This window comes from Pseudomonas sp. AC083 (assembly GCF_979253165.1).
In genome coordinates this window covers 483234-701355 of the sequence record NZ_CEEDDH010000001.1, presented here as the reverse complement: position 1 = coordinate 701355, position 218122 = coordinate 483234, and the positions used below count along the sequence as shown (strand labels likewise).

Annotated in this window: 174 protein-coding genes, 1 tRNA gene and 1 pseudogene; 75 read left to right on the top strand and 101 right to left on the bottom strand. The window is 59.6% G+C overall.

The features are described from left to right. Positions 1-559: 559 nt before the first annotated feature. The 4 genes from gspE (at position 560) to AC0IXA_RS02920 (ending at position 17378) form a co-directional block, all read left to right on the top strand. On the top strand, positions 560-1966 hold the full coding sequence (gene gspE / locus AC0IXA_RS02935; RefSeq protein ID WP_471811578.1) for a type II secretion system ATPase GspE: 1407 nt from the start codon (positions 560-562) through the stop codon (positions 1964-1966). Continuing rightward, a complete protein-coding gene (gspF, locus tag AC0IXA_RS02930; RefSeq protein WP_471811576.1) occupies positions 1966-3177 on the top strand; it encodes a type II secretion system inner membrane protein GspF in 1212 nt (403 codons plus the stop codon). The genes gspE and gspF overlap by 1 nt, the downstream gene beginning before the upstream one ends. A gap of 437 nt (positions 3178-3614) precedes the next feature. Next, positions 3615-4718, top strand: coding sequence for a substrate-binding domain-containing protein (locus tag AC0IXA_RS02925; protein ID WP_471811574.1), 1104 nt, complete (start codon positions 3615-3617; stop codon positions 4716-4718). 174 nt (positions 4719-4892) lie between these two features. Continuing rightward, the gene (locus AC0IXA_RS02920) at positions 4893-17378 is read left to right on the top strand and encodes a filamentous haemagglutinin family protein (RefSeq protein WP_471811572.1); all 12486 of its coding nucleotides are present in this window, start codon (positions 4893-4895) and stop codon (positions 17376-17378) included. A 56-nt stretch (positions 17379-17434) separates the two neighbouring features. Here AC0IXA_RS02920 and AC0IXA_RS02915 read toward each other — a convergent pair whose 3' ends face one another. From AC0IXA_RS02915 to AC0IXA_RS02875, 9 genes are all read right to left on the bottom strand, one after another. Continuing rightward, on the bottom strand, positions 17435-17656 hold the full coding sequence (locus AC0IXA_RS02915) for a type II toxin-antitoxin system RelE/ParE family toxin (RefSeq protein ID WP_471811634.1): 222 nt from the start codon (positions 17654-17656) through the stop codon (positions 17435-17437). A gap of 37 nt (positions 17657-17693) precedes the next feature. Beyond that, positions 17694-17888 (bottom strand): type II toxin-antitoxin system RelB family antitoxin, encoded by a 195-nt coding sequence (gene relB / locus AC0IXA_RS02910; RefSeq protein ID WP_471811570.1) that lies wholly within the window; start codon positions 17886-17888, stop codon positions 17694-17696. 230 nt (positions 17889-18118) lie between these two features. Then, entirely contained in the window at positions 18119-18337 is a 219-nt protein-coding gene (locus AC0IXA_RS02905) for a hypothetical protein (RefSeq protein ID WP_471811568.1), read from the bottom strand. A gap of 106 nt (positions 18338-18443) precedes the next feature. Continuing rightward, positions 18444-20123, bottom strand: coding sequence for an MFS transporter (locus AC0IXA_RS02900; RefSeq protein ID WP_122506773.1), 1680 nt, complete (start codon positions 20121-20123; stop codon positions 18444-18446). A gap of 178 nt (positions 20124-20301) precedes the next feature. Next, on the bottom strand, positions 20302-21069 hold the full coding sequence (gene phnE / locus AC0IXA_RS02895) for a phosphonate ABC transporter, permease protein PhnE (RefSeq protein ID WP_280037623.1): 768 nt from the start codon (positions 21067-21069) through the stop codon (positions 20302-20304). After that, the gene (locus AC0IXA_RS02890) at positions 21066-21893 is read right to left on the bottom strand and encodes a PhnE/PtxC family ABC transporter permease (protein ID WP_471811566.1); all 828 of its coding nucleotides are present in this window, start codon (positions 21891-21893) and stop codon (positions 21066-21068) included. Before AC0IXA_RS02890 ends, phnE begins: the two co-directional genes overlap by 4 nt. Beyond that, entirely contained in the window at positions 21887-22684 is a 798-nt protein-coding gene (locus AC0IXA_RS02885) for a phosphonate ABC transporter ATP-binding protein (RefSeq protein ID WP_471811564.1), read from the bottom strand. The genes AC0IXA_RS02890 and AC0IXA_RS02885 overlap by 7 nt, the downstream gene beginning before the upstream one ends. Next, positions 22681-23544, bottom strand: coding sequence for a putative selenate ABC transporter substrate-binding protein (locus tag AC0IXA_RS02880; protein WP_123442322.1), 864 nt, complete (start codon positions 23542-23544; stop codon positions 22681-22683). The genes AC0IXA_RS02885 and AC0IXA_RS02880 overlap by 4 nt, the downstream gene beginning before the upstream one ends. A gap of 157 nt (positions 23545-23701) precedes the next feature. Then, entirely contained in the window at positions 23702-24100 is a 399-nt protein-coding gene (locus AC0IXA_RS02875; protein ID WP_186569717.1) for a RidA family protein, read from the bottom strand. A 115-nt stretch (positions 24101-24215) separates the two neighbouring features. Between AC0IXA_RS02875 and AC0IXA_RS02870 the strand changes: the two genes are divergently transcribed. Further along, positions 24216-25109 (top strand): LysR family transcriptional regulator, encoded by an 894-nt coding sequence (locus AC0IXA_RS02870; protein WP_471811562.1) that lies wholly within the window; start codon positions 24216-24218, stop codon positions 25107-25109. A gap of 92 nt (positions 25110-25201) precedes the next feature. On the opposite strand, the gene AC0IXA_RS02865 is transcribed toward AC0IXA_RS02870, so the two are convergent. The 15 genes from AC0IXA_RS02865 to tssB form a co-directional block, all read right to left on the bottom strand. Next, the gene (locus AC0IXA_RS02865; RefSeq protein WP_471811632.1) at positions 25202-25903 is read right to left on the bottom strand and encodes a DUF6708 domain-containing protein; all 702 of its coding nucleotides are present in this window, start codon (positions 25901-25903) and stop codon (positions 25202-25204) included. A 101-nt stretch (positions 25904-26004) separates the two neighbouring features. Next, positions 26005-26469: a DUF6708 domain-containing protein gene (locus tag AC0IXA_RS02860; RefSeq protein ID WP_471811560.1), complete on the bottom strand. Its 465-nt coding sequence runs from the start codon at positions 26467-26469 to the stop codon at positions 26005-26007. A 358-nt stretch (positions 26470-26827) separates the two neighbouring features. Further along, a complete protein-coding gene (locus AC0IXA_RS02855) occupies positions 26828-30094 on the bottom strand; it encodes a T6SS effector BTH_I2691 family protein (protein ID WP_471811558.1) in 3267 nt (1088 codons plus the stop codon). Beyond that, positions 30091-31029, bottom strand: coding sequence for a hypothetical protein (locus tag AC0IXA_RS02850; RefSeq protein WP_471811557.1), 939 nt, complete (start codon positions 31027-31029; stop codon positions 30091-30093). Before AC0IXA_RS02850 ends, AC0IXA_RS02855 begins: the two co-directional genes overlap by 4 nt. Continuing rightward, the gene (locus AC0IXA_RS02845; protein WP_471811555.1) at positions 31026-33056 is read right to left on the bottom strand and encodes a type VI secretion system Vgr family protein; all 2031 of its coding nucleotides are present in this window, start codon (positions 33054-33056) and stop codon (positions 31026-31028) included. The genes AC0IXA_RS02850 and AC0IXA_RS02845 overlap by 4 nt, the downstream gene beginning before the upstream one ends. A 25-nt stretch (positions 33057-33081) precedes the next feature. Continuing rightward, complete coding sequence (locus AC0IXA_RS02840; RefSeq protein ID WP_341637334.1) at positions 33082-33339, bottom strand: PAAR domain-containing protein; 258 nt, start codon at positions 33337-33339, stop codon at positions 33082-33084. Positions 33340-33409: 70 nt separating this feature from the next. After that, on the bottom strand, positions 33410-33922 hold the full coding sequence (locus AC0IXA_RS02835; RefSeq protein WP_471811553.1) for an Hcp family type VI secretion system effector: 513 nt from the start codon (positions 33920-33922) through the stop codon (positions 33410-33412). Between the two features lie 102 nt (positions 33923-34024). Next, positions 34025-34873 carry a type IVB secretion system protein IcmH/DotU gene (icmH, locus tag AC0IXA_RS02830; protein ID WP_471811551.1) on the bottom strand — a complete coding sequence of 283 codons (849 nt, stop codon included), beginning with the start codon at positions 34871-34873 and terminating at the stop codon, positions 34025-34027. Next, positions 34866-36212 (bottom strand): type VI secretion system baseplate subunit TssK, encoded by a 1347-nt coding sequence (gene tssK / locus AC0IXA_RS02825; RefSeq protein ID WP_341637337.1) that lies wholly within the window; start codon positions 36210-36212, stop codon positions 34866-34868. The genes icmH and tssK overlap by 8 nt, the downstream gene beginning before the upstream one ends. Positions 36213-36249: 37 nt before the next feature. After that, complete coding sequence (gene tssJ, locus AC0IXA_RS02820; RefSeq protein ID WP_471811549.1) at positions 36250-37599, bottom strand: type VI secretion system lipoprotein TssJ; 1350 nt, start codon at positions 37597-37599, stop codon at positions 36250-36252. Then, complete coding sequence (gene tssG / locus AC0IXA_RS02815) at positions 37596-38618, bottom strand: type VI secretion system baseplate subunit TssG (RefSeq protein ID WP_471811547.1); 1023 nt, start codon at positions 38616-38618, stop codon at positions 37596-37598. Before tssG ends, tssJ begins: the two co-directional genes overlap by 4 nt. After that, entirely contained in the window at positions 38582-40348 is a 1767-nt protein-coding gene (gene tssF / locus AC0IXA_RS02810) for a type VI secretion system baseplate subunit TssF (protein ID WP_281896372.1), read from the bottom strand. The genes tssG and tssF overlap by 37 nt, the downstream gene beginning before the upstream one ends. A 7-nt stretch (positions 40349-40355) precedes the next feature. Then, positions 40356-40769 carry a type VI secretion system baseplate subunit TssE gene (gene tssE, locus AC0IXA_RS02805; RefSeq protein ID WP_130899894.1) on the bottom strand — a complete coding sequence of 138 codons (414 nt, stop codon included), beginning with the start codon at positions 40767-40769 and terminating at the stop codon, positions 40356-40358. After that, the gene (tssC, locus tag AC0IXA_RS02800; protein ID WP_122611401.1) at positions 40770-42242 is read right to left on the bottom strand and encodes a type VI secretion system contractile sheath large subunit; all 1473 of its coding nucleotides are present in this window, start codon (positions 42240-42242) and stop codon (positions 40770-40772) included. A gap of 38 nt (positions 42243-42280) precedes the next feature. Beyond that, the gene (tssB, locus tag AC0IXA_RS02795; protein WP_341637340.1) at positions 42281-42784 is read right to left on the bottom strand and encodes a type VI secretion system contractile sheath small subunit; all 504 of its coding nucleotides are present in this window, start codon (positions 42782-42784) and stop codon (positions 42281-42283) included. A gap of 337 nt (positions 42785-43121) precedes the next feature. Between tssB and vasI the strand changes: the two genes are divergently transcribed. From vasI to AC0IXA_RS02770, 5 genes are all read left to right on the top strand, one after another. Beyond that, positions 43122-43784, top strand: coding sequence for a type VI secretion system-associated protein VasI (gene vasI, locus AC0IXA_RS02790; protein ID WP_341637341.1), 663 nt, complete (start codon positions 43122-43124; stop codon positions 43782-43784). Then, positions 43772-45208 carry a type VI secretion system protein TssA gene (gene tssA / locus AC0IXA_RS02785; protein ID WP_341637342.1) on the top strand — a complete coding sequence of 479 codons (1437 nt, stop codon included), beginning with the start codon at positions 43772-43774 and terminating at the stop codon, positions 45206-45208. The genes vasI and tssA overlap by 13 nt, the downstream gene beginning before the upstream one ends. A 9-nt stretch (positions 45209-45217) precedes the next feature. Beyond that, positions 45218-48826: a type VI secretion system membrane subunit TssM gene (gene tssM, locus AC0IXA_RS02780; RefSeq protein ID WP_471811544.1), complete on the top strand. Its 3609-nt coding sequence runs from the start codon at positions 45218-45220 to the stop codon at positions 48824-48826. A gap of 198 nt (positions 48827-49024) precedes the next feature. Beyond that, the gene (locus AC0IXA_RS02775; RefSeq protein ID WP_341637344.1) at positions 49025-49333 is read left to right on the top strand and encodes a hypothetical protein; all 309 of its coding nucleotides are present in this window, start codon (positions 49025-49027) and stop codon (positions 49331-49333) included. Positions 49334-49429: 96 nt separating this feature from the next. Beyond that, on the top strand, positions 49430-50455 hold the full coding sequence (locus AC0IXA_RS02770) for a GlxA family transcriptional regulator (protein ID WP_071172615.1): 1026 nt from the start codon (positions 49430-49432) through the stop codon (positions 50453-50455). A gap of 106 nt (positions 50456-50561) precedes the next feature. On the opposite strand, the gene AC0IXA_RS02765 is transcribed toward AC0IXA_RS02770, so the two are convergent. Together AC0IXA_RS02765 and AC0IXA_RS02760 are read right to left on the bottom strand one after the other, a co-directional pair. Then, the gene (locus AC0IXA_RS02765) at positions 50562-51086 is read right to left on the bottom strand and encodes a hypothetical protein (protein WP_341637345.1); all 525 of its coding nucleotides are present in this window, start codon (positions 51084-51086) and stop codon (positions 50562-50564) included. A gap of 99 nt (positions 51087-51185) precedes the next feature. Further along, entirely contained in the window at positions 51186-52220 is a 1035-nt protein-coding gene (locus AC0IXA_RS02760; protein WP_471811542.1) for an alpha/beta fold hydrolase, read from the bottom strand. 307 nt (positions 52221-52527) lie between these two features. Between AC0IXA_RS02760 and AC0IXA_RS02755 the strand changes: the two genes are divergently transcribed. Next, positions 52528-52602: transfer RNA gene (locus AC0IXA_RS02755), tRNA-Gln, on the top strand. 114 nt (positions 52603-52716) lie between these two features. On the opposite strand, the gene AC0IXA_RS02750 is transcribed toward AC0IXA_RS02755, so the two are convergent. After that, positions 52717-54705 carry a peptidase U32 family protein gene (locus tag AC0IXA_RS02750; RefSeq protein WP_341637347.1) on the bottom strand — a complete coding sequence of 663 codons (1989 nt, stop codon included), beginning with the start codon at positions 54703-54705 and terminating at the stop codon, positions 52717-52719. A gap of 223 nt (positions 54706-54928) precedes the next feature. Here AC0IXA_RS02750 and AC0IXA_RS02745 point away from each other — a divergent pair, with 223 nt between their 5' ends. Beyond that, positions 54929-55405, top strand: a complete 477-nt coding sequence (locus tag AC0IXA_RS02745; protein ID WP_341637348.1) for a hypothetical protein — start codon at positions 54929-54931, stop codon at positions 55403-55405. A 165-nt stretch (positions 55406-55570) separates the two neighbouring features. Here the strand turns inward: AC0IXA_RS02745 and AC0IXA_RS02740 are convergent, their stop codons facing one another. Both AC0IXA_RS02740 and gstA read right to left on the bottom strand, forming a co-directional pair. Next, entirely contained in the window at positions 55571-55951 is a 381-nt protein-coding gene (locus tag AC0IXA_RS02740) for a RidA family protein (RefSeq protein ID WP_024013136.1), read from the bottom strand. Positions 55952-56023: 72 nt separating this feature from the next. Next, the gene (gstA, locus tag AC0IXA_RS02735; protein WP_341637349.1) at positions 56024-56635 is read right to left on the bottom strand and encodes a glutathione transferase GstA; all 612 of its coding nucleotides are present in this window, start codon (positions 56633-56635) and stop codon (positions 56024-56026) included. A gap of 108 nt (positions 56636-56743) precedes the next feature. On the opposite strand from gstA, the gene AC0IXA_RS02730 reads away from it, so the two are divergent. After that, positions 56744-57637 (top strand): transcriptional regulator GcvA, encoded by an 894-nt coding sequence (locus AC0IXA_RS02730; protein ID WP_341637350.1) that lies wholly within the window; start codon positions 56744-56746, stop codon positions 57635-57637. Between the two features lie 123 nt (positions 57638-57760). Further along, the gene (locus AC0IXA_RS02725; protein WP_341637351.1) at positions 57761-58174 is read left to right on the top strand and encodes a cupin domain-containing protein; all 414 of its coding nucleotides are present in this window, start codon (positions 57761-57763) and stop codon (positions 58172-58174) included. A gap of 12 nt (positions 58175-58186) precedes the next feature. On the opposite strand, the gene AC0IXA_RS02720 is transcribed toward AC0IXA_RS02725, so the two are convergent. The 5 genes from AC0IXA_RS02720 to AC0IXA_RS02700 all read right to left on the bottom strand — a co-directional run bounded on the left by AC0IXA_RS02720 (position 58187) and on the right by AC0IXA_RS02700 (position 60544). Then, positions 58187-58438 (bottom strand): hypothetical protein, encoded by a 252-nt coding sequence (locus tag AC0IXA_RS02720; protein ID WP_122602898.1) that lies wholly within the window; start codon positions 58436-58438, stop codon positions 58187-58189. Further along, entirely contained in the window at positions 58435-58692 is a 258-nt protein-coding gene (locus AC0IXA_RS02715) for a DUF6555 family protein (protein WP_341637352.1), read from the bottom strand. The genes AC0IXA_RS02720 and AC0IXA_RS02715 overlap by 4 nt, the downstream gene beginning before the upstream one ends. Before the next feature lie 206 nt (positions 58693-58898). Further along, complete coding sequence (locus AC0IXA_RS02710) at positions 58899-59450, bottom strand: ATP-dependent Clp protease proteolytic subunit (RefSeq protein WP_073476696.1); 552 nt, start codon at positions 59448-59450, stop codon at positions 58899-58901. A gap of 97 nt (positions 59451-59547) precedes the next feature. Continuing rightward, the gene (locus AC0IXA_RS02705; RefSeq protein ID WP_471811539.1) at positions 59548-59898 is read right to left on the bottom strand and encodes a con-10 family general stress protein; all 351 of its coding nucleotides are present in this window, start codon (positions 59896-59898) and stop codon (positions 59548-59550) included. 469 nt (positions 59899-60367) lie between these two features. After that, the gene (locus AC0IXA_RS02700; protein ID WP_016774938.1) at positions 60368-60544 is read right to left on the bottom strand and encodes a con-10 family general stress protein; all 177 of its coding nucleotides are present in this window, start codon (positions 60542-60544) and stop codon (positions 60368-60370) included. Between the two features lie 295 nt (positions 60545-60839). Here AC0IXA_RS02700 and AC0IXA_RS02695 point away from each other — a divergent pair, with 295 nt between their 5' ends. Continuing rightward, positions 60840-61040 (top strand): con-10 family general stress protein, encoded by a 201-nt coding sequence (locus AC0IXA_RS02695; protein ID WP_460154458.1) that lies wholly within the window; start codon positions 60840-60842, stop codon positions 61038-61040. Positions 61041-61105: 65 nt separating this feature from the next. Here AC0IXA_RS02695 and AC0IXA_RS02690 read toward each other — a convergent pair whose 3' ends face one another. From AC0IXA_RS02690 to AC0IXA_RS02660, 7 genes are all read right to left on the bottom strand, one after another. Next, positions 61106-61336 carry a hypothetical protein gene (locus tag AC0IXA_RS02690; RefSeq protein WP_016774936.1) on the bottom strand — a complete coding sequence of 77 codons (231 nt, stop codon included), beginning with the start codon at positions 61334-61336 and terminating at the stop codon, positions 61106-61108. Positions 61337-61492: 156 nt separating this feature from the next. Next, positions 61493-62530 (bottom strand): DNA topoisomerase IB, encoded by a 1038-nt coding sequence (locus AC0IXA_RS02685; RefSeq protein WP_341637355.1) that lies wholly within the window; start codon positions 62528-62530, stop codon positions 61493-61495. A gap of 71 nt (positions 62531-62601) precedes the next feature. Then, positions 62602-63681, bottom strand: coding sequence for a molybdenum ABC transporter ATP-binding protein (gene modC / locus AC0IXA_RS02680; protein WP_341637356.1), 1080 nt, complete (start codon positions 63679-63681; stop codon positions 62602-62604). A gap of 3 nt (positions 63682-63684) precedes the next feature. After that, positions 63685-64365 (bottom strand): molybdate ABC transporter permease subunit, encoded by a 681-nt coding sequence (modB, locus tag AC0IXA_RS02675; protein ID WP_151551697.1) that lies wholly within the window; start codon positions 64363-64365, stop codon positions 63685-63687. Continuing rightward, positions 64366-65133 (bottom strand): molybdate ABC transporter substrate-binding protein, encoded by a 768-nt coding sequence (modA, locus tag AC0IXA_RS02670; RefSeq protein WP_445941181.1) that lies wholly within the window; start codon positions 65131-65133, stop codon positions 64366-64368. It lies immediately after the preceding gene. 133 nt (positions 65134-65266) lie between these two features. Then, positions 65267-66331, bottom strand: coding sequence for an NAD(P)H-dependent flavin oxidoreductase (locus tag AC0IXA_RS02665; RefSeq protein ID WP_341637357.1), 1065 nt, complete (start codon positions 66329-66331; stop codon positions 65267-65269). Positions 66332-66436: 105 nt separating this feature from the next. Further along, a complete protein-coding gene (locus AC0IXA_RS02660) occupies positions 66437-68881 on the bottom strand; it encodes an autotransporter (RefSeq protein ID WP_460154459.1) in 2445 nt (814 codons plus the stop codon). Positions 68882-69067: 186 nt separating this feature from the next. Here AC0IXA_RS02660 and acuI point away from each other — a divergent pair, with 186 nt between their 5' ends. Next, positions 69068-70051, top strand: coding sequence for an acrylyl-CoA reductase (NADPH) (acuI, locus tag AC0IXA_RS02655; RefSeq protein ID WP_471811535.1), 984 nt, complete (start codon positions 69068-69070; stop codon positions 70049-70051). Here the strand turns inward: acuI and ada are convergent. The 4 genes from ada to AC0IXA_RS02635 all read right to left on the bottom strand — a co-directional run bounded on the left by ada (position 70041) and on the right by AC0IXA_RS02635 (position 72370). Beyond that, entirely contained in the window at positions 70041-71102 is a 1062-nt protein-coding gene (gene ada / locus AC0IXA_RS02650; protein WP_341637360.1) for a bifunctional DNA-binding transcriptional regulator/O6-methylguanine-DNA methyltransferase Ada, read from the bottom strand. The two genes, acuI and ada, sit on opposite strands and share 11 nt — an antisense overlap. Positions 71103-71182: 80 nt before the next feature. Then, positions 71183-71854 carry a DNA oxidative demethylase AlkB gene (gene alkB / locus AC0IXA_RS02645; RefSeq protein ID WP_341637361.1) on the bottom strand — a complete coding sequence of 224 codons (672 nt, stop codon included), beginning with the start codon at positions 71852-71854 and terminating at the stop codon, positions 71183-71185. Between the two features lie 8 nt (positions 71855-71862). Next, complete coding sequence (locus AC0IXA_RS02640; RefSeq protein ID WP_341637362.1) at positions 71863-72033, bottom strand: hypothetical protein; 171 nt, start codon at positions 72031-72033, stop codon at positions 71863-71865. Positions 72034-72067: 34 nt separating this feature from the next. After that, on the bottom strand, positions 72068-72370 hold the full coding sequence (locus AC0IXA_RS02635) for a DUF1883 domain-containing protein (RefSeq protein ID WP_007912251.1): 303 nt from the start codon (positions 72368-72370) through the stop codon (positions 72068-72070). A gap of 211 nt (positions 72371-72581) precedes the next feature. On the opposite strand from AC0IXA_RS02635, the gene AC0IXA_RS02630 reads away from it, so the two are divergent. Together AC0IXA_RS02630 and AC0IXA_RS02625 are read left to right on the top strand one after the other, a co-directional pair. Then, positions 72582-72938, top strand: a complete 357-nt coding sequence (locus tag AC0IXA_RS02630) for a hypothetical protein (protein ID WP_071172600.1) — start codon at positions 72582-72584, stop codon at positions 72936-72938. 72 nt (positions 72939-73010) lie between these two features. Continuing rightward, positions 73011-73241 (top strand): hypothetical protein, encoded by a 231-nt coding sequence (locus AC0IXA_RS02625; RefSeq protein ID WP_016774924.1) that lies wholly within the window; start codon positions 73011-73013, stop codon positions 73239-73241. A 3-nt stretch (positions 73242-73244) separates the two neighbouring features. Here AC0IXA_RS02625 and AC0IXA_RS02620 read toward each other — a convergent pair whose 3' ends face one another. Further along, complete coding sequence (locus tag AC0IXA_RS02620) at positions 73245-73532, bottom strand: hypothetical protein (protein ID WP_071172599.1); 288 nt, start codon at positions 73530-73532, stop codon at positions 73245-73247. A 140-nt stretch (positions 73533-73672) separates the two neighbouring features. Beyond that, positions 73673-73858 (bottom strand): hypothetical protein, encoded by a 186-nt coding sequence (locus AC0IXA_RS02615; RefSeq protein WP_341637363.1) that lies wholly within the window; start codon positions 73856-73858, stop codon positions 73673-73675. Positions 73859-74116: 258 nt separating this feature from the next. Between AC0IXA_RS02615 and galU the strand changes: the two genes are divergently transcribed. Continuing rightward, the gene (gene galU, locus AC0IXA_RS02610; protein WP_024013124.1) at positions 74117-74956 is read left to right on the top strand and encodes a UTP--glucose-1-phosphate uridylyltransferase GalU; all 840 of its coding nucleotides are present in this window, start codon (positions 74117-74119) and stop codon (positions 74954-74956) included. Between the two features lie 129 nt (positions 74957-75085). Then, positions 75086-76444 (top strand): glutathione-disulfide reductase, encoded by a 1359-nt coding sequence (gene gorA, locus AC0IXA_RS02605; protein WP_341637364.1) that lies wholly within the window; start codon positions 75086-75088, stop codon positions 76442-76444. Here gorA and AC0IXA_RS02600 read toward each other — a convergent pair. Next, the gene (locus AC0IXA_RS02600) at positions 76441-77457 is read right to left on the bottom strand and encodes a DNA-binding protein (RefSeq protein ID WP_471811531.1); all 1017 of its coding nucleotides are present in this window, start codon (positions 77455-77457) and stop codon (positions 76441-76443) included. The genes gorA and AC0IXA_RS02600 overlap by 4 nt on opposite strands. Before the next feature lie 176 nt (positions 77458-77633). Between AC0IXA_RS02600 and AC0IXA_RS02595 the strand changes: the two genes are divergently transcribed. The 3 genes from AC0IXA_RS02595 (at position 77634) to ahpF (ending at position 80960) form a co-directional block, all read left to right on the top strand. Next, positions 77634-78572 carry a site-specific integrase gene (locus AC0IXA_RS02595; protein WP_323167980.1) on the top strand — a complete coding sequence of 313 codons (939 nt, stop codon included), beginning with the start codon at positions 77634-77636 and terminating at the stop codon, positions 78570-78572. Positions 78573-78709: 137 nt separating this feature from the next. After that, positions 78710-79273 carry an alkyl hydroperoxide reductase subunit C gene (ahpC, locus tag AC0IXA_RS02590; RefSeq protein WP_016774916.1) on the top strand — a complete coding sequence of 188 codons (564 nt, stop codon included), beginning with the start codon at positions 78710-78712 and terminating at the stop codon, positions 79271-79273. Between the two features lie 124 nt (positions 79274-79397). After that, the gene (gene ahpF, locus AC0IXA_RS02585) at positions 79398-80960 is read left to right on the top strand and encodes an alkyl hydroperoxide reductase subunit F (RefSeq protein ID WP_122506796.1); all 1563 of its coding nucleotides are present in this window, start codon (positions 79398-79400) and stop codon (positions 80958-80960) included. 175 nt (positions 80961-81135) lie between these two features. Here ahpF and gloA read toward each other — a convergent pair whose 3' ends face one another. Then, positions 81136-81657: a lactoylglutathione lyase gene (gene gloA / locus AC0IXA_RS02580; protein ID WP_071172594.1), complete on the bottom strand. Its 522-nt coding sequence runs from the start codon at positions 81655-81657 to the stop codon at positions 81136-81138. Between the two features lie 136 nt (positions 81658-81793). On the opposite strand from gloA, the gene AC0IXA_RS02575 reads away from it, so the two are divergent. Further along, on the top strand, positions 81794-82312 hold the full coding sequence (locus AC0IXA_RS02575) for a DUF4946 domain-containing protein (protein WP_471811529.1): 519 nt from the start codon (positions 81794-81796) through the stop codon (positions 82310-82312). A gap of 215 nt (positions 82313-82527) precedes the next feature. Here AC0IXA_RS02575 and AC0IXA_RS02570 read toward each other — a convergent pair whose 3' ends face one another. Continuing rightward, positions 82528-82893 carry a histone-like nucleoid-structuring protein, MvaT/MvaU family gene (locus tag AC0IXA_RS02570; protein WP_016774912.1) on the bottom strand — a complete coding sequence of 122 codons (366 nt, stop codon included), beginning with the start codon at positions 82891-82893 and terminating at the stop codon, positions 82528-82530. Positions 82894-83120: 227 nt separating this feature from the next. Then, positions 83121-84656, bottom strand: coding sequence for an EAL domain-containing protein (locus AC0IXA_RS02565; protein WP_471811527.1), 1536 nt, complete (start codon positions 84654-84656; stop codon positions 83121-83123). A gap of 351 nt (positions 84657-85007) precedes the next feature. Here AC0IXA_RS02565 and hppD point away from each other — a divergent pair, with 351 nt between their 5' ends. Beyond that, the gene (gene hppD, locus AC0IXA_RS02560; protein ID WP_122603697.1) at positions 85008-86084 is read left to right on the top strand and encodes a 4-hydroxyphenylpyruvate dioxygenase; all 1077 of its coding nucleotides are present in this window, start codon (positions 85008-85010) and stop codon (positions 86082-86084) included. Positions 86085-86223: 139 nt separating this feature from the next. On the opposite strand, the gene rarD is transcribed toward hppD, so the two are convergent. The 3 genes from rarD to AC0IXA_RS02545 all read right to left on the bottom strand — a co-directional run bounded on the left by rarD (position 86224) and on the right by AC0IXA_RS02545 (position 90913). Next, entirely contained in the window at positions 86224-87105 is an 882-nt protein-coding gene (gene rarD, locus AC0IXA_RS02555; RefSeq protein ID WP_471811525.1) for an EamA family transporter RarD, read from the bottom strand. A 165-nt stretch (positions 87106-87270) separates the two neighbouring features. After that, a complete protein-coding gene (locus AC0IXA_RS02550) occupies positions 87271-89397 on the bottom strand; it encodes an acyltransferase family protein (RefSeq protein WP_122506801.1) in 2127 nt (708 codons plus the stop codon). A 205-nt stretch (positions 89398-89602) separates the two neighbouring features. Continuing rightward, entirely contained in the window at positions 89603-90913 is a 1311-nt protein-coding gene (locus AC0IXA_RS02545; RefSeq protein WP_039762752.1) for an MFS transporter, read from the bottom strand. A 171-nt stretch (positions 90914-91084) separates the two neighbouring features. Here AC0IXA_RS02545 and AC0IXA_RS02540 point away from each other — a divergent pair, with 171 nt between their 5' ends. The 4 genes from AC0IXA_RS02540 (at position 91085) to AC0IXA_RS02525 (ending at position 96718) form a co-directional block, all read left to right on the top strand. Next, positions 91085-92203, top strand: coding sequence for a sugar diacid recognition domain-containing protein (locus tag AC0IXA_RS02540; RefSeq protein WP_217848960.1), 1119 nt, complete (start codon positions 91085-91087; stop codon positions 92201-92203). Positions 92204-92418: 215 nt separating this feature from the next. Continuing rightward, a complete protein-coding gene (locus AC0IXA_RS02535) occupies positions 92419-93558 on the top strand; it encodes a glycerate kinase (RefSeq protein WP_341637369.1) in 1140 nt (379 codons plus the stop codon). A gap of 305 nt (positions 93559-93863) precedes the next feature. Beyond that, positions 93864-95489, top strand: a complete 1626-nt coding sequence (locus tag AC0IXA_RS02530; protein ID WP_471811522.1) for a methyl-accepting chemotaxis protein — start codon at positions 93864-93866, stop codon at positions 95487-95489. 41 nt (positions 95490-95530) lie between these two features. Next, positions 95531-96718 carry a pyridoxal phosphate-dependent aminotransferase gene (locus tag AC0IXA_RS02525; protein ID WP_341637371.1) on the top strand — a complete coding sequence of 396 codons (1188 nt, stop codon included), beginning with the start codon at positions 95531-95533 and terminating at the stop codon, positions 96716-96718. 143 nt (positions 96719-96861) lie between these two features. On the opposite strand, the gene AC0IXA_RS02520 is transcribed toward AC0IXA_RS02525, so the two are convergent. The 5 genes from AC0IXA_RS02520 to AC0IXA_RS02500 all read right to left on the bottom strand — a co-directional run bounded on the left by AC0IXA_RS02520 (position 96862) and on the right by AC0IXA_RS02500 (position 102174). After that, positions 96862-97830 carry a 2-hydroxyacid dehydrogenase gene (locus tag AC0IXA_RS02520; protein WP_341637372.1) on the bottom strand — a complete coding sequence of 323 codons (969 nt, stop codon included), beginning with the start codon at positions 97828-97830 and terminating at the stop codon, positions 96862-96864. A 13-nt stretch (positions 97831-97843) separates the two neighbouring features. Next, positions 97844-99142 (bottom strand): MFS transporter, encoded by a 1299-nt coding sequence (locus tag AC0IXA_RS02515; RefSeq protein WP_122506808.1) that lies wholly within the window; start codon positions 99140-99142, stop codon positions 97844-97846. A 57-nt stretch (positions 99143-99199) separates the two neighbouring features. After that, complete coding sequence (locus AC0IXA_RS02510; protein WP_471811519.1) at positions 99200-100219, bottom strand: sugar kinase; 1020 nt, start codon at positions 100217-100219, stop codon at positions 99200-99202. Further along, the gene (locus tag AC0IXA_RS02505; RefSeq protein ID WP_217848947.1) at positions 100212-100994 is read right to left on the bottom strand and encodes a sugar phosphate isomerase/epimerase family protein; all 783 of its coding nucleotides are present in this window, start codon (positions 100992-100994) and stop codon (positions 100212-100214) included. The genes AC0IXA_RS02510 and AC0IXA_RS02505 overlap by 8 nt, the downstream gene beginning before the upstream one ends. A gap of 151 nt (positions 100995-101145) precedes the next feature. Further along, positions 101146-102174: a LacI family DNA-binding transcriptional regulator gene (locus AC0IXA_RS02500; protein WP_341637375.1), complete on the bottom strand. Its 1029-nt coding sequence runs from the start codon at positions 102172-102174 to the stop codon at positions 101146-101148. A 211-nt stretch (positions 102175-102385) separates the two neighbouring features. Here AC0IXA_RS02500 and AC0IXA_RS02495 point away from each other — a divergent pair, with 211 nt between their 5' ends. From AC0IXA_RS02495 to AC0IXA_RS02480, 4 genes are all read left to right on the top strand, one after another. Next, complete coding sequence (locus tag AC0IXA_RS02495; protein ID WP_471811516.1) at positions 102386-103189, top strand: hypothetical protein; 804 nt, start codon at positions 102386-102388, stop codon at positions 103187-103189. Positions 103190-103265: 76 nt separating this feature from the next. Continuing rightward, entirely contained in the window at positions 103266-103724 is a 459-nt protein-coding gene (locus AC0IXA_RS02490) for a hypothetical protein (protein WP_471811514.1), read from the top strand. A 68-nt stretch (positions 103725-103792) separates the two neighbouring features. Further along, positions 103793-105295, top strand: a complete 1503-nt coding sequence (locus AC0IXA_RS02485; protein ID WP_471811512.1) for a hypothetical protein — start codon at positions 103793-103795, stop codon at positions 105293-105295. Positions 105296-105462: 167 nt separating this feature from the next. Further along, positions 105463-107757: an autotransporter outer membrane beta-barrel domain-containing protein gene (locus AC0IXA_RS02480; protein ID WP_471811510.1), complete on the top strand. Its 2295-nt coding sequence runs from the start codon at positions 105463-105465 to the stop codon at positions 107755-107757. A gap of 44 nt (positions 107758-107801) precedes the next feature. Here AC0IXA_RS02480 and AC0IXA_RS02475 read toward each other — a convergent pair whose 3' ends face one another. The 4 genes from AC0IXA_RS02475 to AC0IXA_RS02460 form a co-directional block, all read right to left on the bottom strand. Beyond that, positions 107802-108290: a hypothetical protein gene (locus tag AC0IXA_RS02475; RefSeq protein ID WP_122611362.1), complete on the bottom strand. Its 489-nt coding sequence runs from the start codon at positions 108288-108290 to the stop codon at positions 107802-107804. A 225-nt stretch (positions 108291-108515) separates the two neighbouring features. Beyond that, on the bottom strand, positions 108516-109157 hold the full coding sequence (locus tag AC0IXA_RS02470) for a DUF1345 domain-containing protein (RefSeq protein WP_341637379.1): 642 nt from the start codon (positions 109155-109157) through the stop codon (positions 108516-108518). Between the two features lie 162 nt (positions 109158-109319). After that, positions 109320-112418 carry a multidrug efflux RND transporter permease subunit gene (locus tag AC0IXA_RS02465; RefSeq protein WP_471811508.1) on the bottom strand — a complete coding sequence of 1033 codons (3099 nt, stop codon included), beginning with the start codon at positions 112416-112418 and terminating at the stop codon, positions 109320-109322. Positions 112419-112433: 15 nt separating this feature from the next. Beyond that, the gene (locus tag AC0IXA_RS02460) at positions 112434-113591 is read right to left on the bottom strand and encodes an efflux RND transporter periplasmic adaptor subunit (protein WP_471811506.1); all 1158 of its coding nucleotides are present in this window, start codon (positions 113589-113591) and stop codon (positions 112434-112436) included. A gap of 254 nt (positions 113592-113845) precedes the next feature. On the opposite strand from AC0IXA_RS02460, the gene AC0IXA_RS02455 reads away from it, so the two are divergent. Next, positions 113846-114547 carry a response regulator gene (locus tag AC0IXA_RS02455; RefSeq protein WP_016774890.1) on the top strand — a complete coding sequence of 234 codons (702 nt, stop codon included), beginning with the start codon at positions 113846-113848 and terminating at the stop codon, positions 114545-114547. Positions 114548-114551: 4 nt separating this feature from the next. Further along, positions 114552-115853, top strand: a complete 1302-nt coding sequence (locus tag AC0IXA_RS02450) for an ATP-binding protein (protein ID WP_471811504.1) — start codon at positions 114552-114554, stop codon at positions 115851-115853. Positions 115854-115981: 128 nt separating this feature from the next. Here AC0IXA_RS02450 and pncA read toward each other — a convergent pair whose 3' ends face one another. Then, positions 115982-116608, bottom strand: coding sequence for a bifunctional nicotinamidase/pyrazinamidase (gene pncA, locus AC0IXA_RS02445; protein WP_471811502.1), 627 nt, complete (start codon positions 116606-116608; stop codon positions 115982-115984). Positions 116609-116658: 50 nt separating this feature from the next. Further along, entirely contained in the window at positions 116659-116826 is a 168-nt protein-coding gene (locus AC0IXA_RS02440; RefSeq protein WP_471811500.1) for a hypothetical protein, read from the bottom strand. A 285-nt stretch (positions 116827-117111) separates the two neighbouring features. Here AC0IXA_RS02440 and ilvA point away from each other — a divergent pair. Further along, positions 117112-118101, top strand: a pseudogene (gene ilvA / locus AC0IXA_RS02435) (threonine ammonia-lyase, biosynthetic); the annotation flags it as partial. Between the two features lie 36 nt (positions 118102-118137). Here the strand turns inward: ilvA and eco are convergent. Then, a complete protein-coding gene (eco, locus tag AC0IXA_RS02430) occupies positions 118138-118623 on the bottom strand; it encodes a serine protease inhibitor ecotin (RefSeq protein ID WP_471811498.1) in 486 nt (161 codons plus the stop codon). Positions 118624-118992: 369 nt separating this feature from the next. Here eco and AC0IXA_RS02425 point away from each other — a divergent pair, with 369 nt between their 5' ends. Beyond that, entirely contained in the window at positions 118993-119262 is a 270-nt protein-coding gene (locus AC0IXA_RS02425) for a DUF1652 domain-containing protein (protein WP_016774885.1), read from the top strand. On the opposite strand, the gene AC0IXA_RS02420 is transcribed toward AC0IXA_RS02425, so the two are convergent. The 19 genes from AC0IXA_RS02420 to AC0IXA_RS02330 form a co-directional block, all read right to left on the bottom strand. Further along, positions 119259-119657 (bottom strand): hypothetical protein, encoded by a 399-nt coding sequence (locus AC0IXA_RS02420; protein WP_471811496.1) that lies wholly within the window; start codon positions 119655-119657, stop codon positions 119259-119261. The two genes, AC0IXA_RS02425 and AC0IXA_RS02420, sit on opposite strands and share 4 nt — an antisense overlap. 90 nt (positions 119658-119747) lie before the next feature. Continuing rightward, positions 119748-120017 carry a DUF2790 domain-containing protein gene (locus tag AC0IXA_RS02415; RefSeq protein WP_341637386.1) on the bottom strand — a complete coding sequence of 90 codons (270 nt, stop codon included), beginning with the start codon at positions 120015-120017 and terminating at the stop codon, positions 119748-119750. 270 nt (positions 120018-120287) lie between these two features. After that, positions 120288-121424 (bottom strand): tetratricopeptide repeat protein, encoded by a 1137-nt coding sequence (locus AC0IXA_RS02410; RefSeq protein WP_460154463.1) that lies wholly within the window; start codon positions 121422-121424, stop codon positions 120288-120290. Positions 121425-121430: 6 nt separating this feature from the next. Continuing rightward, entirely contained in the window at positions 121431-122405 is a 975-nt protein-coding gene (locus tag AC0IXA_RS02405) for a tetratricopeptide repeat protein (protein ID WP_110645398.1), read from the bottom strand. A 3-nt stretch (positions 122406-122408) separates the two neighbouring features. Beyond that, positions 122409-125717, bottom strand: coding sequence for a hypothetical protein (locus AC0IXA_RS02400; RefSeq protein WP_471811493.1), 3309 nt, complete (start codon positions 125715-125717; stop codon positions 122409-122411). 33 nt (positions 125718-125750) lie between these two features. Further along, the gene (locus AC0IXA_RS02395) at positions 125751-126617 is read right to left on the bottom strand and encodes a DUF4123 domain-containing protein (RefSeq protein WP_471811491.1); all 867 of its coding nucleotides are present in this window, start codon (positions 126615-126617) and stop codon (positions 125751-125753) included. Next, entirely contained in the window at positions 126608-128662 is a 2055-nt protein-coding gene (locus tag AC0IXA_RS02390) for a type VI secretion system Vgr family protein (RefSeq protein ID WP_471811489.1), read from the bottom strand. The genes AC0IXA_RS02395 and AC0IXA_RS02390 overlap by 10 nt, the downstream gene beginning before the upstream one ends. A gap of 275 nt (positions 128663-128937) precedes the next feature. Then, a complete protein-coding gene (locus AC0IXA_RS02385) occupies positions 128938-129558 on the bottom strand; it encodes a transglycosylase SLT domain-containing protein (protein ID WP_016774877.1) in 621 nt (206 codons plus the stop codon). Between the two features lie 44 nt (positions 129559-129602). Then, complete coding sequence (locus tag AC0IXA_RS02380) at positions 129603-130541, bottom strand: carbohydrate kinase family protein (protein WP_471811487.1); 939 nt, start codon at positions 130539-130541, stop codon at positions 129603-129605. Positions 130542-130554: 13 nt separating this feature from the next. Further along, on the bottom strand, positions 130555-132051 hold the full coding sequence (gene xylB, locus AC0IXA_RS02375) for a xylulokinase (protein ID WP_471811485.1): 1497 nt from the start codon (positions 132049-132051) through the stop codon (positions 130555-130557). Positions 132052-132174: 123 nt separating this feature from the next. Beyond that, a complete protein-coding gene (locus AC0IXA_RS02370; RefSeq protein ID WP_471811483.1) occupies positions 132175-133650 on the bottom strand; it encodes a mannitol dehydrogenase family protein in 1476 nt (491 codons plus the stop codon). Between the two features lie 15 nt (positions 133651-133665). Then, entirely contained in the window at positions 133666-134769 is a 1104-nt protein-coding gene (locus tag AC0IXA_RS02365; protein ID WP_073476158.1) for an ABC transporter ATP-binding protein, read from the bottom strand. Between the two features lie 164 nt (positions 134770-134933). Further along, on the bottom strand, positions 134934-135764 hold the full coding sequence (locus tag AC0IXA_RS02360; protein ID WP_016774872.1) for a carbohydrate ABC transporter permease: 831 nt from the start codon (positions 135762-135764) through the stop codon (positions 134934-134936). An 8-nt stretch (positions 135765-135772) separates the two neighbouring features. Continuing rightward, positions 135773-136699 (bottom strand): carbohydrate ABC transporter permease, encoded by a 927-nt coding sequence (locus AC0IXA_RS02355; protein ID WP_041480415.1) that lies wholly within the window; start codon positions 136697-136699, stop codon positions 135773-135775. Positions 136700-136855: 156 nt separating this feature from the next. Then, positions 136856-138166 (bottom strand): ABC transporter substrate-binding protein, encoded by a 1311-nt coding sequence (locus AC0IXA_RS02350; protein WP_073476160.1) that lies wholly within the window; start codon positions 138164-138166, stop codon positions 136856-136858. Positions 138167-138507: 341 nt separating this feature from the next. Next, positions 138508-139413 (bottom strand): AraC family transcriptional regulator, encoded by a 906-nt coding sequence (locus tag AC0IXA_RS02345; RefSeq protein WP_217878282.1) that lies wholly within the window; start codon positions 139411-139413, stop codon positions 138508-138510. Between the two features lie 88 nt (positions 139414-139501). Beyond that, positions 139502-140365: a PI-PLC domain-containing protein gene (locus AC0IXA_RS02340; protein WP_471811479.1), complete on the bottom strand. Its 864-nt coding sequence runs from the start codon at positions 140363-140365 to the stop codon at positions 139502-139504. A 107-nt stretch (positions 140366-140472) separates the two neighbouring features. Further along, positions 140473-141777, bottom strand: coding sequence for a glycosyltransferase (locus AC0IXA_RS02335; RefSeq protein ID WP_471811477.1), 1305 nt, complete (start codon positions 141775-141777; stop codon positions 140473-140475). A 118-nt stretch (positions 141778-141895) separates the two neighbouring features. Beyond that, complete coding sequence (locus AC0IXA_RS02330; RefSeq protein WP_471811475.1) at positions 141896-142255, bottom strand: response regulator; 360 nt, start codon at positions 142253-142255, stop codon at positions 141896-141898. Positions 142256-142520: 265 nt separating this feature from the next. Between AC0IXA_RS02330 and AC0IXA_RS02325 the strand changes: the two genes are divergently transcribed. From AC0IXA_RS02325 to AC0IXA_RS02305, 5 genes are read left to right on the top strand one after another with little or no spacing between them, the layout of a single operon-like run. Then, positions 142521-145994 (top strand): response regulator, encoded by a 3474-nt coding sequence (locus tag AC0IXA_RS02325; protein ID WP_471811473.1) that lies wholly within the window; start codon positions 142521-142523, stop codon positions 145992-145994. Next, positions 145994-146827, top strand: coding sequence for a CheR family methyltransferase (locus tag AC0IXA_RS02320; RefSeq protein ID WP_016774863.1), 834 nt, complete (start codon positions 145994-145996; stop codon positions 146825-146827). Before AC0IXA_RS02325 ends, AC0IXA_RS02320 begins: the two co-directional genes overlap by 1 nt. Further along, a complete protein-coding gene (locus tag AC0IXA_RS02315) occupies positions 146824-147417 on the top strand; it encodes a chemotaxis protein CheB (protein WP_076562741.1) in 594 nt (197 codons plus the stop codon). Before AC0IXA_RS02320 ends, AC0IXA_RS02315 begins: the two co-directional genes overlap by 4 nt. Then, entirely contained in the window at positions 147411-148625 is a 1215-nt protein-coding gene (locus AC0IXA_RS02310) for a hybrid sensor histidine kinase/response regulator (protein ID WP_110645385.1), read from the top strand. The genes AC0IXA_RS02315 and AC0IXA_RS02310 overlap by 7 nt, the downstream gene beginning before the upstream one ends. A gap of 44 nt (positions 148626-148669) precedes the next feature. Then, positions 148670-149047, top strand: coding sequence for a response regulator (locus AC0IXA_RS02305; RefSeq protein WP_016774860.1), 378 nt, complete (start codon positions 148670-148672; stop codon positions 149045-149047). 42 nt (positions 149048-149089) lie between these two features. On the opposite strand, the gene AC0IXA_RS02300 is transcribed toward AC0IXA_RS02305, so the two are convergent. The 3 genes from AC0IXA_RS02300 to AC0IXA_RS02290 form a co-directional block, all read right to left on the bottom strand. Further along, the gene (locus AC0IXA_RS02300) at positions 149090-150760 is read right to left on the bottom strand and encodes an ATP-binding protein (protein WP_341637396.1); all 1671 of its coding nucleotides are present in this window, start codon (positions 150758-150760) and stop codon (positions 149090-149092) included. Beyond that, positions 150757-152259 carry an ATPase domain-containing protein gene (locus AC0IXA_RS02295; protein ID WP_024013082.1) on the bottom strand — a complete coding sequence of 501 codons (1503 nt, stop codon included), beginning with the start codon at positions 152257-152259 and terminating at the stop codon, positions 150757-150759. Before AC0IXA_RS02295 ends, AC0IXA_RS02300 begins: the two co-directional genes overlap by 4 nt. Before the next feature lie 133 nt (positions 152260-152392). Further along, positions 152393-153448 (bottom strand): tetratricopeptide repeat protein, encoded by a 1056-nt coding sequence (locus AC0IXA_RS02290; RefSeq protein ID WP_122506846.1) that lies wholly within the window; start codon positions 153446-153448, stop codon positions 152393-152395. Between the two features lie 170 nt (positions 153449-153618). On the opposite strand from AC0IXA_RS02290, the gene AC0IXA_RS02285 reads away from it, so the two are divergent. The 3 genes from AC0IXA_RS02285 to AC0IXA_RS02275 are packed head-to-tail and all read left to right on the top strand — an operon-like array spanning position 153619 to position 156893. Then, complete coding sequence (locus AC0IXA_RS02285) at positions 153619-155754, top strand: FUSC family protein (protein WP_471811468.1); 2136 nt, start codon at positions 153619-153621, stop codon at positions 155752-155754. After that, positions 155744-155944, top strand: coding sequence for a DUF1656 domain-containing protein (locus AC0IXA_RS02280; RefSeq protein ID WP_016774855.1), 201 nt, complete (start codon positions 155744-155746; stop codon positions 155942-155944). Before AC0IXA_RS02285 ends, AC0IXA_RS02280 begins: the two co-directional genes overlap by 11 nt. Positions 155945-155969: 25 nt before the next feature. Next, a complete protein-coding gene (locus AC0IXA_RS02275; RefSeq protein ID WP_471811630.1) occupies positions 155970-156893 on the top strand; it encodes an efflux RND transporter periplasmic adaptor subunit in 924 nt (307 codons plus the stop codon). Between the two features lie 231 nt (positions 156894-157124). Here AC0IXA_RS02275 and AC0IXA_RS02270 read toward each other — a convergent pair whose 3' ends face one another. The 4 genes from AC0IXA_RS02270 to AC0IXA_RS02255 form a co-directional block, all read right to left on the bottom strand. Next, positions 157125-158546, bottom strand: a complete 1422-nt coding sequence (locus AC0IXA_RS02270; RefSeq protein WP_471811466.1) for an efflux transporter outer membrane subunit — start codon at positions 158544-158546, stop codon at positions 157125-157127. Beyond that, positions 158543-161722 carry an efflux RND transporter permease subunit gene (locus AC0IXA_RS02265; protein WP_130909872.1) on the bottom strand — a complete coding sequence of 1060 codons (3180 nt, stop codon included), beginning with the start codon at positions 161720-161722 and terminating at the stop codon, positions 158543-158545. The genes AC0IXA_RS02270 and AC0IXA_RS02265 overlap by 4 nt, the downstream gene beginning before the upstream one ends. 15 nt (positions 161723-161737) lie before the next feature. Next, positions 161738-162991, bottom strand: coding sequence for a multidrug efflux RND transporter periplasmic adaptor subunit MexE (gene mexE, locus AC0IXA_RS02260; RefSeq protein ID WP_024013077.1), 1254 nt, complete (start codon positions 162989-162991; stop codon positions 161738-161740). 276 nt (positions 162992-163267) lie between these two features. Continuing rightward, positions 163268-163720: a DUF805 domain-containing protein gene (locus AC0IXA_RS02255; protein WP_122611336.1), complete on the bottom strand. Its 453-nt coding sequence runs from the start codon at positions 163718-163720 to the stop codon at positions 163268-163270. 310 nt (positions 163721-164030) lie between these two features. Here AC0IXA_RS02255 and gcvA point away from each other — a divergent pair, with 310 nt between their 5' ends. The 3 genes from gcvA to AC0IXA_RS02240 all read left to right on the top strand — a co-directional run bounded on the left by gcvA (position 164031) and on the right by AC0IXA_RS02240 (position 166630). Continuing rightward, positions 164031-164936 carry a transcriptional regulator GcvA gene (gcvA, locus tag AC0IXA_RS02250; protein ID WP_341637401.1) on the top strand — a complete coding sequence of 302 codons (906 nt, stop codon included), beginning with the start codon at positions 164031-164033 and terminating at the stop codon, positions 164934-164936. Between the two features lie 75 nt (positions 164937-165011). Beyond that, positions 165012-165839, top strand: a complete 828-nt coding sequence (locus tag AC0IXA_RS02245; protein WP_471811463.1) for an EamA family transporter — start codon at positions 165012-165014, stop codon at positions 165837-165839. Positions 165840-165868: 29 nt separating this feature from the next. Beyond that, positions 165869-166630 (top strand): SDR family oxidoreductase, encoded by a 762-nt coding sequence (locus tag AC0IXA_RS02240; protein WP_471811461.1) that lies wholly within the window; start codon positions 165869-165871, stop codon positions 166628-166630. Positions 166631-166636: 6 nt separating this feature from the next. Here the strand turns inward: AC0IXA_RS02240 and AC0IXA_RS02235 are convergent, their stop codons facing one another. Further along, a complete protein-coding gene (locus AC0IXA_RS02235; RefSeq protein WP_016774850.1) occupies positions 166637-167551 on the bottom strand; it encodes a LysR family transcriptional regulator in 915 nt (304 codons plus the stop codon). 270 nt (positions 167552-167821) lie between these two features. Between AC0IXA_RS02235 and AC0IXA_RS02230 the strand changes: the two genes are divergently transcribed. The 4 genes from AC0IXA_RS02230 to pgm all read left to right on the top strand — a co-directional run bounded on the left by AC0IXA_RS02230 (position 167822) and on the right by pgm (position 174066). Beyond that, complete coding sequence (locus tag AC0IXA_RS02230) at positions 167822-168844, top strand: zinc-dependent alcohol dehydrogenase family protein (RefSeq protein WP_016774849.1); 1023 nt, start codon at positions 167822-167824, stop codon at positions 168842-168844. Between the two features lie 550 nt (positions 168845-169394). Next, entirely contained in the window at positions 169395-170861 is a 1467-nt protein-coding gene (locus tag AC0IXA_RS02225) for a hypothetical protein (RefSeq protein ID WP_471811459.1), read from the top strand. 49 nt (positions 170862-170910) lie between these two features. Then, a complete protein-coding gene (locus tag AC0IXA_RS02220) occupies positions 170911-172311 on the top strand; it encodes an aminotransferase-like domain-containing protein (RefSeq protein WP_341637405.1) in 1401 nt (466 codons plus the stop codon). Between the two features lie 108 nt (positions 172312-172419). Continuing rightward, the gene (gene pgm / locus AC0IXA_RS02215; protein ID WP_133336210.1) at positions 172420-174066 is read left to right on the top strand and encodes a phosphoglucomutase (alpha-D-glucose-1,6-bisphosphate-dependent); all 1647 of its coding nucleotides are present in this window, start codon (positions 172420-172422) and stop codon (positions 174064-174066) included. Positions 174067-174120: 54 nt separating this feature from the next. Here pgm and AC0IXA_RS02210 read toward each other — a convergent pair whose 3' ends face one another. Beyond that, positions 174121-174816: a pirin family protein gene (locus AC0IXA_RS02210; RefSeq protein ID WP_471811456.1), complete on the bottom strand. Its 696-nt coding sequence runs from the start codon at positions 174814-174816 to the stop codon at positions 174121-174123. Between the two features lie 257 nt (positions 174817-175073). Here AC0IXA_RS02210 and AC0IXA_RS02205 point away from each other — a divergent pair, with 257 nt between their 5' ends. Continuing rightward, on the top strand, positions 175074-177548 hold the full coding sequence (locus AC0IXA_RS02205) for a UvrD-helicase domain-containing protein (RefSeq protein WP_471811454.1): 2475 nt from the start codon (positions 175074-175076) through the stop codon (positions 177546-177548). A gap of 49 nt (positions 177549-177597) precedes the next feature. Here the strand turns inward: AC0IXA_RS02205 and AC0IXA_RS02200 are convergent, their stop codons facing one another. Then, positions 177598-177870 carry a DUF1652 domain-containing protein gene (locus tag AC0IXA_RS02200; RefSeq protein ID WP_038862172.1) on the bottom strand — a complete coding sequence of 91 codons (273 nt, stop codon included), beginning with the start codon at positions 177868-177870 and terminating at the stop codon, positions 177598-177600. Between the two features lie 265 nt (positions 177871-178135). Here AC0IXA_RS02200 and AC0IXA_RS02195 point away from each other — a divergent pair, with 265 nt between their 5' ends. The 14 genes from AC0IXA_RS02195 (at position 178136) to AC0IXA_RS02130 (ending at position 199935) form a co-directional block, all read left to right on the top strand. Further along, positions 178136-178951: a helix-turn-helix domain-containing protein gene (locus AC0IXA_RS02195; RefSeq protein WP_122611328.1), complete on the top strand. Its 816-nt coding sequence runs from the start codon at positions 178136-178138 to the stop codon at positions 178949-178951. Between the two features lie 52 nt (positions 178952-179003). After that, positions 179004-180410 carry an NAD(P)/FAD-dependent oxidoreductase gene (locus AC0IXA_RS02190; protein ID WP_341637407.1) on the top strand — a complete coding sequence of 469 codons (1407 nt, stop codon included), beginning with the start codon at positions 179004-179006 and terminating at the stop codon, positions 180408-180410. 31 nt (positions 180411-180441) lie between these two features. Next, positions 180442-180786, top strand: coding sequence for a cupin domain-containing protein (locus tag AC0IXA_RS02185; protein WP_341637408.1), 345 nt, complete (start codon positions 180442-180444; stop codon positions 180784-180786). Between the two features lie 54 nt (positions 180787-180840). Then, positions 180841-181926 carry a polyamine ABC transporter substrate-binding protein gene (locus tag AC0IXA_RS02180; RefSeq protein ID WP_341637409.1) on the top strand — a complete coding sequence of 362 codons (1086 nt, stop codon included), beginning with the start codon at positions 180841-180843 and terminating at the stop codon, positions 181924-181926. Positions 181927-182097: 171 nt separating this feature from the next. Continuing rightward, a complete protein-coding gene (locus AC0IXA_RS02175) occupies positions 182098-182535 on the top strand; it encodes a hypothetical protein (protein WP_341637410.1) in 438 nt (145 codons plus the stop codon). A gap of 449 nt (positions 182536-182984) precedes the next feature. Beyond that, complete coding sequence (locus tag AC0IXA_RS02170; RefSeq protein ID WP_341637411.1) at positions 182985-184430, top strand: serralysin family metalloprotease; 1446 nt, start codon at positions 182985-182987, stop codon at positions 184428-184430. 90 nt (positions 184431-184520) lie between these two features. Beyond that, positions 184521-184949: an AprI/Inh family metalloprotease inhibitor gene (locus tag AC0IXA_RS02165; protein WP_163012695.1), complete on the top strand. Its 429-nt coding sequence runs from the start codon at positions 184521-184523 to the stop codon at positions 184947-184949. 202 nt (positions 184950-185151) lie between these two features. Further along, positions 185152-186927 carry a type I secretion system permease/ATPase gene (locus AC0IXA_RS02160; protein WP_471811450.1) on the top strand — a complete coding sequence of 592 codons (1776 nt, stop codon included), beginning with the start codon at positions 185152-185154 and terminating at the stop codon, positions 186925-186927. Beyond that, complete coding sequence (locus AC0IXA_RS02155; protein WP_122698212.1) at positions 186924-188273, top strand: HlyD family type I secretion periplasmic adaptor subunit; 1350 nt, start codon at positions 186924-186926, stop codon at positions 188271-188273. The genes AC0IXA_RS02160 and AC0IXA_RS02155 overlap by 4 nt, the downstream gene beginning before the upstream one ends. 2 nt (positions 188274-188275) lie before the next feature. Continuing rightward, positions 188276-189646 carry a TolC family outer membrane protein gene (locus AC0IXA_RS02150; protein WP_341637413.1) on the top strand — a complete coding sequence of 457 codons (1371 nt, stop codon included), beginning with the start codon at positions 188276-188278 and terminating at the stop codon, positions 189644-189646. 180 nt (positions 189647-189826) lie between these two features. After that, complete coding sequence (eprS, locus tag AC0IXA_RS02145; protein WP_471811448.1) at positions 189827-192778, top strand: autotransporter serine peptidase EprS; 2952 nt, start codon at positions 189827-189829, stop codon at positions 192776-192778. A gap of 191 nt (positions 192779-192969) precedes the next feature. Continuing rightward, positions 192970-196047 carry an autotransporter domain-containing protein gene (locus tag AC0IXA_RS02140; protein WP_341637415.1) on the top strand — a complete coding sequence of 1026 codons (3078 nt, stop codon included), beginning with the start codon at positions 192970-192972 and terminating at the stop codon, positions 196045-196047. A 58-nt stretch (positions 196048-196105) separates the two neighbouring features. Then, positions 196106-197791 (top strand): polyurethane esterase, encoded by a 1686-nt coding sequence (locus tag AC0IXA_RS02135; protein ID WP_341637416.1) that lies wholly within the window; start codon positions 196106-196108, stop codon positions 197789-197791. A gap of 290 nt (positions 197792-198081) precedes the next feature. Then, entirely contained in the window at positions 198082-199935 is a 1854-nt protein-coding gene (locus tag AC0IXA_RS02130) for a polyurethane esterase (RefSeq protein ID WP_471811628.1), read from the top strand. A 207-nt stretch (positions 199936-200142) separates the two neighbouring features. On the opposite strand, the gene AC0IXA_RS02125 is transcribed toward AC0IXA_RS02130, so the two are convergent. Further along, complete coding sequence (locus tag AC0IXA_RS02125; RefSeq protein ID WP_016774830.1) at positions 200143-200367, bottom strand: YgdI/YgdR family lipoprotein; 225 nt, start codon at positions 200365-200367, stop codon at positions 200143-200145. A gap of 195 nt (positions 200368-200562) precedes the next feature. On the opposite strand from AC0IXA_RS02125, the gene AC0IXA_RS02120 reads away from it, so the two are divergent. From AC0IXA_RS02120 to AC0IXA_RS02105, 4 genes are all read left to right on the top strand, one after another. Continuing rightward, positions 200563-202215 (top strand): VRR-NUC domain-containing protein, encoded by a 1653-nt coding sequence (locus AC0IXA_RS02120; protein ID WP_341637417.1) that lies wholly within the window; start codon positions 200563-200565, stop codon positions 202213-202215. Further along, positions 202212-204542: an ATP-dependent DNA helicase gene (locus AC0IXA_RS02115; protein WP_471811445.1), complete on the top strand. Its 2331-nt coding sequence runs from the start codon at positions 202212-202214 to the stop codon at positions 204540-204542. The genes AC0IXA_RS02120 and AC0IXA_RS02115 overlap by 4 nt, the downstream gene beginning before the upstream one ends. Then, on the top strand, positions 204535-206454 hold the full coding sequence (locus AC0IXA_RS02110; RefSeq protein ID WP_471811443.1) for a hybrid sensor histidine kinase/response regulator: 1920 nt from the start codon (positions 204535-204537) through the stop codon (positions 206452-206454). Before AC0IXA_RS02115 ends, AC0IXA_RS02110 begins: the two co-directional genes overlap by 8 nt. Before the next feature lie 78 nt (positions 206455-206532). Then, positions 206533-207066, top strand: a complete 534-nt coding sequence (locus tag AC0IXA_RS02105) for a hypothetical protein (RefSeq protein WP_016774826.1) — start codon at positions 206533-206535, stop codon at positions 207064-207066. Between the two features lie 249 nt (positions 207067-207315). Here the strand turns inward: AC0IXA_RS02105 and AC0IXA_RS02100 are convergent, their stop codons facing one another. From AC0IXA_RS02100 to AC0IXA_RS02080, 5 genes are all read right to left on the bottom strand, one after another. Continuing rightward, positions 207316-207609, bottom strand: a complete 294-nt coding sequence (locus tag AC0IXA_RS02100) for a hypothetical protein (protein ID WP_471811441.1) — start codon at positions 207607-207609, stop codon at positions 207316-207318. Between the two features lie 184 nt (positions 207610-207793). Beyond that, a complete protein-coding gene (locus tag AC0IXA_RS02095) occupies positions 207794-209137 on the bottom strand; it encodes a cation:proton antiporter (RefSeq protein ID WP_341637421.1) in 1344 nt (447 codons plus the stop codon). 42 nt (positions 209138-209179) lie between these two features. Further along, complete coding sequence (locus tag AC0IXA_RS02090; RefSeq protein WP_341637422.1) at positions 209180-209791, bottom strand: Yip1 family protein; 612 nt, start codon at positions 209789-209791, stop codon at positions 209180-209182. Between the two features lie 87 nt (positions 209792-209878). Continuing rightward, positions 209879-210736, bottom strand: coding sequence for a glucose 1-dehydrogenase (locus tag AC0IXA_RS02085; protein ID WP_016774822.1), 858 nt, complete (start codon positions 210734-210736; stop codon positions 209879-209881). 229 nt (positions 210737-210965) lie between these two features. Further along, positions 210966-212120 (bottom strand): MalY/PatB family protein, encoded by a 1155-nt coding sequence (locus tag AC0IXA_RS02080; protein WP_341637423.1) that lies wholly within the window; start codon positions 212118-212120, stop codon positions 210966-210968. 317 nt (positions 212121-212437) lie between these two features. Between AC0IXA_RS02080 and fdnG the strand changes: the two genes are divergently transcribed. The 4 genes from fdnG to fdhE are packed head-to-tail and all read left to right on the top strand — an operon-like array spanning position 212438 to position 218031. Continuing rightward, complete coding sequence (gene fdnG / locus AC0IXA_RS02075; protein ID WP_162999797.1) at positions 212438-215503, top strand: formate dehydrogenase-N subunit alpha; 3066 nt, start codon at positions 212438-212440, stop codon at positions 215501-215503. Next, the gene (gene fdxH / locus AC0IXA_RS02070) at positions 215504-216439 is read left to right on the top strand and encodes a formate dehydrogenase subunit beta (protein ID WP_160769317.1); all 936 of its coding nucleotides are present in this window, start codon (positions 215504-215506) and stop codon (positions 216437-216439) included. Continuing rightward, positions 216436-217101, top strand: a complete 666-nt coding sequence (locus tag AC0IXA_RS02065) for a formate dehydrogenase subunit gamma (protein WP_122706304.1) — start codon at positions 216436-216438, stop codon at positions 217099-217101. Before fdxH ends, AC0IXA_RS02065 begins: the two co-directional genes overlap by 4 nt. Positions 217102-217104: 3 nt before the next feature. Then, positions 217105-218031 (top strand): formate dehydrogenase accessory protein FdhE, encoded by a 927-nt coding sequence (gene fdhE, locus AC0IXA_RS02060; protein ID WP_471811437.1) that lies wholly within the window; start codon positions 217105-217107, stop codon positions 218029-218031. Positions 218032-218122 lie beyond the last annotated feature (91 nt).

The following is a 218122-nucleotide window of genomic DNA, read 5'->3' as shown; positions in this document are numbered from 1 at the left end:
GGGGATAAATCCCCTCGCCACAGGGGATCGCATTGCCTCAGAGGATCGCATTGGCACAGAGGATCCCATTGCCACGGTACCGATCGAAGGGAGCACCCGGTTTTGACTGAGATGATGACGGTGGCGAGGGGATTTATCCCCGCTCGGCTGCGTAGCAGCCGTAAAACCGGTACACGCAATTTGCCTGTAGAAACCGGTTCTCAAGGTTTGGGTCTGCTGCGCAGCCCAACGGGGATAAATCCCCTCGCCACAGAGGTTCCCATTGCCACAGGGGATCGCATTGCCAAAGAGGATCCCATTGCCACGGTACCGATTGAAGGGAGCACTCGGTTTTGACTGAGATGATGACTGTGGCGAGGGGATTTATCCCCGCTCGGCTGCGCAGCAGTCGTAAAACCGGTACACGGGATTTGCCTGTAGAAACCGGTTCTCAAGGTTTGGGTCTGCTGCGCAGCCCAACGGGGATAAATCCCCTCGCCACAAGGGATCTCATTGCCCCAGAGGATCGCATTACCACAGGGGATAGCATTGCTATGGCGAATTGTGGGGAGGATGGGCGATGAGTGTATTGCCGTATGCCTGGGCCAAGGCGCAGCGCATTCTTTTGCGCGATGGGGTGCTGACGGTGTGCCCGTCAACGCCCGGCTGGTCGATCAGCGAAGTGCGTCGGCAGTTCGGTGCGACGCAGGTTGAGCGGGTGCGTGATGACGAGCTCGACGGGCTGCTCGCCAGCGCTTACGCCGATACCGGCAGTGCGGCGGCGGTGGTGGGTGCTGCGGAAAACGAGGTTGATCTCGATCGGCTGATGCAGGACATGCCGGAGATCACCGACCTGCTCGACACCCAGGACGGCGCGCCGGTGATTCGCATGATCAACGCCTTGCTCACCCAGGCTGCGCGCGATGAGGCCAGCGACATTCATATCGAGCCGTTCGAAACCCATTCGGTGGTGCGCTACCGCGTCGACGGCACCCTGCGCGATGTGGTCTCGCCGCGCAAGGCGTTGCACGGTGCGCTGGTGTCGCGGATCAAGATCATGGCCCAGCTCGACATCGCTGAAAAACGCCTGCCCCAGGATGGCCGAATCGCTTTGCGCGTAGCGGGGCGGCCGATTGATATTCGTGTGTCGACAGTGCCGACTGGCCACGGCGAACGGGTGGTGATGCGCCTGCTCGACAAACAGGCCGGGCGCTTGCATCTGGAAACCTTGGGCATGGATGCGCAGGTGCTGGGCAAGCTCGATCATCTGATCCGCCAGCCCCACGGCATCGTTCTGGTTACCGGCCCGACCGGCAGCGGCAAGACCACCAGTCTCTACGCGGCGCTGGCGCGGCTGGATGCGAGCACCAGCAACATCCTCACCGTGGAAGATCCGGTGGAATACGATTTGCCGGGGATCAGCCAGATTCAGGTCAACGCCAAGATCGACATGACCTTTGCCCTCGCGCTGCGGGCGATTCTGCGCCAGGACCCGGACATCATCATGATCGGCGAAATCCGCGATCTCGAGACCGCACAAATCGCCGTGCAGGCCTCGCTCACCGGGCACTTGGTGCTGGCGACGCTGCACACCAACGACGCGGTGTCGGCGGTCAATCGCCTGATCGACATGGGCGTCGAACCGTTCTTGCTCGCGTCATCCATGCTCGGCGTCCTCGCGCAACGCCTGGTGCGGCGCCTGTGCAATCAGTGCAAACAGGAAGACCCGGCCACGCCCGGCACCTGGCGGCCGGTCGGTTGCGCGGCATGCAATCAAACCGGTTACAGCGGCCGCACCGGCATTCACGAATTGTTCTGCATCGACGACGACATCCGCACGCTGATTCACCAAGGGGCAGGGGAGCAGGCCTTGCGCGCGGCGGCGTCGAAAGCGGGGATGTTCAGCCTGCGTGAGGACGGTGAGCGCTGGATTCGCAGCGGTGCCACCGCGCCGGAAGAAATCCTTCGCGTGACACGGGACGCCTGATGAATCGCTATCGCTTTGAAGCGGCGGATGCCACCGGGAAAATCGAGTCCGGGCACCTTGAGGCGGACAGCCAGAGCGCGGCGTTCAGTGCCTTGCGCGGACGTGGATTGACAGCGTTGTCGGTGCACGAGGAAAGCAACGTCGCCCGACACGGTGGCGGCGGTTTGTTCAGCGCCAGACTCTCCGACAACGACCTCGCCTGGGCCACGCGGCAACTGGCGAGCCTGCTCGGCGCCAGCCTGCCATTGGAAGCAGCGCTGAGCGCCACAGTCGAGCAGGCCGAGAAAAAGCACATCGCCCAGACCCTCAGCGCAGTGCGCGCCGATGTGTGCAGCGGCATGCGTCTGGCGGAATCGCTGGCGTCGCGGCCACGGGATTTTCCCGAGATTTACCGCGCGCTGATTGCCGCTGGCGAAGAGTCCGGCGATCTCGCCCAGGTGATGGAACGGCTGGCCGATTACATCGAGGAACGCAACAACCTGCGCGGCAAAATCCTCACCGCGTTCATCTATCCGGGCGTGGTCGGGTTGGTGTCGATCGGCATTGTGATTTTCCTGCTCAGCTACGTGGTGCCGCAGGTGGTCAGCGCGTTTTCTCAGGCGCGGCAGGATCTGCCGGGGCTGACGCTGGCGATGCTCACCGCCAGTGATTTCATTCGCGCGTGGGGTTGGTTGTGTGCGGCTGTGATGGCCGGGACGTTCTGGAGTTGGCGTTTGTATTTGCGCAATCCGGCGGCGCGCTTGAGCTGGCATCACCGGGTGCTGAAGTTGCCGCTGTTCGGGCGTTTCATTCTCGGCCTGAACACCGCGCGCTTCGCCTCCACGCTGGCAATTCTCGGCGGTGCCGGCGTGCCGTTGTTGCGTGCACTGGAAGCAGCGCGGCAGACGCTGTCCAACGACCGCTTGAGCCTGAGCGTCAGCGAGGCCACGGCAAAGGTGCGCGAAGGCGTCAACCTCGCCGCCGCGCTGCGCGTGGAGAATGTCTTCCCGCCGGTGCTGATTCACTTGATCGCCAGCGGCGAGAAAACCGGCTCGCTGCCGCCGATGCTCGAGCGTGCGGCACAGACGCTTTCCCGGGACATTGAACGACGGGCGATGGGCATGACCGCCTTGCTCGAGCCGCTGATGATTGTGGTGATGGGCGGGGTGGTGCTGGTGATTGTGATGGCGGTGTTGTTGCCGATTATTGAGATCAACCAGTTGGTGCAGTAGCCGCTTTTGATGTTGGCCGGGCTGGCCTCTTCGCGAGCAGGCTCGCTCCCACAGAGGAACGCATTTCAACTGTGGGAGCGAGCCTGCTCGCGAAAGCGCCAGTCACGACAACACAAAACTCAAATATTTTGCACCGGCCTGACCCTCACCCGAGTCCCGATCCCATCATCCTCGGGTTCTCCATTCTGTCATCTGCAACCACCCGCTAACGGCTCCAGCCCGATTCAGTCAAACCCCCGATCCAGACGCACCGCAACCCACCGCAAACACCCGAGAAATCCCCACAAAAATACCCCCGCAGCTCCCGAGGTTTTTTCCTTTATCTGTCACCGGAAGCTGCGAATTTCTCCCTGCGGCTCCACTGCGGTGGACCCTCCCGGTGTCATGCAAGCCTTCCGAAACCTGTGTTCCAAACCAAGTTGAAAAGGAGATTCTTCATGTTCAAGCGCACTCTGATCGCCGCCTCACTGACCGTCGCCGCTCTGGCTTCCGCCCAGGCCATGGCCGTAACCGGTGGTGGCGCCTCGCTGCCTGCCGCGCTGTACAAAGGTTCTGCCAACAGCATCCTGCCTGCCAACTTCAGCTACGCCGTGACCGGTAGCGGCGTCGGCAAAAGCGCTTTCCTGACCAACAACGCTGCCCAGTTCAGTACCACCGGCACCGTGCACTTCGCCGCTAGCGACTCGATCCTCAGCGCTGCGGAACTCAGCACCTACACCAGCAACTTCGGTGCTTCGTACGGCCCGTTGATCCAGCTGCCATCGGTGGCCACTTCGGTTGCCATTCCGTACAAAAAATCCGGTCAGACCGCGCTTAACCTGACCAGCGTTCAGTTGTGCGACGCGTTGTCGGGCACCAAGACTACCTGGGGCGCGCTGTTGGGTACCGCCGACACCACCGCAATCCGCGTGGTTTATCGCAGCACTTCGAGCGGCACCACCGAAATCCTCAGCCGTCACCTGAACTCGATCTGCCCGACCAAATTCGCCGTCAACTCCACCTTCACCAACGCTCGTCTGCCGGCCGGTTCCGCGGTGCCATCGACTTGGGTCGGCGTAGCCAACACCGCTGATGTGGCCACTGCGGTGAACGCCGTGGACGGTTCGATCGGCTATGTGGGTCCGGACGGCGTGAACGCCACCAGCAACGCTGTGGTTGCCCGCGTCAATGGCGTCCAGCCAACCAACGCTAACGTGACGCTGGCGCTGAGCACTGCACCGGTGCCAAGCTCACCTGCCAACCCGGCTGGCTGGGCCCCGGTCGTGCCTAACCCGGCAAGCGGTTACCCGATTGTGGCTTACACCAACTTCATCTTCGGCCAGTGCTACAAAGATGCAGCCGTGGCCACCGCCGTGCGCAACTTCCTGACCACCCACTACAGCAACCCGGGCAACAACGTCGCCACCGTCGCCCACAGCTTCACGCCGGTTCCCAACAACTGGAAAACCGCTGTGACCGCCAACTTCATCACCAACACCTCGGGCAATAACCTGGACATCAACAACGCCAACGCCTGCAACGGCATTGGCCGTCCTTTGTAAGCCTTGTCTCAACTGCAATGAAACGGCAGCAGCCTTCGGGCTGCTGTTTTTTTTTGCCGATTTACTCCTTGATCATGAAGTTTGTGTGACATCCGTTCGGTCGTGAGGCTCGCCAACTGCCTATGTCGTAACAGCAGGGCTGATCCGACCTGCCACCCAAAAGGACCTGTAGTGATGCTTGCTCGCACCTCCCGTCACAGTAACCGTATCCGGCCGATCAAACGTGGCGCGGGCGATCCCGCACAGTGGCTGCTCAAGCCATTGGCGCAAGCCGTCGCCTTGTGTCTGGTTGCGGGCAGTGCCGAGGCGGCGACAGCGTTCAGTTCCACCTGGTTTGCCGCGAAGGGCGCAGCGCAGCAGGCTTCGGCGTCGCGTCCGGGTGGGAGCGGTCTGCCGGGGATGACCCCACCGCTGGCACAGCAGCAACGGGCCAGCCAGCAGTTGCAGCGCTCTTTGCAGACACTCAATAACACCGTTGCAGCGATTGCCGCTCAGCAGGCCGCACAAGCCGCTGGACGTGCCGCCGCATTGGGCAGTGTGCAAGTGGTTCCGGACGGATTGGGCGAGGGCGGCCTGAAGATCGATAACAGCCTGAGCCAGGGCTGGATGAACGCCAAAGGCCCGCAACAGACCCAGGCCGACGGCAAGACCACGGTGAAGATCGAGCAGACCGCCGACAAGGCGATTCTCAATTGGGAAACGTTCAACGTCGGCCGCAATACCACAGTGGAATTTGCCCAGCAGGCCAACTGGGCGGTGCTCAATCGCGTCAACGATCCGAGCGCACGGGCCAGCCAGATTCAGGGGCAGATCAAAGCGGACGGCACGGTGATGCTGATCAACCGCAACGGCATCGTCTTCAGCGGTGGCAGCCAGGTCAATGTGCGAAATCTGGTAGCGGCAGCCGCGAACATGACAGATGCACAATTTCGCGATCGGGGTCTGTATTTCGATAGCACCGGCAGTCAGCCAACCTTTACCGACGCTGCTGGCAAAGTCCTGGTGGAGCGTGGCGCAGCCATACAAACGCATCAACCTGCGCTCTCCACCGACGCCGGCGGCTATACCTTGCTGCTCGGCCAGGACGTGCAGAACGACGGCTCGATCAGTACGGCCAAAGGTCAGACGGTGCTGGGTGCGGGGGACCGTTTCTATATCCGCAAGGGCTCGGGCACCGACGGCAATGGTTATTCAACCACCTTCGGCAGTGAGGTCATTCCCGGTTTCAAGGCTGACAGCTCGGGCAAGGTCAGCAACACCGGCCTGATCCAGGCATCCACCGGCGACATCACCCTGACCGGCCGCGACGTTGTGCAAAACGGTGTGCTGCTGGCGAGCACTTCGGTGGCGACGCGCGGCACCGTGCATCTGCTCAATCCGGCCAGCGATGCCCAAGGCCGTGTGACCCTGGGCGAAAATGGCGTCAGTGCGATTCTGCTCGACAGCAGTGATCTCACCGCCCTGGACAGCCAGCGCGAGGCGGCGCTGACCGGCGTCAATGCCAACAACCGGATCCGCAGCGATCAGTCACGCATCGACATCGGCAGCGGCGGCACCGTCGAATTCAAAAGCGGCTCGATCACCCTTGCCACCGGTGGGCAGGTGGCAGTTGCCGCCGGACAGCGCAGTCTATTGCGCGAGGGGGCGGTGATCGACGTGTCCGGCGCCCTCGGCGTCAAAGTGGCGATGGCAAACAACAACATCAAGATCAACGTCCAGGGCAACGAGCAGCGTGATGCGCCGGTCAATCGCGAGAACGGCGCGCTCAACAGTAACGACATCTGGGTCGATGTCCGTGAGCTGGTATTCGTGCCGGCGGGTACCAACGGTTACGCCACCGACCGCTGGTACACCGCCGGTGGGTTGTTGGAGGTCGGCGGATACCTCGGCACTCAGGGCCATGGCGTTGGTGAATGGATGGCGCAGGGCGGTGAGGTGCGGTTTTCCGGCAAGGACGTGATCAGCGAAAAAGGTTCGCTGATCAATGTGTCCGGCGGCACGCTTGATGTGCAGGGCGGCGAGATTCGCCAGAGCTGGCTGCGCGGTGCGGACGGGCGGTTATACGAAGTGTCGCGTGCGCCGGGCGATATTCTCTACAACGGTCTTTACAAAGGTTACGAAAGTCACAGCGAGCGCTGGGGCCAGACGGATTATTTCTATAGCCCGCTGATCGCGCCGACGCGTCGTCAGGAAGCGGGTTACACCGTTGGCCGGGATGCCGGCCAGTTGGTGATCGCCACGGGCAACGCCGTGCTGGAAGGCCAGCTGTTGGGCGAGGTGTTTCAGGGCGAACGGCAAATCCAGGCACCGCGGGCAGGTCTGGACGGCTATGCCCAGACCCAGACCGCCCGGGCGCGGCGAGGGCAGTTGGTGGTTGGCAGTTACGATGCTGCTTATGTCGCTGCCAGTGCCGGCCTGCTCTATCAACTCGACCCGTTGCTCGATCAGGTGCAAGTGGGGGGCGCGCATGCCAGCGTAGCGAACGCAGGGCTGACCGATGCGGTCGCGGCAGAACGCGCAGGCAAACTGTTCCTCGATGCCGGGCTGCTCAATGGTTTCGCGCTGGGTGCGCTGAAGATCTCGGCGAAAAACACGATTGAAGTCAATGAAGGCGTGACGGTGGATCACGGTGGCAACATCACCCTGTTCAGCCCTGACGTGCAGGTCAATGCCGATCTGATTGCGCAAGGCGGCAGCCTGCAATTGGGCAACGTTTTGAACCAGCTCGCCACCGATCGGCGTGATGACACCAGTCTCCAGGTTTCAGCAGGCAAGCAAGCGCGAGTGACGGTTGCGCAGGGTGTGCAGCTGCAAACACGCGGTCTGTGGAGCAACCTGTCGAGTAACCCGGACGACGCGGGCGGCCTGGCGTATCTCAATGGCGGGACGGTGTCGATCCGCAGTACCGGCGACATTCTGCTGGCCCGTGGCAGTCTGGTCGATGTTTCGTCGGGCGGTGCGGTATTGGCCAACGGCAAGACGCGTGGCGGCAAGGGTGGCGACGTGACGCTTGAATCCAGCGCCAACAGTGCGCCAGGCCAGTCGCGCATGGTGCTCGATGGCGAGGTGCAGGGCTATGGCGTGAACGGCGGCGGCACCTTGACCGTGCAGGCCAGCAAGGTGCGGATCGGCGCTTCCGGCGAAGTGTCCGAAGACCAGACCTTGCGCCTGACGCCGGAGCTGTTCCGCACCGGGTTCAGCGCCTACAACATCATCGGTCTGAAGGGGCTGGAGGTCGCCGCGCAAAGCGCGATCGATGTGCAGATGCCGGTCTATCGGTTTGGCGAATCCGCCTCGACCATTGTGTCCGGTATGTCGCCGCGCGCTGCGCTGGAGCTATGGACGCCCGCGTTATTTCAGGAAGACCCGCTCAAGGGTGTCTTGACGCAAAGGGCCGGCGCTTCTGTCGCATTGCAGGCCGGCGCGACGCTTGCTGGCTTGATTGATCCTGCCAGCAGTCCGTTGTCGATTGGCGAAGGCTCACGGATCAGTGTCGATCCCGGCCAGCGCATCGGTTTGCGCGGGGCAGGCCAGATCACGCTTGATGGTGAACTCAACGCTTGGGGCGGTATTGTCGATATCCGTCAACAGCAGTTCGGCGCGATTGATGTGGCGACGTCCTTGCAAGAGGCCGATCCGACCCCGCACAACCGTTCGATCTGGATCGGTGAACATGCCTTGATCGATGTCGCCGGTCGGGCAGCCACCGCTGTCGATGCGCTGGGCCGCGTCTACGGCCAGGTCGGCAAGGGTGGCTCGATCATTGTCGGTGGCGAGATCGATGTGAAGAAAATCACGGCGACCGCTGCCGATGCTTACGTCATCATCCGCCAAGGTGCGCGACTGGAAGCGTCCGGTGCGCAAGCCGTGCTCGATAGCGGTGGGCAAGGCCCCGCTCGTGTGGCCACCGATGGCGGACGGATCACCCTGAGTTCCTACAATGGTCTGTTCATCGAGGGCAGTCTGCAGGCCAATGCTGGAGGTGCGGGTGCGGCGGGCGGGCGTCTGGAGATCGCTCTGGATACACCGGCGTACGGTTCCGCGAACTTGAGCAATGCGGTGCGCGTGCCACGTGAAATGATCATTGCCCAAGGGCCTGCGCCGGCACTGCCGCAGCCGCTGCGAGCGGGAGAGGCTTCGCCACTTTTACGCTACGGGCGTACACGCTTGAGTGCCGATCAGCTTATGAGCGGTGGCTTCGACAGCGTGAGTCTGCTGAGCAACGGTCTGATGACGTTCGACGGCGATGTCGACCTGCACATGGGACAGGGCCTGAGCCTGTTCGCCGGTTCTCTTTCATTGGCCGAGTCGGCGAGTGACAGCGCCCGGGTCAACCTCAGCGCACCTTACCTGCGCCTGTCAGGGCTGGGCACCTATTTCAGCTCGGAAGTCAAAGTGCGTCCGCGGGTGATGAGCAATCCGACAGCGCAGTTGTCCGGCGCGCAATTCACCGCCAGCGCGAACCTGCTGGACGTGGGCAACTCGCTTTCATTCGGCACCGAAGGGACTCTTGTGCAATCGGCCGCACCGGCGCTGGCGGTCAGCCGCCGTGGCTTTGGTCTGGTCACGCTCGACAGCCAGGGCGACTTGCGCTTCCTCGCGCCAACCGATGAACAGCAGCGCAGCCGTCTGTGGACTGCGGGTGACATGCACATGCGGGCTGCGCAGATCTACCCGGCCAGCGGCGTCTCGGCTGAGGTGCGAGTGGGCTATCAAAGTATGGCCGGATCGGTGCCGGAGCATACGTTGCGTATCGGCAATCACGGGGCGGCGCCGACCGCTTTGCCTTACTCGGTGTTCGGCAGCCTGACACTCAGTGCGGGACAGATCGAGCAGGGCGGCGTCATTCGTGCGCCTTTGGGGCTGATATCCCTGGGTGATGACGTCATTGTCAAAACCCGTGAACTTCACCTTCTGCCGGGCAGCGTGACTTCAGTCAGCGCCGCCGGACTGGTCATGCCCTATGGAGGAACCACCGACGGTATCGACTATCGGTACAACGGTAAGTCGGTGATGTTGAATGGCATTGCCGGAGCGACCTCCGGGGTCATCCTTGATGCGCAATACACCAATGTGCAGGCCGGGGCGGTGATCGACCTTTCGGGCGGCGGCGATTTGCGCGGTGCCGGTTTTGTCTCCGGACGAGGTGGCTCCGCCGACGCGCGTTTCAATCCGCTGGTACGCAATGCCACCGATGGCACCTTCAGTTTGCCGGGGCTGGCCAGCAACCCCGTGTATGCAATCGTGGCCGGTGACCAGAGCCGCTATGCGCCGATGCTGGCCGAGGCCGGCGCGGTCGATCCGCGTATCGGCCAGCAGATCACCCTCGGGACCGGCGTTGCCGGACTGGCACCCGGCACCTACACCTTGTTGCCATCGACCTTTGCCTTGTTACCGGGCGCCTTCCGGGTCGAAATCAATGGTCAAGCGATTGCGGGGCCGATGGACAGTGCGTTGAAGTTGCGCAATGGCTCGTGGACCACGGCCGGACAGCTGTCGATTGCCAACACCGGTATTCGCGACAGTTTGCCCAGCCAGGTCATCGTGACGTCTGCCGATGTGCTGCGGCGCTATTCACAGTACAACGAAACCGGGTTCAGCCAATTTGTGCTCAACGATGCTGCCCGCCGCGGTCTGCCGCGCGCCCGCACACCGCTGGACGGCAACACGCTGCACCTGCGCATGGTCAGCGGCGGTGAGCACGACTCAGCCCTGGACTTCAACGGGCAGGTGCTGTTCAAACCTGCCAGCGGCGGGGTTATTGGTACGGCGGTCGTGCAGGGCGGTTATACCGGCGCAGAGTTTGAAATTCTCGGTGCCGGGCATACGCGAACGCCAGGGTTCGACGGTGTATCGCTGTACGCCGACACCCTCAACCGCTTGAATGCCGGACGTTTGACCATCGGTGGCACCCCAACCGTGTATTACGGTGCGGAGGGCGGCTCGATCAAGGTGATCGGCAATACCTCGGCGATTCGTCTGCGCGAGGGCGCGATCCTCTCGGCGCCAGAGGTTGTGCTGAGCAGTAACAGCGCCAATGGCGGCATCACCATCGATGCGGGAGCGGGCGTCAATACCTTGGGGCGAGGTGACGTCCCGTATGATGCCGCAGCCGGTTTCGTCTACGAGCCGGGGCGCTCCAGCCTGCTGGTGGTGTCCAATGGCTGGACGCCGGTGCTTGCGCCCACCGATGGCGGGGGCGGGAGCATTCGTATCGGCAACTGTCCGACGGCCGATTGCACCGCTGCGGCGTTGCTGTACTCCAACGGCAGCATCATCGCCGCCACTGACAAAGACTTCGAACTGGGCGAAAGCGTGCGCTTTGGCACTCGCCAACTCGGGCTTTCGGTCGGTGTGGTCAATGCCGGCAGTGCGCAAGCACTGGCGGCAGCCAGCGGCCGCACACCCGCGGGCCTGACGCTTAACCAGAACGTGCTGGATCGCCTGTTGCAGGGCGACACGCAATCTGGCGCCCCCGCCCTGGAAACCCTGAGTCTGGTGGCCCGCGATGCGTTCAACTTTTTCGGCAGCGTGACCCTCGACACCATTGATCCGCAGACCGGCCAGAGCCGTTTGCAGAATCTGGTGTTGGGTAGCCCGGCCATCTACGGCTCGGGCGCTGCCACCGATGTCGCGACGATCCGCACCCGCAATCTGATCTGGAACGGGGCGACTCAGGCCCCGGGTACGGTGGTCAAGGACGGCGCCGGCAACGGGCACGGCACGCTGGATATTCAGGCGCAGCGGATCGAATTGGGTTATGGCCCGAACCCGCAGCCCAATGGCCTGGATCGCAATAACCGACTGGCCCTGGGATTTGCCAACGTCAACTTCAACGCCAGCGAGCGCATCACCGCCAACCACAAGGGCAGTCTGGCGGTGTACGAATCCCAAGGAGCTTATGACGCGGTCAAGGGGTTCAGCTACAGCGGCGGCAATCTCAATCTGCGCACGCCATTGCTGACCGGCGAGGCCGCCTCGGTCAGTGAACTCATGGCGGGCAACAACCTGACTCTGAGTGGTAGCGCCACAACGGCTGCCGCGGATGCCCTCGGTGCGCAACTGAGCCTGACGGCACGCAGTGTTGTGCTCGACAGTCGCATCGTCCTCGCCAGCGGCAAGCTGCTGGTCAATGCCGAGGATGATCTGCTGCTTGGCAGCGGCGCGCAGGTGGACATGGCGGGCCGGGTTCTGCCGTTCAATGATGTGCAGAAATACAGCTGGGGCGGCGACGTGTCGTTGCAGAGCAACAACGGCAATATTCGTCAGTCGGCGGGCTCGCGAATCGATCTGTCCGCCGTCAACAATCAGGCCGGCCAATTGAGCGTTGTGGCCCTGGCCACTGACGCCGGACAGGTTGATCTGCAAGGGCAGATTGTCGGCAGCAGCAGTGGCTATTACGACGCGGGCGGTACGTGGGTGCCGTACAAGGCCGCTGGCGTGGACATTCGCGCCCAGCGCCTGGCGGGTGATTTGAGCGAGGCCTTTGCCAGCCTAAACCTGCGCTTGAATGCTGGCGGGGTAGTGGGCAGTCGAAGCTTCCAGTTCAAGCAGGGCAATCTGCGTATCGGTAACGAACTCAAAGCGGGCGAAGTCAATGTCTCGGTGGACAACGGCAACCTGACCGTGGACGGGGTGATCGATGCCAGTGGTGAACGGGTCGGCAGCATTCGCCTTGCCGGCAAAAACGGTTTGAGCCTGACGGGCAACGCGCTGCTCGATGCCCATGGCCGCGTACTGCGCGTCGACAGCTACGGCAAAATCATCGACGCACCGAACCGCGCCATGGTTGAACTCAATTCAGGTGACGGCGTGCTGACGCTGGCCGCTGGTGCACGGATTGATCTGCGTCACGGCACCGATGCAGTGCCTGGAAACCAGGCGGGACAACGCGATGACGTGTTGCGTGGGACGCTGGAGCTGAATGCACCGCGCCTGGGCGGCGGTGACATTGCGGTGGATGCCAGCGGTACATTGAGTATTCAAGGTGCCCGCTCCATCGGGCTGAATGCCGTGCGAAGTTACAGTGATGCTGCCGATGGCACCGATCCGGCGGCCAGCGGTCGCCCGTATCAAGTGATCGATCAAGCCTACCTGGATCGCATTCACTCAGACAGCAGCGGCTTTATCGATGCGGCGCTGGGTAACAGTGATCTGCTACAACGCAAACTGGCCGGCCTCAACAATGCGACCTATGCCGATGCGTTTCATCTGCGCCCGGGGGTGGAAATCGTCAGCAAAACCGCTGACGGCGATCTGGTGGTGCAGGGCGACCTCGACTTGTCCGGCTACCGTTACGCCAGCCTTAACCCGCACACTCGCCGGACCTCGGTGTATGGCAGCGGGGAAGCGGGCAGCCTGTTGATCCGTGCCGGTGGCAACCTCGATATCTACGGCAGCATCAACGACGGTTTCGCACCGCCGCCGGAAACCGTGGACGACGCTGGCTGGAAACTGTTGCCGGGTATACAGCCTTTCGGCGGTGACCTGATCGTACCGGGCAGTGGTGTCAGCCTTGCCGAAGGGACGCTCTTTCCGGTAGGCGCCACCTTGAATTACGACCTGCCGATTCAAGCCGCCACACTGGCTGCGGGCACGGTGTTGCCGGTTCAGAGCACTTTGGCCGCACCTTACGTGTTACAGGGTGGAACGGTGCTGGCCGGCGATGTGCATGACGCGGCGGGTAACCTGATGTATGCCGCCGGTACGTTGCTCGACAACGCTGTGACCCTGCCGACCGGCAGTCGTTTGGGTGCAGGTATTCGCTTGAACAACGCCACCGCACTGCAGGCCCTGCTCTGGCCCAAAGGCGTGCCGCTGCCGGGTGCGGTTGATGCCGACAATAAAACGGTGGGTGTTGTGTTGAACGGAACGTTGGCGCTGTTGCGGGGTTCGCTGATCCCCTCCATGACCAACGTGAAGCTCGCCGATGGCACGGTATTGCTCGACCTGCGTCCTGCCAATGGAAACCAGCAAGGTCGAAACTGGGCGATCGCCAGCATGCTGCCGGCGGGCAGTGCGTCGTGGTCGATGCGCATGGTGGCAGGGGCCGATCTGACTGCGGCCGACAGCCGTAGCGTGAAACCTCAGACCAGCGTTGGCAACTTGCAAATGGCCGACACTCACTATGGTGTGAGCATGATCGAGGTGGCCGGTAAACTGGTCTGGGCGGTGGATAACGAGTATGGCTTTACACCGTACGAACCGGTTCCCGAGGAATACCTTGTGCTCTGTGATATCGCTCCCGGTTCTTGCGCGCCCATGGCGCGCAGTGTGTGGGCGCCTGGCAACTGGATGGGCATGCCGGATTACACACCGATGAACGATGACGAATTGTTCTGGTGCTCCATCGACCCGGCACTGTGCATTGAAAACAATCCGAGCAAGAGCGCCCAGGCCCACACGCAGATGTTCAGCGTTTTGCGTACTGGCACCGGCGACCTGGATTTGATGGCGGCCGGTAACCTCAGCATGGCCTCACCTTTCGGCGTCTACACCGCCGGCACCCAATCGGCAGACGTCGACGCGCGTTATAACCAGCCCCGCGGAAGGCTGTCGGCTGATGGCTCGGTATTGGGCAGCGCTGGCAGCGATTACGAAAAATGGGTCGATGGCGGCAGTGCCAGCCTCTATCAGGCCTGGTATCCGCAGATGGGCGGTAACCTGACGATCAATGCCGGCGGGTCTGTGTCGGGTGACGTGCTTGGCCGTCGCTCGGTCGCTACGGGCGACGGTACGCGGGAGCAGGTGCCGAGTGTGGCGGTGGGCAATTGGCTCTGGCGCCAGGGCACCGGCAACAACGATGTACCGACTGCCTGGTGGATCAATTTCGGCAGCTACGCTGCGCAGCCATTGCCAGCGCTGGGCGAGGAAACCAGACCTTATCTGGTGGGCTTTACCGGGTTCGGTACGCTGGGCGGCGGCAACATCAGTCTGAGCGCCGGCGGGGATGCTGGCATGCTCAAGGCCATGGGCGACGACAGGTATGCGTCGTACCCTCGCAGTCAGGGGTTGATCGTGGCTGTCGGCAGTACGGGCCGCGTGGACAGTGACGGGAACCTGCAACTGACCGGTGGCGGAGACCTGGATATTCGTCTGGGCGGTGTCCTTAATCCGTCTCTGCAGGCACGTGCCGGCCTGGCGGGTACCGGCACGCCGACGCACGACTTGCAGGGCGCGCTCATCAACCTGCGCGGTGCGGCGCAACTGACGGGCGCCGCGTTGGGCGGTATCAATCTGCAGTACGGCGCCTCGGCGCTGTTTCATGACCCACGGGAAACGCGCGCCTTCGACCCGTTCAACTCGACGGCCAGTAATGCCAGTGGTGGGCTGGTGCTGATTCCCGGTGACTCCGGCATGCGCCTCAACACTCGCGGCGATCTGGTGTTGGGTGGCGCCGCCGATCCGGGCCGCGTGAGGTTGCAGAATTCCACACCGTTTACCACGGCGGATGGCATTTACCATGCCGGTGGCGGTTTGAGTGGTTTCTCGCTGTGGACCGATCACACGGCCATCGATTTGTTCTCGGCCGGCGGCAACCTGACGCCCAGCACCCAGTTGATGGAAACCACCGGGCAGGACCCCGTCGCCGGGCTTAACGGGTCACCGACCGATGACCGCTTCGTCTTTCCTTCGATATTGCGTGCCGTGGCCGGCCAGGGCTCGATTTATGCGGGACCATCAGCGGCCTACGGCATAGGCAACCCGGCGCCGGCTCTGGCCTGGTCATTGCTGTTGGCACCTTCCAGCGCGGGGCAGCTTGAACTGATCGCTGGGGATTCGATCTATGCCGGCGGCTACGCCATCAACCAGTCAGGGGCCAGCCCGGCGGCGCTCGCCACACCGTTTGCACCCGCGTTCAATGGCTACGGCAACAACCAGTCCGCTCGGCCGATCACGACCAACGCCGGCAGCGATGGTGTGCTGGCGCAAACCAATTCGCGCTATCCACTGTTTGCCTTTGGTCCCGATAGCTACTCGGGGTTGAGCAGTGTTCAGGGGCCGGCGCGCTTCTATGCACTGACCGGTGACCTGGTAGGAATTCGCACGGGCGAAACGCTGGCGTTCGCGACCACGAAGCGCACCTGGTATGAATCGGCAGGCCCGGTGTGGATGGTGGCGGGGCGTGACATCGTGGCGTCCGGTACCAATTTGGGGCAACCCACGTTTGCGCCCGTTGGGGGCATGAGTCGCAATAACGAACAGATCGCGTCTACCGGCAATCTGTTCGTGCATAACGATGCGCGCGACATTTCGCGGATTTCGGCCGGGCGAGACATTCTCTACAGCAGCTTCGACATTGCCGGCCCGGGTGTTCTGGACGTCAATGCCGGGCGCAATATCCTGATGGAAGATCGCGCCAGCATCACCAGCCTCGGCCCTGTCGTGGCAGGTGATCAGCGCCCCGGTGCGAGCATCGTGATGCAAGCGGGTGCGGGCGCGCAGGGGCCGGATTACTCACGGTTCATTACGCGTTATCTGAACCCGCAAAACGTAGCGGATTCAGCGGTGGCCCTCAGCGCGCAGCCGGGCAAAGTGGTCAAGACCTACGTCGAAGAACTGCAGAGCTGGCTGAGCCTGGGTTATGGCTTCAAGGGTAGCGCCGAACAGGCGCAAGCCTTCTTCGCCGCACTGCCGAGTACCGAACAGGCGATCTTCGCCCGCCAGGTGTACTTCGCCGAATTGCGCGCCGGCGGCCTGGAATACACCGATGCCGACGGCCCGCGCACTGGCAGTTACCTGCGCGGTCGCAACGCCATTGCGGCGCTGTTCCCGACCACTGATGTCGCCGGCAATCCGATTCGCTACGACGGCGATATCACGTTGTACGGCGGCGCCGGAGTCAAGACGCTGTTTGGCGGCGATATCCAGATGCTCACACCGGGCGGTGGCCAGGTTTTCGGAATCGAAGGCGCGGCGCCACCGTCGACGGCAGGGATCATCACCCAAGGCTCGGGCGACATTCAGCTGTACTCGCAAGGCAGCATTCTGCTCGGCCAGAGCCGGATCATGACCACGTTCGGCGGCTCGATTCTCGGCTGGTCCGCCGAGGGCGATATCAACGCCGGTCGCGGCTCGAAAACCACCGTGGTCTACACGCCGCCAAAACGTGTCTACGACAGCTGGGGCAACGTCACGCTATCGCCGTCGGTGCCGAGCACCGGCGCCGGTATCGCCACGCTCAACCCGATCGCCGAAGTGGCGCCGGGCAACATCGACCTGATCGCGCCACTGGGCACCATCGATGCCGGCGAGGCGGGGATTCGCGTATCAGGCAACGTCAACATCGCCGCGCTGACGGTGGTCAACGCCGCGAACATTTCGGTGCAGGGCAAGGCAACCGGCGTGCCGGTGGTGTCGGCGGTGAACACCGGCGCGATTACCTCGGCGAGTTCGGCGGCATCCTCCGCTACGCAAGCGGCGGAAGACGTCGCCCGGCAGCAACAGGCAGCGGCGCGGCAGAACCAGGCTTCGGTGTTCACTGTGCAGGTGCTCAGTTTCGGCAACGAGCAACTGGCGCCGTCGCGCGATGGTGCCAGTCGCGCGCCGGCGACCGGTTATAACCCGGACAGCCCGGTGCAGGTGCTGGGCGCCGGGGCGTTGGATGAACAGGCGAAACAGCAGCTGACCGAGGAGGAGCGTGGGCAGCTGACGCTGTAAAGAACTCTCGTGCAGTACGTTTGGGCGGCCGGTTGGCCGCCTTTTTTTATGAGTGGTTATGGATATTTTTTACGGGCGTGCAACACGGTCAGAATTTTAATGTGGTCTGTCACCCGATAGACCGGTAAATAATTCGAGTTAATGACCATTTCGCGAGTGCCCGGTATTCGGCCGGAGCGGAAACCATGCGGTATCCAGGAAAGCCTTCGCGCTGCGGCGCTGAGCTTTTGGTGCAGTGCAACTGAAGCGACAGTGTTGCGTTGTTCTACGTATTCGATGATGTCAGCCAGATCTCCAAGAGCCGGTTTACTCCAGCTAACCGGCAGTGCGTCGATTATTGCGTCTCTCTTCCAGCATCTGACCTAGCAGCACCATTGCCTCATCGTGGGGGATAGGCGGACGTGGATCATCAAGTGCGGCTTGTACCTTGGCGCGATACCAAAGATCGTAATCCGCAGCCTCTTCTTCGGTTTCGAAGTCTGAAACGATAAGTGAAAGTTCAGCGCTCATCATGACCTCCATGATCAATGTGAAGCAGTCTAAGGGGATGTGGGCTCGTTGTCGTCACTGGCGGGACGAGGGAGACATCATCCGCAAACAGACGAGGCAAATCTGTCAGACGCTTCGCTTGTGATGCACGTGAAGTCGATCAGCTGTGTAGTTCAATTCTGTAGGAAATCAGCTTTTGGTCATCGGGCTGACAGCCGCCGCTCAAAGCCGCGGCCACAGCCACGCTGCAGTCAGTTACCGTCTGCAACCTTACGCTCGATCTCGTCGACTTTGCGCTGCAGCTCTTCCGCTTCCTGCTCTTTGACCCGAGTGGAAGACGGCGTGATGACTTTGTCTACGCCTTCGGTTTTGCCGTCGCGGTCCTGCAGATCGCGCTCGACCACGTTCACCGGTTTGCCGCTGGCATCGGTGGGTGGGGCGTTGGGGGTTTTGCCGTCGTTGGGGTTCATGGCGCTGGCCTCCTGTGGGTGTACACATTGGAGACAGCGCGGCGGCAGACGTTCGAAATTTTTCGGGCCAAGGCCCTCTCCCGCAGGAGAGGGCGCTGCGGCTTTTTCAGTCTTTCAGAATGTCGCGATCCTTGGTTTCCGGCAGGAAGAACGTGCCGAGTATCGCCGTCGCCACAGCAATGACAATCGGGTACCAGAGCCCGTAGTAGATGTCACCGGTGGCGGCGACCATGGCGAACGCCACGGTCGGCAGGAAGCCGCCGAACCAGCCGTTGCCGATGTGGTAGGGCAGCGACATCGAGGTGTAGCGGATGCGCGTCGGGAACAGTTCGACCAGCCACGCGGCGATCGGGCCATAAACCATGGTCACGTAGATCACCAGCACGGTGAGCAGGAGCAGCATCATCGGGTAATTGATTTTCGCCGGATCGGCTTTTTCCGGATAACCGGCGTCTTTCAACGCCGCGCCGAGGTTGGCGGTGAAGGCGTCGTTGCGGGCCTTGAAGTCGGCGGCGGTGAGGGCGCTGCCTTCGAAACTCTCGATGACGCGATCACCGATGCGCACCTGCGCGACGGTGTTCGGTTCTGCGGCGACGTTCTCGTACGGGATCGCGCGTTTCGCCAGCAGGGTTTTCGCCAGGTCGCAGGAGCTGGTGAATCTGGCCTTGCCCACCGGATCGAACTGGAACGAGCACTGCTCGGGGCTGGCGATCACCTTGACTGGGTTTTTCTCCTGAGCGACGAACACGTCCGGGTTGCCGTACTGGGTCAGCGCAGTAAAGATCGGGAAGTAGGTCAGCGCCGCCAGGATGCAGCCAGCCATGATGATCGGTTTGCGCCCGATGCGATCGGACAGGCTGCCGAAAATCACGAAGAACGGTGTGCCGATCAGCAGCGATCCGGCGATCAGCAGGTTGGCGGTCTGCGCGTCGATCTTCAGTGTTTGCAACAAGAAGAACAGCGCATAGAACTGCCCGGTGTACCAGACCACTGCTTGCCCGGCGGTGCCGCCCAGCAGCGACATGATCACCACTTTGAGGTTGTCCCAGCGTGCAAAGGATTCGGTCAGCGGCGCTTTCGAGGCCTTGCCTTCATCCTTCATTTTCTGAAATACCGGCGACTCGCTCAGTTGCAGGCGAATGTACACCGACACGGCCAGCAGAATGATCGACAGCAGAAACGGAATCCGCCAGCCCCAAGCTTCGAACGCCTCGTTACCCAGCGCCGTGCGGCAGGCGAGAATCACCAGCAGCGACATGAACAGACCGAGGGTAGCGGTGGTTTGAATCCACGAAGTGAAAAAGCCACGGCGGTTGCGTGGCGCGTGCTCCGCTACGTAGGTTGCCGCGCCGCCGTATTCACCGCCCAGCGCCAGACCTTGGAGCAGACGCAGGGTGATCAGAATCACCGGGGCGGCGACGCCAATGGTGGCGTAGCCGGGCAGGAGACCGACGATTGCCGTCGACACGCCCATGATCACGATGGTGATCAGAAACGTGTGCTTGCGCCCGATCATGTCACCCAGGCGTCCGAAGACGATGGCGCCGAACGGCCGCACCGCAAACCCCGCGGCGAAGGCCAGCAGGGCAAAGATGAATGCGGTGGTTTCGTTGACGCCGGCGAAGAAGTGCTTGGCGATGATCGCCGCCAGTGAGCCGTAGAGGTAAAAGTCGTACCACTCGAAAACCGTGCCCAGCGAGGAGGCGAAGATAACCTTGCGCTCCTCCTTGGTGATGCCGCCGCTGCGCGGTGGCGTGCCGGTGGATGCTGTGTCGATTGTGGCCATGGGTGTTCTCCGTCGTGCTTATTGTTGTAGGCCGGAGTCCCCCGTTACTGCCTGTCGCACTCTGGCCCGTTGGCATCTGCCGCCGTTGCTCTAGCGTGAAGCTTGCACAGTCTGACCGCCTCGCAGGGCTGCAAGGTTTCCTGAAGCATAATCAGCTTTTGCCAGATATCCACTCGGCCTACGCTTTGACCCAACGCTGCCGGCTCCAGGCGCTCAACCAATCGACCAGAAACACCAGCAACAGCATCGCCAGAATCACCGTACTGGCCTGGGCTTCCTGGAACAGGCTGAGGCTGACATACAGCATCTGCCCCAGGCCGCCGGCGCCGACGAAACCGAGCACGCTGGCCATACGGATGTTGTTTTCCCAGCGATACAGGCAGTAGGCGAGCAGTTGCGGGGCGAGGTTCGGCAGGGTGCCGTAGCAGAACGCGAGAAGCGGATTGCCGCCCTGCAAGCGAATCGCCTCGGCGGGTTGCGGCGGGGTGTTTTCCAGCGCTTCGGCGAACAGCCGACCGAGTACGCCGGTGGTGTGCAGAGCGAGGGCGAGGGTGCCGGCGTTCGGCCCGAGACCGGCGGCGAGCACCATCAGCGCCGCCCAGACCAGCTCCGGAATCGCCCGCAAGCCGTTGAGCAGCAGACGCGCCGCGCTTTGCAGCGGCCAGCCGAAACGCCCGGCAGCGGGCAGCGCGAGGACGATGCCGAACAGCGCCGCGAGCACGGTGCCGAGGGCTGACATAGCGAGAGTTTCCAGCGAACCGTGGGCGATGGCTTTCAGATACCCGGCGCTCAAGTCGGGACTGAGGAAACGCTGCACATAACTGCCCATCTGCTTGAGGCTATTGGCGCTGCCGAGTTCGGCGAGATCCAGTTCCAGATAAGCGAAGGAAGCGAACACCGCAAATGCGATCACGACGATCAGCAGCAGGTTGATCAGGCGCCTCATGTCAGCCTCCAGCGCAGCAAGCGGCTGAGTTGATCGGCGCACAGCACCAGCAGCAGGAACGTCAGCAACATGCTGGCGACTTCACCGCCGGCGAACATGCGGATCGACAGGTCGATCTGTTGCCCCAGGCCACCGGCTCCGACAAAGCCCATCACCACCGAGGCACGGATCGCGCACTCCCAGCGGTAGACGGTGTAGGAGAGCAATTCGGCGGCGACATTCGGCAGCGTGCCGTAGGCAAACGCCGCCAGTCGACCGCTGCCGGCCTGCAACAATGCGTGCGCAGGGCGTTGGTCGGTGGATTCGAAAATTTCTGCGTAGACCTTGCCGAGCATGCCGCTGTAGGTAATGGCGATGGCTAGCACGCCCGCCGCCGGGCCGAGGCCGACCGCGCGCACAAACAACAGCGCCCAGACGATTTCCGGCACGCTGCGCAGAAAGATCAGCAAGCCGCGCACCGGCCAGCGCAGCAAACGCCCGGGCAGGCTCGGCACGCCGGCCCGTGACGCCGCAGAGAGCGACAGCGCGCGACTGGCGATCAGGCTTGCCGGTACCGCCAGCAGCAGGGCCAGGGCCATGCCCGCTGTGGCAATCGCCAGGGTTTGCAGGGTGGCTTTGAGCAGCAGTTGCAGGAACGCTTGATCATGCGCCGGTGGCCAGAACGCCGAAACGAAACGGCCCATTTCGTTCTGGCTGTCGGCCTGAAACAGCACGCCCAGGTCGAGTTCGCTGAGCTGAATGCCCGGCCACAGCAGGGCCAGCGCCAGCAGCGTCAGCAACAATCGCGGCCACGCCGCCGGGTCCCGTGAATCGGCCTTCAGCATCGCGGAATCTGCACAATCAGAGGCGCGACCGCTGGCGCTGGCGATTGCAGTTGTTCATTGGCGTACAGCGCATCGAGCTTGTCGCGGCTGACTTCATCAGAAGAACAGTCGAAAAGAATCTGCCCGTCGCGCAGGCCGATGATCCGTGGAAAGTGCGCCAGCGCCAGATCCACCGCGTGCAGGCTCGCCACCAGCGTGACGTTGTGCTCGCGAGCATGGCGCGACAGGATCGACAGCGTGTGGCCGGCGAGGACCGGGTCCATTGCTGAAACCGGCTCGTCGGCAAGCAATATTTCCGGCGCCTGATACAGCACCCGCGCAATGCCGACGCGCTGCAATTGCCCGCCGGACAACTGCTGGCAATGGGCGAACAGTTTGTCGCCCAGATCCAGTCGCGCCAACGCCGCGCGAGCGCCCGCCACATCCAGTGGATGCAGCAGGTTCAGCAGACTTTTGCCCAGACTCCACTGACCGAGCTTGCCGGCCAGCACCGCCGTAATCACCCGCTGACGCGGCGGAATCGGCGGCGCCTGATGCACCAGGCCGATGCGCGCACGCAGGCGCTGCCGCTGGTGCGCCGACATGTGCCAGGCGCGTTCGCCGAGCACTTCGATCTCGCCGCTGCTGGGCTTGAGCGCAGTCGCCAGCAGATTGAGCAGGCTCGACTTGCCCGCGCCGGACGGGCCGATGATCGCTACCTGTTCGCCGGCACCAATCTGCACGTCGATGTTACGAAGGGCATCGACGCCATTGGCATGGCGCAGGCTGCCTTGGGTGAGGCGTAGGGTCATTTCAGCAGTTCGGCGGCGCGGGCGGCTTCCTCGATGCCCTTGTAGTTCTCGGGCTTGGTCTCGATGAAACGACTGGCGGCCTGCAGATCGAGGATTTTCTTCTGCTCAGGATTGGCCGGGTCGAGGTCGAGGAAGGCTTGCTTGATCTTCGCGGCCAGCTTCGGATCAAGGGTGCCGCGCACGGTCCAGTTGTAATCGAAGTAGGTCGGCGTGGTGGCAAAGACCTTGACCTTGTTGGTGTCGACCTTGCCGGCGTCGACCAGTTTTTGCCAGACGCTGGCGTTCAACACCCCGGCGTCGACCTTGCCGGCCTGCACCCAGGCAACGGTGGCGTCATGCGCGCCGGAGTAGGCGACGCGGCTGAAGAAGCCCTCAGGTTTGATGCCGTCGTTTTTCAGCATGAAGTAACGCGGCATCAGGCTGCCCGAGGTGGACGACACCGAACCGAAGGCGAAGGTTTTGCCCTTGAGGTCGGCGAGGCTTTTCACGTTCGGGTCGGCGGTGATGAATTTGCTGGTGAACTGCGCGTCCTGCTCGCGCTGCACCAGCGGGATCACTGGGGTGGTGGCGTCGGTCTTCAAACGTGCCTGCACAAAAGTGAAACCGCCGAGCCAGGCCATGTCGAGGCGATCGGTGGCCAGCGCTTCAACCACGGCTGGATAGTCGGCGACAGGCACAAACTGCACCTTCATGCCCAACTGCTGTTCAAGATAGGCGCCCAGCGGTTCGAACTTGCGCAGCAGCTCGGTCGGGGCTTCGTCGGGAATCGCGCTGACGCGCAACACATCAGCGGCTTGCGTCATCAGGGCAGAAAAGGACAGCGCCAGACCGGCGGTGAGGGCGAGGGTACGCTTGAACATAGAATTCTCCGTTTCGTAAGCGTCAACATTCGAAGGGCCACCGGTAGTCAACGGCGCGCCACGTCAGGGTAGACGAAACGGCGAGGTTATACGCATTCGCGAGGAGATTGGCCAGCCTCCGTGCCGGCGCGTTGTGTCTGTTTGTGTGCCGTTCCGGTCAAGCCGCTTCGGGCAGTCTGGCAATCACCTTGATCTCGAAATCGAAACCCGCCAGCCAGGTCACGCCGACAGCGGTGATGGTCGGAAACGGCGCTTCGCCCCAAAACTCCGGCACCACAGTCCAGATCGTTTCGAACGTCGAGTGCGGATCGACCATGAACACGGTGACATCCACCGCATCATCGAAGCTGCAACCGGCCGCAGCGAGGATCGCGTTGAGGTTGTTGAAGGCGGTGCGTACCTGGCCGGGCAAATCCGCCTCCGGGGAACCGTCCTCGCGACTGCCGACTTGTCCGGAGACAAACAGGAAACCGTTGGAGCGAATCGCCGGCGAGTAACGGTGACGTTCATATAGGGCGTGGCGGGCAGGTGGGAACACTACATCGCGCTTGGACATGGGGCTGACTCCATCAGTGGGTTGATGGAAACGACTTTAGGTATTTGCAGTGCGCGGATAAACGCGCAAGCTTGGCGTTCACTGTTTGCAAATCCCAAACAATCGAGGGGCGCGGATGGACCGGTTCGATGCGATGCAGGCCTTTGCCCGGGTGGTCGAGGCGGGCAGTTTCACCAAGGCTGCCGAAACCTTGCACATGAGCAAGACCACGGTGACGCAACTGGTGCAGCAACTGGAGGCGCGGCTGCGGGTCAAGCTGCTCAACCGCACCACACGCAAGGTCAACGTCACCGCTGATGGCGCGGCGTATTACGAGCGGGTGATCAAGCTGTTGGCCGACATGGACGACGCCGAAACCAGCCTGCCCGGTGCCGCCGCACGGCCGCGCGGGCGCTTGCGCATCGACGTGCCGAGCCCGTTCGCGCGGCATATTCTGGTGCCAGCCTTGCCGGATTTTCACGCGCGCTACCCGGACATCCAGATCGACATGGGCGTTAGCGACCGCATCGTCGACATCATCGATGAGAACGTCGATTGCGTGGTGCGCGGCGGCGAGCTGCTCGATCAATCGTTGATGGCGCGCAAGCTAGCAGATCTGCCCTTGGGTGTTTTCGCCGCGCCGGCTTATCTGGATCGCGAAGGGACGCCTGAGCACCCACTGGAACTGCAAGACTCCCATCACCGCGTCGTCGCTTTCCTCTGGGCTCGCACTGGTAAACCTCTTCCGTACACGTTGCACAATGGCACCGAGCGCCTGCAGATCAAGGGCCGGCATGTGCTTGCGGTGGATGACGGCAATGCTTATCTGGCGGCGGGGCTGGCGGGCATGGGGGTGCTGTGGTTGCCGACGTATATGTCTGACGCGCATGTGGCGCGGGGCGAGTTGGTGCAGTTGTTTGAAGGCTGGCAGCTTGAGTCGATGCCGCTTTATCTGGCGTACCCGCCGAACCGGCATGTCAGTTTGAAATTGCGGGTGTTCATTGATTGGGTGGTGGGGCTGATGGCGTAACAGAGTAGTGATGCAGCTATTGCGGGTGCGCGCCACAAGCCAACCGACCTCCGGCTTTTTCGAGTGATTGAGCATAAGAGACGTAAAGACGATTACGGAGCCGTCCTTGATTGCAGGTCAATGTCGGCGGGCCATTGCACTTTCGGGGCGAGGCGGCGGGCGAGGTTGAAGCGCACGTCTTCGTTGTTCCAGTCGCGCGGTGGTCTGGGGAAGGTGGGCAGGGCTTGCGGGCCTTGCTGCATGAACAGTTGGGCCATGGCCCAGTACATTTCACCCTGCATGGTGCCGTGGGCGAAATGGAAGCGTTCGAGCACCTGACAAGTGCCGGGTTTCACCACGGCGATGCTCACCGACTCGATCAGGCCGCCGGTGCCCATGGGGCCATATACGCTACTCACCTCGGCGCGCAGATCATCCCAGTCGTAAACCTCGGCACGCACGCCCCAGGCAGTTCGGCTGAATGGGCGTAGCCCGTCGTGGTGGAAGCGATAGACGTAGACTTTGCGGCGCAGGCGGTTGAAGCGGATGGGTTCGTCGCGGGGGGCTTCTACGTCCATTCGCCAGACATGAATACCGAACCAAAACAGGACAATGGATAAACCGAGGCAGACTAGAATGAAGCCCCAATCAACAGATTCCCATGGTGCAGGAGGGAGGATTAGGGGAGTTGTAAGCAGGAGAAAGGACAAACCTAGAATAGCTATCCCCAACCAGGCGCCTAGCCCTCGTATTCTCAGTGCCGAGCGTGGTAGTTCAAGGTAAATGGCATCCGCATGATTAGGCGGACTTGGCATCACGGGTGGATATGGGAGGTTGCTAGGAGTTTGATCCGGCTTTGGCAGATCGCGTTTCCAGGCAGGCGCTGGTGGGTCAAGTAACGGTTCGGTGTACGACATTACGGAGCCGTCCTTGATTGCAGGTCAATGTCGGCGGGCCATTGCACTTTCGGGGCGAGGCGGCGGGCGAGGTTGAAGCGCGCGTCTTCGTTGTTCCAGTCGCGCGGTGGTCTGGGGAAGGTGGGCAGGGCTTGCGGGCCTTGCTGCATGAACAGTTGGGCCATGGCCCAGTACATTTCGCCCTGCATGGTGCCGTGGGCGAAATGGAAACGCTCGAGCACCTGACAGGTGCCGGCTTTCACCACGGCGATGCTCACCGACTCGATCAGGCCGCCAGTGCCCATGGGGCCATATACGCTGCTCGCCTCGGCACGCAGATCATTCCAGTCGTATACCTCCGTACGCACACCCCAGGCAGTTCGGCTGAATGGGCGTAAGCCATCGTGATGGTACCGATAGACATAGACTTTGCGGCGCAAGCGGTTGAAGCGGATGGGTTCGTCGAGGGGGGCTTGCACAGTCATGCGCCAAGCATAGATACCTAACCAAAAACCGGAGATAGAGCTCAGGAGCATTCCTAGGCTCGGGACTAAGGGCAGAAAACTGGCCGTTGCCAAGATATACGCACCTCCAATGAGTAGTGAAAAAATGGCGAGAAGGATTAAGACCACTGCGACGCATGCGCAAAGGCCGCGCTTCCTGTATGCCGAGCGTGGCAACTCCAGGTAAACGGAATCCAGATAATTGGGTGGATGGGGTAGCACTGGCGGATAAGGATCGGTACTTGGGGGCAGATCCGGCATTGGCAAATCGCGCTTCCAGCCTGGGGCGGGGGGATCGAGTAAAGGTTTGGTGAAAAACATCAAGTGAACTCTGGAAAGATTAAAGGTTGGAGTACGTTGTAAGAGTCAGTGCTGCATAGCCTTCGGTGACGGTGCGATCTGGCCAGTAGGTCAACGACAGGATTGCCCCTTCGACTCGTTGGGAACGTTCCAAAGACTTGAATACGAGGGCGCCCGAAATGTCCAAGACCTGTAGGGCGCTGTTGTTGGGTGACATGGCGCTGCGAGTTTTGACGGTCGGCGTGCCGGCCTCCGCCTGATAATGTATTTTTTGGGCGGGTTCGGTCGTGCCGTTCGCTGTCAATGGCGCGGGAGGAGCAATCAGGTTGCCGCTCGCGGCTACTTCGCCGATACCCTCAGTGTATGGATTGTCGCCCTCGCGCAGGAGGCGCAGGGTCCATTGATAATTCGAATGTTCCGGATGAAAGCAGGGTAATACCAGGCGATATTCCAGCCTCTCTTCCTGAGCGAGGGTGCCTGCGCCGCCGGTCGAACCGCCCCGGTGGTGGCTCTCGCCGGCGATCAAACGCAGACGAAAGCGAACATCGGCTTCGACGCCAAAAGTTGCTGCGTTGAGTTCGGCGACGGCAATCGAGGCGTGTTCGGGCTGATTCCAGTGAATCTTTGGCGTTTCGTCGGCGTAACCGAAGATGCAGCGCCTGGCCCATGTTTCCAGTGGTGTGGATTCCTGCCGTTGAGCCCACTTTTGTAGGGAAAACGCTACGATGCCTAGGACTATCGCAACGCCTAACGGCCCCATAAGAGCGAGTGATGTCGTTGATGCGGCAAAGATGCCTGCGCCAGCTGCGAGCGCATACAAAACTCCCGATAATGCATATCCTCCTGCTGCTGATTTATCTCCTTGCTTCCAAGTTCTACTAGCCGCCATCCCAGCCTGCGTCGCATCAAACAAACCGGTCACAGCTCCAATCACGGCTCCCGCTCTGGCAATTATCTGGCCAGCCCGATATGTAGCCTTGGCGGAAGCTGTCACCCGAGCAGGCAAGCCTGCCGCATGCTGAATTCTCCCCGCGCCTGCTTCAAGTGCGATCCCTATCACTTCCATGCCGGCAGCCAGTACCCCCAGCGTCGCGCCATACAGCGCCAGTCTGGCTTCAGGAGCCTTGTCGCCCAGCGCTCGCTCGGCTTCTTCAAAGTTTTTCTTCATGGAGTCGTTGAGCAGATAAAACCCGCCCAACGCCAGCAACAGCTGACCGCTGCCGGCAACTCCCCGTAGCCCAGTGAACCCCGCACGCACCCAGTTGGCTGCTACCGTTGTTGACACCATGAGCCCGCGTAACGTCGCCCGGGCCTTCGGGTCCAGGCTGCCAACGCCTACCGCTGCTTCCTGCAGTAAATGCTGGGCGCTGGCTCCCGCGCGGCCAACGCCTTGCTCGGTATTGCGCATCAGGTCGCGTCGCAGATTGTCGGCTTCGCCCTCCACCCAAACCGTCAGGGTGATCAGTTGATTAGCCACTTTGGGATCCAGCACGGCCATGCTGAGAAGCCCTGTCCTGATCAGCGGGACGACTTTCCTTTGCACCTTTTGGAACTTGTGGTTCACCTTGTCCACGTTGGCTTGTGCGCTTTTTTCGCCCAAACGGATAGCTTCGGACGCCCGACTTTGCGCCTTGCGCAAGTATTCGGACAGCAACGCGTAGTACTCGCTGAACTTCATTTGAATCTTGAGTTCGGTGAGGTGGACGCCGTTGTACAACAGCTGGCTTGCACTGTTGAGTCGAGAAACTACACGACTGACGCCGGGCCCGAGTCTCGGTTGGAGTCGTGCGCTGGCGGCGTTGAGTGCGCCGAGGAGTTGGGCCATGGCGGTCTGGATACGCGGCTGGACATAGCGGTTGAATTCATCGCTGGTCAGCGCCTTGGACACTGCCGAGTAAAGCTTTTCACTGTCGTTCCAGTCGGCGTCGCCGGTCACGCTGAAACTGGGTAACAAGCCCGCCAGCAGCGATTCGTCCCGCCTCAATATCGCGCGATAGACCGGGCTCTGCGGATTTTTCAGCCACTCGAGCCAAAGCTTCGCTGTCGGGTCTTTATCCGTAAAAGGCGCTTTTTCATTGGCGCTGTTTTGGTTGACGAGCGGTGCTTCGCTGATGCCGCCGCGCAGGCACATCGTCATGGTCAGACTGTAGGCCACTCCTGACGTGAAATCAGCGCCATCATAGTCATGCTCCTCAATGTGCTTGAACGGCGCGCCATGGCAGAGCTCTGCGTATTGCCTGCCGCACCAATCGATGTAGTGTTGGTAGTTTGCCAACTCGCGCTGATAGTCTTCTTCAAACGAGGCGCGATCAGCTTCGCTGTAGCGCTTTTCCAGTGACGCATTGTATTTCCGGACTTTTTCTTCGATGGCGCGTCGACGCTCCACCTCCGGGTCGCCAAAGGTCGGGGCCGCATCGCCCGTCATGGGAGCAAATGAGGCGGTCTGCTGGTCGGCCCAGATCGGGTGCATTTGGCGAATCGCCAGTAGCAGATCTGACGTTTGGCGCTTGTAGGTCCTCATCGGGTCTTCAATGTATCGCTGACGCGCCTCAATCCAGCCGTTACGCAAGTAGTTGTACTGTTGAATCAGGCCCACCGTGTCGTCCAGCACCAGAGCGAGTACACCTTGCTGCAACCCTTGCTGGTCAATCGTTTGGCGCAAGTAATTCTTTAGTGCACCCAACCGTGTTACGCGGCTGTGAAACCCATGGACCTTATCCAGGTCTCCGACAGCCTGATGACGCTGGTATTCATGAACTTGCTGATCCACGCGAGGCTCCGTCGCTGTCATCAGCAACGCGTTCTCTACGCCGTCGGGGGCGTCCAGAGCAGTTCGCAGGTCGAGTTTTCGGAAGCGTCCCGAAGCAGCGCTGTTTTTATAAGCGTCGAGAACGCTGCGAGGCCACGGATCACTGGCAAAGGCCAGCCACGCATGGGTGTACTTACGGATATCGATGTTGAGAAAGGACGCTGGAGCGTCGTGGCCCGCCGAGGTACAGGCATCGCACAATGGAGTCTCATTGGCCTCGGGAGGTGCGTCGGGATTGAACTGACGTAGATAACCATCGGGGGTTACTTGATAGGCTTGCCAGGTCTGCTGATCAAGTAGTACGTACAAATAGCCCGCGCGTAATGTACGCAGGCCCATGCGCGAATTGGACATCGCACCGGTGTCTTCGCTAGCTCGCGGTACCAGAGCCTTTCGCAGCGGGAGGATTGGTAATCCTTGCCGGTTGCAGGCGTTGCATTGGTCCGAAGGAAGGCATGTTTCTACTACGGTAATCTCAAGCTGCGAACTCAGGGTCATTGATGTGCTCCTGCAAAGGTCAAATCCGACACGATCCTTTGCCAGGACTGGTCATTCAATTCGGCAAAAAGTTTTGCGAGTGAGGTGCCATTCTCGATTGCCCGCTCTATGACCAGGCCTATATCTGTGTGTGTATGGAGGCTCGAATGCAGCATCAGACGGTGTAATGCCAAGGCCACAATGTCGTGATGGTTTTTCAGCCCCAAATGGCGAGCGTCACGTATCTGTTTATATGCCTGAGCAGCGGCTTGAGGAGGGAGCAAAGTAGGGCCTTGCCAGCGAGCAGGGGCGTAAGCAAGCGGAAGGCTGACAGCGCGACGCCAAGCGCCGAGCAGTGAGGACACCAGTGGGGCATCCTGTTGTATTGAGCTGGTGAATGCCGAGAATTCAACGCTCGTGTCCGGCTGGCCAATCAAGCGACTGCTGGCGCCACTGCTTGTGGGGACGAGCCACTGATGGATCGGCCACCAGTTTCCTGTCTCCCCAACTTTCAACGTTGCGACCAGCAATTCCAGGCGTAACGGCTCATACACCGGAAAGAATTTTGTGCCCACCGAGATTGGTAGATAACCGAGTTTTATCAGGTGACTGCTGACCGTCGTGGCTTTTGCGGCACTGCTGAGCCATCCACATACATAGCGTCTTGAGCGACGTTCATCTTCTTTGGCACGCAGTGCCGACAACGACAATAAGTACCCTGAGGGTTCGGCACCAGCCGCGGCTAGAGTCACCAGCACCGGGCATGCTTGCGGTGTATGGGCCAAATCTGGGCGGCGCAGTTTAGTTACTGCATCGCTGCCTAATGATTGGCACAGAGCGTCGATATGCAATGGGTCGTCTTCGGCGCAGTCCGCCAATGGATCAAGCAACAGATACAACGACGCATTGGCGGCGTGCTGCTCCTTCGCGAAGGCCTGGATAATAGTTGGAGTCATTTTATTTTCTCCACGCAAGTGTGTCCCGCCTCGGGCTCCAGTTGCAGAGAAAAAGGTTGCCCGCCGCCCGACGCCGTTGCCGACACTGGCCCTTGGATTGTGATGGCTAAGCCGTTGAGGTGAATGCCTTGAGCATCGAGAGTGATACTGCCCCCTGGGCCTTTGAAGACGACTTTCTCACTGGCCTGCAAGCTATAAACGGTCGTAGCGCACTTAAACCCCTGACCTGCCTGAATGCTATGCAACCCCTTGATGGTGTGCTCGCTATCACCGCCAACTTCGATATAGCGGTTGGCGCATGTGGACTCGTATCGGTCATTGCCCACGGCATCCCACCGATCGCGTCCAATGAAAACCTTATAGTCACGGCCGACGTCCAGATTGCGATTCTGGCCTATGGCGTGAATTTGATCATTACCGATCACAACATGCTCATCGTTCCCAATCTCTTCTTTACGATCATTGCCAACAAAGACCCTATTGTCGTTTTTGACATGAACGTTCTTGTCCCTCTCCGCATGAATAAACACCTCCTGCTGCCCCAACTCATCCTCAAACCGCAGCTCATTGAAACCTGCCCCTTTGTGAGTGCGGCTTTTGATGGTCATGCGGGTTTTGTGTTTCGGTAATTCATACGGCGGCAGGTTGGTTTGCCGATATGCACGCCCGGTCGCAATTGGCTGGTCGGGGTCGCCGTCGAGATAGCTGATGATCAGTTCCTGCCCGACTCGTGGTATCGCCATCGCACCCCAGGTCGCCCCGGCCCAACCTTGTGCCACACGAATCCAGCATGAGCTCTGGTCGTTGTTTTTATCCGAACGGTCCCACGGGAACTGCACCTTGCCCCGGCCCCATTCATCGCAATAGATCTCTTCGCCCGGCGGGCCGACCACGCTGGCGATCTGTGGGCCGTCAATGCAGGGTTTGTCACGTAGCGGGGATTTCCAGTCGGAGGTCCAGCGGATTGCGCTGGCGTGCATCTCATAAGACGTGCCTCGGTCGCTGCCGAACGATTCCTCTTCGAGGCTGCTGTGCTGTTTGCCTTGATGCTGAACGGCGATGGTGCGCCAACGGTCGTTGAAATCCTCACGGGGATGATCGTTGAGGTCGAACGCAAGCCCCGGTTGCAGGCGGGCGTCATCACCTTCCAGATGCGCGAGTTTGGCGTCGTTGCGTAGCGCAGTCAGCCGGGTCTTGGTGAAGGGCTTGCCGGCGATATCGCGTTTGTAACGGCCCGGATAGTCGTAGCGTTCGTAATCCTTGTGCTGGTTGTTCAGGTCCTGATCACCGGTCGCGGTGTGCTGTTGGTTGTAGCGCGGGTGGGTGAAGGTGTAGTCGCGCTGCACCTGGCGTGCGGTGCGCACTTGTTCGGTGTAGTGGAAGCGGGTCAGTGCCGGTTCGATGGAATCGCCGCCGGCCATCGGTTGGTAGAGCACCGGGCAGTCTTTATGGGTGCCGATCGTGCCGAGTCCGCCGACGCGGTCGGTCAGGATCAGGGTGTGGCCGTCGGTGCGGTGTTCGAAGGTGTAGAGCAAGCCTTCCTCGGCAGCGAGGCGGGCGATGAAATCGAGGTCGGTTTCGCCGGCCTGTACGCAGTATTCGCGGGGTTGGTGGTTGAAGCAGATCTCGCTGCGGATGTCGGTCATCTTCTGCTCGGCCAACACGCTGGTAATGATGTCGGGCACGGTCTGGGCCTGGAAGATGCGCCAGTTGGAGCGCAGATCGAAACGCTTCAGGGTCGGTTCGATCACGGCGCTGTAGCGGGTGCGACGAAAACCGGTGTCGCCCTGCGTGAACAGGCTGACCAGACCGTGGACGTAGCGCACCGCGGTTTCGCCGCGCCAGATGGTGAACAGCCCCGCGAGGTCGAGTACGCGGTTGAAGTCGATGGCGGCGTTGTGGCTGGCCAGTTCCAGAGTGAGTTTGAATGGCTGGGACAGGCTTTCCTCGAGGGTGAACGAGACCACCTCGAACGGATCGCCCTTCAAGGGCTCAAAGGTGAAACGCAGGTCGCTTTGGCGGGGCATGGGGCCTCCTTGTCGGGTGTGAATGTCAGTCGATCAGCCAACTGCGATCACCGTTTTCCAGTTCACCGTCGTGGTCGGTGCTGTCACCGACCCGGGCGACCGGTTGTCCGTCTACGATCATTGAGGGCGAGCCGCTGGTGATCACGGCGCCACATCCGAGGGTGTCGCCAACACGAGCGACGGCGCGACCGTTGATGGTCGTGTTGCTCGTACCGCTGTCGACGGTGGTGGGGCCACACAACGGGCAATCATGGTCATGTCCGACCAGAACGACGGCGGGCATACAACCTCCTGAAAATTATCGGGGCACTGAACATTCCGCCGCCGGTGCGACGGAATGTGGCGGTTAGCGATTAAGCCGGCTTGCGCCAGTCATCCGAAGCTTCGGTACCGGCCACCACATGACTCCAGCTGACCTTGCGGTAAGACAGGCTGGTCTTGATCAGTTGGGTGTAGTTGGAGTTGTCGCTGTCCTGGGCGTGGGGCAACACGGTGTGGATGTCGACGACGGTGGCCTCTTCCAGTTTGGTGGTGAAGAAGTGCTCCTGTTTGCCATCGGTGGAGGTACGGAACCACTTCACTTCAACAGTTGGCAGCATTTCGCCGGTGGCCAGGGCCTGGTAAAGCAACGGCGAGGCTTTGTTCAGTGCGCTGGTGAAGGTCAGTGGTTTATGCACGCGCTGTCCGGTGGGTTGGCCGCTTTGTGGGTCAGTTGGGGCACCGATCTGATGGTCGATTTCCTGAGCGAGGATTTCGTCCTCGTGGCCCTCCACGAAGACGTTGCCCACCGAGTCAGCGGTGAAGGCGCCCTTGGTGATGTGGCCCTGGTTTTTGCCGTGGATGCTGATGTACGCGGGTGTTGGCATGACTAGCTCCTTGTCGCGATGATTTAACGACCCTGAAGTCGTGGGTTTTGGCCCAAGAGGCCATGGCTTCGCAGCGCTCGGGATGAGCACGCTGAAAATCGGTTACAGGCTGAGAATCCGTTCCAGTGACACCAGCACTTCCTGAGTGATGGCATTCAGTCGGATCGTGTAGATCGTGTAGGCAACCGTCAGCACGACCGCTGCCAGAGCCCAAGGCGTCCACAACGGCCATGTCCGCTTGATCCGGTAGTTGCGTGGCGCGACGTTTTTCAGCGGATCGGTCAGGCGCACGGGCGTCTCGCCACGCAGTGGGCGCAGCAAGCCATGCAGTTGTTCGATGATCTTCTGTATTTCGTCATCGCCCTTGGCATGGGCGCCGTATTTGCCCTTGAGGCCGGAGATCAGGCACTGGTACATGAACTCCAGCACGTGCTGGTACCGGGCTGCTTCGGGGATCATGTTGTTCATGACGGTGAAGAATTTTTCGCCGCCCTGGGTTTCCCCGTGGAACTGACTGAGCAACGAGCGTGCGCTCCAACTCGAGAGCCGACCCCAAGTGGTGCGCATGACCACTTCGTCAATCAACAGGCACAGGCTGTAGGAATAGGCCTTGAGCATGCCGGCGTCGTAGTCGAGCTGGCTGACTTCTTCCATGATTGTGGTGATCTGGTTGCTGACGCTCAGGTACAGCGCGGGCACGTTGTCGTGCTGGCCCAGACGGCGCAGGCGGATCACCAGGCCGATCAGTGGCGTGGCGGCATCGCACAGCGGGTTCCAGGCCACGCCGCGCAAGTCGAATTCGGGGTCTGCGAGCAGTGGTTCGGGTTTTGGTGGGGGCTCCGTGGTCGCGAGCAATTGTGAGTTGTCACGGATGTGCCGTTGAAACTCATTAACTACTGGGGGCAAGGGCTGTAATTCTGGAACGGTGGTGCTGTCAGTCATTTCACACATCTCTCTCACTCCTGATCGCCCAGAACTGCAACTCCAGCGCCGGGAATTCGCCGGCAATGTGAAAACCGAACCCGCTGCCGCTACTCAGGCTTTGCCAGGCCGGGTGATGGCGGTCGAGTTCGAAGTAGCTGAAGCCGGCATGGAACGGCAGATGGCGCGGCGCCACCGGCAGCGGCCGCAGGGGAATGCCCGGCAGTTGCAGGCTGACCAGTTGCTCCAGGCCTTCGGTGGAGCTGATCTTGATCTGCTTGGGCAGTTGCTGACGCAGGGTCTCGGCGGGCAGTTCGGCGCGCACGGCGAGGATGAATTCGGCGTTCTCCAGCAGGCGCTTGTCGTTCAAGGCGGCGCTGCGCACGCCGTATTGCTGATCGATGATTGGCAGCGACACCGCACGTGGTTGCAGCACCGTGCCCAAGGCGCGACGCAAGGTGTGTTCGAGTATCTGGAACGACTGGCGCAGGTTTTCGTGCTGATAGGCCGGATATTCCTGCGGCAGGTGGCCCTCGTCGGTAAAGGTCACCAGTTCGCCGCAGGCTTGAGCCAAGGCGATGTACAACTGTTCCGGATGAACCTGACGTTGGCGGGCCAGGTGCTGGAACAGCGGGAACAACCGATTGAGGGTTTGCAGCAGGTTGAAGTCGCTGACGTCAGCCACCCCCGACTGCCCCGGTGAGCCGATACGCTGGGCCAGATTCTTGGCCCGCTCGCGCATCAACCCGGTCACTTCACCCAGGTAGCGATGCAACGCCGGCACCGCTTGCAGTGACAGACTGGTGGGGTAGAAGTGCTCGTCCATCACCAGGCTGCCGTCCGGGCGCTTGTCTTTGATTCTGCCGATGGCGATGCCGGTGAAAGCACTGCGGTCGCTGCGTTCGAGCATCAGTTGCAGGTTGGGTACGGCCAGGTCCATACCGACCTGATCGCCGTCATGGCTGTGGGTGTCGCGGATTTCCTCGCGCAGGGCGATATAGCGACTGTTGCCGTACTGGTCGGGCCAGCGTATTTCGAGGGCGCCGTTGGAGCGCAGCGGCAGGGCCAGATAGACGATCTGGCCGACCGCGCTGCTGTCAGCGATCTCCAGCGGGGAGGGCGGTGCCAGATCATGAGGAATGTCGAAGACGCTGCCATCGGGCATGATTCCACACGCCTGGTTAATCGCGACCTTGCCGAAGCTCAAGTACTCGGTGTTAAGCGTCAGCTCGCTGAAGCCGTAAAGGGCGTCGTTGAGGCTGTGCAGGCGCTGATGCACGGCGGCTTCGGCGGCGCGGGCCTGTTGCTGGAAGTGCTGGGGTTTGACGAACAAACCCTCATGCCAGATGACGGGGTTGCGTGAACTCATCGGTGGTTACTCGGGGCAAAAGCGGCTGAAAAAGGCGTCATCGGGTTTCTGCCTTGAGGCTGACCTGGGTGGCATCCAACTGCACCAGGACGGCGTACTGGCGGCCTTTTGGCTCGACGCGCAGGCGCTGTTTCCACTGGCCGACATCGGTGCTGTGGTAGTTGGCGATCACTGCGATAAAGCGCGTGTCTCCATCCAGTGCGCGAAGGTCGATGAACTTGAATTGGCCGGGGTTGAGCAGGTAGTCATCGGCGCGGATGTAGGTGCTGCCCAAAGTCTTTTTCAGGTCTTCGGCCATGGCCTGAGGGCTGGCGTTGACCAGCAGCGAGTCGTCGGTCAACTGCAAGACCTTGAAGGCGATCGGCGTGGCGACATGTTGCAGCGCCGGGTTGCCCCACGGCGTGGTCAGGCGAACGCCTTGGTCGTCGTAGTCACCCAGCAGCGCTTCGTCGATAGGCGACATTGACACCACGGGTTCTGGTTCCGAGGTCAGCGGTGACTGGGCCGGCACGCTTTCGTAAAGGTGATTGAGCAAGGTTTGGACTTTATCCGTCAGCGCCTGCGGGCTGGTGGCCTGCACGTTGAGAGTGTAAGGGGAATGGATCGAGTCCTCGTCCGGTGCCGTGCCGGTGCTGATCAGCCGTGGATTGACATTGTCGCTGGCGTACAGGCTCAGGGAGTAACGGCTGGGCTGGTCGTCTGGACCACCAACCGGGATCGACGGCGTCCAGATCACTTGGCCGATTTTGCCGAGCATGGTGCAGCCGCCGAGGGCGAGGCAGGCCAGCAACAAGGTGCCCAAACGCAGGTTGCTGAACAGGCTGGCGCTGCGTTTGTGTGCAGGCGCGCCAATATCCGCCAGCACTTCGGGTAGCGGCGCCTTATCCATCGCTAGCAGCGGATCACCTTGCTCCGCCAAATCCACCGGCCGGCAAAGGCGTTCGAATTCAGGGCAAGTGCCAGTTCGCCTATCCGCCGCTGGCCGACTCGGCAGGTCTCCTTGGTGCCACACGTGCATGCCCTCAGGATGGTCGCCGAGCAGCTCATCGAGCGAATGCTGCCCCGGGGCGTGCTCGCCCAACTGCACCGCGACCTGATACGCACCAATCTGCAACCGATCACCGTCGTTGAGGCTTATCGCAACATGGCGCTCAAGCGGCAGATCGTGACCGTTGACGTAGGTTCTTCCGCTGCGGTCAATCACACAAAAGCGCCCCTCGACGACGCGGATGTCGCAGTGGTTGGGGCGTACGCTGTTGTGGCGATCTTCCAGGCGCCAGTCCACCGCGGCACTGCCGATGCTGCCGCCCTGTGGGCCAAACCGATGAAGGGGCAAATACCCGTGCAGCAACTGCGCAGGATTGTTGATAACCAGCGTCAATTTCATGCGCGCCCCCGAATCCGCACCACGGCGGGATGGCGTTGTTCTTGATGTTCGATAAAGCTGGTCCAGCCCAGGTGGGTGCCGCTGGCGCGTTGCAGGTTGAACGGCGGTACATCTTCCTCACGCAGCCCCAGTTCCAGGTCGTAGGCGGAGGCATCGCGCAGCAGAAATTCCATCAACTGGCGCAAACGCCCGAACTGCTCGCCGCTGGGTAAAAACTGCCGAAAACGGGCTTGGGTCAGGTTGGGAATCACCAGGGTGAACTTGCTGGCGCGGGTTTTGCTGCGGTCACCCACCACAAAATCGCTGCCCAAGGTGCCGTTGGCCTTGCCCAACACCAGGCGCTGGCGCTGCGGCAAATTCACCCAGCGCGCCTCGAACTCACGGATGTAAACGCCGTGCAGATCAAAGCTGTGCTCGACGATGCCGGACACCATCGAAGGTGAACGGCTGCGACTGGCGATCAAGCCGGCGAAGCTCAGCAGGCGGCCCCAAGGCAACGGCGTAGCGCCGCGCAGGTCGTTGTCGTTCAATCCGATCAGGGAAAATACATATCGCGAAAACCGGTCACTGCCTCCGGCCTGAAAACGGATGTAGTAGCGGTACTTGCGCCAACTCATGTGCAGTAGGGTCAGCAAGCGATGATTGAAAAAATCCATGAATGCCGGACGAATCCCGCGCTCCTGGGCCTGCTCATAGGCCAGGCGATCCAGGTAATAGCCGGGCAGTGGCGAGTCGGTACCGTGCAGGCCAAAGAAACTGGTCTGCAAGCGATAGCGCACTTCTTCGCGGTCCTCCTCAAGGCGCGCCGCCTCGACCACGTCGGAAGCCGGAAAGCCCAACCCCGCATGGCTTTGCAGGCGCACCCGGCGGCGCACCGCCGCACTCATCGGCTGCGCTTCCAGGTCGTCGCCATGCAAGGCGTGCAGATGCTCCAGCAGACGATGGAACGAATAGTTCCGCGCGTCGGCCAGCAGCACATCGGCTAGATCACGGGTTGTCTGCCGGTCAACAGTGGCCATTCGTAGCGCTCGTTGTTAGTGGTATTGATCACTTCCAGGCGATGGAAGGAATTGATGCTCGCGTACAGGGCGAAGAAGTGCGAAAGCACGCTGCCGAACAGGTACAGCTCGCCCTCGCAAAGGAAGGCGTCCTGGTTCAGTTGCAGACGGGTCTGCACGCCACGTACCGGCTGGCCCTTCATCAGCCAGTCGATGGGGGTGGTCACGGCATTCTGGATACCGTTGAGGCGCTTGCGCGTGGCGCGGGCCTGTTGCAGGTCGTGCAGGGCGGCGAAGTCATAAGCGCGGATGACTGCCTTGAGCGGCTCGGCCGACAGCAACGACAGATAGTTCAGCGACAGGTTGGAAATCAGCGTCCAGTGAAGGCTGCTATCCAGCACTGGCCGGTAGCTTCGAGTCGGTGCGATCAGGTTGGTGTAAGTGGCAAACGACGGCGTCACCTCGGTGGACACCGATACATCCCCCACGCCCAGCAACTGCGGCAAATCTCGATTGCTGCAGGTCAACTCGATGGATGCCGCTTCATGCTCGCCGATGTACAGGCTTTCATCGCCGCGCACGAAAGCGATGCGATGACGCAAGCCTTCACTCCCGTGGGACTCTTCGATATGCGTGCGGAAGTACAGCACAGTGCGGCCCCGCGCATGTTCGATCTCATGCTGGAAAGACTCGAACGGAGTAAAGCGTCGCAACGGATCGCCCTTGCGCTCCTTGTCGGCGGCATCCCAACCGGCCACCTTGTCGACGCTGAAAATCTCGTAGGCTTCGGGGCGGTTACCGCTGGGGCTGATACGCCGTTCCAGGCTGCGTCCATCCAGCGCAATCGGATCGGCATCGTGACGGAACAGGTTGACCGCCGGCGCGCAGTACAGGTGCAGGTCACTGGTGCGCAGACGAATATCAGGCGGCATGGGCCGGCTGAACTGAAACTCGAATCGCAGGGTGTTGGCGCTCATCTCCGGCCAGACGCGTGCCAGCTGGGTCAGGCTGAAAAAGTGAAAACGCTGCGGGAACACGAAGTACTCCTGCAGGATCCGGTAGCCATCGAACACATTGCGCGGGTAGGGCAGCAGCGCCTCTTCGGGGGTGAAACCGGGACAGCCGATAACCTTGGCTGGCAGGCGATAGCTTTGCTTATCGATGTGCAACGTGACGCTGTCCAGGTAATGGGCGAGCCACAGGTACAACGTCAGCGCCGTGGCGTTATCGCCGCCCAGATGAAAATCCAGCTGATCGCAGGCCATGCTGGTCAGCGGTTGCTCGGTCAACACCTTGAGGTCGATGCGCATCACTGAGGCTTCGCGGCTGTGGGCATCGCTGACTTCCTGCAACGCCAATGGGTACAGGCTGACGTCGGTGCAGGTACGAAACTGGCAGGAGATGCCATCCACCTGTTTGGCAAACAGTGGCGTGCCTTTGGGGATCACCTGGCGCTGGCTGATCGCATCCGGTAACGGTGTAAAACGGATGATGGTCGCGCTCGGCAGGGGCCGCAGGTAGTTGGGCCAGAGCATCTGTAACAGCGGGTGAGTCAGCTCCGGCAAATCGTCGTCGATCTTCATCCCCAGTTTGGCAGTGAGGAAGGCAAAGCCTTCCAGCAGCCGCTCCACGTCCGGATCGCCGGCCTGATCACCGAGAAATTGCGCCAGTTGCGGGTTGTCCTCGGCAAACTCGCGGCCGAGTTCGCGCAGGTAGCGCAGCTCCTCGGCAAAGCGTTGTTTCAAGTCCATTGCATCCTCATCGCACGCGGGTGTAGCCGTCGCGGCCGTGCATGGCCACCTCGATCTGCACCTGTTCTTCCTTGTGGTTGACCTGCACCTGGCAATCCAGGCGAAAGTTCAGCTCCAGCGGCAAGTCCGGGTCGGGCTGAAAGCGCACACCCGTGACCTTGATGCGCGGTTCAAAGGCTTCCACCGAACGCCGGATATCGGCGCTGATCGCTACCACCAGATCACTGCTGGCCTGGGTGACGCCGTTGAAATCGCGCAGGCCCAGTTCAGGGCTGCTTTGCGAGCAGCCCTGGCGTGAGTTGAGCACCTGTTCGAGGTGGCGTTTGATCGCTTCGACACGCTGGCGCGCCTGTTCATCCACGCTGCCAGGGCGGTAGCGCGGTGCGTCGGGTTCCAGGCGTTCAAACAGGCTGGCGCCCATTTACTGGGTGTCCAGCCGACCGACCAGTGAGATCTCGAAGTTGGCGCCCATGTACTTGAAGTGCGGGCGAACGGCCAGCGACACCTGGTACCAGCCTGGATTGCCTTCCACGTCCTGCACCACGACTTTTGCGGCGCGCAAGGGGCGACGGCTGCGCACGTCGGAGGAAGGGTTTTCCTGGTCGGCGATGTACTGCTTGAGCCAGTCGTTCAGCTCGCGCTCCAGATCCTGGCGTTCCTTCCAGCTGCCGATCTGTTCGCGTTGCAGCACCTTGATGTAGTGGGCCAGGCGATTGACGATGAACAGGTACGGCAACTGGGTGCCGAGCTTGTAGTTGGTCTGGGCTTGCTGGCCTTCGCGGGTCTTGGGGAAGTTCTTCGGTTTTTGTACCGAGTTGGCGGAGAAAAACGCCGCGTTGTCGCTGTCCTTGCGCATGGTCAACGGGATAAACCCGGCTTCGGCCAGCTCGAATTCCTTGCGGTCGGAGATCAGCACTTCGGTAGGAATCTTGGCCTGCAATTGGCCGAGGGATTCGTACAGGTGCACCGGTAAATCATCCACCGCGCCGCCGGATTGCGGGCCGATGATGTTCGGGCACCAGCGGTAGCGGGCGAAGCTGTCGGTGATGCGCGAAGCCATCAGGAACGCGGTGTTGCCCCACAGGTAATTGTCGTGGTTGCCGTCGACGGTTTCGTCATAGCCAAAGCTGCGCGTCGAGTTGTCTTCAATGCTGTAGGGCGGGCGCAGCAGGAAACGCGGCAGGGTCAGGGCCAGGTGGCGCGCGTCCTCGGATTCACGCAGACCCCGCCACTTGTTGTGGCGCGGCCCTTCGAAAATATCGCTGACTTCCTTGAGGTCGGGCAGACCCTGGAAGCCTTCCAGGTTGAACAGCTCGGGGCCCGCAGCCGAGACAAACGGTGCATGGGACATGGCGCCGATGGAGGCCACATAGCTGAGCAACTTGATGTCCGGCGAGCTGGGACCAAAGGTGTAGTTGCCGACAATGGCGCCAACCGGCTCACCACCGAACTGGCCATAGCCGGCGGTGTAGACGTGCTTGTACAAGCCGCTGCGGGTGATGTCGCCGGCGTTGTCGAAGTCGTCTAGCAGTTCCTCTTTGGTGACGTGCAGCATTTCCAGCTTGATGTTCTCGCGAAAGTCCGTGCGATCCACCAGCAGCTTCAGTCCACGCCAGGCCGATTCCAGTTGCTGGAACTGCGGCTGATGCAGGATCACGTCCATCTGTTTGCTGACGGCGCGGTCGATCTCGGCAATCATCTGGTCGACCCGGTGCTTGTTGACCGGCTGCTGGTGATCGCCGCTTTGCAGGATTTCGCTGATGAACGCGGCCACGCCTTGGCGAGCTACCGCGTAGCCTTCCTGAGACGGGCGCATAGTGGTGTTGGCCAGCAGCTGATCAAGCAGCGACGGCTGTTCGTCAGCCACCAGGATTTGTGCGGCGGCGCTTTCCATAGGCATGGGGGAGTACTCCGTTGAGAAGGGCGTTCCAGTCAGTTGTTTGGCGCGTCCAGAACCAGGTTCAGTTCACTGGCCAGGCGTAGACGGGCGTTTTCATCGGTCAGCAGGTTCTGCAGGTGTTTGCGAAAGGCCGGGACATTGCCCAAGGGACCTTTGAGTGCAACCAGGGCTTCACGCAATTCCAGCAACTTGTTCAATTCAGGAACTTGCCGTGCGACGGCATCGGGACCGAAGTCATTGATGTTTTTGAATTGGAGTTGCACAGTCAGGTCAGTATCGATTTCGTTGTTCAGAACAGACGGAATCGCCATATCCAGAGCAACTGCAGCGTTGTTCAGTACTTCGTTGAATGTGTCTTTGTCTATTCGAACCGATTGCCGGTCTTCAATGGCGGTTAACTCGCCGTGACCTTTGAAGTCGCCGGTAATCAATAGCTTCAGGGGCAGCTCTACTTCTGCTTGTTGATCGCCCGTAGCCGGGACGTACTTGATGTTGACGCGTTCTTTGGGCGCGACAGATCCATGGGTTTTCGGCATGGGAAAAATCCTTTTTCGTAAAGTCGGTGTATTAGAAACAGCTGTTGCAGGATTTGTCTTGTAGGACGAGAGGGACGCGTTTCGTGGGTTTTGGATGTAGGAAAAAAGAATCGTGATGAATGCTTCTAGATTTCCTACAGCTGTCATGGAAGTGTCTGAGGGATGCCTCTTTTTATGCAGGGTTTGACAGTGTCTTGCTCGTCTTCTACTTGCCTATCTGCTGAGCGCAGGCGACGCTTTGCAAGTTAATTAATTTAACTTTCACTGCGAGCCACGTTAGTTCGAAAGTTGAAAAATATCCGGTTTGGATGCGACGAGGCATATTCAGGAGGCGTTGATGGGCAACGGATGGCGAGGTTGGAAATGGGCGCTCTGCCTGTCGGTTGTGGCAGTAATGGAGGCGCAGGCAGCGAACCGGGATTGCCCTGCCATCGTCTCGCCCCTGAAGCGTCTGGAGTGTTTTGATCTGGCTGCCGGCACGCCCATTCATCAGGCACCTACGACGCCGCGTGCCTTGGGCCGGGTATTGCCGATTGTCGATCTGGTCCAGCGCAATGAAGCCAAGCGTCCGACTGAGGATCAGCGTTTCTTGTTGTCGTCCTTCCCCGAGCCGGACGACGACCAGCAACACCGGCTGGTGATCTCAGCCCCGGCATTGGGCGCGTTGCCGCCTCGACCTCTGCTGGCCATCAGTTGTGAATCGAAAATCTCGCGCCTGCAATTAGTGCTGGATGAGCCGGCCAAACCCAACAAGATTCGCATCCAGCTGTTCAAGGATGAGCGCCCGATTGCCGACGCCTATCAATGGCAGGTGCTGGATGATGCCGGCCTGGTGGTCGATGCCGGACGTGGCCTGCAAGCTATCTCGTTGCTGCGCAACATGGGCGGCGGCCAGCGTCTGCGACTGGAGAGCGACTATCCGCGGCTGCACGGCCTGGTCTTTGACGCTGAAGGGCTGGGTGAGCTGATCGAACAGGAGCGCCAGGCATGTCGCTGGTAATCGACGTGCCGGCGGACACCGTCAAGTTGCTGCTGACCCCCATCGACCCCGAACAGCCCGCCGGGGATTTCGATGTAGAGGACGAAACCTACCAGGCCATCGACCAGGAGATGGTCAAGCTCGGCGGCCTGCGCGAGGGCGATATCGACTGGGCGTATATCGACGAAGCCTCTCGCCAGTACCTGGCGACCCAGTGCAAGCAGTGGCGCATCGTCGCTCATCTGCAAGTGGTGTGGCTGCGGACTCGGCAATGGGCGCGCTGGGCAGATGCCCTGGGTTTGTTGGCCGGCATGGTCGAGTTGTATTGGGACAGTGCCCACCCCAAGCCCGGCCCCACCGGCTACCTCAACAAACGCAAGCAAGTGCAGCGTCTGTTGGGCGAGCTGGGGCAGGTGTTGCCGACCCTGGAACGCAGCAGTTTTGAACCAGCCTGCCAAGCCGCAGCGGAACTGGCCCTGGCCAATCTGCAACGCTGTGTCGAAAGCGCCAGGTTCGACCCGGCCCCGTTGGACGCCTTGCAACGCCAGTTGGACAAATACAGCGAGCCCGTCGTTGCCACTGAGCCCACCCGTGCGGCCACCTCCGGCAGTGTGCTGGAGTCAGCCTTTTTTACCAGCCCCAAACCACAAGCGCCGAGCAATGAGCGCGAACAACGCCGCGCTGTGTTGAACATGGCCGAGCAGATCAACCAGCAAGATGCCTACGACCCCACCGGCTACCAACTGCGACGCTTCGGCCTGTGGTCGCATTTGCGTACTGCGCCCCCCGTCACCCGCGACCGTCGCACCGAATTGACTGCTGTGCCCAAGGATATCGTCGACGGCTATCAGGACGCGCTGAACCACACCGCCATTGAGCCGAACCTGCTGCTGCGCATCGAAAAAAGCGTCTGCGCTTCGCCGTACTGGCTACGTGGCAGTTACTTGGCTGCCCACGTTGCCTCGCGCTTGGCGATGGAAGAGGTGGCGGCCGCCATTCGCCAGACCTGCGAGCGGTTTGTCTGCCGTTTGCCGGCGCTGCTGGAGTTGTGCTTCAGCGACGGCACGCCGTTCGTAGATGCGCAGACCCAGGCCTGGATCAGCGGCGCCGATCAGGCGCAAATCACCGGCACCCCGATACAGGAATACGCCGGCCTGCGCGACGAATTGGCCACTCAGCTCAATACCGAAGGCGTGGAAGTGGTGCTGCTGCGCCTGCAGGAACTGCACGCCACCCAAGATGCCCCGCGCCAGCGCAGCTACGCCACGGTGATCGCAGCCGACCTGCTGGCATCGCGTGGGCTGTCGTGGTTGGCGGACGATTTGTACGCCAGTGTTGCGCGGTTGATGCGCGAGACCACGGCGCAGGGGTGGGAGCCGGAGTTGTACCGGAAAGTGGTGCAACCCATCGACGACAGTCATTTGATCAAAGCGGTTAAGGAGTAGGAGCGATTTATGGGGATGGTCTGGGGTTACCTCAAACGCTGGGGCCTGCCGGTGCTGCGTCAGTTCAACCAGGCGGTGCCGGTATTGGTGCTGCTGGGCGTGGTATTTTTGTTGATCGCCATCTGGTGGCTGGGCCCGCAGTGGACCTGGCGCGAGCGTCAGCCGCTGGGTGAACTGGCGATGCGTGTCTCGGCCAGTGTCGTGGTGCTGGTGGTGCCGCTGCTGATCTGGGCGTGGCGGGTGCGCAATCGTTACCAGCGTCTGCAGGTTGAACGCCAACATGAGGCGGCGGTGCAGGCCGATCCTTGCCTGCCTTATATCGAGGCGCAGGAGCGGGCGCTGGATCGGAGCCTGGGCAACCTGCTGAACAACATGGAGCGCCGCCGTTCGCTGTATCAGCTGCCGTGGTATCTGGTGCTAGGCGAAGAAAATGCCGGCAAGACCAGCCTGATCACGCGTTCCAACCAGAGCTTCGCCTTGTCCCATGTGACCAAGGCTGGGGTCAGGGTTCATCAGGAAGAGCAACTGGCCTATCCGGTGGATTGGTGGATTGGCGACGAAGCAGTTTTGATTGACCCGCCGGGTGAGTTCCTCAGTCACTCGGATTCACCGACTGAAGACATCGAGCAGCAGGGCAAGGTCAAACCGGTACTGCCCGCCGGCACCCACCCGCGCCTATGGCGACACTTGCTCGACTGGCTGACGCGCAACCGCAGCCGGCGGGCATTGAACGGCGTGGTGCTGGTGATCGATGTACAGGCCCTGTTGACGCAGCGACCCGAACAACGCAAGGCCCACGCCAACCTGCTGCGCACCCGGCTGTTTGAACTGACGCGGCAGTTGGGTACGCGCTTACCGGTGTACGTCACGCTGAGCAAGTTCGACCTGCTGGAAGGCTTTGAAGAATTCTTCGCCCGGTTGTCGCGCAGCGGGCGCGAAGATCTGCTGGGTTTCACCTTCAGTCTGGACGCGGTGGATGATTTTGATGCCTGGCTGGCGGAACTGACGCGCCAATATCAAACCTTTGTCGCCTGCCTGACCGAGCAGGTTTTCAACAGTACCAGGGACTCGCGCACATTGGATGAGCGTGATTGCTTGCAGGCGCTGATGCATCAGATGGCGGGCTTGCGCCCGGCACTGTTCGGCTTCCTCAGCGAAATGCTCGGCAGCGATCGTTTCACCACGCCGGCACTGGTGCGCGGGCTGTATTTTTCCTCGGTGCTGCAGCAGGGCACCTTGAGCAACGTTTTCGTCAAAGAAGCGGGACAAGCCTATCAACTGCCACCACCGCCACCCGAGGTCAAACCTGTCGGTGGTACAGCGATCTACTTTGCCCAGCAACTGTTCCAGCGTGTGATCTACCCCGAAGCAGGTCTGGCGGGTGACAACATCAAGGTGGCCCGCAGCAAACGGCGGCTGCTGATCGCCGGGTTCAGTGTCGCGTCACTGGGGTGTCTGGTGATCATCGGGACCTGGCAGTTGTATTTCAACGTCAACCGTGACAAGGCGGTCAGCGTCTTGGCGAAGAGTCAGGAATTCAGCGGTCGGGATATCGACGCCAAGGTGGATATCACCGGCCGTAACCTGCTGGTGCCGTTGGACCAGATTCGGGATGCGGTGCTGGTGTACGGCGACTACCGCGAGGCCTGGCCGTTGCTGTCGGATATGGGGATGTATCAGGGCAGGGCAATCGGCCCGACGGTGGATGAGGCCTATCTCAATCTGCTGTCCAAACGCTTCCTGCCAGCGATTGCCAGCGGTGTACTAAACGTCATCGACACCGCGCCAGCCGGCAGCAATCAGCAACTGGCGGCCTTGCGCGTCTACCGCATGCTCGAAGAGCGGCAAAATCGTCGACCGGCCATTGTCCAAGAGTGGGTTGCCAAACGGTGGCAGCGTGCCTATCCAGGTCAGGGCCAGTTGCAGGCCGACTTGATGGGCCACCTGCGCTACGCGTTGAAATACGCCGACGCCGACCTGCCGCACTATCGTGAACGCATTGCCCAGGTGCAGCAGCAACTGCGCCAGTTGCCCATGGCCGAACGGGTCTATATGAGCCTGAAACAGGATGCCCTGGAGCGTTTGCATCGCCCGCTGGACCTGCGCAACGAGGTCGGCCCGGCGTTCGACATCGTCTACCGCCCGCTCAACTCTGATCAGGAGGGCAGCGGCCTGCAGTTACCGCCGCTGCTTACCGCCAAGGGCTTCAGGAGCTACTTCGAGCCCGGCACAGCGGACATTATCGAACTGGCCATGATCGACCAGTGGGTACTCGGCGAGCGCCAACGCCTGGACTACTCCGACGAAGACCGTAAAGTGCTGACCCAACGCATCCGCGCCCTCTACAGTGCCGACTACATCGACAGTTGGCGACGGGCGCTGAATCAGTTCGCGGTCACCGACTTCGATGACCTCAGTCACGGCGTGGCGGTACTGGAACAAGTCACCGGCCCGGCCGCTCCATTGCGGCGTTTGCTGGAAACCTTGCACGACAACAGCGTGATCTACCCGGCCGTGCCCTTGGCTGAAGGGCAAGCGCCGCTCAAGCTGGACAAGATGCCAGAGGGGCAACAACAGGCAGCAGGAATTCGGCGCGCATTCTCCAGTCTTTCAGAACTCATCACCGCACGAGGCGAGCAGCCGTCTTACTACGAAGAAACCCTGCGCTCGGTCAGTGCAGTCTACGACTATGCCAAAACCGTGCACGACAACCCCGACCCCGGCAAGGCAGCGCTGAAAACCGTACTCAACCGCTTCTCCCTGGACGGTGCTGACCCGATTGCCAATTTGCAACGCGTCGCGGTGGGCCTGCCTGAGCCGCTGAACCAGCACGTCAAAAAACTCGCTGATCAGACTTCACAGGTACTGGTGATTGCCGCCCTGCGCGAATTGGAAAAACGCTGGGACAGCGAGATTTACAGCTTCTACCGCGAGCGCCTGGCGAACCGTTACCCGTTCAAAGCCAGTGGTGAGGACGCTTCGCTGGAAGACTTCGAAGCCTTCTTCGGCCCTCAGGGTCGCCTGCAGCAATTCCACGATCAGTACTTGAACGTGTTCCTCAAAGACAACCTCGACGCCCTGTATTCCGACAGCCTCGGCGGCTATCTGGTGCGCAGCGACGTGCTTGAACAACTGAAAAAAGCCGAGCGCATCCGCGACACCTTCTTCAACCATCGCGGCCACCTGGCCGTACAACTGACCATCGAACCCCTGGCCCTGAGCGCCACCCGCCTGAGCAGCATGCTCAGCGTCGACGGCCAGCTGATCCCCTACCAGCACGGCGCGCCGCAACGCACCGGACTGGTCTGGCCCAACAGCCTTGGCAACAGCAATGGCAGCCAACTGACCCTGGTGCACAGCACCGGCAACACCGCCAGCCTGAGCTACCGCGGGCCGTGGTCGTTGTTTCGGCTGCTCAGTCGCGGGCACCTCAATGGCCGAACCGACACCAGCGTCGACCTGACCTTTTCAGTCGCTGATGGGTTGATGCGTTATCGGATTGGCGCGCAGAAGGCCAACAACCCGATTACTCAGCGCAGTTTTGAAGGGTTTGTGTTGCCCAGGACGTTGTTGGAAGAAAAGCGGGGAGTGCGCAGTGATCATGTTACACAGCGGTAGGTTTCCCAGCTCTGGTTCGTTGCATGGAAGGTTGTCAAAGACGCCGCCAGTCTGGCCAGCCACCAATACTACAATTGCGTGAAAGCAGCAGCGACGATTCCGGGAAAGATCAGACGTTACCTGGAAAGGGTCAAACGGGAGTCTATCGAACTCAGGTCCTGGAGCCGACCGGAGCAGCAACCGGCAGCGACATTGGGCATGTTGTTTGACGAGGTATTCGGCATTGACGAAGACACCAGCGGCGTTGCTGCGACCTTGCGCATTGCCCGTGCCACCGGTCAGGCAAATGCAGATGAAGTTGACGCCCAATTGTGCGCGCCGATACGGGACTTGATGATCGATGCGTTGGCGCTGGATGCCGGCACTTCAGTGATGCTTCGTTTCGCCGAGTTGATCCGTGCCGGTTATGACGTTGGTTGTGCGGTAGAGGAAATCGGCGATTCTCTGCAACGTGAGCATGCGGACGATCATTCCACGCAATCTTCGAGTGCTGGTCAACAGTCGTAAATGCGCGTGCCGTACCCTGCGTAACCAGTCATCAACCTCGAGCGTGATTGACTCTTGCGCAGAACCGGCCAACTATCGCTCGCATAACAACGACCGATGGACCCGACCTTGATTGAACGACGTCAATTCAGCGGTGGCATGAAGGGCAAGAACCTTCGCTATCTGAATGAACAGAACCCCGATAACACCGGAGTGACCCGCACCGGTTTCCTCTTGCTCGAACATTTCTCGCTGCCAGCTTTTACCCAGGCGCTGGACACGGTAGTCACCACCAACCTGTTGCGCCCGGGACTGTTTTCGTCGCGCACCTTCGGTCTGGGCGATGGCGAGGTGATCAGCGATCTGGGCCTGGTCATCCGCCCCGATGCGCGCCTGGATTCTGCTGCGCTTAACGAGCTGGATCTGCTGGTAGTGTGCGGCGGTTATCGCACCGAACTGCGCGCCAGCGACGAATTCATCGGCTTGCTCAAGTCGGCAGCGGAGCGGGGCGTGAGCCTGGCGGGATTATGGAATGGTTCGTGGTTTCTCGGCCGCGCCGGTTTGCTCGACGGCTATCGCTGCTCGATCCACCCGGAACATCGCCCGGCACTGACCGAAATCGCCAAGAGCACCCACGTCAGCAGCGAACCCTATGTGATCGACCGCGACCGCCTTACCGCGTCGAGCCCGTCCGGGGCCTTCCACATGGCGCTGGACTGGATCAAGGGCTTGCACGGCAAGGCGTTGGTCGAGGGCATCGAAGACATCCTCGCCTTCGAAGAGTCGCGCTACCGGCGCATCAAACCCGATGAAAACATCTGCGTCAGCGCGCCGTTGCGGGAAGTGATCAAGCTGATGGACGCCAACCTCGAAGAACCGCTGGAGCTGGAACAACTGGCGGTCTACGCCGGCCGCTCACGGCGCCAGCTCGAGCGCTTGTTCAAGGAACAACTGGGCACCACGCCGCAGCGCTATTACCTGGAACTGCGCATCACCGAAGCACGGCGCCTGCTGCAACACACCGAGCTGTCGCAGGTGGAAGTGCTGGTGGCGTGTGGTTTTGTGTCACCGAGCCATTTCAGCAAGTGCTATAGCTCGTACTTCGGTTATAGGCCCTCGAAGGAGAAGCGGCTGGTTAAATAGGACCAGCCGTTAATCACGCTGACTCCGGTCAATAACGAAGCGTGAAAAAAGGGCGCCTTGTCGGGCGCCCTTTTTATTTATGCTTGCGTGCTTGATCTACAGCCGATCAGCGGGATGTCTTTGTGTTCGACGTTGCGGCGTTGCTCAATCCTTTCGAATTGTGCTCCCCAGGGGTTGAGGTAGAGATGGCAGCAGCTTTGGTCACGCCGCGCGTATCTCGGGACTGGGCGATGCCCGAAGTTATTGAGCCGTGCCCGCTAACGTCATTGCGAACGCTGCCGTAGTGATTGCCGCTTTCACCGCGGTCGCGGACAGCCTTGCCTGCATGATCACTGCTGAGTCCATTGCCTCGGCCGTTGCTGTTGGCGCTGCCGTGATCCGATCCGCTGTGACCACCGCCTGTGCCGCCACCGTGGCCACCGCCGTTCCCGCCGCCCCCGCCATTTCCACCGCCGCCGCCATTACCGCCGCCGCCATTACCGCCACCGCCGCCGCCACCATTACCACCGCCACCGCCATCCTTTGCATGGGCAGAATTCATGATGGACAGATCAGCAGGGAGGAGTGGGGCGGCTGCGAGCATCATGGCGCAGGACATGACAGCAACGAGACTCTTGTTTTTTAAAAGCATGATAGCTTCCGTAGGGGGGTTAATATCGCATCAGTTCAGACGTGATCGGCCCTATGTAGTTCAAGTCCTGCGACAGACGGAACGGCAGCCAGGCTGCGCCTATAAGCCATCCGCATCAATCACCGCTTGCGCAAACGCCTTCGGATCCTCCTGCGGCAAATTATGCCCAACCCCACCCTCGATCAACCGGAACTGATATTTCCCGGTAAAGCGCTTCGCGTAGTCCTCCGGTGCCGGGTGCGGCGCTCCATTGGCATCACCTTCCAGCGTAATCGTTGGCACGCTGATCGACGGGGCAGTCGCAAGCTTCTCTTCCAGCGCGGCATATTTCGCCTCGCCCTGCACCAGGCCCAGCCGCCAGCGGTAGTTGAATACGGTGATCTCGACGTGATCGGGGTTCTGCAATGCCTTGGCGCTGCGGTCGAAGGTGGCGTCGTCGAATTTCCATTGCGGCGACGCCAGTTGCCAGATCAGTTTGGCGAAGTCGTGGGTATTCTTTTCATAGCCGGCGCGGCCGCGTTCGGTGGCGAAGTAGAATTGGTACCACCACTGCAATTCGTCTTTCGGCGGCAGTGGATTCTGCCCGGCGGCCTGATTGCCGATCAGGTAGCCGCTGACCGCCACCAGCGCCTTGACGCGCTCTGGCCACAGCGCTGCGACGATGCCCGCTGAACGCGCGCCCCAGTCGTAGCCGCCAAGCACTGCTTGCTTGATCTTCAGCGCATCCATGAAGTCGATGATGTCGCTGGCCAAGGCCGCCGGTTGGCCGTTGCGCAGAGTGGCTTTGGACAGGAATTGCGTGTCGCCATAACCCCGTGCATACGGCATCAGCACGCGGTAACCCTTGGCCGCGAGCAGTGGCGCGACTTCGTCGTAGCTGTGAATGTCGTAGGGCCAGCCGTGCAGCAGAATCACCACCGGGCCATCGGCAGGTCCGGTTTCGGCGTAGGCCACGTCGAGCAAGCCAGCCTTGATGTGCTTCAGCGGGCCGAAAGGAGAGGGCGCGGAATAGCTGACGGCGGCCGGTGCAGTGGTTTGCGCCTGAGCGCTGCCGACGGCGCCGAGCAATGACAGCGCCAAGACCGACAAACCAAGTGCGGCTTTGATTTTAGAGGTATGCAGAGCCTGTTTCATGCTGACGTCTCCTTTGCGGGCCTGTAGCCAAGGGGCTGGATGAACCCTTGAAACCTTGGGTGCATTGAAGCGTAGCGACGTATCCGTTGTGTGTCCCCGGACGGCAGTTTTGCAAGGGCGTGTATGGCGGCGGGGCGCGTACACAGTGTGATACACAGAGGCGAAACCCATTGTTTTCGCGCGAAAATAATAAGTCGCTGTTTTAAAACAAAAAATATTTCATCTCGGGCTTCCCAAACGAAATGAATGTTGTTAAATTGCGCCCCGTTCTCACAGCGATCCTAACGGAGCCGCTGGCCAGAGCTACAGGGGCGTCGCCAAGCGGTAAGGCAGCAGGTTTTGATCCTGCCATGCGTTGGTTCGAATCCAGCCGCCCCTGCCATCTACGAAAAAACGCCAACTTCGCAAGAAGTTGGCGTTTTTTTATGCCTGCGATCTAACGCGCTTGAGCCAACCGGGGCGTGCGCGATGCCGAAACACCGCGCACGCCGGTCACTCAGTGCGGTGCGCGCGGGATGGTTTTCATCAGGTCTTCAGGGCTGATGTGGCCGACCACGCTGCCCGGCTGCGGCAGGTTGAGGATGTGGCCTTTCATCTTGCCGATAATGTGCATCTCGCACGGCTTGCAATCGAACTTCAGCGTCAGCACCTCATCGCCGTGGATCAACTGCATCGGCGCGACCTTGGTACGCACACCGGTGACGCCTTTGGCCTGTTTCGGGCACAGGTTGAAGGAGAAGCGCAGGCAGTGCTTGGTGATCATCACCGGCACCTCACCTGGCTCTTCGTGAGCCTCATACGCCGCGTCGATCAGCTTGACGCCGTGACGGTGGTAGAAGTCGCGCGCCTTCTGGTTGTAGACGTTGGCGAGGAAGGTCAGGTGCGAATCCGGGTACACCGGCGGCGGCGTGGTTTCGGCCTTGCGGCTGCCACGCGGATGAGCCGCGACACGGGCGGCGGTCAGCGCTTCGATGACTTCGCGGCGCAGCGACTTGAGCTGCGAGTTGGGAATGAAGAACGCTTGCGGCGCATCCAGCTTGATGTCAGTGGCGTGATACTGCGTGGTGCCGAGCTGGCCGAGCAGGTCGCGCAATTGCTCCAGCGCTTGCTCAGGCTTGTTGGCGACACCAAACGGCCCGTTGAGGGTGATGCTGGCGCTGATACCTTCTTCGCTGGTCGCGGTCACTTCCAGCTGTTCTTCGCGCAAACGGGCGAACCAGCTCAGGGCCACACGACGTTCCGAGGAAGTTTTCTGCAACGCCTGTTGCCAGTTGTGATCGAGGTTGCGATTCAGCGGGTGGCTCGGACGCAGCTTGAACAGGCCTTCGGGCATTTCGTTCGGCTCGACGCGGTAGCGGTAGCGCTTCTCGCCGTCTTCTTCGAACTCGCCTTTGGCCTCGGCGATGTTGGCGCGGAAACCGACCACTTCGCGTTTGACCAGTACGTTCAGACCGTCACCGTTGGACAGCGGCTCATGCGTGACGACCTGCATGTCACGCTTGCCGACTTTTTCCACCGTACCGACCGGCAGGCCGGTGAAGGTCGGCGAATCGAAGGCGCCGATGTCGATCTTGCGATCAGTGACGAAATAATCGGTGCTGCCACGGTGGAAAGTCTTTTCCGGATCGGGCAGGAAGAAATGCACGGTGCGGCCGCTGGAAGCGCGGGCCAGGTCCGGGCGATCCTCGAGCACGTCGTCGAGGCGTTGGCGGTAATAGGCGGTGATGTTCTTCACATAGCCCATGTCCTTGTAGCGACCTTCAATCTTGAATGAACGCACGCCAGCCTCGACCAGTGCGCGGATGTTGGCGCTCTGGTTGTTGTCTTTCATCGACAGCAGGTGTTTTTCGTAGGCGATCACGCCACCCTTTTCGTCTTTGAGGGTGTAGGGCAAGCGGCACGCCTGGGAGCAGTCGCCACGGTTGGCGCTGCGGCCGGTTTGCGCATGAGAGATGTTGCACTGGCCGGAGAAGGCCACGCACAGCGCGCCGTGGATGAAGAACTCGATGGCGGCATCGGTTTCATCGGCGATGGCGCGGATTTCTTTCAGGTTCAGCTCGCGGGCCAACACCAACTGTGAGAAACCGGCCTGATCGAGGAACTTCGCTCGCTCGAGGGTGCGGATGTCGGTCTGGGTCGAGGCGTGCAGCTCGATCGGCGGAATGTCCAGCTCCATCACGCCCAGATCCTGGACGATCAGCGCATCGACACCGGCGTCGTACAACTGATGGATCAGCTTGCGCGCCGGCTCCAGCTCGTTGTCGTGCAGGATGGTATTGATGGTGGTGAAAATACGCGCGTGGTAACGGCGGGCAAACTCGACCAGTTCGGCGATTTCGCTGACTTCGTTGCAGGCGTTGTGGCGTGCGCCGAAGCTCGGGCCGCCGATGTACACGGCGTCAGCGCCATGCAGGATGGCCTCGCGGGCAATGGCGACATCGCGGGCAGGGCTGAGCAATTCCAGGTGATGCTTGGGCAAGGACATAGTTTTTTTAGTCAGGCGGTCACGGGCAAGGGGCGCATTGTACCTGTGAAACACCAAGGCGGCACCAGCGTGCCGATATCAGGTACGAAGGACCTAGCACAATACGAGGCAATGCATAACTGTAAAGTCTGTCAGTTGTCCGCCCGCGTCCAAAGCGTGAACATCGGGTGGGAGCGGGAAGTCGCTCTGGCCTATATTACGCAAGACATTGGAGATTAATATCATGAAAGGTAATAACGCCTTCGCGACGCTTGGTATCTCGGATTTCGCGTCGTTTAAATCGCGTCCGCAGGAGAAGGCCGAAGTGTATTACAAAGCGGTCGTTTCACCCAATCATCCGGGCATTGGCAAGCCGATATTCTCCGCTACTCGGCATCTTTATTTCGGCACAAAGGAGACGTTCAGCGTTATTGGCCAATATTTTACGGACGAGGTGGGTGAGATCATTTCATTTGTGATAGATCGCTCCCTCACCGACGGTACGCATGAAGTTGGCGGGTTCGGAAGTCCCGTGGCGGGAGTGATGACTATGTCGCATGAAATTTTATATGCGAAAACAGGAACGATAGAGTTTGCGCGCAAACACGAAGAAGGTACCGATTCGATTACGGCAACATTCAATTTTGAAGTCGAGCACCGCGGGCAAACATACCGGGTATCAGAAGGTAAACTGTTTGTTGTAGCTAGCGGTCCACTTTGAGTTTTGTGAATAGACCGTTGACGCTAATTCGCTCAACGGGCGAGCCAGCGCTTGCCAAACGGCCTGATCCTGGTGGCTGCTGTGTTTGGCGCGCGCCCTTGAGTATTTCACTGCGTATGTCGCACTTCGGAATCGTGGCTGCGGCCTACGCTGTATTTCCGCAAATCAGCCCTTGGCGGCCATCGCCGTCACTTCCACACGCATCCCTTCAACCGCCAGCGAGGCCACGCCTACCGCCGCCCGCACCGGCCAAGGCTTGGCGAAATAGCGTTTGTACACTTCATTGAAAGCCCCGCGATCGCCCATGTCGGTCAGGTAAATCGTCAGGTGCAGCACCCGGTCCATCGAACTGCCAGCACGTTCCAAGGCGACTTTCAGCGCTTGCAGGGTGCACTCGCTCTGCTCGGTGATGCCGCCGAGTTCCAGGCTGCCATCGGCGCGGGTTGGAATCTGCGTGGAAACCATGATGCCGCCGAAGGTGGCAACGTCGGAAGAAATCGAATCGGTGTCGGGATCCGGCGTGAAGATGATGTCTTGATTGGCCATGGGCATCTCTTGTTTGAGTGAATGAAGATTGCGGCAGTTTACAGATTCCCTCCGGCCATGGCCCGCGCGTGTTCAGACTGGCAAAGTCGCTTCTTCTGCGGCAATTGCCGCAAGCACACTGGGTCGCGCGCCGATGCGTTCCATATAGGTGGCGAGAGCTGGCCATTCGGCGATATCGATATCGAATGTCGGCAACCAGGTCAGCACCGTGAACAGATAGGCGTCGGCAATGCTGAAGCTACCCATCAGATAGTCCCGATCCGCCAGAATGCGCTCGAGGTAATCCAGCCGCTTGCACAGTTTCTGCCGAAAAATCGCTTTGACCGCTTCCGGAATCTCCGCGCTGAACAATGGGGCGCTGGCGCCGTGAATCTCCGAGCTGATGAAGTTCAGGTGTTCCTGCAAACGTGCGCGCTGCCACGTACCTTCGGCAGGTGCCAAGTCGCTCCCGGGGACTTGATCGGCGAGAAACTGCAGGATCGCCGGGCCTTCAGTGAGCACTTCGCCGTTATCCAGTTGCAGCGCGGCCACGTAGCCTTTCGGATTGATCTCGCGGAAGTCACGGCCGTCAGCCGTGCGCTTGGTCTGGTTGTTGACGCGGATCATTTCGAACGGCAAGCCGAGTTCGCGCAGGACGATATGCGGGGCGAGCGAACAGGTCTTCGGTGCAAAGTAAAGTTTCATGGCATATCCCTTGAAAGTGGAGGCACCACGATCCACTGCGGGCAAAACTTCCGCAAAGGTCATTTGCAGTGCTAGCGTATGACAAATTCTCATGCGCTCCTTAGCCTTATGACTGCCAGACTTCCCTCCCTCAACGGCCTGCGCGCGTTCGAAGCGGCGGCCCGGCATATGAGCTTTACCACCGCTGCGACCGAGTTGAACGTCACGCAGACAGCAATCAGTCACCAGATCAGGCGCCTCGAAGCCGAGTTGGGCGTGGCATTGTTCCTGCGCCTCAAGGATGGCCTGGCGCTTAGCGAAGACGGGCAGGCCTACCTGCCGGGGGTGCGTTCTGCATTTCAAGCGTTGCGCCATTCGACGCAACAATTACTCGAGTCGCGCGGGTCCAGCGTATTGACCATCAGCACACTGGTCTCGGTTGCGTCGAAATGGCTTTTGCCGCGCCTTCCGGCATTTCAGCAGGCGTTCCCGGACATCGATGTGCGCATCAGCGCCACTACCGATCTGGTGGATTTTCGCCGAGGAGGCATCGACGCGGCGATTCGCTACGGACGGGGCGACTGGAAAGGTTTGTGCGCGGACTTTCTCATGGCCGATGAGGTATTTCCCGTGTGCAGTCCAGCAGTGGCGACGACATTGCACGCTCCGGAAAATCTGGCCAGTCACACCCTTGTACAAGTTAGCGGCCTCACCGCCAGCGACTGGCAGGCCTGGCTCAGCGCCGCCGGCCAGCCTGCGCAGTTGGCCGACGGCGGGAAGCTGACCTTCGATCTGGCGATGATGGCGGTGCAGGCGGCAATTGACGGGCAGGGCGTGTGCATCGGTCGTTCGACTTATGTAAACGACGATCTGCGTGCGGGCCGATTGGTCGCACCGTTCGACCTGCGCCTGCAGGATGATCTCGGTTTCTATTTGGTTACACCCCATGAAACCGCTGAATCGCCAAAGATCAGCGCTTTCAGAGAATGGCTTGTGGCGGTGGCCAGCGACACGTTTGTATAAGCATGTATCAACCCTCAGCCGATACACACGGCAACACCAAACTGCGCCTTCGAGACACATCCGCCCTACATGCCGAGCCCAAAGTAGCCCTCACACCAACACTACGCTCAAGAGGGCATCACCATGTACCGTCCACTGTTTCTGGCTTCTGCCGTTGTCTTCGCCTCCCTGACCGGCTTCGCCCATGCGGCGGATGCGCCGGCAACGAGCTGGCAGAAAGGTCTGAGCCGCACCGATCTGGTTCGTCAGGATCTCGGCGCTGACAATCGCGAGGTGATTCAGGCGCGTATCGATTTCGACGCTGGCGTCACCTCGCCTCGTCATGCTCATCCCGGCGTGGAAGTCGCCTATGTCATCAGCGGCACGTTCGAGTATCAGCTCGAAGGGCGGGCGCCGGTGATACTCAAGGCCGGTGATTCGTTGTTCATTCCGGCGGGCGTCGCGCATGTAGCCAAAAACGTTGGCAACGCGAAAGGCGTCGAACTGGCCACTTACGTTGTCCCGAAAGGCGAGCCCCTGCTGATCCTCAAGCCATGAGGCGCCAGTCCGCTATTTCGAGCGCGGCTTGCTCATCGCGCGCTTGATGCGCATCCAGTCCTGATAGGCCGCCGTTCGTTTGGCGTCGGCCATAGCCTTGGCTTCGCTGAAACGGGCCCAGGCTTCAGGATTGTCCGTATCGTTCTCGATGATCCTGTAAGCCGCTTCTTCGAGCAGATCGGCCTCACGGAACATCGCGGCATTCTCCGCCATCTCGTCATCCCACGAGCGGCCGAAACCGAATTTCAATGTGCGTTCTGTCATTTCACGTGATCCTCCTCCCAGACCAAAGGTACTGATTCTCGCCATTGCACCTCGGTCACGCCAAAGCGTTCCGCCATCGGTTTGGAAAAACGTTTCAACGGAGGTCGGCCGGGGCGGGGAATGGGCGCGATACCCGCGTCACAACTTGCCCATTGCCACGCTTCGGCATTGTTCATGTTTTTTGTGCGAATGACGAATGACCTGGGCTTCCCGTGAAGCAGGTAATCGATCACGTACAAATCCTCTCCGCTCATACATTTCCTCCGGCTGTTAAGAAGAGGGATATCTGGCGAAATGAATAATTCAGAGAAACTGAAACGGGCGTGATGACCGGCTGATTGGGCGCTTTGTAAGCCTGTACGGCAGATCGATTCTGTACAAGTTCGTCTGGAATTTTTGCTGAATTGCCGGTTGTTAAGACAGGAACGCGCCCGCTACGACGCGTTATCAAGTGGGACGATCAGGAGTAGATGCACGAGCAGACAAAGTCCGCGTGAACCTCGGTGTCTTCAATCGCCGTGATAAGGCCTGAATGCATGGCTTCTTCAGGATTGATGATGCGCGGCGCTGCTGTCAGATATTTCTCTGTCTCCAGAGCGTTTTTTCCGTTGCTCGTACGCTCGGCGACAATCTGGGCGTAGAGGTGCAAGTCGTAATCCAGGCTCATGGCGTATTCCGACATGCGCGAGTGATCGACCGAACCTTGCAGGTGCCAATGAAATGGGTGAAACAGAAACTTACTGTGGGTACAGGCGGTGCGGCGCTGGCCGGCCAGAAAGACAATGTTGCCCATCGATTCGACGGTTCCCAAATTGTGGGTGTGTACCGGAATAGGCAGGGCCAACAGGAAGTTGTACATCGTGAAACCGTAACTGCATTCGCCGCCCATGGTGGCGATGTTGACGATCAGTCGCGGTGCATCTTCCTTTACGGCGAGCGAGGCTTTATCGATCAATTGGCCGCACGTCGAGGCATTGATCGGGCCGGTGAAGTTGATGACATGAACAGGCATGGCGATTCCCTCGGCTGGTCAGGACTCCTAAGCAATAGCTGTAATTTCGCTTGAATGAAAGTGGGCAGGGGAGCCGCGCTCCCCTGCACCCGACGCGTCAACTGTTGCGCCCGCCACCATGGCTGTTTTGACCACCTTTCTGTCCAGCTTCAGAGGCTTTTTCGCGATCGTTGGCAAAGTTGCCGCCACTGTTCTGGCCGCCCTTGCTGCCAGCTTCGGACGCTCTGTCCCGATCGTTGGCAAAATTGCCACCGCTGTTCTGGCCACCTTTGCTCCCGGCTTCGGAGGCGCGCTCAGGATCATTCTTGAAGTTGCCGCCAATGTTCTGGCCGCCTTTACTGCCGATTTCCTGATAGAACTCTTTATCGTGCGAAGCCGAAGTGGCATCACCACCTTTCTTGCCTGCTTCGTTAACTGACATGCTGCCTTGTTGTTTATCTTGTGCCATTTCAAACTTCCTCATTTCTCTGTATAGGCACTTGGCGAAACAAGGATGCACAAACTACGTGCCGTCGTTGTTCGCGAAATGCTCATAAAGTTTACTGATGTCGTTTGCTTTAGTTGGTCAGGGTTGTCTTGTGACTACAAGTTAGACCTTTGCGCTAAGAGGAGCGCTCATAAGTCGGCGTTGTATCCGGTATCCGGGAGTTTTCAGAATTTACTGCAAGTTCCCGGCGTTCATAACATTCCTGCTGAACACTTTCCCGGTGCCTTGGACTGATTTGCTGTCGTTCGACACAAGGTGACACCGACGGACTGTCCGACCTGGTCACGTGCGAACTGCGCGCCGCTTCGGGATACACTTCCGCTCCCTTGTTTCGTTGCACTTCGCCTCGTGCAAAAGCCGGTACCGTTCTCATGATTACGCTCCATCAGCTGATTTCAAAGGGCAGCCAGGCTGCCCTTGTACCGCTTACTCAGGACTTGCGACCGCCGCCGTGGCTGTTCTGCCCGCCTTTGCGGCCAGCCTCGGATGCTTTTTCACGATCATTGGCAAAGTTGCCGCCCGACGACTGACCGCCTTTCTTGCCGGCTTCAGATGCCTTTTCACGATCGTTTGCGAAGTTACCTGGATTTTTATTTCCTGTGGTCATGATAGCTCTCCGATATCAATTAACGTTTCGCTAGTTATGTCCGTTGTCGCACCGGACATCTACTCCGATTACGAGCCGGCGAAAAATGTTTTGAAAATTTTTATCCAGCCCGATGAACGGTAAGTTTGTGATGAAACTTATACAGACTGTTAGTTTCTGCGCCGCTTCGTATAACTTTTCATGAATGACGTCGGTTATGAAGAGGGTCGGATTATGTTGCCGTTTCGTTTCGCATTTCATAACCATTGGTCGGCAGGAAGTTGAACTGTAATTTGCCCCAACTAGAGTCTGAGGAGTGTATGTCTACAACTATGTCGAGGGCATGAACATGACCAATCACCACAAGGAACAACCGTTTGCCGAGGATCCGCAAAAAGTCAAGGAAGCCGGCAAGAAGGGCGGCAGTTCGGTCAACGTGAAAGTCGACCGGGCGGAAAAGGCACGCGTCGGCGGGCAGCACAGCCATGGCGGTGCGCGTACGGGCAAGGGTGACTGAGGCGCCGGAATCCAACAATCGCCGTCCTCTCTGCGCCCATGCAGAGAGGACCTCTACACTGACGCCTATCTGAACCGTGGCAACGGCCGGTCGATCGGTTTGAGCGTCGAGAGCGTATCGCGAATCAGCGGCGCATCCTTTTCAATGTCGTGCAGCCGGTCGCGAATGCGCAACGCTGTCGGATGCCCACCCTGATGATCGACCCAGTCGGCAATCTCTTTGCAGGCGGCTGCGAGGCGCGCCTGACGGGCGTCGAGCAGGGTGAGGAGGGTGGTGATGGACTCTTTTTCGGACATGAAACACCTCCGTTCGCTGAAACGGCTGAGTTGCAACAAAAAGTCCGCGTGGCGCGAACCTTCAGATCAACTATAGAAGACCTGTGTGATCGTGCAAAAAATACCCAGTTCAACTCGTCGGCGAAACCTTTGCAGGAGCGAGCGTTACGCTGGAGATCAAGACGCCTCGCTTACCTCACACATCCGCTCGAGAAACATCGCCAAGGCTACTTCCTCGGCGCGCAGGCCTTTGCGCACGCGCGGGCGGGGCAGTTCGGCAAGGGCGCCGAGCATGAAGTGTTCGACCACTGCGGGGTGGATGTAGCACTTGCGGCACACCGCCGGCGTGTTGCCCAGCTGTTTGGCGACATTCTTCACCGCTTCGACCACATGGCGCTTGGCTTCGGTTTCCGACTCATGCTGCAACTCGCGCAGCACCGACAACGCCAGCGCGCTGCCCGCCCAGGTGCGATAGTCCTTGGCGGTGAACGCCGCGCCGGTGAGCTTTTGCAGATAGGCATTGACGTCAGAGGAGGTGACGGTGTGCCGTTCGCCATTTTCATCAAGATACTGAAACAGGTTCTGCCCGGGGATCTCCAGGCAGCGCTTGATGATTCGCGCCAGGCGACGGTCCTTGACGGTGATCTGGTGTTCGATGCCGCTCTTGCCGCGGAACTGGAACAGGATCGCGCTGCCGTTGACCTCGACATGCCGACTGCGCAACGTGGTCAAACCGTAAGAGCGATTGTCCCGTGCGTATTGGGTATTGCCGACGCGGATCAGCGTGGCGTCGAGCAAGGTAATCACCGTGGCCATGACCTTGTCCCGGCTGAAGCCCGGCTCATCGAGCAGCGCCTCGAGCTTGCGCCGCAGTTTGGGCAGGGCCATGCCGAAGTCGCGCAGGCGCGAGTATTTGTCGGCGTCGCGCACTTCCCGCCAGCGCGCGTGATAACGGTACTGTTTACGCCCGCGCGCATCGCGACCGGTGGCTTGCAAATGGCCGCAGGGGTCGGCGCAGATCCACACATCGGTGTAGGCCGGTGGCACCGCGAGGGCATTGATGCGTTTGGTTTCGTCCGGGTCGGTGATGCGCTGCCCCGACGGTTCGAAATAGACGAACTTGCCGCGCAGTTTTTTCCGGGTGATACCAGGCTGAGTGTCATCGACGTAATGCAGATCGGCGGGCAGAGCATCTGTCAGCACGGTATCGGGCATGGCGGTTTCCTTCGGTCATACGGCAGTCTGTAACTGATTGACCGCAGGCGCTGGCCGTCGTGCCGAATGATTTACGCGAGCACCGCCACCGCCTTGATCTGCGCCCACAGCCGCTGGCCCGGATGCACGCTCAGTTGATCACGCGAGAAGCGGGTGATCCGCGCCAGCAGCGGCGTGCCACCGGCATCGAGGCGGATCAGCACATGGGCACTGTTGTCAGCGGCCTGTTCGCTGACGACCGTAACGGGCAGACGATTGAGAATGCTGCTGGCTGCATCGTTGTTCAGCGCCAGGCTGATGTCGCGCGCGTGCACTTTGCAGCGCAGAGCCTGGCCCACGGCCATCGGCGCATGGGTGACGCGAATGTTCATTGCAGTGGCCGGCAGTTGCAGGCTGAGCAATTGATAGGTGGCGTCGTAGGCGCTGACCTGGCCTTCGATGATTACCCCGGCGTCATCGCCCATTGCCAAGGGCAGATCCAGGCGTGCGAGGGTCTCGCCGATCGGGCCGCTGGCGAGGGCTTTGCCATCACGCAGCAATACCAAATGATCGGCCAGACGCGCGACTTCATCCTGCGCATGGCTGACGTACAGCAGCGGAATATCCAGTTCGTCGTGCAGGCGTTGCAGGTACGGCAAGATTTCGCTTTTGCGCCGGCTGTCGAGAGCCGCCAGTGGTTCGTCCATGAGCAACAGTCTCGGGCTGGTCAGCAGGGCGCGGGCGATGCCGACGCGCTGTCGTTCGCCGCCGGACAGATGCTGCGGGTGACGCTCAAGCAAATGGCTGATGCCGAGCAGTTCGGTCGCTTGGTTGATATCGACCCGGCGTTGCGACTTTGCGATGCGTTTGAGACCAAACTCCAGATTGGCAAGCACCGACAGATGCGCGAACAGGCTGGCTTCCTGAAACACATAGCCAAGCGCACGTTTATGCGGCGGGACGAAAATGCCCTTGGCACTGTCCTGCCAGGTCTCGTCGTTGATCTGCACAAAACCCTGCTCGGCGCGCTCCAGCCCGGCGATGCAGCGCAGGCAAGTGGTTTTGCCCGAGCCGGAATCACCAAACAGCGCGGTGACGCCGCGGCCCGGCACTTGCAGATCGACATCCAGTTCAAACCCCGGATAAGTGCGTTTCAGGCGTACATCAATCATCGATCAGCTCCAGCCTGCGCGGGTCTTGCGGCTGGAGTACAGCGCCAGCAACACCAGAAACGAAAACACCAGCATCGCCGCAGACAGCCAGTGCGCCTGGGCATACTCCAGCGCTTCGACATGGTCGTAAATCTGCACCGAAACCACGCGGGTCTTGTCGGGAATGTTGCCGCCGATCATCAGCACCACGCCGAATTCACCCACGGTGTGGGCGAAGCCGAGAATCGCTGCGGTGATGAAGCCGGGGCGCGCCAGCGGCAGGATCACGCTGAAGAACGTGTCCCAGGGATTGGCGCGCAAGGTCGCCGCGACTTCCAGCGGGCGGGTGCCAATCGCCGAGAAAGCGTTTTGCAGCGGTTGCACCACGAACGGCATGGAGTAGATCACCGAACCGATGACCAGCCCGGTGAAACTGAACGTCAACGTGCCCAGCCCCAGCCATTGAGTGAACTGACCGAGAAAACCGTGCGGTCCCAGCGCCAGTAGCAGGTAGAAACCGATCACCGTCGGCGGCAGCACCAGCGGCAGCGCAACGATGGCGCCGATCGGCCCGCGCAACCACGACGAGGTGCGCGATAGCCACAGCGCGATCGGCGTGCCGATCAGCAGCAGGATCACGGTGGTCAGCGACGCCAGCTTCAGAGTCAGCCAGATCGCGGCGAAGTCGGCACTGGTCAGCGACATTTACAGTTCATATCCGAAGGATTTGATCACCGCAGCGGCTTTCGGCCCCTTGAGGTAATCGATCAGCGCCTTGGCAGCAGCGCTGTCCTTGCCTTTGTTCAAGATCACCGCGTCCTGTTTGATCGGATCATGCAGGGTGGCCGGGACAATCCACGCCGAACCGGTGCTGACTTTGCCGTCCTTGTAGATTTGCGACAGGGCGACGAAGCCCAGTTCGGCGTTGCCGGTGGAGACAAACTGGTAGGCCTGCGTGATGTTCTGGCCTTCGACGATTTTGCTTTTCGTGGCTTCGCTCAACTGGAGTTTTTCCAGCACTTGGGTGGCGGCGAGACCGTATGGCGCAGCTTCTGGATTGGCGATCGCAAGGTGTTGGTATTGGTTGGTTTTCAGCACGTCACCCTGTGCATCGACATAACCTTCTTTTGCCGACCACAGCGCCAGGGTGCCGATGGCGTAGGTGAAGCGCGAACCTTTGACGGTTTCGCCTTCCTGCTCAAGCTTTGCCGGGGTCACGTCGTCAGCAGCGAGGAACACTTGGAAGGGCGCACCGTTTTTGATCTGGGTGTAGAACTGGCCGGTGGCGCCGTAAGCGGCGACCAGTTTGTGCCCGGTGTCTTTTTCGAAGTCGGCAGCGATGGCCTGGATTGGCGCGGTGAAATTGGCGGCGACCGCCACTTGCACTTCGTCGGCCTGCGCGGCGCCCATGCTGAACATTGCGAGGAGTGAAGCGAAGCAGGCAGGGGCGAGGCGTGTGGCAGCAAGTGTCATGTAAAGGCTCCGTGATCGGCGGTAAATGCTTTGCTTTGGATAACGCCGATACACGGGCGCAATCGCTGTATACGGAAATATATAGCGATACGCCGCCAAGTGGCGAGGGAATAAATCCGCTCGCCGCATAAATTCAGTGGCGGTTGAGTTTGGCCAATGCTCCCTCGGCCAGTTGCCGGGTCAGCTCAGCGCTGCCGATATTCTTGCCGAGCGTGAGCGCCTGTCCGGCCCAGAGGTTGGCAAAGTCCGCATCATCCTTGGCCCGCAGCGGCATCAGCGCACCGCCGGCCAAGGGGAAGGCCGGCGCCTGCGCTGACATCGGGCCGAGTTCACGCATCGCCCGATTGAGAATGCCCCGTGCCGGGCGTCCGGTAAAAATGTTGGTGATGGCGGTCTGGCTTTCCTTGGCGGTGCGCAGGGCCTTGTGATGTGAGGCGCTGACTTTGGCTTCCGGGGTGAACAGGTACGCCGTGCCGACTTGCACCGCCGAGGCGCCGAGCATCAACGCCGCTGCAACGCCCCGGGCATCGCTGATCGCGCCCGCCGCGATCACCGGCACTTTCACCGCGTCGACCACCTGCGGCACCAGCGCGAAGGTGCCGACCTGGGTGCTCAGATCATCGCTGAGAAACATCCCGCGATGGCCACCGGCCTCATAACCCATGGCGATGATCGCATCGCAGCCGTGTTGCTCCAGCCAGATCGCTTCTTCGACCGTAGTCGCAGACGAAAGGATTTTCGCCCCGGTCGCCTTGACCCGATCAAGCAGGGTTTTATCCGGTAGCCCGAAATGGAAACTCACCACCTCGGGGCGGAACTCTTCGAGCACGGCACACGCTGCTTCGTCGAACGGTGCGCGATTGGACACCGGCGTTGGCGCGTCGAAATCGGCACCCAATTCGCGGTAGTAAGGTTCGAGCAGGTTTTTCCAGTCACGTGCCCGCTGTTCATCAGGCGCCGGTGGCTGGTGGCAGAAGAAATTGACGTTGAACGGCTTGGTGGTGTGCTGGCGAATCGTCTTCAACTCATCGCGCAGTTGCTCGCTGCTCAGCATCGCTGCCGGCATTGAACCGAGGCCGCCGGCATTGCACACGGCAATCACCATCGAAGAGTTGGTCGCACCGGCCATCGGGCCCTGGATGATCGGCAGTTCGATACCGAGAAGATCGAGGATGCGGGTGTCTGGCCACTGGCTCATATAGCAATTCTCCGAACGATGAAACGGGCAGGGACGGCACGCGGTTTTTAACAGCAAAACCGGATGCGGGGCCAGTCTGAAATTCTGAACATCACGTGCAGTTTTTCAGCGTCGGTGCAATCCGCCGCCACCGCCAAACGAACGGTTCATCATTTGTGAAGAATGGTTGAAGTTGTGCGTGCGCTGATTACCGAGACTGCGTGCGGCGGATTCGCGGTTGAGATTCTGCAATTGCGCATTGTTGTTCGCGGGTCTGGTCCGGTTGGCACCGCTGCCGGCCACGGACTGCCAGCCGTTGTCGGTTTTCTTGTAGACGTTGCCGTCGCGCCCGGCATAAACGTTATCGCCGACCCGCGCAGCGCCGCCGTCGCGGACATGAATGCCGCCGTATTGCGTGGTGTTGCCGGTATTGGGGTTGTAAACGGCGCCGCGATTGGCACTGACGTGAGTGCCGCTGCGGACGTTGCCGGCAGTAACCCGTTCGCCGGCGATGGCGCCGCCGTTCGGGCCGACTGCCACGCCGCTGCGCCCGGCAGCGTAGTTGCCGGTGTAGGCGTTGTGCACCGCGCCACGTTGCCCGGCGGCGGCAATGCCGGTACGCGAGTTGTACGAGGCGCCAACCTGGCCGGCCCAGCGATTGCCGGTCCAGGCGTTGTAACCGGCGCCATAACGGCTGACTGTCGCACTATCACCCCACTGATGATAAAGATTGCCGGTGGTTCCGGCCCAGCCACCCGGACCCCAGGCCACCGCGCCGCCGCGATAACCGTAGGCTGCGCCACCCCAGGCCAGCGGCGCCGGGTACAGACGCGGACCCCACGCGTAGCCCCAGCCGTAATTTCCCCACCACGGATAGGCGCCCCAGCCCCAGCCCATGGCGACGGTGTTGCCGCCCCAGCTCCAGCCGAATCCGAAGCCGAAGGTCCAGCCAGTCCACGGCGTGTAACGAATCGCGACGCCGAATCCATAAGTCACCGGCGGCCCGTACCAGACATTGCCGACCCACGGCGTATACGGATAACCGGTGCCGTACACCACAACGCCAGTCGCCGGGTCCAGCGTCGAGCCTTGATAGCCCGGCGTGTAGCCGACCACCACGGTATCGCTGCTGGATTCGTAAACCTTCACGTACGTGAGGTAGTGCATCGGCGAGCTGGGCGGAATCGAATAAATCACCGCTGGTACTGAAGAGGCCACACTCCACGGCCCGTTCAGTGAGGTGGCGCTGAACCAGATGCCGTTCTCCACCGCCCACCAACTGTCGTTGTCGACTCGAATAATCGGAGTGGCGCTGTTGACCACGTATTGCAGCGGCGTATTGCTGATCGCTTTGAGCTGCGGCTCGCCGTCAAATTGCGGTGTCGTCATCTTCACCGCGCTCTTGTTGATCGCCGAGGTCTGCGGGATGGTCGCCGCAATGGCCGCCTCCTGTGCCTGTGGCGTGCCGGCTACCGAGGCCTTGACGTTCTCTTTGGCGCTGTCGTCAGGAATATTGGCAAAGTCGGCCGGCAGCTTGTCTGGCGGGACAAAGGTCCATGGCCCGCTCATGTCGCTGGCGCGGAACCAGCGTCCGGAGATCAGTACGTAACTGTTCTGGTCGCCGATTTCCTTGAAGATGTGCCCGGTGGTGTTGCTCACGTACAACAGGCTGGTGCCCTGAATCGGTTGCCATTGCGCGGCGCCGTCGGTCACCAACAGTTCCGTTGGCGTGGTGGCGATGAAGATTTTCGGCTGCGGCGGCTTGGCCAGGCTGGGAACCTTGTCCTTCGGATCGCTTTGCCCGGTGAGCAGGTCCACCTGGCGGCTCTTGATCGCCGCGTGTTTGGCTTTTTCCAGACTGGCCGGCGGCGCAGCAAGGCGCGTGTAATCGCCGGCCAATTGATCGGCAACCATCCAGCCGTCAAATACATGCAGGTAGTGTTTGCCTTCGGCGTCCTTGAGCAGCAGTGGGCGCGTGTTGATCACCCGTTGCAGCTCCGTTCCTTCCACCGGCCGATAAGCCGCTTCGCCGTCGATGTATACGAGAATTGCCGGGCTGTCGGAGCTGATGATGGTCGGCGGCGTGTTTTCCAAGGGCGCACTGTCGGCTTTCTGTTCAGCGTGGAGCACCCCAACCGCTGCTTCCAGCTGATCCAGTGAAATGGTTTTCTTGCGGCTCTCGGCATCTTTTTTCAGGATGGCGAGCCACGTGTCGGCCTGTTTCGCATCGGCGGGGAAATCGGCCTTGATGATTTTGTACTGATCAAGCGCGACCCAGCGGGTGGCCTTGTCGACGAGGGTGTGAGCGCTGAACTGGACGATGCCGTAGGTGGACTTGCCATCGGCAGCCGTGGCTTCGACCGCCGCGCGGGCATTGAGCGTATAGCCGTCCCAGCTGTCGAGCTGCGGCTGATACACCGTCAGCTTGCTCTTGCCGTTGCTGATCACCTGCGGCCATGTCGGCTCGCTTGGCGCCGCGTTCGGCTTTGCCGCCGGTGCGGCTGCCCAGGCATTGCCAAGTGTCAGCAGACATAGCATCAGCAGCGAGGGTAAAGCGCTCAGGAAAGGCATCGTCAGCTCCATCGACACACCGGTTTGCAAGGCGCAACCGGGAAAACACAACCGTCGAAAAAGCATAGCCGCCTGCCGGGGATTTACCCGGCTGATCGAGCCGTTAGCGCAAAGTCGAGTGTGGCAATGTGTTGCGATGTGCTATTTCAAGGCATGCTTGTTTCAAATCATTTTCGAGAGGCCGTCATGTTCAACGCCATCCTGATCGACAAAGACGACAGCGGTTATCGCGCCAATCTGCAGCAAATCGATGAACAGCAACTGCCCGAAGGCAACGTCAGCGTGAACGTCGCGTACAGCACCCTGAATTTCAAAGACGGCCTGGCGATCACCGGCAGCAGCCCGGTGGTGCGCAAGTTCCCCATGGTTCCGGGGATCGATCTGGCGGGGACTGTCGAGTCCAGTTCGCATGCCGATTTCAAGGCGGGCGATCGGGTGCTGCTCAACGGTTGGGGGGTCGGTGAAAGCCACTGGGGCGGACTGGCGCAAAAGGCCCGGCTCAACGGTGACTGGTTGATCCCACTGCCCGAAGCTTTCACCCCGGCGCAAGCCATGGCCATCGGCACCGCCGGCTACACGGCGATGCTGTGCATTCTGGCGCTGGAGCGCCATGGCGTGACGCCGGATCACGGTGAAGTGTTGGTCACCGGCGCAAACGGCGGGGTCGGCAGCTTTGCCATCGCCTTGCTCAGAAAGTTGGGATACCGCGTGGTGGCATCCACCGGCCGCGTGTCCGAGCATGAATACCTGGAGCAATTGGGCGCTGCCGAAATCATCGATCGCGCCACCTTGTCCGAACCGGGCAAGCCGTTGGCGAAAGAGCGCTGGGCGGCGGTGGTCGATTCGGTCGGAAGCCACACGTTGGCCAACGCTTGCGCCAGCACTCGCTCGGAAGGCGTGGTCGCGGCATGCGGGTTGGCGCAAGGCATGGACTTTCCGGCCTCGGTAGCGCCGTTCATTCTGCGCGGCGTGACGCTGGCTGGAATCAACAGCGTGACCCAGCCCAAAGCACGCCGTATCGAGGCCTGGGACAGACTGGCCAAGGATCTGGATTTCTCCTTATTGCAACTGATCAGTCAAGAAATCAGTTTGAGCGAAGCCCTTGAGACCGCGCCCAAACTGCTCGCCGGGAAACTGCGGGGCAGGGTGGTGGTCGACGTCAATCGTTGAGTTCGCGCTCAAGCAGTTGGCGTTTGCGCTCGACGCCCCAGCGGTAGCCGGAAAGGTTTCCATCGCTGCGCACCACGCGGTGGCAGGGAATCGCCACCGCCAGGCGGTTGGCCCCGCAAGCCTGGGCCACCGCACGCATCGAAGTCGGCGCGCCAATGCGTTGCGCGATCTCGGCGTAACTGGCGGTGCTGCCTGCGGGAATCTCGCGCAGCGCCTGCCAGACGCGCTCCTGAAACGCGGTGCCGCGTATATCCAGCGGCAAGTTCAGGCCTTTCGCCGGTGCTTCGACAAAGCCGACGACGCTGGCGATCAAGTGTTCAAATTCGCGGTCGGCGCCGATCAGGTTGGCCTTGCGAAACTGATCCTGCAGGTTGCAGACCAACTGATGCGGATCGTCGCCGAGCAGAATCGCGCAGATCCCACGTTCGCTTTGCGCCACCAGAATTGCCCCAAGCGAGCATTGGCCAACGGCAAAGCGAATGTCGTTGTTCTGTCCGGCAGCGCGATAGTCGGTGGGCTTCATGCCCAGCAGTTGATCGGCAGATTCGTAGAAACGGCTGTTGGAATTGAATCCGGCCTCGTACAGCGCGTCGGTCACCGAGCCGCCGTCCGCCAGGCGCGCACGCAGCTTGCGCGAACGATGCGCCATGGCGTAAGCCTTGGGCGTCAGGCCGGTCGCGGCTTTGAATACTCGATGAAAATGGAAAGGGCTAAGGCCGGCGCTGGCGGCGAGGCTGTCGAGCGCGGGCAATGTCTCGCACGCTTCGATCTGCCGGCAGGCCGCTGCGATGATCGCCGCGTGCTGCGCGTCATTCTGGTCCTTGCTGGCGCGTTTGCTCGGCCGATATCCGGCAGCTTCGGCCATTTCGGCGGTGTCGAAAAACTCGACATTCTGCGGTTTGGGCAGGCGCGCAAGGCTGCTCGGTCGGCAATAAACGCCGGTGGTTTTTACTGCGTAGACAAACTGCCCGTCCGCACGCGGATCGCGGGCAACCACGGCGGCCCAGCGTGGATCGTCTTCAGTTCTGATCGTCTTCGAAAGCGTGTCCATGAGAGGGAATCCGTTGACCTGTTTGAGTCAGGTTAACCAGCATCGTAACCCGCGACACTCCGCGCCTTGCGGTCAAACTTTTATTGAACGCCCGCGACGCGGAAGGTGATGTTGATGCGCCGTTCGCCCAAGAGCGGGTGATGGCCGGGTTTGATTGGCAGCACGCCGTGATAGCGCAGACGGTCCACGCCGCCCCAGACCACCATGTCGCCATGCAGCAGCGGGATGCGCTGGGTTTTATCGCTGCGTTCGAAGCCGCCAAACAGAAACATCGCCGGCAACCCCAACGACAACGAAACGATGGGCGCGGCATAACCCTTTTCGTCCTTGTCCTGATGCAGCGACATCTTGGCGCCGGGGACGTATTGGTTGATCAGGCAGGAGTCGGCCTGAAAACCCGCGAAGCCGGCGCGTTCCGCCGCCTCGTGGGCCAAATCGGCAAAGACCGCCGGCATCGATGGCCACGGCAAGCCGCTGAGAGGATCGACGCTGGAATAGCGGTAACCGCTGCGATCAGTGATCCAGCCCAACTGCCCGCAACTGCTGGTGCCAACCGACATGCTGAAACCGCCGGGCGTGACCATGTGGCGTAGCGGGGCGGCGGCAAGAATAGCCTCAAGGTCGGTCAGCAGTTGCTCGACCTGTGGCAAGGCGAATCCGCGCAGCACCCACGATTGTTCGCCGATCTGCTCGGCGCGGGCTTGCTGCACGGGTTCGTTGTCGGCGAACAGGTCAAACGTGGTCGGTTGCATGGTGTTGGTTACAGCGCTTTGCTGACGCTGATGTCGCTGATCACATCGTCTGAAGGACCATGCAACGCGTCCAGCGCAGACTTGGCTTCCTCAACGGTGCCGTTCTCCAGCTGCGCGAACTCAAAACGGCGCTCGCCGTTAAGCTTGTACTTGATCACATATTTGGTTGTTTGCGCCACGGTAGTGGTTTCCTTTCAGAATAGGCTGTGCGTCTCAGCTCAGTTTAGTGCTGGAGCGACGGATGATCTTGATCGAGTGGGTCAGCGTCGGCTTGCGAGTCACGCTGATTGCGCGGCGGTTGACGGTGTCGATGGTGATGTTCCAGAAGCCGGTGCTCGGTGCAGTGATGCGCGCCGGGAAAGTGTCGAACGCGCCGCCGTGGTAGGTGTGACGGCCGCCGTTTTTGAAGCTGCGGAAGTTGGCGTCGTTCATCAAACGGATGTTGCACATCTGCGAGCATTGAATGACGACGATGTCGTCTTCGTTGAGGTGCTCGCGCTGGTGAATGAATTTCATGGGCGCCTCCAGAAGGGCTTTTTCTACTAAATCAAAACGATAGCTTGTCGATGGGCGCAGTTTATCAGCCCGCACGGGTTATTATCTGGCCGTCGGGCGTTGCTTTGACAAATTTTGAACAGAACTTCGCCACGGCGGGCGGGTTAAATGCACAAGGCCCCGGAGAAAAGCGGCATTTGTGCTGTCGGACGGTCTTTGACGGAGGATTGATATGAAGTGGGGTGTGGTGTGTGTGCCGTTGATTCTGGCGATGGCCGGTTGTGCAAATGTTTCCGAAATCAATGAAACGCTGCCAACCATGAGCGTGATCTCTGGCAAAAAGCCCCAGGAGTATGCGCAATGTCTGACCGACAAGCTCGCTGACAGTCGCGGCGCGTTGCAGGTGCAGCCGCAGAAGGACGGTGTAAGAGTGATCGTCCCGGGCAAGCTTTCTTCAGGCCCGGCAGCCGTGTTTGATATCGAAGATCGCGCCGGCGGCAGCAGCATCAAACTGCATGAGCGCATGTCCAACGTGCCGGTTCGCCCTCACGATGTGCAGAAAGCCGCGAACGCCTGTATTTCCGGCTGATAGACTAGCGAACATCAGCACCCGATGCCGTCACAGTCCTGCTGTGGCGGCATTGTCATATATGGAGTCGCAATGAAGCGAGAGCACGTGCGGGAGCGCCACGCAGAGGGCCTTATCTCTGCCACCCATGTCATCCAGAACCCGGCGAATCCCGGTGAATGGATCGTGTTTTTCAAGAAGAGTGCGGGGCGCAGCTACTTTTTGGTGGATGACAATGATGAAGTCGAGTCCTTCAATCGGCTCGACGATCTCATCGAGGTCGTCCGTGGCCTCGGGATCAAGTTCGCCGAAATCCACATGTAAGGCTTACTTGCAGACGACCACGACGTTGCGGGTCTTGTAATTGCCAACGTCAACGCCGAGGGTTTTGTCATCTTCCTTGGGCGCCGGCGTGCCATCGGTGCCGACGATGCGATAACCGGTGCCAGCGCAGGAGGCATCGGCCTTTTCGTAGCACATGGCCCAGGAGTTGGCTTCGCCGGAACAGTCGATGCTCAGACCCTGTTCGCCATTGTTCAGATAGGTGGGCTGCGAAGTGGCACAGCCGCTCAATACCAATACCGCGAGAAGCGGCTGCAGTTTGTTCAGGTTCATGGTTACGTGATCTTCAGGTGGGGGACTGGATGCTCTGACAGCGCCGCGATGAAAAGGTTATAGCGATTGGCCACTTGTTTGCCAACAAGGCACAAAAAAGCCCTGCGTTCTGGCAGGGCTTGGCGCAAGTGCTGGCAGGATCAGTCCTGATCTTTGCCACGGCGCTTGGAAGAAGCAGGTGTATCGGTGAACACCGAGGCTACATCCGTCGCCATCTGCTCGCTGTCGAAAGGCCCGGCGATATGTTCGCCATTAGTGGTGGTCAGCGTCCACCTGCCGTCTTTCTTGTCGATCACATACCCGTTGATGATTTTTACCGCAGCCATCTGGTCATTCTCGTTCGGTGGTTCAAAGGCACCATGATAGCGGCAAATGCTCGCATTGGGGGCCGATAAGCGTATGGTGATCCAGTTTCGTCAGATCTTGAGCTACGCTGAATTCGCCGCTGAAAAAACCGCAAGGAACTATCCGCGCGAATATTTCTCTATGTTGGCATCGGTTAGCCAGCGCGGGGCATTGTAAGGCGCACGCCGCCTGATTAGACTGCCTCGAAACTCGTACACACAGCCTTTTCAAGGACTTATATGATCAAGAAATGCTTGTTTCCAGCAGCCGGTTACGGCACTCGCTTCCTCCCAGCGACCAAAGCCATGCCTAAAGAAATGCTGCCGGTGGTAAACAAGCCACTGATCCAGTACGGCGTTGAAGAAGCACTGGACGCGGGCCTGACTGAGATTTCCATCGTCACCGGCCGTGGCAAGCGTGCTCTGGAAGACCACTTCGACATCAGTTACGAGCTGGAAAACCAGATCAAGGGCACCGACAAGGAAAAGTACCTGGTCGGTATCCGCAAGCTGTTGGACGAGTGCTCGTTCTCCTACACCCGTCAGACCGAAATGAAAGGTCTGGGCCACGCGATCCTGACTGGCCGCCCGCTGATCGGTGACGAACCGTTCGCCGTGGTTCTGGCGGACGACCTGTGCGTCAACATCGATGGCGACGGCGTGCTGACCCAGATGGTCAAGCTGTACAAGCAGTTCCGTTGCTCGATCGTCGCCATTCAGGAAGTCGATCCGCAGGAAACCAACAAGTACGGCGTAATCGCTGGCGAAATGATCCGCGACGACATCTACCGCGTACACAGCATGGTCGAGAAGCCTAAGCCGGAAGACGCGCCGTCGAACCTGGCGATCATCGGTCGCTACATCCTGACCCCGGACATCTTCGACCTGATCGAACAGACCGAGCCAGGCAAGGGCGGCGAAATCCAGATCACCGACGCCCTGATGAAGCAGGCCCAGAACGGCTGCGTGATGGCCTACAAGTTCAAGGGCAAGCGTTTCGACTGCGGTGGTGCGGAAGGCTACATCGACGCGACCAACTTCTGCTTCGAAAACTTCTACAAGACTGGCAAGGCTTACTAATAGTCTTCGCCTCGTCTGCAAAAGAAAGCCACCTTCGGGTGGCTTTTTCATTTTCCGCCCTTATATGGATGGCATTGCTTGCCCAATGGATGACTGCGGGTATGCTGATGGCCTGCCGAGGAGATAGAAATGGCCTACGATTTTGACCTTTATGTGATTGGTGCCGGTTCCGGCGGTGTGCGCGCTGCGCGGTTTGCCGCCGGCTTCGGGGCGAAAGTGGCGGTGGCCGAGAGCCGTTACCTGGGCGGCACGTGCGTCAACGTCGGCTGCGTGCCGAAAAAGCTGCTGGTTTACGGCGCGCATTTTGCCGAGGACTTCGAGCAGGCGTCCGGTTTTGGCTGGAACCTGGGCGAGGCCAACTTCGACTGGGCCACGCTTATCGCCAACAAGGATCGCGAGATCAATCGCCTTAACGGCATTTATCGCAATCTGCTGGTCAACAGCGGTGTGACCCTGCACGAGGCGCACGCGAAAATCGTTGGGCCGCACGAGGTCGAGGTCAACGGCGAACGCTACACCGCCAAAAATATCTTGATCGCGACTGGCGGCTGGCCGCAGATTCCTGAAATCCCGGGGCACGAGCATGCGATCGGTTCGAACGAAGCGTTCTTCCTGAAAGAGTTGCCCAAGCGTGTGCTGGTGGTGGGTGGCGGTTATATCGCGGTCGAGTTTGCCGGGATTTTCCATGGCCTCGGTGCCAACACCACGCTGCTGTATCGCGGCGATCTGTTCCTGCGTGGTTTCGATGGGTCGGTGCGCAAGCACCTGCAAGAAGAATTGACCAAGCGCGGCCTCGACCTGCAATTCAATGCCGACATCGCACGCATCGACAAACAGGCCGACGGTAGCTTGAAAGCGACGCTCAAGGATGGTCGTGTACTCGAAGCCGATTGCGTGTTCTACGCCACTGGTCGACGTCCGATGCTGGACAACCTGGGCTTGGAAAATACCGATGTGCAACTGGACGACAAGGGCTTCATCAAAGTCGACGACGCGTACCAGACCACCGAGCCGTCGATTCTGGCGCTGGGCGACGTCATTGGTCGCGTGCAGCTGACACCGGTCGCGCTAGCCGAAGGCATGGCTGTGGCGCGGCGTCTGTTCAAGCCGGAGCAATACCGTCCGGTGGATTACAAAATGATCCCGACCGCCGTGTTCAGCCTGCCAAACATCGGCACAGTCGGTTTGAGCGAGGAAGAAGCGCGCGAATGCGGCCATGAGGTGGTGATTTTCGAGAGTCGCTTCCGCCCGATGAAGCTGACCCTGACTGATTGTCAGGAGAAAACCCTGATGAAGCTGGTGGTCGACGCCAAGACCGACAAGGTACTTGGCTGCCACATGGTCGGCCCGGACGCTGGCGAGATCGTGCAAGGTCTGGCGATCGCCTTGAAGGCTGGCGCAACCAAGCGCGACTTCGACGACACCATCGGGGTGCACCCGACGGCCGCCGAAGAGTTCGTCACCATGCGCACACCGGTCAGCGCTTAAGCGTCTTTCGCTTTGGCTGAGTCTGGCGCTGCCGCAACGGTAGCCGCCAGACGCTGGCTGTCCTCAAGGCTCGCCTGAGCCTTGAGCAACTCCTTTTCCAGCGACTGATTGAGCTGCGTCTGTTCGTCGACGCTCTGCTTGAGCGCCTGGCTTTCCAGCGTCGCGACGCGCAGACGTTCCTGGAGGAGGGTGCGCTCGCTGTCCATGCGCGTGGCCTGCTCGAGCAATTGATCCTGCCGCTGATTGCTCTGCTTGAGCTGATCCTGCAACAAGTTCAGCTCGCGCTGGGTGCCACGGTTTTCGGTGAGCAGGCGTTCGTTGTCGCGGTGCAACTGTGTGATCTCATCCTGACGCACCAGCGCGCTCTGCTGGGCTTGACGCAGTTCCGCCTGAATCTGCTGGATTTGCCCTTCATGGCGGGCCTGTTCCTGCTCGCGCTGTTCCTTGGTGGCGTTACGGTAATGCTCCAGCGCATCGCGGGCGTGCAGGTGTTTTTCTTCCAGTGAGCGGATCTGCTCGTCCTTGTCCTGCAGGCGCAATTCGAAGTCGGCCAGTGCCTGATTCAGACCGGCGTTGCGCGTCTGTTCGGTTTGCAGCATCGAGCGGGTGTTAGTCAGCGCCTCGGATTCGCGTTGCAGCGCGGCGCCCTGAATGTCGTGGTCGTGTTCGAGTTTTTCCAGCGCCTGGCGAACCTGTTTCAGCTCGTTTTCCAATGCTTCGCGTTGCTCCTCGAACTGTTCGCGGGCTTGCTCGATGGGCTCCTGCGCCTGTTCTTTCAGGCGCTGGGCGAGGCGAGAGACGAGGGCGGTCAGCTCATCATCGATCGGTTCTGCTGACGCTTCTGCGGGTTGTGCGCCGTCGTCCAGTTCTTTCAGGTAACGATGGATCGTGGTTTTCGAGCCGGTGTTGCCCATTTCGATGCGTACGGCATCGATGCTTGGGTGTTCGCCGCGCGCCAGGATCGCTGTGCGCGCAATTTGCACCAGTGCTTTGGTAATGCCGCCACGGGCCATGTGAACTCCTACGTTTACGTACTGTGGTACATGCCACTAAAGTACGCAGTGTACCATGCTGAAAATATAGGTAAATCTTTGAACTAAAACAGGCGGGATATACTGGTATTACCCAATGTCAGGCGGCAAAATGCGCACCTGCATCAGTGAACCCGTACGCCAGCGAGAAAACTGCCATGAGCGACATCGATCGATATCTGCAAGCCGCCACCCGCGACAACACTCGCCGCAGCTATCGCATGGCGATCGAGCACTTCGAGGTGACGTGGGGCGGATTTCTCCCGGCTACTGCTGACAGCGTTGCGCGCTATCTGGTGGAGCACGCCGGGGTGCTGTCGATCAATACGCTGAAGTTGCGTCTGTCCGCGCTGGCGCAGTGGCACAACAGTCAGGGCTTTGCCGATCCGACCAAGGCGCCAGTGGTGCGTAAGGTGTTCAAGGGCATTCGTGCTTTGCATCCAGCACAGGAAAAACAGGCTGAGCCGTTGCAGTTGCAGGATCTGCAACGAGTGATCGATTGGCTTGAGCAGGAGGTGCAGACTGCCCGGCAGGAACAGGACCGCCCGACCTTGCTCAAGGCTTATCGGGATCGCGCGCTGATTCTGTTGGGCTTCTGGCGGGGTTTTCGCAGCGATGAGTTATGCCGCTTGCAGATCGAGCATGTGCAGGCGAGTGCTGGCAAGGGCATCACTTTGTATCTGCCGCGCAGCAAGGGCGACCGGGAAAACCTCGGACAGACCTATCAGGCCCCAGCGCTGCTCAAGCTGTGTCCCGTGCAGGCTTACATCGACTGGATTACCGAGGCTGCGCTGGTACGCGGCGCGGTGTTCCGCAGCATTGATCGCTGGGGCAATCTGAGCGAGGAGGGCTTGCACGCCAACAGCATCATTCCCTTGTTGCGCCAAGCGTTGCAGCGCGCCGGAATTGCCGCCGCCAACTACACCAGCCATTCACTGCGGCGTGGCTTTGCCACATGGGCGCATCAAAGCGGCTGGGACCTGAAATCGCTGATGAGCTACGTCGGCTGGAAGGACATGAAATCCGCCATGCGCTATGTTGAGGTCAGCCCATTCCAGGGAATGGCTCGGATTATGGATAAGCCGGATCAAGCGTAGAGATCGTTTTCTTCTATTAATACAGTCAGCTAATAGCGAAAACAAATCAGCAGCATCAGGTTTGCCAATGAGCCTTCCGTCGAGTGAGTGGGTAGGATTCACCCATCAACTTCATAACCCCTGACGGAGAGTCATCGATGCCTATCATCAACAGCCAAGTAAAACCGTTCAAAGCTACCGCGTTCAAAAACGGCGACTTCGTTCAAGTCTCGGATGCTGACTTGAAGGGCAAGTGGTCCGTAGTGTTCTTCTACCCAGCCGACTTCACCTTCGTTTGCCCAACCGAGCTGGAAGACCTGGCTGACAACTACGCTGAGTTCAAGAAGCTGGGCGTGGAAATCTATAGCGTTTCGACCGACACCCACTTTGCTCACGCTGCCTGGCACAACACTTCGCCAGCCATCGGCAAAATCGAATACACCATGATCGGCGACCCGACCCACGTCATCTCGCGCAACTTCGACGTGCTGATCGAAGAAGCTGGTCTGGCTGACCGTGGTACCTTCGTGATCAACCCTGAAGGCCAGATCAAAATCGTTGAACTGAACGATGGCGGCGTTGGCCGTGACGCTTCCGAGCTGCTGCGCAAGATCAAGGCTGCTCAGTACGTCGCTGCACACCCAGGCGAAGTTTGCCCGGCCAAGTGGAAAGAAGGCGAGGCCACTCTGGCTCCGTCGCTGGACCTGGTCGGCAAGATCTAAGTCTGTGACATGCAACGCAGGGCGGCACGCCGCACCTTCTTAAGTTAGCTGCACCGCCCAATAAAAATGCCCGGGCGAGATTCGCTCGGGCTTTTTTTCGCCTCAAATAAAGGAAATCGCCCGTATGTTGGACGCCAATCTTAAAGCCCAGTTGAAATCGTACCTGGAACGGGTCACCCAACCGATCGAGATCGTTGCATCCCTCGACGACGGTGCGAAATCCCGTGAAATGCTGGACCTGCTGAAAGACGTTGCCAGTCTTTCGAGCCAAATTACCCTGATCGACAGCGGTGACGATGCCCGCAAGCCATCGTTCTCGATCAATCGCCCAGGAGCCGACATCAGCCTGCGTTTCGCCGGTATTCCGATGGGCCACGAATTCACCTCGCTGGTGCTGGCCCTGCTGCAAGTCGGCGGCCACCCGTCGAAGGCCAGCGTTGAAGTCATCGAGCAGATTCGCTCGCTCAAAGGCGAGTTCAGCTTCGAGACTTACTTCTCGCTGTCCTGCCAAAACTGCCCGGACGTCGTCCAGGCGCTGAACCTGATGGCCGTGCTCAACCCGAACATCCGCCACGTCGCCATCGACGGCGCGCTGTTCCAGGACGAAGTCAACGATCGCAAGATCATGGCCGTGCCGAGCATCTACCTCAACGGCGAAAACTTCGGCCAGGGCCGCATGGGCCTGGAGGAAATCCTCGCCAAACTCGACACCGGCGCGATTGAGCGTCAGGCCGAGAAAATCAGCGCCAAGGAAGCCTTTGACGTGCTGGTCGTCGGCGGTGGCCCGGCGGGTGCTTCGGCCGCTATCTACGCCGCACGTAAAGGCATCCGCACCGGTGTCGCGGCTGAGCGCTTTGGCGGTCAGGTGCTCGACACCATGGCCATCGAGAACTTCATTTCCGTGCAGGAAACCGAAGGGCCGAAACTGGCCACGGCGCTGGAAGAACACGTCAAGCAGTACGACGTCGACATCATGAACCTGCAACGCGCCGACAAGCTGATCCCGGGCAAGAATGGCGAGTTGCACGAAGTCCACTTCGCCAGTGGCGCAACTCTGAAAGCCAAAAGCGTAATCTTGGCGACCGGCGCACGCTGGCGCGAAATGAACGTTCCGGGCGAGCAGGAATACCGCAACAAAGGCGTGGCGTACTGCCCGCACTGCGACGGCCCGTTGTTCAAAGGCAAGCGCGTGGCGGTGATCGGCGGCGGTAACTCCGGCGTTGAAGCGGCCATCGATCTGGCCGGTATCGTGTCGCACGTAACGTTGCTGGAATTCGACGTGCAACTGCGTGCCGATGCCGTGCTGCAACGCAAGCTGCACAGCCTGCCGAACGTCACCGTGATCACCAGTGCGCAAACCACTGAAGTCACCGGCAATGGCGAGAAGGTCAACGGTCTGCGTTACAAGGATCGCACCACAGATGAGCTGCGCACGGTTGAGCTGGAAGGCATCTTCGTACAGATCGGTCTGCTGCCGAACACCGATTGGCTGAAGGGCACCATCGAGCTGTCGCCGCGTGGCGAGATCATTGTCGATAATCGTGGCGAGACTTCGATCTCGGGGATCTTTGCAGCGGGCGACGTGACGACTGTGCCGTACAAGCAGATCGTGATCGCAGTGGGCGAGGGCGCCAAGGCTTCGCTGAGTGCGTTCGATCACTTGATCCGGACTTCGGCCCCGGCGTAACTGCCAGGTCGAAAACTAAAAAACCCATGAGCGATCATGGGTTTTTTTTGCCTGTCACAAAACCAAATGTGGGAGCGAGCCTGCTCGCGAAAGCGAAGTGTCATTCATCGATGATGTTGACTGGCCGGACGCCTTCGCGAGCAGGCTCGCTCCCACAATGGATTTATATCGTCAGTTACAGCGGTGCAGGCTGAATGATCTCGACCCAGTAGCCATCCGGATCCTTGATAAACGCCAGGCTCTTCATCCGGCCATCGGTCAGACGCTTCTGGAAATCGCAACCCAGCTCTTCAAAGCGTGCACATGCTGCAACGATATCCGGCACTGAGATGCAGATGTGGCCGAAACCGCGCGGGTCGGTGTTGCCATTGTGATAGGCGAAGTCGGCATCGTTTTCGGTGCCGTGGTTGTGGGTCAGTTCGAGAATGCCCGGGATCGATTTCATCCATTCGGTACGCGCGGCGGCGTCGGTCGGGATCTGTGATTTATCGACCAGCGCGAGGAAGTACAGGCTGAACTCGGCTTCCGGGAAATCACGCTTCTCGACCAGCGAGAAACCCAGTACACGGGTGTAGAAATCCAGCGACTTGGTGATGTCCTTCACGCGCAGCATGGTGTGGTTGAACACGAAGTTGCGGGTTGCGCTGTCTGGCGTAGCTGTCACGCCGGGAAAAGTGTTCAGTTCGTTGAGGCTCATGGGCCCTCCAATGACAATGGGCGAGTGAATGGGCGCAATGATACGCATGCTGGCCGGCATCGCCAAATGCAAGGCGGGCTTGCCCTGCGCGTAGGCGGGGCTCAGACTTGCCTTCTATCCATGAGTGCGTCCGGCAATGATCCGACTGTTGAAATCCGTGTTTGTTTTTTTTGCTTTGTCGTCGGCTGTGGTTTTCCCTGCCATGGCCGAACCAGGCATCACCTGGCCGGCAGGCTGGAAGGTTGAACCGTTGCCGGGCACCGCGCCGCCAGTCTCGCGACAACGGGCGGTGAAGCTCGACGCCGACGGTAACCAGGTGATGGTGATGGAATTGACCATGACCCAAGTGGAGGCGGGGCATCAGGTCAATCTGCAAGGCGTGCTGCTGGAGATGCGCAAATCCATTCAGAAGGATTTTTTACGCAGTGGTTATCAGAGCGTCTGCAACCGCATTCATCCGGCTGCGCTCGGCTCATTGTCCGGGCTGGAGACGACCTGCACGGTCACCGAGAACGGTCGACACGTATTATCACAAACGTTGGTGGCAGCTGTGGAAACAGACAAGGCTTACGTACTTTCATATGCCGGACAGGCCGAGGTTTATAAGGCGAGCGTCGACGATATAGAAGCGGCGCGCAAAAGCCTGAAATTATAAACGTTCGTACTAACTCGCAGCAGTCCGCTTACCGGAAAGGATTAAGCACATAGTTTGATCAAGCGCTCGAGGTAACATCGCGCAGCAAAATGTTTAGCCTGATGATTCAGAAGCGTTACACAAATTTCCAACTTGTTCGATGAAAATCATTTCATTTGTTAGATATTGTCAATAAAAAAGCCCTGCATCAGTCAGGGCTTTTTGTTGGCGTCAGATTAACCGCGCAACCATGAATCCACGGTGGCTGCACCGTACTGCTCTTTCCAGGCTTTCAGACCGCGATGGTTGCCGCCCTTGGTTTCGATCAGCTCGCCAGTGTGCGGGTTCTGATAAACCTTGACCACGCGGGCGCGGCGGGTCTTGGGCGCTGCGGACTGCTGCAGACCGGACTTTGCCGGGTTTGGATCAAGGATGGCGATGATGTCTTTCAGGCCTTTGCCATAGGTTTTCATCAGTCCCTGGAGCTTTTCTTCGAATTCGATTTCTTTCTTCAGCCCGGCATCGTTCTTCAGCGATTCCAGCTGTTTTAGCTGTTCCTGAAGGGCCTTTTCAGCTGCGCGAAATTCAGCGAGTCTGGACAATATCTTTACTCCAATAGTGTGTTTGGCTGATACCAACCGCAAACAAAGCTATAAGCCAAGAGCCTGGAAGCGACTCGGTGATAATTGGCTCACCTGCCAGTCTGGCTCAGGTTGAAAAAATTGTAGTAGTTAATGCGACAAGAGTAAATCCTGATGTTGTCGCCATGTAACAACAATGACTTTTTGTATCAATTTGGTGCGGTTGTTCGGCGGGCAGTGTCGGCGATTTAATGATGAGTTAATGCTTCGAGGAAATCAGCGCCAGGCATCGGTCTACCGTACAAATAGCCCTGCAAAAAGTTAACGTTATGCTCGGTCAGGTAATCAGCCTGGGCCTGAGTTTCGACACCTTCGGCAACAATGCCCAAGTCCAGTTTGGCCGACAGTTCAATGATGGAGTCGAGAATATGCCTCGATAAGGCGTCTACACCGATCATGGCCACGAAGCTCTGATCGATCTTTAGAAAGTCGACGTTGAAGGTGCGCAGATAACCAAGGCTCGAGTGTCCGGTACCAAAGTCGTCGATCGCGATTTTTACTCCCAGTGCATGCAATTGCTCAAACAGCTGAAGCGTGATGTCGTTCGGCTCGATCAGTTCGCGCTCCGTCAATTCCAGCACCAGTTCAACGCTGCCTGGCGCAAACGCCGCCAGGAGGTCACGGCAATCCTCGACCAGTTCCAGATCCTGGCAGTGGCTGGCGGTGATATTGATGCCGATATGAAAAGGTTTGACGAAGGTTGCGCAGTGCGGCCCCAGCAGGACCGCAGTCTGTTGCATCAGGGCGCGGGTCATCGGCACGATCAACCCCGAGTGCTCGGCAAATGGAATGAAAAGGTCCGGGCGTACCAGGCCCTCTTTCGGATGATTCCAGCGCATCAGTATTTCGGCACCCGACCATTGCTTGGTGTCACCATGAACCACTGGCTGGAAGTAGGGAATGAACTCCCCGGCTTCCAGCGCGCGCAGCATTTCGTGGCTGGGCGAGGTCGATCGCTTCTGGACGAAGTGGCCAATGGCACCGGAGACTGCACCGAAGAAAATCAACAGACTGAACAGCGGAGGATATTCCGCCGCCATGTAACGCCGGACTTCGCCTTTGGGGAAACCGGCCGCCACTTTGAAACCGTAACGCTTGGATTCCAGCAGGCTGTGCGCGACCGGCGGGGCAGGCAGTGATCCCTGATGAACTTTGTCGTCGGCGGACAGCCAGTTATCGCCCACTTGCAACGTCAGCAATGTCTGGCGGCCGATCAGGCGCAGGATGTTGCTCAAGTGATAGCCATCCAGTGTGGTCAGTGCGCCACCGCGACCGTCGCTGAGACGGTAGATCAACAATGCCGTATCGGGCGTCACCGGATTGCCGTTCATCAACCACAGTTTGCCTTGATGATAGTCCCCGGCATTGACGGCTTCCTGGAACGCCCCGAAGAGTGAGCTGCAGTAGAGATTGTTGTCCCAGACCAGATTGGTCGAGCGCACGAAGGGGCGGCGGGTCACTTGTTCGCGCAGGGCCAGTTTCACCTCTTCGCAATTTTTCCCGGCAAGCGGCAGCAGGACCCGAGCGGCTTCTGCCGTGTTATCGAGCATCAGATCGAACTGTCGCAGCGCTTGTTCGGCCGTTTCCCCGGCACTTTGCTGCAGTGTGCGTTCTGCCTGCATATAAAGAATCCCACTGCCCAGCACGATCGGCAGCAGACCGCTGAGCACAGTCACGGCGATTCGGGTGCTGCGTTTGCGGCGGGTTCGACGGGTCAGCGGCATGGACACATCCTGTGGTCTAGAAATCCGACCCGATAAACAATTGAGCCAGAGGGGAGAATAGATCGCAGATGGCTCTTGCGCCGTACGAAAAAAAGCGGATTTTATACAGAGGGCAGACAGGTCCCGTTACGCTGTGTAGAATCGATTTACGCATACAATAATAATCGTCTTCTGGCAGCAGAAGCCTCGCCCGCAAGAGCCTTGGGTCGACAATGAAGATATTCGGGTTCCAACTGATCTACGGAGACTTCCTCGCGCGCAGCGTGCGTGGCATCTCCTGTGCGCCTCCCTCTACATCACTTTCCTGACAAATAACCCTGGTTAATTGATAAGAAATGATGAGGCGTCACCATGGCAGATTTATACGAAAACCCAATGGGCCTGATGGGCTTTGAGTTCATCGAGTTCGCAGCGCCGACTCCCGGCACGCTGGAGCCGATCTTCGAGATCATGGGCTTCACCAAAGTCGCGACCCACCGTTCCAAGAACGTGCACCTCTATCGTCAGGGCGCGATCAACCTGATCCTCAATAACGAACCCAACAGCGTCGCCTCGTACTTCGCCGCCGAACACGGCCCGTCCGTTTGCGGCATGGCGTTTCGCGTCAAGGATTCGCAGAAAGCCTATTCCCGCGCACTCGAACTCGGCGCTCAGCCGATCCACATCGAAACCGGTCCGATGGAGCTGAACCTGCCGGCGATCAAAGGCATCGGTGGCGCGCCGCTGTATCTGATCGACCGTTTCGGCGAAGGCAGCTCGATCTACGACATCGACTTCGTGTTTATCGACGGTGTTGATCGCAACCCGGTTGGCGCCGGCTTGAAGATTATCGATCACCTGACTCACAACGTTTATCGCGGTCGCATGGCGTACTGGGCGAACTTCTACGAGAAGCTGTTCAACTTCCGTGAAATCCGTTACTTCGACATCAAAGGCGAGTACACCGGTCTGACTTCGAAAGCCATGACCGCACCGGATGGCATGATCCGCATCCCGCTCAACGAAGAGTCGTCCAAGGGCGCCGGGCAGATCGAAGAGTTCCTGATGCAGTTCAACGGCGAAGGCATCCAGCACGTTGCGTTCCTCACCGACGACCTGATCAAGACCTGGGATCAGCTGAAGAAAATCGGCATGCGCTTCATGACCGCGCCGCCGGACACCTACTACGAAATGCTTGAAGGTCGCCTGCCGAACCACGGCGAGCCGGTCGATCAGCTGCAATCACGCGGCATCCTGCTCGACGGTGCCTCGGAGCAGGGCGACAAGCGTCTGCTGCTGCAGATCTTCTCGGAAACCCTGATGGGGCCGGTGTTCTTCGAATTCATCCAGCGCAAGGGTGACGACGGTTTCGGCGAGGGCAACTTCAAGGCTCTGTTCGAATCGATCGAGCGTGACCAGGTGCGTCGTGGTGTGCTGACCACCGAGTAATCTCAAATGAAAAAATCCCGGCCTGCAGAAATGCAGGGCCGGGATTTTTTTAAGATCAAAAGATCGCAGCCTTCGGCAGCTCCTACATTTGGAATGCATTTTTCCTGTAGGAGCTGCCGAAGGCTGCGATCTTTTGCTTTTAAGAGCGGCGTTGGCGCGTCAAGTGTTTGAAGCCCTCGAAAACCAGCACCACAACCGCCAGCCAGATCGGGATGTAAGTCAGCCACTCGCCCGACTTGATGCTTTCTCCCAGCAACAACGCCACCGCAAGCAGCAACACCGGTTCAACATAACTCAACAAACCAAACAGACTGAACGGCAGCAAACGGCTGGCGATGATGTACACCACCAGCGCGGAAGCGCTGATCAGGCCGAGCAGCGGAATCAGCCACATCAGTCCCGGATATTGATCGAACACGGCCAGGCCCTGTTCGCCGCCCTGCACAAACCAGTAAGCGACCGGCAGCATCAGGGTCATGTCGACCCACAGGCCACCCAAATTGTCGGTTTTCAGGTATTTGCGCAGTACGAAGTACAGCGGATAACCGACCACGACCACCAGCGTCGCCCAGGAAAAACCACCCACCTGATACAACTCGTTCAACACGCCGAGGCTGGCGAAAAATACGGCGATTTTCTGCAGGTAAGACAGGCTCTCGCCATAGGCAATCCGCCCGGTGAGCACCATTGCCAGTGGCAACAGGAAATAGCCCAGCGATACATCCAGGCTGTAGTTATTGAGCGGTGCCCACATGAACAGCCACAGCTGAACCCCGAGCAGGGCGGAAGAAACCAGCAGCCCGGCAATCAGCTTCGGCCTGGCTGCGATCAATCGGAACAGCTCCAGCACCCGCCGCCATTCCCCGGAAACCAGCATGAACACGGTCATGCACGGCACGGTCAGGAGCATGCGCCAGCCGAAGATCTCCACACCGCTCAGAGGCGTCAGCAGCGACGTGTAGTAATACATCACGGCAAACAGCACCGAGGCTGAAACCGATAGAGCGATACCTTTAGACAAACTGTCCTCGCGACGTGATGGTTGAACGGGGCGCGCAGGATACGTGGTTTTTGTGTTGAATATTGAGCAGATGCTCAGTATTCGAAACATATCGCGTCCATTCGGTCATGCGAACCTCGTCAAAAGAAGCTGGCAGTTGCAGCATAGATGGCAAATGGAGCGGCGTTAGAGGGCGCCGCCCGGATTGCTCTTGAATGGATTGCCGAAGTGCTTGAGGTACAGCTCACCGAATTTGTACGAGGCGTAATCGGACACATGGCCGATGTCGCGGTACACCGGCACGCCATTGACGCTGGTCAGGCAAGTACCGTCCGTGCATTGCACTTTTTTTGGATCAAGGACGATCAGTTGTGGATATTCAACCTGCAATTGGCCGAAAAGTCTGGTCAAGAAGGGGTCCTCAAGGCCTGACCATGTCACCGCGGCACATGAACGGCTTTGTTCAGCGCTGCCGAGCATCCCGCGTAACTTGACCTGTCTGAGCAGGCATTCATTGATTCTGGCGGGCATGGGCAATGTGCTCATTAGCACAATCGGCGTGGCACCCGAGTCGACGATGATGTCCAGTGCCTGGCGAACCGCGACCTCAAGTCGTTGCTGCGTCAGTTCCAGGCTGCGTGGGTCATCGAGTTTCGTGACAATCGTGGCTGTGAGATAGGCCTCCCAGAACTGGCCAATGATCACGTACTGGAAATGGCTGTCCGCAATCAGGTGGTAATAGTGTTGGGCAGCCGTATGGCACTTTTCATAAAGCGCGTTTTTGGCCTTGTACCAGTCGTAGAGATAGATGCCGGGCAGGGTCAGACAGGCCGGATAACCTTGGGCAAGAACCGACAGGCCGGCATCCTTGGCCAGCGTTTCGATAAATCCCCAATAGTGATTCGAATAGGAATCTCCGATCAGCAAAGCCTGCGGCTTGGCCAGCGGCGCGCCCAGGACGCAGTCAGGATCAACCTTTTCGCTGTTACCCAGGCAGTCCTCACGATGGCTCGGTACGAATGCCTTCAGCGTGCTGAACATCGCGATCGAATCGTCACCAAAACGGTTCGGCCACCCGTCATGATTCCTGCCGGCGGAGTGCAGCAGCGACAGGCCGATGGCGGGCAGCAGTATCAACAGCAGTACGGTCTTGCCGAATCCGGCCCGAACCTTGCGAAACCTGTTTTCGATAAGCCAGAAGGAGAGGTAGCCCATCGCGAACGTGGCGGCGAAATAGCCGACTGTTACCGCTGGGCTCAGATCGACGCCCAGGTAGGCCAGCACCGCCAGAATCGGCCAATGCCACAGATACAGCGAGTAGGAAAGGGTGCCAATGAACACCAGCGGTTTGAATGCAAGGACAGCCGAGGTGATGCTCACATTACCTATGCCGCGAACCAGCAGCAGGGCCGTGGCGACGCATACCGCGACCGCGTGATAGTTGGGGAATCCGCTGAGGATATCGTCCTGGACCGCACAATAGGCAATCGTGACGAGCGCAACCGCGCAAATGAGCGAAGCGCTGACACGACTCAGGCGAAACCTGTCCGCGCTGAACATGACGGCGCACGATCCAATCATCAATTCGAAGATGCGCGCGGTAAAAAAGTAATAGTTCAGGTCGGGAGTGACCTGCGACAGATACAGCGCCAGCGCCGTGGCGGCAAGGGTCAAACCCAGCACCGCGCTGCTCAAAGCCCGTTTCGCCACATAGCGATGCAGCAGCCAGATACCCAACGGTAGCAGCAGGTACCACTGCCATTCGATCGCCAGTGACCAGGTGTGCAACAGCGGAAGACTGGCGGCATCGGGCGTGGCGTAACCGGAAGTCACCTTGGAAAAATACTGGTTGGAGATCAGTAATGAGGTGTACTTCTCGCTTTTCAGGAAGTCGACGTAGTCATCGGGCAGATAAAGCAGCGTGGTAACCAGCAAGGTCACAACCAACAGCGCAACAACGGCCGGTTGCAAGCGCCAGATGCGCCTGACGTAAAAACCCGTGAAGCTGAACGTGCCGTTCTCCAGCGACTTCATGATGATAGAGGTGGTGAGATACCCGGAGATCACGAAGAAGATATCCACGCCGATAAAACCGGACGGGAATAACGTCATCCCTGCGTGAAATATCAGCACCAGCAGGACAGCGACAGCCCGCAGGCCATCGATGTCGGCACGGTATCGGAGACCTGCCCTGTGCGATTCACAGCTGGCGACCTCCAGGGACCGCGAGGTGTCGAATGCTTCCTTGTTATCGAACGCGTTAAACATCGCGCGCAATGGCTTGCGGACAAAATCGATGGGCCGATTGAACATTGACTATCCTTGGCAGACTTATTCGAGCGAGCGACCATTAGGCGCGGCTGCGTAAGCACGGTTCCATGGAATGGCAAAGTATAGAGATTTTGTTACAACGGCTCTGATCGGCTTCGACGCTGGTCTGCTCGCCGAACATCATCGTGCAAAGTGAAACCGAATAAAAAAACGGCCCGTAAGGGCCGTTTTGTTCATGCACGCGAGCTCAAGCCCGCAACGTCCGCGTCATCCGCAACGCCAGCAGACTCCCGCCAACGATCACCGCCGCCAGCACATACAACGCCGCATCCGTCGAGCCAGTGCTGTCCTTGACCCAACCCACCAGGTACGGGCTGAGGAACCCGGCCATCTGCCCCATCGAGTTGATCAGCGCCAGACCGCCAGCCGCCGCGCCCGCGCTCAGCATGGCGGTCGGCACCGGCCAGAACATCGGCAGACCAGTCAGTGCGCCCATGGTCGCTATGGTCAGGCCGAGAATCGCAATCGCCGGATTGGCCGCGAAATTCACCGCGATCACCAGCCCGACAGCGCCCATCAGCATCGGCACCACCAAGTGCCAGCGGCGCTCCTTGCGCAAATCCGCCGAGCGGCCGACGACCAGCATGAACACTGCCGCGAGCAGATACGGAATCGCACTCAGCCAGCCGATCACCAGGTTATCGCTGAAGCCGAGGTTCTTGATGATCGACGGCAGCCAGAAGTTGATCGCATACACGCCGCTCTGGATGCAGAAATAGATCAGGCCGAAGGCCCAGATCGCAGGATTCTTGAACACCGCAAGCAGTGAGTCGGTGGCGGTTTTAGGTTTATTGGCAAGGTCTTCGGCGTGGTCGGCTTCGAGCACCGAACGCTCGTGGGCGGTCAGCCATTTGGCATTGGCGAAGCTGTCGCTCAACAGGAAATACGCCAGTGCGCCGAGGATCACGGTCGGAATGCCTTGCAGGAGGAACATCCACTGCCAGCCGGCCAGGCCACCCTGGCCAGCGGCGAAGTGGTTGAGAATCCAGCCGGAAAACGGGCTGCCGAGCAAACCGGAGACGGGGATTGCCGACATGAACAACGCCATGATCCGGCCACGGCGGAAGGTCGGGAACCACTGCGAGAGATACAGCACGACGCCCGGGAAGAAACCGGCTTCAGCGGCACCGGTGAAAAAGCGCAGGGTGTAGAACTCGGTCGGGGTGGTGACGAACAACAGGCAGGTCGACAGCGTGCCCCAGGTGATCATCATCAAGGCAATCCAGCGCCGAGGACCGAAGCGGGTCAGTGCCAGGTTGCTCGGCACGCCGCACAGCACATAACCGATGAAGAAAATCCCGGCGCCGAGGCCGTACACCGTTTCGCTGAATTTCAGTGCGTCAAGCATCTGCAATTTGGCGAAGCCGACGTTGACCCGGTCGAGGTAGTTGAACAGGTAGCAGATGAAAATGAAGGGAATCAAACGCAGGGTGATGCGTTTGTAGACGGCGTTTTTACCGTCGTCGATGGTCTGGGTAGCTGCGGCGCTCTGCGACATAGCGGCTCTCTCTTTATTATGATTTTTTGCGATGCAAAGGGTAACGTTGATCGCCCTGAGAGTCTCGGCCACCTTTGGCCGGATTGTCTTTGTGCCTGAGCACAGGGTTTGCCGCCAGACCCTGTGCGGCTGAACAACCGTCCGTGCCTGAAATGAAGGATTGCCGCCGCTATGTTCGAACTCGATCACGACCTTGCCCAGGACATCGTCGACCGGGCCATGGCCATTTTGCCGTACAACGTCAACGTCATGGACAGTCAGGGCCTGATCCTCGGCAGCGGTGAACCGGAGCGCATCAACACCCGGCATGAAGGCGCGCAACTGGTGCTGGCCAACGGGCGTGTGGTGGAAATCGATGCGCAAACGGCGGTGCACCTCAAAGGCGTGCAACCGGGCATCAACCTGCCGCTGTTGCTCGATCAGCGCTTGATCGGCGTGCTTGGCATCACTGGCGAGCCGGAGCAATTGCGCACCTACGCCGAGCTGGTGCGCATGACCGCTGAAATGCTCGTCGGCCAGCGCAACCAGCAGGCCGAGCAGCAATGGCGACGGCAGCGTTGCGATGATCTGCTGGCTTTGCTGTTGAGCGAGGCGGGGGATTCGCCGCGCCTGATCGATGAGGCGCAGCAGCTTGGGCTCAAGCCGCAATTGACCCGGGTGCCGTATCTGTTTGAGCTGGGTCTTGAGCACGGGCCGGGGCAAACCGTCGAGGCACTGAGTGCGTGGCTGACCTCGCGGTATCCCGACAGTTGGTGCGTGAGTTCGGCGAAGTCGTCGCTGTTGTGGTGTCGCCCGGCGAGCCAGAACGTCGAGCACGATCGCCTGCTGGAAAAGCTCGATGGCCTCGGCTGGAAGATTCTGCGCATCGCCGTCGGTGGGCAGGCGGATGGTCTGGCCGGGTTGCGTCGCTGTTATCGACGGGTCGGCGATTTGCTCGCTTATGGTCGTGACGTGCTGCCGAATTCGCGGCTGCTGACGCTCAATCGTTATCGCTTGCCGGTCATGCTATGGCGACATCGCAACGACGATGCGCTGGACGAACTGCTCAAGCCGCTGCGCAAGGTCATCGCCAAGGACAGCAGCGGCCAGTTGCTGGCGACGCTGCGCAGTTGGTGCGAGCACGACGGGCAGAGCCAGGCCTGTGCCGAAGCGCTGGGCATCCATCGCAACAGCCTGCGCTATCGCATGGAACGGATTGCCGAGTTGAGCGGGGTAGATCCGTTGAAGCTGGACGGGATGCTGGCGTTGTATCTGGGGGTGCAGTTGCTGCCGCAGACTGATCCGAATTGATCGGTGTATTTCGGGGCCCCTTCGCGAGCAGGCTCGCTCCCACAGTGGCATGCATTTCAAATGTGGGAGCGAGCCTGCTCGCGAAGAGGCCGGAACATCCAGCGCCAGCCCTTTGTGGAAATGAACAATAAACGCCGACGCCACTTGTGCACCCGACCGGCGTCAAGGCGCAGGCCGACTGGCAGCATGAATGCCACTGCAACCGGAGAATTCCCATGAAGATCGTCATCGCCCCCGACTCGTTCAAGGACAGCCTGAGTGCCCAAGGCGTTGCCGAAGCCATCGCCCTCGGACTGGCGCAGGTCTGGCCGCAGGCGACGCTGGTCAAATGCCCGATGGCCGACGGCGGCGAAGGCACGGTCGAGTCGATTCTTGCAGCCTGCGAAGGTGAGTTACGCCGCACCCGCGTGCGCGGTCCACTGGGCGCGCCGGTCGATGCTGCTTGGGGCTGGCTACCGCACAACCACACCGCGATCATAGAAATGGCCGAGGCGAGCGGTCTGCAACTGGTCCCGCCGGGACAGCGCGATGCCTGCATCAGCAGCACGTTTGGCACCGGTGAACTGATTCGTGCAGCGCTGGATGCCGGCGCGCAACGGGTGATTCTGGCGATTGGCGGCAGCGCGACCAATGATGGCGGTGCGGGTGCGATGCAGGCATTGGGTGTGAAGTTGCTGGATGCGCAGAATCAGTCGCTGGTACCCGGCGGCCTGGCCTTGGCGCAACTGGCGCGATTGGACCTGAGTGGACTTGATCCGCGCCTGGCCGATGTGCGTTTCGACATCGCCGCCGACGTCAATAATCCACTCTGCGGGCCCCACGGCGCCTCGGCCATTTTCGGCCCGCAGAAGGGCGCATCGCCTGCGCAGGTTGAGCAGCTCGATCAGACGCTGGGGCACTTCGCCGAGCTTTGCGCGCAAGCATTGGGCAGAGACGTGCGCGATGAACCGGGCAGCGGCGCGGCGGGTGGTCTGGGGTTTGCGGCCAAGGCTTTTCTCGGTGCGCAGTTTCAGGCGGGCGTCGAGGTGGTAGCGGAACTGGTCGGGCTCGCTGAGGCAGTCAAAGGTGCGGATCTGGTGATTACCGGCGAAGGCCGCTTCGATGCGCAGACCCTGCGCGGCAAAACGCCGTTCGGTGTTGCGCGACTTGCCAAACAGCACGCCGTGCCGGTGATCGTGATTGCCGGGACCTTGGGCGATGGCTATCAGGAGCTCTATCAGCATGGCATCGACGCCGCGTTCGCCGTGACCAGCGGACCGATGACTCTGGAACAGGCCTGCGCCGAAGCCCCGCGCCTGCTGCGTGAACGCGCAACCGATATTGCTCGGGTCTGGCAACTCGCCACCAAACGCTGATCGGCTTGCCTATGTAGGAGCTGTCGAGTGCAACGAGGCTGCGATCTTTTGATCCTGCTTTTAAAAGTCAAAAGATCGCAGCCTCGTTGCACTCGACAGCTCCTACCAATGGCAGCGGAGCAGTGTTTGATCGTTGTCACGTCCCGAAAAATATTTACCGCAGACCCGAAACCTTCCTCAAGCCTGGCCGATACAACGGTCAGGCGCACACAAAACCACAATTCAGTGCCGCCGGACTGTCGCCCGCTATGGGCCAGTGCTCACGGCATGGACGCTCGCAGTTTCTTTCTTTCGAGAGTCCGACCATGTCCCTGCGTAACCTGAATATCGCGCCACGTGCTTTCCTCGGTTTTGCCTTTATCGCCTTGCTGGTGATTGTCCTCGGCGTGTTCGCCGTCAGCCGCATGACGGTCATTCGTCAGGCGTCGATCGACATGGACACCAACCAGTTGCCCAGCGTGACCCACCTCAGCGTGGTCACGGAAAACGTCCTGCGCATGCGCATTCTCTCGTTCCGTGTGCTGGTCAATCGCGAACCGGCCAGCCTGCAAGAGGCAGAAACCCGCATCGCGGTGCTGGTCGACAAGGTGCGCAAAGCACAGGCCAACTACGCTGCGTTGCCAGCAGGCCCGGAAGAGCGCGCGGTCTTCCAGACGTTTTCGACGACGCTCGATAATTACCTGCAAGCGCAGAATCAGATGATTGAGCTATCGCGCAAAGGCGATCTGGAAGCGATGCGCGCGTTGATCAACACGCGTATCAAGGAAGGCACCGATCAGATGGGCGAGCAGCTCAACAAGCTGATCGGCATGAATACCGCCGGGGCCAGAGCGGCGGCCACCAAGGCCGGTGAAAACTATGACAGCGCCATCACCGGGATCATCATCGTCGCCGTGATTGCGGCGCTAGCCACCGTGTTGCTCGCCTGGTTGCTGACCCGCAGCATCGTCACGCCGCTCAACCGCGCCGTGCTCGCTGCGCAAACCATTGCCGACGGTGACCTCAGCAAAGCCATCGAAGTCGACGGCAAGGACGAACCGGCGCGCTTGCTTGAAGCCTTGGCGGCGATGCAGACCAACCTGCGCAAAACCATCGAGCAGATCGCCGGTTCCGCCACGCAACTGGGCGCCGCTGCCGAAGAACTCAGCGCCGTTACCGAAGAAGCCTCTCGCGGACTACAACAGCAGAACAACGAAATCGAACAAGCCGCCACTGCCGTCAACGAGATGACCGCTGCGGTGGAAGAAGTGGCGCGCAATGCCGTTTCGACTTCCGAGGCGTCCAACCAGTCGACCCACGCCGCCCGCGAAGGTCGCGATCAGGTGGTGAAAACCGTCGACGCGATCCAGACCATGACTCACGACGTGCAGAACACCGCGCAGATGATCGAAGGCCTCGCCGCGCAAGGTCGTGACATCGGCAAGGTGCTGGACGTGATTCGGGCCATCGCCGAGCAGACCAACCTCTTGGCGCTCAACGCTGCAATTGAAGCGGCGCGGGCTGGCGAGGCCGGACGTGGTTTTGCCGTGGTGGCTGACGAAGTGCGCGCCTTGGCCCATCGCACCGCGCAGTCGACTCAGGAAATCGAAAAAATGGTCGCCGGCATCCAGAACGGCACCGGTGAAGCGGTTTCGTCGATGCAGCAAAGCAATCAGCGCACCCAGTCCACGCTGGAAATGGCCCGCGCGGCCGGTGTGGCGCTGGAGCAGATCACTCAATCGATTCACCAGATCAACGAGCGAAACCTGGTTATCGCCAGCGCTTCGGAAGAGCAGGCGCAAGTCTCCCGCGAAGTCGATCGCAACCTGGTCAACATTCGCGACCTCGCCACGCAATCGGCCGCCGGCGCCAACCAGACCAGCGCCGCGACCCACGAACTGTCGCGGCTGGCAGTGGATTTGAACGCCATGGTGGCGCGTTTCGTGATTTGAGATACGGTGAAGGCTGGAAACCGCGCTAACAGGAGACGTACATGCGCTATTCAGCCTTGACCCAACGAATCGCCGGGGAGGGTGCCGCTGCCTGGCAGATTCACGACCGAGCGCTGGAACTGCGCGCCGACGGCGTTGATGTTTTGTTGTTGAGCGTCGGCGATCCGGATTTCGATACGCCGTTGCCGATTGTCCATGGTGCGATTGACAGCCTGTTGGCCGGCGACACCCATTACTCCGATGTGCGTGGGCGGTTCGAGCTGCGCTGGCTGATTGCCGAGCGTCATCGCCAGCGCAGTGGTCAACGGGTTGATCCTGATCAGGTGATTGTCCTGCCCGGCGCGCAATGCGCGGTGTATTCGGTGGCGCAGTGTCTGCTCGATCCGGGCGATGAAGTGATCGTCGCCGAGCCGATGTACGTTACCTACGAAGGAGTGTTTGGCGCTTGCGGTGCCAAGGTAATTGCCGTGCCGGTGCGCCCGGAGAACGGTTTTCGTGTCGACCCCGCCGATGTCGCCTCGCGCATTACCCCGCGAACTCGCGCGATGCTGCTCAACAGCCCGAACAATCCCAGCGGCGCGAGTCTGCCCTTGCTGATCTGGCAGGAACTGGCAGCGCTGTGCATTCGCCATGACCTGTGGCTGATCAGCGATGAGGTGTACAGCGAGCTTTTATACGAAGGGGAGCACATCAGCCCGGCGAGCCTGCCGGGCATGGCCGAGCGCACCGCGACGATCAACAGTCTGTCGAAATCCCATGCGATGACCGGTTGGCGCATCGGCTGGATGATCGGCCCGAAACCCTTGGCCGAGCATCTGGTGAATCTGTCGCTGAGCATGCTCTTCGGTCTGCCGGATTTCGTACAGAAGGCCGCGCAAGTGGCGCTGCAAAGTGATCTGCCGGAAGTCTCTCAGATGCGTGAGGAGTATCGCTTGCGCCGCGATCTGGTCTGCGAACGTTTGTACGGTTGCCCTGGGTTGCAGCCGATCCGCCCGGATGGCGGCATGTTTGTGATGGTCGATGTGCGCCAGACTGGGCTTGGCGCTCAGGCATTTGCTGAGCGCTTGCTGGAGGGTTATGGCGTCTCTGTGCTGGCCGGCGAAGCGTTCGGGCCGAGCGCGGCGGGGCACATTCGCATCGGGCTGGTGGTGGATCGGGTCAAATTGGCGGATGCCTGCGCGCGGATTGCGTTGTGTGCGGTGCAGCTGTTGCAGGCGCGCAGTGCCTGAGGGTCTTGCATTGCCTGCCCCGGCGCCTTGCTGATCGTTCCCACGCTCCGCGTGGGAATGCCTGTAGGGACGCTCCGCGTTCCAGCTTTCGGAAGGGACGCGGAGCGTCCCGGGCTGCATTCCCACGCTGAGCGTGGGAACGATCAGTTTAGAGGATTCACCAGATTCGCCGGCCGCTGTCCGTTCAACGCCGCCAGCAGATTCTCCACCGCACACCGCGCCATCGCCTCACGCGTCTCATGGGTCGCCGAGCCCATGTGCGGCGTCGCCACCACGTTGCTCAACTGCAACAATGGCGAATCATGATTCAACGGCTCGCGCTCGAACACATCCAGCCCCGCCGCGCGAATGCGCTGGTTGCGCAACGCCTCGATCATTGCCGCCTCATCGACCACCTTGCCCCGCGAGATATTGATGAAGATGCTCTCCGGCCGCATCAGCGCAAATTGTTCCGCGCCGATCAAGCGTTCGGTCTGCGCCGTCAGAGGCAAAGTCAGGCAAATGAAATCGGCCTGCTGGAGCAACTCTTCGAGGCTGCGATATTGTGCGTCGAACCGCTCCTCGACCGCCGGTTTGCGCGACTGGCTGTGGTAGATCACCGGCATGCCGAAACCGAAACGCCCACGCTGGGCCAAGGCTTCGCCGATGCGGCCCATGCCGATGATGCCCAGCGTCTTGCCATGCACATCGGTGCCGAAATGCGCCGGGCCGATATTGCGGCTCCACTGCCCGCCACGGACCATGTTCGCCAGTTCAACCACACGCCGCGCGGCAGCGAGGATCAGGGCGAAACCGGTGTCGGCAGTGGTTTCGGTGAGCACGTCGGGAGTGTTGGTCAGCAGAATCTTGCGCCGGTTCAGATACTCGATGTCGTAGTTGTCGACACCCACCGAGACGCTGGCAATCGCCTCCAGCTGCGGCGCCAGATCCAGCAACGCCGCATCCAGTTTCAGGCTGGCGCCGAGCAAACCGTGGGCGCGGGGCAGGGCATCGCGCAACTGCATGAGGCCATCGGCGTTGAGGCTTTCGATCAGCGTTACGTCAAACTGCTCTTGCAGGCGCGCCATCAGCGCGGGCGAAAGTTTCTTGTACAGCACGACCTGTTTTTTCATGGCAAAAGTCCTTTCAGTAATGCGCCGGCACACGCGGTGTGGCGGCGGCTTTGGCGACGACGCGATCACTGGCGCCGGGCTTGAGGAAAATCGTCAGCACCACCGACAACAGCAACGCGCCGCTCATCAACAGGTAGGAGGCGCCGGGCGAGCCGGTGGAGCTGTTCAGGTAGCCGACCAGATACGAGCCGCCGAACGAGCCGAGCGCGCCCATGCTATTGATCAGCGCCATGGCGCCACCGGCAACGTTGGCCGGCAGGATCTCCGGAACGATGGCGAAAAACGGCCCATACGGCGCGTACATGCAGGCGCCGGCAATCACCAGCAACGTGTACGACCACCAGAAATGCTCGGCGCCCAACGCATACGAGCCATAAAACGCAATCGAAGCGATCAGCAGCGGTGGCCAGACGAAGCGTTTGCGCTTCTGCAATTTGTCCGAACCCCACGACACCGCGAGCATGCCCAGCACGGCCGCCAGATACGGCAGCGCCGACAGCCAGCCAGCCTCGATCATGTCCATTTGCGCGCCGGCCTTGAGGATCGACGGCAGCCACAATACGAAACCGTAGACGCCGATGCTCCAGCAGAAAAACTGCAGCGCCAGGATGATCACCTTCGGCGAACGGAAAGCCTCGGCGTAGTTCTTCACAGCCTTGATGCCGACCTGCTCTGCGGCGAGCGCGCTTTCCAGATCGTGTTTTTCCTGTTCATTGAGCCACTTGGCCTGGGCCGGACGATCATCGGCCAGACGCCACCAGATAAACGCCCACAACACTGCCGGCAGACCTTCGATGATGAACATCCAGCGCCAGCTGAAATGCTGCACCAGATAGCCCGACACCACCGACATCCACAGCATGGTCACCGGGTTGCCAAGGATCAGAAATGTGTTGGCCCGCGAGCGTTCGGCGCGGGTGAACCAGTGGCAGAGATAGACCAGCATCGCCGGCATCACCGCCGCTTCGACCACGCCGAGCATGAAGCGAATGACGATCAGCCAATAGGCGTTGGATACCACGCCAGTCAGCGTGGCGAGCCCGCCCCAGAGAATCAGGCTGACGAAAATCAGCTTCTTCACGCTGTGCTTTTGCGCGTAGATCGCGCCGGGTACCTGGAAGAAAAAGTAGCCGAGAAAGAACAGCGCGCCGAGCAGCGAGGACAGGCCCGGTGTGATCATCAGGTCTTCGGCCATGCCCGACGCGGCGGCGAAACCGTAGTTGGCGCGATCGAGATAGGCCAGGCTGTAAGTGATGAACACGATCGGCATGATGTACCACCAGCGGCGGGTGGCGAGGGTAGCGGTTTTCATCGGTGTGACTCCTGAGCTTGTTGTTTTTGTCGCAGCAGGTTCATTGATTTGCGGTGATCAGGCGGGCCTCTTCGCGAGCAGGCTCGCTCCCGCATGTGAAATGCACTCACCTGTGGGAGCGAGCCTGCTCGCGAAGGCGGCCTCTAATTCAACCGATAACTCCTGACGGGTTGGGAGGCCTTCCATATCCCCACGACTCTGCACCGCGCGACTGCCAATCCAGTTCGCTCGCTGCACGGCCTCGGCAAAACTCTGATGCTCGAGCAGGGCGCTGATCATCCCGACCGCAAAGCCATCACCAGCGCCCACGGTATCGACCACGTTGCTCACCGGCACGCCAGCGACAAATCCCTGATCCAGCTGCGTGCGGTAATAAGCGCCCGCAGGCCCGAGCTTGATCGCCACCGCCTCGGCGCCCTGATCCAGATAGAACGCAGCAATGTCGGCCGGGTCGTCGAAACCGGTGAGCAAGCGGCCCTCGCTCAACCCCGGCAGCACCCAGTGGGCGAGGGCGGCGAGGCGGTTGATCTCGCGGATCATCTCGGCCTCGCTGGCCCACAGGCTTGGGCGCAGATTCGGGTCGAACGACACGCTGCGTCCGGCGGCGCGCATGCGGTTCATCAGCTCGAAGGACATTTCCCGGCTGGAACCTGACAGCGCCGGCGGAATACCGGTGGCGTGCAAATGGCGGGCGCTCAGCAGGTTGTCGCTGATGGAGTTCGGCGACAAATGACTGGCTGCCGAGCCGCGCCGGAAATATTCGACCTGCGGGTCGCTGCCATCGTCGTTGCGCGATTTGAACTGGAACCCGGTGGGGTGATTTTTATCGACTTCAACGTGGCTGCAATCCAGACCTTCCTTGATCAGCGTTTCCACGACGAAGCGACCAAGTGAATCGTTACCGACCCGGCTTAGCCATGCGACGTTGAAACCCAAGCGCGACAAGCCGATCGCGACGTTGCTGTCGGCCCCGGCAATCCGTTTGTGAAACTGCTCGACCTTGGCCAGATCGCCGGTCTGCTCGGCGACCAGCATCGCCATGGTTTCACCGAAAGAAAGAATATCGATCTCAGACATGGGCTGGCTCCAGGCGCGATTGACCGAGGCGGGCGAGGGCGGCGACGTGTTCGCGGGTCAGTTGCACCAGGTCATCGCCTTGCAGCGGGTATTCGGCGGCGCGCATAACGCCTTGGTCCATGTGCCGCAGCAGTTGTTCCCACAAATGCAGATCGCTGATGGCCGGCGGTACGGCAACCAGTTTGCCGTCGGCGCGGCGCGCCACGGCTTTGCAATGCACGTAACCGACGTGACGGCCGAGCGCGCGGGCGGCGCTCGCGGCGGACTGGTCCTGCCAGTGCCAGTTGCCAATGTCGAAGGTCATCTTGATCGGCAGGTTGTGCTGCTCGACGGCGGCAAAGAAACGCTGGAACGGCTCGATACGTCCGCCGTGCAAGGTCTGGTCGTTCTCCACCAGCAGTTGCACCGGGCTTTGCTTGAGTCGCTCGGCCAATGCCTGCAAATCAGAGTTATCAGTGAAATAGCCAAGCGAAACTTTCAGCCATTTCGAACCGAACGCCTGGGCCTGTTGCAGCGCGGTAATCAACTCGGGATTTGGCTGCGCTTGCCCGGCCAGCCAGAGTTCGGTGGGTGAGGAATAAATGCTTTGCAGGCCCTGCGCCTGGGTAGCCTGAGCCAGTTGCGCCGGGTCTTCACGGGTCAGCAGCTCTTCACGCCACTCGATGCGATTCGCCCCGGCTGCCGCGAGGATGTCGATAAAACAATCCTGCCCACGCTGGCGCACGAGCTCGGCACCGTAGCTGGACAAACTGATGGAAACGGCGGGTTTATTCATTGTTATTGACCTCTGAAACCGGTTTCATTTTTGTTCAAAAAAATATCAGATGGATTTGTGGTGCTTTTGCAGGCCTTTTCGCGAGCAGGCTCGCTCCCACAATGGAATGCGATCAACCTGTGGGAGCGAGCCTGCTCGCGAAAGCGTCAGATCAGACACCGCCAACCTCACGGGTCGATCCACGCTCAACCAGCACCGGCGCAAAATCCACCACCCGCGCCACCTCATCATCCCCGCGCAAGCGCTTGAGCAGACACTCAAACGCCCGCGCGCCTATCTCTTGCGTCGGCTGTGCCAGCGCGGTAATCCCGCTGCCCACCAGCGGATACCAATCCAGATCATCCAGGGCAATCAGCCCGACATCCTCGAACAAGTGCACACCGAGTGCGCGCAACGCGTGAGTCGCCGCCAGCGCCGCCACGCCATTGGCGCAAAACAGTGCTTTCGGACCGTCACCGTGGGTGTTTAAAAAGGTTTGCAGTCGCGCGAGTAGATGATCGCCGGTTTCCAGCACCGCTCCGGTCAGGGCCGAGCGTTGGGCAATCTGCGCTTGAAAACTGCTGACCCGTTCGATCCGCGAACTGGTGCCGTCAAACGGTTCGGTGACCAGCAATAAATTCCGATATCCGCGCTGCTCAAGATGCGCGAGCGCCATCTCTACTGCTTGCGAGTTGTTCAACCCGACCATGTCGCTGTCGAGCCCGTCGACCTTGCGATCCACCAACACCATAGGCATCTCGCGGCGCAGCTCGTGCAATTCGTCACGGTGATGGCCCAGCGTGTTCACGATCAGCCCTTCGATGTTGTACGAGCGCAACAGCGCCAGATGCTGGCGCTCCTGCTCGTCATCGCGGTCGGTGTTGCACACCACCAGGCTGTAGCCGTGCGCACGGCAGGCGGTTTCCACCCCGTGCATCACGGCAATCGAATAAGGGTTACGGATATCGGCCACGAGCATGCCGATCAGGCGGGTGCGCCCGCGTTTCAGGCCGCGGGCCATTTGGTTGGGGCGGTAACCGAGTTCGCCGATGGCTTGTTCAATGCGCAAGGCAATCGCGTCGGAGAGCAGGGCGCGGTCATCGCCGATGAAACGCGAGACGCTGGCCTTGGACACCCCGGCGCGTTCGGCGACGTCGAGCATGGTCACGCGGCTGCGCTGGGCGGCGGAAAAGTCGTTCATCGGGAAACCTTATTGTTATTCGGGTATTGCTGAAACCGGTTTCAGGAAAGCCGATTTACTGGAACGGCGTCAAGCGTCTTGATCAAACTAAACAGAAAAATTCCGACAGGCGGTCCTTTTACCTGTCAGATCTGACAGTAGGCAGCATGCCTGGCAAGGCGTTTAATCTTATGAAGTACTCATCAAGCGAAAACAGGTAGGGATTTGATGTATGTCTAACTCAGGCCCGCTGGACTTCAAACCGCCGAGAGTCATCGGAGTAGAGGATGCGGATGTTGATCCGGAAGGTTACATACCGCTGGATTTATTATTGGCGGGAATCGACGTGGTGGTTCCACTTTGGCCCAGTTATGCAACATTGCCTGACGATAGAGATCGATTAACGGTTTTTTTAGACCAACCGGGTCAGCCACTTGTTTCAATAATTAATGATTACACGGCAGCGGACATCCAGCCGGAGTTTGTTATTCATATTGATGCTCAGTTTTTGCAGGTCGATGGCGTGGGGCAATTGTGGTATCAGGTGCTCGATACTGCGGACCACCCCTCAAAATCGGAACAACGCAAACTGACAATCGACCATACTCCTGTTCCAACTGACCTAGAGGCGCCGGATTTCCCTGATAAAGACGATTACGGCTATCTCAACTGCAGCACGAAACCGCCTTTGAGTGATGGCGTACAAATATCTGTCCCACCTCTGGTGGGGTACAGGGTCGGGGATCGAGTCGAGTTACTGTGGCGAGGCTATTCAAGTTTGAATGGAAGCGGGGTGGAATATGTCAGGGCACGGAAAAAAGACATACGCTCCGCCCTGAATGACACCGATATCAACGACGGCTATACCTTGTGTATCCAGCCTTACGATGTCCACATCAAGCCTATGTATGAGCATGCTTCAGCGACTGCTGTGTACCGAGTTTTTCGGGGGCGCAAACTTGTCGGTGTCTCCAAGCTAGGCTGGGTAAAGATTGATCAAGTAATTCCTGGCGATGAACTTCCTTTAAGACCGTAAACCGCTAATCGTAGGTGCTTGGCAACAAGTGATTGAAGAGAAGACATACCTAACTGAAAAAAGCAGGGAGAAAATAATGAACGCTATAGTTAAAAAAGCCAATCTGTCCAGAGTGGCGGCGCTGAGGAAAAAATCCGTAGTCGAAAATGCTCTTGATATGCCAGTAGCCGTTACTTTTCCTGCACAAACACTACTTCCCGATTTGCGCATTCCAATTGCTGCTCTTGTCAGTGATCTGGAGTATGTGGTTCCGAAACCCGCACTTGAAGATGATGAAGATTCGTTTATACCGCAGATTCGTATAAAAGGTTCCATACCGTGGATTGACATTGTCGATTCAGGTGATGACGCTCCGTACATTTTACCTGGGCCTGTTGATAAGCGAGACTGGACGGTACCCTACAAGATCCGACGCAACCTGTTCAGAGAGGAACTTTCTCCGAAACGCCTACGGAATGGGAGTTTCGGTATGTCTATTTTGCGGGCGGTATCAACGATACCGAGTCCGGTATCAGTACTTTTGCAATTGATCTGACGCGACCCTATCAAGTAAAAAACCCGCCTGCCGATCGGACTCCTGGTGCCGCAGAGTGGCCAGGCGATTTGCTCCCGACCACACCTATCGACGAGGCGTACCTCGAAGGCAAGACTGGAATTGTTGTCAAGCCGGCAATCCCTGCAAATTACGAAGCAACTGATGTCTACAGATTTTTTTTCGGGCCTGCGCCCGATCCGGTTCGCGATACACCAGTGTTCGAGGGGGTGCTGTCGGCCACTCAGGATGCTGAGATTCCAATACAGGTATTCGTAAATGCCCCGGATGGGCCGAATCAGCTTATTTATATAGCCAGAGACTTGCCAGGAAATGAAGGGAAACGATCAAACTTTAGTCAACGTACCGTTCAACATGCCAAAGATCCTGATCCCGCCACGGTGCTGCCTCCGATAGTAACGTTGGCCAACGGTGCAGACGGCGACAACTTGATCGATCTTGCGGATACGCAGTTCGATAGCAAAGGTGTGGAGTTCAAGGTCAAGGTTCCAACTCCCAATGCTCAAACTGACACTATTACCGGTTATTGGGCAGACCAGGCCGCAGGCGCTGAACAGCGAGTGGGTGCCAATACCGAACTGACGTTTTACGCCCCGTATGATCTTGTAAAGCAGGGTTATGGGGATACCGATGGTGTTGTTATAACCGATGTGAGCTTCAAGATGTTTCGTGGTCTCAGGTTGCTCGCTGAAGACGATGTAGAAATTGACGTCGACATTTCATATATCGGTCCGGATCCAATTACGATTGGCCTCGATCCGCCTACGTTGACAACAACTGCTGGTAGCGCCGACGAAATCAAGGAAGGTGATTATGGCGATTCCGGTATCAACGTGCATATTAAACTTTTCGCAACGCCACCGACCGAAGAAGGCTGGTTGATCGATGTGTTCTATGACGACATCAAAATAGGCGAATCGATTGCGCTGACATCAGGCCAGGAAGGCGACACACTCGACCATCCGCTGCCTTGGCCTGTTGTTCTGAAGCAAGAAAGCGGGACCAAGGTACTGCGCTATACGCTTTACACTCCTGGGTCTAAAAACCCGACTGCTTCCAGGACAAAAGATATCGTTGTGGAACCTTTCCCGATTGAAATGGCTGCACCGGTAATACTGAATCTAGCCGGGTCGCGAAGAAGAATAGGGTGTTCCACGTTGAACTTCCCTACGGCGACCATTCCAAATGACGGTACGGAAAGGCGTAATCTGCACGTGCGCGTATTGCCCAATACCTACACCGTCGATGGAGAAACCATTACTTTGAAGTACCAGGCATATGAACTGGCGGATCCTAGCAAACCAATCGATGGTACTGATGCAGTAGCTACATTCCCGATTACAGGGACATTCCCTCCCGACGGCGTAATTATCGGAATTGGCGATTACGCCGAGGATTTCAAACCGGCTCATCTCCAAAGGGCGCGTGTGACTTATTCCATTTCCCGCGGGGGCGCTGGCAATAATCCAACTCCGGACTCATTGCCTGCTGAAAACGAATTGGATCTGGACGATAGCCAAGGTCGGTTTTGTGAGGATTTCATCACCCCATGATCGTTGATTAATCATAGGGGACGCGTGGGCAATAATTTTGTCAGCGCCCCTATTCACTTATGGCTGGGTGTTGAATCTTGCAATCTGAAAGAAAATTCTCCTTCAATCTGAGGACAAGTCCTACAGAACTTCAAAAGTTTTCTCTATAGCCTTGCGCCCCTCGAAGGATGGCTACTACTGCCATTCCATTAAACACAAAGCAGGTATTCATTATGCGGGGTAAGTCGTTTTCGGTTTTGGGCCGTTTGGGGTATTTTATGATGGCCAGCCCTTCATTGTTGGCGGTGTTCAGTGCCACCGTCAGCGCAGCGCCGGTCGTTGGGCGGGAGGAAACGGTAAATGGCGGTGTGCCGGAACGATGGGACCTCGCGCAGAATGCAACGCTGACCGTGAACGGCGCACAAACGCTGGCTATCACCTCTGAAAACTCTACTTTGATCGTGAATCCCGGTAGCACGATACGGCAGATAACTGCTCGCCAAGGGTCGACGGTCAATCTGCGTGGTGCAACAGTTTCTTCTACGAGCGGCCTGGCAGCGGTCCTTCTGAGTAGCACACAAGCGACAATTGACAGCAGTACAATTTCCGGGAATCGGTTAGGGCTCCAAGTGGTACGTGATTCCCAAGGACAAGAAGGGTCCAGCGTGTCAGTTGCCAATGGCACGCGGATCACTGGTGTGACCGGTGGCGCTCTGGTCAGTGCTTTCAGCGTCCTGAACCTCAGTGACTCCGACCTTATCGGGACTGGGGCCACCAGTTACGGACTGCGGCTGAGTAGCGGCCAGGCAAATGCCCAAAACAGCACGATCACGGGAGGTGGCGAGGGCGTGGTCATCAACTCCGATCCGAATAGGGTTCAACCCGCGACGCTGAACCTTGAAAACACTACCGTGCAAGGCATATCCGGCTCAGCGATTCTGGTCAACCATGCCAACGCCGAAGACTCGCCATCGGCCATCACCTTGACCAACTCTCGCTTGCTCTCTGGCAATGGCACGTTACTGGATGTCCGAGGTGGGGCTGATGCCTCTCTCGCGGTCAACGACAGCACCCTCAAGGGTGACATCGTCACTGAGCAGGGCAGCATCGCAAGACTGACTCTGCAAAACAATTCGACGCTGACAGGTCAATTGCAAAATGTGCAGAGTGCCACGATCAATGACAGTTCCCGGTGGGTACTGACCAGCAACAGCAGCATTGACCAACTGAACCTGAATAGCGGTGGCTCTGTGGTCTTCGGTACCTCCGATGCCTTTTATCAACTCAACGTGGCATCGCTCTCCGGCAACGGCCGCTTTGTAATGGGCACCAATTTCACCACGGGTGAGACGGATGTGCTGAATATCACAGGAACCGCCCAAGGAACACATGAGCTGCTCATCGCAAGCAGCGGTAATGATCCTGCCAGTGGGCAACCTGTTCGGGTGGTGCAAACAGCCGGGGGTGACGCCGTTTTTTTCATGAATCGCGACGTTGATCTAGGAACGTATTCCTACGGTCTGGTGAAAAGCGGCAATGACTGGATACTGGATCCCAGCACCCGGACGATCAGCCCTGGGGCTCGTTCCGTGCTGGCTCTGTTCAACACGGCGTCGACGGTATGGTTGGGCGAGTTGACTTCGTTACGCTCCCGTATGGGGGAGTTGCGCTTCAGTGGAGGTCAAGCGGGCGCGTGGGGGCGTACTTACACGAACAAGTACAATATCGCCGATGGCTCGGGTGTCGGCTATAAGCAACGGCAAAGTGGCTTCACCCTAGGGGCAGATGCGCCGCTACCATTGGGTGACGGCCAATGGTTGATCGGTGTCATGGCAGGTCAAAGTCAATCTGACCTGGACCTCGATGCGGGGACGTCCGGGAGTGTCGAAAGTTACTACCTTGGCGGTTATGTAACGTGGCTGGATAAGCATACGGGTTATTATTTTGATGGCGTGTTGAAAGCCAACCGTTTCAATAATGATGCAAAGGTCGGATTGAGTGACGGGACGCGAGCCAAGGGTGATTACGACAATTCCGCCATCGGTGGATCGGTGGAAATCGGCAAACACATCACCTTTGCTAATGGAAACTTCGTGGAACCCTACACTCAGTGGTCAGCGGTAGTTATTGAAGGGAAGAATTATTCATTAAGTAATGATCTGCAGGCAGAAGGAGATCGTACCCACTCATTCATCGGTAAAGCGGGCCTAACGGCTGGTCGGAATATCGAGCTGGATCAGGGGCGGACTGTACAGCCTTATATTCGCCTTGCTTGGGTTCATGAATTTGCAAAGAACAACGAAGTGCAGGTGAACAACAATGTATTCAATAATGACCTGTCTGGTTCTCGTGGGGAGCTGGGTGCTGGCGTGGCCGTCGCGATAGCCAGGAATTTCAGCGTGCATGCTGATTTCGAGTACAGCAATGGGCAATATATAAAGCAGCCGTTGGGTGCAAATCTCGGTATTCGTTATACGTGGTGATATAGGCAAAAAAAGGAAGCGTAAGCTTCCTTTTTTATTCCGAACTACGCGGCTTTAGAAGGGTATCCGCGTAATTTCACAATATCTCCCACTGCTGAGAACGCAACCTCCAGGGTCAGTTGTTTCAACTCGTCGTCGTCGTTGTTCTCGACGACAACGTTGTTCAAATTTCCTGAAAGAGTGGCTGAATCGCGGTCATAGGCGATTATGGCAGTGCCTGAACGCTGAGTGTACGTCACAGGTTTCGCTGGATCGCTGCTGTCAAGGAATGTCAGGCGAACCTCGTGGGAGGTTGGTGTCAATACGTAACTGTCATTTGGCAGGCTTTTTGTGAACGACAGGGTGATCTCCTTGGTCGTGTCGTCCTCATTGCGCTGCCGAGCAAACATAACGTAGGCCTCACCATGAGGGAGCGGGAATGCTTTCTCATATAGCTCAACCAGTCCTGCATTGAACTTCTCAACGGTATTGATTGTTCCTTTGCACATGCCTGGGCCAATTGCGTTTCTACGCTCGCGAATTCTAGATAGCATTTTTGCGGTCTCCATGTCGTGACGAGATATCCCGCTTTAAAGGGAAACTTTCGGGATGAGCTATGAGAGCGCTAATGGGGCGATCTGTAAACTGTAAGACCTGACAGTTTACAGTAGCTAAAAAGTATGAGTTTCCGATTCGGTCTGACACGACTGACAGAATGCGTAGGCCGTTGGTTCTCTTTCTCTTATCATAAGCCCTGAATTGACGCACCCGGGACAACATCAGCCAAACAATCCCGCCGCGATATTGATCGAAAAACCTAAAATTGCGGTATTGAATAAAAATCCAATCAGCGACTGCGCCAGCACAATCTTTCGAATATCCCGCGTCGCAACACCCACATCCGAAGTCTGCACAGCCACGCCGATGGTGAACGAGAAGTACAGAAAATCCCAGTAATTGGGGGTGGTCAGTCCTTCCGCAAAACGCAGTGCTGGCTCCTTCCCATTCCAGGTGTAAAACAACCTCGCGTAGTGCACGCAGAAGATCACACCTATCAGCAGCCATGAGCCGGTCACTGTCAGCGCTGTGAACCCGTAGTGCATGAGTTTGCGTGAGGTTTCCAGGTCTTTGCTGCCGGCTAGTTCAAGGGTGATGGTGGCGAGACTGGCCAACGCGGCAATGCACACCACAAACAGCACCAGCCCGGCATTCTCATCTTCGACTTCGGCGATGCGTCGCACGTCGGGGGCCTTGGCGCGTATGGTCAGCCAGAACATCAGGATCAGGTATGTCCAGACACCGACGTTCCAGCCAATGAGGATTTTGCTGACGATGGAATCGGCCGGGACCAACAGGCCGGTGGCTAGGCCGAGCAGAGCGGCGGCGGAGAGGCGAGGGTGGGTGCGGGCGAGGAAGCGCATGGTGACTCACGGCGGTGAACTGTCAGTGCACCATAGCGCAGGCGATCCGGCTTTTGTAGGAGCTGCCGAAGGCCGGGGCCGCGATCGGACGATCTTTCGACTTTAGCTTTTCAAGATCAAAAGATCGCAGCCTCGTTGCACTCGACAGCTCCTACATTTGGATCAGTGGGGTTTGGTGAATCGTTGTACGAGTTTCATCACTACGACGAAGAAGACTGGCACGAAGATCACCGCCAGCGTCGCCGTAATCATCCCACCGATCACGCCAGTGCCGATCGCCTGTTGGCTGGCCGAACTGGCGCCGGTGGCGATGGCCAACGGCACCACACCGAGAATGAACGCCAGCGATGTCATCACGATCGGCCGCAGACGCAAACGCGCGGCCTGCAACGTCGCATCGATCAGATCGTGACCTTCGTCATACAAGCTCTTGGCGAACTCGATGATCAGGATCGCGTTTTTCGCCGACAGACCAATGATGGTGATCAGTCCGACCTTGAAGAACACGTCGTTGGGCATGCCGCGCAGTGTCACGGCGAGTACCGCGCCGAGCACACCAAGCGGGACAACGAGCAATACAGAGGTCGGAATCGACCAGCTCTCGTACAGCGCCGCCAGACACAGGAATACCACCAGTAGCGACAGGCCAAGCAGAATCGGCGCCTGATTGCCGGACAGGCGTTCCTGCAACGACAAACCGGTCCACTCTTGACCCAGACCTTTCGGCCCCAGCGCAACCAGTCGTTCGATTTCCGCCATGGCCTCGCCGGTACTGTGCCCAGGTGACGGTTCACCAGATATCGCGATCGCTGGATAGCCGTTGTAACGAGTCAACTGCGCCGGGCCTTGAATCCAGTTGGCCTGAACGAAGGCCGACAGCGGCACCATGTTCCCGGCGTTGTTGCGCACATGCATTTTCAGCAAATCATCCACCTGACTGCGCTGATCACCTTCGGCTTGCACGACCACCCGCTGCATGCGGCCCTGATTGGGGAAGTCATTGATGTAGCTCGAACCCACGGCAGTGGACAGCACGTTGCCAATGTCGGCGAACGATACGCCCAAGGCATTCGCCTGCTTGCGGTCGACGATCAGCTGCACCTGCGGTGCTTCGGCCAGCGCGCTTTCACGGACGTTCATCAATACCGGACTTTTCTCGGCGGCGGCGAGCAGTTCCGTACGCGCCTGCATCAACGTCGCATGGCCCAGACCACCGCGATCCTGCAAGCGGAACTCGAAACCGGTGGACGTGCCAAGGCCATCCACCGGCGGCGGCAGCACCGAGAAGGCCATGGCGTCCTTGATCTGGCTCAGCGCCGCGTTGGCGCGGTCGGCGATCGAGCTGGCAGCATCGTCACTGCCACGTTCCGACCAATCCTTGAGCGTCGAAAACGCCAGCGCCGCATTCTGCCCGCTACCGGAGAAGCTGAAACCCAGAATCACTACACTGTCACTGATCCCCGGCTCACCGGCGTTGTGCGCTTCGAGCTGTTCGGCCACTTGCACGGTGCGGTTCTTGGTCGCGCCCGGCGGCAGCTGGATATCGGTAATGGTGTAGCCCTGATCTTCTGTAGGCAGAAACGAGGAGGGCAGGCGCGCAAAACAGAACCCAAGTCCAATCAACAGGACTACGTAGATCACCAGGTAGCGACCAGTGCGCTTGAGCGCATAGCCGACCCAACCCTGATAGCGATCGGTCAGTTGCTCGAAGCGACGATTGAACCAGCCAAAGAATCCGGACTTCTCGTGATGCTCACCTTTGGCGACAGGCTTGAGCAATGTTGCGCACAACGCCGGCGTCAACGTCAGGGCGAGGAACGCCGAGAATAGAATCGAGGTGGCCATGGACAGCGAGAACTGTTGGTAGATCACGCCGACCGAGCCCTGCATGAACGCCATCGGAATAAACACCGCGACCAGCACCAGAGTGATGCCGATAATCGCGCCGGTAATCTGCGTCATTGCCTTGCGCGTGGCTTCCTTGGGCGACAGGCCCTCGGTGGCCATGATCCGTTCGACGTTCTCCACCACGACGATGGCGTCATCCACCAGAATGCCGATGGCCAGCACCATGCCGAACATGGTCAGCACGTTGATCGAGAACCCCAGCGCCAGCATGGTCGCGAAAGTGCCCATCAACGCCACCGGCACCACCAGCGTCGGGATCAGCGTGTAGCGCACGTTTTGCAGGAACAGGAACATCACTGCAAAAACCAGCAGCATCGCTTCGCCGAGGGTGTAGATCACTTTGGTGATCGAGACTTTGACGAACGGCGAAGTGTCGTAAGGAATCTTGTATTCCACGCCGGCCGGGAAGTAGCGCGCCAGTTCATCCATCTTCGCCCGCACCAGTGTCGCGGTGTTCAGCGCGTTGGCGCCTGGAGAAAGCTGCACGCCAACGGCGGTGGACGGCTTGCCGTTCAGGCGTGTGCCGAATTGATATTCCTGACTGCCGATTTCGACGCGCGCGACATCACCGATGCGCACCGTGGAGCCGTCGCGATTGGCCTTGAGCACGATGTCGGCAAATTCCTGCGGCGTCGACAGCTGGCCTTTGACCAGAATCGTCGCAGTGATTTCCTGTGTGGAAGGCGACGGCAAATCACCGATGCTGCCCGCTGAAACTTGGGCGTTCTGCGCAACGATGGCTTCGTTGACATCGGCTGGCGTCAGGTTGAAGCCGATGAGCTTCTGCGGATCGATCCAGACGCGCATCGCCCGCTCGGCACCATACAACTGCGCCTTGCCGACACCGTCCAGACGCTTGATCTCGTTCATCACGTTGCGCGCCAGATAATCGCTGAGGGCCACGTCATCGAGCTTGCCGTCGCTGGAAGTCAAAGTGATCAGCAAGAGGAAACCGGAAGAGACCTTCTCCACCTGCAACCCTTGCTGATTGACCGCTTGCGGCAGGCGCGACTCGACCACCTTGAGGCGGTTTTGCACATCGACCTGCGCCAGTTCCGGGTTGGTGCCCGGCTGGAAAGTCGCCTTGATCGTCGCGCTGCCCAGGCTGCTCTGCGATTCGAAATAGAGCAAGTGATCGGCGCCGTTGAGCTCTTCCTCGATCAGGCTGACCACGCTTTCATCGACGGTCTGCGCCGAGGCACCGGGGTACACGGCGTAGATTTCGATCTGCGGCGGCGCAACGTCGGGATATTGCGCGACCGGCAACTGCGGAATGGCCAGCGCTCCGGCCAACAGGATGAACAGGGCGACCACCCAGGCAAACACCGGGCGGTCGATAAAGAACTGCGGCATATAGAAGCGTCCTGCTTACTGACCAGTGGTCTGGGCAAGTGGAAGTGGGGTTTCGTCGATCTGCACCTTTTCCCCGGGACGGGCGTGTTGCAGGCCTTCGATGACAACACGGTCGCCGGGCTTCAGGCCGCCGGTGACGATCCAGCGATTGTTCTGCACCGCACCCAGTTGCACCGGTTGCTGCGCCACGCGCATCTGTTCATCGACAGTCAGCACCTGGGCAATGCCGGCACTGTCACGCTGCACCGCGCGTTGCGGTACGGTGATGCCGTTCTGGATGGTTGCCTGCTCAAGGCGTACGCGGATGAAGCTGCCCGGCAGCAAGTCGAGATCCGGATTGGGAAATTCACTGCGCAGGATGATTTGGCCAGTACCCGGATCAACGGTAATGTCGCTGAACAGCAGCTTGCCAGGCAATGGATACAGGCTGCCGTCATCCTGAATCAACGTGGCTTTGACCTGATCCTGACCGACTTCCTGTAACTGCCCGGAACGGAACGCCCGGCGCAGTTCATTGAGCTCGCGAGTTGACTGGGTGAGGTCGGCATGGATCGGGTTGAGCTGCTGAATCAGCGCCAGCGGCGTGGGCTCGTTCTGTCCGACCAGAGCACCTTCGGTGACCAGAGCGCGGCCGATGCGGCCGGAGATCGGCGCGGTGACGGTGGCATAACCGAGGTTGAGTTTCGCCCGTTCCAGCGCTGCCTTGCTGGCGGCGACATCGGCGGCAGTTTGCCGGGCAGCGGCGCGGGCGTTGTCGTAGTCCTGACCGCTGATGGCCTGGTCCTCGATCAACTGGGCATAGCGTTGTTCTTGCAGTTTCGCCTGAAAGGCGTTGGCCTCGGCTTTGCGCAGCGCGGCTTCGGCGCTGTCCAGATCGGCCTTGAACGGCGCCGGGTCAATGCGGAACAGCACATCGCCCTTTTTCACGTCGCTGCCTTCGCGATAGGTGCGCTGCAGCACTACGCCGGCTACTCGTGCGCGCACTTCGGCAATCCGTGGCGCGGCGATGCGGCCACTCAGTTCGCTGCTGATCGACAATGGCTGGGTTTTGATGGTCTCGATGCGCACCGTGGCCGGCGGCGCCTGCTCTTCGGCGTTCGAGGATGAATCACAAGCGCTCAGAGTCAGCGCCAATGCGATCAGGCCGAGCCCGGCCAGCAGTTTTCCAGACATGTACAACCCCCAATATTGAAGGCCGCATCCTACGGCCAGACGGGGAGGTTAGCGGTGAAGCTTTGTAGCTGCTGTGTGAAATTGTGTAAGGGTTTTGCTCCGTGGCGGGTGAGGGCGTATATCCTGCAGGCCTTGAAATTTATTGCGACAGTTCGATCGCTTTCGCGAGCAGGCTCGCTCCCACAGGAGATCGCATTTCAATGTGCGAGCGAAATGAGCCCTGACTGTCGCCCCAGCATTTTCTGGAACACCCCATGCCCAACATCCTTCTGGTCGAAGACGACACCGCCCTCGCCGAACTGATTTCCAGCTACCTGGAGCGCAACGGTTACTCCGTCAGCGTCATCGGCCGTGGCGATCATGTGCGCGAACGGGCGCGGATCAGCCCGCCGGATCTGGTGATCCTCGATCTAATGCTGCCAGGTCTCGACGGTTTACAAGTGTGCCGCTTGCTGCGCGCCGATTCAGCGACCTTGCCGATCCTCATGCTCACAGCCCGCGATGACAGCCATGATCAAGTGCTGGGCCTGGAAATGGGCGCTGACGACTACGTCACCAAGCCTTGCGAGCCACGGGTGTTGCTGGCGCGGGTGCGTACCTTGTTGCGGCGCAGCAGCCTGGGCGAACCGTTGGCCGTCAATGACCGGATCGTCATGGGCAATCTGTGCATTGACCTGTCCGAGCGCACCGTGACCTGGCGTGATCAAGCGGTTGAGCTGTCCAGCGGCGAATACAATCTTTTAGTGGTGCTGGCCCGGCACGCCGGCGAAGTGCTGAGTCGCGATCAGATTCTGCAGCGGCTGCGCGGCATCGAATTCAATGGCACTGACCGCTCGGTGGACGTGGCGATTTCCAAGCTGCGGCGCAAGTTCGATGATCACGCTGGCGAGGCGCGCAAGATCAAGACTGTGTGGGGCAAGGGCTATCTGTTCAGCCGCTCCGAGTGGGAATGCTGAGCTAATGTTTCGCATCCTGTTTCGCCTGTATCTGGTGACGATCGTCTCCTATAGCGCGGCGATCTATCTGGTGCCGGATCTGGTGGTCATGGCCTTCCGGGATCGCTTCGTCACCTACAACCTGGACTTTTCCCGAGGTCTGCAATCGCTGATCACCAAGCAGTTTCATGCTGCGCCGCAAGAGCAGTGGCCGGCGATTGCGGCGGAGATGGACAAGGAATTCCAGCCGCTGCACATCGTCCTGACGCCAATCGACGACCCGGTTTTCACCCCCATTGAGCGGGAACGTCTGCACCGGGGTGAAAACGTGGTGCGCATCGGCGACTGGGGCTGGCGAACGTTGGCGGTGACTCCGCTGAATGCGGACATGGCGGTGCGCATGGTCGTGCCGCCGGATCCGGTCGACGTCGACCTGCTGTACTGGAGCATCAACGTGCTGATCGGCGCGATGTTGCTCGGCTGTCTGTTGCTTTGGCTGCGTCCACACTGGCGAGATCTTGAACGGCTGAAAGGCACTGCTGAACGCTTCGGCAAAGGCCATCTGAGCGAGCGAACCAAGATCGCCCCGAGTTCGAACATCGGCAGCCTCGCCAACGTGTTCGACACCATGGCCGGCGATATCGAGAACCTGCTCAACCAGCAACGTGATCTGCTTAACGCCGTTTCCCATGAACTGCGTACGCCGTTGACGCGTCTGGATTTCGGCCTGGCATTGGCCTTGTCGGAAGACTTGCCGGCCGCCAGCCGCGAGCGCTTGCAGAGCCTGGTCGCGCACATTCGTGAGCTGGATGAATTGGTGCTGGAGTTGCTTTCCTACAGCCGTTTGCAGAATCCGGCGCAATCGCCCGAGCGCATCGAGGTGTCGCTCGACGAATTCATTGACAGCATTCTCGGCAGCGTCGATGAGGAGCTGGAATCGCCAGACATCGTGATTGACGTTCTGTTGCATGGCCAGCTCGAACGCTTTGCGCTGGACCCGCGCCTGACCGCTCGGGCCATCCAGAACCTGTTGCGCAATGCCATGCGCTATTGCGAAAAGCGCATTCAGATTGGCGTACAGGTGATTGCCGGCGGATGTGAGATCTGGGTTGACGACGATGGCATTGGCATTCCCGACGACGAGCGCGAGCGGATCTTTGAACCGTTCTATCGGCTCGACCGCAGCCGTGATCGCGCGACGGGTGGTTTCGGCCTCGGTTTGGCGATCAGCCGTCGCGCGCTGGAAGCGCAGGGCGGCACGCTGACGGTTGAGGATTCGCCATTGGGTGGCGCGCGGTTCAGGCTGTGGTTGCCCACTGACACCTGAGGCTCATGACGTTGAAAATTTACTTGTGGGAGCGAGCTTGCTCGCGAAGGCGGTCTGTCAGCCAAGTTTGCGTTGACTGACCTAACGCTTTCGCGAGCAGGCTCGCTCCCACAGATGGCTGTGGTTGTTCAGACCAGTTCTGTGGATTGAATCAATTCGACTCCTGCACTTTGCATCCGCTCAAACGCTGCAGCCAGCGAGCCGTCCAGATCGATCGCCCGGCAGGCATCCAGCACCACAAATGCATTGAAGCCCGCCGCGAGTGCGTCCAGCGCCGAAAACATCACACAAAAATCCAAGGCCAGGCCGACCATGTACACGGTGTCGATGCCGCGTTCTTTCAGATAACCCGCAAGACCCGTGGTGGTGCGTCGGTCCGCTTCGAGAAAGGCCGAGTAGCTGTCGATGTCGGGATTGCAGCCTTTGCGGATGACCAATTGCGCGTGTGGCAAATCCAGCTCCGGGTGGAATGCGGCGCCGGCACTGGCTTGCACACAATGATCCGGCCACAACGTTTGTGCGCCGTACGGTAACTCGATGACGTCGTAGGGCTGCCGGCCCGGATGGCTGGATGCGAACGAAACATGCCCGCTCGGATGCCAGTCCTGAGCAATAACGACTTGCCTGAACTGGCGCGCGAGCCGGTTGATCAGCGGCACAATACGGTCACCTTCAGGCACCGGCAACTGGCCGCCGGGAATGAAGTCGTTCTGAACATCGATGACCAGCAAGGCAGTGCGAGATGAAATTGGCAAAGGGCGATCCTCCTTGGAATAAAACCTCGGCCAGTTTAGCAGGGCTGTGTTCAGCCGCTGGTCTGCAGCACACATTGCTGGGTTTTACTGTCCCAGACCTGGCCTTTCGGGCATTCGGGTTTCTTGACGGCGTCGCTTTCATCGACGGCGAAAACAGCAGGGCTGGACAGGACGGCGGCCAGCAGCGGTACGGCGAACAGCACTTGGCGAAGGTTCATGGTTGATCTCCACTTTCATCGGCTTGGAGCGGAAGTTGTCGTTCTCCTTTGCAGTGACTGTTCCGTTCTGTGGAAGATTCAAAGTTCTGCAGCGGCCATTGACTTGTCATCCGCCGGCAGGCTAATTTCCAGCCCATGACTTTCACCGTATCGCGCTGCCAGCCAAGCATTATTACCGCCATTCCTCATTTGGCGGGCTAGCTCACGACTGCAGCACCCAACCCGCCCTAGAGGCGGGTTTTTACTTTCTGTCTCCGGGGTTCTGAAAAATGTCAGGAGACGACCATGCCGCACAGCCCCGACCAGCAAGCCCTGCTCGAGCACTACGTAAAGAAAATCCTCGCCGCGCCGGTGTACGACATCGCGCTGCGTACGCCGTTGCAGCCTGCGCCGGCATTGTCGCAAGCATTGGGCAATCGGGTCCTGCTCAAGCGCGAAGATCTGCAACCGACGTTCTCTTTCAAGATCCGTGGTGCGTACAACAAACTCGTGCAACTGAGCGAAGAGCAGAAAGCGCGGGGAGTAATCACCGCGTCGGCGGGTAATCACGCGCAGGGTGTAGCGTTGGCGGCACGGGAGTTGGGCATCTGCGCGACGATCGTCATGCCGTCTACCACCCCTGAGCTCAAAGTGCTCGGCGTGCGCAGTCGCGGTGCCGACGCATTGCTGCACGGTGATAGTTTCCCCTTTGCTTTGGCCCATGCGCTGCACTTGGCCGAAAAGACCGGATGCACGTTCGTTTCACCGTTCGATGATCCTGACGTGATCGCCGGCCAAGGCACCGTGGCGATGGAAATCCTGCGCCAGCATCAAGGCGCGCTGGATGCGATCTTTATCCCGGTCGGCGGCGGAGGTTTGATCGCCGGTATCGCGGCCTACGTCAAATACCTGCGCCCGGAGGTGCGGATCATCGGCGTCGAATCCGAACATTCGGCCTGTCTGCAAGCCGCTTTGCGCGCGGACAAGCGGGTGGTTCTGCCCAGCGTCGGCACTTTCGCCGATGGTGTGGCAGTGGCGCAGATCGGCGCATATGGCTTCGAGGTGTGCCGTTTCTGCGTAGATGAAGTCGTCACGGTCAGCAATGACGAGCTCTGCGCCGCGATCAAGAATATCTACGACGATACCCGTTCGATCACTGAACCGTCGGGGGCGCTAGCCGTGGCGGGGATCAAGCAGCACGTGGCGCGAAGTGGGGTTCGCGATCAGACATTCGTCGCCATCGACTCCGGGGCCAACATCAACTTCGACAGCCTGCGCCATGTCGCCGAGCGCGCCGCTGCTTGCGGCGTGCCGGCGTAACAAGCGCTCGGGTTATTCCTGCAGGGCGGTGCCGACTTTGTCCGACGCCGACCAGATGCGATAGCGCACTTCGACGTCCGAAGGCGCGTACACCACGACTGGCAGCTTGCTGTTGTAGCGCAACATGAAGCCATCACCGACGACCGGAACGAAAGCACGTTTTTTCTGACTGCCGGGCGGGCAGGCCATCATCGTGCTCATTGGGCCGATGATCTTTTCCAGGCGATAGAACGGATAGCCCCAGCCTTGCAGGTTCTTTTCATCGAGCACACCGCCCAGACGTTGACGGTTGCAATCCACCTCCAGAGTTTTGCCAGCGAGAATTTCAACCTGGAAATTCTCTTCCTGCTCTTGTTTCGGCAGATGGATGACCTGACGGGTAAACCCGGCTTCGGCTTTGGGATACGGCGCCACGTCTTCGAGCTTGGCGGCGTGGGCGAGGGTGGAAAGGTTGGCGATTAACAGCCCAGTGATCGCGCAAATGCGTAAGGAATTCATGGAAGCCTCCGTGCGAGTTGAATTGCAATGGGAGACATTCTTGCCGTCATGGTCTTCGAAAGCAAATTCGGCCGGAGATTGCAGATTGCAGTGGATGGGCGGTCGGTTCATGCATTTTGCAAATAGCAGGATACTGGCCATCTTTCCAAGTGCTTGATTTTGCAGGGCGCCAAACGAACCGATCAAAGGCACGTTTTATGCGTTCTTCCGGTGAGGCGCACCGGATTTGGACGCCTACACTCCAATGGGCATTTCGCAGTACCACCATTTGCCGCACCAAGGAAACAGCGGGGGCACACCCGTGAAGGCGCAGCAAAGGGTCAGCGTGAATACTTGATTGGCAATCGCACAGAAAGGAGAGGGTTCGCCATGTTTTTATCTGCCTTAGAATTACGCAATATCATTGAAAGCAGCTTCCTGCCGAAACGCTGCCAGTGCACGCTGTCACCCGACCTGTCGATGTCCGTCAAAGTATTTGGCGACCATCGGACCGACCAGGCCGATCTCTACGTCAGTGGAATCGACGCCAGCCGCCTGAACAGCTGCCGTGAAATCAACAACCTGGTCGCTGGCCTGCGTTCCGACCTCGCGCAACAAACCACGACACATCAAACCAGCGCTCGTTCTCGAGCCGTTTAACCCACCGTTTCACCCAGTTCGACCGTCACGCGCCGGGCCTGCACGAAACCCAGGCCCAGCGCGAACTCGACCAGCACCGCGAGCAAAATCCCGGGGCCGGCATGGCCATTGAGCCACTCGCCAAAACCCAACGCCGCCAAACCGAAACAGCCGACGATAAAACCATTGCTCAGCGCACTGCGTGCCGCTGACGGCGGAGCATTGCGCAGCAAATAAAACATCACCCCCAACGCCGCAAACAGCACCGCGCTGCGCCTTGCGACCACGCCACTGCCTTCCGAATAGCCAATGCTCCAGATCGCCAGCAACACCTCCGGAAAAAATCCCCAGACCAGCGCCAGCAGAACACACAGGATTGAAGTGAAGCTCGACAACGTGCGGAACGACAACTGCATGGCCAATCCTTGCGGCAGTAGGGAAGGCCCCGAGCATAACCGCCGGAGCCACCCCACGCCTATGGCGAACCGGAAAATCAGAAGCGTCTGTCAGTTCTGTTGACTGCAAGCGTCAGATAATTTCCTGTAACTGATTTGTGCGGGCTTGCCGGTGTTGTCGATGTATTTCATGTCGGCGGTGATGACTTTGCACTCGAGGGTCGGCGGCTCGGTTAGCGAAAGCACCTTCGCCACGTGTAGTGGCATGCCGTATTGGTAGGGTGCTTGATTCGATGTGGCGGAGGTGTCGTTGGCTTGGGCCAGTGCGGCGTATGAGCTGCAGGCGAGGGTGGCGGTGAGTAGGAAGGGACGAATGTTCATGAGAAGACTCCAGCGTAACGGATAGGCGCCCGGCACGAAGCCGAACGAGCCTGCCGCACTGGACGTCAGCGGGGGAGAGCTGAGGGTGTGCGGTGATATGGAGTCTCTGACTGTGGCGTTAAGGCCGAGTTAACCGATGTGAACATGAGCTGAGTTATTTACGGTTGCTTTTCCCTTGTCTCGGGCATTTGTCGTTTGCGATATGAATCATTAGGGTACGGGCTTTGACGTGCTCGAAAAAAATTAATGATAAGGCTGTACTGCTAAATTTCAGTACCCTAACTTATCTGGAAAAAACGAGAGCGGTGGGTGAGTGGCCTTCCACGTTTTTGCGAGTTCTTTTGCTTTTTCTAATTGCTCTTTTGACAGCTTTTTTTCTACTTCCGGCAATACGTCGTTAACGTTGTTTATTACGTTTCCACCACCATCAAGCTCCAGTAGATTCGACAATAGTGCGTATGACTTTACCGGGTCTGATTCGAATCCGTATTTTGGTTCAGCTTCGCCAATATATGACGCGTAACCAAAAACTGCAGATGCATAGCCTGAGGCTGCAGCTTTTTCATTCCATTTTCTAAATGATGAAAAATCGGCTTTTTCAATCCTGGTAGCGGCAAATCCCATCATGGCTGGAGGATAACCATTCTCTGCAGCGGCTTTCATCCATTTTTCGATTTCATCTGATCTGCTAGCGGGTAGTAGGAATGTCCCTCCCCCCTCTTGGTACTTGGTCGCTAAACGAAATTGCGCTAATGCAAAACCTTTTTCTGCGGACTTTTCAAGCCATTCATCGTTTCCTGTTATCTCCCATAGCAGGTACATCGACTCAGCGTCACCATGAGATGCCTGATCTGTAGCAAGGTTTTTGGCTTTGTTCATCCAATCTTTAGGCGATTGCTCAGAGGAAGAACAGTTGTTCATAGTCACGCACAAATCTTGATCCGCGCCGCCGAGCCGAATCATAGAGTAAATATTGCCTTTTTTTGCTGACTCCTCGTAAGCCTTTCGCGCTTCTTGAGTCATGTATCTGTTGTTTTTTCTTATAGATTCTCCCAAATAGTAAAGTGCTTCATCATCACCGCCTTCGGCTGCTATTTGTAATGTTTCAATTGCGGAGATGGCTTTGTGTTGATTGTATAGTTCAATGCCCTTGATTTTTGCCTGAGATTGTTCGTTCGTAAGCGCCAGTGACTGGGGCGACGCTAACGTTAATAAAATAAGCGTAGTGGTGATCACTTTTGGTAGTGTAAGTGCTAAGTTGTTTCTCGGTTGCAGTTGTTTAGCTGGTATATCGGTCTTTGTGAAACTTTTGAAAACGATACGGCAGAGCACGGACGACAAGGCTGTCGATTGTTCTAATTGGGGAAGATTAGCCTCGTACCGGTTATTTCTTGCATTCTGCTTCATTACTAATTAAAAACCTAATTTCCTTGGAAAGAAAGAAAGGGGCGGGTGGGTGGCCTTCCACTCAATTGCATATTTTTCCGCTTCCTCAATCTGGTTCGATGTCATTTTTGCAGCAATTTTAGGAAGCTTCCCTTCCACATAGACTTGAACGTTTCCACCGCCATCCAATTCTTTAAGCAAAGAGACCAGTGCGTAGCCCTTGATCAAATCGACGGGGTAGCCAACTTTGTCGGGCGTGTGGGAAAGATATGCACCATAGGTTGCGACGGCATTTTGATAACCGGTTTTCGCCGCTTCTTCCCACCAATGCCGAACACCTGCCAGATCATTTCGCTGGGAAAGAATCGAAATATATTCGATCATTGCAGGAGGGTAACCTCCTTCCGAAGCAGCCTTTAGCAACTCCTCCTCGGCACTCTTTCTTTTCCAAGGTAGCAAAAATGTGCCTTCCCCCTCGGCGTAACGATTAGCGAGCAACCACTGTGACGGCGCATATCCAGCCGCTGCTGATTTCTGCAACCAATCCAACTCTGCAGTCGCGTTGTAAAGCACAGCCATCGCTTCGCCGTCGCCACCCAAAGCGCGAGGCGTAGCAGTTTTTATCAATAAATCTAGCCAGTCACTTGGTTTTTTACTACTAGCAGGACATTGGTTGACAACCGAGCACAGGTCTTCCGATACGGTGGCGAGTTTAAACATCGCATAATAATCACCCTGTGATGCTGATGCCTCGTACCATTTTTGCGCTTCGACAGTCATTCCTTGTTTTTTTTGACGAAGCTCGTCAGCTAAATAGAATTGTGCTTCCGCATCGCCCGCTTCGGCTGCTATGCGAAGTTCCAGCTCTGCTGGTTTGTATTGATTGAAAAGCATTATCCCACGAGTTTTTGCGGCCTGCTGAGTTGGTGTAAGCTCGGCAAGTACATTGTTTGATAAGAGGGTTGCAATTGCGGTTGCTATATATATAAGTGTGCGCGACATTTTTTATCCCTTGATGTATTTAGTTGGAGGGACATATTTTGCTTTTCCGCCAGGAACAAAAGTTTGTCCGTAGTATCGGGTTCTGTGACAAAAGCCATCTAGGTTCGCGCCTAAAAGGTTCACGTGCGCTTTATACCGGGCACGCATTTCGTCGTTCGCATCGTCGTGCAGTCGCAGAATTGCTTCTGACATGAAATTGTCCATATGCAGTCGATTCTCGCAATATAGCTGTTCTGCTTCGTCTGCGGCTTTGGTTCCGAACCGATTCATGCTCATGCATGCTTCTTCAAATTGTGCTTGGGCAAGGGTTATTGTTCCTTGCTTTTCCGCTTGGCGGACAATCAATCCTAGTATGCGCTCAACAGCCTGCTGCTGAAGCAGTTGACACTGGTCTTTTGTATAAGACTTTTCTGTGGCTTTAGAGCTTGCACTAGGCGCTCCATATTCCGAAATCTTGAATTTCTCCGGCGCGGAAATCAATGTCATCAACATTGGGCCAAGCGCACCTGGAGTCGCTGCCAAGATCCATTGGTCTAACTCAGCTTGATTATGATAATTCATAATCGTATGAGCGATAATTGCTCCTCTGCCGCCCCCGGTTAACGCCTCATATAACGACATCACCATATCAACGCCTTGCATGTAAGTCATCGCCACTTCCATCCCGGCAGCGCCAAGAAAGTTTAGTTTGTCGATGTAGTCGGCGGCTTCGTCCGTCACAAAAATTAGCGATTTATCCTGATTTTTATGCATTTCCCGTCGCAGCAAGTTAATCAAGTCAGTAACACCGTCATAGCCTACTTCAAATTGAAATTCGCCGCCGACGCCAGCGCCGACGATGACGGAAGCCTTGAACCGCATGATGAAGCGGCCTTCATGCAAGGAGATCCCAATATCTGCCGTAGTACCCAGCCCATACGCGGCAGTAAAGCCTGCTGTGAGTCTGGCCAGGCTCGCCCATTGGCTAGCTTTCGCGTTGTTGACGGTGTTCGCCATGCCGGGCGAAGGGGCGGTGCGCAACACAGCGATATCTTTCGGCGGAGCCCAGTTCAAGGCGCCTGTCAGTAGAATCCCAGCCTGAACTCCTGCAAAGAGATTGAATTGGGCTTTAGCCCCATCTTCAACCCGTACTTTCGCGGCGTCGCCCGCCAGAACAGGTTCGCTTCTAGTTGTAGTTGCTACGGCATTGGTGGTCTCCGGACGTTTTGCATCGGTGATTTCCGGAAGATTGAGGCCGCCTTGTACGTTTGCACGTCCCAACTGCACGCTGGAGGAGAGGAGGAGGGTAGCGCCTGTGTAGCCCCACGCTCTAGCGCCCAAATGGATCGAAAACCTGCCGAGATTCAGGTTTTTGCGGTTTTTCTCGTAATCCAGGTACGGGATCAGGATGTCTTTTGCTTGATCTTTACCCGGCAGATCCATCTTCATCAACTCAACTTCACCGCGTGCCAAGTCAATCCCAAGGCTGGCTTCGGCTTTGGCAGAGGCCTTGAAGTTATCGGTGACGCTGAAGCTCGGACCAGTGACCTTGGTTCCAGTGTGGATGGAGGACTGTGGTGGCGTGAGGCAACGAACCAATTGTGCTTGAGGACTGTTATCGAACAGGCGCAACGAACTTCGAACTTCTTCTTTGAACAGCAGCTGCCGAAGGCGCAGCCCCCAGTCTTTGCGGGCGCCTGCGTCCTCAATAGTATCCACTGTCAGTTTTTTCGACTTGAGATAGAAATGGAAGAGTTCTACATCGAACCAGCCTTTTTCATCGAACCAGTTGCTTTCCTGATCCTTGATGGCCATCGCGCCTTCGAGGCGTAGCCATTCATGGAAAGGGTTATCGTCTGTGTCAGTTTGCGCTTTCCCGTTGCTGTTGCCGGGAAGTTTCTGCAGGTCTTTGCTTGCAGTAGCACCGAGCGCGCTTACGTCTTTTTTCAAGGCTTTTTCAATGCCTTCCAGATTAAGCAGACTCAAATGCTTGACCGGACTGTTGGGGCTATTGAAAAGCGCCACTTCGCGCAACGGAAAGCCAGCCTTGACCAGGCGCTCTTCCGGTTTCGGCTGAAATTGCTCTGGCTCCCACAACAGATGGCGCAGTGGTAGGGCTGCGGCTACAGCGGCTTCTGCATCATCGCGAAGCTTCATGCGCTCTTGTTGAATGCGCTGCCACTCGGTTTTTTCAGCCTGCACGATGCCCGCTGGTGCCGCTACGTTTTGGCCGCTGGCGTCAATCCAGGCTTTGTATTTGGTGCGGATTTGTTCAGCCAGTTTGACCTGCCGCTGTTCCATCTCGAGATATGATTTGAATTTCTCGATACCTGCGCTGATTTCGCCTGTGTCAGGAATGAGGGCAAACTCAGGAAGTGCCAAGCCATAGTCGGCGACTTTCAAAATCGAATCGATATAGGCAGCAAAGTCTTTTTCGATTTTTTTGCGTTCGTTGGCCACATCGTTCAAATAACCGCACATCCGGGCCTTGCCATCGATCACACAGTTTGTGGCGTCCAGATACGCCTTCTTGTTCTTCTTGAAATCTTCTTCTTTGAGAGTAGTCAGCTTGCCGCTGGCTGTGAGTGCCGCACGGGCTTTCAGATAGGTCTGAACACGAGTTCTAGCCTCAAGAGCACCGGGCGAAAACAGGTTGCCACTTTCATAGATATAGCCAGCTATCTTGGCTTGCTCTATTGCTAAAGCCTTCAGCTTCTTCCACTCGTTGTAGAGTCGTTGCAGCTTTTGCCCCTCGGAGTTGGCCTCAAGCAGGCTAGCCTGTTGCTGACCGGCCAGTGCCCGGTTCCGTGCGTACTCACTCTGATCCGGCAACTTCTCCAGCGCCGCTGAATTTCGGGCGTCACGGCTCACGGATTTCAAGCGCATGGCCATGGTTGGCTGCGCAATATCCGGCTCCTGAGCTTCGATTTCCAGCATTCGGCTTTTCTGTTCACCTTGCAGGAAGTTTGACAACTTGGGTTCGAGGAAGTACTCGAGCAACCCCGCGGTGTTCATCCCCTTTAAACGTTCCTCAGGAGACTTGCTTGCGCTGATATGTTGCTCAAGTTCATTCATCGCTTCTTTGATCGAGCTTGCAGCGCGTTCAGGCAGCAGATAGAACATTCTTTCCTTGGTTGCGTAGATCACCTCGCCATAACTTGTCGAGCAAGCCGTTTCCACTTTGTCGAACGCGTTGGGGCAACTGGCAGGCATTACAGGCTGAGGATCAAGCTCCAAGGCAGGTTTCGTTTCAACCGGTGTCGACGGGGCTGAGGCAGTTGCCGCAGAGCTGTCGCGATCTACCTTTGTTGCTTCTGAGATTTCAGTATCCATTTCGCTTCCATTCATTCTTAACGGACGGGTTCATCAAGCAACGCTGGTGGTGAGTTGCTGCAGCTGCTGTACTTTGATGAACGACTCTTCCCTGGATTGCAGGATGGCCATTGCCTGTGGCTGTGTTTCAAGCAGTGGGCCATTTGTGATTGACCCCAGCTTCAGCAAGTGACGGCCTTCGTAAATATTGTGGGCAACCAGCACATTGAGGTTTGCCACAAGGTTGGGCAGATGCTCATCGCTCGGCTCGCCGTAATCTGCGTGATGTTCATCTGCCCAATAAATCCAACCCAAATGCTCTTGAACGTTCGCCGCGGATGGCGGCAGGCTGAACACTGAAGTATCGCCCAGCCATTCGACTTCCGAGACGGCGCGCCAACTGAGCCATGGACCTTTATTGCGCCCAAAATGAACCGGCGCTGGGCTGTATACGTGCTGCCAAGGGCCGAACAGCTGATGAGAGTTGTCGCCAGCGGTATAGGCCAGCGCGGCCCACAGGCTTGGCTTGTGGTAGCTCAGCAGGCTTTGTCCGCCAGAGCCATCATTAGCGCGCAAGAGCCAGCGCGCATGGGCGAGCGCTTTGTCAGAATCAGCTGTGGTAATGGCAATGCCAGAGAAATTTTCCTCGCACAGCTTTGCTGCCTCAGCCGCAAGGCGACTGCCCCACGGCGCGGTGATCCAGAGCGGACCGTCAGCGGCGATCTCAGCGAAGGCGGTTTTGAGGAACAGGCTCTGTGCATCTACCACCGGTTCGCCAACACGATAAAGGCGGCTCATCGCGTCAGGCTGTCGAACCGGGTCAATAACGAAACACACTGTTGATTCAGAGCTTTCTCTCGGTAAATCAACGAACCCATGGCGTGGAGCTTCGAGGAGTGCGCTGAGCGCTTTCACATGCATGTGCAATCCTTACGGCTGCAGGCGCCGTTGCTTTGCTTGCCGCACAACGGCGTTATTCCAGATTCATTCAGACGTTTGGGCAGCGGGACAGGGACTTTCCCCGCCTTATCCGCATCCACAACCTTCATCGGCCCCGGCAACAACGGCGCCGCCGGCGTGCCCACCCCGGGCGAGCCGCCAGTATTGACCTTCACCTCAGCGCCGCTGATGGTCACGCCACCCGCATCGACCTTGACGAAGCTGCCGCCAGCCTTCGCGGTCAGCTCCATGGCGCCTTCGACCACGACTCGCTGGCCGGCGTAGTAATGGATTTCGTTGCCAGCCTCAACAAACTGCCCAGTCCCCACCTTCACATGCTGCGTCACACCCACTGTCAGGTGATCATCCGCGCGCATTTCGCTGATGCGGTCCAGATGGGTGATGCGGTGCTCTTCGACCTTGAACTCGCTCAACACGTTGGCTTCAACAGTGTCATGGCGTTCGTTGCCGACGCGGATTTTCTGGTCGCGTTCGATGTTTTCGTCCCAGTCGCGCTGGGCGTGGATGTAGATCTGTTCAGCGCCTTTCTTGTCTTCGATGCGGAATTCGTTGTAGCCCTTGCCGCCCGGCGAGCTGAGGGTTTTGAAGGTGCTGCGGGTCTTGTTGGCCGGCAGGTCGTAGGGGACGACGTTTTCCTTGTGGTACAGGCAGCCGGTGACGAGGGGCTGGTCGGGGTCGCCTTCGAGGAAGGTGACGAGGACTTCCATGCCGATGCGCGGGATGGCAATGCCGCCGTAGGCTGCTCCGGCCCAGCCGCTGGCGACGCGCATCCAGCAGGTGGTTTTGTCGTCGGACTGGCCGTCGCGGTCCCAGTGGAATTGCACCTTGATGCGGCCGTACTGATCGCAGTGGATTTCTTCACCGGGCGGGCCGGTGACGACGGCGGTCTGGCTGCCGAGGACTTTCGGTTTCGGGTGTTCGAGGGCAGGGCGGTAGTGTGCGTCCCACGGCGTGGCGAGGAAGCTGTTGCGGTAGCCCTGGTGGAAATCGCTCTTGTTGTCGGTGACGTCGCTGGTGACGTTTTCGCCGAGCACTTGCGGTTGTTTGCCTTCGTGGAAGACTTCCAGCAGCAGCCACAGATCGTTCCACTCGGCGCGCGGGTGTTCGGCGAGCGTGAGGAAATGGCCGCTGGTGAGGGTCGGTTCATCACTTTTGCCTTCGGCGAGTTTGTAGTCGCTGCGATGGCGTTCGAGGGCGCGGGTTGAGAGGAACTTGCCGCGCTCGCGGGTGGTGAAGCGGCCGGGGTAATCGTAGTCTTCCAGATCCGGGGCGAATTCGGATTTGACCGCGCCTTCGGGCAGTAGCTTGGGTTTTTCGAAATCGTAGTCGCGACGGCTGACGCGGGTGGTACGGGTTTCCAGGCGCAGGTTGAAGCGCTTGATCACCGGTTTCTCCGCAGCCATGCCGGAGTCCTGCTGGTAGCTGACCGGCTTCAGTTTGCGGAACACCGTCTGGTCGTCGCCGAACACCAGTTTGTGGCCGCTGCTGCTGTGCTGGAAGTGGAAGTGAATGCCTTCCTCTTCGCACAGACGCTGGATGAAATGCAGGTCGGACTCGTCGTATTGCACGCAATACTCGCGTTCCGGGTACTCGGCGCCGAGCTGGAAGCTGTAGGCGTCAGAGAGAATGCCGCGATCTTCCAGCACTTGGGCGATGATTTTCGGCACCGTCAGTTGCTGGAAGATCTGCTGATCATGGTTGTGCTGCAGGTAGGCCAGTTGCGGCATCAGGCTGATGCTGTAGCGGGTCAGGGTCTTGCCGGAGTCGCCCTGCTCGATGCGATAGACCTGGCCGTGAATTTTGCCTTCTCCGGTGGCGCCGAAGGTCAGACAGGCACGCTTGTGCAGCAGCTCTTCGAGCTTCAGGTCGGGGCGGGCGCTGACCAGTTCGAGGTCGAAACGGAACGGTTCGTTGAGGGCTTCGCGACCGGTGAAGCTGAGGACTTGCAGGTCGGCGTTGGCGTCTTCGATCGTGAGGGTGATGTGGGTTGCATTGGCGTCCAGCATGCCTTGAATTCCGTCCGTTGAATAAGCAGGTGATGGATGTTGCAGGATTAGACGGCCTCATTCAAGGCGCAAATGGCGTAGGTGTGGGGCCTTGATGCCATAGGGAAAACCCTTAGGAGGGCGATTTGGGTCAGTGAAATCGGGCCTTTCATAGACTTTGATGGTGTTTGAGAGATTGCCATCGCGGGCAAGCCCGCTCCCACAGGTTTCTCGGGTGTAGACAAAATCGGCGTTCACTAAGGTCCTGTGGGAGCGAGCCTGCTCGCGATGGGCTTCTACAACCAATGCCAGAACCGGCTCCAGAACCCGCGATTGAGGTCTTCCTTGCACCCGGCATATTGCTGTGCGTACAGATCCGAACGGTTCTGCACCTTGCGTGCGGTCGGCGGTAGCCAGGCCTTGCTCGCGTAGGTCTTGTTGCGGAAGCCGCCCCAGCCTTCGTGGTAGTTCAGGTACTGGTTATAGGCGTCGTATTTGTACACGCCGTTGATCGAGGTGGTTTTGTCCATGTACCAGCCGACGAAGTCGATGGCGTCGTCGAAGTCTTCGCGATCGGCCCAGTTGCGGCCGGTGCTTTTCTGGTAGTCGGCCCAGACTTCATCCTTGGCTTGCGCATAGCCGGAAGCGGTGGAGACGCGGCCCCAAGGAATTACCCAGAGCAGGTATTTGCGCGGCGTCTTGGCGTCGTAGCGGTAGCCGGATTCCTGATACATGATCGCGAACGGCACCTGGATCGGCACGCCCCAGCGTTTCTGGGTGACTTGCGCAGCGTCGTACCAGTCGCTTTTCTCGCGGAAGATTGCGCAGATGTCTTCCGGCGAGCGGGGCGGCGAGGTGCCGCAACCGCTCAACAGAGTGGCCAGGGTCAGGAGGGCGAGGATGTGCCTGTGATTCAAGAGCTGTTTTCCGTCGTGCGCAAAAAGGCCGACAGTCTACGCGCTCAGCTCAATTGATGACGATAGGGCAGATCCGGACCGGTTTTGCTGCAGGTCAGTGCGGCGGCTTGTACGGCGAACCTGAGCATGCCGTCAATCTGCTCGCGACTCAGTTGCTGCACGCCAGCGACCGAGTCCAGCGAGTGCTCCGTCAGCCAGGTGATCAGCGCGGCCTGGAAGGTGTCGCCAGCGCCAACGGTATCGGCAATTTTTACCGGGTTGGCCGGCACCGACCACGAGCCATGGGCGCGACTGAACACCGTTGCGCCATCGCCACCGCGAGTAAGGAAGACGATCTGGCAGCGATGTTCGAGCCAGCCCTCAATCACGTTTTGCGGATCCTGCTCGGGATATAGCAGGCTCAGATCCTCGTCGCTGACTTTGATCAGATCGGCCAGGCGCACCAGCATGGCGATGCGCTCGCGCCATAGATTGATGTTCGGCTCGGGGTTGAGGCGCACGTTGGGATCGAGGCTGATCAGGCGTTTGCCGCTTTCGCGCTGAACCAGCTTAAGCAAGGTGTCGCCAATCGGCTGTACCACCAGCGAAAACGAGCCAATGTGCAGGCCGTGCACCTCGTCGCCGAGTGTCGGCAGATGTGCCTCGCTCAGTTGCCGGTCGGCGCAGCCTTCGCCACGGAAGCTGTAATGCGGCGAACCGTTGGCCCCCACGGCGACCATCGCCAGGGTGGTCGGCGCGGCGAAATCCACCAGATAGTCCGGACGCACGCCTTCCTCCTGCAGAACTTGCTGCAAACGCCGGCCGAGGTAGTCGGTGGACAGCCCACCGAAGAGCGCCGAGTCCACGCCCAAGCGGCGCAGACCGACGGCGACGTTGAACGGCGAGCCGCCGGCAATCGCCTTGAAATTGACTTTCGAGGCCAGACCGCTGGCATCGTTTTCGCTAAAGAAATCAAACAGGGCTTCGCCACACACCAGGTACATAGTTGTTTGCTCGTTATAGGGTTGCGACATGCTGTTGATAGCGTTCGTAGGCCTGCTGAAACGCCGCGACATTTGCGGCAATCGGCAGGGTTTCGCTGCCCGCGTCGAGTTTCACGCAGCGCTCGCACAGCTCGGCCAGGGACACATCATCGCCGTTAGAGCGCGACGCGCACCACGCCGCTTGAATCGCAGCACCCAGTGCGGCGGCTTCGCTTTGTTCGGTGCAGATCACCGGGGCGTTCATGATGTCGGCGACGATCTGCCGCCACACCGCGCTCTTCGAGCCGCCACCGATCAGGCAGATGCGCAGGCTTTGTAAACCATTCTGGCGAAGTAAATCCAGCCCGTAGCGCAAACCGAAGGTGGTGCCTTCGACGGCCGCGCGGCACAGATTGGCCTGGGTCAGGTTGTCCATGGTCAGGCCATGCAGGCTGCCGGTGGCGTGGGGCAGGGCAGGGACGCGCTCACCGTTGAGAAACGGCAACATGCTCACGCCTTCGGCACCGATCGGCGATTGCGCGACCAATTCGTTGAAGGTCGGCAGGTCGAGCTTGAACAGTTCGCGAATGGCGCCAGTGGCATTGGTCAAGTTCATGGTGCAGATCAACGGCAGCCAGCCGCCGCTGGAGGAACAGAACGTGGCGACCGAGGCATCGGCGCTGACGTTTGGCTCCTCCGAATAGGCGTAGACCGTGCCGGACGAACCGAGGCTCATGGTGATCGCGCCGGGCTGGATATTGCCGGTACCAATGGCGCCCATCATGTTGTCGCCACCGCCGCTGGAAACCACCGCGTTGGGGTTGATGCAGAGTTGCTCGGCGATTGCCGGCAGGAGAGTGCCGACGGCGGCGTGCGCGTCGATCAGCTCCGGCAGTGCGGTTTGCAAACGGCCGCTGGCGTCGATGTCGCGCAGGATCTGCACATCCCACTGCCGCGTGCGCACGTTGAAATAGCCGGTGCCGGAGGCGTCGCCGTATTCGCTGCAGGCGCGGCCGGTGAGCCAGTAGTTGAGGTAGTCGTGGGGCAACAGAATCCGCGCGATACGCGAGAACACGTCGGGATGCTGCTCTTTGGTCCAGAGCAGTTTCGACACCGTGTAGCCCGGCGCAATGACCACGCCGAGGCGTTCCAGCGAACCTTTCTCGCCGCCCAGTTGTGCGAGCAAGCGCTCGTTTTCCGGCGTGGTTTCGGTGTCGCACCAGAGCTTGGCCGGGCGCAGCACTGCGCCTTGCTCATCGAGCAGGACCAGGCCGTGTTGCTGGCCGGAGACGCCGACACCGAGGATCGCCTGGCCGTCGACGTTGGCCTCTTGCAAGGCTTGGCGGGTGGCGCTGACGAACGCGTCGAGCCATTGCTGAACGTCTTGTTCGCGGCGGCCGTTGGCGCCGCTGATCATCGTGTGCGGCGCTGCGCCCAGACCGAGCACCTGACCGCTGTCGGCATCGAGGATGATCGCTTTGGTGCCTTGGGTGCCGCAGTCGATACCCAGGAAGAGCTTTGTTGTTGTCATGAAGACTCCACGGCTGCTCGTTCCCATGCTCTGCGTGGGAACGCCTCAATAGACGCTCTGCGTCCGCTTTTGATGGGACGCGGAGCGTCCCGGGCTGCATTCCCACGCAGAGCGTGGGAACGATCAGGTCGCGAGAACTTTCTCCAGAGTCCGCGAAACCCCAACCTCGCGCAAACTCTGGCAGCACCACTCGAACGCTGCAACAAACTCCGCCGACTTCGGTATCGCCGTGCCGAAAATCTCCTCCACGCCCAACAGGCGTTCGGTGATCAACCCATCGTCCGCCACCAATCCCTGACAGAACGCCGCCCGCGGGTCCGGAATCGAATACGTATCGCCATTCTCATCCATGCCCTTCAAATACAGCGCCCACGCCGCGACTACCAGTGCCGCGCGTTTGGTCTCGCGGCCATCGGCAATCAGCCGATTGATCGTCGGCACGGTGAACTTGGGAAACTTCGACGAGCCATCCGAACACACGCGCTCCAGCTGATCGGCAATCGCCTGATTGGAAAACCGCGCGACTAGCGTGTCCTTGTATTCGCTCAGATCAATGCCCGGCACCGGCGCCAGCTGCGGCGTGACATCCAGGTCCATGTAGGCGCGCATGTAACGCACGAACAGCGGATCGTTCATGGTCTCGTGGACGAAGCGATAGCCCTTGAGAAAGCCCAGATACGTCAGCGCCAGGTGACTGCCGTTGAGCAGTTTGATTTTCATCTCTTCGTACGGCGATACATCGTCGGTGAACTGCACGCCGACCTTTTCCCACGCCGGGCGGCCGTTGACGAATTTGTCTTCCAGCACCCACTGCACAAACGGTTCGCAGACCACCGGCCAGGCATCGTCGACGCCGTGTTTGTCGGCCAGTTGCAGGCGATGCGCGGTGCTGGTCATCGGCGTGATGCGATCGACCATGGCGTTGGGGAAGCTGACGTTCTGGTCGATCCAATCGCGCAATTGCGGATCACGCAGCGAGGCGAACGCCAGCAGCGCCTTACGCGCGACGGCGCCGTTGTGCGGCAGGTTATCGCAGGACATCACAGTGAATGCCGGAACGCCCGCCGCACGGCGTTTGGCCAATGCGGCGCAAAGGAAGCCGAACACGGTGCCCGGCGTTTCGGGATGGGCGAGGTCGTGTTGAATCTGCGGCAGGTGCGCCATGAATTCGCCGTTGCTGTCGTCGATGCAGTAGCCGCCCTCGGTGATGGTCAGCGAGACGATACGGATCTGCGGTTCGGCGAGTTTGTCGATCAGCGTTTGCGCGCCATCTTCGGCCAGCAGCATGTCGCGGATTGCACCGATGACGCGCACTTCGGTGTCATCGCTGTCGCCCAGTTCGAAGAGGGTGAACAGGTAATCCTGCTCGCGCAGATCATCGCGGGCACGGCGATCCTCCGGGCGCAGGCCGACGCCGCAGATTGCCCAGTCCAGCGCTTCGCCAGTGTTCATCAAGGCATCGGTGTAATACGCCTGATGCGCGCGGTGGAAACCGCCGACGCCGATGTGGGCGATGCCCTGGCGTGTGTCGCTCAGGTTGTAACCCGGCAGTTGCACTTCGGCGGCGAGGCGATTGAGGTTCTGTTGGTTGAGTTTCATCGGATAGTCTCGAAATCAGGCGGCAGCGCGCAGTGGGCGGGTCAGCGCCACACCTTCAGCGTCGAACAGGTGGCAGTGAGTCGGGTCCAGACGCAGACTCAATTGCTCGCCATAACGGCTGGCCAGATCGCCGCGCACGCGCATGGTCAGGGCTTCACCGGCGCTGGTGGTGACGTGGCAGAAGGTGTCGCTGCCAAGGCGTTCGCTGACATCGGCAGTCACCTGCAACGTGCAGTCGCCGGGTTGTGCCAGCTCCAGGTGTTCAGGGCGAATACCCAATGTGACTGCGCTGCCGACACTGAGGTTGGCGGCGTTGAACGGCAGGGTGATGCGCGTGCCGGCGTCCAGCGAAACTTCGCAGCTGGCGCCGTCGATGCGGGCAATCTTGCCTTTGAGGAAACCCATTTTCGGCGTGCCGAGAAAGCCTGCGACAAACAGGTTCGCCGGGTTGTGATACAGGTCCAGCGGCGAGCCGACCTGCTCGATCCTGCCGCCATTGAGCACCACGACTTTGTCGGCCATGGTCATCGCTTCGACCTGATCGTGGGTCACATAAATCATCGTTGCTTGCAGGTCTTTATGCAGGCGCAGCAGTTCCAGACGCATCTGCACGCGCAACGCCGCGTCGAGGTTGGACAGCGGCTCATCGAAGAGGAAAATCTTCGGGTTGCGCACGATGGCGCGGCCGATCGCGACGCGCTGACGCTGACCGCCGGACAGCTGTTTGGGTTTGCGCTCGAGCATCGGCCCAAGTTCAAGAATGCGTGCCGCTTCGCCAACCTTGCGCTCGACCTCGGCTTTCGGCACGCCGGCCAGATCGAGGGCGAACGACATGTTCTTTTTCACGGTCATGTGCGGGTACAGCGCGTAGGTCTGGAACACCATCGCCAGATCGCGCTTGGCCGGGCTGACTTCAGTGATATCGCGGCCATCGAGTTCGATGGTGCCGCCGCTGACCTCTTCCAGCCCGGCGATCAGGCGCAGCAGGGTGGACTTGCCGCAGCCCGACGGGCCGACGAAGACCACGAATTCCTTGTCGTTCACTTCCAGGTCGATGCCCTTGATGATGGAAAAGCCTTCGAAGCCTTTTTGCAGATTCTTGATTTTCAGGTTGGCCATGAGATGGGCCTCCGCAATTTATTATTGGGTTAAACCAGATCGGCTTTTCTGTGGGAGCGAGCCTGCTCGCGAAGGGGCCGTGTCAGTCGACATCAGGGTTGAATGACACTCCGCTTTCGCGAGCAGGCTCGCTCCCACAGGGGATAGGGTTGGATTCGGGATGTTCATTTCACGGCACCAAACGACAGCCCGCGCACCAGTTGCTTCTGGCTGATCCAGCCAAAGATCAGAATCGGCGCACAGGCCAGGGTCGATACGGCCGACAACTTGGCCCAGAACAATCCTTCGGGACTTGAATACGAGGCGATCAACGCGGTCAGTGGTGCAGCATTCGATGAGGTCAGGTTCAGCGACCAAAACGCCTCGTTCCAGCACAGGATCAGCGACAGCAGCACGGTCGAGGCGAGGCCGCCCTTGGCGATCGGCAGCAGCACGCGGACCATTTCCTGCCACAGCGTCGCACCGTCGAGGCGGGCGGCTTCGAGGATGTCTTTGGGGATGTCCTTGAAGTAGGTGTAAACCATCCAGACCACGATCGGCAGGTTGATCAGCGTGTAGATCACGATCAGCGCAATGCGCGTGTCGAGCAGGCCGAAACTCTTGGCCAGCAGGTAGATCGGCATCAGCACGCCCACCGGCGGCAGCATCTTGGTCGAGAGCATCCACAGCAGCGTGCCTTTGGTGCGCTGGGTTTCGTAGAACGCCATCGAGTAGGCCGCCGGCACCGCGATCAACAGGCACAGGGCGGTGGCGCTGAAGGAGATCACCACCGAGTTCCAGGCGAAGCTGAAATAGTCGCTGCGCTCGTTGATGTGCAGGTAGTTCTCCAGCGTTGGCGTGAAGATGAACTGCGGCGGCGTGGCGAAAGCGTCGATTTCGCTCTTGAAACTGGTCATCACCATCCAGAAGATCGGGAAGAAAATCACGATCGCGATGGCCCAGGCCAGGGTGCCGAGCAGCAGGCTTTGCAGGCGGCGGGATTGTTGGAGGGTCATGGCAGGCCTCACGCTTTGTCAGTCAGGTTTTTGCCGATCATCCGCACCAGAATGATCGCGGCGATGTTGGCGATGACCACGGCAATCAAGCCGCCCGCCGAGGCCATGCCGACATCGAACTGCACCAGCGCCTGGTTGTAGATCAGGTAGGCGAGGTTGGTCGAGGCGTAGCCGGGGCCACCGTTGGTGGTGGTGAAGATTTCGGCGAACACCGAGAGCAGGAAGATCGTTTCGATCATCACCACCACAGCAATCGGCCGCGCCAGATGCGGCAGGGTCAGGTGCCAGAAAATCGCGATCGGGCCGGCACCGTCCAGGCGTGCAGCCTCTTTCTGTTCCTGATCCAGCGACTGCATGGCGGTCATCAGAATCAGGATCGCGAAGGGCAGCCATTGCCACGAAACGATGATGATGATCGACAGCAGCGGATAGTGCGCCAGCCAGTCCACCGGTTGCGCACCGAACAGCTTCCAGATGTAGGCGAGGATCCCCGAGACCGGGTGGAAAATCAGGTTCTTCCAGATCAACGCGCCGACGGTGGGCATGATGAAGAACGGCGAGATCAGCATCACCCGCACCAGACCGCGACCAAGGAATTCGCTGGCCTCCAGCAACGCGCTGATCAACACACCGAAGACCACACTGATCAGCAGCACGCTGCCGACCAGCAGCAACGTATTGGTCGCGCCGGGCATGAAGCCCGAATCGGTGAGGAAGTAAGTGAAGTTCTCCAGCCCGACGAATTCGTTTTCGCCGGGGTAGAGCAGGTTGTAGCGGATCATCGAAAAGTACAGGGTCATGCCCAGCGGCACGATCATCCACAGCAGCAACAGCGCCACCGAAGGGCTGACCAGAAACCAGCCGGGATTGCGCACCCGCAGCTTGCGCTGGGGTGGCGACAGGTCGATGTGGGCTTTGGCAGTTGAAGTATTCATGGCATTCACAACCGAGTCATACAGACCTATGGAGATCCCCATGTGGGAGCGAGCCTGCTCGCGAAAGCGCTGGGTCAGTGTCATGTGTGTTGGCTGACACGACGCCTTCGCGAGCAGGCTCGCTCCCACAAGAGGCAGGAGCAAGTCGCTCAGCGCTTACTTGGGATAACCCGCGCGCTTCATCTCGCGTTCCGTAGTCTGCTGCGCCGCCGCCAGCGCCTGATCTACCGTGGTCTGGCCGATCAGCGCTGCCGAGAACAGCTTGCCGACCTGGGTGCCCACTGCCTGGAATTCAGGAATGGTCACCAGTTGAATGCCGATGTACGGCACCGGTTTCAGTGTCGGTTTGCTCGGGTCAGCGGCCTTCAGCGATTCCAGCGTCACCTTGGCAAACGGCGCAGCGCTCATGTACGCATCGCTGTAGGTCGAAGCGCGGGTGCCCGGCGGCACGTTGGCGATGCCATCGGTCTTGGCAACCAGTTCGCCGTACTCTTTGGACGTGGCCCAGGCGCTGAAGGTTTTTGCTGCGTCCTTGGCCTTGGAGCTGGTCGGAATCGCCAGCGCCCACGAATACAGCCACGCCGAGCCTTTATCCGTGACCTGATGCGGAGCGAAGGTGAAACCGACGCTATCGGCGACCTTGCTCTGGGTCTTGTCGGTGACGAACGAACCGGCGACGCTGGCGTCGACCCAGATCGCGCATTTGCCGCTGTTGAACAGGGCGAGGTTTTCATTGAAACCGTTGCTGGATGCGCCCGGCGGGCCGGATTTCTTCATGGTGTTGACGTAGAAATTCAGCGCGTTTTTCCATTCCGGTCCGCTGAATTCCGGTTTCCATTGCTCATCGAACCAGCGCGCGCCGTAAGCATTGGCGACCGTGGTAACCAGCGCCATGTTCTCGCCCCAACCGGCCTTGCCGCGCAGGCAGATGCCGTATTGCTCTTTGTCTTTCTGGGTGAGTTTTTCCGCAAACCCGGCGATCTCTTCCCAGGTCGGCCGCTCCGGCATGGTCAGCCCGGCTGCCTTGAACAGGTCGGTGCGGTAATAGGTGATCGAACTTTCTGCGTAAAACGGCAGCGCATACAGCGAACCCTTCACCGACAGGCCTTCGCGCACCGACGGGAAGACATCGTCGAGGGCGTAACTGGCCGGCAGGTCCTTCATCGGCTCCAGCCAACCCTTTCCGCCCCAGAGTGCGGCTTCGTACATGCCGATGGTCAACACGTCGAACTGGCCGCCCTGAGTGGCGATGTCGGTGGTCAGGCGCTGACGCAGGACGTTCTCTTCCAGCACCACCCAATTGAGCTTGATGTCCGGATGCTCGCTCTCGAAGGTTTTCGAGAGTTTCTGCATGCGAATCATGTCGCTGTTGTTGACGGTGGCGATGGTCAGGGTCTGGGCGCCAAGGCTGACGCTGCTGAGGGTCATGCAGGTGAGAGCGAGCAGAGCTTTTGCAGTGGGTTGCATCGTGCACTCCTTTTCTGACACCCGACGGGGCAGAAGGACAGTTATTGTTTTTGTGTCTTCCGAATGCAGGAAGAATCTGCGCTGATTACAGCCTTCCACGGCGGGGCTGACAAATCATCCCTAGCACTTTTGTTGATACTTTTTTGCACTGGGGTTTGGTGGGGGGAACGCAGGGAAGGGCTTTTGCGCGAGGTGCGGTTAACGAATGCGTACAGATTTCGCCAGCCGGGCACAACCTCTTGTGGGAGCGAGCCTGCTCGCGAATACGATATGCCTGTCACAGGGTTCTTGACTGACAGCACGCTTTCGCGAGCAGGCTCGCTCCCACAGGTGGCGTGTCTTCAGAGATGGTTCTGTTCAGTCAGGCGCTGCACCGCCAGCCGTCGATAGTGCGACGGCGTCATGCCCTTGAGTTGCTGAAAGCGCCGATTGAAGTTGGAAATATTGTTGAAGCCCGACTCGAAGCACACCTCGGTCACCGGTTTGTCGCCATCGGCCAGCAGCTCACAGGATTTGCTGATGCGCAGGCGATTGACGAATTCGATGAAGTTGCGTCCGGTGGCCTGTTTGAATACCCGGCTGAAATAGGTCGGCGTCATGCCCAGATGCTCGGCCACTTCTTCCAGTGAAATGTCCCGCGCGTAGTGGCTGAAGATGTAATCGACCGCGCGGTTGGTGCGGTCGATGTTGTGTTCGTCGGCCAGTTGCGGGGTGGTGGCGCCGGACAACAACTGGTAATCCTCACTCGCAGCGAGCAATTCCATCAGGATGAAAAAATGCCCGAGGCGGGTGATGCCGGTGCTGTCGGCGATCCGCTGCATAAGCGTCATGGCCTGACGGATCGTGCGCTTGCAGCGAAATTCGATGCCGTACTGCGCGCGCTCAAGCAGTGGCGCCAGGGATTTCAGCTCAGCGAACACTTGATGGCCGCTCTCGAACAATTCGTCGGTGAAGTTGACCAGCATGTCGCGCTTCTCCACCACTTCATCTTCAGCAATCTGGCTGATCCAGTTGTGCGGCAGGTTGGGACCGGTCAGAAACAGGGTTTCCGGATAGAAGTTGCCGATGTAATCGCCGATGAACACCTTGCCCGAGCTGGCGACGATCAGGTGCAGTTCGTATTCCTTGTGGAAATGCCAGCGCACCAGCGGGCAGGGGAAGCCGTGCTGGCGGTAGATGATGGACAAACCGTTATGGTCGTCCATCAATTCGTAGGAAGGGTCGGTCACGCGAGCGGTTCGGGTCATGACAAGGCACTTTTTTATTATCGCTGCACGATCATGCCTCGTTTTTTGCCGTTTGTGCCACTTCCGACTGGCCGTCCGTGGAGACCGCTCAGCTGAGCTTGTCGCGCGCCTTTTGCAAGTTGGCCATTTGGCAGAAGCGCACGATATTCGAATTCTTGATGAAGTCGAAATTGATGATGTTGCACTTGCGCGCCCAATCGGATTTTTCCGGGTCGAACCACTCGTCAAGACTGTCGAGGATTCGCTGTGGCCCGCCCAGTGTGTAACTGGTTGCCGACAGCGACCACGGGCGGCGCGTACTGACAGGTGTGCTCAGTACGTTGTCTATATAGCCATAAAGATCCGAGGTGCTGACCTGTGATTTGCCGATCCACTTGTGATTGATCTGGCTATAAAAGCGGAAGTCCAGGGTTTCCCAGGTCATCGGCGCAGCTACCATAATGCGCTGCAATGGATCGATGGCTTTGAGTTGGCCAATTGTCAGATGCAGATTTTCGGTGGGAATGATCCGTTCCCCAAGGTGCTCCAGCAAAGCTGTTCTGAATTCCTCATGGTTGAATGGATCTGTAGCGTTGGAAAGTTCATGGAAGTCCAGAACGATAAACTCGTTCGGGCTTCTTTCATAAAACCCCTTAACATCCCTGATCAGGTCTTCAAGCGTTCGCGAAGAGTTGAATCCATTGTGCTGGAAACGAAATTTCGCCAGTTGTTTCGCCTTGCTGTTGTAAACAAGGCGTACATCAAGTGCGCGAGCGCCGCGATTCAACTGCGAATAAAACGAAACGTCCTGACAGGCAAGCCAGTTTTTACCGGGAATCAGGGCGTAAGAGGCTTCCCAGTCACAACCGGCGTTATGCGCGCCGGGCAGGGTCATTTCAAATAGCGAAAGATTATCGATTTGTGGTGAATCAGCCATCCATTGATAGGTTGGTATATCGTCGAAGTTTTCCATGTTGCATATCCTGCGAAGTAGTTGATTAGTTGCGCGCAGGATGTTTATAAGCATGTTCGCGTTATTGCGAAAGTTCGCTTTTAATGCAAGTCATGTAATTGATGTAATCAGCGCTCTGTTGGATTTAACTGGTTTTTCGCTTCGATCCATTGAGCCATGTATTGAGTGCTTTTGAGTGTGTGATGTCGCAGCATGGCGCCGGTGAAGTTGTCGCTTCTAAGTTGTGCCAAGTGTTGTCGGCAATCAGCTATCCGGTTGATCAGACGCGGGCCATGTACGCTGCGCTGATAACGCTGCTGTAAAAGTGCCGAAGCCTGAATCTGCGCTTGCTGCCAGCGCGCTGGATCTTCGTACAGTTGCACGGCTTGTTCGGCGAAGGTATTTGCGTCCAGGGCAACCGCTCCCGGCCAAGGAGCATCGCCGTGCATGGCTTCGGCGCCGATCGGTGTCGTCACGCTTGGCGTGCCACAGAGCATGGCGTCGACCAGTTTGCCCTTGATTCCCGCGCCAAAGCGCAATGGCGCGAGGCAGACCCGCGCTGCCGACATCACTTCAAGTGCATCTTCGGCCCAGTCCATGATGTGAAAGCCTTGGGCCGGGTTGTGCAGTGCGGTGGCTTTGGGCGGCGTATAGGCGCCATAGATATGCAGTTGCGCGCGAGGCAAGCGCGCGCGGATCAGCGGCCAGAGCGTGGTCTTCATCCAGAGCACAGCATCCCAGTTTGGCGCGTGACGAAAGTTGCCAATGCTGAGGAAATGCGCGCGCTCTTCGAAACCTGGCGCGGCGGTGTCCGGAAGATCAATCATCAACGGATACCAATGCAGGATTTGCCGAGGCAGGCCGAATTCCTCCACCAGCAGGTCGATCTCGACTTCGGAAATCATCAGGTTCAAATCACACCGGTACAGCGCAGCGATTTCCCGTTTGGCCAGATCGGTGCTCGCCATCAGCTGGAATTCTTCGTGCAATGCCGGTGCGAACAGTTCGGTGAAATCAGTTTGCTCGTCGTTGCTTTTCAGCCGGTCTTTCAGACGCTGATGACGCGCATGCCGCAGACTTTGCAGGTCGGATGTTTCGAGGATGCGCAGGGCGTCCGGGCAGTGTTTCTCCACCCGCCAGCCAAACTGTTCCTCCATCATGAACTGATCGAACAGCACGATATCCGGCGCCAACTCGCTGATGAACGTATCAAAGCTGCTGTTGTTGAGTTCGATCGGCACTTCGCAAATGCCCAGCGCCGTCAGATCAGCTTTGTGTTCACCGGGGCCGGCCGGGCTGCTGAACGTGATGTCCCAGCCTTGCTCGAGGAACGCTTCAAGAATCTGCATGACATGACCGCTGGCCGCCGAAGAGCGGGGCTCGGGCCAGACGTAGCCGATGACCAGGACTTTGGTGGGAACGGAGTGGGACATCACTGGATTCTCGGCGCATAAAAAAGGGCGCAATTAAACCACAGTGATGTGTGCTCATCGCCAGTCCAGGTTGATCACGATTGCTCGGGTTCCAGCCAATGCCGGTAGATGCGCAGGACTATTCCAGTATGGATTTGACCTTGTCGCGTAACTGGTCAATCGAAAACGGTTTGCCGATGACATGCATGTCGCCGGGTACTTCGATAGTCTCGGCATAACCGCTGGCAAACAGGATGGGCAGAGCAGGGCGCAGCTGACGGGCCTTTTGAGAAAGTTCGCGGCCATCCATGCCAGGCAGGCCGTGGTCGGTCATCATCAAATCGATGTCTTTGCCAGGATTCGCAAGAATCTCGAGTGCCGCGTTGCCATCATCAGCCTCCAACACCTCGTATTCCAGCTCCTCCAGCACATCCACGATGAGCATGCGCACGATGTCGTCATCTTCTACGACAAGGATAGTGGAGGCATTGGCAGACATGGCAGGACTCTCAAAAATTGAAATCGGGGGATACCGGGCAAGTGAATTTTGCCGGACTCTTGCATGAGTAAGTGGCGCATAGCCACAAGTTCCCGAGCTGATACAAAAAAGAACAGGTCAGTGCGGTGCGGCAAGGATAACCGTTGGCGTCGTCCAATGCGCAAGCGTGCGTAGGAAAATGCCGTCATTTGTGTGAGAAAAATGGATCCATGGCGGGGTTTTGGGGCAAACTCTCGGGTTTTCAACAGTTCGACAAGGCTGCCCCATGTCCTCTCCGTCCTCGGTTGATGAACAACGGTTCCGCAAACTTCTGAGTCGCAACGTCAGCCTGCCGCTGGGCGTCGGCGTGCTCAGCGCCGTGTTCTTCGTCTCGCTGATCACTTATTTGCTGTCGGTCATCCAATGGGTCGAGCACACCGACCGGGTGATCAATAACGCCAATGAAGCGGTGAAGCTCACCGTTGATCTGGAAACCGGCATGCGCGGCTATCTGCTCAGCGGTGACGAGCACTTTCTCGACCCGTACGAAGTTGCCAAGCCGCGTATCGAGGTCGCTCTCAATACGTTGCTGGAGCTGACCGCCGATAATCCGGTGCAGACCGATCGCCTGCGCCGTTTGCAAGCCTTGCAGGTGGAGTGGGCCAATTACGCGCAGTCTATGATCGATCTGCAGCGCAGCAGTGGCGACTATCGCGGTGCGGTCAAGGCCGGGCGGGGCAAGCGCCTGACCGATGAAATCCGCAAGCAATTCGAGGACGTCATCGAGACCGAGCAGGTGCTGCGCGCCACGCGCAACGAGGATGTGCGCCGCACGACGATCTGGAGCATCACCCTTTATCTGATTTTCATCGTCGGTATCAGTGGGTTGCTGGCCTACATCGGCCGCCGCGACTTGCTCAACCTGTCGACCAACTACAGCGCCAACCTCGCCGCACAGCTGGCCAGCGCCGAACGCCTGGAGAAGCAGGCGTGGCTGCGCAACGGCCAGACACAACTGGCCGAGCAGGTCCTGGGGCAACTGACGCTCACTCTGCTGGGACGCAACATTCTGCAATTCTGCGCGCAATATCTGGGTACGGCCGTCGCCGCCCTCTATGTGCGCGAAGAGCACGGTGGCCTCAAGCGCGTCGCAACCTATGGTTTCTCCCGCGAACAGGAAGAGCAAAACCAGACGATCTACAGTGGCGAAGGCATCGTCGGCCAGGTCGCCGAACAAGCACGCTTGATCCGCCTCGATTCGGTCCCGGGCGACTATTTCAAAGTCAGCTCCGGTCTCGGCGCAGGCCTGCCGCACAGTGTGCTGGTGGTGCCGACCAGCGATGATGATCGGGTCAACGGTGTGATCGAACTGGGCTTCCTGCGTCCGCTGTCCGAGCGCGACATCGAACTGCTGGAACTGATTGCCGGCAACATCGGCACCTCGATCGAAGCGGCGCGTTACCGTCAGCGCTTGCAGGAAGTGCTCGCCGAAACCCAGCAGCTCAATGAAGAGCTGCAAGTGCAGCAGGAAGAGCTGAAGACTGCCAACGAAGAGCTGGAAGAACAGTCGCGGATTCTCAAGGAATCCCAGGCGCATCTGGAAACCCAGCAAGTGGAGCTGGAGCAGACCAACGAGCAGCTCGCCGAACAGCGCGATGCCATGGACAAGAAAAACACCGAGCTGAATCAGGCGCAGATCCAGCTCGAAGAGCGTGCCGAAGAGCTGCAACGCTCGAGCAAGTACAAGTCCGAATTCCTCGCCAACATGTCCCACGAACTGCGCACGCCGCTCAACAGTTCGCTGATTCTGGCCAAGCTGCTGGCGGAGAACCCGCAGCAGAATCTGTCGGCGGAACAGGTCAAGTTTGCCGAATCGATCTATTCGGCCGGCAACGATCTGCTCAACCTGATCAACGACATTCTCGACATTTCCAAAGTTGAAGCCGGGAAACTCGAAGTGATCGCCGAAAACACCCGCGTCGATCGTCTGGTCGACGGCTTGCGCTCAATGTTCGAACCGTTGGCGGCGGACAAGAAACTGGCGTTCAGCGTCGAGGTTCAGCCGGACGCACCGGGCTTGCTGTTCACCGACCGTCAGCGTCTGGAGCAGGTCATCAAGAACCTGCTGTCCAACGCTATCAAGTTCACTGAGCACGGCGCCGTCAGCCTGAGCATCACCGCGCAGCCGAACGATCACATCGCCTTCAGCGTCAAGGATTCCGGGATCGGTATCGCCGCGGATCAGCAGGAAAGTATCTTCGAGGCGTTCCGTCAGGCGGATGGCACCACCAATCGCAAGTACGGCGGCACCGGCCTGGGCCTGTCGATCTCGCGGGATCTGGCAACGTTGCTTGGCGGTTCGATCAGCGTCGACAGCGTGCCGGGGCAGGGCAGCACGTTTACGCTGGTGTTGCCGCGTCAGTATCACGAATTCGGTGAGACGCCTGCCGCGCCGCTGACCTTTCACCCGGCACCTGTGACGCCTGCGCCAGTTGCTGTTGCGGCTCCGCTCGCATCGGCGATTCCGGCAGTCATCCCGCGCTTTGCCGACGATCGCGACAAGGCACCGTTCGCCACCCGCTGCATTCTGGTGGTGGAGGACGAACCGAACTTCGCCCGTATCCTCTATGACCTGGCCCATGAGTTGGGCTACATGTGTCTGGTCGCCCACGGCGCTGACGAAGGTTACGACCTGGCGCGCGAATTCGTGCCGGATGCGATCCTGCTCGACATGCGCCTGCCGGATCATTCCGGTCTGACCGTGCTGCAACGCCTGAAAGAACGCGCCGAAACCCGGCACATTCCAGTGCACGTGATTTCCGTGGAAGACCGCGTCGAAGCGGCCATGCACATGGGCGCGATCGGCTACGCAGTGAAGCCGACCACCCGCGAAGAGCTCAAGGACGTATTCGCCCGCCTTGAGGCCAAGCTGACGCAGAAGGTCAAACGCGTGCTGCTGGTCGAAGATGACGATCTGCAACGCGAAAGCATCGCGCGGCTGATTGGCGACGAAGACATCGAAATCACTGCCGTCGGCCTGGCCCAGGACGCCCTGGAATTGCTGCGCACGACCATCTACGACTGCATGGTCATCGACCTCAAGCTGCCGGACATGCTCGGCAACGATCTGCTCAAGCGCATGTCCACCGAGGACATCTGCTCGTTCCCGCCGGTCATTGTCTACACCGGACGCAACCTGACCCGCGATGAAGAGGCCGAACTGCGCAAGTATTCGCGCTCGATCATCATCAAGGGCGCACGCTCCCCGGAGCGGTTGCTCGACGAGGTCACACTCTTTCTGCACAAAGTCGAATCGCAGCTGTCCCATGAACGGCAGAAGATGCTCAAGACCGCGCGCAGCCGCGACAAGGTCTTTGAAGGTCGTAAAGTGCTGCTGGTGGACGACGATGTGCGCAACATCTTCGCCCTGACCAGCGCGCTTGAACACAAAGGCGCAGTCGTGGTGATCGGCCGTAATGGCCGCGAAGCGATTGAGAAACTTCATGAAGTCGAGGACATCGACCTGGTGCTAATGGACGTGATGATGCCGGAAATGGATGGCTTCGAAGCCACCATGGAAATCCGCAAGGATCCGCGCTGGCGCAAGCTGCCGATCATCGCGGTGACGGCCAAGGCCATGAAGGACGATCAGGAGCGCTGCCTGCAAGCGGGCGCCAACGATTACCTGGCCAAGCCCATCGACCTTGATCGTCTGTTCTCGCTGATACGTGTGTGGTTACCGAAAATGGAACGCATCTAGTGGAACGCAGCAGTTCAGCCGAGCGCAACAGCGAAATCGAATTACGCTTGTTGATCGAGGCGATTTACCTGAAATACAGCTACGACTTTCGCGACTACTCCGGCGCTTCGATCAAGCGCCGGGTGCAGCACGCGCTGAGTCAGTTCGAGTGCGCGACCATCTCGGCCCTGCAAGAAAAAGTCCTGCACGACCCGACCGCGTTCATGCAGCTGCTGCAACTGCTGACGATCCCGGTCAGCGAGATGTTCCGCGATCCGTCGCACTTCCTGGCCATCCGCAACGAAGTGGTGCCGCTGCTGCGCACCTATCCGTCGCTGAAGATCTGGATTGCCGGCTGCAGCACGGGCGAGGAGGTCTATTCGATGGCGATTCTGTTGCGCGAGGAAGGCCTGCTCGACCGCACGATCATCTACGCCACCGACATCAACCCGCGCTCGCTGGAGAAGGCCAAGCAAGGGATTTTCTCCATGGAAAACGTCCGCGCCTACACTGCCAACTATCAGCAGGCCGGCGGTCAGCGCTCATTTGCCGATTACTACACGGCAGCCTACGGCTACGCGATTTTCGACAAGAGCCTGTGCGAGAACGTGACGTTCGCCGACCACAGCCTGGCCACCGATAGCGTGTTCTCCGAAACCCAGTTGATTTCCTGCCGCAATGTGCTGATCTACTTCAACAAGAAGCTGCAGGACCGGGCGTTCGGGCTGTTCCATGAATCGTTGTCGCATCGCGGCTTTCTGGTGCTGGGCAGCAAGGAAACCCTGGATTTTTCCAACTATTCGAACCAGTTCGAGGCGTTGGTCAAACAAGAACGGATCTACCGCAAATCATGAACGACACCCCGAGCCTGCCTCGCATCGAGGCCGTCGTGATCGGCGCCTCCGCAGGCGGTGTCGAGGCGTTGCTGACCCTGCTCGGGCCATTGCGCAAAGGCTATGTGCTGCCGATCATCATCGTTCTGCATCTGCCGGAAGAGCGCCGCAGTCATCTGGCCGAAGTGTTCTCCCGCCGTGTGGCGATGCCGGTCAAGGAAGCTGAAGACAAGCAGGACATTGAAGCCGGCACGGTGTATTTCGCCACGCCCGGTTATCACTTGTCGGTTGAAGCGGATCGCAGCCTGTCGCTGAGCCTGGAGGACCGCGTACATCATTCGCGGCCTTCGATCGACTACCTGTTTGAATCCGCCGCTGATGTTTACGGTGAGACACTCGCCGCCGTCCTGCTGACCGGCGCCAATCACGATGGCGCGCGCGGGCTGGCCTGCGTCAAGCGCTGCGGCGGCCTGACCATTGTTCAAGACCCCGATGATGCACAAGTCGCCACCATGCCCCAGGCTGCACTGAACGTTCTGCAGCCGGATCATGTCCTACCCATTCACGGCATCGGCCGTCTGCTAGTCGAGCTGGAACGAATCGCATGCTGAGTAATATCCAAGCCAAACTGTTGATCGTTGACGATCTGCCAGAAAACCTGCTGGCGCTGGAAGCGCTGATCAAGCGCGAGGATCGCACGGTCTACAAGGCTCTGTCGGCGGACGAAGCACTGTCGCTGTTGCTGCAACACGAATTCGCCATGGCCATTCTCGATGTGCAGATGCCGGGCATGAACGGCTTCGAACTGGCCGAGTTGATGCGCGGCACCGAGAAGACCAAGAACATTCCGATCATTTTCGTCAGCGCCGCTGGCCGTGAACTCAACTACGCGTTCAAGGGCTACGAAAGCGGTGCGGTGGACTTCCTGCACAAGCCGCTGGACATTCATGCGGTGAAGAGCAAGGTCAACGTTTTCGTTGATCTGTATCGCCAGAGCAAGGCCATGAAACAGCAGGTCGAGGCGCTGGAGCAGGCCCGACGCGAGCAGGAAGCGCTGCTGCAACAGCTGCAAAGCACGCAGCTTGAGCTGGAACAAGCGGTGCGCATGCGCGATGACTTCATGTCCATCGTTGCCCACGAGGTGCGCACGCCACTCAACGGCCTGATCCTCGAAACCCAGCTGCGCAAGATGCATCTGGCGCGGGACAACGCCGCGGCGTTCACCCTCGACAAGATGCAGGCGATGGTCGACCGCGATGAGCGACAGATCAAAAGCCTGATTCGCCTGATCGAAGACATGCTCGATGTCTCGCGAATCCGCACCGGCAAATTGTCGATCCGCCCGAGTCGTTTCGATCTGGTGCAACTGGTCAGCAATCTGCTGCAGAACTTTGCTCCGCAAATGGAAGCGGCAGAGACCAGTGTGTCCTTTGAAGCGCCCGTGCCGGTCGAAGGTTGCTGGGACGAGTTCCGCATCGAGCAAGTGGTGTCCAATCTGCTGACCAACGCTTTGCGTTATGGTGGTCGCAGCCCGATTCAGGTGCGCGTCTATCGCGAAGGCGAGGAGGCGCGGGTCGAAGTTCAGGACCACGGCATCGGCATCAGCGCCGAGAACCAGAAGCGTATTTTTCAGCAGTTCGAACGGGTGTCCGCCAAGACGGTGGTGGCCGGGCTCGGGCTGGGTCTGTTCATTTCCGAGCAGATCGTCGCCGCCCATGGCGGCTCCATCGTCGTCGAGAGTGAAATCAACGAAGGCGCCCTGTTTCGCGTTTGTCTGCCGATCCAGGAAAACGGCATATCCGACGCAACCTCTGAGTGACCACACGGTCGTATCAGCAGCTATTGACCGAACAAAGGCTTCCCATGAGCGTAGATGCGCAAGATGTAGTACTCGTCGTCGAAGACGAACCGGTTATCTTGATGGTCCTGACGGATTACCTGTCAGGGCAGGGCTATCGCGTGTTGCAAGCGGAAAATGGCGAGCAGGCTTTCGAGATCCTCGCCAGCAAACCTCACCTGGACATGCTGATTACCGATTTTCGCCTGCCGGGCGGGATCTCCGGCGTGCAGATTGCCGAGCCAGCGGTGAAATTGCGACCGGACCTGAAAGTGATTTTCATCAGCGGCTACCCGCAGGAAATCCGTGAAACCGGCAGCCCGATCACCAGCAAGGCACCGATCCTGGAAAAACCGTTCGATCTGGATGTGTTGCAGGAAAAGATTCAGGAATTGCTGGCCTGATTGTCATGCAGGAGCTGCCGAGCCTTCGGCAGCTCCTGTTCATCAGCTATTGATCATCTCGCGCACCTTGGCGGTGAGCAGATCAAAGGTGAAGGGCTTGGTGATCATCTGCATCCCCGAGTCGAGGAAGCCACCGCGCACCGCCGCGTGCTCGGCATAACCGGTGATGAACAACACTTTCAGACCTGGGCGATATTGCCGACCAACCTCCGCCAGTTGACGACCGTTCATCCCCGGCAGACCAACGTCACTGATGAGCAAATCAATACGTTGCGTCGAATTTAGAATCGGCATGGCGCCGTCGGCATCACCGGCTTCAACGAAGGCATAACCCAACTCGCTGAGCACGGCGCTGACCAACACGCGCACTGCCGGATCGTCTTCGACGATGAGTACGGTTTCGCCATCCATCGCATACGGAGCCTGCTGCGAATCCGAGACGGGAACTTCCACTTCTTCACCACGGAAACGCGGCAGGTAGAGTTTCACCGTGGTGCCTTGATCGACTTCACTGTCGATCGACACATGCCCGCGTGATTGCTTGCTGAAGCCATAGATCATCGACAGTCCGAGGCCGGTGCCCTGGCCGATCGGCTTGGTCGTAAAAAACGGATCGAACGCACGGCTGACCACGCTCTGCGGCATGCCGCTGCCATTGTCAGTGACGCTGAGCATCACGTAATCGCCCGGCTCCAGATTGCTGTAAGCGGCAGTGAAGTCGCGATGCAGCACCTGATTGCTGGTTTCCACCACCAGTTTGCCACCCTCGGGCATCGCATCGCGGGCATTGATTACCAGGTTGAGCAGGGCGCTCTCGAGTTGATTGGGATCGGCCTCGGCAACCCAGAGGTTGTCGTCCAGGCGCATTTCCAGATGAATGCTTTCATTGAGGCTGCGTTGCAGCAGCTCGCCCATCGACAGCACCAGCGTGTTCATTTGCACGGCTTTCGGGTCGAGGGATTGCCGGCGGGAGAACGCCAACAAGCGGTGAGTCAGGCCGGCGGCGCGGTTGGCGGAGGTCACGCCTAGATCGATCAGACTGTCGAGGTCTTCGGTGCGGCCTCGGGCCAGACGTCGGCGCAGCAGTTCCAGGCTACCGATGATGCCGGTGAGCATATTGTTGAAGTCGTGAGCAATGCCGCCCGTAAGTTGGCCGACCGCTTCCATTTTCTGCGATTGGCGCAGCGCTTCTTCGTTGTGGCGAAGCTGTGCGGTGCGCTCTTCAACCTGTTGCTCGAGGGTTTCCAGAGTCGATTGCAGGCGTCGTTCGCTTTCACTCAGGTCGATCAGCCGATCGCGCGCTTCATATTGTCGTCGACGCCCACGCAGGGCGGCAGAGACCAGACTGACCAGTGTCGCGGGATGGAAGGGGCGCTCGAGAAAAGTCACGTTGCCGAGCAGGGTGCTCAGGCGCGACGGCGGCCCTTGTTCATCGCCGCCATGATGAGTCAGCAGCACGATGGGCATGTCCGACCAGGCGGGCTGCTGGTCAAGGTAGGCGATAAGCCCTTCCAGTTCCGGTCCGCGCAGCGCTTCAGCAGCAATCAGCAGCAACCCGGCGCCGACCTCCAGTTCCGTGCACAGAGCGCCGAGATTCGGCGCCACCATGCCGCCGTAACCGGCTTCGTTGAGAATCATCAACGCGATCTGGCTGTCACGACCCATGGGCGCCAGCACCAGCACCCGCTCGGCCAACGGCGTGTTGACCGTCACAAGCTTTCATCCTCAAGCAATGGATTGCTCGCTCCCATGTAGGTCGGCACGCCACGCAGCACGCCCTGGAAGGACTCCAGCGGTTGGCCGATGGTCATGCCACGCGAGGAGATCCGGTATTCACGGATGGTCGATTCGTGGTTGCCGGTACGTTTCTTGATAATCGAGATCGCCCGGCGGACTTTGCCGAGGGCTTCGAAGTAGCGCAACAGAATCACCGTGTCCGCCAGGTAAGTGATGTCGACCGGCGCCTGCATATCGCCCACCAGACCGTGCTGGGCGACCGTCATGAAAGTCGCCGCGCCTTTGCGGTTAAGGTACAGCAGCAGCTCGTGCATGTGCAGCACCAGCGCGTTTTCTTCCGGCATCGCCGCTTGATAGCCGTTAATGCTGTCGATCACCACGGTTTTGATACCCAGCTCATCGACGCAACGACGCACGCGATGGGACAACTCACCGGGAGACAATTCGGCGGCGTCTACTTGTTCGATCAGCAGATTACCGGTGGCCTGCAAGGCTTTGAGGTCGATGCCGAGATGACGCATGCGTTCGAACAGCAGGCCCAGCTCTTCATCGAAAATGAACAGCGCGGCTTTTTCGCCTCGGGCCACCGCTGCGGCGGCGAAGATCATCGAAATCATCGATTTGCCGGTACCGGCCGGGCCGAGAATCAGCGTGCTGGAGCCGGTCTCGATGCCGCCGCCGAGCAGGGCGTCCATTTGCGGGATGCCGCTGGAAAGCTGCAGACGTGGGTAGTCGCCGCGATGTTCCGCCGCTACCAGGCGTGGGAAAACATGGACGCCGTCGCCCATGATGGTGAAATCGTGGAAACCGCCACGGTATTTCTGCCCGCGATATTTGACCACTCGTACGCGACGACGCTCGGCGCCGTAGCTTGGCGTCAGCTCTTCAAGGCGAATCACGCCGTGGGCGACACTGTGCACGGTCTTGTCGAGGGATTCGGTGGTCAGGTCATCGAGCAGCAGGACGGTGGCGTCGTAGCGCACAAAGTAGTGCTTGATCGCCAGAATCTGCCGACGATAGCGCAACGAGCTCTGCGCCAGCAAACGGATCTCCGAAAGGCTGTCGAGCACTACGCGGGTCGGTTTGAAGCGTTCGACCACTTCGAAAATCTGCCTGGTCGCCTCGCCCAGTTCAAGGTCCGAGGAATACAGCAGGCTTTGCTGGTGTTCGGCATTGAGCAGGCTTTCCGGCGGTGTCAGCTCGAAGATCTTGATGTTTTCGTTCAGCTCCCAGCCGTGGGAGAGCGCACCTTGACGCAGTTCTTTCTCGGTTTCCGAGAGAGTGATGTACAAGCAACGTTCCCCGGCCAGCGCACCGGCGCGGAGGAAATGCAAAGCCACGGTGGTTTTGCCGGTTCCGGGTTCCCCCTCGAGCAAAAACACATGGCCGCGAGACAGGCCACCGGCAAGGATGTCATCCAGACCTACAATGCCGACGGCGGCCTTTGCACTGATCAACTCGTTTGATGTAGTCAAAAAACGCCCTCTTATGACTAGGGTAATCCGGCGGCTGGCTTAAGTGAGCCGCCTGAATAACTTGACCTCAGGGCATGTTCACGGTTCCGCTTTTTCTTTCGACAGGTGGTTGATTGCACCCGCTTTACCTTGATTAAAGACCCTGTTGCAGGGCCGGGTCGTCCGGATTCAGCTGCTCCAGTTGCGCCAGCAGGATCTGCACATTCTGCAATTGGCCGCTTTCCTTCCAATAGTTGATCAACAGCACTCGCGCCTTGCGGTCGGCGGGGTGGCGCTGAACGATTTCCTGCAGTTGTTTCTGCGCCGCTTCCAGTTCTTCCGCGCTGTGCAGAGTGGTGGCGAGGTCGTAGCGATAATCCTTGTTGTCCGGTTCCAGCTCGACCGCTTTGGACAGGCCGAGCAGGGCATATTCGCGCTGGCCGTGGTGCAGCAGCCACAGGCCGAGGGCATGTTGCAGATAGGCCGAATCGGGCTGCGCCTTGAGTTGGCGGGCGAGCAACTGGCGGGCGGCATCGCTCTGGCCCTGGCGGTCGAGCACATCGATCTGCATGACCAGCGCCGCCAGGTTGCCCGGTTCCAGGCGCAACGTGTTGTCCAGCGCTTGCTGTGCCTGTTTGTATTCGGCGTTATGAATATAGAGACGTGCCAGTTGCGCATAGTTGGCGGCGCTTTCCGGCTGGCTTTCCAAGGTCTGTTGCCAGCCGTCGATGGCCTGCTGTAGCGGTGCGAAATACAGGCCGAGCTCGTCCGGGGCCAGGCCGAGCAGGGCATTGATCGCGGCGAAACGGACAGTTTGTTCTTCATCATCGAGCAACGGTCCTAGCAGCAGACTGCGCTGCCCGCCGGGCACCAGACCGACGATGCTTTTGATCGCTGCGACGCGCACTTGCGGCGCTTCGTGATGCAAGTCGATGTCCGCCAGCTTCAACGCCTGCGGACTGGGGTAATTGGGCAGCTCGCCATGCAGCCAGACCCGGCGCTTGACCGAGATGTCCGGGCGGCCCAATTGCTGGTACAACTGGCGCGCCGCTCCGGGCTCACCGGTGCGCGCGGCGTTCAGCGCTTCGCTGTAGCCATGTTTGATAGCATCGGGGATGGTCGGAGTGCTGCTGCGCCAGGACAGCCAGACGACGCCGAGGATCAGTACGAGGCCTAGGCCGATCAGCAGGTTGCGGCGGGACTGAGTCATGCGGGTTTCCGAAAGCTTCGAACTTGAGCAGAGCGGCAAGCTTCGTTCAGCTTGGCGCGTGAGTCAAACCGTTGCCAGCGAATCGTCCTACAACACGTGTCGACTGTGAAATCCGTCAGGCTTTTGCTGCAATGTCTAAGCTTGCAGAAGTCGTTTTAAAGAGAGTGCCCATGTCTGCGCTGTACACCTATTTCAAGGCTTTGATCCAGCCCGGTCAGGCTGTTCTGCTGTTTGCCCTGCGGACCATCGCCGCCGGGCTGTTGACCCTCTATCTGGCGTTCATCTTCGATCTCGAACAGCCGAAGTGGTCAATCATGGCCGTGGTGATCGTCAGCCAGCCACTGGCAGGGATGGCACTGGCGCGCAGTTTCGGCCAGGTGATCGGCACCACCGTGGGTGCCGCGGTGGCGGTGCTGATCATGGCGATTTTCCCTCAGGCGCCGCTGCCGTTCATCACGACATTGGCGTTGTGGCTGGCGCTGTGCACGGCGGGCGGCACCTTGCTGCGCTACACCAGTTCCCAGGCGTTCGTGCTCAGTGGTTACACCGCTGTGGTCGTAGCTTTACTGGCGATTCCGGATCAGGACGGCACCTTTCTGCTGGCGGTCACCCGCGTCACCGAAACCCTGTTGGCGGTTGCCTGTGTCTGTGTGGTCAGTTTGCTGACGGCCCGGCCTGAAGCCGTCGCCAAGGGCTATTTCGCCAAAATCGATCAGGTCATAAAACTGGCGGCCAGCCACGCTGCCGAGGTGCTTCGTACGGAAGAAAGCGAAGCCGATTTCCAGCGTCGGCAGATGCAGCTGCTCGGTGAGATCAGCGCACTGGAAGGTTTGCGACGTCATTTGTATTTCGATGCTCCACGTTTGCGCAGTGCCGACAACCTGGTATTGCTGCTCGGCAATCAACTGATGCTGCTGACCTCGCGACTGACCGCGCTGCGTCATCAGCGTGAATTGCTCATCGAACGCTGGGAGGGCGATCTGCCGCTGGAGGTCCAGCAGCTGCGTGCCGAGGAACTGGCGTTGCTTGAGCAGCTGGCGCAACAGGGCCGCGCGCTGTCTGGTGCCGATCGGCAGCGTTTCGTCACCTTGCAGCAACAGTTCGAAGCGTTGGCGTACAAGGCCGAGCAGCAGACCGAGAACATGAGCGCGACCCTGCGTTCATTGGCTTGGGCGCTGCGTTGGGAGCAGGCGCGCCTGTTGCAGCAACTTGAGCAGATCCTCGAACTGAGCGACGCGATTCAGGAAGGGCGCCCGGCCAGTTGCCTGTATCGCGGCCAGAGCAGTCCTTTGCATCTGGATTTCACCTTGGCTTCGATGAATGCGATCCGTGCCTTTACCGCGCTGTTGGTCAGCGGGTTGATCTGGATCGAAACGGCGTGGGATGGCGCGCGCGGCGGGATGATTCTGGTGGGGATTCTTTGCTCGCTGATGGCGACTTTTCCGCGTCCGCTGATGGCTGCGCAAAGCTATGCACGAGGCTTGGGCCTGGCGCTTGTGGTGTCGGCGTTCTACCAGTTCATGCTGGTGCCGGCGATCAGTGATTTCGAGCTGCTGGCCTTGCTGCTGGCGCCGCTGCTGTATGCCATTGCCGTGGGCATTTCCAGTCCGGCCACCGCCGGTATCGGCATGGGCCTTGGGCTGTCCAGTTTTCTCATGCTCGGACCGCAAAATACCGGCACTCGGCAGAACACGGCGATTCAATGGTTCGAATTCGCCGGCGCCTACGTCAGCGCAGCGATGCTGGCCCTGATCGTTTATGCGCTGATCTTCCCGTTCCGCCCGGCCTTGCGCATCCGCCGCCTGTACGGCGAAGCGCGGGAGCAGGTGTACCAACTGAGCAAAATGCCTGCGACCGATGAACAACAATTCGCTTTCGAGAGTCGGATGACCGATCGCCTGACCAGCATGCTCGGCCTGCTGCCAGCGGCGAACGATCGTGCCATGCAGCGCTTGTATGAAATCAGCCTGGCTTGCGTGGCCTTGGGCGTGGCCATGCATCAGCTGCGGCAGCAGGCGCAGAACAATGGGTTGCTCACCGATGCGTTCGGCCAACGCCTGGCGTCGGCGTTGCGCAAGACTGGTCGTTTGGTTGCCGGTCGCGACGATGTCCAGCTCGCGGCGCTGCTGGCCACGTTGCACCAGCTCGGAGACGAGCTGGACGAGCTGCACGCCTCAAGTCATGAACATCTTTGGTCGGTGTTTCGCATGCGTGTGGCGCTGCTGATTGTGGTGTCGTTCCTCGACCGGCACGGCGAACATTTGCAACCTCAAGCACTGGAAGGAGAACCGCAACTTGCCCATTGATTTTGAGATTGGCGGGGTTTATCTGCCGCCGATTGCCCAGGCACTGTTACTGGCGATTCCGATTTTCATGTTGCTGGACTGGTGTCTGCGGCGCCTCGGCGTGCTGCGCCTGGTGTGGCATGAAGCACTGTTCGAAGGCGCGCTGTATGCCTGTGTCTGCGCCACGCTGATTCTGTTGATGGGAGCCTGATGTCTTGAAAGCACTAGTTGCACGAATGATGACCGTGGCAGTGGTGATCCTGGCGATCGTCCTCGGCTGGTTCGCCTGGGAGTATTACACCCGCGCGCCGTGGACACGGGATGCTCGGGTGAGGGCGGATGTGGTGACGCTGTCGGCGGATGTTTCGGGGCGAATCGTCAAACTGGCAGTGCAGGACAACCAGCATGTCGACAAGGGCCAATTGTTGCTGGAGATCGATCCGGCGCGCTATCAACTGGCGGTCGAGCATGCCCGGCGTTCGGTGGAAGTGTCCAAGGCCTCGCTGGGGCAATCGCAAGCGGCAATCGTCGCCAGTGAAGCGTTGCTAAAACAGCGTCAGAGCGAGGAGCGCCGCCGCCGTACGCTGAAGCAGGGCTTCGCCATTTCCGGTGAAGAATGGGAGAAGGCCAGCACCGACGTGGCGGTTGCCCAGGCGGATCTGTTGCGCAATCAGGCCAACTTCGGTTTGGCTGAAGCCAATGTACAGCTGGCAATTGCCGCGCTGACCCAGGCCGAACTGGACTTGCAGCGTACCCGCGTCGAATCGCCGGTCAGCGGTTATGTCACTAACCTGCTGACCCGCCAAGGTGATTACGCGCAGGCGGGTGGGGCACTGCTGGCGCTGGTCGACAGCGATTCGTTCTACGTCAGCGGCTATTTCGAAGAAACCAAGCTGCCACGAATCGCGGAGGGCGACCGGGTACGCATTCAATTGATGAGCGGTGAGCGTTTCGGCGGCACGGTAGAAAGCATCGCCTTCGCCATCGCCGACCGCGAAAACGCACCGGGAAGCCGCCTGCTGGCGAACATCAACCCGAGTTACACCTGGGTGAAACTGGCACAACGGGTGCCGGTGCGTATCGGCATCGATGGCGACTTTGCCGGCAAGCATCGCCTGCGCGCCGGTACGACCGCCACCGTCACCGTCCTGGAACCCTGATCCCCTGTAGATACTCTGTTGATCGTTCCCGCTCCGCGTGGGAATGCAGCCCGTGACGCTCCGCGTCACTGGACGCGGAGCGTCCCTTGAGGCATTCCCACGCGGAGCGTGGGAACGATCAACAAGAAACCTTGTGCTGCACAAAGGCATAAAAAAACCCCGCGACCGAATGATACGCGGGGCAAAGAAATTGGTTGGTTGCGGCCAACCAAAGGAGCTCTTTAACAATCTTTACTTGCTGGCAACTGTCTCCGGTTGCCAGCCGCCGCCGAGGGCCTTGTAGATCGCGACGATGCCGCGATACAGCTCGACTTCGGCCTGGGCCTGAGTGTCTTCGGCGTTCAGTCGCTCACGCTGGGCGTCGAGCAGGACGAGGAAATCGGTGGTGCCTTCGCGGTAGCGGATTTCCGCCAGGTCAGCAGCCTTGCGACTCGATTCGCTCTGACGGATCAGCGAGATCAGACGTTGCTGACGCTTGCCGTAATCGCTGAAGGCGTTTTCCGATTCTTCCAGCGCCAGCAGCACCTGTTGCTCGTAGTTGGCCAGTGCGCCTTCGGCGTCAGCATCGGCGCCGCGCAAACGGGCGCGAACGCTGCCGAGGTCAAACGCCGCCCAAGTGATGCTTGGGCCGAGCGCCCAGGCGTTGGCCGCCGAGGAACCGATCTGCGAACCGCGCCCGGCGGTCCAGCCGAGGAAGCCGCTGAGGCTGACCCGGGGGAACAGGTCGGCTTTGGCCACGCCGATGCGCGCAGTGGCCGAAGCCAATTGCCGCTCGGCGCTGAGGATGTCCGGACGACGTTGCAGCAGTTCACCCGGATCACCGATCGGCAGCGCCTTGGCGATGGCCGGCAGGTCTTTAGGGCTCAGGTCGACGGTCAGCTTGTCCGGGCGTTCGCCGAGCAGGGTGGCGATACGGTTTTTCTGCCGAACCTGTTCCGCCTGCAACTGCGGCACGGAGGCTTCGACGTTGGCCAGACGCGCATCGGCGCGCTCGACATCAAGCTGATCACCGACACCGGCGTCACGCAGGCTGATGGTGATCTTGCGCGACTCCTGCTGGTTGTTGAGGTTGGCCACGGCGATTTTTTCCCGCAGCTGGGCGCCGCGCAGTTGACCGTAGGCATCGACCAATTCGGCAATCATGGTGACTTGCAGCTGATACAGATCGGCTTCGGCGGCTTGCTGGTCGGCATCACTGGCTTCCAGATTGCGCTGGATGCGGCCGAACAGGTCCAGCTCCCAGGCCATGTCCAGACCGAGATCATAACGTTCGCTATTGACCCGGTCGGTGGTCTGGCCGGGAATCTGGCCTTTGCCCAGGTCACTGCTGGCGCGGCTGGTGATGGTCGGCATCGCGTCATTGCTGGCGTCGTCGCGGATCGCCCGGGCGGCTTTCCAGCGGGCGAACGCCACGCGCAGTTCACGGTTGCCTTGCAGCGACTGGCTCACCAACTGGTTCAGGGTCGGATCGTCGAATTGCTGCCACCAGATGCCTTCGAATTTCGAACGGTCGAAGTTCTTTTGCCCGGCGGCGCCATCGGTGGCGGTCGTGATGTTGGCCGCCTCCGTGGCTGGGGTCTTGTAGTCGGGGCCGACGGCGCAGGCGCTGAGGGCCAGCACCAGCAGACTCGGCAGGAAGACTTTCAGACTCATTGTTGCGCCTCCAATTGCAGGGCTTTGGCTGCTTTGCGCTGCTCGCCGCGTTCGACAAAGTTACGGATCAGTACATAGAACACTGGCGTCAGCAGCAGACCGAAGAAGGTCACCCCGAGCATCCCGGAGAACACCGCCACACCCATGGCGTGACGCATCTCGGCACCGGCACCGCTGGAGAACACCAGTGGCACCACGCCCATGATGAACGCGAACGAGGTCATCAGGATCGGCCGCAGACGCAGGCGGCAGGCTTCCAGCACCGCTGCGAGCGGGTCGAGGCCTTCTTCCTGTTTATCCTTGGCGAACTCGACGATCAGAATCGCGTTTTTACAGGCAAGTCCCACCAGTACGATCAAGCCGATCTGGGTGAAGATGTTGTTGTCACCGCCGGAGATGATCACACCGGTAATGGCCGACAGCAGGGTCATCGGTACGATCAGGATCACCGCCAGTGGCAGGCTCCAGCTTTCGTATTGTGCGGCGAGCACCAGGAACGCCAGCAGTACGCAGAGCGGGAACACGAACAGCGCGGTGTTGCCGGACAGAATCTGCTGGTAGGTCAGGTCGGTCCATTCGTAGGTCATGCCGTTCGGAAGTTCTTCCTTGAGCAGTTTCTCGATGGCTTTTTCCGCCTGGCCAGAGCTGTAGCCCGGGGCTGCGGCACCGTTGATTTCAGCGGTGATGAAGCCGTTGTAGTGCATCACGCGATCCGGTCCCGAGGTGTCGCTGACCTTGATGAAGGTCGCCAGCGGGATCATCTCGCCTTTGTTGTTGCGTACTTTCAACTGACCGATCTGGTCGGATTCGAGGCGGAACTGCTGTTCGGCCTGAACGTTGACCTGATAGGTGCGCCCGAAGCGATTGAAGTCGTTGGCATACAGCGAGCCCAGATAGATCTGCAGGGTGTCGAAGATGTCGCTGACGGCCACGCCATGGGTCTTGGCTTTTTCGCGGTCGATGGCGGCATCGACCTGCGGCACATTCACCGTGTAGCTGGTAAACAGGCCAGCCAGTTCCGGCACGTTGTGGCTCTTGTTGATGATGTTCATGGTTTCTTTGTACAGCTCGTCGTAGCCGAGGTTGCCCCGGTCTTCGATCTGCAGGCGGAAACCACCAATGGTGCCCAGGCCTTGTACCGGCGGTGGCGGGAAGATCGCCATGTACGCTTCCTGAATGTTCGCGTACTGGCCGTTCAAGGCACCGGCAATCGCACCGGCGGACATGCTCGGGTCTTTACGCTCGTCGAACGGTTTCAGCGTCACGAAGACGATGCCGGCGTTCGGGCTGTTGGTGAAACCGTTGATCGACAGGCCCGGGAACGCTACGGCGCTTTCCACGCCCGGCTGTTTCAGCGCGAGGTCGGACATGCGCTTGATCACGTCTTCGGTGCGATCCAGGCTCGCGGCATCCGGCAATTGCGCGAAGGCCACCAGGTATTGCTTGTCCTGGCCGGGTACGAAACCGGTCGGCGTGCTGGAGAAACCGAAGAAGGTCAGCACCATCAGGCCTGCATACACGAGCAGGGCGATGCCGCTGCTGCGGATGACCCGGCGCACGGTGCCGACGTAGCCATGACTGGCACGGTCGAAGAAACGGTTGAACGGACGGAACAGCCAGCCACCGAAGATCCTGTCGAGCACTTTCGAGAAGCGGTCTTTCGGCGCGTCGTGACTTTTCAGCAACACAGCAGCCAGTGCTGGCGACAAGGTCAGCGAGTTGAATGCCGAGATCACTGTCGAGATCGCGATGGTCAGTGCGAACTGTTTGTAGAACTGCCCGGTGAGGCCGGAAATGAATGCCGCCGGAATGAACACGGCACACAGCACCAGTGCCGTGGCCACGATCGGCCCGGTCACTTCACGCATGGCGCGCTTGGTCGCTTCGACCGGCGTCAGTCCGAGTTCGATGTTCCGTTCGACGTTCTCCACCACGACGATGGCGTCGTCCACCACGATACCGATGGCCAGCACCAAGCCGAACAGCGATAGGGCGTTGAGCGAGAAGCCGAACAGGTGCATGACCGCAAACGTACCGATCAAGGATACCGGCACTGCCACCAACGGAATGATCGAGGCGCGCCAGGTCTGCAGGAACAGAATCACCACCAGCACCACGAGGATCAGCGCTTCGAACAGGGTGTGCACCACCGCCTCGATCGAACCACGAACGAAGATCGTCGGGTCATACACGATGCTGTAGTCCATGCCCTGCGGGAAGCCTTTCTTCAGCTCTTCCATCTTGCCGCGCACTTCGTTGGAAATGTCGATGGCGTTGGAGCCGGGACGCTGGAAGATCGGGATCGCCACCGCCGGCTGATTGTTCAGCAGCGAGCGCAAGGCGTATTGGCTGGAACCCAGTTCAATGCGCGCGATGTCCTTCAGGCGAGTGATCTCACCGTCGTCGCCTGCACGAATGACGATGTTCTCGAACTCTTCTTCGGAAACCAGACGGCCCTGAGTGTTGACCGACAGCTGGAAGCTTTGCGCGGTCGGGGCAGGGGGCGCGCCCAGTTGACCGGCGGCGACCTGACGGTTCTGCTCGCGAATCGCGGTCACCACATCGGTCGCGGTCAGATTGCGCGAAGCGGTCTTGTTCGGATCAAGCCAGACGCGCAGCGAGTAGTCGCCCATACCAAACAACTGCACGTCACCGACACCACCCAGGCGAGCCAGCTCATCCTTGATGTTGAGGATTGCGTAGTTGGACAGGTAGAGCATGTCGTAGCGCTTGTCCGGTGAGGTCAAGTGCACAACCATGGTCAGGTCGGGCGAAGCCTTGTCGACAGTGATACCGATGCGCGTCACTTCCTCGGGAAGCTTCGGCTCGGTCCGGGTCACCCGGTTCTGCACCTGCACCTGCGCGTTGTCCAGGTCAGTGCCCAGGGCGAAGGTGATGGTCAGGGTGATCTTGCCGTCAGCGGTCGACTGCGAGGACATGTACAGCATGTTCTCGACGCCGGTGATGGCCTGCTCCAGCGGAGCGGCCACGGTTTCACCGATGACTTTGGGGTTGGCGCCCGGGAAGTTGGCGCGCACGACCACGGTCGGCGGCACGACTTCCGGGTATTCGCTGATCGGCAACTGGAACAGCGAGATCGCACCGGCGATCAGGATCAACAGCGACAGCACCGCTGCGAAGATCGGCCGGGAAATGAAGAATTGGGAAAAATTCATCGGAGTTGTCGTCCCTTAACCGCGTGGGGTCGTAGCGGCCAGCTTCGCAGCCGAACCCGATGCGCCCTTGGCAGGGGCAACTTTGGGCAGGTTGCTGGCTTCCAGCGCTTGACGTTGTTGAGCGAGGGCGGCGAGGGTCTGCTCGCTGGCCATCGGAATCACTTCAGGGGTGACCGGTGAGCCAGGACGAACCCGTTGCAGACCCTTGACGATGATCGTGTCGTCCTTGTTCAGACCGTTGCGGACGATGCGCAGGCCTTCAATCTTCGGACCGAGTTCGACGGCGCGGTAGGCGGTCTTGTTGTCGCCATCCATCACCAGCACGAACTTCTTGCCCAGGTCAGTGCCCACGGCTTCGTCATTGATCAGCATGGCGTTGTAGGTGCCGCTGCCGACCAGTTTCAGCCGTGCGTACAAGCCCGGGGTGTAGGTGCCGTCAGCGTTGTCGAAGACTGCGCGACCACGGATGGTGCCGGTTTTCGGATTGACCTGGTTGTCGACGAAGTTCATCTGGCCGAGGTGCGGGTTGCCGTCTTCGTTGGACAGGCCCATGTACACCGGCGTGGTCGCGCCGCGCTGACCGTTGCGGGCCAGTTGGGTGTATTTGAGGAACACGCGTTCGTCGGCGTCGAAGTAGGCGTAGACCTTGTCGGTGGAGACGACGCTGGTCAGCGCGGTGGTGTCAGCGGTCACCAGGTTGCCGGCCGTGATTTCGGCGCGGCTGACGCGGCCGCTGATCGGTGCGGTCACGCGGGTGAAGCTCAGATTCAGTTTGGCCAGGTCCAGTTGTGCCTGCAGGGCACCAACGGCGGCGCGGGCCTCTTGGGCAGCGCTGGTGCGCGAGTCGGCCAGTTCAGCGGAAATGGCGTTGCTGGCACGCAGACGTTCACCGCGAGCGGCTTCGTTTTCGCTGCGAGTGGCGGTGGCGCGGGCTTGAGCAACCAGAGCTTCGAGGCGGCGTACCTCGGCCTGGAATGGACGCGGGTCGATCTGGAACAGCAGGTCGCCTTTCTTGACCAACGCGCCTTCGGTGAACGCGACCTGATCGATCTGGCCCGAAACCCGTGGGCGGATTTCAACGGTTTCCGGCGCCTCGAGACGCCCGGTAAATTCATCCCACTCGTTGACCGGTTGTTCCAGCACCTTGGCTACGCTGACTTTGGCAGCGGGCGGGGCGCCAGCAGTCTCCGGAGTTTTGCCGCAGGCGCTCATCACCAGTACGGCCAGCATGGCCAACGGGAAGCGCAAATGTTTGAGTGATTGTTCCATGGATGCAATCCGCCGAAGTATTGAAGATGGGCGGATGATGCTCGGCGCGGGTGTGATGGCACGAATCGAATGAAGCAAAGGTAACTATCATTCGGAATGATATAAGCGCCGAGGCAGCCCTCTAGCATGCACCTTTCGTTAGGGGGCTAACAATGTGTTTTCTTGCAAATCTGTCTTGCGTGACCAGCAATGATCCAGCAAGGCCTTTGTGAGAGGGGAGTCATATATAAAGAAACGGCCATGAAGGCCGTTTCGATCCGCGATTGCGGCTATTGATCAGTTGAAGCCTTTGCGGTTGGCACCGAAGCGATTCGGGCCAGGCTGGCTGTCTTGCGCCAGAAACACGATGTTGACGATGGGCAGCAGAATCCACCAGCCGCTGCGGTCAGTGTCGTGCATGCGCCGTACGCCAACAGCGAGGCTCGGCAACAGCATCGCCAGGTTGTACACGCTCTGCAAGGCGCCACCGGTCTTGAGCATGGCGTCGAAAACGCTCATGACAATAGCGATGCCCATGTTGATCAGAAAGAACATCCAGTATTCACGGCGCGTGGCGCGTCCGGTGAACACGGCATATTTCTTCAGTGCTTCCACGTATGGGTTGCCGCTCGCCATGACGGGGCCACTGGCAATGGAATGCAGTGGCGCTTGAGGTGCGCCGCATTGGGGGCATGCCAGTGCCAGAGTACTTATTTCCTTGGCGCAACCACGGCAGAAAACCAGGCTCATGTTTTTTTCCCTAAAAAATGGTCAGTCGAAAGACGGGACAGATACATCCCGGTGTTTTCGTTGGTGCAAACACCGCCGCCAACGAGAGCAAAGACTGAATGCCCGACTCTCCATTGGCGGGGCGGCGGTAATCTAATCGTTACCATAAGGTTTGTCATCGGCTCTGGGCTTTCGATTTGTGGGTCTGCGGCTAAACCCAAACCCGATCGTCACCAAATCCACTTGGGGCGAGAGGCATGCGAACGCATTTCGCTCTAACATGAGCTGATATTCATGCCGTCAGCTTCTGCCACCCCCGGAACTTTCATATATGCGCGACCTGCCCCCGACCGCGACCCTGCGGGCTTTCGAAGTGGCCACTCGGCACCCGACGTTCACGGCTGCCGCTCAAGAACTGCACGTGACCCAAAGCGCCGTCAGTCATCAGCTCCGGCACCTGGAAGAACTTTGGGGATTGCAATTGTTCGAGCGCGGCAAGTCGTTACGCCTCACTGCGGCGGGGGCGACGCTGGCGCCGATCGTGCGCGAATTTTTCATGAGCCTTGAAGCAACGCTGGAGGATCTGCGCGAGCAAAAGGACAGGGTTCGCCTGACCGTCAGCACCACTTATTCGTTTGCCTTGAAGTGGCTGCTGCCACGCTTGCCGAATCTGTCGCGCCTGCACCCGGAGCTGTTGGTGTCGCTGGATACCACGGACACGATCATCCATTTTGCCAGCGGCGAAGCCGATGTCGCCATTCGCTTGGGCAAAGGCAATTATCCCGGTCTGTATTCGGAGTTCCTGTTCGGTGAGCAGGTGTTTCCCGTGGCCAGTCCCGAACTGCTGCAGCGCGTCGGCAGGCCGTGCAGTCCCGCGGAGTTGCTGCAGATGCCGTTACTTATCCGCGACGGCGCCGAGTTGGCGCCGAAATGGGAGGTGTGGTTTCAGTCCGTCGGGCTGGAGTTTTTACCGCTGCGCGAAGGCGTCAGGTTTGGTGATACCAATATGACGGTGGAAGCTGCGTTGCTCGGCCAGGGTGTGGCGCTGGTGCGCAGCGGCCATGTCGAAAACGAAATCGCCGATGGCCGTCTGGTGAGGCTGTTCGATGTGCCGTTCACTTCGCCTTTGGCCTACTATTTCGTCTGCCCCAAAGGCATCGAAGCCCAGGCACACATTCTCAGTTTTCGTGATTGGTTGCTCAGTGAAGCATTGAAGGTGCAGAACCCCCAGCGCTGAAGCATGAGCTTTTGCTCATGCTGCAATGAGGAAACTTCGCTGTAATGCCAATGCCCGAGATGCCTAGAATGCGGCATGCCAATCCATCTCGTACTCCTCGTTCTGTTCGCCGCGCTCCTGCACGCCAGCTGGAACGCGCTGCTGCGCGGCGGTGCCGATCGGCTCTGGTCGATGACAATAATGTGCGTGGCCATCGCCATCGTCTGCCTCATCGCCACCTTTTTCATGGCCGCGCCTGCATCTGAGAGCTGGGGTTATGCGCTGCTCTCGGCACTGCTGCATGTCGGCTACAACCTGTTTCTGGTGCGCAGCTATCGGGTCGGCGACCTTGGGCAGATCTATCCGATCTCCCGTGGGTCGTCACCGGCGCTGATCACCCTCGGCGCCGCGCTGTTTGCCGGCGAAACCATTACCCCCGGCGAACTGCTCGGCATCGGTCTGGTATCCGGCGGAATCATTTCCCTGGCCTTTCGCGGGCGCAGCCTGTCGGTGCCGAGCCTGCCGTATGCGCTGGGCACCGGTTGTTTCATCGCTGCCTACAGCGTGGTCGATGGCATTGGCGCCAGACTGTCGGGGGCGCCTCTGGCTTACACGGTTTGGATGAGCGCACTGTGGGGCGTGCTGATGCCGCTGGTGTATATCGGCCTGCGCGATGCTCGCAGTCTGTTTTCCGTACGGCCCGGAATGCTGACCGCTGCGGTCGGCGGACTGGTCTCGTTGCTGGCCTACGCAATCGTTATCTACGCCATGAACGAAGCGCCACTGGGCGCGGTGTCAGCCTTGCGCGAAACCAGCGTGTTGTTTGCCGCATTGCTCGGCTATTTGTTCCTCGGTGAAAAGCTCACCGTCCGCAGGATGCTGGCCTGCGTGGTCATCGCTAGCGGCGCCATCATCATCGGCTGACACAGACCAACTGCTCAGGAGAACGTCGCATGGATAAAGTCTCGCAAGCACCGCTGATTCTGATCACCGGCGGCAGTCGCGGAGTCGGCGCCGCCACCGCCCGACTCGCCGCAGCACAAGGCTACGACGTCGCCATCAGCTACGTCGCCAACGAGTCCGCCGCTCTTGAGGTGGTGGCGGATATCGAAGAATTGGGACGCAAACGCCTCGCGGTGCGTGCTGACAGTGCTGACCCCGAGCAGGTTGCTGAACTGTTCTTGGCTATCGATCGTTCATTCGGGCGTATCGACGTTCTGGTCAATAACGCTGGCGTTCTGGCAAAACAGTCACCCATGGAGGACCTGAGCTTCGAACGCATGCAACGCATCTTCGCGGTCAATGCTCTGGGAGCGATCCTGTGCGCGCAGCAGGCGGTGAAGCGAATGGCTTACCGGCACGGCGGCACAGGCGGCGCGGTGATCAACGTTTCTTCTGCCTCCGCACGCTTGGGCAGCCCGAATGAATACGTCGACTATGCAGCATCGAAAGGTGCGCTGGAAACTTTCACCATCGGCTTTGCCAAGGAAGTCGCGCGCGAGGGGATTCGGGTCAACTGCATTCGCCCGGGGCACATCTATACCGACATGCACGCCAGCGGCGGCGAGCCGGGGCGGGTGGATCGCGTGAAGGATTCGATCCCGATGGGGCGGGGCGGTCAGCCGGAAGAGGTGGCGCGGGCCATTTTGTGGCTGGCCAGCGCGGAGGCTTCGTTTGTCACCGGGACTTTTCTGGATGTGACGGGTGGCAAGTAGGTCCGGCTACAGACTATCCGGATCGCCAAAAAACATCTGAATCCGCGACCTCAACCACCGCTCTCCCGGGTCGTTATCCTGCGACCCACGCCAGGCCATGTGCAGTTCAAATGTACGCGTCGGCAGCGGTGGATCTTCAGCCCGCAGACCGCCGGCTGCCGTCAGTGCCTCAGCCGTGTAATCCGGCACGGTCGCGACGATATCGGTGCCCGCCAGCAGCGTGCCCAGTCCGTTGAACTGTGGCACCGCCAGCACCACGTGCCGTTTGCGTCCGAGTTTCTCCAGTTCTTCATCGACAAAACCACTGAGGTCACCAGCGAACGACACCAGTGCGTGCGGTCGGGCGCAATAGTCGTCCAGGCTCAGCGGCCCCGGCACGGTGTCGGCGCGCAGCAGCTTCGGTGCGCTGCGGCGCAGGACCTTGCGCTTGGCGTTGGCCGGCAGGTCGGTGGTATAGCTGACGCCGATCGAAATCTCGCCGGAGGCCAGCAGGCCAGGCATCAAGATGTAGTTGACCCGCCGCACCACAAGGACGATGCCTGGTGCTTCGGCGCGCAGGCGCTTGAGCAGCATTGGCAGCAGGGCGAATTCGACGTCGTCGGATAATCCGATGCGGAACACCGACGTGCTGGTCGCCGGATCGAAATCGGCGGCGCGACTGACCGCGGTCGAGATCGAATCAAGGGCGGGCGAGAGCAGGGCGAAGATTTCCACCGCGCGGGCGGACGGCTCCATGCTGCGGCCGGTGCGGACAAACAAGGGATCGTCAAACAGGCTGCGCAGGCGCGACAAGGCCGCACTGATAGCCGGTTGGCCGAGGAACAATTTTTCCGCGGCCCGAGTCACACTGCGTTCGTGCATCAATGTTTCGAACACGATCAGCAGGTTCAGGTCGACACGACGCAGGTCATTACGATTCATCTGGAGTCCTGGCAGAGTCATCAAACTTGACGAGGGCGACCATATGAGAACAATGGCCGGCATGAATCTTACGGGGAAAGGCTGGTACTCTGCACCGGAAAATTCAGCTTTACTGCGACGGCGGCAGGCCTTTTTTCATGGAATTTGCCAATGCCGCCCTTGATGCGGAATCAATGACAGGCATGTCGACTATTAATAGCCACTGATGGTCTTGGGTCGAAAGCCCAGATAGAGTTCATGGCATTAGAGGTTACTTTGACGAGGTTTGCGATGTCCCGCACGATCCGTTTTCACAAGTTTGGTCCGGCCGAGGTGCTCAAATGCGAAGAGCATGCGGCTGCTCAGCCAGGTCCTGGCGAAGTGCAGGTGCGTGTCGAGGCAATCGGCATCAGTTGGTACGACACCCTGTGGCGCCAGAATCTGGCGTCGTCCCAGGCACGTCTGCCTTCGGGCCTCGGTCATGAAATGGCTGGGGTGGTCACTGCGGTGGGCGCTGACGTCGACGACCTGTCCGTCGGCGACAAAGTGGCCAGTTTTCCAGCGGAAAGCCCGAACGACTATCCGGTTTACGGCGAGTCGATCGTTCTGCCGCGCACCGCGCTGACCCGTTATCCCGATGTGCTCAGCCCGATCGAAGCGAGCGTGCATTACACGCCGCTGCTGATCGCCTACTTCGCTTATGCCGATCTGGCGCGGGTTAAACCGGGTCAATTTGCCCTGGTGACTGACGCCAGCCACTGCGCCGGCCCGTCGTTTGTGCAATTGGGCAAAGCGCTGGGTGTGCGAGTGATCGCCGCGACCAAATCGGCGGAGGAGCGGGAGTACCTGCTGTCCCTCGGTGCGGAGAAGGTCATCGTCACCGAAGAGGAAGATCTGTTGATGCGCATCAACAAGATCACCGACAACCGCGGCGTCGATGTGGTGTTCGATGGTCTTGGCGGCCCGCAGATGTCGTTGCTTGGCGATGTGCTGGCGCCACGCGGCAGTCTGGTGCTGTACGGGCTGCAAGGTGGTAACCAGACCCCGTTCCCGGCGTGTGCAGCATTTCAGAAGAACATCCAGTTCTTCGTGCACTGCATCGGCAACTTCACCGGCAAGCCGGAGCTGGGCATTGTTCAGGACCACGTCGCTCTGCAGCGTGCTCTGCGTGACATCAACCAGTTGACCGCTGACCGCGTGCTCCTGCCGCTCAAGACGCGTGTATTCGCGTTCAACGAGTTCGTCGAAGCGCATCGCTACATGGACGAATGCCCATGCCGCGAGCGAGTGGCCCTGCAAGTGGAAACCGCGTAAATCCGCTCATCAGAGTCCGTGGCCGCCACGGACTCTTTTCTGTTTAGATCCTCCGCCGTCAGTAAACCCTTCCCGATATCGAAGCATTGGCCCTTCAGCAACTGAACTGGTTTTTGCCTTCGATCTGTATCTTCTAATCACACTATAAGCACTGATAATTGAATGATTACTTTCATCTCAAGGAATGAGCTATGGCTGTGCATTCAATTTGTCCAAGGCAATATCAAATGGCTGGCTCGGCTGGCTTCGCCAATTTCTGTTTAATTGCTGTAGGGCGTTTCGGAAGTTGCTTCTCCTTTTCTTGTAATGATTTGTCGTGGGACGTTGTGGGAAGTTTCCTCAGATCATTTGTGGATGGCGAAAGCCCAATGAATACGGGTGGTTGAGCGTGACGCTTGGCATTTGGATGGCTTTATTCAGGTGAAGTGTTTCAAATAACTACAACTTTGTAAGTGTTAGCATTTCAGCGTCTATTACTTATTGATCCAATTGCCGCGCGCCCATTGTCATGTCTGCGCGGCATGAAACTTTTGATACCGGGTAAATACCGATGAGCACGATCCATGATCAGGCAATGAACTATGTCTATCAGCAAGTATTGCAGCGTCTGCTGAGTTTCTTTTCCCGAGCCGAGCGCACGGCATTGCAGTTGCTGATACAGCGCCTGGTGGTGGCCGCTGGCGGCATGGAAAACATTGGGCAATTCAAGGTGCTGGTGCCTCAGTCCGGCCTGCGTGACGGCTGCTACACCCTGGCTTTGCTCCGGGCTGCGCAGTTGACCATTGCCGGACGTGCTCCGGCGACCTTCCAGTTGCGCGTGGCTTCCCTGCGCTGGAGTGGCGACAGCCCGCTCGCCCTGCAAAACCTGCATCGCAGCTACAGCGCGCTATTCCTTTATGACGATCCACGGGTCGAGGTGCTGATGGTCGATAACCGCGAAGTGCTGCCGTTCGACCATCGCACGCCTGTGAGCAACGAAGGGCGTGAGGCCAGTCGCGTCAATCTGCTGCTGGTCGGGCACTGTCGCACCTGGCTGGAAACGCCTGAATTATGGGATGAAGCCTATCTGGCGACGGCCGAGTACTACAGCCAGATCGCCCGCTGGAACAATGGTGTCGACGCCATGATCAGCACTGAAACCAAAGGCAGTCAGCAGCATTTCCTCGAAGGCCTGAACCGTGCAATGCAGCGAGTGGCAATAGCCGGTCCAGAACTGGTCAATGCCGGATTCGAAGCGCTTTTTCCGCTGCTCGACGGGCTCGGTGATGATTTTTACCGCGAGCTGCGCGCAGATGACGACCGGATAGCGTGGCGCCCGGAAGGTGAGTTCGAAGCCTGCCGGCGCACCAGTTTTATCGACATCAACGACATGATGGTCGGCAAAATCGAGGATCGCTGGCCGCTGCTGGGCGAATTTCTCGCTTATGAACCTGACGACCTGGCGCTGTACCAGGGCGAAGCGGTATTCGCTGACCCTCTGATCTCGGCGCACGTGCGAGGTTTGTACGCACGCTTCATCGAGGGGCGCGACTATGAGGCGGGTATCGACGATTATGTTCGTCACACGCTGGCAGACATGCGGCGAAAACAGGTCGCCGAATCTGTCTGCGAGCACTTGCTGGCCAGCTATGACAATGCCGGCGGGCCAGAGCAGCTGCGGGCGCTTGCCGAGGATTACCTCATCAATGGTTTCGGATTGAGCGAAACGCAGCTGGTGTGCCTGCTGTTTGCACCGTTCATCGACAACGGCAAAGGGCTCGAGCGGTTCCTGCGCAACTGTCATCCCGGCATGCTGGTCGCCATGCCTGACCTGCACCGCGCCATGCAAGGCTTGCACGCGCCGGAGCAGGTTTTGAAGTGGATAACGGAAGTGAGCGGGTTGCCGGTCAGGTTGGTGATCCGCCTCTATGCAACGGGCCCTGTGCAGATTCATGCGCCCGCGCAATTGGCCTCGGAGAGTTCGGGTTCGGATGAGGCGCGTTCGGCTGCGCCGTTCGAGCGGTCGACGGAACGCTGACGGTGAGCCGGAGCCTGGGTTGTGAACCGATATCTACGGAAATGAGGGTGTGAAAAGCGCGCGGGACAACGACTTTGTTTATCAGGCAGTTTATCGATATCTGACCACGCTGATTGATGACGCCGGAGGTGGTGCGGCGGTACGCATGCCTTCCTTGCGACAACTGGCGGATCGACTGAATGTCTCCATTTCAACGGTGCAGTACGCCTATTCGCTCCTGGAGAAGGAAGGTCGAGTCTATTCGATAGCCAAGTCAGGGTATTACGCGCAAGCGCTGTTCAGCATGGATGCGCCCGGCAACGGCAATGATCTGCTGGAGACCGTGTACGTCAACGCCAGACGTCCCGGAATGTGTGTGTTGAGCGCCGACGAACCGGCCTCGCTGCAACCGCTGGACAGTCCGTTGTTGACGCTGGAACGTGAGCTTCTGCGCCAATATCCGCGTCAGCTACAGACATTCGTGCAACCTTGCGGAGAGCTGGAATTGCGGGTTGCCCTCGCGGCGCGGTACACGAGTTCGACGGAGCATTTCTGGCATGCCGATGACATCTACATCGGTGCCGATCTGCGCGGGGTCCTGGAAATTCTGATTTCGGTGCTTGAATTGCGTCACGCCAGCGTAATTGTCGAATCACCGTGCGACTGGGTGATACTGCGTCTGCTCGAGTCGTGCGGGGTGCGCGTGATCGAATGGCCATTGCTGGCCGAAGGCGTGCTTGACCTGTCGGTGCTGCAATCGCTGCTGGAGAACGAGCCAGTACGTCTGGTTCTGTTGTCGTCAGTGTTGAGCATGCCCCACGGCAAGGGTTTCACCCATGAGCGTCAGCAGGCCGCTGCGCAGTTGCTCAATCAACATGGCGTCTGGGTACTGGAAAACGACTGCTACAGCGAGCTTGACGAGCGCAATGATTCACAGCGTTTGCGCAGTTGGCTTGATCCTGAGCGTCTGCTGGTGTTTTCCACTTTCGAGAAATTCATCGGCGCTGAAGCGCCATTCGGCTTTGTCCTGTCGCGTCACTGGCGTGAGGCGCTGCAACGCCATTTTCTGCTGCGCGCATTTCGCTTGTCGCCGATCCGCCAAAAGGCGATTGCCCGGTTGTTGAATGGCGGGCGGCTTGATCAGCATTTATCTGTGCTGCGGCGAATGCTGGGTGAGCGGCGAGCCGTGTTGATCCAGGTTCTGCGCGAACGTTTGGGCGATACGCTGCAGATCGTCGAGCCGCAGGGCGGGGCGACGGTGTGGGTGCGTTCGTTACGGCCGGTCGACATGGCGAATGTGTTCCGTCGCCTGCTCAAGCAACAGATCATCGTGGCCCCCGGCGAGCTGTTCAGCCTGCACGGTCTGCATGCGGATCATCTGCGGATAAGCGCGTTGCACCACGGCGAGCGGGATCTGCCGAGTGTCATCGGCTTGCTCGGCGATGCCTTGCGCCTGTCACCCGGTCAATAACGTTAAAAAACATCGGGCGAGTTTCGGATACATCCCGTCGCACAGTGGTCAAACTGCCAGTAAACTGCGCTGCATTTCCTGAACCACTCCGATTTCAGAGGTTTTTGCATGACACTCAGTCCTTTTGCGGGCAAACCGGCACCGGCAGAACTGTTGGTCGATATCCCGCGACTGGTTACGGCCTATTACACCGGCCAGCCTGATGCATCGATTTCTACCCAGCGAGTGGCGTTCGGCACGTCCGGCCACCGCGGCAGTTCGTTCGATTTGAGTTTCAACGAATGGCACGTTCTGGCCATCAGCCAGGCGATCTGCCTGTATCGCGAAGCCCAGGGCATTACCGGCCCGCTGTTCGTCGGCATCGACACCCATGCATTGTCGACCCCGGCCGGCGCCAGCGCACTCGAAGTCCTCGCCGCCAACGGCGTCACCGTGATGATCGCCGAAGGCGATGAGTACACGCCGACCCCGGCAGTTTCCCACGCCATTCTCTGCTACAACCGCGGCCGTACCTCTGGCCTGGCGGACGGTATCGTCATCACGCCGTCGCACAACCCGCCACAAAGCGGTGGCTACAAATACAACCCAACCAACGGTGGCCCGGCCGATACCCACATCACCAAGTGGATCGAAGCCAAGGCCAACGAGCTGCTGGCGAACAAACTGGCCGGGGTCAAACGCATCAGCTACGAGCAAGCGCTCAAGGCCAGCACCACCCATCGTCACGATTACTTGAACACCTATGTCGCCGACCTGATCAACGTCATCGACTTCGATGCCATCCGCGACGCCAAGCTGCGCCTGGGTGTCGATCCGTTGGGCGGAGCAGGGGTGCGCTACTGGTCGGCCATCGCCGAACACTACCGTCTTGACCTGGAAGTGGTGAATAAACAGGTCGATTCAACGTTCCGTTTCATGACCGTCGACTGGGACGGCCAAATCCGTATGGACCCATCGTCCAGCCACGCGATGCAGGGCCTGATTGGCCTGAAAGAGCGCTTCGACGTGGCATTCGCCTGCGATCCGGACCATGACCGCCACGGCATCGTCACGCCGTCCGGTGGTTTGCTCGCGCCGAACAACTATCTGGCGGTATCCATCGACTACCTGTTCCAGAACCGTCCGCAATGGCGCGCCGATGCCGCTGTCGGCAAAACCGTGGTCAGCAGCGGTCTGATCGACCGCGTGGCCAAGCGCCTGGGCCGTCGCCTGTACGAAGTGCCGGTCGGTTTCAAATGGTTCGCCGATGGCCTGTTTGACGGCTCGCTGGGTTTTGGTGGTGAAGAAAGTGCTGGCGCCTCGTTCCTGCGCAAGGACGGTGGCGTATGGAGCACCGACAAGGACGGCCTGATCCCAGCCTTGCTCGCCGCCGAAATGACGGCGCGCACCGGACGCGATCCAAGCCAGGCCTACCGCGCCCTGACCGATGAACTGGGCGAACCGTTCTCGGTACGCGTCGATGCCAAGGCCAACCCTGAGCAGAAGGCGCTACTGAGCAAGCTGGCGCCGGAGCAGGTCACTTCGACCGAACTGGCTGGCGAGAAGATCCAGAGCATCCTCAGCCACGCACCGGGCAACGATCAGGCCATTGGCGGTCTGAAAGTCATGACCGAGAACGGTTGGTTCGCCGCGCGTCCTTCGGGCACTGAAGACATCTACAAGATCTATGCCGAAAGCTTCATCGGCGACGACCACCTCAAGCAACTGGTGGCCGAGGCGCAAACTTTGGTAGATGGCGCCATTTCCAGCAAATGATGCGCACATGAAAAAGGGCAACCGTAATGGTTGCCCTTTTTTATTGCCTGCAGATCAAGCCAGGTCGACCAGTACGATTTCGCTGTCCTCGATCGCCGTGACCGTCAGCACTTGCTCGTGGGCCACCGCCACGCCGTCCCGCGCCTGCGCGCGCAGCCCGTTGACCTCGATCACGCCCGTGGCCGGAACCAGATAGGCGCGACGCCCTTCGTCGAGCCGGTATTCGGCGGTTTCACCGGCCTTGATATTGGCCGCCACCAGACGCGCATTGGCGCGAATGTGCAGGCTCTCATCGTCGCCGTCCTTACCGCTGGCCAATGTGACAAAACCGTCGCGCTCGCCTTTGGGAAACGGCTTGGCGCCCCACGACGGCGGCGCACCGGTTTCGGTCGGCAGAATCCAGATCTGGAAGATCTTGGTTTCCTTGTCTTCCAGGTTGTACTCGCTGTGAGCGATGCCGGTGCCGGCGCTCATCACTTGTACGTCGCCGGCTTCGGTGCGGCCCTTGTTGCCGAGGTTGTCCTGGTGCGTGATGGCACCTTCTCGCACGTAGGTGATGATTTCCATGTCGCGGTGCGGATGCTGCGGGAAACCGGTGCCTGCGGCGATGATGTCGTCGTTCCACACGCGCAGGTTGCCCCAGCTCATCCGCTGCGGATCGTAGTATTCGGCAAAGGAAAAGTGGTGATGCGCATCCAGCCAGCCATGATGGGCGCCGCCCAGCGAGCTGAAGGGTCTGAGTTCAAGCATGATCGTCTCCTAATAAGGGTCGTCAGGGGGCGGACCCCGTGGTTGATGACGACGATCATCTATCAGCCAATCATCGATAAAAAGCGCAAAAACTGCCGCATCATGATCAGGTAATTTGATGGGAATGCGCTTCGACATCGTCTCATCCGACTTTCAATTCGTCGCCTAAACCGATGACCTGTAAGCATTTCGCTAGAACTCATCAGCAAATCCAGACACCATAGCCGCCACAGCCTCACACCCTGGAGTCCGTCAGCGTGGCGCAACACACCCCCGATCTTCCCCCTGAACTTCGTCCACTGGCCGAGATGCCCTGGTTCAAACGTCTGGCCGCACGATTCTTTGGTCACGGATTGACCAAGCTGCGCGCCCAGCACCGGGCGTCGTGGCTGCACGGGCAAGCCGACGGATTTCGCAGTGGCCACACCGCTGGCGTCGAATACGGTTTCAAGGAGGGCAAGCTTGAGGGGTTGGAGGAAGGCCGCCAGGTGCTGCTGATTCGCGACAGCCGCAACACCGAGCATCGGCCGCCCAGCGTCGATAACCACCTGTTCGATGACTGGCGCCTGCCGCTGACGGCGGAACTGAAGAAGCGCATCAAGGCTGACGTTGCCCGTTTGCTTCCGCCCCACGCCCAGCCCAGCGCCGCGCAGTGGAAGATGATCTTCAGCGATACGCCGTCCACCTCGGTGGTCGCCGGTGCCGGCGCCGGCAAGTCGACCACGCTGGTGCTGCGCATTCTCTTGCTCAGCCATTATCTGGGTTTTGAGCTGGATTCGATGACCGTGGTGACCTTCACCCGCGAATCGCGAAAGGACTTCATCAACAAACTGATCGAAATCTTCACGCTGTGGGGGCAGCCGCTGAACCTCAAGCAGGCGCGCGAGCTGGTCAGAACCTTCCACTCGCGCATCCTGCCGATGGTCCGCAGCCTGCCGGGTTTCGAGCGTTTGCAGGCCTTCGAGAACCTCAGCGATCGCCCGCACAGCGGCGCAGAGGAGGTCGACAGCAATCCGTTTGACCTGCGTATCAATGACGCACAGCGACAGCAACTTAATGCTTGTTATCACCGGCTGTTCAACGACGATGAACGTTTCCGCCAGTTGATCCAGCCGCTGTCCCGCGCGGGTTTGCAATTAAAGGAACTGGAACGCGATCACCCCGATGTGCAGAAACGCATGGCGGTCACCGAACTGGCGGCCAAGCGCGATGAAGAGCTCTGCGATGTCATCGAGGATCTGTGGTTTCGCGCCGGTGCGTGGCCTATCCAAGGCATTGAGCCGAATCGGCAGGCCTTCGAAATCAATGGCTCGCAGTTCCACGCTCATGGCTATATTCCCAGCCTCGATGCCTGGGTGGTGCTCGGCTTTGATCCCAGGGAAAACGCCCAGCTGACCCGACCCAACGCCAAGCTGAGTGTCCGTGCAGAGTGGGCGGTCAAGCGCACCCTGTTTCAAGCTTTCTGCCGTAAGCCATTGATATGGCTGGATAGTTACGAGTCATCCAGACGCGTTCTTGCGACGTTGGCCGGAGATGCCAGCGCCGGTCCAGGCTTCGATTACAAGGTCAAAGGCGAACTGGCATCGGCGCCATTGCTGGATTGTTTTGTCGCCGCAGCAGGCTTTATCGAAAACCTCGGCCTGGATGTACCAGACGCGGTCAGTCGGATGAGCTTCGCCAAGGACGATCCTGATCGTTTTTTCTTTGAAGCCCTGAGCCTGTTCTGGCGCGCATTTGAAGATCACCTGCTGGATCAGAAACCGCCAGTGATGACCTACAACCGCATGTTCGCGCTGTTCAGCGAGCACTCGCCGGAAAACCTCAAGCTGCTCAGCGATGAGTTGCTGCGGCCGATGGCGCATTTGATGATCGACGAATTCCAGGACGTATCGCCGCAGATCGTTTCGTGGATTCGTGCCAGCCTCAATGAAATCCGCAGCCGTGGCCCGGCGATGCACATCGGGCGAGGGGCGCAGCGGTCGTCGCTATTGTGTGTTGGCGATGACTGGCAGTCGATTTACGGTTGGCGCGGCAGCTCACCGAGCTATTTCATGGAGTTCAACAAGGAATTTCCTTCACCGAGCACCACAAGAGTGATGCTCAGTGACAACTATCGCAGCCATCAGCACATCATCGACGCCGCCGAACACATCGTCCGTGCAGCGCCGGCAATCGCAGGCAAGAAGGCCAAGGCCAGTGGTGAGCCCAAGCCGCTTCACCCGGTCAACGTGCTTGAGCGGGATGATGAAGCATTGGGTCAGCGCCTGGCCGAGCATTACCGGCGGGGTGATTCAATCTTGATGCTTTATCGAAAAAGCAGCGATAAGTTATTGATAGAGAAGCATATTCAGCCTGTACTTAATGTAGATTCGAGCTTGCCCTACGACGCGCGGCGGCTGAAGCAACTGACCTATCACAGCGCCAAAGGCTTGCAGGCTGATGCAGTATTCCTGCTGGGTGATTGCCAGCATCTGACCAGCTCTCCGTACAAGAATCAGGTCTATCGCATGGCGGGATTGGGTAAAAGCGGTGACAGCGAGCCATACGACACTGCGCAAAAGGACGAAATCCTGCGCCTTGCCTACGTCGGTATCACGCGCGCCGTCAGCCATTGCTATTGGTACGTCGAACCGCAGGAAACCCAAGCGGTAAACATGCCGAGGGCGTCGGATCGAGTCGCCAAGGGCAAGCCCTTCTTCGTCGACCATCGACGCGAAAAGGCCAGCGCCTGACCCATAAAAAGCCCGCATCGCTGCGGGCTTTTTGTTTTAAATCAGGTGGTTATGCGTAGTTCTTGAGAGATTCCGGAGGAGTGAAGGCTTCCAGCTCATCCTCGATGGCTTCGATCATGCGCTCGACGTCCGCCGCGTTCATCACCGTTGCGCAGGGAATGCCAGCGATGGCGATCATGGTTTCGCCGCTGGCCCGATCGAAAAGACGGGCGATCATGCTGCCCGGCGCATCCATCGTCGCCTCGAAACCCATGGGATGAAAATGCCAGCGCATCAGCTGGCAAGCGTTTGGAAAGGTGACTTTGCTGAACCCTTTATTCATGGTGTTGCCCGCCTGCTTCATCGAGCGCTTCCTTTTGCTCATGTTAGGTGGGAAGAGCCTTCATTGGCTCAACCAGTGCTTGAGCTTTAAAAGTAGCATCCGTGTGTGAAAAAACTGTGAGTTTTTTCAGTCCGTTTAGCGATTGATTCGCATTTTTTGATGTAAGTCACTGGCTCATCGATTATCGCCAAAACGCCACCATGGATTTTTCATTGAAGCGGCAGAGGAAGTTGGGCAAGCTCGGTTCTTTTTCGCCGAGCCGCTTATGCACGCCGATGACGACGGCCCAGAACAGACCCAGGCCACGGCCGCCACGGTCATGCGCTATCACCTGAGCTGGAAACACCGGGATCTGGACAGCGTCATGGCGCTTTATCACGCCGATATCCAGTACAACGATTTCTTTCAGAACCGGGTGCTCGGTCTGGATGAGTTGCGCGAATATGTGCGCGTGAGCATGCCGCGAGAATCCGACGAACTGCTCGAACATTGCGACCGAATCCGGGTGGATGGCAACACCGCGTTCATTCAGTACGAGGTGACTTTGCGTGGCGGCGATGGCCTGGTGTCGTTTCGCTCCAGCGAAGCGATCACAGTCAAGGACGGCTTGATCTGGCGGGTCAACGAGTACGCCTCGCTGGTGCGTACTCAAGCCGACGGCAGTTCGGCACAGAGTCAGCGTCCGGCGGTCAGTCGGCTGGGTCTGTCACCGCGGCAGCTGAGTTTCATGGCCGAAGACCTGCAGCAGTATTTCGAAAAGCAGCAGCCCTATCTGGACCCTGAGCTTGACCTGCAACGGGTGGCGAAGGAGTGCGGGTACAGCCGTAATCAGATCTCCTATCTGCTCAATCAGGTGCTCGGGCAAAGCTTCTATCGCTACGTCAATCAGGCGCGCCTGCAGCATTTGCTGCGTGCGCTGGACAGCGCCACGCCGCCGTTGCGTGTCGACGAGCTGGCGTTTGCCGCCGGCTTCAATTCGCTGTCAGCGTTCTACAAATGCTTTCGCGAACACACCGGCCAGTCGCCCAAGGCCTACGCCAAACAAATTTCTCTGCGGGCACGCGCGCAAGACATCCACTGAAGGCAGCCACTAGGATCGACGCCATCGAAGGTTTTCAGTGGCGGAGTCTTGCATGTCGGCGTGGCGCACGATCAGTTTGTGGATGGATCAGCTCGATGAGCCGCTATTGGCGCGGCCTGCGCTTGAGCGGGACCTGGACGTCGACGTGGCGATCATCGGCGCCGGTTACACCGGACTGTGGACGGCGTACTACCTGAAAAAACAGGCGCCCGGCCTGGATATCGCCATCGTCGAGGCGCAAACCGCCGGGTTCGGTGCGTCCGGACGCAATGGCGGCTGGCTGATGGGTAATTTGCTGGGCGAGGACCGTTTGCTCGCAGGCTTATCGCCGCAGCAGCGCAGGGCGTCGTTCGATCTGCTGCACAGCATCCCCGATGAAGTGGAGATCGTCCTCGAACGCGAGGGCATTGACTGCCACTACCGCAAGGGCGGGGTGCTTTATTGTGCGGCGCGCTACCCAGAGCAGGAAACCGTTCTGCGTGATTACCTGAGCAAGCTGCACGCCCAAGGCCTTACCGATAACGACTACCGCTGGCTCAGCCCCGAGCAATTGGCCCAGCAGATCCGCGTGGCCAAGCCCTACGGCGGCATTTTCGCCCCTCATGTCGCGACCATTCACCCGGCGAAGCTGGTCCGTGGTCTGGCGCAGACCGTGCAGAACATGGGCGTGAAAATCTACGAAAACAGCCCGGTCAACCACTGGCAGTCCGGCAGTCTGCGTACCGCCAAGGCCAGCGTGCGCAGCCGCTGGATCGTGCCCGCCGTGGAAGGTTATTCGGTGACCTTGCCGCCACTTGGCCGTTATCAATTGCCTGTGCAAAGCCTGATTGTCGCCACCGAGCCGCTGTCCGCTGCGACCTGGGACGAAATCGGCCTCAATCGCGGCCAGGCCTTCAGTGAATTCAGCCGTCAGGTCACCTATGGCCAGCGCAGTGCCGACAATCGTCTTATCTTCGGCGCCCGTGGCGGGTATCAGTTCGCCGGCAAGCTGCGCCATGACTTCAACCTCACCCGCGATGAGGTCGAACTGCGCCGCTATCTGTTCGGTGAACTGTTCCCGCAGCTGAAAAATGTGCAGATCACCCACGCCTGGGGCGGCAACCTTGGCATGTCGCGGCATTTCAAGCCGCACATGCTTTGCGACCGCGCCAACGGCATCGCGCTATCGGGCGGTTATGGCGGCGAGGGCGTCGGTGCCAGCAATCTCGGCGGCCGGACGCTGGCCGATCTGATTCTTGAGCGCGACAGCGAGCTCACCCAACAACCGTGGGTCCTGCCCGACGGTGGCATTCATGCGCTGCGTGCCTGGGAGCCAGAGCCATGCCGCTGGCTCGGCTACAACGCGATCATCAAAAGTTTCGTGCACGAAGACCAGACCCTGGCCAATCCCGCGACCGCGCCCTGGCGGCGCAAGCTCGCCAGCCGGGTTGCCGGGTTCATGGAAGGTTTCATGCACTGAACGTCGTTTCCCTCAATAAACAGGTCACGCCATGAGCATCACCCAATTCAAGAACGCCGCCACGCTTGAGCTCGAAGAATCCAACCCGGTCGCCGTGCCCCTCGGCGAACCCGTCGCAATTGCCTCGACCATCAGCGTCGAGCGCGACGACGGTGTTGAAACCGGCGTCTGGGAATGCACCCCGGGCCGCTGGCGGCGGCAGATCACCGCGCAGGAGTTCTGCCATTTCATTTCCGGGCGCTGCACCTTCACCCCCGACGGTGGCGGCGAAACCCTGCACATACAAGGCGGCGACGCACTGATGTTGCCAGCCAACACGCTCGGGATCTGGGATATCCAGGAAACCGTGCGCAAGAGCTACGTGCTGATTTTCTGATTGTTTGATCCTTTGATTGCCTGCCAACAAAAAAGCCCATACAGGAATCGCCTCATGATCCAGAAAACCCTCGCATTGGCGCCGCTGCTGCTGGCCGCTTCCGTCAGTCACGCGGCCGAGACGGTCAAGGTCTACAACTGGTCCGACTACATCGCCCCGGACACCACGAAGAATTTCCAGAAAGACACGGGCATCGGCGTCACCTATGACGTCTATGACAGCAACGAAACCCTCGACGGCAAGTTGATGACCGGCAAATCCGGTTACGACGTGGTTTTTCCGTCGAACCACTTCATGGCGCGGCAGATTCAGGGTGGGGCGCTGAAGAAACTCGACAAGAGTCAGTTGCCGAACTGGAAGAATCTAAACCCGGCGCTGCTCAAGGCCTTGCAGACCAACGACCCGAACAACGAGCACGGTTTCCCTTATCTGTGGGGCAGCACCGGTATCGGCTACAACATTGCCAAGGTCAAAGCGGCGCTGGGCGACAACGCGCCGGTGGATTCCTGGGATCTGATCTTCAAGCCTGAGTACATGGAAAAACTGCAGAAGTGCGGCGTGGCGATCCTCGACAACGGCCCGGAACTGCTCCCGGCGGCGCTCAACTACCTGGGCCTGCCGCACCACAGCAAGAATCCCGAAGACTACAAGAAGGCCGAAGCGCTGCTGATGAAAGTGCGGCCCTACGTCAGCTATTTCCATTCCTCGAAGTACACCAGTGACCTGGCCAACGGCGACATCTGCGTAGCGGTGGGCTTTTCCGGCGACATACTGCAAGCGGAGAACCGCGCCAAGGAAGCCAAGAACGGCGTCGAGATCGGTTATGCGATTCCCAAGGAAGGCGCGGCGATCTGGTTCGACATGGTCGCCATGCCCGCCGACGCACCAGACGAAAAGGCCGGCTACGCCTTCATGAATTACCTGCTGCGCCCCGATGTCATGGCCGGCATCAGCAACTACGTGCACTACGCCAATGGCAACGAACAGGCCGACAAACTCATCGATCCGGCGATCAGGAACGACACCAAGGTTTACCCGAGCGCGGAAATGATGGGCAAGCTGTTTGCACTGGAAGCCATGCCGCTGAATATCGACCGGATTCGTACGCGGGTGTGGAACAAGATACGGACGGGGAGTTGATCGAGGTCTACCGGGTGCTAAAGCGCCCGGCGTTACAGTGTTGGCGGGAATTAGCACGAAAAAACAGGGTTTGCACCTGTCATTGTTGACAGGTCCAGCTCCGCTGCAAATTGGATTTAATGCCTTGGCAGGAGGGCGAAATGTCGCCTTTCCTTACTGAGGATTTTAATGATGAGCAATGAGAATGGTCTGGAGAATGTATTGAAGGGAGCGGTGAAAAACCTTCGTAGTGGTAAGGAATTAAAATTCTTCGCCAGTGAAACCCATCGCGACGAGCAGGGAGGGACGCTCAGATTTCATGGCACGATGGTCGACCCGGAGGGCAATAGCAGCTTTCATCTTTCATCTATCGCAGTGAATCTCAGCAACAAGGCTGATGCCGGCACAGAGATTCCGCTCACGGACGCGCGAGTTCTTTTTGTGGCTTACACCCGCTCTGGGGCGACTACTGAACCCAGGCATTTTTACGCAGACAAGGAAAAGCCGGGCTTTGTGACGCTCCAGCATTCAGGGGATCGCATCAATGGTAAATTGCAATTCACAACTGAAGCCGTTGGAGACGACAGTTACGAGGTCGACGTGATCTTTGACCAGGGTCCTTCTCGATAAATCGCCCTACAGAAGTCGGTGGGTGCAACGAGGCTGCGATCTTTTGAATTTGACTTTTTGAAGGTCAATATCAAGAGATCGCAGCCCGTTGCACTCGTCAGCTCCTACGGGCCGAGTAAGTCGCAGAGTTGATATCAAAGCACTGGCACCGCTGACTGAAAGTGTGACTTGCCCAACAAATCCAAACTTAGCGATATTTAATATTTAAATAGAAAATCGTCAGACAATTTCCACCCTCGCCGCAACTAAAAACAAACTTTTCTCCCCGCACGCTTTGTTTACGGCAGTTTCCTGATACCACCAAATTGGATCGCAAAAAAACTCTTTACGACAGATTTCAAATTGTGTCAGGTTCGTTACGCCTTCATTGGGCGAGTGATAGGACGATCTCGCCAAAGATCGTCCTGTCGGACAAAAACTGTTCCATTGCTAAACAAGGAAGTGTGTTTATGTCGAAAGTTAAAACCAATGCTGTTGATTCCGCCGAACAGGCTTTCCAGCTGGCTGCATTCAGCTCGGCGTACAACCAGATCAATAGCTTCAGCCATCAGTACGACCGCGGCGGCAACCTCACGGTCAATGGCAAACCCTCGTACACCGTCGACCAGGCGGCTACCCAATTGCTGCGTGACGGCGCTGCCTACCAGGACAAGGACGGCAGCGGCAAGATCGAACTGACCTACACGTTCCTGACCTCGGCCTCGAACAGCACGATGAACAAGCACGGGATCAGCGGGTTCAGTCAGTTCAGCGCGCAACAGCAGGCGCAGGCCAAGCTCGCCATGCAGTCCTGGGCCGACGTGGCCAATGTCACCTTCACCGAGAGAGCCTCGGGCGGCGACGGGCACATGACCTTCGGTAACTACAGCGGTGGCCAGGATGGCGCTGCGGCGTTTGCCTATCTGCCGGGGACCGGCGCTGGTTATGACGGCACCTCGTGGTACTTGATCAACAGCGGTTACACGCAGAACAAGAACCCGGATCTGAACAACTACGGTCGTCAGACCCTGACCCACGAAATCGGCCATACCCTTGGCCTTGCGCACCCTGGCGACTACAACGCCGGCAACGGCAACCCGACCTACAACGATGCGACTTATGGCCAAGACACCCGTGGCTACAGCGTCATGAGTTACTGGAGCGAGAGCAACACCAACCAGAACTTCAGCAAGGGCGGCGTCGAAGCCTACTCGTCAGGCCCGCTGATGGATGACATCGCCGCGATCCAGAAGCTCTACGGCGCCAACACCAGCACCCGCACTGGTGATACCACCTACGGCTTCAATTCCAATGCCGGCCGTGATTTCCTCAGCGCATCGTCGTCGAGCGACAAAGTGGTGTTCTCGGTGTGGGATGCCGGCGGCAAGGACACTCTCGACTTCTCCGGTTTCACCCAAAACCAGAAGATCAACCTCAATGACGCTTCGTTCTCTGATGTGGGCGGCCTGGTCGGCAACGTGTCGATTGCCAAGGGCGCGATCATCGAGAACGCGATTGGTGGTTCGGGCAGTGATCTGTTGATCGGCAACAGCGTGGCCAACGAACTGAAGGGCGGTGCCGGCAACGACATCCTGTACGGCGCTGGTGGTGCTGACAAACTGTGGGGCGGTTCTGGTTCGGACACTTTCGTGTTCGCCGCCAGCTCGGATTCCAAGCCGGGTGCGATCGATCAGATCCTCGATTTCGTCAGCGGTCTGGACAAGATCGACCTGACCGGTATCACCAGCGGCGCGGGCCTGCACTTCGTCAACAGCTTCACCGGTTCGGCCGGCGATGCCGTGCTGACCTCGTCGGGCGGCAACAGCCTGTTGTCGGTGGATTTCTCCGGGCATGGCGTGGCTGACTTTATTGTCAGCACCGTGGGCCAGGCTGCGACCAGCGACATCGTCGCGTGATGTGAAGGGAAAGCGGCGCCCTGGCGTCGCTTTCTTCACTTGCATCGATAGCTGCTGTACGCAACGCTACAGGCTGGAGCGAAATTTCCCATGACCTACAGAGCTTTTACCTACACGGCATCGGCGTGGCTTTCAGCGGCGCTCGTTACGATTTCAGGAGCAACAGCGATGGCAAGCAGCCTCAGACTTGAAGAACCTTCCGTGTTTGCCGGAAAGTGGCAGGCAACACTGTCCAGCACAGTCGATGACCTGCGAGCGCAAAAGCTCCAGGACAAGCCTTCGAATACTTGTAGCGTCGAACTGCTCGCCAACAAGACCGTTGGCCAGGGCGCAGACTGTCTGGGTGCTTGGCTCGAGCAAGCTCCGATCGGCTGGTTTCCTGATCCTGACGGCTTGTCGATCACCGGTAACGAAGGCTCAAGAATCCAGTTTTTCAGCCGACAACGTGACGGGTTATATCTGGCGACTTTGAAGTCCGGGCTGATCGTCACGCTGGAACGTACGGCGCCCAATAACTGATCTGCCTTTTACAAACCAATATAGCTATAGCGATTCGTCGCATGGTTATAAGCAAGGTAAATAAAATCAACTGCGCCGCATTAATCCGCGCTAGTTGTTATGAAAGTGTAAATGGGCACCACGGAAGTGTATTCCGGGATGGTCGCTTAATTAATTGAAGTCGCGCCTCTCCAGGGCGATGAATACTGTTCAGGAAGAATCAATGAAGATGGCGAAGGCCCCAGCCACCGCTCCGTTAATCAAGGCACTGGGTGACTACAAGAGCATCTTGATCAGCGTCGGCTGTTTTACCGCGCTGATCAACGTGCTGATGCTGGTGCCGTCCATCTACATGCTGCAAGTCTATGACCGGGTGCTGTCGTCACAGAACGAAACCACCCTGGCAATGCTGTCGCTGATGGTGGTCGGCTTCTTCGCCTTTATCGGCCTGCTGGAAGTGATCCGCAGCTTTATCGTCATCCGCATCGGCAGCCAGTTGGAGCGCCGCTTCAATCTGCGCGTCTACCAGGCCGCATTCGAGCGCAATCTGTTCAAGGGCGAAGGCAACGCCGGGCAGTCGCTGGGCGACCTGACCCACATTCGCCAGTTCGTTACCGGCCCGGCGCTGTTCGCCTTCTTCGATGCGCCGTGGTTTCCGGTCTATCTGTTTGTCATCTATTTGTTCAATGTCTGGCTCGGCGTGCTGGCTACGGCGGGCGCGCTGTTGTTGATCGCGCTGGCCTGCCTCAACGAATACATGACCAAAAAGCCCCTCGGCGAAGCCGCCGGTTTTTCCCAGCAGTCCAGCCAGTTGGCCACCAGCCACTTGCACAACGCCGAAACCATTCAGGCGATGGGCATGCTCGGATCGCTGCGCAAGCGCTGGTTCGGGGTGCATTCGCGCTTCCTCGGCTTGCAGAACCAGGCCAGCGACACCGGCGCGGTGATCAGTTCACTGAGCAAGACCTTGCGCCTGTGCCTGCAATCGTTGGTGCTGGGCCTGGGCGCGTTGCTGGTGATCAAGGGCGACATGACGGCGGGGATGATGATCGCCGGTTCGATCCTGATGGGCCGCGTGCTGAGCCCGATCGACCAGTTGATCGCCGTATGGAAGCAGTGGAGCGGGGCGAAGCTGGCTTACCGCCGTCTCGATGCGCTGTTGCAGGCGTTTCCACCCAGCGACGAGGCGATGGCGCTGCCGGCACCGAAAGGCCAGATCACCTTCGAACAAGTCAGCGCCGGCCCGCCCGGGCAGCGTGCAGCCACTTTGCACATGGTCAATTTCAATCTGAGTGCTGGTGAAGTGCTCGGCGTGCTCGGCGCTTCCGGTTCCGGCAAATCGACGCTGGCTCGAGTGCTGGTCGGCGTGTGGCCGGTTCTGGGCGGCACCGTGCGCCTCGACGGCGCTGATATTCACCGCTGGAACCGCGATCAGCTTGGTCCTTACATCGGTTATCTGCCGCAAGACATCGAATTGTTCAGCGGCAGCATCGCCGAGAACATTGCGCGTTTCAGTGAAGCCGATCCGCAAAAAGTCGTAGCCGCCGCGCAACAGGCCGGCGTCCACGAAATGATCCTGCGCTTGCCGCAGGGCTACGACACCAAACTGGGCGAGGACGGCAGCGGCTTGTCCGGCGGCCAGAAGCAACGCGTGGCCCTGGCCCGCGCGCTGTATGGCACGCCAAGTCTGGTGGTGCTCGATGAGCCCAATTCCAACCTCGATACCGTCGGCGAAGCGGCATTGGCCAGCGCCATTGCGCAACTCAAGGCGCAAGGCACCACGGTGATTCTGGTCACGCACCGTTCTTCGGTATTGGCTCAGGCTGACAAGTTATTGGTGCTCAATGAGGGTCGTTTGCAGGCGTTCGGCCCGAGTCAGGATGTGCTCAAAGCACTTTCCGGCCAGCAGGAACAGCAACGCGAAAAAGCCGCACAAGCACCGGGCGGGCTCAGCATGAGCCGGCAGTATCAGCCCACGACAAGGAATTCGGGTGTATGAGCAGCGCCAGCATGAACACTGAAAACGAAGCGAACATGGAACACGCCTACCTAACCGAGCGCCCGGAACGCGATGCGAAATTCTTCGCGCGCCTGGGCTGGATTCTGGCCATCGTCGGCGCTGGCAGTTTCTTCACTTGGGCGGCACTGGCGCCGCTGGATCAGGGCATTCCAGTGCAGGGCACCGTGGTGGTGTCGGGCAAACGCAAGGCTGTGCAGTCGATGAGCAGCGGCGTGGTCAGCCGGATTCTGGTGCGCGAAGGCCAGATCGTGAAGCAGGGCCAGCCACTGTTCCGCCTCGATCAGACGCAGGTCGCCGCCGATGTGCAATCGCTGCAAGCGCAGTACCGCATGGCCTGGGCCAGCCTCGCGCGCTGGCAGGCCGAGCGCGACAACCTCAAACAGGTGACCTTTCCGCCTGAATTGAGCAACGACCCGGACCCGCGCCTGGCGCTGGTGCTGGAAGGCCAGCGGCAACTGTTCAGCAGCCGCCGCGAAGCGTTCTCCCGGGAGCAAGCGGCACTGCGCGCCAACATCGAAGGCGCCACTGCACAACTGGCCGGCATGCGCCGCGCCCGCAGCGACCTCAATGCCCAGGCCAGTTCCTTGCAGCAACAGTTGAGCAACCTGCAACCGCTGGCCGACAACGGCTACATCCCGCGCAACCGCTTGATGGACTACCAGCGGCAACTGTCGCAAGTGCAGCAGCAGTTGGCGGAAAACACCGGTGAAAGCGGCCGCGTGGAGCAGGGCATCCTTGAATCGCGCCTGAAGTTGCAGCAGCACGGCGAGGAATACCAGAAGGAAGTGCGCACGCAACTGGCCGATGCGCAGCTGAAAAGCGTGACGCTGTCCGAACAGCTGACCTCCGCCGGTTTCGACCTGCAACACAGCGAGATCCTCGCCACCGCCGATGGCGTGGCGGTCAACCTCGGTGTGCACACTGAAGGCGCCGTGGTGCGTCAGGGCGAAACGCTGCTGGAGATCGTTCCGCAAGGCACCACCCTGGAAGTGGAAGGGCACTTGCCGATCAACCTGATCGACAAGGTCGGCACGCATTTGCCGGTGGACATTCTGTTTACCGCGTTCAACCAGAGCAAAACCCCGCGCGTGCCCGGCGAAGTCAGCCTGATCTCCGCCGACCAGATGGTTGATGAGAAAACTGGCGTGCCGTATTACGTGTTGCGCAGCAGCGTCAGCGATCAGGCGATGGAAAAGCTCAACGGTCTGGTGATCAAGCCCGGCATGCCGGCGGAAATGTTCGTGCGCACCGGTGAGCGTTCACTCCTCAACTACCTGTTCAAACCGCTGCTTGATCGCGCCGGTTCTGCGTTGACCGAGGAATAAGGATGTTCGGCTGTATGAAAAAGCTTTGCATGCTGGGGGCCGCAATGACGCTGCTCGCGAGTCACTCGGCAGTCGCGGCCATGGGGCCGTTCGAGATTTACGAACAGGCGTTGCGCAATGATCCGGTGTTCCTTGGCGCGATCAAGGAGCGTGATGCGGGTCTGGAGAACCGTGCGATTGGCCGCGCCGGCCTGCTGCCTCGGATCGGTTACACCTACAACAAGGGCCGCAACTCGTCCAAGGCGACGTCTCTGGATGATCGTGCGCGCAATCGCACCGATGAGCGCAACTACAACAGTTACGGCTCGGCGCTCACGGTGCAGCAACCGCTGCTCGATTACGAGGCTTATGCGGCGTATCGCAAAGGTGTGGCGCAGTCGTTGTTCGCCGACGAAGCGTTTCGCGGCAAGAGTCAGGAACTGTTGGTGCGCGTGCTGGATAACTACACCAAAGCCTTGTTCGCCCAGGACCAGATCGACATCGCCCAGGCGAAGAAGAAGGCCTACGAGCAACAGTTCCAGCAGAACGAACACATGTTCAAGCAGGGCGAGGGCACGCGCACCGATATTCTCGAAGCCGAGTCGCGCTATGAGCTGGCGACTGCCGAGGAGATCGAAGCGCGCAACGAGCAGGATGCCGCTTTGCGCGAGCTGGGCGCGCTGGTGGGCGTGCCGGCGGTGGACATCGGCGATCTGGCGCCGCTTGGTCAGCAATTCCAGACCTTCACCCTGCAACCGGCCAACTTCGACACCTGGCATGAACTGGCGATCAGCAACAACCCGAACCTCGCTTCGCAGCGGCAGGCCGTGGAAGTGGCGCGCTACGAAGTCGAGCGCAACCGCGCCGGGCATCTGCCGAAAGTCAGTGCTTATGCCTCGATGCGCGACAACGAGTCCGAAAGCGGCAACACCTATAACCAGCGCTACGAAACCAACACCATCGGCCTGGAAGTCAGCGTGCCGCTGTACGCCGGCGGCGGGGTATCGGCCTCCACACGGCAGGCCAGCCACACCATGGAACAGGCTGAGTACGAACTGGATGGCAAGACCCGCGAAACCTTGATCGAACTGCGCCGCCAGTTCAGCGCCTGCCTGTCCGGGGTGAGCAAATTGCGCGCTTATCAGAAGGCCCTGAAGTCGGCCGAGGCGCTGGTGGTCTCGACCCGACAAAGCATTCTGGGCGGCGAACGCACCAATCTCGATGCGTTGAATGCCGAGCAGCAACTGTTCACCACCCGCCGGGATTTGGCCCAGGCGCGCTACGACTACCTGATGGCCTGGACCAAATTGCATTACTACGCCGGGACGCTGAATGAGCAGGATCTGGCGCGGGTGGACGAAGCATTTGTGGTCGCGCAACAGCCCTCACCCTGACCCTCTCCCAGAGGCAGAGGGGACCGCGATAGCTGCATCGACGTGAACGACCGAGCCGGACGCAGGTTTTGACATCAACACAAATCGGCTCCCTCTCCTCGGGGAGAGGGCTGGGGTGAGGGGAACGGGCGACACCGCAATTCAGCCCTGACCAAAACAACAAAAACGAGAGTGATGAACATGGACGTACGCATCAAGCCGATCTCGGTCGGTACCCTGTTGCTTGTGATTTCTGCAAACCAGGCTCAGGCCCAATACCTGGAACCCGGCCAGCCCAGCAATCCGGCCAGTTGGCGCAGTGCCGAGTTCCTGCGCGACTGGGGCCTGCAACGCATGCAGGCCGATCAAGCCTACGCAGCCGGCATCACCGGCAAGGGCGTGAAGATCGGCGCGCTCGATTCCGGTTTCGATGCCGCCCACCCGGAATTCTCCGCCGATCGCTATCACCCGGTCTCGGCCAGCGGCAGCTACGTTGATGGCTCAGCGTTCAATGTCGACGGCACGCTCAACCCCAACAACGATTCCCACGGCACTCACGTGGTCGGCACCATGGGCGCCGCCCGTGATGGCAGCGGCATGCATGGGGTGGCGTACAACGCGCAAATCTACGTCGGCAATACCAACAAGAACGACAGTTTCCTTTTCGGCCCAAGCCCTGATCCGCGTTATTTCAAAGCGGTGTACGACAGCCTCGCCGACGCCGGCGTGCGGGCGATCAATAACAGTTGGGGCAGTCAGCCGCCGGATGTCAGCTATCGCACCCTGGCCGACCTGCACGCCGCCTACGCGCAGCACTGGAACAAGGGCACCTGGCTCGACGCCGCTGCCGACGTTTCGCGGCGCGGTGTGATCAATGTCTTCAGCGCCGGCAACAGCGGTTACCCGAACGCCAGCGTGCGCTCGGCGCTGCCGTACTTTCAGCCGGATCTGGAAGGCCACTGGCTGGCGGTGTCCGGGCTCGATCAGAGCAACCAGCAGAAGTACAACCAGTGCGGGATCGCCAAGTACTGGTGCATCACCACGCCGGGGGCGAAGATCGACAGCACCATTCCTGGCGGCGCTTATGCGATCAAGTCCGGCACCTCGATGGCGGCGCCGCACGCGACCGGCGCCCTGGCGCTGGTGATGGAGCGTTATCCGTACATGAACAACCAGCAGGCGCTCGAAGTGCTGCTGACCACCGCTACCCAGCTCGATGGCTCGGTCACCAACGCACCGAACGAGCGCGTCGGCTGGGGCGTCGCCAATCTCGACCGGGCGATGCTCGGACCGGGACAATTGCTCGGTGCGTTCGATGCCAATCTGGGGGCAGGGCAGAGCGATGTCTGGAGCAACGACATCTCCGACAACGCGCTGCTCCAGCGCCAGCGCGAAGACCTCGCCGAGCACAGCGCCTGGCAGCAAACCCTGCAGGACAAAGGCTGGCAGAACGGGCTCCCCACCGGCGCCAGTCAGCAGGACCAGAGCGATTACGCCGTCGGCATGCTGCGTGATGCGGCAGCGGCGAACCGGGTGTACGAGGGCAGCCTGATCAAGTCCGGTGCCGGACAATTGCTGCTCAGCGGCGCAAACACCTATCGCGGCCCGACCACGGTCAACGGCGGTCTGCTGACAGTCAACGGTTCGCTGACCTCAGCGGTCACCGTCAACAACAGCGGCACCCTCGGCGGCTCCGGACGCATCGGCGCGTTGACCGCCAACAGCGGCGGCCGGGTCGCACCGGGCAATTCCATCGGCACCTTGAACGTCGGCGGTGATGTGACATTCGCCCCGGGCTCGACGTACGCCGTTGAGCTATCGCCTGCCAGCAGCGACCGCATCGTTGCCGGCGGCACGGCAACCGTCAGCGGCGCCAGCGTCAGCCTGGCGCTGGAAAACAGCCCGACCTTGCTCAGCAGCGCCGAAGCGCAAAGCCTGCTTGGCCGCCAGTACAACATCCTGCAAGCGGCCGGCGGCGTGCAGGGACAGTTCGCTGCGGTGGTGCCGAACTACCTGTTCATCGGCGGCGCCCTCGACTACGCCGCAACCGGCATTCTGCTGAATATCCAGCGCAATGCCACAAGCTTCGCCAGCGTCGGGCAAACGCCGAACCAGCGCTCGGTGGCGGCGGCAGTCGAAGGTCTGGGCGCCGGCAATTCAGTTTACGAAAGCGTGCTTCGTGCACCGACTCAAGCCTCGGCGCAGCAAGCCTTCCAGCAACTGAACGGCGAGATTTATCCGGCACTGGGAACAATGCTGATCAACGACAGCCGCCAGTTGCGTGATGCGGTCGGCGAGCGGTTGCACGATGAATCGGCGACCCGCAGCAACGGCTGGATCAAAGCCCTCGGCGCCTGGGGCAGCACCGATTCGGGCCACGACACGGCCGGCTACAACACCTCGATCGGCGGCCTGCTGGCGGGTGTCGACGGCGCGCTGGACGAGCAGACCCGCATCGGTCTGGTCACCGGCTACAGCGACAGCTCCTTGAGCATGGGCTCGGGCACGCATTCCTCGGCGAAAGTCGACAGCTATCACCTCGGCGCTTACGCCGGGCACGACATCGGCGCGTGGCGCTTGAGCACTGGCGCGGCCTACAGCTGGCATCGCGGCGAAGTGAAGCGCGATCTGCAATACGACGACGTCAGCGCCAAGCAGAAGGCCAAAGTCGACGCAACCACCACCCAAGTCTTCGCCGAGGCGGCGTATCGCTTGCAGTTGCAAGCGCTGGCGCTGGAACCGTTTGCCAACCTGACTTACCTGCATCTGGACACCGAGGGCTTCACCGAGAAGGGCGATGCCGCTGCCTTGAAAAGCTCTGGCGATCAGCGCGACGTGGTGTTGAGCACTCTGGGCATGCGGGCGAGCAAAACCTTCAATCTTTCCAGCCAGCAGGCGCTGGACGTCAGCGCTCGTCTCGGCTGGCAGCACAGCCTCAGCGATATCGATTCCGAGCAACATGTGCGCTTTGCCAATGGCGGCACGCCGTACGCGGTGGAGAGCTCGGCGCTGGTACGCGATGCAGCGCTGGTCGGCGTGCAGGCCAGTCTGGCCCTGAGCAAGGATGTGCGGGTCAACCTCGATTACACCGGCCAACTGGCCAGCCGCGAGAACCTGCATGGCGTGGGCTTGAGCCTGAACTGGCAGTTCTGATTGCATGTGTTTGAGCCACCGTGGCGAGGGGATTTATCCCCGCTCGACTGCGCAGCAGTCGCAAAACCTGTGTTTACGTGGGTTGGAAAAATTCCTTGGGGGGTCGCTTCGCAACCCAACGGGGATGAATCCCCTCGCCACAGCTATTGAAACAACCGGATTTTTCGCAACATCACTAAGGAAGGTCGTGGATGGATAACAACAATACCCCCGCGCAATCGGGTGGCCGCTTTGCCCTGAAAACCCTGACAGTCGCCATGCTCTGTGCCAGTGCGATGGCGCAGGCAGCGCCTTACGTGGAAAACGGCCGCAACGGCGATCCGTCGAGCTGGCGCAGCAATGAATTCAAAGCCGACTGGGGCCTGGGCGCGATCGGCGCGGATTACGCCTACGCCGCCGGCTACACCGGCAAAGGCGTGAAACTGGGCATCTTCGATCAGCCGGTCTACGCCGCGCATCCGGAGTTCTCTGGCAGTAACAAAGTCGTCACCCTGGTCACCAGCGGTATCCGCGAATACACCGACCCGTATATTCCGGTGAAAGCCGGCGACGCGTTCCGCTATGACGGTTCGCCCTCGGTCGGCTCCGATGGCAAGCTCGGCGCCCATGGCACCCACGTCGGCGGTATCGCGGCGGGCAGTCGCGACGGCGGGGTGATGCACGGCGTCGCTTTCGGGGCGCAGATCATCAGCGCCGACAACGGCGACCCGGGGCCTGAAGACGGCATCGTGCGTGGCAACGACGGCGCGGTGTACAAGGCCGGCTGGGATGCGCTGATCGCCAGCGGGGCGCGGATCATCAACAACAGCTGGGGCATCGGCATCACCGACCGCTTCGACCTCGGCGGACGCGATCCGGCGTATCCGCACTTCACCGTCAACGACGCGCAGTTGCAGTTCAACGAAATCCGCACGCTGCTCGGCACCAAACCCGGCGGCGCCTACGACGGCGCGATTGCCGCCGCACGCAGCGGCATCGTCACTATTTTTGCCGCCGGCAACGACTACAACCTGAACAACCCGGATGCCATTGCCGGCCTCGGCTACTTCGTTCCGGACATCGCGCCGAACTGGATCACCGTCGCCGCATTGCAGCAGAACCCGGACACCGCCAGCGCCAATCCGTACGTGATCAGCACGTTCTCCTCGCGCTGCGGCTACACCGCCAGTTACTGCGTGTCGGCGCCAGGCACCAAGATCTACAGCTCGATCATCGAAGGCACCAACGCCGACAACTTGACCACCGGCTACAAGAATTACAACGGCACCTCGATGGCCGCGCCACATGTGGCCGGTTCCATCGCGGTGTTGATGGAGCGCTTCCCGTATATGTCCGGCGATCAGGTCGCCAGCGTGTTGCGCACCACCGCCACCGACCTCGGCGCACCGGGCATCGACGCCTTGTACGGCTGGGGCATGATCAACCTGCGCAAGGCCATCGATGGCCCGGCGATGTTCGTCACCGAGCAGGACATTCCCGAGGAATTCCGCGTGCAGGGCGCTTACGGCTCCGGCCAGTTCGTGGCTGACTTGCCGGGCATCGGCGCGATCATCGATCAGGGCAAACCGACCGAGCGGGTGTGCAGCGACATCACGTGCGGCCTCGACACCTGGCGCAACGACATCGGCGGCCACGGCGGTCTGACCAAGCAAGGCATCGGCACTTTGGTGCTGACCGGCAACAACACTTACAGCGGCCCGACCCTGGTCAATCAGGGCCGTCTGGCCATCAACGGTTCGCTGCAATCGGCGGTCACCGTCAACAACGGCGGCATCCTCGGCGGCAATGGCCGCATCGGCGCGCTGGCGGTGAACAGCGGCGGCACCGTGGCGCCGGGCAATTCCATCGGCACCCTGAATGTGGCAGGTGACGTGACTTTCGCGCCGGGTTCGACCTACGCCGTAGAGCTGTCGCCAACCAGCAGCGATCAGATCGTCGCAGGTGGCAAAGCCGTCATCGACGGCGCCACGGTGAGCCTGTCGCTGGAAAACAGCCCGACCCTGCTCAGCACCGGCGAAGTGCAAAGCCTGCTCGGCACTCGCTACAACATTCTGCAAGCGGCGGGCGGCATTGAAGGGCGCTTCGGGCAGGTCTTGCCGAATTACGCCTTCCTTGGCGGCACTCTGGATTATTCGGCGGACGGCATTCAACTGGCGGTCGGGCGCAATGAGGCATCGTTCGCCAGCGTCGGTCTGACGCCGAACCAGCGCGCCGTCGGTGCGGCTGCTGAACGTCTGGGCGCGGGCAATGCGCTGTTCGAAACCCTGTTGCTGTCGCCCAACGCGGCGTCGGCGCAGCAGGCCTTTCAACAGTTGTCCGGCGAGATTCACCCGGCCATCGGCACGTTGCTGATCAACGACAGCCGTTACCTTCGCGAAGCCGTCGGCGAACGCCTGCGTGAGCGTGATCTGTTCAATGCCGATGCGCCGACTGACGATCGCAGCAACGTCTGGGTCAAGGTTCTCGGCTCGTGGGGCGAGAGTGATGGCGGGCACGACAATGCCGATTCCAACAGCTCCATCGGCGGGCTGCTGGCTGGCGTCGACGGTCTGATTGCTGAAGATACCCGTCTCGGTTTCGTCACCGGTTACAGCGACAGCTCGTTGAGCATGGGCAGCGGCACGCATTCGTCGGCCTCGGTCGACAGCTACCACTTGGGTGCGTATCTGGGCCATGAAATCGACGCGTTGCGCCTGACGGTCGGCGGCGCCTACAGCTGGCATCGCATCGATGTGAAGCGTGATCTGCAGTTCGGCGACGTCAGCGGCAAACAGAAAACCAAGCGTGATGCGACCACCGCGCAACTGTTCACCGAGGCCGCATATGATCTGGGCCTGCAACCGATGAACCTGGAGCCGTTCGCCAATCTGTCCTACGTGCACCTCAACACCGACAGCTTCACCGAGAAAGGTGACGCGGCCGCGCTCAAGGGTGGTGAAGACAACCGCGACGTGGTGCTGTCGACCCTCGGCGTGCGCGCCAAGCGCAGTTTTGCCGTGTCGGACAAGCATCAGCTGGAACTGGGCGCCAGCCTCGGCTGGCAGCACAACCTGAGCAGCGTCGATGCCGACAGCCATCTGGCCTTCGCCAACGGCAACAGCGCGTTCACCGTGCAGAGCGTGTCGATGGATCGTGACGCTGCCGTGGTCGGCGTGCGCGCCGGGCTGGCGCTCAATCGCGACGTGCGGGTCAACCTCGACTACAACGGCCTGATCGGCTCGAACGAGAAAGATCACGGCGTCGGTCTGACCCTCGACTGGCAGTTCTGAGGCGTAACCGGCAGCGCTTCGCGGGCTGCCGGTTTTTCAAGGAAAAGGAGCGCTGCACATGGGATTGTTCGATTACAAAAATGCCGACGGCAAGGGGCTTTACAGTGATGCCATCGCACTGACGCTCTATGCCTACACGCCCACCGGCAAACCATTGCCGGCCACCGCGTGGGCACCGGTCACGGCGACGGCGCTGGGCTATCAGGGCAAGGTCGGCGCGCAAGGCACGTTCTTCGGTGAACAGGACGGCTTCACCAGCGCCGAGGCCGAAGTGCTCGGCAAGTACGACGCTGCGGGCCAACTGATCGGCCTCGGCATTGCCTTTCGCGGCACCGGTGGGCTGGGTTACAGCGACACTTTCGGCGATCTGAAAAACAATCTGCTGGCAGCGGTCGGGCCGTCGGATTACGCCAGCAACTACGCGAAAAACGCCTTCGACAATCTGCTCAAGGCCGTCGCCGCTTTCGCGATCGCCAACGGTATTGCCGCCAAGGATGTGTTGATCAGCGGCCATAGCCTCGGCGGGCTTGGGGTTAATAGTGTTGCTGAATTGAGCGCGGACAACTGGGGAGGCTTTTACAAGGATGCCAATTACATCGCCTTCGCCTCGCCGACCCAGAGTTCCGGCAGCCAGGTGCTCAATATCGGTTTCGAAAACGATCCGGTGTTCCGTGTGCTAGATGGCACCACGTTCAGCACGGCGTCGATGGGCAAGCACGACAAGCCCCACGAATCGACCACCGACAACCTCGTCAACTTCACCGATAACTACGCCTCCACGGCGCAAAACCTGGTGCCGTTCAGCATCGCCAATCCGCTGAACTGGTCGGCGCACAGTTCACTGGGCTACGCCGATGGCTTGAATCGGGTGATCGATTCGGCGTTCTACAACCTGACCGAGCGCGACTCGACGATCATCATCGCCAATCTCGACGAGGCATCGCGGAGCAAGACCTGGGTCGAGGACCTGGGCCGCAGCGGCGAGCCGCACAACGGCAGCACCTTCATCATCGGCACGCAGAGCAGCGACTGGCTCAAGGGCGGCGCGGGTAACGACTTTATTGAAGGACTGGACGGCGATGATCGTTTCCGCGATGACGGCGGTTACAACGTCATTTTTGGCGGCCAGGGCCATAACACCTTCGAACTGCAAAAGCCGCTGCAGAACTTCAGCTTCGCCAACGACGGCGACGGCACGCTGTACGTGCGCGACGCCTACGGCGGCGTCAGCCTGACCCGCGACATCGGCGCGCTGGTCAGTAAAGAGGCCGGTTCGTGGTGGGGCAGCAAGGAGATCACTTGGGGTGTCACCGCCAAGGGTTTGAGCAATGGCAGCGAACTGACCCAGTACAACCATTCGCTCAGCGGTGATGGTTATGGCAATGCCTTGCATGCCACGGCCGATGGCGACTGGCTGTTCGGCCTTGGTGGCGATGATCAACTGATCAGCGACAAGTCGCAGGTGACTTTCGTGGGTGGCGCCGGCAACGACGTGATGACGGCGGTGGGTGGCCACAACACCTTCCTGTTCAGCGGCGCGTTCGGTTTCGATGCGATCAATGGTTATCAGGGCAGCGACAAACTGCTGTTCATGGGCGTCGAGGGCGCAGGGCAGGGTTATGACTACAAGCAGCATGCCGCGCAGTCTGGTTCCGACACCGTGCTGAAGATTGGCGATTTTGCCGTGACGCTGATTGGCGTCGGCGTGGCTAACCTGACGGACTCGAGTTTCGTCTTCGCCTGATTCCGAAGTTGCAGGAGATCTCATTGTGGGAGCAAGCCTGCTCGCGAATGCGCTGGTTCAGGCGATTGTGATGTTGAATGTGCTGCCGCCTTCGCGAGCAGGCTCGCTCCCACAGGTACGGCGTACACATGATCGTTCCCACGCGCCGCAAAGGAATGCAGCCGGGGACGAAGATCGCAGCCTCCGGCAGTTCCTGCAGAGGCTGTGCACGATGTAATGAATGCTCCGGAGCCCCGCGCTCTGGCTGTGAGCTATCTCTGACAATTCCAACAACAAGAGAGGCAATGGCAATGGGTGTATACGACTACAAAAACTTCGGCACAGCCGATTCCGCGGCGCTGTTCAGCGATGCCATGGCGATCACGCTGTATTCCTATCACAACCTCGATAACGGCTTCGCCGCGGGCTACCAGCACAACGGCTTCGGCCTCGGCCTGCCGGCGACGCTGGTCACGGCGTTGATCGGCGGCACCGATTCGCAAGGGGTGATCCCCGGTATCCCGTGGAATCCCGATTCGGAAAAACTCGCCCTCGAGGCCGTGCAAAAGGCCGGCTGGACGCCGATCAGCGCGGCGCAATTGGGCTACGACGGCAAGACCGATGCACGCGGGACGTTCTTCGGCGAGAAGGCCGGCTACACCAGCGCGCAAGTGGAAATCCTCGGCAAGTACGACGCTCAGGGTCACCTCACCGAACTGGGGATCGCCTTTCGCGGCACCAGCGGCCCGCGCGAAATCCTCATTGGCGATTCAATTGGCGACGTGATCAACGATCTGCTCGCCGCGTTCGGCCCGGCCGATTACGCAAAAAACTACGTCGGCGAAGCCTTCGGCAATCTGCTCAACGATGTCGTCGCATTCGCCCGGGCCAACGGCCTCAGCGGCAAGGACGTGCTGGTCAGCGGTCATAGCCTGGGCGGCCTGGCGGTGAACAGCATGGCTGACTTGAGCGCTGGCAAGTGGGGCGGTTTCTTTGCCGACTCCAACTACATCGCCTACGCCTCGCCGACGCAAAGCAGCGGCGACAAGGTGCTGAATATCGGCTACGAAAACGACCCGGTGTTTCGCGCCCTCGACGGCTCGACTTTCAGCAGCGCTTCAGTGGGCGTGCACGACGCGCCGCATGCCTCGACCACCGATAACATCGTCAGCTTCAACGATCACTACGCCTCGAACGCCTGGAACGTGCTGCCGTATTCGATCCTGAATATCCCGACGTGGATTTCGCACCTGCCCACTGGCTACGGCGACGGCATGACCCGCGTGCTCGAATCGAAGTTCTACGACCTGACCAGCCGCGACTCGACAATCATCGTCGCCAACCTGTCCGACCCGGCGCGGGCCAGCACGTGGGTGCAGGACCTCAACCGCAACGCCGAAACCCACAAGGGCAGCACCTTCATCATCGGCAGTGACGGCAACGACCTGATCCAGGGCGGCAGCGGCAATGACTATCTGGAAGGCCGCGCCGGCAATGACAGCTTCCGCGACGGCGGCGGCTACAACATCATTCTGGGCGGGCAGGGCAGCAACACCCTCGACTTGCAGCAGACGGTGAAGAACTTCGATTTCGCCAACGACGGCGCTGGCCACCTGTACATCCGCGATGCCAACGGCGGGATCAGCATCACCCGTGACATTGGCAGCATCGTCAGCAAAGAGCCGGGGTTTCTCTGGGGCGTGTTCAAGGATGACGTGCTACATGGCGTCACGGCCACGGGGTTGAAAGTCGGCAGTAACCTCACCGCTTATGAATCGAGCGTTAGAGGAACGGCCGGCGCTGACACAATGAAGGCGCATGCCGGCGGTGACTGGCTGTTCGGGCTGGAGGGCAATGATCATTTGCTCGGCGGCGCGGGCAATGACGTATTTGTCGGTGGTGCGGGCAATGACCTGATGGAATCGGGCGGTGGGGCGGATACGTTTCTGTTCAACGGCGTGTTTGGCCAGGATCGGGTCGTTGGCTATACGGCCGATGACAAACTGGTGTTTCTTGGCGTGCAGGGCGTGTTGCCGGGGGATGATTTGCGAGCCCATGCATCGGCGGTCGGGCAGGATACTGTGCTGACGTTTGGTGCGGATTCGGTGACGCTGGTGGGGGTGGCGCTGGGGAGCTTGAGCGCCGACGGGGTGGTTATCGCCTGAGGTTGAAGCAGGGCCTGTGCCGGCCCCTTCGCGAGCAGGCTCGCTCCCACAGGGGATTTGTGGACGACGCAGATCCAGTGTGTGATCGTTCCCACGCGCAGCAAAGGAATGCAGCCCGGGACGCTCTGCGTCCCCCTCGAGAGCCGAACGCGGAGCGTCCGTGGAGGCATTCCTTTGCTGCGCATGGGAACGATCATTCAGGCCAAGTCAGTCTTCCTTGCGCACGGTTGCTACTTCATCGGCGCGAACCTTGACCTTGGCGCCGGAAATGTCCTCGAACTCATAGAAACCGTCCTCGGTCTCGGTCTTCGGCATGTCCTCGGTCAGGTACTGGGTGCCGTTCTGCAACGTCACCACGGTCTGGGTCGAACAGCCGCCCAGCGCCAATAGGGCGGCGACCGCTACAGGAATGCCCAGCATCTTGATTTTCATACCCACCTCTGACTCCTTGCTTGAATGTGATTGCGGGCATTGTCGGCCCTGTAACGCGGTTGGTGCCAGCAGCGGCGGAAAAGTTCGATGGCGGCGCGAAAAAATGCCATTGATCTTTTTCCGTTTGCGCCGGGCGGGGCTGAGCTGTTATCTGTACGCATAACCAGTGTTCGCTTGCCGTGGCTTTGAATTCCCGTGACCTCCAACCCTCTCGACGATCCGTTCTATTACCTCAAAAACTTCCGGCAAGTGCTTGATTGGCTTGGGCTTCGCTATGCCGATGTGATGAGCACAAGCGAGCACGGCTTCATTCGCGACTTCAACACGCTGCCGCAAGCCTCGCAGGGATTGTTGGTACGCATGGTCATGCGCAAGGGCATTCACTTTCGCGCGAGCAAACTCAACTATCTGGAAATCGGCGACATTGCCGAGGCGGCGCGGCCGTTGCTCGATCACGGCTGGCTCGACGAACACGCTGCGCTGACCTTGGCAGAGTTGTTCGATGTCTTGCTCAAGGCCGAGCTCCTGCAAGCGTTCGGCACCTTTATAGAACAGCCGAAAGGGCGCAAGGACGAGTGGCTGCCGGTGCTGGCCGAACAGTTCAGCGAGGCGCAGCCCCTGCGTGTCTGGGCGCCGCAACTGGCTGATCGGCTGTTCAGCCTGACCCTGATGGACCTGTGCGATCGCCTGCGGTTGATGTTCTTCGGCAATCTGTATCAGGACTGGTCGGAGTTCGTCCTGGCCGACTTGGGCATCTTCACTTATGAAAAAGTCGAGTTCTGTGCCGATTCCCGAGGTCTGCGCAGTCGCGAAGACGTCGACGCCTGCCTGTTCCTGCATCAGTGCCAACTGCGTTTCGAGGCCGGCGAACCGCTGGACGAGATCGTCGAGCAGATCAACGCCGTGCAATTCGACAACCCGTGGCTGCGCCGCCGGCAAGCCAAGGCGTTGTTCCAGATCGGCCAGTACGCCGAGCGCATCGGCGACTTTGCCCTGGCCCTGACTGTTTACCGCGACTGCGCTTATCCGGGCGCACGGCTGCGCATGATCCGTGTGCTCGAACGCTGCGGCGAATACGCGCTGGCGCTGGAGCTCGGCACGCTGGCTGAACAGGCACCGCAAAGCGCGGCCGAGCAACAAGGTTTGCAACGCATCGTCCCGCGTCTGCGGCGTAAACTCGGTGGCCCGCCGCTCAAGCGCGCCAAGGCCAGAGAGGTCGAGCGCCTCGACTTGCACCTGCCGCGCACCGATCCGGCGCGGTCGGTGGAATTTCACGTACAAGCGCACTTGCACGCCGATGACGGCCCGGTGCATTACGTCGAGAACAGCCTGATCAACTCGCTGTTCGGCCTGTTGTGCTGGCCGGCGATCTTCGCGCCGTTGCCGGGTGCGTTCTTTCACCCGTTCCAGCGCGGCCCGGTGGATCTGCTCAGCGAAGACTTCCTCGAGCGCCGCGCCGAACTGTTTCAGGCCTGCCTGGGCGAACTCGATGACGGCCGCTACGCCGAGACCATCCGCCAGCGCTTCGTCGACAAGTGGGGCATCCAGTCGCCATTCGTGTTCTGGGGCGCGCTCAACGAAGACTTGCTGGAACAGGCGCTGGCCTGTCTGCCCGCCGAACACCTGAAACACTGGTTCAATCGCCTGCTGCTCGACATCAAGGCCAACCGCGCCGGCATGCCGGACCTGATCCAGTTCTGGCCGCAGCACAAGACCTACCGGATGATCGAAGTCAAAGGCCCCGGCGACCGCTTGCAAGACAATCAACTGCGCTGGCTGGAGTTCTGCCACGAGCACCAGATGCCGGTGGCCGTGTGTTACGTGCAATGGGCGGAGCAGAGCGCTTGAGTTACAGCGTTGCCGTGCGTGCGCTGGGCGAGTTCACCGCCAAGACCGGCGACCTCGACCTGCGCTTCACCCCGTCACCGACCGCGCTGGAAGGCATCGTCGGCCATCGCACCGTGGCCTCGCGGCGCAGCGAGCAGTACCAGAGCGAAGTGGCGCTGCAAGGCGAATTCGGCGCACTGAAGGTCAAGGGCAGGGCGGATGGTTACGACCCGGCGCAAAACTGCCTGGAAGAAGTCAAAACCTATCGCGGCGACCTGAGCAAGCAACCGGCCAATCACCGCCAGTTGCACTGGGCGCAGGCGAAGATCTACGGCTGGTTGATGTGCCAGAAACTGCAATTGCAGCAGATCAATCTGGCGCTGGTGTATTTCGACGTCGTCAGCGAAAAGGAAACCTGCCTGGTTGAATCCCACAGCGCCGAGTCGCTTCAGGGGTTTTTCGCGCAGCAGTGCGCTTTGTTCCTGCAATGGGCCGAGCAGGAAATGGCCCACCGCGAAGCGCGCAATCTGGCCGCGCAGCAACTGGCGTTCCCGCACACGGATTTTCGTCCCGGCCAACGGCATCTGGCCGAATCAGTGTTCAAAGCCGTCAGCACCGGTCGCTGCCTGATGGCCCAGGCGCCGACCGGCATCGGCAAAACCCTTGGCACGCTGTTTCCGATGCTCAAGGCCCTGGCGCCGCAGCAACTGGACAAGGTGTTCTTTCTCACCGCCAAGACGCCGGGGCGCAAACTGGCGCTGGATGCCAGTCAGGTGTTGTTCAAGCAAGCGCCGGATCTGCCGTTGCGGGTGATGGAAATGGTCGCCCGCGACAAGGCCTGCGAACATCCGGACAAAGCCTGTCATGGCGAATCCTGCCCGCTGGCCCAGGGTTTTTATGATCGCTTGCCTGCCGCCCGCGAAGCTGCCAGCCGCATCAACCTGCTCGATCAGGCAGCGATGCGTGAAGTCGCCGCGCAGCACAGCGTGTGCCCGTATTACCTGAGTCAGGAAATGGCCCGCTGGGCGGACGTGGTGGTTGCCGACTACAACTATTACTTCGACTTCAGCGCGCTGCTGTTCGGTCTGGCCCAGCTCAATCAGTGGAAAGTCGCGGTGCTCGCCGACGAGGCGCACAACCTGGTCGAGCGCGGCCGGCAGATGTACAGCGCCAGTCTCGACCAGTTCACCCTCGCCAGCGTGCGCAAAACCGCCCCCGCCGCGTTGAAGAATGCCCTGCAACGGGTCAACCGCGAATGGAACGCGCTGCATGCGCCGCAACTGGCGGCCTACCAGGCCTACGACAAGGCGCCGGACAAGCTCCTGCACGCCATTTCGCTGTGTTGCGCGGCCATTGGCGATTACCTCAACGAACATCCGCAAGGCCTCGACAGCGGTCTGCAGAACTTCTATTTCGACTTGCTGCAATTCGCCCGGGTCGCCGAGCTGTACGACGAGCATTACCTGTTCGATATCAGCAAACGCGACCTCGACCGCAAGCGTCCGTTGTCGCAACTGTGTCTGCGCAACGTGGTGCCGGCCGCGTTCATCGGCCCGCGCCTGAGCGCGGCGCGCAGCAGCGTGCTGTTCTCGGCCACGCTGAGCCCGCGCAACTACTATGCCGACCTGCTCGGCACGCCCGCCGATACGGTGTGCATCGATGTCGAATCGCCGTTCAGCGCCGAGCAGTTGCGGGTGCACATCGTCAGCCAGATCTCCACACGTTTTAACCATCGTCAAGCCTCGCTGGAGCCGATCGTCGAACTGATCGCCCGTCAGTTCAGCGAGCGCCCGGGCAATTATCTGGCGTTCTTCAGCAGTTTCGATTACCTGCAACAGGTCGCGACCTTATTGGCCGAGCGCCATCCGCACATCACTCAGTGGCTGCAATCGCGGGGCATGGCCGAGGGCGCGCGGCAGGCGTTTCTCGACCAGTTCAGCGCCGACAGCCAGGGTGTGGGGTTTGCGGTGTTGGGCGGCGCGTTTGGCGAGGGCATCGATTTGCCCGGCGCGCGGCTGATCGGTGCGTTCATCGCCACGCTGGGGCTGGCGCAGCTCAACCCGGTCAACGAGCAGATGAAGCGGCGCATGGCCGCCATTTTTGGCGCCGGATACGACTACACCTATCTGTACCCGGGTATGCAAAAAGTCGTACAAGCCGCCGGGCGGGTGATTCGCACCCGGGAGGATCGCGGCACCGTCATGCTCATTGATGACCGCTTTGCCGAAAGCCGCATCCAGCAACTGCTGCCACGCTGGTGGGCGATCAAAAGCGAGCCGGTACTTTCCAAATCAGCGGATTCACGCATACTTCAGCCCATGACAGTGGCTGGTGAGTGTGATGAGTGAAAACAACAGAACCGCAGCGATTGAAGACAGCCGTTTCCGGCTGCTGATCGACGCGGTTGTCGACTATGCGATCTACATGATCGACCCCGACGGTACCATCACCAGTTGGAACTCCGGCGCCAAACGTTTCAAAGGTTATGAAGAAGTCGAGATCATCGGCGAGCACTTCTCGCGCTTCTATACCCCGGAAGACTGCGCCAACGGCATGCCGCAACGGGCGCTGGACACGGCGATCCGTGAAGGTCGCTTCGAAGGCGAGGGCTGGCGCGTGCGCAAGGACGGCACGCACTTCTGGTCGCACGTGGTGATCGACCCGATCATCGACCCCAACGGCCAGTTGCTCGGTTTCGCCAAGATCACCCGTGACCTCACCGACCGCAAAATGGCCGAGGAAACCCTCAAGCAAAGCGAACAGCAGTTCCGCCTGCTGGTGCAGGGCGTCACCGACTACGCGATCTACATGCTCAGCCCCGAAGGTTGCGTCAGCAACTGGAACCAGGGCGCGCAGCGGATCAAGGGCTATTTGCCGGAAGAGATCATCGGCCAGCATTTTTCGATTTTCTACACCCCCGAAGACCGCGAACTCGGTGAGCCGCAGCGTTCGCTGGAGATTGCCACCCGCGAAGGCCGCTTCGAGAACCGCAGTTGGCGGATGCGCAAGGACGGCACGCGCTTTCTGGCCCACGTGGTGGTCGATGCGATTCGCGGCGACACCGGCACGCTGCTCGGCTTTGCCAAGATCACCCGCGATGTCACCGAGGCCCATGAGGCGCAGCAGGCACTGGAAAAGACCCGCGAAGCGTTGTTCCAGGCGCAAAAGATGCAGGCGATCGGCCAACTCAGCGGCGGCATCGCCCATGACTTCAACAACCTGCTGACGGTGATTCTCGGCAACCTCGAGATCGTGCAGAAACGCATCGGCGACGCGCCGAAAATCGCCCGTCTGCTGGAAAACGCCACCCAGGGCGCCTTGCGCGGTGTGTCGCTGACCCAGCGCATGCTGGCCTTTGCCCGCCGTCAGGAACTCAAGACCGAATCGGTGGATATTGCGCACTTGGTCCAGGGCATCACCGGGCTGCTGCGTAGTTCGCTGGGGCCGGGCATTCGCATCGAAACGCGCTTCCCCGACGATCTGCAGCCAGTTCTGGCCGACAGCAATCAGCTGGAACTGGCGATCCTCAATCTGGCGACCAATGCCCGCGATGCCATGTCCGAGGGCGGCACGGTGATTATTCAGGCGCAAGCCGAAGTGGTGCTGGAACAAAGCCATTCGACCCTGGCGGCGGGGCGTTACGTCTGCCTGAGCCTGATCGACACCGGTGAAGGCATGGACGAAGCCACGCTGGCCTGTGCTCGCGATCCGTTCTTCACCACCAAAGGGCTGGGTAAGGGCACCGGGCTGGGCTTGTCGATGGTGCATGGCTTCATCGAGCAGTTGGGCGGGCGCTTTATTCTGAAAAGCGAGAAGGGCCACGGCACGGCAGCCGAGCTGTGGATTCCGGTGGCGCTTGAGCGCGCGGTCAGTCGCCCGAGCTACAGCAACGCAGCGCCGATTGCAGTGCCAAGGCTCAGTGTGCTGGTGGTCGACGACGATTCGCTGGTGCTGACCAGCACCAGTCTGCTGCTCGAAGACCTCGGCCACCGGGTCATTGGCGCGACTTCCGGCGCCAAGGCGCTGGAATTGTTCGATCAGGGCGAGGTGATCGATCTGGTGATCACCGACATGGCCATGCCGCACATGAGTGGCGCGCAACTGGCCCAGGCCGTGCGCCTGCTCAAGCCGGATCTGCCGATCATTCTCGCCACTGGATATGCCGAACGCCTCGAGGGTTTTGCCGCTCAACTGCCGCGCCTGCCGAAACCGTTCACCCAAGCGAGTCTGGTGCAGATCATCGCCCAATCGATGAAGTAACTCGCTGGTCGATCCGGCTGAACTAGTGCTGACGCGTGCCTTTCCAAAGGTCTTGTTCACTTTTGGAGGGCACGTCTCTTGTCTCGCATATTGACCCAGCCAAGCGCTGTTGAAGAAGCCTTGGCCGAACACGACGCCAAGATGTTTGGCTCACCCAAGGAACGCCTGGATTTCTATCGCCGGGAAATTCAGTACGAAACCAGCATCCTCGCCAACCGCACCGACGCCTACCTGGCGGCGCAGTCGTTCCTGGTGATCGCTTTCGCCTCGTGCATGGCCAACCTCAATCCGGAGTGGGGCAAGATGTTCACCCTCGTCGTGCCGCCGTTTCTGGCGCTGCTCGGTGTGCTCAGTTCACTGAATGCCTGGCCGGGGATTCGTGCGGCATACGACATCATCGATCATTGGCACTTCAAGCAGAGCCAGTTGCTGCACAGCGAGCCGGTGATGGGCGCGGCTTACGATGAGTCGCCGCTGTTCAGTGAGATGGAATCGAGCCACAAGGGCTATCGCAAGTCGCTGCTGTTCTCGGTGCGCACGCCTTGGATTTTTGCCACGTTCTGGGTGATGTTGGGGGTTTATGCGGTGTTTATACAGGTGACCAATCCTTGAGGTGGATTGGTCGGGGGCAGGGAACAGGTGCTGGATTTTGTGGTGCCTGTGAGATCTTACCCCCTCACCCCAGCCCTCCCGAAACGTCGGACCGCCCCCAAGGGGGCGAGGGGGAAAGGGAGCAGGTCTTCATGCTTTTCAAAATCTACATTCGGCGCGGTATGCCAGGTCGGTGTAGCACATGAGAACACCTCGGTCAGTCCCCTCTCCCTCCGGGAGAGGGCTAGGGTGAGGGGCTTTTGACTTTTTTCATGCAGGTTCCAGCTCACGCCGCGGCGTAACAGCATTCTGCACCGCCGCCGGAATCGGCGGAAAATCCTCATTCAGCACACACAGATGATCGATCGCATCTTCAAATTTCGCATCGGCTTTCTTGCGCAGTGCCCGGTATTGCTCAAAGCGTTCGAAGTCGGTCGGCGTCTGTTCCAGCAGCGCGTTGGCCGCTCGGTTCAGTTCGTGGGCTTCTTCGAACAGTTGACGATTGCGTTCCAGAGCCAGTGCTCTGCAAGCCTTGATTTGCGCAGGAGTCGAGCATTCGTTCATGACCGTGACCTTGTTTGTGTCGGGGTTCCGTTTAATAGGCCGTTCACCGCAGGGGAACCGAACCTGCCGGGCCGCGCTGGATGATTGGCGCGGTTAAAGTTGTGACCGTTGGGTCGCGCCCGGCGATCCATTTTTTTGCAGAAAAATCTTCGATCATTTCCAGACAGGCGCAGCGGTCGACGAATCAACTTTTTCGTTGCTTCAGACGTTCATAGCGCGCCAGCATTGGTTGTGTGCTGATGCCATGCAGCAGAATGCTCAGGGCCACCACCGACAAAGTGATGTCGGTACAGACCTTGGCCACGTCGGAATCGAGGCCATGGTTCAGGGCGAAGAACAGATAGAACAGGCTGCCGATGCCGCGAATGCCAAACCAGCCGATCAACAACCGCTGCGGTCCGCTGAGCAGATTGCCCCATGGCATCAGCGCCACGCTCAGCGGGCGAATCAGGCAGAACAGCACCGCGCCGATCCACAACGCCCGCCATTCCCAGTGCGCTATCAGGACGACGCCGAGCAGGGTCACCAGAAATACTTCCATCGCCCGCTCGACCAGACTGCCGAACGCCAGCATGTCGCCCATCATGATCCCCGCTGCAACCTGGCTGTCTTCCAGCTTTTCTGTGTCGCCATGCACGGCGTTCTGCGGTTCGACGTTCTGATGACCGACCACCGGCTGCACCAGATGCTCGGCAGGTGCCTGGGTGATGCCCGTGGATTTGACTTCCTCCTGACGCAGGCCGAGGCCGGCAGCGAAGACCGCGAGAAAGCCGTAGCCGCCAATGGCGTCGGCGACCACGTAGGACAGCGCGATCAGCGCGAGGGTCAGGTAATCGTTGGGGCCGAGGGTGCTGTCCTCGTTGTGAATGCGCAGCAGCAGGGCGATTCGACCGATGCCACGGCCCATCCAGTAACCGGTGAGCAAACCGGCCGGCACCGCCCACAAGAGGCTGCGAACCACCCAGTGCTGCCATTCGCTGGCGCTACCGTCACCGTGCAGCAACAGCAAACCAAGAATCACGAAAGGGAAGGCCACGCCATCGTTGAGCCCGGCCTCTCCGGAGAGGCCAAAGCGCACGCGATCAACATCCTGCGCATCATTGACCTGCACCAGCGCGGCGAGCACCGGGTCGGTCGGCGCCAGAATCGCGCCGATCAGCAAGGAAGGCCCCCACGGCAATTGCAGGCCCCAGTGCAACAGCAGGCACACGCCGATAATCGTCAGAATCATCACCGGCCCGGCCAGACCAAAAGCGATGCGCCAGGACTTGTTGCGCAGTGGCAGACGCAATTTCAAACCGCAGACGAACAAGGAAAACAGCACCGCGACTTCCGTCAGGTGCTCCATCCACAACGACGACTCTTCCAGCGGCAATTGCAGCAGGTCGAGGCCACTGGGGCCGATGGCGATGCCCAGCAGCAGACATACCGCCGAGGTGGTGACCGGCATCCAGCGCAACCATGACGACGTCAGAGCCAGCGTCAGCAGCACGGCGCCGAGCACCGCGACCCATACGCCAAAACTCATGACCGCTCACTGCGGTGAATTTCCAAGGGCAGGCGCACCGGGTCAGCTCACGGTCGTGCGCAGGTACTCAGGGATGAGCACGTTGAACCACAGCAGAATCATCGACACCAGCATGGTCACCAGCACCAGCAGGCCAACGCCCCACACGCAGGCCGAATACATCAGGCCTTGCTCCTTGCGCTCATGCATGAAGGTCGGCAAGCCGACGAACAGCAGAAACGTCGAATAGATCGACGCCGCGCCGAGCACCAGAATCGCCAGCCAGCGGCTCGGGTACAGCCCGGCAATCCCGGCGAGGAAAAACGGCGTCACCGTGTAGGCGGCAAAACCGATGCATTGATTGAGCGTCGGCCGCGCATCGAACGATCGCGACATCCAGCGAATGAACCCGCCCATGACCGCGACACCGGCGACGATCGTCACGTACAGCAACACGCTCAGTTGCAAGGCGCTGGCCGTGCTCAATCGCACGTTTTCACCCACGGCGAGGCTCCAGCCGACCTGGGTGGTGCCGATGAACAGGCACACGGCCGGAATCAGCGCGAGCAGCAGCAGATGCGCGAGGTAGTGGCGGGGATGGGTTTCTTCTTCGCGGCGGATATCGGTCCAGGCGAAGTTGGGTTGGGTGAAGAGTCTGACGAGGGGGGCGGACATGACAACCTCCTGTTCCTGTTGGCCCGTAGGCGCTTACAGGTATGGAGAGATGCCATGCCGCTCGGGTTCAGTTTTTCTGCTGCACGGTTACAGCATCGGTTTGCCGCCGGTCACGCCGTAGCGCTGGCCGGTGATATAGCTGGCTTCGTCGGAGGCCAGCAGCACGTAAATCGGCGCGACTTCCACCGGTTGGCCGGGACGGCCGAGCGGGGTGCTGCCTCCGAAGTTCTGTACTTCTTCATCGGGCATGGTCGAGACGATCAGCGGCGTCCAGATCGGGCCAGGGGCGACGCTGTTGACGCGAATTTCCTTCGGCCCGAGCATCTGCGCCAGGCCACCGGTGAAGTTGGCGATTGCGCCTTTGGTGGTGGCGTAGGCCAGCAGGGTCGGCTTGGGCATATCCGAGTTGACCGAGCTGGTGTTGATGATCGACGAACCGGGGCGCATGTGTTTGATCGCCGCCTGGCAGATCCTGAACATGGCAGTGATATTCACGTCGAAGGTCATCACCCATTCGTCATCGGGGATTTCTTCAAAGTTTTCGTGGGTCATCTGGAACGCGGCGTTGTTGACCAGAATGTCGATGCGGCCAAAGCGCTCGACGGTCTTGTCGACCAGCGCTTGGCACTGCGCTTTCTCGGCGATATCGCCCGGCAGCAGGATGCACTGACGCCCGGCCTGCTCGACCCAGCGTGCGGTTTCCTTGGCGTCTTCGTGTTCATTCAGGTAAGCCACGGCGACGTCGGCACCTTCACGGGCGAAGGCAATCGCCACCGCGCGACCGATGCCGCTGTCAGCGCCGGTGATCAGGGCAATCTTGCCGGCCAGACGGCCGGAACCGACGTAACTTTGTTCGCCGCAGTCTGGATACGGTTCCATCTTGCGTTGCGAGCCGGGCACCGGTTGGGCTTGTTTCGGGAAGGGTGGTTTTGGATAGTCAGTCATCGCAGGGTCTCCTGATTTCAAGGCCAGTGTTCCGGGTTGACCCGGTGGCTTTGCCTTGAGTTCGATCGGATTTGCGCTGGATTTAGTTGGCTATGCAAAACCAATGTGGGAGCGAGCCTGCTCGCGAAAGCGGTCTGTCAGACGATAAATATGTCGACTGACACTGCGCTTTCGCGAGCAGGCTCGCTCCCACAGGGGATCACTTACACAGGGGAATCTCGGGGCAGGATCAGAGATTGCGGTTAGCCAAAGCCCGCTCCATCCGCGCAATCCCTTCTTCCAGCAACGCCCTCGGGCAACCGAAGTTCAACCGCACGAACTGCTGATGCTGGTCACCAAAATCCAGTCCGGCACTCAGCCCGACCTTGCCTTGTTCGAGGAAGAACTGCTGCGGATCCGGCAGATCGAGCGCGGTGCAATCGAGCCACGCCAGATAAGTGCCCTGCGGCACATTGATGGTCACGCCCGGCAGGCGCGTGCGCACCGCGTCTACCAGCCAGTCGCGGTTGGCCTGCAGGTAGGTTTTCAGTTCGGCGAGCCACGGTGCGGCTTCGCTGTAGGCGACGCGGGTGGCTTCCATGCCCAGCGGGTTGACGCTGTCGACCATGCCGCAGCGAGCGTGGTTGACGCGTTCGCGCAGAGCGGCGTCCTGAATGATCATGAACGAGGTCTTGAGGCCGGCGATGTTGTAGGCCTTGCTCGCCGACATCAGGGTGATCGTGCGTTTGGAAATCTCGGGGCTCAGTGATGCGGTGGGAATGTGCACGCGGCCGTCGAAGCACAGTTCGGCGTGAATTTCGTCGGAGATGATCCACGCGTCCTGCGCTGCGCAGATGTCCGCGACTGCCTGCAACTCTTCGCGATCGAAGACCTTGCCGATCGGGTTGTGCGGGTTGCTCAACAGCAGGGCGCCGCCGCCTTTCAGCGACTCGCGCAGTGCGTCCAGCGGCGTGGCGTAAGTGCCATCGGCCTGGGCATTGAAATCCAGCTCGACCTTGTTCAGGCCCCAATGCCCCGGCGCATGACGCAGCGGCGGGTAGTTCGGCACTTGCACGACGACATTCTGCTGCGCCTGGACCAACGCCTTGAGCGCCATGTTGAAGCCGGATTCCACGCCCGGCAGGAAGATCAGCTCCTGCGGTTTGACCTGCCATGAATACTTGTTCCACAGGTCGGCGACGATGGCTTCGCGAAGGTTGTCTTGCGCCACGCTGTAACCGAGCAGCGGGTGCAGCAGGCGCTGTTGCAAGGCTTCGACGATGACCGGCGGCGCGGCAAAATCCATGTCAGCGACCCACATCGGCAACACATCCGCCGGGTAGCGGCTCCACTTGGTGCTGCCAGTGTGGTGGCGGTCGAACAGCTGATCAAAATCGAAAGTCATGCGCGGTCTCGTCAAGGCGGAGTTGGTTCTGCCGGACATTCTATGCGCAACGCCATCTGTGTGGGAGCGAGCCTGCTCGCGAATACGTCGGGTCAGGCAGCATCGAGTTGAATGACCCACCGCTTTCGCGAGCAGGCTCGCTCCCACAGGGGTTGTGTGCTGGCTGGAAATCCGGGCCAGACACCCGACGGTCGGTTTTCACACAATCGGCAAGGTCTTTGTCTACAGTGAAAAAGTCGGCGCCAAGGCGTCGCAACCGTGATTGTCCAGATAAAGCCCGGCACAAGTACCGGGTTCCACCTGATCAGGAGTGCACGATGGATCTCAGCCGTCGTCAGTTCTTCAAGGTCGCCGGTATCGGCCTTGCAGGCTCAAGCCTGGGCGCGTTGGGCATGGCCCCGACGGCGGCCTTCGCCGAGCAGGTGCGTCACTTCAAGCTCGCCCACACCCGTGAAACCCGCAACACCTGCCCGTATTGCTCGGTCGGTTGCGGTTTGATCATGTACAGCCAGGGCGATGCCGGCAAGAACGTGGCGCAAAACATCATTCATATCGAAGGCGATTCCGACCACCCGGTCAATCGCGGCACGCTGTGCCCGAAAGGCGCGGGCCTGCTCGACTTCATTCACAGCCCCGGCCGCTTGCAGTACCCGCAAGTGCGCAAGCCCGGCAGCAATGAATGGACGCGCATCGGCTGGGACGAAGCCCTCGATCGCATCGCCGACCTGATGAAGGCCGACCGCGACGCCAACTTCATCGAGAAAAATGCCAACGGGCAAACGGTGAATCGCTGGCTGACCACCGGTTTCCTTGCGGCGTCGGCGGCATCCAACGAAGCCGGCTACATCACCCAGAAGGTGATTCGCAGCCTCGGTCTGCTGGGGTTCGATAACCAGGCGCGTGTCTGACACGGCCCGACGGTGGCAAGTCTTGCCCCGACGTACGGCCGTGGTGCCATGACCAACACCTGGACCGATATCGCCAACGCGAATCTGATCCTGGTAATGGGCGGCAACGCAGCAGAAGCGCATCCGTGCGGCTTCAAATGGGTGACCGAGGCCAAGGCGCATAACGCTGCGCGGCTGATCGTGGTCGATCCGCGTTTTACCCGGACCGCTTCGGTGGCCGACTATTACGCGCCGATCCGCACCGGCACCGACATCGCCTTCATGGGCGGGCTGATCAATTACCTGCTGACCGAGGACAAGATCCAGCACGAATACGTGCGCAATTACACCGACGTGTCGTTCATCGTCAAAGCCGGCTATGGCTTCGAAGACGGCCTGTTCAGCGGCTATGACGCGGAAAAACGCAGCTATACCGACAAGTCCGGCTGGGGCTACGAGTTCGCCGAGGACGGTTTCGTCCGCGTCGACCCGACCCTGCAAGACCCGCGCTGCGTTTATCAACTGATGAAGCAGCATTACAGCCGCTACAACATCGACCTGGCCAGCCAGATCTGCGGCATGCCGGTCGACGCGATGCAGAAAATCTGGGAAGAGATCGCCACCTGCTCGACACCGGGCAAGACCATGACGATTCTCTACGCCCTCGGCTGGACGCAGCACTCGATCGGCGCGCAGATCATCCGCAGCGCGGCGATGGTGCAACTGCTGTTGGGCAACGTTGGCATGCCCGGCGGTGGCGTCAATGCGCTGCGCGGACACTCGAACATCCAGGGCCTGACCGACCTCGGTCTGCTGTCCAACGCCTTGCCCGGCTACCTCACGCTGCCCAGCGACAGCGAGCAGGACTACGGTCAGTTCATCTTCAAACGCACACAGGTTCCGCTAAGACCGGGGCAGCTCTCGTATTGGCAGAACTACAGCAAATTCCACGTCAGCCTGATGAAATCCTGGTACGGCGCCAATGCCACCGCCGAGAACAACTGGCTGTTCGACCATTTGCCGAAGCTCGACATCCCCAACTACGACGTGCTGAAGATGTTCGACCTGATGAGCCAGGGCAAGGTCAACGGTTACTTCTGCCAAGGCTTCAATCCGATCGCTGCGTTGCCGGACAAGAACCGCGTGATGGGCGCATTGGCCAAGCTCAAGTGGCTGGTGGTGATGGACCCGCTTGCCACGGAAACCTCGGAGTTCTGGCAGAACGTCGGGCCGTACAACGACGTGAAAACCGCCGAAATACAGACCGAAGTCATTCGCCTGCCGACCACCTGTTTTGCCGAAGAGGACGGCTCGCTGGTCAACAGCAGCCGCTGGCTGCAATGGCACTGGAAAGGCGCCGATGGCCCCGGTGAAGCGCAGACCGACATTCGCATCATGAGCGAACTGTTCCTGCGCCTGCGCCAGCGTTATCAGAGCGAGGGCGGCAAGTTTCCTGATCCGCTGCTGAAACTGTCGTGGCCGTACAAGATCCCCGACGAGCCTTCGCCGGAAGAACTGGCGCGGGAAATCAACGGCAGCGCGGTCAGCGATTTCACCGATGCCAGCGGCGTTACGGTCAAGGCCGGTACACAACTGGCCGGCTTCGGTTTGCTCAAGGATGACGGCAGCACCGCGTCTGGCTGCTGGATTTTTGCCGGCAGCTGGACCGAAGCCGGCAATCAGATGGCGCGGCGCGACAACGCCGACCCATTTGGCATGCACCAGCATCAGGGCTGGGCGTGGGCCTGGCCGGCCAATCGGCGGATTCTCTACAACCGCGCTTCGGCGGACCCGGCGGGCAAACCGTGGGATCCGAAAAAGCGGCTGGTGTGGTGGAACGGCAAGGCCTGGACCGGCACCGACGTCCCTGACTACAAGGCCGACGTGCCGCCGGAAGCCGGGATGAATCCGTTCATCATGAACCCCGAAGGCGTCGCGCGGTTCTTCGCCGTCGACAAGATGAACGAAGGGCCATTCCCTGAGCACTACGAGCCGTTCGAAACGCCGATCGGCATCAATCCGCTGCACCCGCAGAACAAGAAGGCCACCAGCAACCCGGCGGCGCGGATCTTCGATTCGGTCTGGGAAACCCTCGGCGAAGCCAAGGACTTCCCCTACGCCGGCACTAGCTACCGGCTTACCGAGCATTTCCACTTCTGGAGCAAGCACTGCAAGCTGAACGCGATCGCTCAGCCCGAGCAATTCGTCGAAATCGGCGAGGTGCTGGCGAACGAGAAGGGCATCGCTGCCGGTGATCGCGTGCGGGTCAGCTGCAAGCGCGGCTTTATCGAGGCGGTGGCGGTGGTGACCAAACGGATCCGGCCGCTGCAGGTCAACGGCCAGGTCGTGCATCAGATCGGCATCCCGCTGCACTGGGGTTTCACCGGCCTGACGCGCCACGGTTACCTGACCAACACCCTGGTGCCGTTCCTCGGCGATGGCAACACTCAGACCCCGGAATCCAAGTCATTCCTGGTCAACGTGGAGAAACTGTAAATGGCCAGCCAAGACATCATTGCCCGCTCGGCCACCACTACCGTGCCGCCGTCGGTGAGGACCCAGCAGGGCGTTGCCAAGCTGATCGACACCACCAAATGCATCGGTTGCAAGGCCTGCCAGGTCGCCTGCTCGGAATGGAACGAGCTGCGCGACGAGGTCGGCCACAACCACGGCACCTACGACAATCCGCAGGACCTGACGGCGGATTCGTGGACGCTGATGCGCTTCACCGAGCACGAAACCGACGCCGGCAACCTTGAGTGGCTAATCCGCAAGGACGGCTGCATGCACTGCGCCGAACCCGGTTGTCTGGCCGCATGCCCGAGCCCTGGGGCGATCATTCAGCATGCCAACGGCATCGTCGATTTCGATCAGGACCACTGCATCGGTTGTGGCTATTGCATCACCGGTTGCCCGTTCAACATCCCGCGCATTTCGCAGAAGGATCACAAGGCCTACAAATGCACGCTGTGTTCCGATCGGGTCGCGGTGGGGCTGGAGCCGGCCTGCGTGAAAACCTGCCCGACCGGCGCCATCGTCTTCGGCACCAAGGAAGACATGCAAGAACACGCCGCCGAACGCATCGTCGACCTGAAAAGCCGTGGCTTTGAAAACGCTGGTTTGTACGACCCGGCAGGCGTTGGCGGCACCCACGTGATGTACGTGCTGCACCACGCCGACACGCCAAAAATCTACGCCGGTTTGCCGGACCATCCGGCGATCAGTCCGCTGGTGGGTTTGTGGAAAGGCATCAGCAAACCCCTCGGCCTGCTGGCGATGGGCGCGGCGGTGCTGGCCGGGTTCTTCCACTACGTGCGCATCGGCCCGAATCGCGTCGAGGAGGACGAGCATCCGACGCCACCCGACACCTCGGTGCACGTGGTCGACCCGGCGGTGCACACCTTCGATCCACGCGGGGAGGAGCGGCCATGAGCAACAAGACGATCCTGCGTTACAGCGCCAACCAGCGCACCAATCACTGGCTGGTGGCGATCCTGTTTTTCATGGCCGGGTTGTCCGGGCTGGCGTTGTTTCATCCGTCGCTGTTCTGGCTCAGTAATCTGTTCGGCGGCGGCACCTGGACGCGGATCCTGCACCCGTACATGGGCATCGCCATGTTCGTGCTGTTCCTCGGCCTGGTGTTCAGCTTCTGGCGCACCAACTTCTTCATCGCCAATGACCGCCAGTGGCTGCGGCGGATCAATCGGGTGATGGTCAACGACGAAGAAAGCGTACCGCCGGTGGGCAAATACAATGCCGGGCAAAAACTGCTGTTCTGGACTTTACTGCTGTGCATGCTCGCGTTGCTGTTCACCGGGCTGGTGATCTGGCGCGCGTGGTTCAGCGCGTACTTCGGCATCACCACCATCCGCTGGGCCATGCTGTTGCATGCGCTGGCCGGGTTCGTGCTGGTGCTGAGCATCATCGTGCACATCTACGCCGGTTTGTGGATCAAGGGTTCGGTCGACGCCATGTTGCATGGCTGGGTCAGCCGGCCGTGGGCGAAGAAACACCATGCACTGTGGTACCGCGAGGTGACCCGCGACGAACAGCCTCGGGACGTGCCCGAGCGACCGCTGACGAAAAAGGGCTGACTTTTGCCAAGCATTCTTGAACCTGGGGAGATCGAGGCGGCGGCCAGTTCGCCGCCGTTTCTGTATCTGCCGCCACGTAACCTGTTTGCCCTGCGCGCCGAGCGCCTTGAGCGTCTGGCCGAGGGCAATGGGTTGGCGGATTATCTGCGCCTGATGGCCGGGTTGTGCCGGGCGCAGCAGCAGGTCTTCGACGATCCGCCGCTGACCGCGCCATTCGATGCGCAGCGTTTCGAAGCCTGTCAGCAACACGGTCTGCCACCATTCGCGGCAGACACCTTGGTGCGCGAAGATGCCTGGCAGCCGTGGCTTGACGCCTTGCTGCAGCGCTATGCGCCAGCGGATCAACCTGCGGTGATCGACGCGCTGGACACGCTGCGCACCGCCAGTCCCGGCCAATTGCGCGCATGGGCGGTGGCGTTGGTCAGCGGTCAGTATTCGCTGGTACCGGCGGCGCTGGTGCCGTTTCTCGGCGCGGCGCTGCAAACCGCGTGGAGCCACTGGCTGCTCAGCGTGCCGAATCTGCAACTCAAACCCGGCGACAGCCTCAGCCAATGCCCGGCCTGTGGTTCACCGGCCATGGCCGGGGTGATTCGCCATCGCGGCAAGCACAACGGTTTGCGCTATCTGGTGTGTTCGCTGTGCGCCTGCGAATGGCATGTGGTGCGGGTCAAGTGCGTGTATTGCGAGCAGAGCAAAGGCCTCGAGTACCTGAGCCAGGAGGACGATCGGCACAGCGCCGAACAGGCCCCGCTGCGCGCCGAAGTCTGCCCAAGCTGCAACAGCTACCTGAAATTGCTCTACCTGGAGAACGACGCCGAAGCCGAGGCGTTGTCGGCAGATCTCGGCAGTTTGCTGCTGGACATGCGCCTGGCCCAGGACGGTTATCAGCGTCTGGCGCCCAATCTGCTGCTGGCGCCGGGAGACGACTGACCAGCGCAAACTTGTGGGAGAGGGGTGTGCTCCAACAGGTCTATGTGCCGAATCACAAAGCCGGGTCAGCCACGGATTTCCCTGTGGGAGC

Bases quoted from the DNA above. Each gene is read 5' to 3' on its own strand.
- gspE (WP_471811578.1), top strand. From the start codon at position 560: ATGAGTGTATTGCCGTATGCCTGGGCCAAGGCGCAGCGCATTCTTTTG.
- gspF (WP_471811576.1), top strand. From the start codon at position 1,966: ATGAATCGCTATCGCTTTGAAGCGGCGGATGCCACCGGGAAAATCGAG.
- AC0IXA_RS02925 (WP_471811574.1), top strand. From the start codon at position 3,615: ATGTTCAAGCGCACTCTGATCGCCGCCTCACTGACCGTCGCCGCTCTG.
- AC0IXA_RS02920 (WP_471811572.1), top strand. From the start codon at position 4,893: ATGCTTGCTCGCACCTCCCGTCACAGTAACCGTATCCGGCCGATCAAA.
- relB (WP_471811570.1), bottom strand. From the start codon at position 17,888: ATGAGCGCTGAACTTTCACTTATCGTTTCAGACTTCGAAACCGAAGAA.
- AC0IXA_RS02905 (WP_471811568.1), bottom strand. From the start codon at position 18,337: ATGAACCCCAACGACGGCAAAACCCCCAACGCCCCACCCACCGATGCC.
- AC0IXA_RS02900 (WP_122506773.1), bottom strand. From the start codon at position 20,123: ATGGCCACAATCGACACAGCATCCACCGGCACGCCACCGCGCAGCGGC.
- phnE (WP_280037623.1), bottom strand. From the start codon at position 21,069: ATGAGGCGCCTGATCAACCTGCTGCTGATCGTCGTGATCGCATTTGCG.
- AC0IXA_RS02890 (WP_471811566.1), bottom strand. From the start codon at position 21,893: ATGCTGAAGGCCGATTCACGGGACCCGGCGGCGTGGCCGCGATTGTTG.
- AC0IXA_RS02885 (WP_471811564.1), bottom strand. From the start codon at position 22,684: ATGACCCTACGCCTCACCCAAGGCAGCCTGCGCCATGCCAATGGCGTC.
- AC0IXA_RS02880 (WP_123442322.1), bottom strand. From the start codon at position 23,544: ATGTTCAAGCGTACCCTCGCCCTCACCGCCGGTCTGGCGCTGTCCTTT.
- AC0IXA_RS02875 (WP_186569717.1), bottom strand. From the start codon at position 24,100: ATGTCCAAGCGCGATGTAGTGTTCCCACCTGCCCGCCACGCCCTATAT.
- AC0IXA_RS02870 (WP_471811562.1), top strand. From the start codon at position 24,216: ATGGACCGGTTCGATGCGATGCAGGCCTTTGCCCGGGTGGTCGAGGCG.
- AC0IXA_RS02865 (WP_471811632.1), bottom strand. From the start codon at position 25,903: ATGCCAAGTCCGCCTAATCATGCGGATGCCATTTACCTTGAACTACCA.
- AC0IXA_RS02860 (WP_471811560.1), bottom strand. From the start codon at position 26,469: ATGACTGTGCAAGCCCCCCTCGACGAACCCATCCGCTTCAACCGCTTG.
- AC0IXA_RS02855 (WP_471811558.1), bottom strand. From the start codon at position 30,094: ATGACCCTGAGTTCGCAGCTTGAGATTACCGTAGTAGAAACATGCCTT.
- AC0IXA_RS02850 (WP_471811557.1), bottom strand. From the start codon at position 31,029: ATGACTCCAACTATTATCCAGGCCTTCGCGAAGGAGCAGCACGCCGCC.
- AC0IXA_RS02845 (WP_471811555.1), bottom strand. From the start codon at position 33,056: ATGCCCCGCCAAAGCGACCTGCGTTTCACCTTTGAGCCCTTGAAGGGC.
- AC0IXA_RS02840 (WP_341637334.1), bottom strand. From the start codon at position 33,339: ATGCCCGCCGTCGTTCTGGTCGGACATGACCATGATTGCCCGTTGTGT.
- AC0IXA_RS02835 (WP_471811553.1), bottom strand. From the start codon at position 33,922: ATGCCAACACCCGCGTACATCAGCATCCACGGCAAAAACCAGGGCCAC.
- icmH (WP_471811551.1), bottom strand. From the start codon at position 34,873: ATGTGTGAAATGACTGACAGCACCACCGTTCCAGAATTACAGCCCTTG.
- tssK (WP_341637337.1), bottom strand. From the start codon at position 36,212: ATGAGTTCACGCAACCCCGTCATCTGGCATGAGGGTTTGTTCGTCAAA.
- tssJ (WP_471811549.1), bottom strand. From the start codon at position 37,599: ATGAAATTGACGCTGGTTATCAACAATCCTGCGCAGTTGCTGCACGGG.
- tssG (WP_471811547.1), bottom strand. From the start codon at position 38,618: ATGGCCACTGTTGACCGGCAGACAACCCGTGATCTAGCCGATGTGCTG.
- tssF (WP_281896372.1), bottom strand. From the start codon at position 40,348: ATGGACTTGAAACAACGCTTTGCCGAGGAGCTGCGCTACCTGCGCGAA.
- tssE (WP_130899894.1), bottom strand. From the start codon at position 40,769: ATGGGCGCCAGCCTGTTTGAACGCCTGGAACCCGACGCACCGCGCTAC.
- tssC (WP_122611401.1), bottom strand. From the start codon at position 42,242: ATGGAAAGCGCCGCCGCACAAATCCTGGTGGCTGACGAACAGCCGTCG.
- tssB (WP_341637340.1), bottom strand. From the start codon at position 42,784: ATGCCGAAAACCCATGGATCTGTCGCGCCCAAAGAACGCGTCAACATC.
- vasI (WP_341637341.1), top strand. From the start codon at position 43,122: ATGGGCAACGGATGGCGAGGTTGGAAATGGGCGCTCTGCCTGTCGGTT.
- tssA (WP_341637342.1), top strand. From the start codon at position 43,772: ATGTCGCTGGTAATCGACGTGCCGGCGGACACCGTCAAGTTGCTGCTG.
- tssM (WP_471811544.1), top strand. From the start codon at position 45,218: ATGGGGATGGTCTGGGGTTACCTCAAACGCTGGGGCCTGCCGGTGCTG.
- AC0IXA_RS02775 (WP_341637344.1), top strand. From the start codon at position 49,025: ATGTTGTTTGACGAGGTATTCGGCATTGACGAAGACACCAGCGGCGTT.
- AC0IXA_RS02770 (WP_071172615.1), top strand. From the start codon at position 49,430: ATGGACCCGACCTTGATTGAACGACGTCAATTCAGCGGTGGCATGAAG.
- AC0IXA_RS02765 (WP_341637345.1), bottom strand. From the start codon at position 51,086: ATGCTTTTAAAAAACAAGAGTCTCGTTGCTGTCATGTCCTGCGCCATG.
- AC0IXA_RS02760 (WP_471811542.1), bottom strand. From the start codon at position 52,220: ATGAAACAGGCTCTGCATACCTCTAAAATCAAAGCCGCACTTGGTTTG.
- AC0IXA_RS02750 (WP_341637347.1), bottom strand. From the start codon at position 54,705: ATGTCCTTGCCCAAGCATCACCTGGAATTGCTCAGCCCTGCCCGCGAT.
- AC0IXA_RS02745 (WP_341637348.1), top strand. From the start codon at position 54,929: ATGAAAGGTAATAACGCCTTCGCGACGCTTGGTATCTCGGATTTCGCG.
- AC0IXA_RS02740 (WP_024013136.1), bottom strand. From the start codon at position 55,951: ATGGCCAATCAAGACATCATCTTCACGCCGGATCCCGACACCGATTCG.
- gstA (WP_341637349.1), bottom strand. From the start codon at position 56,635: ATGAAACTTTACTTTGCACCGAAGACCTGTTCGCTCGCCCCGCATATC.
- AC0IXA_RS02730 (WP_341637350.1), top strand. From the start codon at position 56,744: ATGACTGCCAGACTTCCCTCCCTCAACGGCCTGCGCGCGTTCGAAGCG.
- AC0IXA_RS02725 (WP_341637351.1), top strand. From the start codon at position 57,761: ATGTACCGTCCACTGTTTCTGGCTTCTGCCGTTGTCTTCGCCTCCCTG.
- AC0IXA_RS02720 (WP_122602898.1), bottom strand. From the start codon at position 58,438: ATGACAGAACGCACATTGAAATTCGGTTTCGGCCGCTCGTGGGATGAC.
- AC0IXA_RS02715 (WP_341637352.1), bottom strand. From the start codon at position 58,692: ATGAGCGGAGAGGATTTGTACGTGATCGATTACCTGCTTCACGGGAAG.
- AC0IXA_RS02710 (WP_073476696.1), bottom strand. From the start codon at position 59,450: ATGCCTGTTCATGTCATCAACTTCACCGGCCCGATCAATGCCTCGACG.
- AC0IXA_RS02705 (WP_471811539.1), bottom strand. From the start codon at position 59,898: ATGGCACAAGATAAACAACAAGGCAGCATGTCAGTTAACGAAGCAGGC.
- AC0IXA_RS02700 (WP_016774938.1), bottom strand. From the start codon at position 60,544: ATGACCACAGGAAATAAAAATCCAGGTAACTTCGCAAACGATCGTGAA.
- AC0IXA_RS02690 (WP_016774936.1), bottom strand. From the start codon at position 61,336: ATGTCCGAAAAAGAGTCCATCACCACCCTCCTCACCCTGCTCGACGCC.
- AC0IXA_RS02685 (WP_341637355.1), bottom strand. From the start codon at position 62,530: ATGCCCGATACCGTGCTGACAGATGCTCTGCCCGCCGATCTGCATTAC.
- modC (WP_341637356.1), bottom strand. From the start codon at position 63,681: ATGATTGATGTACGCCTGAAACGCACTTATCCGGGGTTTGAACTGGAT.
- modB (WP_151551697.1), bottom strand. From the start codon at position 64,365: ATGTCGCTGACCAGTGCCGACTTCGCCGCGATCTGGCTGACTCTGAAG.
- modA (WP_445941181.1), bottom strand. From the start codon at position 65,133: ATGACACTTGCTGCCACACGCCTCGCCCCTGCCTGCTTCGCTTCACTC.
- AC0IXA_RS02665 (WP_341637357.1), bottom strand. From the start codon at position 66,331: ATGAGCCAGTGGCCAGACACCCGCATCCTCGATCTTCTCGGTATCGAA.
- AC0IXA_RS02660 (WP_460154459.1), bottom strand. From the start codon at position 68,881: ATGCCTTTCCTGAGCGCTTTACCCTCGCTGCTGATGCTATGTCTGCTG.
- acuI (WP_471811535.1), top strand. From the start codon at position 69,068: ATGTTCAACGCCATCCTGATCGACAAAGACGACAGCGGTTATCGCGCC.
- ada (WP_341637360.1), bottom strand. From the start codon at position 71,102: ATGGACACGCTTTCGAAGACGATCAGAACTGAAGACGATCCACGCTGG.
- alkB (WP_341637361.1), bottom strand. From the start codon at position 71,854: ATGCAACCGACCACGTTTGACCTGTTCGCCGACAACGAACCCGTGCAG.
- AC0IXA_RS02635 (WP_007912251.1), bottom strand. From the start codon at position 72,370: ATGAAATTCATTCACCAGCGCGAGCACCTCAACGAAGACGACATCGTC.
- AC0IXA_RS02630 (WP_071172600.1), top strand. From the start codon at position 72,582: ATGAAGTGGGGTGTGGTGTGTGTGCCGTTGATTCTGGCGATGGCCGGT.
- AC0IXA_RS02625 (WP_016774924.1), top strand. From the start codon at position 73,011: ATGAAGCGAGAGCACGTGCGGGAGCGCCACGCAGAGGGCCTTATCTCT.
- AC0IXA_RS02620 (WP_071172599.1), bottom strand. From the start codon at position 73,532: ATGAACCTGAACAAACTGCAGCCGCTTCTCGCGGTATTGGTATTGAGC.
- AC0IXA_RS02615 (WP_341637363.1), bottom strand. From the start codon at position 73,858: ATGGCTGCGGTAAAAATCATCAACGGGTATGTGATCGACAAGAAAGAC.
- galU (WP_024013124.1), top strand. From the start codon at position 74,117: ATGATCAAGAAATGCTTGTTTCCAGCAGCCGGTTACGGCACTCGCTTC.
- gorA (WP_341637364.1), top strand. From the start codon at position 75,086: ATGGCCTACGATTTTGACCTTTATGTGATTGGTGCCGGTTCCGGCGGT.
- AC0IXA_RS02600 (WP_471811531.1), bottom strand. From the start codon at position 77,457: ATGGCCCGTGGCGGCATTACCAAAGCACTGGTGCAAATTGCGCGCACA.
- AC0IXA_RS02595 (WP_323167980.1), top strand. From the start codon at position 77,634: ATGAGCGACATCGATCGATATCTGCAAGCCGCCACCCGCGACAACACT.
- ahpC (WP_016774916.1), top strand. From the start codon at position 78,710: ATGCCTATCATCAACAGCCAAGTAAAACCGTTCAAAGCTACCGCGTTC.
- ahpF (WP_122506796.1), top strand. From the start codon at position 79,398: ATGTTGGACGCCAATCTTAAAGCCCAGTTGAAATCGTACCTGGAACGG.
- gloA (WP_071172594.1), bottom strand. From the start codon at position 81,657: ATGAGCCTCAACGAACTGAACACTTTTCCCGGCGTGACAGCTACGCCA.
- AC0IXA_RS02575 (WP_471811529.1), top strand. From the start codon at position 81,794: ATGATCCGACTGTTGAAATCCGTGTTTGTTTTTTTTGCTTTGTCGTCG.
- AC0IXA_RS02565 (WP_471811527.1), bottom strand. From the start codon at position 84,656: ATGCCGCTGACCCGTCGAACCCGCCGCAAACGCAGCACCCGAATCGCC.
- hppD (WP_122603697.1), top strand. From the start codon at position 85,008: ATGGCAGATTTATACGAAAACCCAATGGGCCTGATGGGCTTTGAGTTC.
- AC0IXA_RS02550 (WP_122506801.1), bottom strand. From the start codon at position 89,397: ATGTTCAATCGGCCCATCGATTTTGTCCGCAAGCCATTGCGCGCGATG.
- AC0IXA_RS02545 (WP_039762752.1), bottom strand. From the start codon at position 90,913: ATGTCGCAGAGCGCCGCAGCTACCCAGACCATCGACGACGGTAAAAAC.
- AC0IXA_RS02540 (WP_217848960.1), top strand. From the start codon at position 91,085: ATGTTCGAACTCGATCACGACCTTGCCCAGGACATCGTCGACCGGGCC.
- AC0IXA_RS02535 (WP_341637369.1), top strand. From the start codon at position 92,419: ATGAAGATCGTCATCGCCCCCGACTCGTTCAAGGACAGCCTGAGTGCC.
- AC0IXA_RS02530 (WP_471811522.1), top strand. From the start codon at position 93,864: ATGTCCCTGCGTAACCTGAATATCGCGCCACGTGCTTTCCTCGGTTTT.
- AC0IXA_RS02525 (WP_341637371.1), top strand. From the start codon at position 95,531: ATGCGCTATTCAGCCTTGACCCAACGAATCGCCGGGGAGGGTGCCGCT.
- AC0IXA_RS02520 (WP_341637372.1), bottom strand. From the start codon at position 97,830: ATGAAAAAACAGGTCGTGCTGTACAAGAAACTTTCGCCCGCGCTGATG.
- AC0IXA_RS02515 (WP_122506808.1), bottom strand. From the start codon at position 99,142: ATGAAAACCGCTACCCTCGCCACCCGCCGCTGGTGGTACATCATGCCG.
- AC0IXA_RS02510 (WP_471811519.1), bottom strand. From the start codon at position 100,219: ATGTCTGAGATCGATATTCTTTCTTTCGGTGAAACCATGGCGATGCTG.
- AC0IXA_RS02505 (WP_217848947.1), bottom strand. From the start codon at position 100,994: ATGAATAAACCCGCCGTTTCCATCAGTTTGTCCAGCTACGGTGCCGAG.
- AC0IXA_RS02500 (WP_341637375.1), bottom strand. From the start codon at position 102,174: ATGAACGACTTTTCCGCCGCCCAGCGCAGCCGCGTGACCATGCTCGAC.
- AC0IXA_RS02495 (WP_471811516.1), top strand. From the start codon at position 102,386: ATGTCTAACTCAGGCCCGCTGGACTTCAAACCGCCGAGAGTCATCGGA.
- AC0IXA_RS02490 (WP_471811514.1), top strand. From the start codon at position 103,266: ATGAACGCTATAGTTAAAAAAGCCAATCTGTCCAGAGTGGCGGCGCTG.
- AC0IXA_RS02480 (WP_471811510.1), top strand. From the start codon at position 105,463: ATGGCTACTACTGCCATTCCATTAAACACAAAGCAGGTATTCATTATG.
- AC0IXA_RS02475 (WP_122611362.1), bottom strand. From the start codon at position 108,290: ATGCTATCTAGAATTCGCGAGCGTAGAAACGCAATTGGCCCAGGCATG.
- AC0IXA_RS02470 (WP_341637379.1), bottom strand. From the start codon at position 109,157: ATGCGCTTCCTCGCCCGCACCCACCCTCGCCTCTCCGCCGCCGCTCTG.
- AC0IXA_RS02465 (WP_471811508.1), bottom strand. From the start codon at position 112,418: ATGCCGCAGTTCTTTATCGACCGCCCGGTGTTTGCCTGGGTGGTCGCC.
- AC0IXA_RS02460 (WP_471811506.1), bottom strand. From the start codon at position 113,591: ATGTCTGGAAAACTGCTGGCCGGGCTCGGCCTGATCGCATTGGCGCTG.
- AC0IXA_RS02455 (WP_016774890.1), top strand. From the start codon at position 113,846: ATGCCCAACATCCTTCTGGTCGAAGACGACACCGCCCTCGCCGAACTG.
- AC0IXA_RS02450 (WP_471811504.1), top strand. From the start codon at position 114,552: ATGTTTCGCATCCTGTTTCGCCTGTATCTGGTGACGATCGTCTCCTAT.
- AC0IXA_RS02440 (WP_471811500.1), bottom strand. From the start codon at position 116,826: ATGAACCTTCGCCAAGTGCTGTTCGCCGTACCGCTGCTGGCCGCCGTC.
- eco (WP_471811498.1), bottom strand. From the start codon at position 118,623: ATGAATTCCTTACGCATTTGCGCGATCACTGGGCTGTTAATCGCCAAC.
- AC0IXA_RS02425 (WP_016774885.1), top strand. From the start codon at position 118,993: ATGTTTTTATCTGCCTTAGAATTACGCAATATCATTGAAAGCAGCTTC.
- AC0IXA_RS02420 (WP_471811496.1), bottom strand. From the start codon at position 119,657: ATGCAGTTGTCGTTCCGCACGTTGTCGAGCTTCACTTCAATCCTGTGT.
- AC0IXA_RS02415 (WP_341637386.1), bottom strand. From the start codon at position 120,017: ATGAACATTCGTCCCTTCCTACTCACCGCCACCCTCGCCTGCAGCTCA.
- AC0IXA_RS02410 (WP_460154463.1), bottom strand. From the start codon at position 121,424: ATGAAGCAGAATGCAAGAAATAACCGGTACGAGGCTAATCTTCCCCAA.
- AC0IXA_RS02405 (WP_110645398.1), bottom strand. From the start codon at position 122,405: ATGTCGCGCACACTTATATATATAGCAACCGCAATTGCAACCCTCTTA.
- AC0IXA_RS02400 (WP_471811493.1), bottom strand. From the start codon at position 125,717: ATGGATACTGAAATCTCAGAAGCAACAAAGGTAGATCGCGACAGCTCT.
- AC0IXA_RS02395 (WP_471811491.1), bottom strand. From the start codon at position 126,617: ATGCATGTGAAAGCGCTCAGCGCACTCCTCGAAGCTCCACGCCATGGG.
- AC0IXA_RS02390 (WP_471811489.1), bottom strand. From the start codon at position 128,662: ATGCTGGACGCCAATGCAACCCACATCACCCTCACGATCGAAGACGCC.
- AC0IXA_RS02380 (WP_471811487.1), bottom strand. From the start codon at position 130,541: ATGTACCTGGTGTGTGGCGAAGCCCTGTTTGATTTCTTTAGCGAAAAC.
- xylB (WP_471811485.1), bottom strand. From the start codon at position 132,051: ATGACAACAACAAAGCTCTTCCTGGGTATCGACTGCGGCACCCAAGGC.
- AC0IXA_RS02370 (WP_471811483.1), bottom strand. From the start codon at position 133,650: ATGAAACTCAACCAACAGAACCTCAATCGCCTCGCCGCCGAAGTGCAA.
- AC0IXA_RS02365 (WP_073476158.1), bottom strand. From the start codon at position 134,769: ATGGCCAACCTGAAAATCAAGAATCTGCAAAAAGGCTTCGAAGGCTTT.
- AC0IXA_RS02360 (WP_016774872.1), bottom strand. From the start codon at position 135,764: ATGACCCTCCAACAATCCCGCCGCCTGCAAAGCCTGCTGCTCGGCACC.
- AC0IXA_RS02355 (WP_041480415.1), bottom strand. From the start codon at position 136,699: ATGAATACTTCAACTGCCAAAGCCCACATCGACCTGTCGCCACCCCAG.
- AC0IXA_RS02350 (WP_073476160.1), bottom strand. From the start codon at position 138,166: ATGCAACCCACTGCAAAAGCTCTGCTCGCTCTCACCTGCATGACCCTC.
- AC0IXA_RS02345 (WP_217878282.1), bottom strand. From the start codon at position 139,413: ATGACCCGAACCGCTCGCGTGACCGACCCTTCCTACGAATTGATGGAC.
- AC0IXA_RS02340 (WP_471811479.1), bottom strand. From the start codon at position 140,365: ATGGAAAACTTCGACGATATACCAACCTATCAATGGATGGCTGATTCA.
- AC0IXA_RS02335 (WP_471811477.1), bottom strand. From the start codon at position 141,777: ATGTCCCACTCCGTTCCCACCAAAGTCCTGGTCATCGGCTACGTCTGG.
- AC0IXA_RS02330 (WP_471811475.1), bottom strand. From the start codon at position 142,255: ATGTCTGCCAATGCCTCCACTATCCTTGTCGTAGAAGATGACGACATC.
- AC0IXA_RS02325 (WP_471811473.1), top strand. From the start codon at position 142,521: ATGTCCTCTCCGTCCTCGGTTGATGAACAACGGTTCCGCAAACTTCTG.
- AC0IXA_RS02315 (WP_076562741.1), top strand. From the start codon at position 146,824: ATGAACGACACCCCGAGCCTGCCTCGCATCGAGGCCGTCGTGATCGGC.
- AC0IXA_RS02310 (WP_110645385.1), top strand. From the start codon at position 147,411: ATGCTGAGTAATATCCAAGCCAAACTGTTGATCGTTGACGATCTGCCA.
- AC0IXA_RS02305 (WP_016774860.1), top strand. From the start codon at position 148,670: ATGAGCGTAGATGCGCAAGATGTAGTACTCGTCGTCGAAGACGAACCG.
- AC0IXA_RS02290 (WP_122506846.1), bottom strand. From the start codon at position 153,448: ATGACTCAGTCCCGCCGCAACCTGCTGATCGGCCTAGGCCTCGTACTG.
- AC0IXA_RS02285 (WP_471811468.1), top strand. From the start codon at position 153,619: ATGTCTGCGCTGTACACCTATTTCAAGGCTTTGATCCAGCCCGGTCAG.
- AC0IXA_RS02275 (WP_471811630.1), top strand. From the start codon at position 155,970: ATGATGACCGTGGCAGTGGTGATCCTGGCGATCGTCCTCGGCTGGTTC.
- AC0IXA_RS02270 (WP_471811466.1), bottom strand. From the start codon at position 158,546: ATGAGTCTGAAAGTCTTCCTGCCGAGTCTGCTGGTGCTGGCCCTCAGC.
- AC0IXA_RS02265 (WP_130909872.1), bottom strand. From the start codon at position 161,722: ATGAATTTTTCCCAATTCTTCATTTCCCGGCCGATCTTCGCAGCGGTG.
- mexE (WP_024013077.1), bottom strand. From the start codon at position 162,991: ATGGAACAATCACTCAAACATTTGCGCTTCCCGTTGGCCATGCTGGCC.
- AC0IXA_RS02255 (WP_122611336.1), bottom strand. From the start codon at position 163,720: ATGAGCCTGGTTTTCTGCCGTGGTTGCGCCAAGGAAATAAGTACTCTG.
- gcvA (WP_341637401.1), top strand. From the start codon at position 164,031: ATGCGCGACCTGCCCCCGACCGCGACCCTGCGGGCTTTCGAAGTGGCC.
- AC0IXA_RS02245 (WP_471811463.1), top strand. From the start codon at position 165,012: ATGCCAATCCATCTCGTACTCCTCGTTCTGTTCGCCGCGCTCCTGCAC.
- AC0IXA_RS02240 (WP_471811461.1), top strand. From the start codon at position 165,869: ATGGATAAAGTCTCGCAAGCACCGCTGATTCTGATCACCGGCGGCAGT.
- AC0IXA_RS02235 (WP_016774850.1), bottom strand. From the start codon at position 167,551: ATGAATCGTAATGACCTGCGTCGTGTCGACCTGAACCTGCTGATCGTG.
- AC0IXA_RS02230 (WP_016774849.1), top strand. From the start codon at position 167,822: ATGTCCCGCACGATCCGTTTTCACAAGTTTGGTCCGGCCGAGGTGCTC.
- AC0IXA_RS02225 (WP_471811459.1), top strand. From the start codon at position 169,395: ATGAGCACGATCCATGATCAGGCAATGAACTATGTCTATCAGCAAGTA.
- pgm (WP_133336210.1), top strand. From the start codon at position 172,420: ATGACACTCAGTCCTTTTGCGGGCAAACCGGCACCGGCAGAACTGTTG.
- AC0IXA_RS02210 (WP_471811456.1), bottom strand. From the start codon at position 174,816: ATGCTTGAACTCAGACCCTTCAGCTCGCTGGGCGGCGCCCATCATGGC.
- AC0IXA_RS02200 (WP_038862172.1), bottom strand. From the start codon at position 177,870: ATGAATAAAGGGTTCAGCAAAGTCACCTTTCCAAACGCTTGCCAGCTG.
- AC0IXA_RS02195 (WP_122611328.1), top strand. From the start codon at position 178,136: ATGCACGCCGATGACGACGGCCCAGAACAGACCCAGGCCACGGCCGCC.
- AC0IXA_RS02190 (WP_341637407.1), top strand. From the start codon at position 179,004: ATGTCGGCGTGGCGCACGATCAGTTTGTGGATGGATCAGCTCGATGAG.
- AC0IXA_RS02185 (WP_341637408.1), top strand. From the start codon at position 180,442: ATGAGCATCACCCAATTCAAGAACGCCGCCACGCTTGAGCTCGAAGAA.
- AC0IXA_RS02180 (WP_341637409.1), top strand. From the start codon at position 180,841: ATGATCCAGAAAACCCTCGCATTGGCGCCGCTGCTGCTGGCCGCTTCC.
- AC0IXA_RS02175 (WP_341637410.1), top strand. From the start codon at position 182,098: ATGAGCAATGAGAATGGTCTGGAGAATGTATTGAAGGGAGCGGTGAAA.
- AC0IXA_RS02170 (WP_341637411.1), top strand. From the start codon at position 182,985: ATGTCGAAAGTTAAAACCAATGCTGTTGATTCCGCCGAACAGGCTTTC.
- AC0IXA_RS02165 (WP_163012695.1), top strand. From the start codon at position 184,521: ATGACCTACAGAGCTTTTACCTACACGGCATCGGCGTGGCTTTCAGCG.
- AC0IXA_RS02160 (WP_471811450.1), top strand. From the start codon at position 185,152: ATGAAGATGGCGAAGGCCCCAGCCACCGCTCCGTTAATCAAGGCACTG.
- AC0IXA_RS02155 (WP_122698212.1), top strand. From the start codon at position 186,924: ATGAGCAGCGCCAGCATGAACACTGAAAACGAAGCGAACATGGAACAC.
- AC0IXA_RS02150 (WP_341637413.1), top strand. From the start codon at position 188,276: ATGTTCGGCTGTATGAAAAAGCTTTGCATGCTGGGGGCCGCAATGACG.
- eprS (WP_471811448.1), top strand. From the start codon at position 189,827: ATGGACGTACGCATCAAGCCGATCTCGGTCGGTACCCTGTTGCTTGTG.
- AC0IXA_RS02140 (WP_341637415.1), top strand. From the start codon at position 192,970: ATGGATAACAACAATACCCCCGCGCAATCGGGTGGCCGCTTTGCCCTG.
- AC0IXA_RS02135 (WP_341637416.1), top strand. From the start codon at position 196,106: ATGGGATTGTTCGATTACAAAAATGCCGACGGCAAGGGGCTTTACAGT.
- AC0IXA_RS02130 (WP_471811628.1), top strand. From the start codon at position 198,082: ATGGGTGTATACGACTACAAAAACTTCGGCACAGCCGATTCCGCGGCG.
- AC0IXA_RS02125 (WP_016774830.1), bottom strand. From the start codon at position 200,367: ATGAAAATCAAGATGCTGGGCATTCCTGTAGCGGTCGCCGCCCTATTG.
- AC0IXA_RS02110 (WP_471811443.1), top strand. From the start codon at position 204,535: ATGAGTGAAAACAACAGAACCGCAGCGATTGAAGACAGCCGTTTCCGG.
- AC0IXA_RS02100 (WP_471811441.1), bottom strand. From the start codon at position 207,609: ATGAACGAATGCTCGACTCCTGCGCAAATCAAGGCTTGCAGAGCACTG.
- AC0IXA_RS02095 (WP_341637421.1), bottom strand. From the start codon at position 209,137: ATGAGTTTTGGCGTATGGGTCGCGGTGCTCGGCGCCGTGCTGCTGACG.
- AC0IXA_RS02090 (WP_341637422.1), bottom strand. From the start codon at position 209,791: ATGTCCGCCCCCCTCGTCAGACTCTTCACCCAACCCAACTTCGCCTGG.
- AC0IXA_RS02085 (WP_016774822.1), bottom strand. From the start codon at position 210,736: ATGACTGACTATCCAAAACCACCCTTCCCGAAACAAGCCCAACCGGTG.
- AC0IXA_RS02080 (WP_341637423.1), bottom strand. From the start codon at position 212,120: ATGACTTTCGATTTTGATCAGCTGTTCGACCGCCACCACACTGGCAGC.
- fdxH (WP_160769317.1), top strand. From the start codon at position 215,504: ATGGCCAGCCAAGACATCATTGCCCGCTCGGCCACCACTACCGTGCCG.
- AC0IXA_RS02065 (WP_122706304.1), top strand. From the start codon at position 216,436: ATGAGCAACAAGACGATCCTGCGTTACAGCGCCAACCAGCGCACCAAT.